The 229,683-nt window shown below is 73.9% G+C and carries 184 protein-coding genes, 1 tRNA gene and 20 pseudogenes (2 of these 205 running past the window's edge); 126 read left to right on the top strand and 79 right to left on the bottom strand.

Annotated elements, in window-relative coordinates:
- A protein-coding gene (locus tag ACOBQU_RS08055; protein WP_423625302.1) for a PLP-dependent aminotransferase family protein crosses the window boundary here: on the bottom strand, positions 1–301 show its 5' end (the start). It extends 1,175 nt beyond the left edge of the window; the window shows 301 of its 1,476 coding nt (coding positions 1–301); the start codon lies at positions 299–301; its stop codon lies off the left edge, out of view.
- A 100-nt stretch (positions 302–401) separates the two neighbouring features.
- Here ACOBQU_RS08055 and ACOBQU_RS08050 point away from each other — a divergent pair, with 100 nt between their 5' ends.
- Positions 402–941, top strand: a complete 540-nt coding sequence (locus ACOBQU_RS08050) for a universal stress protein (RefSeq protein WP_423625300.1) — start codon at positions 402–404, stop codon at positions 939–941.
- Between the two features lie 149 nt (positions 942–1,090).
- On the opposite strand, the gene ACOBQU_RS08045 is transcribed toward ACOBQU_RS08050, so the two are convergent.
- The gene (locus ACOBQU_RS08045; protein WP_423625298.1) at positions 1,091–1,885 is read right to left on the bottom strand and encodes an IclR family transcriptional regulator; all 795 of its coding nucleotides are present in this window, start codon (positions 1,883–1,885) and stop codon (positions 1,091–1,093) included.
- Between the two features lie 506 nt (positions 1,886–2,391).
- On the opposite strand from ACOBQU_RS08045, the pseudogene allB reads away from it, so the two are divergent.
- Both allB and alc read left to right on the top strand, forming a co-directional pair.
- A pseudogene (allB, locus tag ACOBQU_RS08040) lies at positions 2,392–3,728 on the top strand (allantoinase AllB).
- Between the two features lie 5 nt (positions 3,729–3,733).
- Positions 3,734–4,849 carry an allantoicase gene (alc, locus tag ACOBQU_RS08035; RefSeq protein ID WP_423625296.1) on the top strand — a complete coding sequence of 372 codons (1,116 nt, stop codon included), beginning with the start codon at positions 3,734–3,736 and terminating at the stop codon, positions 4,847–4,849.
- Between the two features lie 177 nt (positions 4,850–5,026).
- On the opposite strand, the gene ACOBQU_RS08030 is transcribed toward alc, so the two are convergent.
- Entirely contained in the window at positions 5,027–5,767 is a 741-nt protein-coding gene (locus ACOBQU_RS08030; protein WP_423625294.1) for a 3-oxoacyl-ACP reductase family protein, read from the bottom strand.
- A gap of 265 nt (positions 5,768–6,032) precedes the next feature.
- Between ACOBQU_RS08030 and ACOBQU_RS08025 the strand changes: the two genes are divergently transcribed.
- Together ACOBQU_RS08025 and ACOBQU_RS08020 are read left to right on the top strand one after the other, a co-directional pair.
- Positions 6,033–6,644: a dihydrofolate reductase family protein gene (locus ACOBQU_RS08025; RefSeq protein WP_423625292.1), complete on the top strand. Its 612-nt coding sequence runs from the start codon at positions 6,033–6,035 to the stop codon at positions 6,642–6,644.
- 74 nt (positions 6,645–6,718) lie between these two features.
- Positions 6,719–7,144, top strand: coding sequence for a ribonuclease (locus tag ACOBQU_RS08020; RefSeq protein ID WP_423625290.1), 426 nt, complete (start codon positions 6,719–6,721; stop codon positions 7,142–7,144).
- Positions 7,145–7,165: 21 nt separating this feature from the next.
- On the opposite strand, the gene ACOBQU_RS08015 is transcribed toward ACOBQU_RS08020, so the two are convergent.
- Positions 7,166–7,375, bottom strand: a complete 210-nt coding sequence (locus ACOBQU_RS08015; RefSeq protein WP_423625288.1) for a hypothetical protein — start codon at positions 7,373–7,375, stop codon at positions 7,166–7,168.
- 328 nt (positions 7,376–7,703) lie between these two features.
- Between ACOBQU_RS08015 and ACOBQU_RS08010 the strand changes: the two genes are divergently transcribed.
- The 6 genes from ACOBQU_RS08010 (at position 7,704) to ACOBQU_RS07985 (ending at position 14,393) form a co-directional block, all read left to right on the top strand.
- A complete protein-coding gene (locus tag ACOBQU_RS08010; RefSeq protein WP_423634332.1) occupies positions 7,704–8,936 on the top strand; it encodes a histidine kinase in 1,233 nt (410 codons plus the stop codon).
- A 176-nt stretch (positions 8,937–9,112) separates the two neighbouring features.
- Positions 9,113–10,375, top strand: a complete 1,263-nt coding sequence (locus ACOBQU_RS08005) for a hypothetical protein (protein WP_423625287.1) — start codon at positions 9,113–9,115, stop codon at positions 10,373–10,375.
- Complete coding sequence (locus ACOBQU_RS08000) at positions 10,372–11,709, top strand: hypothetical protein (protein WP_423625286.1); 1,338 nt, start codon at positions 10,372–10,374, stop codon at positions 11,707–11,709. Before ACOBQU_RS08005 ends, ACOBQU_RS08000 begins: the two co-directional genes overlap by 4 nt.
- Before the next feature lie 62 nt (positions 11,710–11,771).
- Positions 11,772–12,440 (top strand): response regulator, encoded by a 669-nt coding sequence (locus tag ACOBQU_RS07995; protein ID WP_423625284.1) that lies wholly within the window; start codon positions 11,772–11,774, stop codon positions 12,438–12,440.
- Positions 12,441–12,671: 231 nt separating this feature from the next.
- Complete coding sequence (locus ACOBQU_RS07990) at positions 12,672–13,865, top strand: cytochrome P450 family protein (protein ID WP_423625282.1); 1,194 nt, start codon at positions 12,672–12,674, stop codon at positions 13,863–13,865.
- Between the two features lie 63 nt (positions 13,866–13,928).
- A complete protein-coding gene (locus tag ACOBQU_RS07985; protein ID WP_423625280.1) occupies positions 13,929–14,393 on the top strand; it encodes a PaaI family thioesterase in 465 nt (154 codons plus the stop codon).
- Between the two features lie 62 nt (positions 14,394–14,455).
- On the opposite strand, the gene ACOBQU_RS07980 is transcribed toward ACOBQU_RS07985, so the two are convergent.
- A complete protein-coding gene (locus ACOBQU_RS07980; RefSeq protein WP_423625278.1) occupies positions 14,456–15,466 on the bottom strand; it encodes a Gfo/Idh/MocA family protein in 1,011 nt (336 codons plus the stop codon).
- Positions 15,467–15,607: 141 nt separating this feature from the next.
- On the opposite strand from ACOBQU_RS07980, the gene ACOBQU_RS07975 reads away from it, so the two are divergent.
- The 6 genes from ACOBQU_RS07975 (at position 15,608) to ACOBQU_RS07950 (ending at position 21,616) form a co-directional block, all read left to right on the top strand.
- A complete protein-coding gene (locus ACOBQU_RS07975; protein ID WP_423634330.1) occupies positions 15,608–16,357 on the top strand; it encodes a GntR family transcriptional regulator in 750 nt (249 codons plus the stop codon).
- A 414-nt stretch (positions 16,358–16,771) separates the two neighbouring features.
- Positions 16,772–17,755, top strand: a complete 984-nt coding sequence (locus tag ACOBQU_RS07970) for a sugar ABC transporter substrate-binding protein (RefSeq protein ID WP_423625276.1) — start codon at positions 16,772–16,774, stop codon at positions 17,753–17,755.
- Positions 17,752–18,813 carry an ABC transporter permease gene (locus ACOBQU_RS07965; RefSeq protein ID WP_423625274.1) on the top strand — a complete coding sequence of 354 codons (1,062 nt, stop codon included), beginning with the start codon at positions 17,752–17,754 and terminating at the stop codon, positions 18,811–18,813. The genes ACOBQU_RS07970 and ACOBQU_RS07965 overlap by 4 nt, the downstream gene beginning before the upstream one ends.
- The gene (locus ACOBQU_RS07960; protein WP_423625272.1) at positions 18,810–19,637 is read left to right on the top strand and encodes an ATP-binding cassette domain-containing protein; all 828 of its coding nucleotides are present in this window, start codon (positions 18,810–18,812) and stop codon (positions 19,635–19,637) included. The genes ACOBQU_RS07965 and ACOBQU_RS07960 overlap by 4 nt, the downstream gene beginning before the upstream one ends.
- A 221-nt stretch (positions 19,638–19,858) precedes the next feature.
- Positions 19,859–21,016, top strand: a complete 1,158-nt coding sequence (locus tag ACOBQU_RS07955; protein WP_423625269.1) for an ROK family glucokinase — start codon at positions 19,859–19,861, stop codon at positions 21,014–21,016.
- A complete protein-coding gene (locus ACOBQU_RS07950; RefSeq protein ID WP_423625267.1) occupies positions 21,017–21,616 on the top strand; it encodes a sugar kinase in 600 nt (199 codons plus the stop codon). It abuts the gene before it with no gap.
- Between the two features lie 154 nt (positions 21,617–21,770).
- On the opposite strand, the gene ACOBQU_RS07945 is transcribed toward ACOBQU_RS07950, so the two are convergent.
- A complete protein-coding gene (locus ACOBQU_RS07945; RefSeq protein WP_423625265.1) occupies positions 21,771–22,517 on the bottom strand; it encodes an LmbU family transcriptional regulator in 747 nt (248 codons plus the stop codon).
- Positions 22,518–23,359: 842 nt separating this feature from the next.
- On the opposite strand from ACOBQU_RS07945, the gene pcaC reads away from it, so the two are divergent.
- The 3 genes from pcaC (at position 23,360) to ACOBQU_RS07930 (ending at position 26,160) form a co-directional block, all read left to right on the top strand.
- On the top strand, positions 23,360–24,655 hold the full coding sequence (gene pcaC / locus ACOBQU_RS07940; RefSeq protein ID WP_423625263.1) for a 4-carboxymuconolactone decarboxylase: 1,296 nt from the start codon (positions 23,360–23,362) through the stop codon (positions 24,653–24,655).
- A 62-nt stretch (positions 24,656–24,717) separates the two neighbouring features.
- Entirely contained in the window at positions 24,718–25,350 is a 633-nt protein-coding gene (locus ACOBQU_RS07935; RefSeq protein ID WP_423634328.1) for an MBL fold metallo-hydrolase, read from the top strand.
- A 30-nt stretch (positions 25,351–25,380) separates the two neighbouring features.
- A complete protein-coding gene (locus ACOBQU_RS07930; RefSeq protein ID WP_423625262.1) occupies positions 25,381–26,160 on the top strand; it encodes an exodeoxyribonuclease III in 780 nt (259 codons plus the stop codon).
- Between the two features lie 343 nt (positions 26,161–26,503).
- On the opposite strand, the gene ACOBQU_RS07925 is transcribed toward ACOBQU_RS07930, so the two are convergent.
- Positions 26,504–28,273: an SGNH/GDSL hydrolase family protein gene (locus ACOBQU_RS07925; protein ID WP_423625260.1), complete on the bottom strand. Its 1,770-nt coding sequence runs from the start codon at positions 28,271–28,273 to the stop codon at positions 26,504–26,506.
- 268 nt (positions 28,274–28,541) lie between these two features.
- Here ACOBQU_RS07925 and ACOBQU_RS07920 point away from each other — a divergent pair, with 268 nt between their 5' ends.
- The 6 genes and pseudogenes from ACOBQU_RS07920 to ACOBQU_RS07895 form a co-directional block, all read left to right on the top strand.
- The gene (locus ACOBQU_RS07920) at positions 28,542–28,946 is read left to right on the top strand and encodes a DUF3093 domain-containing protein (RefSeq protein ID WP_423625258.1); all 405 of its coding nucleotides are present in this window, start codon (positions 28,542–28,544) and stop codon (positions 28,944–28,946) included.
- A 149-nt stretch (positions 28,947–29,095) separates the two neighbouring features.
- Entirely contained in the window at positions 29,096–29,536 is a 441-nt protein-coding gene (locus ACOBQU_RS07915; RefSeq protein WP_423625256.1) for a DUF6278 family protein, read from the top strand.
- A gap of 171 nt (positions 29,537–29,707) precedes the next feature.
- Positions 29,708–30,451 (top strand): amino acid ABC transporter ATP-binding protein, encoded by a 744-nt coding sequence (locus ACOBQU_RS07910; RefSeq protein ID WP_423625254.1) that lies wholly within the window; start codon positions 29,708–29,710, stop codon positions 30,449–30,451.
- A 16-nt stretch (positions 30,452–30,467) separates the two neighbouring features.
- Positions 30,468–31,382 carry a glutamate ABC transporter substrate-binding protein gene (locus ACOBQU_RS07905; protein WP_423625253.1) on the top strand — a complete coding sequence of 305 codons (915 nt, stop codon included), beginning with the start codon at positions 30,468–30,470 and terminating at the stop codon, positions 31,380–31,382.
- A gap of 9 nt (positions 31,383–31,391) precedes the next feature.
- Positions 31,392–32,036: an amino acid ABC transporter permease gene (locus tag ACOBQU_RS07900; RefSeq protein ID WP_423625252.1), complete on the top strand. Its 645-nt coding sequence runs from the start codon at positions 31,392–31,394 to the stop codon at positions 32,034–32,036.
- Positions 32,033–32,902 (top strand): annotated as a pseudogene (locus ACOBQU_RS07895) (amino acid ABC transporter permease); the annotation flags it as partial. The gene ACOBQU_RS07900 and the pseudogene ACOBQU_RS07895, both read left to right, overlap by 4 nt.
- Before the next feature lie 73 nt (positions 32,903–32,975).
- Here ACOBQU_RS07895 and ACOBQU_RS07890 read toward each other — a convergent pair.
- The 3 genes and pseudogenes from ACOBQU_RS07890 to ACOBQU_RS07880 form a co-directional block, all read right to left on the bottom strand.
- On the bottom strand, positions 32,976–34,544 hold the full coding sequence (locus ACOBQU_RS07890) for an alpha/beta fold hydrolase (protein WP_423625250.1): 1,569 nt from the start codon (positions 34,542–34,544) through the stop codon (positions 32,976–32,978).
- A 135-nt stretch (positions 34,545–34,679) separates the two neighbouring features.
- Positions 34,680–35,879 carry an Ig-like domain-containing protein gene (locus ACOBQU_RS07885; protein WP_423625248.1) on the bottom strand — a complete coding sequence of 400 codons (1,200 nt, stop codon included), beginning with the start codon at positions 35,877–35,879 and terminating at the stop codon, positions 34,680–34,682.
- A 160-nt stretch (positions 35,880–36,039) separates the two neighbouring features.
- Positions 36,040–36,785: pseudogene (locus tag ACOBQU_RS07880) on the bottom strand (hypothetical protein).
- A gap of 104 nt (positions 36,786–36,889) precedes the next feature.
- On the opposite strand from ACOBQU_RS07880, the gene ggt reads away from it, so the two are divergent.
- Complete coding sequence (ggt, locus tag ACOBQU_RS07875; RefSeq protein ID WP_423625246.1) at positions 36,890–38,758, top strand: gamma-glutamyltransferase; 1,869 nt, start codon at positions 36,890–36,892, stop codon at positions 38,756–38,758.
- Positions 38,759–38,814: 56 nt separating this feature from the next.
- On the opposite strand, the gene map is transcribed toward ggt, so the two are convergent.
- Positions 38,815–39,582 carry a type I methionyl aminopeptidase gene (gene map, locus ACOBQU_RS07870; RefSeq protein ID WP_423625245.1) on the bottom strand — a complete coding sequence of 256 codons (768 nt, stop codon included), beginning with the start codon at positions 39,580–39,582 and terminating at the stop codon, positions 38,815–38,817.
- 49 nt (positions 39,583–39,631) lie between these two features.
- Here map and ACOBQU_RS07865 point away from each other — a divergent pair, with 49 nt between their 5' ends.
- Positions 39,632–39,883, top strand: a complete 252-nt coding sequence (locus ACOBQU_RS07865) for a helix-turn-helix domain-containing protein (RefSeq protein WP_423625243.1) — start codon at positions 39,632–39,634, stop codon at positions 39,881–39,883.
- Here ACOBQU_RS07865 and ACOBQU_RS07860 read toward each other — a convergent pair.
- A complete protein-coding gene (locus tag ACOBQU_RS07860) occupies positions 39,840–41,063 on the bottom strand; it encodes a Cmx/CmrA family chloramphenicol efflux MFS transporter (RefSeq protein ID WP_423625241.1) in 1,224 nt (407 codons plus the stop codon). The genes ACOBQU_RS07865 and ACOBQU_RS07860 overlap by 44 nt on opposite strands.
- A gap of 414 nt (positions 41,064–41,477) precedes the next feature.
- Here ACOBQU_RS07860 and ACOBQU_RS07855 point away from each other — a divergent pair, with 414 nt between their 5' ends.
- The 7 genes from ACOBQU_RS07855 to ACOBQU_RS07825 all read left to right on the top strand — a co-directional run bounded on the left by ACOBQU_RS07855 (position 41,478) and on the right by ACOBQU_RS07825 (position 49,007).
- Positions 41,478–43,199: a hypothetical protein gene (locus ACOBQU_RS07855; RefSeq protein WP_423625240.1), complete on the top strand. Its 1,722-nt coding sequence runs from the start codon at positions 41,478–41,480 to the stop codon at positions 43,197–43,199.
- A 229-nt stretch (positions 43,200–43,428) separates the two neighbouring features.
- Positions 43,429–44,271 (top strand): nitrilase-related carbon-nitrogen hydrolase, encoded by an 843-nt coding sequence (locus tag ACOBQU_RS07850; RefSeq protein ID WP_423625238.1) that lies wholly within the window; start codon positions 43,429–43,431, stop codon positions 44,269–44,271.
- On the top strand, positions 44,268–45,551 hold the full coding sequence (locus ACOBQU_RS07845) for an aspartate aminotransferase family protein (RefSeq protein ID WP_423625236.1): 1,284 nt from the start codon (positions 44,268–44,270) through the stop codon (positions 45,549–45,551). Before ACOBQU_RS07850 ends, ACOBQU_RS07845 begins: the two co-directional genes overlap by 4 nt.
- Positions 45,552–45,696: 145 nt before the next feature.
- A complete protein-coding gene (gene hydA, locus ACOBQU_RS07840; RefSeq protein ID WP_423625234.1) occupies positions 45,697–47,100 on the top strand; it encodes a dihydropyrimidinase in 1,404 nt (467 codons plus the stop codon).
- A gap of 11 nt (positions 47,101–47,111) precedes the next feature.
- Positions 47,112–48,128, top strand: coding sequence for a TIGR03842 family LLM class F420-dependent oxidoreductase (locus ACOBQU_RS07835; protein WP_423625232.1), 1,017 nt, complete (start codon positions 47,112–47,114; stop codon positions 48,126–48,128).
- A gap of 151 nt (positions 48,129–48,279) precedes the next feature.
- A complete protein-coding gene (locus tag ACOBQU_RS07830) occupies positions 48,280–48,732 on the top strand; it encodes a DUF4232 domain-containing protein (RefSeq protein ID WP_423625230.1) in 453 nt (150 codons plus the stop codon).
- Positions 48,729–49,007, top strand: a complete 279-nt coding sequence (locus ACOBQU_RS07825) for a DUF4232 domain-containing protein (RefSeq protein WP_423625228.1) — start codon at positions 48,729–48,731, stop codon at positions 49,005–49,007. The genes ACOBQU_RS07830 and ACOBQU_RS07825 overlap by 4 nt, the downstream gene beginning before the upstream one ends.
- Here the strand turns inward: ACOBQU_RS07825 and ACOBQU_RS07820 are convergent.
- Together ACOBQU_RS07820 and ACOBQU_RS07815 are read right to left on the bottom strand one after the other, a co-directional pair.
- Positions 48,973–50,036, bottom strand: a pseudogene (locus ACOBQU_RS07820) (lipoate--protein ligase family protein). The gene ACOBQU_RS07825 and the pseudogene ACOBQU_RS07820 sit on opposite strands and share 35 nt — an antisense overlap.
- A gap of 189 nt (positions 50,037–50,225) precedes the next feature.
- Positions 50,226–51,617 (bottom strand): hypothetical protein, encoded by a 1,392-nt coding sequence (locus tag ACOBQU_RS07815; RefSeq protein WP_423625226.1) that lies wholly within the window; start codon positions 51,615–51,617, stop codon positions 50,226–50,228.
- 487 nt (positions 51,618–52,104) lie between these two features.
- On the opposite strand from ACOBQU_RS07815, the gene ACOBQU_RS07810 reads away from it, so the two are divergent.
- From ACOBQU_RS07810 to ACOBQU_RS07780, 7 genes are all read left to right on the top strand, one after another.
- Positions 52,105–52,965, top strand: coding sequence for a response regulator transcription factor (locus ACOBQU_RS07810; RefSeq protein ID WP_423625225.1), 861 nt, complete (start codon positions 52,105–52,107; stop codon positions 52,963–52,965).
- Positions 52,966–52,975: 10 nt separating this feature from the next.
- On the top strand, positions 52,976–54,799 hold the full coding sequence (locus tag ACOBQU_RS07805) for a gamma-glutamyltransferase family protein (protein WP_423625223.1): 1,824 nt from the start codon (positions 52,976–52,978) through the stop codon (positions 54,797–54,799).
- A 124-nt stretch (positions 54,800–54,923) separates the two neighbouring features.
- Positions 54,924–55,781 (top strand): inositol monophosphatase family protein, encoded by an 858-nt coding sequence (locus ACOBQU_RS07800; protein ID WP_423625221.1) that lies wholly within the window; start codon positions 54,924–54,926, stop codon positions 55,779–55,781.
- Positions 55,782–55,903: 122 nt separating this feature from the next.
- Positions 55,904–57,334, top strand: a complete 1,431-nt coding sequence (locus tag ACOBQU_RS07795) for a phytoene desaturase family protein (RefSeq protein ID WP_423625219.1) — start codon at positions 55,904–55,906, stop codon at positions 57,332–57,334.
- The gene (locus ACOBQU_RS07790; protein WP_423625217.1) at positions 57,331–57,864 is read left to right on the top strand and encodes an O-acetyl-ADP-ribose deacetylase; all 534 of its coding nucleotides are present in this window, start codon (positions 57,331–57,333) and stop codon (positions 57,862–57,864) included. Before ACOBQU_RS07795 ends, ACOBQU_RS07790 begins: the two co-directional genes overlap by 4 nt.
- A gap of 173 nt (positions 57,865–58,037) precedes the next feature.
- Positions 58,038–59,510 (top strand): AlkA N-terminal domain-containing protein, encoded by a 1,473-nt coding sequence (locus tag ACOBQU_RS07785; protein ID WP_423625215.1) that lies wholly within the window; start codon positions 58,038–58,040, stop codon positions 59,508–59,510.
- 35 nt (positions 59,511–59,545) lie between these two features.
- A complete protein-coding gene (locus ACOBQU_RS07780) occupies positions 59,546–60,031 on the top strand; it encodes a methylated-DNA--[protein]-cysteine S-methyltransferase (RefSeq protein ID WP_423625213.1) in 486 nt (161 codons plus the stop codon).
- Between the two features lie 74 nt (positions 60,032–60,105).
- Here the strand turns inward: ACOBQU_RS07780 and ACOBQU_RS07775 are convergent, their stop codons facing one another.
- Entirely contained in the window at positions 60,106–60,600 is a 495-nt protein-coding gene (locus tag ACOBQU_RS07775) for an NUDIX domain-containing protein (RefSeq protein WP_423625211.1), read from the bottom strand.
- Positions 60,601–60,623: 23 nt separating this feature from the next.
- Positions 60,624–61,726: pseudogene (locus tag ACOBQU_RS07770) on the bottom strand (ADP-ribosylglycohydrolase family protein).
- 266 nt (positions 61,727–61,992) lie between these two features.
- On the opposite strand from ACOBQU_RS07770, the gene ACOBQU_RS07765 reads away from it, so the two are divergent.
- Both ACOBQU_RS07765 and ACOBQU_RS07760 read left to right on the top strand, forming a co-directional pair.
- Complete coding sequence (locus tag ACOBQU_RS07765; RefSeq protein WP_423634326.1) at positions 61,993–63,114, top strand: glycerate kinase; 1,122 nt, start codon at positions 61,993–61,995, stop codon at positions 63,112–63,114.
- Positions 63,115–63,286: 172 nt separating this feature from the next.
- The gene (locus ACOBQU_RS07760; RefSeq protein ID WP_423625209.1) at positions 63,287–65,320 is read left to right on the top strand and encodes an AAA family ATPase; all 2,034 of its coding nucleotides are present in this window, start codon (positions 63,287–63,289) and stop codon (positions 65,318–65,320) included.
- A gap of 14 nt (positions 65,321–65,334) precedes the next feature.
- Here ACOBQU_RS07760 and ACOBQU_RS07755 read toward each other — a convergent pair whose 3' ends face one another.
- Positions 65,335–67,077: a translation initiation factor 2 gene (locus ACOBQU_RS07755; protein WP_423625207.1), complete on the bottom strand. Its 1,743-nt coding sequence runs from the start codon at positions 67,075–67,077 to the stop codon at positions 65,335–65,337.
- 173 nt (positions 67,078–67,250) lie between these two features.
- On the opposite strand from ACOBQU_RS07755, the gene ACOBQU_RS07750 reads away from it, so the two are divergent.
- Complete coding sequence (locus ACOBQU_RS07750; protein WP_423625205.1) at positions 67,251–67,718, top strand: hypothetical protein; 468 nt, start codon at positions 67,251–67,253, stop codon at positions 67,716–67,718.
- 151 nt (positions 67,719–67,869) lie between these two features.
- Here ACOBQU_RS07750 and pssA read toward each other — a convergent pair whose 3' ends face one another.
- From pssA to ACOBQU_RS07695, 11 genes and pseudogenes are all read right to left on the bottom strand, one after another.
- Positions 67,870–68,727, bottom strand: coding sequence for a CDP-diacylglycerol--serine O-phosphatidyltransferase (gene pssA, locus ACOBQU_RS07745; RefSeq protein WP_423625203.1), 858 nt, complete (start codon positions 68,725–68,727; stop codon positions 67,870–67,872).
- Positions 68,714–69,370 (bottom strand): phosphatidylserine decarboxylase, encoded by a 657-nt coding sequence (locus ACOBQU_RS07740; RefSeq protein ID WP_423625202.1) that lies wholly within the window; start codon positions 69,368–69,370, stop codon positions 68,714–68,716. Before ACOBQU_RS07740 ends, pssA begins: the two co-directional genes overlap by 14 nt.
- Before the next feature lie 181 nt (positions 69,371–69,551).
- A complete protein-coding gene (locus ACOBQU_RS07735; protein WP_423625200.1) occupies positions 69,552–70,757 on the bottom strand; it encodes an acyl-CoA dehydrogenase family protein in 1,206 nt (401 codons plus the stop codon).
- 2 nt (positions 70,758–70,759) lie between these two features.
- Positions 70,760–71,272: a MaoC family dehydratase gene (locus tag ACOBQU_RS07730; RefSeq protein ID WP_423625198.1), complete on the bottom strand. Its 513-nt coding sequence runs from the start codon at positions 71,270–71,272 to the stop codon at positions 70,760–70,762.
- Between the two features lie 95 nt (positions 71,273–71,367).
- Positions 71,368–72,342 (bottom strand): HpcH/HpaI aldolase/citrate lyase family protein, encoded by a 975-nt coding sequence (locus ACOBQU_RS07725; protein ID WP_423625196.1) that lies wholly within the window; start codon positions 72,340–72,342, stop codon positions 71,368–71,370.
- On the bottom strand, positions 72,339–72,959 hold the full coding sequence (locus tag ACOBQU_RS07720; RefSeq protein WP_423634324.1) for a cobalamin-dependent protein: 621 nt from the start codon (positions 72,957–72,959) through the stop codon (positions 72,339–72,341). The genes ACOBQU_RS07725 and ACOBQU_RS07720 overlap by 4 nt, the downstream gene beginning before the upstream one ends.
- Positions 72,942–73,082, bottom strand: a pseudogene (locus ACOBQU_RS07715) (methylmalonyl-CoA mutase); the annotation flags it as partial. The pseudogene ACOBQU_RS07715 and the gene ACOBQU_RS07720, both read right to left, overlap by 18 nt.
- Positions 73,064–74,389 (bottom strand): annotated as a pseudogene (locus ACOBQU_RS07710) (methylmalonyl-CoA mutase family protein); the annotation flags it as partial. The pseudogenes ACOBQU_RS07715 and ACOBQU_RS07710, both read right to left, overlap by 19 nt.
- Positions 74,390–74,406: 17 nt before the next feature.
- Entirely contained in the window at positions 74,407–75,744 is a 1,338-nt protein-coding gene (ccrA, locus tag ACOBQU_RS07705) for a crotonyl-CoA carboxylase/reductase (RefSeq protein ID WP_423625194.1), read from the bottom strand.
- A gap of 612 nt (positions 75,745–76,356) precedes the next feature.
- The gene (locus ACOBQU_RS07700; protein ID WP_423625192.1) at positions 76,357–77,175 is read right to left on the bottom strand and encodes a TetR family transcriptional regulator; all 819 of its coding nucleotides are present in this window, start codon (positions 77,173–77,175) and stop codon (positions 76,357–76,359) included.
- A 118-nt stretch (positions 77,176–77,293) separates the two neighbouring features.
- Complete coding sequence (locus ACOBQU_RS07695; protein WP_423625190.1) at positions 77,294–79,120, bottom strand: 3-hydroxyacyl-CoA dehydrogenase family protein; 1,827 nt, start codon at positions 79,118–79,120, stop codon at positions 77,294–77,296.
- A gap of 368 nt (positions 79,121–79,488) precedes the next feature.
- On the opposite strand from ACOBQU_RS07695, the pseudogene ACOBQU_RS07690 reads away from it, so the two are divergent.
- Positions 79,489–80,108: pseudogene (locus tag ACOBQU_RS07690) on the top strand (HEAT repeat domain-containing protein).
- Positions 80,109–80,127: 19 nt separating this feature from the next.
- Here ACOBQU_RS07690 and ACOBQU_RS07685 read toward each other — a convergent pair.
- The 3 genes from ACOBQU_RS07685 to ACOBQU_RS07675 all read right to left on the bottom strand — a co-directional run bounded on the left by ACOBQU_RS07685 (position 80,128) and on the right by ACOBQU_RS07675 (position 83,388).
- Entirely contained in the window at positions 80,128–80,538 is a 411-nt protein-coding gene (locus ACOBQU_RS07685; RefSeq protein WP_423625189.1) for a RidA family protein, read from the bottom strand.
- 51 nt (positions 80,539–80,589) lie between these two features.
- Positions 80,590–82,197, bottom strand: coding sequence for an alpha/beta hydrolase (locus ACOBQU_RS07680; RefSeq protein ID WP_423625187.1), 1,608 nt, complete (start codon positions 82,195–82,197; stop codon positions 80,590–80,592).
- Between the two features lie 144 nt (positions 82,198–82,341).
- Positions 82,342–83,388 carry an Rv2578c family radical SAM protein gene (locus tag ACOBQU_RS07675; RefSeq protein WP_423625186.1) on the bottom strand — a complete coding sequence of 349 codons (1,047 nt, stop codon included), beginning with the start codon at positions 83,386–83,388 and terminating at the stop codon, positions 82,342–82,344.
- Between the two features lie 157 nt (positions 83,389–83,545).
- Here ACOBQU_RS07675 and ACOBQU_RS07670 point away from each other — a divergent pair, with 157 nt between their 5' ends.
- The 8 genes from ACOBQU_RS07670 (at position 83,546) to ACOBQU_RS07635 (ending at position 95,569) form a co-directional block, all read left to right on the top strand.
- On the top strand, positions 83,546–83,989 hold the full coding sequence (locus tag ACOBQU_RS07670) for an SRPBCC family protein (RefSeq protein WP_423625184.1): 444 nt from the start codon (positions 83,546–83,548) through the stop codon (positions 83,987–83,989).
- Positions 83,990–84,310: 321 nt separating this feature from the next.
- Positions 84,311–86,731 (top strand): MFS transporter, encoded by a 2,421-nt coding sequence (locus ACOBQU_RS07665; RefSeq protein WP_423625183.1) that lies wholly within the window; start codon positions 84,311–84,313, stop codon positions 86,729–86,731.
- A gap of 176 nt (positions 86,732–86,907) precedes the next feature.
- The gene (locus tag ACOBQU_RS07660; RefSeq protein WP_423625181.1) at positions 86,908–89,367 is read left to right on the top strand and encodes a SpoIIE family protein phosphatase; all 2,460 of its coding nucleotides are present in this window, start codon (positions 86,908–86,910) and stop codon (positions 89,365–89,367) included.
- 201 nt (positions 89,368–89,568) lie between these two features.
- Positions 89,569–90,291, top strand: coding sequence for a class I SAM-dependent methyltransferase (locus tag ACOBQU_RS07655; RefSeq protein ID WP_423625180.1), 723 nt, complete (start codon positions 89,569–89,571; stop codon positions 90,289–90,291).
- Positions 90,292–90,415: 124 nt separating this feature from the next.
- Positions 90,416–91,249 (top strand): M55 family metallopeptidase, encoded by an 834-nt coding sequence (locus ACOBQU_RS07650; RefSeq protein WP_423625178.1) that lies wholly within the window; start codon positions 90,416–90,418, stop codon positions 91,247–91,249.
- Positions 91,242–92,567, top strand: coding sequence for a M20/M25/M40 family metallo-hydrolase (locus ACOBQU_RS07645; protein WP_423625176.1), 1,326 nt, complete (start codon positions 91,242–91,244; stop codon positions 92,565–92,567). The genes ACOBQU_RS07650 and ACOBQU_RS07645 overlap by 8 nt, the downstream gene beginning before the upstream one ends.
- 15 nt (positions 92,568–92,582) lie before the next feature.
- Positions 92,583–94,619, top strand: coding sequence for an LpqB family beta-propeller domain-containing protein (locus ACOBQU_RS07640; protein WP_423625174.1), 2,037 nt, complete (start codon positions 92,583–92,585; stop codon positions 94,617–94,619).
- On the top strand, positions 94,616–95,569 hold the full coding sequence (locus ACOBQU_RS07635; protein ID WP_423625172.1) for a S66 peptidase family protein: 954 nt from the start codon (positions 94,616–94,618) through the stop codon (positions 95,567–95,569). The genes ACOBQU_RS07640 and ACOBQU_RS07635 overlap by 4 nt, the downstream gene beginning before the upstream one ends.
- Positions 95,570–95,703: 134 nt before the next feature.
- Here the strand turns inward: ACOBQU_RS07635 and ACOBQU_RS07630 are convergent, their stop codons facing one another.
- The gene (locus ACOBQU_RS07630) at positions 95,704–96,309 is read right to left on the bottom strand and encodes a DUF2867 domain-containing protein (RefSeq protein ID WP_423625170.1); all 606 of its coding nucleotides are present in this window, start codon (positions 96,307–96,309) and stop codon (positions 95,704–95,706) included.
- Between the two features lie 303 nt (positions 96,310–96,612).
- Between ACOBQU_RS07630 and ACOBQU_RS07625 the strand changes: the two genes are divergently transcribed.
- From ACOBQU_RS07625 to ACOBQU_RS07615, 3 genes are all read left to right on the top strand, one after another.
- A complete protein-coding gene (locus ACOBQU_RS07625) occupies positions 96,613–97,170 on the top strand; it encodes a TetR/AcrR family transcriptional regulator (protein ID WP_423625168.1) in 558 nt (185 codons plus the stop codon).
- 260 nt (positions 97,171–97,430) lie between these two features.
- Positions 97,431–97,682, top strand: coding sequence for a hypothetical protein (locus tag ACOBQU_RS07620; RefSeq protein ID WP_423625166.1), 252 nt, complete (start codon positions 97,431–97,433; stop codon positions 97,680–97,682).
- 32 nt (positions 97,683–97,714) lie between these two features.
- Positions 97,715–98,293: a GNAT family N-acetyltransferase gene (locus ACOBQU_RS07615; protein ID WP_423625165.1), complete on the top strand. Its 579-nt coding sequence runs from the start codon at positions 97,715–97,717 to the stop codon at positions 98,291–98,293.
- 770 nt (positions 98,294–99,063) lie between these two features.
- On the opposite strand, the gene ACOBQU_RS07610 is transcribed toward ACOBQU_RS07615, so the two are convergent.
- Complete coding sequence (locus tag ACOBQU_RS07610; protein WP_423625163.1) at positions 99,064–99,414, bottom strand: DUF6204 family protein; 351 nt, start codon at positions 99,412–99,414, stop codon at positions 99,064–99,066.
- Between the two features lie 137 nt (positions 99,415–99,551).
- Between ACOBQU_RS07610 and ACOBQU_RS07605 the strand changes: the two genes are divergently transcribed.
- Positions 99,552–100,448 (top strand): arginase family protein, encoded by an 897-nt coding sequence (locus ACOBQU_RS07605; RefSeq protein WP_423625161.1) that lies wholly within the window; start codon positions 99,552–99,554, stop codon positions 100,446–100,448.
- A gap of 198 nt (positions 100,449–100,646) precedes the next feature.
- Positions 100,647–102,611 (top strand): DUF5107 domain-containing protein, encoded by a 1,965-nt coding sequence (locus ACOBQU_RS07600; RefSeq protein ID WP_423625159.1) that lies wholly within the window; start codon positions 100,647–100,649, stop codon positions 102,609–102,611.
- 57 nt (positions 102,612–102,668) lie between these two features.
- Here the strand turns inward: ACOBQU_RS07600 and ACOBQU_RS07595 are convergent, their stop codons facing one another.
- Entirely contained in the window at positions 102,669–103,028 is a 360-nt protein-coding gene (locus tag ACOBQU_RS07595) for a VOC family protein (protein ID WP_423625157.1), read from the bottom strand.
- Between the two features lie 186 nt (positions 103,029–103,214).
- On the opposite strand from ACOBQU_RS07595, the gene ACOBQU_RS07590 reads away from it, so the two are divergent.
- Both ACOBQU_RS07590 and ACOBQU_RS07585 read left to right on the top strand, forming a co-directional pair.
- Positions 103,215–104,039: a phage holin family protein gene (locus ACOBQU_RS07590; RefSeq protein ID WP_423625156.1), complete on the top strand. Its 825-nt coding sequence runs from the start codon at positions 103,215–103,217 to the stop codon at positions 104,037–104,039.
- Positions 104,040–104,069: 30 nt separating this feature from the next.
- Positions 104,070–105,104, top strand: coding sequence for an SDR family oxidoreductase (locus ACOBQU_RS07585; RefSeq protein ID WP_423625154.1), 1,035 nt, complete (start codon positions 104,070–104,072; stop codon positions 105,102–105,104).
- Here the strand turns inward: ACOBQU_RS07585 and ACOBQU_RS07580 are convergent.
- The 6 genes from ACOBQU_RS07580 to ACOBQU_RS07555 all read right to left on the bottom strand — a co-directional run bounded on the left by ACOBQU_RS07580 (position 105,033) and on the right by ACOBQU_RS07555 (position 110,557).
- Entirely contained in the window at positions 105,033–105,659 is a 627-nt protein-coding gene (locus ACOBQU_RS07580; protein ID WP_423625152.1) for a hypothetical protein, read from the bottom strand. The genes ACOBQU_RS07585 and ACOBQU_RS07580 overlap by 72 nt on opposite strands.
- Before the next feature lie 54 nt (positions 105,660–105,713).
- Positions 105,714–106,811 (bottom strand): enolase C-terminal domain-like protein, encoded by a 1,098-nt coding sequence (locus ACOBQU_RS07575; protein ID WP_423625150.1) that lies wholly within the window; start codon positions 106,809–106,811, stop codon positions 105,714–105,716.
- On the bottom strand, positions 106,808–108,493 hold the full coding sequence (locus tag ACOBQU_RS07570) for a GMC family oxidoreductase (RefSeq protein WP_423625149.1): 1,686 nt from the start codon (positions 108,491–108,493) through the stop codon (positions 106,808–106,810). Before ACOBQU_RS07570 ends, ACOBQU_RS07575 begins: the two co-directional genes overlap by 4 nt.
- Positions 108,490–108,888 carry a gluconate 2-dehydrogenase subunit 3 family protein gene (locus ACOBQU_RS07565; protein ID WP_423634322.1) on the bottom strand — a complete coding sequence of 133 codons (399 nt, stop codon included), beginning with the start codon at positions 108,886–108,888 and terminating at the stop codon, positions 108,490–108,492. The genes ACOBQU_RS07570 and ACOBQU_RS07565 overlap by 4 nt, the downstream gene beginning before the upstream one ends.
- 275 nt (positions 108,889–109,163) lie before the next feature.
- A complete protein-coding gene (locus ACOBQU_RS07560; RefSeq protein WP_423625147.1) occupies positions 109,164–109,595 on the bottom strand; it encodes a hypothetical protein in 432 nt (143 codons plus the stop codon).
- The gene (locus tag ACOBQU_RS07555; protein ID WP_423625145.1) at positions 109,595–110,557 is read right to left on the bottom strand and encodes a TIGR03557 family F420-dependent LLM class oxidoreductase; all 963 of its coding nucleotides are present in this window, start codon (positions 110,555–110,557) and stop codon (positions 109,595–109,597) included. The genes ACOBQU_RS07560 and ACOBQU_RS07555 overlap by 1 nt, the downstream gene beginning before the upstream one ends.
- A gap of 320 nt (positions 110,558–110,877) precedes the next feature.
- On the opposite strand from ACOBQU_RS07555, the gene ACOBQU_RS07550 reads away from it, so the two are divergent.
- From ACOBQU_RS07550 to ACOBQU_RS07490, 13 genes and pseudogenes are all read left to right on the top strand, one after another.
- Positions 110,878–112,440 carry an NAD(P)/FAD-dependent oxidoreductase gene (locus tag ACOBQU_RS07550; protein ID WP_423625143.1) on the top strand — a complete coding sequence of 521 codons (1,563 nt, stop codon included), beginning with the start codon at positions 110,878–110,880 and terminating at the stop codon, positions 112,438–112,440.
- 2 nt (positions 112,441–112,442) lie between these two features.
- Positions 112,443–114,310, top strand: a pseudogene (locus tag ACOBQU_RS07545) (transketolase).
- 95 nt (positions 114,311–114,405) lie between these two features.
- The gene (gene ligD / locus ACOBQU_RS07540; protein ID WP_423625141.1) at positions 114,406–115,341 is read left to right on the top strand and encodes a non-homologous end-joining DNA ligase; all 936 of its coding nucleotides are present in this window, start codon (positions 114,406–114,408) and stop codon (positions 115,339–115,341) included.
- Positions 115,342–115,395: 54 nt separating this feature from the next.
- A complete protein-coding gene (locus ACOBQU_RS07535) occupies positions 115,396–115,746 on the top strand; it encodes a gas vesicle protein (protein ID WP_423625140.1) in 351 nt (116 codons plus the stop codon).
- A gap of 113 nt (positions 115,747–115,859) precedes the next feature.
- Positions 115,860–116,291, top strand: coding sequence for a gas vesicle structural protein GvpA (locus ACOBQU_RS07530; protein ID WP_423625138.1), 432 nt, complete (start codon positions 115,860–115,862; stop codon positions 116,289–116,291).
- A complete protein-coding gene (locus ACOBQU_RS07525; protein ID WP_423625136.1) occupies positions 116,288–117,052 on the top strand; it encodes a GvpL/GvpF family gas vesicle protein in 765 nt (254 codons plus the stop codon). The genes ACOBQU_RS07530 and ACOBQU_RS07525 overlap by 4 nt, the downstream gene beginning before the upstream one ends.
- A gap of 18 nt (positions 117,053–117,070) precedes the next feature.
- Positions 117,071–117,328: a gas vesicle protein GvpG gene (locus ACOBQU_RS07520; RefSeq protein ID WP_423625134.1), complete on the top strand. Its 258-nt coding sequence runs from the start codon at positions 117,071–117,073 to the stop codon at positions 117,326–117,328.
- Entirely contained in the window at positions 117,325–117,954 is a 630-nt protein-coding gene (locus ACOBQU_RS07515; RefSeq protein WP_423625133.1) for a DNA primase, read from the top strand. Before ACOBQU_RS07520 ends, ACOBQU_RS07515 begins: the two co-directional genes overlap by 4 nt.
- Positions 117,944–119,089 (top strand): SRPBCC family protein, encoded by a 1,146-nt coding sequence (locus tag ACOBQU_RS07510; RefSeq protein WP_423625131.1) that lies wholly within the window; start codon positions 117,944–117,946, stop codon positions 119,087–119,089. The genes ACOBQU_RS07515 and ACOBQU_RS07510 overlap by 11 nt, the downstream gene beginning before the upstream one ends.
- Positions 119,086–119,448: a gas vesicle protein gene (locus ACOBQU_RS07505; protein WP_423625129.1), complete on the top strand. Its 363-nt coding sequence runs from the start codon at positions 119,086–119,088 to the stop codon at positions 119,446–119,448. Before ACOBQU_RS07510 ends, ACOBQU_RS07505 begins: the two co-directional genes overlap by 4 nt.
- A complete protein-coding gene (locus tag ACOBQU_RS07500) occupies positions 119,438–120,361 on the top strand; it encodes a GvpL/GvpF family gas vesicle protein (protein ID WP_423625128.1) in 924 nt (307 codons plus the stop codon). The genes ACOBQU_RS07505 and ACOBQU_RS07500 overlap by 11 nt, the downstream gene beginning before the upstream one ends.
- Positions 120,358–120,528: pseudogene (locus ACOBQU_RS07495) on the top strand (gas vesicle protein); the annotation flags it as partial. The gene ACOBQU_RS07500 and the pseudogene ACOBQU_RS07495, both read left to right, overlap by 4 nt.
- A gap of 115 nt (positions 120,529–120,643) precedes the next feature.
- Positions 120,644–120,919: a gas vesicle protein K gene (locus ACOBQU_RS07490; RefSeq protein WP_423625126.1), complete on the top strand. Its 276-nt coding sequence runs from the start codon at positions 120,644–120,646 to the stop codon at positions 120,917–120,919.
- A 6-nt stretch (positions 120,920–120,925) separates the two neighbouring features.
- Here the strand turns inward: ACOBQU_RS07490 and ACOBQU_RS07485 are convergent, their stop codons facing one another.
- The 3 genes and pseudogenes from ACOBQU_RS07485 to ACOBQU_RS07475 all read right to left on the bottom strand — a co-directional run bounded on the left by ACOBQU_RS07485 (position 120,926) and on the right by ACOBQU_RS07475 (position 123,816).
- Positions 120,926–121,102, bottom strand: a complete 177-nt coding sequence (locus ACOBQU_RS07485) for a hydrophobic protein (protein ID WP_423625124.1) — start codon at positions 121,100–121,102, stop codon at positions 120,926–120,928.
- Between the two features lie 133 nt (positions 121,103–121,235).
- Positions 121,236–122,120 carry a class I SAM-dependent methyltransferase gene (locus ACOBQU_RS07480; RefSeq protein WP_423625122.1) on the bottom strand — a complete coding sequence of 295 codons (885 nt, stop codon included), beginning with the start codon at positions 122,118–122,120 and terminating at the stop codon, positions 121,236–121,238.
- A gap of 146 nt (positions 122,121–122,266) precedes the next feature.
- Positions 122,267–123,816 (bottom strand): annotated as a pseudogene (locus ACOBQU_RS07475) (bifunctional phosphatase PAP2/diacylglycerol kinase family protein).
- Positions 123,817–123,995: 179 nt separating this feature from the next.
- Between ACOBQU_RS07475 and ACOBQU_RS07470 the strand changes: the two are divergent.
- The 3 genes from ACOBQU_RS07470 to ACOBQU_RS07460 all read left to right on the top strand — a co-directional run bounded on the left by ACOBQU_RS07470 (position 123,996) and on the right by ACOBQU_RS07460 (position 127,720).
- Positions 123,996–125,633 (top strand): ABC-F family ATP-binding cassette domain-containing protein, encoded by a 1,638-nt coding sequence (locus ACOBQU_RS07470; protein WP_423625120.1) that lies wholly within the window; start codon positions 123,996–123,998, stop codon positions 125,631–125,633.
- A gap of 60 nt (positions 125,634–125,693) precedes the next feature.
- On the top strand, positions 125,694–126,650 hold the full coding sequence (locus tag ACOBQU_RS07465; RefSeq protein ID WP_423625118.1) for an AraC family transcriptional regulator: 957 nt from the start codon (positions 125,694–125,696) through the stop codon (positions 126,648–126,650).
- Positions 126,651–127,132: 482 nt separating this feature from the next.
- Entirely contained in the window at positions 127,133–127,720 is a 588-nt protein-coding gene (locus ACOBQU_RS07460; protein ID WP_423625116.1) for a TIGR03086 family metal-binding protein, read from the top strand.
- Between the two features lie 15 nt (positions 127,721–127,735).
- Here ACOBQU_RS07460 and ACOBQU_RS07455 read toward each other — a convergent pair whose 3' ends face one another.
- The 3 genes from ACOBQU_RS07455 to ACOBQU_RS07445 form a co-directional block, all read right to left on the bottom strand.
- Positions 127,736–129,862 (bottom strand): catalase, encoded by a 2,127-nt coding sequence (locus ACOBQU_RS07455; RefSeq protein WP_423625114.1) that lies wholly within the window; start codon positions 129,860–129,862, stop codon positions 127,736–127,738.
- Positions 129,859–130,404 carry a type 1 glutamine amidotransferase domain-containing protein gene (locus ACOBQU_RS07450; protein ID WP_423625113.1) on the bottom strand — a complete coding sequence of 182 codons (546 nt, stop codon included), beginning with the start codon at positions 130,402–130,404 and terminating at the stop codon, positions 129,859–129,861. Before ACOBQU_RS07450 ends, ACOBQU_RS07455 begins: the two co-directional genes overlap by 4 nt.
- A 296-nt stretch (positions 130,405–130,700) precedes the next feature.
- The gene (locus tag ACOBQU_RS07445; RefSeq protein WP_423625111.1) at positions 130,701–131,141 is read right to left on the bottom strand and encodes a CBS domain-containing protein; all 441 of its coding nucleotides are present in this window, start codon (positions 131,139–131,141) and stop codon (positions 130,701–130,703) included.
- Between the two features lie 262 nt (positions 131,142–131,403).
- On the opposite strand from ACOBQU_RS07445, the gene ACOBQU_RS07440 reads away from it, so the two are divergent.
- Positions 131,404–131,547, top strand: coding sequence for a hypothetical protein (locus tag ACOBQU_RS07440; protein WP_423625109.1), 144 nt, complete (start codon positions 131,404–131,406; stop codon positions 131,545–131,547).
- Positions 131,548–131,625: 78 nt separating this feature from the next.
- Here the strand turns inward: ACOBQU_RS07440 and ACOBQU_RS07435 are convergent, their stop codons facing one another.
- Positions 131,626–133,431: a thiamine pyrophosphate-requiring protein gene (locus tag ACOBQU_RS07435; protein WP_423625107.1), complete on the bottom strand. Its 1,806-nt coding sequence runs from the start codon at positions 133,429–133,431 to the stop codon at positions 131,626–131,628.
- Between the two features lie 253 nt (positions 133,432–133,684).
- On the opposite strand from ACOBQU_RS07435, the pseudogene ACOBQU_RS07430 reads away from it, so the two are divergent.
- A pseudogene (locus tag ACOBQU_RS07430) lies at positions 133,685–134,548 on the top strand (RNA polymerase sigma factor SigF); the annotation flags it as partial.
- Positions 134,549–134,741: 193 nt separating this feature from the next.
- On the opposite strand, the gene ACOBQU_RS07425 reads toward ACOBQU_RS07430, so the two are convergent.
- Positions 134,742–135,866 carry a PAS domain-containing protein gene (locus tag ACOBQU_RS07425; RefSeq protein WP_423625105.1) on the bottom strand — a complete coding sequence of 375 codons (1,125 nt, stop codon included), beginning with the start codon at positions 135,864–135,866 and terminating at the stop codon, positions 134,742–134,744.
- A 206-nt stretch (positions 135,867–136,072) separates the two neighbouring features.
- Between ACOBQU_RS07425 and ACOBQU_RS07420 the strand changes: the two genes are divergently transcribed.
- The 4 genes from ACOBQU_RS07420 (at position 136,073) to ACOBQU_RS07405 (ending at position 140,293) form a co-directional block, all read left to right on the top strand.
- Positions 136,073–136,783, top strand: coding sequence for an ANTAR domain-containing response regulator (locus tag ACOBQU_RS07420; RefSeq protein WP_423625103.1), 711 nt, complete (start codon positions 136,073–136,075; stop codon positions 136,781–136,783).
- 190 nt (positions 136,784–136,973) lie between these two features.
- Positions 136,974–137,741 (top strand): hypothetical protein, encoded by a 768-nt coding sequence (locus ACOBQU_RS07415; protein WP_423625101.1) that lies wholly within the window; start codon positions 136,974–136,976, stop codon positions 137,739–137,741.
- A gap of 117 nt (positions 137,742–137,858) precedes the next feature.
- Complete coding sequence (locus tag ACOBQU_RS07410; RefSeq protein WP_423625099.1) at positions 137,859–139,106, top strand: aminotransferase class I/II-fold pyridoxal phosphate-dependent enzyme; 1,248 nt, start codon at positions 137,859–137,861, stop codon at positions 139,104–139,106.
- Positions 139,107–139,264: 158 nt separating this feature from the next.
- Positions 139,265–140,293: an MBL fold metallo-hydrolase gene (locus tag ACOBQU_RS07405; protein ID WP_423625098.1), complete on the top strand. Its 1,029-nt coding sequence runs from the start codon at positions 139,265–139,267 to the stop codon at positions 140,291–140,293.
- Here ACOBQU_RS07405 and ACOBQU_RS07400 read toward each other — a convergent pair.
- Both ACOBQU_RS07400 and ACOBQU_RS07395 read right to left on the bottom strand, forming a co-directional pair.
- Entirely contained in the window at positions 140,273–140,902 is a 630-nt protein-coding gene (locus ACOBQU_RS07400) for a DedA family protein (protein ID WP_423634320.1), read from the bottom strand. The genes ACOBQU_RS07405 and ACOBQU_RS07400 overlap by 21 nt on opposite strands.
- Entirely contained in the window at positions 140,902–141,681 is a 780-nt protein-coding gene (locus tag ACOBQU_RS07395) for an MBL fold metallo-hydrolase (protein WP_423625096.1), read from the bottom strand. The genes ACOBQU_RS07400 and ACOBQU_RS07395 overlap by 1 nt, the downstream gene beginning before the upstream one ends.
- Positions 141,682–141,763: 82 nt before the next feature.
- Between ACOBQU_RS07395 and ACOBQU_RS07390 the strand changes: the two genes are divergently transcribed.
- The 3 genes from ACOBQU_RS07390 (at position 141,764) to ACOBQU_RS07380 (ending at position 146,898) form a co-directional block, all read left to right on the top strand.
- Positions 141,764–142,198 carry a hypothetical protein gene (locus ACOBQU_RS07390; protein ID WP_423625095.1) on the top strand — a complete coding sequence of 145 codons (435 nt, stop codon included), beginning with the start codon at positions 141,764–141,766 and terminating at the stop codon, positions 142,196–142,198.
- Between the two features lie 986 nt (positions 142,199–143,184).
- Positions 143,185–145,410: a phage holin family protein gene (locus ACOBQU_RS07385; protein ID WP_423625093.1), complete on the top strand. Its 2,226-nt coding sequence runs from the start codon at positions 143,185–143,187 to the stop codon at positions 145,408–145,410.
- Positions 145,411–145,494: 84 nt separating this feature from the next.
- A complete protein-coding gene (locus ACOBQU_RS07380; protein ID WP_423625091.1) occupies positions 145,495–146,898 on the top strand; it encodes an amino acid permease in 1,404 nt (467 codons plus the stop codon).
- A 1-nt stretch (position 146,899) separates the two neighbouring features.
- Here the strand turns inward: ACOBQU_RS07380 and ACOBQU_RS07375 are convergent, their stop codons facing one another.
- The gene (locus tag ACOBQU_RS07375; RefSeq protein WP_423625089.1) at positions 146,900–148,534 is read right to left on the bottom strand and encodes a DUF6345 domain-containing protein; all 1,635 of its coding nucleotides are present in this window, start codon (positions 148,532–148,534) and stop codon (positions 146,900–146,902) included.
- 543 nt (positions 148,535–149,077) lie between these two features.
- Between ACOBQU_RS07375 and ACOBQU_RS07370 the strand changes: the two genes are divergently transcribed.
- On the top strand, positions 149,078–149,503 hold the full coding sequence (locus tag ACOBQU_RS07370; RefSeq protein ID WP_423625087.1) for an OsmC family protein: 426 nt from the start codon (positions 149,078–149,080) through the stop codon (positions 149,501–149,503).
- 221 nt (positions 149,504–149,724) lie between these two features.
- Positions 149,725–151,672: pseudogene (gene dnaK, locus ACOBQU_RS07365) on the top strand (molecular chaperone DnaK).
- Between the two features lie 27 nt (positions 151,673–151,699).
- On the opposite strand, the gene ACOBQU_RS07360 reads toward dnaK, so the two are convergent.
- Positions 151,700–152,539, bottom strand: coding sequence for a helix-turn-helix domain-containing protein (locus ACOBQU_RS07360; protein WP_423625085.1), 840 nt, complete (start codon positions 152,537–152,539; stop codon positions 151,700–151,702).
- Between the two features lie 183 nt (positions 152,540–152,722).
- Between ACOBQU_RS07360 and ACOBQU_RS07355 the strand changes: the two genes are divergently transcribed.
- The 3 genes from ACOBQU_RS07355 (at position 152,723) to ACOBQU_RS07345 (ending at position 154,940) form a co-directional block, all read left to right on the top strand.
- A complete protein-coding gene (locus ACOBQU_RS07355) occupies positions 152,723–153,025 on the top strand; it encodes a 4a-hydroxytetrahydrobiopterin dehydratase (RefSeq protein WP_423625083.1) in 303 nt (100 codons plus the stop codon).
- A 40-nt stretch (positions 153,026–153,065) separates the two neighbouring features.
- Complete coding sequence (locus tag ACOBQU_RS07350; RefSeq protein ID WP_423634318.1) at positions 153,066–153,809, top strand: class I SAM-dependent methyltransferase; 744 nt, start codon at positions 153,066–153,068, stop codon at positions 153,807–153,809.
- 108 nt (positions 153,810–153,917) lie between these two features.
- Complete coding sequence (locus tag ACOBQU_RS07345) at positions 153,918–154,940, top strand: class I SAM-dependent methyltransferase (protein WP_423625081.1); 1,023 nt, start codon at positions 153,918–153,920, stop codon at positions 154,938–154,940.
- A gap of 61 nt (positions 154,941–155,001) precedes the next feature.
- Here the strand turns inward: ACOBQU_RS07345 and ACOBQU_RS07340 are convergent, their stop codons facing one another.
- Positions 155,002–155,703: a bleomycin resistance protein gene (locus ACOBQU_RS07340; RefSeq protein ID WP_423625079.1), complete on the bottom strand. Its 702-nt coding sequence runs from the start codon at positions 155,701–155,703 to the stop codon at positions 155,002–155,004.
- 111 nt (positions 155,704–155,814) lie between these two features.
- Positions 155,815–156,687, bottom strand: coding sequence for an aldo/keto reductase (locus ACOBQU_RS07335; protein ID WP_423625077.1), 873 nt, complete (start codon positions 156,685–156,687; stop codon positions 155,815–155,817).
- A 413-nt stretch (positions 156,688–157,100) separates the two neighbouring features.
- On the opposite strand from ACOBQU_RS07335, the gene pqqA reads away from it, so the two are divergent.
- From pqqA to ACOBQU_RS07300, 7 genes are all read left to right on the top strand, one after another.
- Positions 157,101–157,244, top strand: coding sequence for a pyrroloquinoline quinone precursor peptide PqqA (gene pqqA / locus ACOBQU_RS07330; RefSeq protein WP_423625075.1), 144 nt, complete (start codon positions 157,101–157,103; stop codon positions 157,242–157,244).
- 8 nt (positions 157,245–157,252) lie between these two features.
- Entirely contained in the window at positions 157,253–158,161 is a 909-nt protein-coding gene (gene pqqB, locus ACOBQU_RS07325; RefSeq protein ID WP_423625073.1) for a pyrroloquinoline quinone biosynthesis protein PqqB, read from the top strand.
- 11 nt (positions 158,162–158,172) lie between these two features.
- Positions 158,173–159,018: a pyrroloquinoline-quinone synthase PqqC gene (pqqC, locus tag ACOBQU_RS07320; RefSeq protein WP_423625072.1), complete on the top strand. Its 846-nt coding sequence runs from the start codon at positions 158,173–158,175 to the stop codon at positions 159,016–159,018.
- On the top strand, positions 159,015–159,287 hold the full coding sequence (pqqD, locus tag ACOBQU_RS07315) for a pyrroloquinoline quinone biosynthesis peptide chaperone PqqD (protein WP_423625071.1): 273 nt from the start codon (positions 159,015–159,017) through the stop codon (positions 159,285–159,287). The genes pqqC and pqqD overlap by 4 nt, the downstream gene beginning before the upstream one ends.
- Positions 159,275–160,402, top strand: coding sequence for a pyrroloquinoline quinone biosynthesis protein PqqE (gene pqqE, locus ACOBQU_RS07310; protein WP_423625070.1), 1,128 nt, complete (start codon positions 159,275–159,277; stop codon positions 160,400–160,402). The genes pqqD and pqqE overlap by 13 nt, the downstream gene beginning before the upstream one ends.
- A gap of 145 nt (positions 160,403–160,547) precedes the next feature.
- Positions 160,548–161,414 (top strand): Tat pathway signal sequence domain protein, encoded by an 867-nt coding sequence (locus ACOBQU_RS07305; protein WP_423625069.1) that lies wholly within the window; start codon positions 160,548–160,550, stop codon positions 161,412–161,414.
- Positions 161,415–161,470: 56 nt separating this feature from the next.
- Entirely contained in the window at positions 161,471–162,586 is a 1,116-nt protein-coding gene (locus tag ACOBQU_RS07300) for a PQQ-dependent sugar dehydrogenase (RefSeq protein WP_423625068.1), read from the top strand.
- A 48-nt stretch (positions 162,587–162,634) separates the two neighbouring features.
- Here the strand turns inward: ACOBQU_RS07300 and ACOBQU_RS07295 are convergent, their stop codons facing one another.
- Both ACOBQU_RS07295 and ACOBQU_RS07290 read right to left on the bottom strand, forming a co-directional pair.
- Positions 162,635–164,464, bottom strand: coding sequence for an AMP-dependent synthetase/ligase (locus ACOBQU_RS07295; RefSeq protein WP_423625067.1), 1,830 nt, complete (start codon positions 164,462–164,464; stop codon positions 162,635–162,637).
- 204 nt (positions 164,465–164,668) lie between these two features.
- Positions 164,669–166,189 (bottom strand): MFS transporter, encoded by a 1,521-nt coding sequence (locus tag ACOBQU_RS07290; protein ID WP_423625066.1) that lies wholly within the window; start codon positions 166,187–166,189, stop codon positions 164,669–164,671.
- Positions 166,190–166,402: 213 nt separating this feature from the next.
- Between ACOBQU_RS07290 and ACOBQU_RS07285 the strand changes: the two genes are divergently transcribed.
- Complete coding sequence (locus ACOBQU_RS07285; protein ID WP_423634316.1) at positions 166,403–167,344, top strand: Lrp/AsnC family transcriptional regulator; 942 nt, start codon at positions 166,403–166,405, stop codon at positions 167,342–167,344.
- On the opposite strand, the gene ACOBQU_RS07280 is transcribed toward ACOBQU_RS07285, so the two are convergent.
- Positions 167,319–168,212, bottom strand: a complete 894-nt coding sequence (locus ACOBQU_RS07280) for a LysR substrate-binding domain-containing protein (RefSeq protein WP_423625065.1) — start codon at positions 168,210–168,212, stop codon at positions 167,319–167,321. The genes ACOBQU_RS07285 and ACOBQU_RS07280 overlap by 26 nt on opposite strands.
- Positions 168,213–168,417: 205 nt before the next feature.
- On the opposite strand from ACOBQU_RS07280, the pseudogene ACOBQU_RS07275 reads away from it, so the two are divergent.
- A pseudogene (locus ACOBQU_RS07275) lies at positions 168,418–169,362 on the top strand (bile acid:sodium symporter family protein); the annotation flags it as partial.
- Positions 169,363–169,377: 15 nt separating this feature from the next.
- Here the strand turns inward: ACOBQU_RS07275 and ACOBQU_RS07270 are convergent.
- The 3 genes and pseudogenes from ACOBQU_RS07270 to ACOBQU_RS07260 all read right to left on the bottom strand — a co-directional run bounded on the left by ACOBQU_RS07270 (position 169,378) and on the right by ACOBQU_RS07260 (position 173,913).
- Positions 169,378–170,601, bottom strand: coding sequence for a hypothetical protein (locus ACOBQU_RS07270; RefSeq protein WP_423634314.1), 1,224 nt, complete (start codon positions 170,599–170,601; stop codon positions 169,378–169,380).
- A 107-nt stretch (positions 170,602–170,708) separates the two neighbouring features.
- A pseudogene (locus tag ACOBQU_RS07265) lies at positions 170,709–172,661 on the bottom strand (exo-alpha-sialidase); the annotation flags it as partial.
- Between the two features lie 328 nt (positions 172,662–172,989).
- Positions 172,990–173,913, bottom strand: a complete 924-nt coding sequence (locus ACOBQU_RS07260) for a quinone oxidoreductase family protein (protein WP_423625064.1) — start codon at positions 173,911–173,913, stop codon at positions 172,990–172,992.
- 90 nt (positions 173,914–174,003) lie between these two features.
- Between ACOBQU_RS07260 and ACOBQU_RS07255 the strand changes: the two genes are divergently transcribed.
- Entirely contained in the window at positions 174,004–174,468 is a 465-nt protein-coding gene (locus ACOBQU_RS07255; RefSeq protein WP_423625063.1) for a MarR family winged helix-turn-helix transcriptional regulator, read from the top strand.
- A 168-nt stretch (positions 174,469–174,636) separates the two neighbouring features.
- Here ACOBQU_RS07255 and fdhD read toward each other — a convergent pair whose 3' ends face one another.
- On the bottom strand, positions 174,637–175,488 hold the full coding sequence (fdhD, locus tag ACOBQU_RS07250) for a formate dehydrogenase accessory sulfurtransferase FdhD (RefSeq protein WP_423634312.1): 852 nt from the start codon (positions 175,486–175,488) through the stop codon (positions 174,637–174,639).
- Between the two features lie 306 nt (positions 175,489–175,794).
- Between fdhD and ACOBQU_RS07245 the strand changes: the two are divergent.
- The 19 genes and pseudogenes from ACOBQU_RS07245 to ACOBQU_RS07155 all read left to right on the top strand — a co-directional run bounded on the left by ACOBQU_RS07245 (position 175,795) and on the right by ACOBQU_RS07155 (position 199,614).
- A pseudogene (locus tag ACOBQU_RS07245) lies at positions 175,795–176,741 on the top strand (beta-ketoacyl-ACP synthase III).
- Between the two features lie 98 nt (positions 176,742–176,839).
- A complete protein-coding gene (locus ACOBQU_RS07240; protein WP_423625062.1) occupies positions 176,840–177,517 on the top strand; it encodes a GntR family transcriptional regulator in 678 nt (225 codons plus the stop codon).
- Positions 177,518–177,936: 419 nt separating this feature from the next.
- Positions 177,937–179,117 (top strand): annotated as a pseudogene (locus ACOBQU_RS07235) (ROK family protein).
- A 122-nt stretch (positions 179,118–179,239) separates the two neighbouring features.
- A complete protein-coding gene (locus ACOBQU_RS07230; protein WP_423625061.1) occupies positions 179,240–180,844 on the top strand; it encodes a sugar ABC transporter ATP-binding protein in 1,605 nt (534 codons plus the stop codon).
- Positions 180,841–181,860: an ABC transporter permease gene (locus tag ACOBQU_RS07225; RefSeq protein ID WP_423625060.1), complete on the top strand. Its 1,020-nt coding sequence runs from the start codon at positions 180,841–180,843 to the stop codon at positions 181,858–181,860. The genes ACOBQU_RS07230 and ACOBQU_RS07225 overlap by 4 nt, the downstream gene beginning before the upstream one ends.
- A gap of 13 nt (positions 181,861–181,873) precedes the next feature.
- Positions 181,874–182,920: a substrate-binding domain-containing protein gene (locus ACOBQU_RS07220; RefSeq protein ID WP_423625059.1), complete on the top strand. Its 1,047-nt coding sequence runs from the start codon at positions 181,874–181,876 to the stop codon at positions 182,918–182,920.
- A gap of 205 nt (positions 182,921–183,125) precedes the next feature.
- Positions 183,126–184,379, top strand: coding sequence for a Gfo/Idh/MocA family protein (locus ACOBQU_RS07215; protein ID WP_423625058.1), 1,254 nt, complete (start codon positions 183,126–183,128; stop codon positions 184,377–184,379).
- An 11-nt stretch (positions 184,380–184,390) separates the two neighbouring features.
- The gene (locus ACOBQU_RS07210; RefSeq protein WP_423625057.1) at positions 184,391–185,389 is read left to right on the top strand and encodes a sugar phosphate isomerase/epimerase family protein; all 999 of its coding nucleotides are present in this window, start codon (positions 184,391–184,393) and stop codon (positions 185,387–185,389) included.
- Positions 185,390–185,942: 553 nt separating this feature from the next.
- Positions 185,943–188,387 carry a PQQ-dependent sugar dehydrogenase gene (locus ACOBQU_RS07205; protein ID WP_423625056.1) on the top strand — a complete coding sequence of 815 codons (2,445 nt, stop codon included), beginning with the start codon at positions 185,943–185,945 and terminating at the stop codon, positions 188,385–188,387.
- Positions 188,388–188,402: 15 nt separating this feature from the next.
- A pseudogene (locus tag ACOBQU_RS07200) lies at positions 188,403–189,802 on the top strand (ThuA domain-containing protein).
- A 97-nt stretch (positions 189,803–189,899) separates the two neighbouring features.
- A pseudogene (locus ACOBQU_RS07195) lies at positions 189,900–190,355 on the top strand (inositol-3-phosphate synthase); the annotation flags it as partial.
- On the top strand, positions 190,350–191,525 hold the full coding sequence (locus ACOBQU_RS07190; RefSeq protein ID WP_423634310.1) for an inositol-3-phosphate synthase: 1,176 nt from the start codon (positions 190,350–190,352) through the stop codon (positions 191,523–191,525). The pseudogene ACOBQU_RS07195 and the gene ACOBQU_RS07190, both read left to right, overlap by 6 nt.
- Complete coding sequence (locus ACOBQU_RS07185; RefSeq protein ID WP_423625055.1) at positions 191,522–193,057, top strand: SCO3242 family prenyltransferase; 1,536 nt, start codon at positions 191,522–191,524, stop codon at positions 193,055–193,057. The genes ACOBQU_RS07190 and ACOBQU_RS07185 overlap by 4 nt, the downstream gene beginning before the upstream one ends.
- The gene (locus ACOBQU_RS07180; protein ID WP_423625054.1) at positions 193,054–194,118 is read left to right on the top strand and encodes a sugar phosphate isomerase/epimerase family protein; all 1,065 of its coding nucleotides are present in this window, start codon (positions 193,054–193,056) and stop codon (positions 194,116–194,118) included. The genes ACOBQU_RS07185 and ACOBQU_RS07180 overlap by 4 nt, the downstream gene beginning before the upstream one ends.
- The gene (locus ACOBQU_RS07175; RefSeq protein ID WP_423625053.1) at positions 194,115–194,867 is read left to right on the top strand and encodes an EboA domain-containing protein; all 753 of its coding nucleotides are present in this window, start codon (positions 194,115–194,117) and stop codon (positions 194,865–194,867) included. The genes ACOBQU_RS07180 and ACOBQU_RS07175 overlap by 4 nt, the downstream gene beginning before the upstream one ends.
- Complete coding sequence (locus ACOBQU_RS07170; protein ID WP_423625052.1) at positions 194,867–195,715, top strand: TatD family hydrolase; 849 nt, start codon at positions 194,867–194,869, stop codon at positions 195,713–195,715. The genes ACOBQU_RS07175 and ACOBQU_RS07170 overlap by 1 nt, the downstream gene beginning before the upstream one ends.
- Before the next feature lie 3 nt (positions 195,716–195,718).
- A complete protein-coding gene (eboE, locus tag ACOBQU_RS07165) occupies positions 195,719–196,942 on the top strand; it encodes a metabolite traffic protein EboE (protein ID WP_423625051.1) in 1,224 nt (407 codons plus the stop codon).
- A complete protein-coding gene (locus tag ACOBQU_RS07160) occupies positions 196,939–198,339 on the top strand; it encodes a nucleotide pyrophosphatase/phosphodiesterase family protein (protein WP_423625050.1) in 1,401 nt (466 codons plus the stop codon). The genes eboE and ACOBQU_RS07160 overlap by 4 nt, the downstream gene beginning before the upstream one ends.
- A gap of 213 nt (positions 198,340–198,552) precedes the next feature.
- Positions 198,553–199,614 (top strand): sugar phosphate isomerase/epimerase family protein, encoded by a 1,062-nt coding sequence (locus ACOBQU_RS07155; RefSeq protein WP_423625049.1) that lies wholly within the window; start codon positions 198,553–198,555, stop codon positions 199,612–199,614.
- A 136-nt stretch (positions 199,615–199,750) separates the two neighbouring features.
- Here the strand turns inward: ACOBQU_RS07155 and ACOBQU_RS07150 are convergent, their stop codons facing one another.
- The 6 genes and pseudogenes from ACOBQU_RS07150 to ACOBQU_RS07125 all read right to left on the bottom strand — a co-directional run bounded on the left by ACOBQU_RS07150 (position 199,751) and on the right by ACOBQU_RS07125 (position 208,489).
- The gene (locus ACOBQU_RS07150; RefSeq protein WP_423625048.1) at positions 199,751–201,169 is read right to left on the bottom strand and encodes an OFA family MFS transporter; all 1,419 of its coding nucleotides are present in this window, start codon (positions 201,167–201,169) and stop codon (positions 199,751–199,753) included.
- A gap of 19 nt (positions 201,170–201,188) precedes the next feature.
- A pseudogene (locus tag ACOBQU_RS07145) lies at positions 201,189–201,369 on the bottom strand (MFS transporter); the annotation flags it as partial.
- 69 nt (positions 201,370–201,438) lie between these two features.
- The gene (locus ACOBQU_RS07140) at positions 201,439–203,769 is read right to left on the bottom strand and encodes an acetate--CoA ligase family protein (RefSeq protein ID WP_423625047.1); all 2,331 of its coding nucleotides are present in this window, start codon (positions 203,767–203,769) and stop codon (positions 201,439–201,441) included.
- Complete coding sequence (frc, locus tag ACOBQU_RS07135; protein ID WP_423625046.1) at positions 203,770–205,014, bottom strand: formyl-CoA transferase; 1,245 nt, start codon at positions 205,012–205,014, stop codon at positions 203,770–203,772. It abuts the gene before it with no gap.
- A 12-nt stretch (positions 205,015–205,026) separates the two neighbouring features.
- Positions 205,027–206,724 (bottom strand): thiamine pyrophosphate-binding protein, encoded by a 1,698-nt coding sequence (locus tag ACOBQU_RS07130; RefSeq protein WP_423625045.1) that lies wholly within the window; start codon positions 206,722–206,724, stop codon positions 205,027–205,029.
- Between the two features lie 457 nt (positions 206,725–207,181).
- The gene (locus tag ACOBQU_RS07125) at positions 207,182–208,489 is read right to left on the bottom strand and encodes a DUF2254 domain-containing protein (RefSeq protein ID WP_423634308.1); all 1,308 of its coding nucleotides are present in this window, start codon (positions 208,487–208,489) and stop codon (positions 207,182–207,184) included.
- A gap of 175 nt (positions 208,490–208,664) precedes the next feature.
- Between ACOBQU_RS07125 and ACOBQU_RS07120 the strand changes: the two genes are divergently transcribed.
- Positions 208,665–208,752 (top strand) — tRNA-Leu (locus ACOBQU_RS07120).
- Between the two features lie 575 nt (positions 208,753–209,327).
- Here the strand turns inward: ACOBQU_RS07120 and ACOBQU_RS07115 are convergent.
- Positions 209,328–209,948: a hypothetical protein gene (locus ACOBQU_RS07115; protein ID WP_423625044.1), complete on the bottom strand. Its 621-nt coding sequence runs from the start codon at positions 209,946–209,948 to the stop codon at positions 209,328–209,330.
- Between the two features lie 137 nt (positions 209,949–210,085).
- Between ACOBQU_RS07115 and ACOBQU_RS07110 the strand changes: the two genes are divergently transcribed.
- Together ACOBQU_RS07110 and ACOBQU_RS07105 are read left to right on the top strand one after the other, a co-directional pair.
- Positions 210,086–210,511 carry a hypothetical protein gene (locus ACOBQU_RS07110; protein WP_423625043.1) on the top strand — a complete coding sequence of 142 codons (426 nt, stop codon included), beginning with the start codon at positions 210,086–210,088 and terminating at the stop codon, positions 210,509–210,511.
- 242 nt (positions 210,512–210,753) lie between these two features.
- On the top strand, positions 210,754–211,215 hold the full coding sequence (locus tag ACOBQU_RS07105) for a hypothetical protein (RefSeq protein WP_423625042.1): 462 nt from the start codon (positions 210,754–210,756) through the stop codon (positions 211,213–211,215).
- 50 nt (positions 211,216–211,265) lie between these two features.
- Here ACOBQU_RS07105 and ACOBQU_RS07100 read toward each other — a convergent pair whose 3' ends face one another.
- Both ACOBQU_RS07100 and ACOBQU_RS07095 read right to left on the bottom strand, forming a co-directional pair.
- Complete coding sequence (locus tag ACOBQU_RS07100; RefSeq protein ID WP_423625041.1) at positions 211,266–212,498, bottom strand: cytochrome P450; 1,233 nt, start codon at positions 212,496–212,498, stop codon at positions 211,266–211,268.
- Between the two features lie 1,302 nt (positions 212,499–213,800).
- Complete coding sequence (locus ACOBQU_RS07095; protein WP_423625040.1) at positions 213,801–215,336, bottom strand: glycoside hydrolase family 3 protein; 1,536 nt, start codon at positions 215,334–215,336, stop codon at positions 213,801–213,803.
- A 467-nt stretch (positions 215,337–215,803) separates the two neighbouring features.
- Between ACOBQU_RS07095 and ACOBQU_RS07090 the strand changes: the two genes are divergently transcribed.
- The 3 genes from ACOBQU_RS07090 to ACOBQU_RS07080 all read left to right on the top strand — a co-directional run bounded on the left by ACOBQU_RS07090 (position 215,804) and on the right by ACOBQU_RS07080 (position 217,945).
- On the top strand, positions 215,804–216,826 hold the full coding sequence (locus ACOBQU_RS07090) for a zinc-dependent alcohol dehydrogenase (protein ID WP_423625039.1): 1,023 nt from the start codon (positions 215,804–215,806) through the stop codon (positions 216,824–216,826).
- A 112-nt stretch (positions 216,827–216,938) separates the two neighbouring features.
- The gene (locus tag ACOBQU_RS07085) at positions 216,939–217,637 is read left to right on the top strand and encodes a Gfo/Idh/MocA family protein (protein WP_423625038.1); all 699 of its coding nucleotides are present in this window, start codon (positions 216,939–216,941) and stop codon (positions 217,635–217,637) included.
- Positions 217,577–217,945 carry a hypothetical protein gene (locus ACOBQU_RS07080; RefSeq protein ID WP_423625037.1) on the top strand — a complete coding sequence of 123 codons (369 nt, stop codon included), beginning with the start codon at positions 217,577–217,579 and terminating at the stop codon, positions 217,943–217,945. The genes ACOBQU_RS07085 and ACOBQU_RS07080 overlap by 61 nt, the downstream gene beginning before the upstream one ends.
- Here ACOBQU_RS07080 and ACOBQU_RS07075 read toward each other — a convergent pair.
- From ACOBQU_RS07075 to ACOBQU_RS07035, 9 genes are all read right to left on the bottom strand, one after another.
- Positions 217,885–218,742, bottom strand: a complete 858-nt coding sequence (locus ACOBQU_RS07075) for a phytanoyl-CoA dioxygenase family protein (protein WP_423625036.1) — start codon at positions 218,740–218,742, stop codon at positions 217,885–217,887. The genes ACOBQU_RS07080 and ACOBQU_RS07075 overlap by 61 nt on opposite strands.
- Positions 218,743–218,919: 177 nt before the next feature.
- Positions 218,920–220,068 carry a hypothetical protein gene (locus ACOBQU_RS07070; RefSeq protein WP_423625035.1) on the bottom strand — a complete coding sequence of 383 codons (1,149 nt, stop codon included), beginning with the start codon at positions 220,066–220,068 and terminating at the stop codon, positions 218,920–218,922.
- Positions 220,049–221,314, bottom strand: a complete 1,266-nt coding sequence (locus tag ACOBQU_RS07065) for a hypothetical protein (RefSeq protein ID WP_423625034.1) — start codon at positions 221,312–221,314, stop codon at positions 220,049–220,051. The genes ACOBQU_RS07070 and ACOBQU_RS07065 overlap by 20 nt, the downstream gene beginning before the upstream one ends.
- Entirely contained in the window at positions 221,311–223,506 is a 2,196-nt protein-coding gene (locus ACOBQU_RS07060) for a DegT/DnrJ/EryC1/StrS family aminotransferase (protein WP_423625033.1), read from the bottom strand. Before ACOBQU_RS07060 ends, ACOBQU_RS07065 begins: the two co-directional genes overlap by 4 nt.
- Positions 223,507–223,710: 204 nt before the next feature.
- The gene (locus tag ACOBQU_RS07055; RefSeq protein ID WP_423625032.1) at positions 223,711–224,751 is read right to left on the bottom strand and encodes a radical SAM protein; all 1,041 of its coding nucleotides are present in this window, start codon (positions 224,749–224,751) and stop codon (positions 223,711–223,713) included.
- Between the two features lie 435 nt (positions 224,752–225,186).
- A complete protein-coding gene (locus ACOBQU_RS07050) occupies positions 225,187–225,426 on the bottom strand; it encodes a hypothetical protein (RefSeq protein WP_423625031.1) in 240 nt (79 codons plus the stop codon).
- Positions 225,411–226,787, bottom strand: coding sequence for an ABC transporter substrate-binding protein (locus ACOBQU_RS07045; protein ID WP_423625030.1), 1,377 nt, complete (start codon positions 226,785–226,787; stop codon positions 225,411–225,413). The genes ACOBQU_RS07050 and ACOBQU_RS07045 overlap by 16 nt, the downstream gene beginning before the upstream one ends.
- Before the next feature lie 6 nt (positions 226,788–226,793).
- Positions 226,794–228,848 carry an ATP-binding protein gene (locus tag ACOBQU_RS07040; protein WP_423625029.1) on the bottom strand — a complete coding sequence of 685 codons (2,055 nt, stop codon included), beginning with the start codon at positions 228,846–228,848 and terminating at the stop codon, positions 226,794–226,796.
- 283 nt (positions 228,849–229,131) lie between these two features.
- Positions 229,132–229,683: the 3' portion of an NACHT domain-containing protein gene (locus ACOBQU_RS07035; RefSeq protein WP_423625028.1), read on the bottom strand. Its footprint extends 2,679 nt past the window's final position; 552 of the gene's 3,231 nt are visible here — the last part of the coding sequence; its start codon lies off the right edge, out of view; its stop codon occupies positions 229,132–229,134.

Raw genomic sequence — 229,683 nt, 5'->3', positions numbered from 1 at the left:
TGCCCTCCGGCAGCTCCGTCCACGTGCTGGCGCCGCGGCGGCTGCGCGCGTACCCGCCGTCGCGCAGCAGGTCGTACGCGGCCGTCACCGTGGCCCGGCTGACACCCAGTGCCGCGGCCAGTTCGCGCTCGGCGGGCAGCCGGGTGTGCAGCGGCACCCGGCCGTCGAGCAGCAGTGTGCGCACGGCCGCCGCGAGCGCGCGGTATCCGGGCCGGGCGCCCGCCGTGTCCGTGACGAGCCCCGCCAGCTTCGTACCGCCCAGGCGCCTGTCCACGGAGTGGACCACGTGCTCCCCAGCCATGCCAGATCCTTCCGATTGGCCCTGCCGTCCAGGCCAATCAGCGTACAGAGTCACGATCAACCGTGGTGTTGGCCGGGGAACTGGCCTAGGGAGCGGAGCGATGGACATGACGGAGGTGTCCGGCCCGGGGCGCGTGGTCGTGGGCGTCAGCGGGGCGGAGGGGGACCTGGCGGGGCTCGCCGCGCTGCGTGCGGGGGCGCGGGAGGCGCGGCTGCGCGGGGTGCCGCTGGTCGCGGTGCACGCGTGGGAGCCGCCGGAGGGGGAGGGGCTGTATCTGCGGCACCCCGACCGGGCGTGGGCGCGGCACTGGTACGGGGTGGCCCGGGAGCGGCTGGAGCGGGCCTTTGAGGAGGCGTTCGGGGGGCTGCCGGAGGGGGTGGCCGTGGAGCGGCGGGTGGTGCGGGACCGGCCCGGGCGGGCGCTGCTCGGTGTGGCCCGCGGGGAGGGGGACCTGCTGGTGCTCGGGGCGGGCGGCCGGGCGCGGCGGGGGAGGGTGCGGCGGTATGTCGACGCGCGCGCTCGGTGCGCGGTGCTGGTGGTACGGGGCCCGGCGCCGCCGCGGGGGGTGCGGCGGGCGCTGCGGGGGGTGACGGTGGCGGACTTCGCTTCCCTGCCGGATGGCCCCCGATCCCGCCGCTGAAAGGGGCGGGTGGGCGGGGAACATCCGCCGCGAAGCGGCGGATCACGGAGAGCCGACGACGGCGAGCAAGCGACAGATCCAGCCCGCCCGGCGCGTGAGGGCGAGGCGCGAAGCGCCGATCAGGGCGGTCCAGGGCGCCCCCGCCAGCGTCAGTGGGACAGGGCCTCGGACAGCTCCGCCGCCACCTGCTGCAGCACCGGCACGATCGCCCGCGTCGCCTCGTCGGTGACGCGCCCGGCGGGGCCGGAGATGGAGATGGCCGCCGCGGTGGGCGAGTCGGGCACGGGCACGGCCAGGCACCGCACGCCGATCTCCTGCTCGTTGTCGTCCACGGCGTACCCGGCCCTGCGCACCTCGTCGAGCGCGGCGAGGAACCCGTCCGGCGTCGTGATGGTCTTCTCCGTGGCGGCGGGCATCCCGGTCCGGGCCAGCAGCGCGCGCACCTCGTCCGGCGGAGCGTCGGCCAGCAGCGCCTTGCCGACGCCCGTGGAGTGCGGAAGCACCCGGCGGCCGACTTCGGTGAACATGCGCATGGAGTGCTTGGACGGCACCTGCGCCACGTACACGACCTCGTCGCCGTCGAGCAGCGCCATGTTGGCGGTCTCGCCGGTCTCCTCGACCAGGCGCGCCAGGTAGGGCCGCGCCCAGGTGCCGAGCAGGCGGGAGGCGGACTCGCCGAGGCGGATCAGACGGGGGCCGAGCGCGTACCGGCGGTTGGGCTGCTGGCGCACGTACCCGCAGGCGACCAGGGTGCGCATCAGGCGGTGGATCGTCGGCAGCGGCAGGCCGCTGCTCGCGGACAGCTCGCTGAGGCCGACCTCGCCGCCCGCGTCGGCCATGCGCTCCAGCAGGTCGAAGGCGCGCTCAAGGGACTGGACGCCACCGGTCGCGGCGGGCGGTGCGGGCTTCGCGGCGTCGGGGGTCCTTGCGCTTGACGTCGGCACGGCGCGTTCCTTTCAACTGGCAGGCGTATGCAGCCTACCGGCAGCTCCCGCGGGCGTACGCGGAGCGGGCGGGGCGTCGGCGCCGGTCAGTGGGTGTTTGTCCGGTCTCGGGCGGGGGTTCCGACCGCTCTTGACGGTCGCTGTTGTGCGTAGCTACGTTCTGATGGGTGGAATTGTCTTTCCACTTTGTGGAAACGTATAGGCCCTTGACGGAGTGCGCGGCGGCGGGAAAACTCCCTCGGCAGGGACTTCAACAGATCGTTGAAGTTCGTGGGCCCGCCCGATCCCCGCGATTCCCCGCGATGTCCCGTGGCTCCCGCGCGGTCCGCAGGCGTGCCCGCGGTGTGCCGCGGCGCGCCCGAGGCCTGCCCGAGGCGGCGTGAGGCGCGTCCAGGTGTGCTCAGGTGCGCCCAGGCGTGCCGGGAGGTGCCGGGGGCGCCGCGGTTCAGAACCGAAGAGACGACTCAGAACCGAAGAGACGACAGAGAGGGGCCCCGGTGTCCGACGTGGAAGACGTGGAACTGGTGCTGCGCTCCACGCGCGTGGTCACCCCCGACGGCACGCGCGCCGCGTCCGTCGCCGTCCGCGACGGGATCATCGCGTCGGTGGACGCGTACGACGCCGACGTACCCCCGGCGCCCGCCTGGAGGACCTCGGCGACGACGTCCTGCTGCCCGGCCTCGTCGACACCCACGTCCACGTCAACGACCCCGGCCGCACCGAGTGGGAGGGCTTCTGGACCGCCACCCGCGCCGCCGCGGCGGGCGGCATCACCACGCTCGTCGACATGCCGCTCAACTCCCTGCCGCCGACCACGACCGTGGACCACCTGCGCGTCAAGCAGGACGTCGCCCGCCCCAAGGCGCACGTCGACGTCGGCTTCTGGGGCGGCGCGCTGCCCGACAACACGGCGGACCTGAAGCCGCTGCACGACGCGGGCGTCTTCGGCTTCAAGTGCTTCCTCTCGCCCTCGGGAGTCGATGAGTTCCCGGAGCTGAACCAGGATCAACTCGCCGCCGCCATGGGGGAGATCGCCGGGTTCGACGGGCTGCTCATCGTGCACGCCGAGGACCCCCGCGAGCTGGCCGCCGCGCCCGTCAGGACCGGCCCCCGGTACGCGGACTACCTCGACACCCGGCCGCGGATCTCCGAGGACACCGCCATCGAGGGCCTGATCGCGCTCGCCCGGCGCATCGGCGCCCGCGTGCACGTGCTGCACCTGTCGTCGTCCGACGCGCTCCCGCTGATCGCCGCCGCCAAGCGCGACGGGGTGCGCCTGACCGTCGAGACCTGCCCGCACTACCTCACCCTCACCGCCGAGGAAGTCCCCGACGGCGCCAGCGAGTTCAAGTGCTGCCCGCCCATCCGCGAGGCCGCCAACCAGGACCTGCTGTGGCGGGCGCTCGCCGACGGCACCGTCGACTGCGTCGTCACCGACCACTCCCCGTCCACCGCCGACCTCAAGACCGCCGACTTCGCCACCGCCTGGGGCGGCATTTCCGGGCTCCAGCTCAGCCTCTCCGCGATGTGGACCGAGGCGCGGCGGCGCGGCCACACCCTCGACGACCTCGCGCGCTGGATGTCCGCCAACACCGCGCGCCTCGTCGGACTCGACCACAAGGGCGCCATCGAGGCGGGGCGCGACGCGGACTTCGCGGTCCTCGCGCCCGACGCCACCTTCACCGTCGACCCCGCCCGCCTCCAGCACCGCAACCACGTCACCGCCTACGTGGGCAGAACCCTCAGCGGCGTCGTCAGGTCCACCTGGCTGCGGGGCCAACGCATTGTGTCCGAGGGCGAGTTCACCGCGCCCGCGGGCCGACTCCTGGAAAGGAAGAACTGATCACCGTGACGGCGATACCTTCGTTCACCGGCGACGCGAAGCCCTACGGCGGCGGCGAGCCCTACGCCGACTACCGCACCGCCGACTTCCCCTTCACCCGGTACGCCAACCTCGCCGACCGCGCGCTCGGCGCCGCGGTCATCGCCGCCAACGACGAGTTCTTCGCCATGCGGGAGAACCTGCTGCTGCCGGGCGCCGCCGAGTTCGACCCCGAGCACTTCGGCCACAAGGGCAAGGTCATGGACGGCTGGGAGACTCGCCGCCGCCGCGGCGTCAGCGCCGAGCAGCCGTGGCCCGCCGAGGACGACCACGACTGGGCCCTGATCCGCCTCGGCGCCCCCGGCGTGGTCCACGGCGTCGTCGTCGACACCGCCCACTTCCGCGGCAACTACCCGCAGGCCGTCTCCGTGGAGGGCGCGAACGTCGAGGGCGCCCCGACGCCCGGGGAACTCCTCGCCGACGACGTCAAGTGGACCACCCTCGTCCCGCGCACGCCCGTCGGCGGCCACGCCGCGAACGGCTTCGCCGTCGACGTACCCCAGCGCTTCACCCACCTGCGGCTCAACCAGCACCCCGACGGCGGCATCGCCCGCCTGCGCGTGCACGGCGAGGTCGTCGCCGACCCCCTGTGGCTCAGCGCGCTCGGCACCTTCGACGTCGTCGCCCTGGAGCACGGCGGCCGGGTCGAGGACGCCTCCGACCGCTTCTACTCGCCCGCCACCAACACCATCCAGCCCGGCCGGTCCCGGAAGATGGACGACGGCTGGGAGACCCGGCGGCGGCGTGACCGGGGGCACGACTGGATCCGCTACCGGCTGGTCGCGCGGGCCGAGGTGCGCGCCCTGGAAATCGACACCGCGTACCTGAAGGGCAACGCCGCCGGGTGGGCGTCGGTGTCCCTCCGCGACGGGGAGAGCGGGGCGTGGGTGGAGGTGCTGCCGCGGACCCGGCTGCAGCCGGACACCAACCACCGGTTCGTCTTCGACGCGGGGCTCGTCGGCACGCACGCGCGGGTCGACATCTTCCCCGACGGGGGGATCTCGCGCCTGCGGCTGTTCGGCGCGCTGACGCAGGACGGCGCGCGGTCGCTGGCGTCCCGCCACCGCGAACTGGGCGGCTGACCCTCGCGGGGCGCATGCCCTGCTGCTGGGGGCTCGTCGCTGCTGGGGCTCGTCCTCGAACGCCGGACAGGCTGGAACCCTGCGGCAGGTTCGCCCCTCCGGCGTTCGAGGAGCGGGGTCCGGGGCGGAGCCCCAGTTCGGGAAGGGGCGGGTCTGGGGCCACCCGGCAGGGCACCGCTACGCGGCGTGGCCCCCGTCCACCGACACCTCCGCCCCCGTCACGTACCCGGCCTCGTCCCCCGCCAGATACGCCACCAGGGACGCCACCTCGTCGGCCTGCCCGAAGCGACCCACCGCCGTCCCGGCGGCCTGGGACTCGGCGAACGGCCCGTCCGCGGGGTTCATGTCGGTGTCGATGGGCCCGGGGTGCACCACGTTCGCGGTGATGCCCCGCTCGCCCAGCTCCCGGGCGAGCGCCTTGGTGAGCCCGATCAGCGCGGCCTTGCTGGTCGCGTACAGCGTCGCGCCCGGCCCCGGCACCCGCTGGGCGACGCAGCTGCCGATGGTGATGACCCGCCCGCCCCGCCCCATGCGCGCGGCCGCGGCCTGGGAGGCCAGGAACACCCCGCGGACGTTCACGTCGAGCACCCGGTCGACGTCGGCGAGGGCCAGCGTCTCCAGGGGGCCGAGCACGCCGACGCCCGCGTTGTTGACGAGGATGTCCAGGCCGCCCAGGTCGTCCGCGGCGCGCTCCACGGCGCCCGCCGCGTCCCCGGCGTCCGCGGCGTCGGCCCGTACGGCGAAGCCGCGCCGCCCGGCGGTCTCGATCTTGGCGACGACCTCGCGGGCCGCCTCCTCGCCCCGTACGTAGGTGATCGCCACGTCGGCGCCCTCCTGGGCGAGCCGGATCGCGGTCGCGGCGCCGATGCCGCGGCTCCCGCCGGTGACCAGGGCCGTCTTTCCGATGAGTGAAGACATGTCGGTTCCTCGCATGACATTCGGTGATCAGTCGCGTTCATGTGCTTGCGGGTTCAATCAAAGCGGCGTACGCACCCCGGGGCTGGCGGGAAACGGACGCCCAGCTCCGTGGCGGACCGGCGCCCGGCGAGCGATGAGTTCCGGACCGCACCAGGGTCTGAAGAGAGGGGGCGGCCCCGGCACCGAGACCGGCGGCGACCCGGCACCGAGACCGGCAGCGACCCCGGCAGCGACCCCGGCACCGAGACACGGAAGAGGCACCGCCATGAAGCTCACGCTCACCCAGTTCGTCACCCTCGACGGCGTCGTCCAGGCCCCGGGCGGCCCGGAGGAGGACCCGAGCGGCGGGTTCACGCACGGCGGCTGGTCCGTGCCGTACGGGGACGAGGACTTCGGCCGGTTCATGACCGAGGTGTTCGACCGGGCGGACGCGTTCCTGCTGGGACGGCGTACGTACGACGTCTTCGCCGCGTACTGGCCGAGGGTGACCGACCCCGAGGACCCCATCGCCACCCGGCTCAACGGCCTGCCGAAGTACGTGGCCAGCACCACCCTCACCGGCGCCGACTGGCAGGGTACGGAGGTCATCGGCCGCGAGGACCTGGTCAAGGACGTCACCGCGCTCAAGGAGCGGCCCGGCCGCGAGCTCCAGCTGCACGGCAGCGCGGACCTCGCGCGGTCCCTGCTGGCACACGACCTGGTCGACGCGCTGCACCTGCTGACGTTCCCCGTGGTCCTCGGCTCCGGCGGCCGCCTGTTCGCCGAGGGCGGCCTGCCCACCGCGTTCCGGCACACCGGCTCCCGTACGACGTCCAAGGGCGTCGCCATCAACTCGTACGAGCGCGCGGGGCGGCCGGAGTACGGGAGCTACGGTTAACTCCTGGAAAATTCCTGTGACTTGCGTGTGCTTGTCATTGACACCTCAACCTCTACGCGCGTCACACTGGGGTCATGCGAATCCCCCCACGGATCACACGAATCGTCAGCGTCTCCGCTCTCGCCGGTGCCCTGCTCGTCGGCGGCACCGCCACCGGCGTGGCGACGGCGGCGCCCGCCGCCCCGTCCGCGCCCGCGGGCCACTCCGTCGCCGCGGTCGGCGAGATCTGCTATTCGGACCTGCCCGCGCAGGCCCACGACACCCTCGAACTGATCGAGCGGGGCGGGCCGTTCCCGTACCCGCAGGACGGCACCGTCTTCCAGAACAGGGAGGGCATCCTGCCGAAGCAGAGCACCGGCTACTACCACGAGTACACCGTCAAGACCCCGGGCTCGTCCGACCGCGGTGCCCGCCGCATCGTCACCGGCGAGCGCGCCCAGGAGGACTACTACACCGCCGACCACTACCGGTCGTTCGACCTGGTCGACCACGGCTGCTGACCCCGGGCGGCACGGGCCGGGTCACCCGGGCCCGCCCCGGCTCTCGGCGGCGGCGAACAGCGCGCCCGCGAGCACCACGAGCGCGACGCTCAGATACAGCTCGTAGCCCTCGGCGAAGCCGACGCGCTGGACGACGCCCCAGCCGCGCAGCCGACCGCTGAACTCGTGCACCAGGCCCACGGCGCCCTGGAACAGCAGAACGACACCGACACCTTCGAGAAGCCGCTTCATGGCACCGAGCCTCGCCCCGCGGACCCCCCACGCACATCGGCCGCGGGGCGCGGCCGTGCCCGCCGCGAGACGGCCCGGCGCCGGGCGCCGGTGCGCCGAAAGTCGCTGGTGGCGCGACTTTCGTAGCCGATCGCCGCACGCGGACGGGCGCCGCGGCCCGGGGTGCGTAGATTGGTCGCTTGTGAACGACAGCGCACGGACCCAGCCGGGAGCCGGGCGGGCCCCCGACGCGGGATCCTCGTCCCCCGACGTGGGACCCCCGTCCCCCGGCGCGGGATCTCCGTCCCCGGACAAGGGATCCCCGTCCCGCGACGCGGCGGCCCGCGCGGTGGACCTCGACCCCGTGACCCGGCGCAAGTGGTTCCTGCCCTCGGCCATCGCCGCCGAGCTGGACCCCGACCGGCAGCAGGGCCGCACCCGCGCCCGGCGCACCCTGCGGGACTGGCTCGTGGACTTCGCCTGCTTCCTGGTGGCCGTGTTCATCGGGATGGTCGCCGCCGACGAGCTGTCCCGGAACCCCGGCGGCCTCTCCGGCGCCGTGGTCAACTTCGACCAGCTCGTCGGCGCGCTGTCCTGCGCCGCCGTCTGGGCGCGCAGGCGCTGGCCGTTCGGCCTGGCCGTCGCGATGGCCCTGGCCGGGATCGTGTCGACCACCGCGGGCGGCGCCGCCCTCGTCGCCTACTTCACCCTCGCGGTGCACCGGCCCTTCCGGTACTGCGCGTGGGTCGGCGGCGCCGCCGTCACCCTGTCGCTGGTCTTCTTCTGGCTGCGGCCCGACCCGGAACTGCCGTACGTCGCCAGCGTCGTACTGAACGCGGCCTTCGTGGCGACCGCCGTCGCCTGGGGCATGTTCGTCCGCGCCCGGCGGCAGCTCCTGATCGCGCTGCGCGACCGGGCCCGGCGGGCCGAGAGCGAGGCCGCGCTCCGCGCCGAACAGGCCCAGCGGCTCGCCCGCGAGGCCATCGCGCGGGAGATGCACGACGTCCTCGCGCACCGCCTCACCCTGCTCAGCGTGCACGCGGGCGCCCTGGAGTTCCGGCCCGACGCGCCTCAGGAGGAGATCGCCCGCGCCGCCGGAGTCATCCGCGAGAGCGCGCACGAGGCCCTCCAGGACCTGCGCCAGGTGATCGGCGTGCTGCGCGGCGGCGACGCCGACGACTCCGGGCGCCCCCAGCCCACCCTCGCCGCCCTGGACACCCTGGTCGCCGAGTCCCGCGAGGCGGACATGAAGGTCGTGCTCGACCTGCGCGTCTCCGAACCCAAGGCGGTGCCCGCGGCGACCGGCCGCACCGCCTACCGCATCGCCCAGGAGGCCCTGACCAACGCCCGCAAGCACGCGCCGGGCGCCGAGGTGACCGTCACCGTGGCGGGCACCCCCGAGGAGGGCCTGACCCTGACCGTCAGCAACCCGGCGCCCCCCGGTGACGTGCCCCACGTCCCCGGCTCGGGGCAGGGGCTCATCGGGCTCACCGAGCGCGCCTCGCTCGCGGGCGGGCGGCTCAGCCACGGCACCCGGCCCGACGGCGGGTTCCAGGTGGAGGCGTGGCTGCCCTGGGGGTGACCGTTCCGAGGGTGACCGTACTGGGGTGACCGTCTGGGGGTGACCGTCCTGGGGGTGACCCGCTGGAGGGAAGCTCAACTTCCGGTTCGCCGGGGCCTGCTGGGAGCGGGCCCGCGCCGCCCGGCTACCATCGGCCGCCGCAAGCGCAAACGTTCGCAACCGGAGAGGTGAACGCCGTGACGGGGGAGAGCGCGCCGGACGACACCGGCCACTCGCACGAAGGCACACCGTTCCCACGCATACCGAAACTCCCACGCATACGGAAACTCCCACGCGTACGGAAACGGCTCAGAACCCGGCGCGGCGCGCTCGCCGTCGCCAGCGCCGTCGCCGTGCTCGCCGCCGGGCTCGGCACCTGGACGACGGATACCTGGCCCTTCGACGAGGACCGCGACCGCTACTGCTGGGGCGCCTGGGAGCAGGACAGCGGGCCCGGAGTGCTCGGTGACGAGGCCTTCGACGGCGCGGACGGCCGCAGCCGCACCGCCCGCGGCACCGCGCCGACGCCCGCCGAGCCGCGGGGCGGCTGCGTGCTCGCGGTGCGCTCCCAGCACACGTTCAGCGACGGCGACAAGGGCGTCCAGGACACCGAGGTGACGCTCACCTACGGGCCCGCGCCCAGGGCGGCGGCCGCCCGCGTCGAGTGGATCACCACGTTCCTCGGCGACCGCGCGGTGCCGCTGCCCGAGGGGCTGCCCGGCGCCGTCGACGGCCGCCACGGACTGCTGGTGCTGCCCGAGCGCTGCGACACCCGCGACGGGCGGCCCACGGCCGTCACCGTGCGGGCCGAGGAGAAGGGGCCGCGGGACGTCATCGGCGGCAAGGGCCTCGGCAGCGCCGACGACGCCGTGGAACTCCTGCTGGCCGCCGCGAACACGGGCATGCGGGCCGCGGGCTGCGCCCCGAAGGAGCCGCTCCGCGTCACCTCGCCGCTGCTGCGGCTGCCGGAGCAGGAGGACACCTCGCCGTCCACCGCCGCCTGCCGCATCCAGGGGCTCGACGTCGAGGCCGGGTTCGCCGAGGACACGGCGCTGCGCGTGGAGGCCCAGACCGGCGCGGTCACCGACGGCCTACAGGCCTGCTCGGCGCGGATCGGCCGCTCCGCGCTGCGCGGGGAGCGCGAGGACACCCGGATCTTCGACGCCCTGATGGTGCGCGAGCCGCGGCTTTCGGCGCTGCTCGACGGCGTGACCGGCAGCGCGCCGCCCGCGCGCGGCTGGCGCGGCACCGGCGTCTTCGCCGACGGCCACCAGATCGTGCGGGCCCGGTGCGCGGGCCGCCCGACGACGTTCCTGCTGCTCGGCTCCACGGCGCGGGAGACCCGGGGCTACTTCACCGCCTTCACCAACGGCGTGACCCGCCGCCTCGGGTGCGCGCCGGTCGCACCGTCCGCGACCGAGCCGGTCACACCGTCCGCAGCCGAGGGGGAGCACCGATGAGCGACGCGAGGAACGACGGCGGGGCGACACCCGAGAGGGAGGCGGCGTCGGCTGCCGGGGCCGAGGCCGGTGGGGAGCTGAGGGAAACCGGCAACGCCAGCCGGGACTCCGGCACCAGCCGGGACTCCGGTACCGGCCGGGACTCCGGTACCGGCCGGGACCCCGGTACCGGCCGGGACCCCGACACCACCGGGGGAGACGTGGCCGCCGCGACCGCCGCGGCACCCGGGCCGCGCAGGCCCTGGTGGCACTGGCGGCAACTCACCCGCGGCCGGGTGCGGCCCGCCGTCGCCGCCGCGCTCGCCGGGGCGCTGCTCGGCGGCACGGGCGTGGCCTGGCAGGCCGAGGCGGGGCCGTTCGCCAGGGAGCGGGCGTGCTGGGGCGCGTTCGACGAGGACGACGTGGCGGACCTCTTCCACGGCAAGCGGGACATCGAGGCCGCGGAGATACCCGTGAGCCGCGACCGGATCGCCTCGGAGGGCCCGTCCGGCACCTGCACGCTGAAGTCCCCGCGCGGCGCCCGCGTCACCGCCCGGGTGCACCAGCTCGACGTCCGGTTCGGCGGCGCGGGCGACCAGTGGGCCGACGCGTACCTGTCCGCGCGCATGACACCGCTCGGCGGCGGCCTGCTCGGCATGGTGTCGGACACGCGCGCCTGGCTCGCGGTCCCGGAGGGCTGCGTCGGCAGACAGGACGAGCGCGAGGGCCCCCTCGTCGTCGACCTGGAGCGGGGCTGGACCGTGTACGACGAGGAGGTGGACACCGACGAACGCGCCCGGCTCGCCCGCGCCGTGGTCACGCTCGTCAACGACTACATGACCGACCAGGGCTGCGAGCGCACCCTCGCCGACCCCTCCGCCCGCCTCGCCGCGCCCGCCCGGTTCACGGCCGAGAAGCGCGACGCGGTCTGTGGCGTCAAGGGCCTGCGCCTGCGCGCCGGACGGCCCGACACCTACCGCAGCCCGCTGGTCACCGCGGGCGACGCGCCGGTGCGCACCTGCGACCGGGACGTGCTCTTCGACCACCCCTCGCTGCGCCTGATGACCGTTGAGGACCCCCGGCTCGCCGTGCTCTACAAGAACCTGTCGTACGACGGCGGGCACCAGCGCATCACGGCCGTCGGCGACACCAAGCGGTACACCAGGGGAACCGGCTTCCTCCGCGACGACATGGCCCTCTACCAGGCCCGGTGCCAGACCGGCGACGTCACCTTCCTGATCCGGGCGGACGACGGGGAGCGGGCCGCCGACATCCGCGCCCTCATGCCCCGCTACGTGGCCGCCGAGGCCGACCGCGTGGGCTGCGGCCCGCTGCGCCTGAGGTTGCCCGGGTGACCCCGCGCGGCGCCGCACCGGCCCGGGGCGGGCCCCCGCCCCGGGCTCGTTACGGTAGCCCCATGAAACCGATCAGGCTCCTGCTCGTCGACGACGACCCGCTGGTCCGCGCCGGACTGTCCTTCATGCTCGGCGGCGCGGACGACATCGAGATCGTGGGCGAGGCGGGGGACGGCAGCGAGGTCGCCGCCCTCGTGGGCCGGACGCGGCCCGACGTGGTCCTGATGGACATCCGCATGCCGACCGTCGACGGGCTCACCGCCACCGAGGCGCTGCGCGAGCGGCCCGACGCCCCCGAGGTCATCGTCCTCACCACCTTCCACGCCGACGAGCAGGTGCTGCGGGCGCTGCGGGCCGGGGCCGCCGGGTTCGTCCTCAAGGACACGGCGCCCGCGGAGATCGTGGCGGCGGTGCGGTCCGTGGCCGCGGGGGAGCCCGTGCTCTCGCCCACCGTGACCCAGCAGCTCATCTCCCAGGTGACCGGGGGCGGCCCCCAACTCGACCGGCGGCGGCGGGCGTTGACCCGGCTCGACGCCCTGGGGGAGCGCGAGCGGGAGGTGGCCGTCGCCGTGGGGCGCGGGGCGTCCAACGCCGACATCGCCGCCGAACTGTACCTGTCCGTCGCCACCGTCAAGGCCCATGTCTCCCGGGTCCTCACCAAGCTGGACCTCAACAACCGGGTCCAGATCGCCCTCCTGGTCCACGACGCGGGCCTACTGGACGGCTCCTGAACGCCGGACGGGCCGGGTCTTCGCGGGCTGGGCTGGATTCTGCCGGTGCGGCAGCGTCTTAGCCCGTCCGGCGTTTGAGGACGAGGCGCGCAGCGCCAATCAAGCCGCGCCGGGCGCCCACGCCAGAAAGAGGCGCAGGGCGCCCACGCCAGAAAGAGGCCCCCCGCGAGGGAACCGGGCGGCGGTGGCGTTCGTTCACCCGCCACAGCCGCCGAGCCGCGGGGAGCCGCCATGGCAGACCGAAACGCAGAGGTCATCGACCTGGGTGCGTACGAGGACTTCACCGCCGACCCCCACCCCGTCTACGCCGAGTTGAGGGCCCGCGGCCCCATCCACAGAGTCCGCTTCCCGCCCCCGGACCACGAGGACGACCACTACTTGGTGGTGGACCACGAGCTGGCGAGGGCCACCCTCGCCGACCCCCGCCTGACCAAGTCGAGTGACGGCTTCGACAGGGAGCTGCCGGACGAGAAGCTGATCGGCCCGCACCTGCTGTCGGTGGACCCGCCCCGCCACACCCGCCTGCGCGGCCTGATCGCCCGGGAGTTCACCGCCCGCCGCGTCCAGGCGATGGCCCCGCGCGTCCAGGAGATCACGGACGGCCTCCTGGACGCGATGCTCGCCGCGGGCGACCGCGCCGACCTGGTGGAGGCCCTGGCCTTCCCGCTGCCCATGACGGTCATCTGCGAGCTGCTCGGCGTCCCGGACCTGGACCGCGACGAGTTCCGCCGCATGTCGAACGAGGCCATCACGCCGACCACGGAGGCCTGGGAGGAGACGGTCTACGCCGAACTGGCCGCGTATCTGGACATCCTGATAGCGGCCAAGCGCGCGACCCCGGGCGACGACCTGCTCAGCGCCCTGGTGCGCACGCGCGCGGAGGACGGCGACCGCCTGTCCCACGAGGAACTGCGCGGCATGGCCTACCTCCTGCTGATCGCGGGCCACGAGACGACGGTCCACCTCATCACCAACACCGTGCACGCGCTGCTCAGCCGCCCCGCCCAACTGGCCGCGCTGCGCGCCGACATGAGCCTCCTCGACGGCGCCGTCGAGGAAGGCCTGCGCCACGAGAGCCCGGTGGAGAACTCGACCTACCGCTTCACCACCGAGCCCACCGAGATGGGCGGTCTCCTGGTGCCCGCCGGGTCGGCCGTCGTCGTGGGCCTGGCCGCCGCCAACCACGACCCGGGGAAGTACGGCACCCCGCACGACTTCGACCTGCGCCGCGCCCCCCAGGGCCACGTGGCCTTCGGGCACGGCATCCACTTCTGCCTGGGCGCCCCGCTGGCCCGCCTGGAGGGCCGCATAGCCCTGCGCACGCTCCTGGAGCGCTGCCCGGACCTCACCCTGGACGGCACGCCGACCGACTGGCGCCCGGGCCTGCTGATGCGGGGCCTGAGAAGGCTGGACGTGCGCTGGTAGCGCCTCAGGCGGCCGCGCCCCGGCGGTAGGCAGCAGTAGTTACCGGGTGGTAGAAGTCCTGCCATGACAGACGCCGCGCCCGCCCCGGGCCCCCTGGACCTCACGCTCGCCCAGCAGACCCTGGCCGCCCAGCCGTTCAGCCTGCACCTGGGCGCCGAGCTGACCGCCTTCGGCGACGGCGGGGCCACCCTGGAGATCCCGCTGCGGAAGGAACTCCTCCAGCAGAACGGCTTCGTGCACGGCGGCGTCCTGGCGTACGCGGCGGACAACGGCATCACCTTCGCCGCGGGCACCGCCCTCGGCGCCGCCGTGCTGACCTCCGGCTTCACCATCCAGTATGTGCGCCCGGCCAGCGGAGCGCGCCTGGTGGCCCGCGCCCGGGTCGCCGACGCGACGCGCCGTCAGGCCGTGGTCCGCTGCGACCTGTTCGCCGTGGACGCCGACGGCGCCGAGGTGCTGTGCGCGATGGCCCAGGGCACGGTCAGGACCACCGGCCAAGGCGCCGGACCGGCCTCGGGGAGGGGGTGACCCCGGGGCCGCCAGGACCCGGCGGTGGCCATGGGGCCGCCGCCAGGTGCCGGTGGTCTCCGTCACGCCCCGGCGATCTCCGTCAGGCGCACCGGCCGCCGCTCGGCCCGCGACAGCTCGCACGCCTCCGCGATCCGCAGCGCGTGCAGCGCCTCCCGGCCGTCGCAGGGGTTGTCGAGCCGACCGCGCACGACGTCCACGAACGCGGCCAGCTCCGCCTCGTACGCCGGGGCGAAGCGCTCCAGGAAGCCGGGCCAGGGCTTGTCCGGCGCGGCCGGTCCGTCCGGCTCGGCGGAGGTGAGCGGGGTGCGGGCGTCGACGCCGACGGCGATCTGGTCGGCCTCCCCGGCCAGCTCCATGCGGACGTCGTACCCGGCGCCGTTGCACCGCGTCGCCGTCGCCGTCGCGAGCGTGCCGTCGTCCAGGGTCAGGAGCACCGCCGCGGTGTCCACGTCGCCCGCCTCGCGGAACATCGCGGGCCCGGCGTCGGACCCGGTGGCGTACACCTCGGTGACCTCCCGGCCCGTCACCCAGCGCAGGACGTCGAAGTCGTGCACCAGGCAGTCGCGGTACAGGCCGCCGGACAGCGGCAGGTACGCGGCCGGGGGCGGCGCCGGGTCCGAGGTCATGGCGCGGACCGTGTGCAGCCGCCCGAGCCGTCCGGCCCGCACCGCCGCGCGCGCCGCCCGGTACCCGGCGTCGAAGCGCCGCTGGAAGCCCAGCTGCAGAACCGTTCCCGCCGACTCGACCTCGGCGAGCGCGGCCAGCGTCCCCGCCAGGTCGAGGGCGATGGGCTTCTCGCAGAACACTGGAAGGCCCGCCCGCGCCGCCCGGCCGATCAGCCGCGCGTGCGCCGAGGTCGCCGCCGTGATCACCACCGCGTCCACGCCCGCGGCGGCCGCGAACAGGGCGTCCACCGAGTCCGCGGCCGTCGCCCCGGTGCGGGCGGCGAGGTCCGTGGCGCGCGCCGCGTCCACGTCCGCGACCAGCAGCGACTCCACCTCCGGATGGCGGGCCAGGACCGCCGCGTGGAAGGTGCCGATACGTCCCGTTCCGATCAGTCCGATGCGCATGGGCCCCACCTTCGCGACGGACCCGCGCCCCTGTCAATGCTTTGTCCTGACAACAGAACTTCCGAACTTCCCGTCATCTTCTCCCCCGACTACGCTCGCCCCGTGACCGAACCAGCAGCAGCCAAAGCCGCGAAACCGGCCGTGGACCCCACCGTCGCCCTGCATCTCGGCGTCGACCGCAGCAGCCCGGTCCCGCTGTACTTCCAGCTCGCGCAGCAGCTGGAGGCGGCGATCGAGCGCGGCGCCCTGACCCCCGGCAGCCTGCTCGGCAACGAGATCGAGCTGGCCGCCCGGCTCGGCCTCTCCCGGCCCACCGTCCGCCAGGCCATCCAGTCCCTCGTCGACAAGGGCCTGCTCGTGCGCCGCCGCGGCGTGGGCACCCAGGTCGTGCACAGCCAGGTCAAGCGCCCCCTGGAGCTGAGCAGCCTCTACGACGACCTCCAGGCGGCCGGGCAGCGGCCCGAGACCCGCGTCCTGCGCAACGTCACCGAGCCCGCCTCCGCCGAGACCGCCGCCGCGCTCGGCGTGGCCGAGGGCAGCGAGGTCCACCTGGTGGAGCGGCTGCGGCTCGCGCACGGCGAGCCCATGGCGTACCTGCGCAACCACATCCCGGTCGGGCTGCTCGACCTCGACACCGCCCGCCTGGAGGCGACGGGCCTGTACCGGCTCATGCGGGCCGCGGGCATCACCCTGCACAGCGCCCGGCAGTCCGTCGGCGCCCGCGCCGCGAGCGCCACCGAGGCCGAGCTGCTCGCCGAGCCGGAGGGCGCCCCGCTGCTCACCATGCGGCGCACCACCTTCGACGACACCGGCCGCGCCATCGAGTACGGCTCCCACCTGTACCGGGCCTCGCGGTACTCCTTCGAGTTCCAGCTCCTCGTACGGCCGTAGGTCCGTCCGTGGCCGTAAGAATGTTCTGACAAACTCATTGACGCTGGGCCGCGCCCCCCGCTAGAACTCCCACCAGTCGCACAGCAGCGGCCGGGACGAGCCGGGAGAAGGGTGGACGCACCATGCGTACAGCCCGTACAGCCCGCACGGCGGCAGCCGTCGTCGCGGTCGTGGACGTACCGAAGCTGGAGGAGTACACCGCCCGCGGTACCCGATGACCACGGGGCGGACCGGTGTGACCGATACTTGGGCGGCCGGGTCCGCAGACCGGACCCGGCCACACCAGAGAGCAGCACAGCAAGCACAGCGAACGCAGCGAGCACAGCAAGCACTGCAAACTCGGCAGGTACTGCAAACACTGCGCAGCAAGAAGGGCACGGCGACGTGGCAAGGGTTCGGACGGGAGTACGTGCGGTGGGTGCCGTGCTGGTGGCGGTGCTCGGGGCGTCCCTCGTGGGATGCAGCAGCACCGGCGGCAAGCGCGCCGAGGACGCGCGCAAGGCGGCGCAGGCGGGGGGCAGGGCGGCGGTGGACACGCCGCGCTGGACCTTCGCGATGATCACCCACTCGGGCGACGGCGACACGTTCTGGGACATCGTCCAGAGCGGCGCCAAGCAAGCCGCGGTCAAGGACAACATCAAGTTCCTGTACTCGCACCACGACGAGGCGCAGCAGCAGGCACAGCTCGTCGACGCGGCCGTGGACAAGAAGGTCGACGGGATCATCGTCACTCTCGCCAAGCCCGACGCGATGAAGGCCGCCGTGGCCCGCGCCCGCAAGGCCGGGATCCCCGTGGTCACCGTGAACTCGGGCTCCGAGGAGTCCAAGGCCTTCGGCGCGCTCACCCACATCGGCCAGGACGAGACCATCGCGGGCGAGGCCGTCGGCGACGAGCTGAACAAGCGCGGCAGGAAGAAGGCCCTGTGCGTCCTGCACGAGCAGGGCAACGTGGGCCACGAGCAGCGCTGCGCGGGCGCCAAGAAGACCTTCAAGGGCGAGATGCGCAACCTGTACGTCGAGGGCACCAACATGCCCGACGTGCAGTCCTCCATCGAGGCCAGGCTCCAGTCCGACAAGGACATCGACGCGGTCGTCACGCTCGGCGCGCCGTTCGCCGACACGGCCGTCAAGGCCAAGGAGGGCGCGAACAGCAAGGCCGAGATCGACACCTTCGACCTGAACGAGAAGGTCGCCGCGGGCCTGAAGTCCGGCTCCCTCGGCTTCGCCGTCGACCAGCAGCCCTACCTCCAGGGGTACGAGGCCGTGGACCTGCTGTGGCTCTACAAGTACAACGCCGACGTCCTCGGCGGCGGCAAGCCGGTCCTGACCGGTCCGCAGATCGTCACCAAGGACCAGGCGGACGAGCTTGAGGACTACGCGAAGCGGGGTACCCGATGACCGCGACAGCACCGGCAGCACCAGGGAAGCCCGTGAAGGACGTCGACGAGCGGCTGCTCAAGACCTCGCCGCTGAAGAAGCTCCTCGGCCGCCCCGAGCTGGGCTCGGTCGTCGGCGCCGTGGCGGTCTTCCTGTTCTTCGCGATCGTCGCGGACAGCTTCCTCCAGGCCACCAGCCTCGCCACGGTCCTGTACGCGGCCTCCACGATCGGCATCATGGCGGTGCCGGTGGCGCTGCTGATGATCGGCGGCGAGTTCGACCTGTCGGCGGGCGTCATGGTGACGACGTCCGCGCTGATCTCGTCGATGTTCAGCTACCAGATGACCGCGAACGTCTGGGTCGGCGTCGGCGTCTCGCTGCTCGCCACCCTCGCGATCGGCGTCTTCAACGGCGTCATGCTGATCCGCACGGACCCGCCGAGCTTCATCATCACGCTCGGTACGTTCCTGATGCTCACCGGCATGAACCTGGGCTTCACCAAGCTGATCAGCGGCACGGTCTCCACCAAGTCGATCTCCGACATGGAGGGCTTCCCGTCCGCCCAGGACGTCTTCGCCTCGACGATCACCGTCGGCGGCGTCGACTTCAAGATCACGATCGTCTGGTGGCTCGCCATGGTCGCGGTCGCCACCTGGATCCTCCTTCGCACCCGCGCGGGCAACTGGATCTTCGCGGTCGGCGGCGGCGAGCAGGCCGCCCGCGCGGTCGGCGTCCCGGTCGGCAAGACCAAGATCGGCCTCTACATGGGCGTCGCCTTCGGCGCCTGGGTCTCCGGCCAGCACCTGCTGTTCAACTACGACGTCGTGCAGTCCGGCGAGGGCGTCGGCAACGAGCTGATCTACATCATCGCGGCCGTCATCGGCGGCTGCCTGATCACCGGCGGCTACGGCTCGGCGGTGGGCGCCGCGGTCGGCGCGCTGATCTTCGGCATGACCAGCAAGGGCATCGTGTACGCCGAGTGGAACCCGGACTGGTTCAAGTTCTTCCTCGGGGCGATGCTGCTCCTCGCGACCCTGCTGAACGCCTGGGTCCGCAAGCGCGCGGAGGCGACGAAATGACGACCAAGGCCGCCCCGAAGGGCGCCACGGCCGCCGAGGGCCGCACCCCGCTGGTGGAGCTCGACGGCGTCAGCAAGTACTACGGCAACATCCGCGCCCTCGAAGACGTCTCCCTTGAGGTGCACGCGGGGGAGATCTCCTGCGTCCTCGGCGACAACGGCGCGGGCAAGTCCACCCTCATCAAGATCATCGCCGGGCTGCACCAGCACGACGCGGGCACCTTCTCGATCGAGGGCGAGCACACCCGGCTCGCCAGCCCCCGCGAGGCCCTGGACCGCGGCATCGCGACCGTCTACCAGGACCTGGCGGTCGTCCCGCTCATGCCGGTCTGGCGGAACTTCTTCCTCGGCTCCGAGCCGACGAAGGGCAAGGGTCCCCTCAAGCGCCTGGACGTGGAGTTCATGCGGACGACCACCCACGCGGAGCTGCTCCGCATGGGCATCGACCTGCGCGACGTGGACCAGCCCATCGGCACGCTCTCCGGCGGTGAGCGCCAGTGCGTGGCGATCGCCCGCGCCGTCTACTTCGGCGCGAAGGTTCTCGTCCTGGACGAGCCGACGGCGGCTCTTGGCGTGAAGCAGTCCGGCGTCGTCCTGAAGTACGTCGCCGCCGCGCGCGACGCGGGCCTCGGCGTGGTCCTGATCACCCACAACCCGCACCACGCCTATCTGGTCGGCGACCGCTTCGTCCTCCTCAAGCGGGGCGGGATGTTCGGCTCCTACACGCGAGCCGACGTCACCCTCGACGAACTGACCCGCCAGATGGCGGGCGGCTCAGAGCTCGACGACCTCCGTCACGAGCTGGAGCGCGGCCCCGCTGCCTAGGGGGGCCGGTGTGCGCCCCGTAAGGGGCGCGGGGAACTGCGTGCTCAGCCCAAGAAGAGCCGCAGACGCGTCTGCGTGGTGACTCGGCAGACGCGTCTGCGGCTTTTCGCTGGTTGCTCGCGCAGTTCCCCGCGCCCCTTACGGGGCGCCACGCGCACCCCCGGGGTACGGGGTGGTCCCCGTTGTGCGCGCCCCCGCGAGCGTGAGGCAGAATCGGCGCGATGAGCACCTACCGCGACCTCACGCACCGCGGCTCCGCACGAGCCACCGTCCTGCGGACCGTGGGCACGCGTGAACGCCGATCCCATCTGACGGCACCCCGCGTCCCCACCGTCGGCATCGACATCGGCGGCACCAAGGTGATGGCGGGCGTCGTCGACGCCGACGGGCAGATCCTGGAGACCCTGCGCACCGAGACGCCGGACAAGTCCAAGAGCCCCAAGGTCGTCGAGGACACCATCGTCGAGCTGGTCCTGGACCTGTCCGACCGGCACGACGTGCACGCCGTCGGCATCGGCGCCGCGGGCTGGGTCGACGCGGACCGCAACCGCGTCCTGTTCGCCCCGCACCTGTCCTGGCGCAACGAGCCGCTGCGGGACCGCATCTCCGGCCGCCTGGCGGTGCCGGTCATGGTGGACAACGACGCGAACACCGCCGCCTGGGCGGAGTGGCGCTTCGGCGCGGGCCGCGGCGAGGACCACCTCGTCATGATCACGCTCGGCACCGGCATCGGCGGCGCGATCCTGGAGGACGGCCAGGTCAAGCGCGGCAAGTTCGGGGTGGCGGGCGAGTTCGGCCATATGCAGGTCGTGCCCGGCGGCCACCGCTGCCCGTGCGGCAACCGCGGCTGCTGGGAGCAGTACAGCTCCGGCAACGCGCTGGTCCGCGAGGCCCGCGAGCTGGCCGCCGCCGACTCCCCGGTGGCGTACGGCATCGTGGAGCGCGTCAAGGGCAACATCCCGGACATCACCGGGCCCCTGATCACCGAGCTGGCCCGCGAGGGCGACGCCATGTGCGTCGAACTGCTCCAGGACATCGGACAGTGGCTCGGCGTCGGCATCGCCAACCTCGCCGCCGCCCTCGACCCGTCCTGCTTCGTGATCGGCGGCGGCGTCAGCGCCGCCGACGACCTGCTCATCGGCCCGGCCCGGGACGCCTTCCGCCGCCACCTCACCGGCCGCGGCTACCGCCCCGAGGCCCGTATCGCCCGCGCCCAGCTCGGCCCCGAGGCGGGCATGGTGGGCGCCGCGGACCTGGCGCGCCTGGTGGCCCGCCGCTTCCGCCGCGCCAACCGCCGCCGCGTGGAGCGCTACGAGCGGTACGAGCGCTACGCCGAGGCCCGCCGCGCCAACGACCGCACCGCCCAGGGAACCCAGTAGATGACCGTCCCCCGCCAGCCCTCCTCACCGGACCAGCAGGCCGCGAGGCCGCCCGTCGACGGGGAGCGGCGCTCCGAGGACCGCCGCCACATGCTCCGCCGCCGCTGGCTCACGGCGACGATCATCGTGCTGCTCATCGGCATTCCCGCCGGGTATCTGCTGATCTCCGCGAACCAGTCCCGCAACAGCGGCCGCGACAAGGAGAAGAAGTACTCCGCGACCGGTCTCACCGCGGGCTGGCCCTCCAAGGTCCAGCGCCGCCTGTACGACGTGCCCATCCCGCCGTACTCGGCGGAGGTCGCCTACTACGAGACCAACAACTGGCGCACCAGCCGTCTGTACGCGCAGTTCCTCACCAGCAACGAGGGGCTCGCCCGGTTCCTGAAGGAGACCGGGACCAGCGTGGACAAGCTGAAGAAGGACGACATCACGATCAGCAAGCGGGACCGGAACGTCGTGGGGTGGGAGTTCACCGGCCCGGGCCCCTGGTTCGGCGTCACCCACGACCAGGACAACCCGGCTCCCACCCAGGACATCGTGGTGAGCCGCGCCAACCCGAAGCACCCGATGGTCTACGTGGTCTCCACCACGACCCCCTGAGGCCGCCCCCGCGAACGCCGGACGGGCCGGCCGGACGAGCCGGGAAGAGCCCGTCCGGCGTTCGCGGACGCGGCCGGAGGCCGGTCTTCGGAGAGAGCGGGGAGGCGTCGGCCCCCGGTCCGGGAAGGGGCGGGACCGTGGCGCACCGCGAGGCCTAGGCCACGGGCGCGGACACGTCACCCCCCGCCAGATTGCGCAGGGCGGACTGGAGCACCCGCGCGGCCCAGTCGTTGCGGCTCAGCCCGAAGGACTCCGCGATCTTGGTGATCTGGTCGAACTCGCTGACCGGCAGGTCGATCTGGAGCGTGGTGGCCTGCCCGGCGGAGCCGTTGCTCCCGCCCGTCGCGTCCTGCTGGGCCGCGCCCCGTCCGCCGGGCGCGCTCGACGCGCTCGCCGTGCCGGACGTGTTCGGCGGCGGCAGCGGCACGATCTCGCGCTCGGCCATGCTGGCCCGCACCTGCTTGCGCAGCTCCTTGCAGGACCAGGACTGCTGCTCGGCCTTGCGCAGCCAGTAGTCCTGCTCGGCGGCGGGTAACCGGGCCACCTCCGCGTGGTGCGCGAAGCTGAGCGTCTCCCGCCGCCGGTTGTGCTCGAACCTTCTGGCCACCCAGGCGTAGTTGCGCAGCGTCTGGTAGTCGAGCCCGGTCCGCTCGATGGCGTCGCGGTACTGCGAGCCGTAGGAGCTCTCACCGTGGATCATCCAGTCGGCGAGCCACCACACGGACGAGTTGGACACGTTCTTGAGCTGGCTGCCGATGGCCTCCCAGGACTGCCGGGTCATGCCCTGAGGGAACGATATTCCCATTTTGTTCAGCGAACCGTGGATGGCCAGGCGGCTGAGGATGGAGACCTTTCTCGCGTCTATTGCCGCCAAAGGCAACTGAATCTCGCTGGAAGCCATTCAATTATCTCCCGTTGGTTAATTCCAACCAACCCCCCTGTGTGGATGAGTGTGCTGATCGTCGCCCCCCGGCATCACCACACTCGCTGCAATACGACACAAGATGCCGCGCCGTATCACTGGCACGCTAACGAGTCGATCCCGCTTAACACAACCCTGATGTTAAAGCTGGTCCCAGGGTCGTGCGGGTGCCATTCGGCGGGTGCCGTCTCCCTGGTCGGGCGGCCTGTCCCGTGTCCCGTGCAATGTTCGTTGCTTTCGTGAACCTCCCAGGTCAGACGGTATTTGGTGAGATTGCTGAGGGGGTCCGCGGGGAGCCTGTCCCGTTGACGGGACACCGGTCGGCGGCGGCCCGTTCGAGTTTTCCTGGCGGTGCCTCCCTTTCTTGCACCCATAGACCTTCGTTGATGTCGTACGGGTTGACAACGGGTCCGCACCCCGGAGCTGATCAAAGGTCAGGGAAAGTTTGGAGCCGCGCGCAGGTGGCAGTGCCCGGCCCCATGCGCCATGAATTCAGGAAAGGCCCGATTTGCGATCCCGTGCGGCCACCGATATGCGTGCATGCACCATTGACATGCCCCGGCATCTGGAAAGCCCCGAGTCGGCCGACCGGGCCCGGAGATGAAGCGGACGGACAGCCCCCGCATAGCCCCCGCATAGCCCCCGCACAGCCGCCGACCGCCGCGGACAGCCGACGGCCGCCGTCCGGGGCCCGTGGGCACCTGCGCCGCCGACCGCGCCCGGGGTGCCGGACCTGTGCCCGACGGCGGCAGGCTGCGGCGGTTTCGTGGAGGCCGCGACCCCCGTCCATGGGGCGCGGCGACATGTGGGAGCGTGGGCGGGTGAGTGAGACGAACACCCCTGCCCTTCAGTTCCGCTTCGACGGCTCGGATGACGCTCCGGTACTGGTCCTAGGACCGTCACTCGGCACGACCTGGCACATGTGGGACCGGCAGGTGCCCGAGCTGAGCAAGCACTGGCGGGTGCTCCGCTTCGACATGCCCGGACACGGCGGCGCCCCCGCGCACCCCGTGGACTCCGTCGGTGAACTTGCGAACCGGGTCCTCGCCACCCTCGACGAACTCGGCGTGCAGCGCTTCGGCTTCGCGGGCTGCGCCCTCGGCGGCGCGATCGGCGCCGAGCTGGCCCTGCGCCACCCGCACCGCGTCGCCTCCCTCGCGCTGATCGCCACCTCGCCCCGGTTCGGCAGCGCCGACGAGTTCCGCCAGCGCGGCGTGATCGTCCGCAGCAACGGCCTCGACCCCATCGCGCGCACGTCGCCCGAGCGCTGGTTCACGCCCGGCTTCGCCGCCGCCCAGCCCGCGATCACCGACTGGGCCGTGCAGATGGTCCGCACCACCGACCCCGGCTGCTACATCGCCGCCTGCGAGGCGCTCGCCGCCTTCGACATCCGCGCGGAGCTGGGCAGCATAGGGGTCCCGACGCTGGTCCTGGTCGGCTCCGAGGACCAGGTGACCGGGCAGGCCGAGGCCCGCACGCTCGTCGCGGGCATCCCCGACGCCCGCCTCGCCGTCGTGCCCGGCGCCTCCCACCTGGCGCCCGTGGAGCAGCCCGCCGCCGTCACCGACCTGCTCGTACGCCACTTCTCCACCGCCTGGCAGGCCGCCTTGGACCTCGGCGCCACCGGCCAGCACGCCATCGCGGCCCCGCCCGTCAAGCCGGTCCTCGCGCCGCCGCCCGCCGCGCCCGCCGCCGAGATCGCCCCGGTCGAGCAGCCGGAGGCCGCCGAGGCCCCGGCCGACACCTACGCCGAGGGCCTCAAGGTCCGCCGCGAGGTGCTGGGCGACGCGCACGTGGACCGGGCCCTGGCCGCGGCCGACGAGTTCTCCGCCGACTTCCAGGACCTCGTCACGCGGTACGCCTGGGGCGAGATCTGGAACCGGCAGGGCCTGGACCGCCGCACCCGCAGCTGCGTCACGCTGACGGCGCTCGTCGCGGGCGGCCACCTGGAGGAGCTGGGCTTCCACGTCCGCGCCGCGCTGCGCAACGGCCTGACCCCGGCGGAGATCAAGGAGGTCCTGCTCCAGACCGCGGTGTACTGCGGGGTGCCCGCGGCCAACAGCGCCTTCCGCGTCGCCCAGACGGTCATCCGCGAGGAGACGACCCCCCAGGAGTAGCGGCCACCCCCGGGGGCGCGCCGGGCCCCCGGGGGAGCAGGATGGGACCCATGACGACCGGCATGAAGCTCACGAAGCAGTCCCACGCGTGCGTGCGCCTGGAGAAGGACGGGCGCACGCTCGTCGTCGACCCCGGCGGGTTCAGCGAGGCCGACGCGGCCCTCGGCGCGGACGCGATCCTCGTCACCCACGAACACCCCGACCACTTCGACGAGGGGCGGCTGCGCGCCGCCCTGGAGGCCGACCCGGCCACCGAGGTCTGGACCCTGGCGTCCGTCGCCGACCAGCTCGCGGCGGCCTTCCCCGGCCGGGTGCACCGGGTCGGCCACGGCGACGCGTTCGACGCCGCCGGGTTCTCCGTGCAGGTCCACGGCGAGCTGCACGCCGTGATCCACCCGGACCTCCCGCGCGTCACCAACGTCGGCTTCCTCGTCGACGGCGCCGTCTTCCACCCCGGCGACGCCCTCACCGTCCCCGACCACCCCGTGGACACCCTCCTCGTCCCCGTCATGGCCCCCTGGAACAAGATCGCCGAGGTCATCGACTACGTACGGGAGGTCGGCCCGCGGCGCGCGTACGACGTCCACGACGCGCTCCTGACCGACCTGGCCCGGCCCATCTACGACGGTCACATCGGGCGCCTCGGCGGCGCCGAGCACGTGCGGCTCGCGCCGGGGGAGTCGGCGGACCTGTGACTGTCACACCCGGCGGGTAGGTTGTCCGTCATGCGCATCGCCACCTGGAACGTGAACTCGATCACCGCCCGACTGCCCCGGCTGCTCGCCTGGCTGGAGAAGACCGGCACGGACGTGCTGTGCGTCCAGGAGACCAAGTGCACCGCGGAGCAGTTCCCCACCGAGGCCCTGCGCGACCTCGGCTACGAGTCGGCGGTCAACGCCAACGGCCGGTGGAACGGCGTGGCGCTGGTCTCCCGCGTCGGCCTGGACGACGTGGTGACCGGCCTGCCGGGCGGTCCCGACTACGACGGCGCGCAGGAGCCCCGCGCCCTCTCCGCCACCTGCGGCCCCGTCCGCCTCTGGTCGGTCTACGTGCCCAACGGCCGCGAGGTGGACCACGCGCACTACGCCTACAAGCTCCAGTGGTTCGAGGCCCTGCGGGCCGCCGTCGCCAGCGACGCGGCGGGCTCCCGGCCCTTCGCCGTCCTCGGCGACTTCAACGTGGCGCCGACCGACGACGACGTCTGGGACGTCGCGCGCTTCGAGGGCCTCACGCATGTGACGCCCGCCGAGCGCGCCGCGCTCGCCTCCCTGCGGGAGGCCGGTCTCCAGGACGTCGTCCCGCGCCCCCTGAAGTACGACCACCCCTTCACGTACTGGGACTACCGCGAGCTGGGCTTCCCCAAGAACAAGGGCATGCGCATCGACCTCGTCTACGGCAACGGCCCCTTCGCCAAGGGGGTCACCGACGCGTACGTGGACCGCGAGGAGCGCAAGGGCAAGGGCGCCTCCGACCACGCCCCAGTGGTCGTCGACCTGGACGTCTAGCCGCCTTCTTCCCCACCCACCCGCCCTTTCCCGGGGCTCCGCCCCTTGGACCCCGTTATCGCCGCTCCGCGGCTCGTCCTCAAACGCCGGACGGGCTTTTCCCCTGCCCACTCGCGCTTTTTTTGGGGGGCGGGCGGGCAGGGAACGTCCGGCGCTCAAGGACGAGAACGCACCGCGACAGGTCAAGCCCGCCCGGCGTTTGAGGGCGAGCGCGGAGCGCGATGATTCAGCCCGTCCGGCGTGTGAGGACGAGCCGCGCAGCGGCGATGAGGGCGGGGGTGCCAGGGGGCGGCAGCCCCCTGGTTCTGGGTGAAGGGGCGGGTCCGGGGCGCCCCCGCGAGGGCTAGCCGACCAGCGCGCGCAACCGCACCGCCCCCGCCAGCGCGGCGAACCCCGCGTCGCCCGGATGCAAATGATCCCCGCTGTCGTACCGGGGCAGCAGCCGCGACGGCCGCCCGGGATCCCGGGCCACCGCGTCGAAGTCGAGCACCGCGTCGAACGCCCCGCCCTCACGGATGAAGGAGTTCACGGCCACCCGCTCCGCGTCGACCGCGGACGTGCACCGCGCCTCCCCCTCGCACGGCAGCACCGTCGCCCCCACGACCCGCAGCCCCCGCGCCCGCGCCCGCGCGGCGATCTCGCGCAGGCCCGCGACGACGGCGTCGGCGGAGGCGCCCGCCCGGACGTCGTTGACGCCCTCGAAGACGACGACGGTGCGCGCGGACGTCTGCGCGAAGACGTCCCGGTCGAGCCGGTGGAGCGCGCTGACGCCCCCGGTGTCGGCCAAGACCCCGTCACCGGGGTACCGGTCGGTGACGACGCGGTTGGCGGAGACGCCCTGGTTGAGGACGCCGTAGCGCGGCACGGCGGACTGGGCGAGCAGGCGCCGGGCGAGCACGTCGGGCCAGCGCCGGTTGGTGTCGGGCGTGGAGCCGACGCCGTCGGTGAGGGAGTCGCCGAGCAGCACCACGGACCCGGGCCCGCCCGAGACGTCGACGCCGGTCAGCAGCGGCCAGGCCCGCAGGGCGGGGGCGTAGGCCGCCCCGGCGCGATCCGCCGCGTGGTCGCCGGGCCCGCTGACGTACGAGGTCTGGAGGGCCCGGCTGTGCACGGGTGCCGCCGCCACGGTCCCCGGCAGATGGAAACTCACGAGCAGATCCGCGTCCGCGGGCACCGCGAACCGCACGGGATCGCTGAGCGCCTGCGCCCCCGCCGGAACCGTCACCCCGGCGGCCCCGCCGAACCCCAGCGCCACCGGCGCCCCGCGCGCTGCCGCCCCCGCGCCCCGCACCGCGACGGTGGCGCCGCCGATCCGCACCGGCGCCCCCGCGAAGGTGTTGTCGAGCCGGATCCGCACCCGCGGCCCGCCCACGCTGGTGTGCACCACGAGCCGTACGGTCCGGTCCGTCCAGGGCCCCACGGCGGCGTACCCGGACGTGGACGCCGCCCAAGTGCCGGTCCACCCCCGGGTGGTGGCGCGCACGGACAGGGCGAAGACGTGCAGGTCGGGGCGCGCGGTGTCCCGGGGCAGGGTCACCGAGGCCACGGCCCGCCCGCGTGCCAGCGGCACCGTCACCACGTACAGCCGTGCCTTCTCGGCGCGTTGGCCCGACGGCGTGTTGACGTGCGGCAGCGCCACGGCCTTGGTGGCGAGGGGGCCGGTGCGCCAGTCGGGCGCGGTGAGCCGGTAGGTGCCGCGCGAGCCGTCGCGGTACCGGATCGTCCCGGTGCCCCGCGCGGTGCCGCCCGTGCCCGCCACGAGGAAGGCGAGCGCGTCGCCGCGCCCGCGCACCCGCACCGCCTGGCCGTCGGCCCGCACGTTGTCCGGGCGGCCCGCCCGGGTGTCCGGCCAGGTCAGGAGCGCGCCCTCAACGCGCAGGGACCGGCCGGGAGTCCACCCGGCCGCCGCCAGGTCCCGCGCGGACAGCGAGCGGCCCGCGCCGTCGAAGTCGGCGGCGCCGGGGCGGGCGTCGGCGCTGACGGCCCGGTTGTCGAAGAGCCGCTCCAGGGGGAGTGGCCCGGGTCTGTGCGGCGCCGCCCGCGCCGCGCCCACGGGAGCCAGTCCGGTGAGCAGGGCGAGGACGACGGCGGTCCCCCAAGCGCGTCGGTACACGATGGACCCCTTCCACGGTGCGGGCACACAGGGCGGCCGCGACACCCCGCGGCACCGCGAACGACCGCCCGTACCCCCAGAACTGCCAACGGCGGCCAAGGACACCGTCTTTGCCCCCCGCTTCATCCCGCCCGTGCCGCTCGCCCGCCCCCGGCCCGCGCCCCCTGGTGCCACGGGCGCATCCGGATCCCGCCGCTCCAAGCCGTCCGTGCCGGTGCCAGGATGGAGGCATGGATCTTTACGATGAGCGTCTGAGCGTCCCGGCCGCGTGGTGGCTCCTCGTCGTCCTCGGGGGTGTCTGTTCGGCGGGCTGCTGTGGCCGTTCGGGCCGGTGGCGGCCGGGGCCGGGCTGCTGCTCGTCGTCGCCGTCTTCGCGCCGCTCGTGCACCGGTACGGCTCGGCGCGGATCGTGGTGACGCCGGGCACGCTCGTGGTGGGGGACCGCCGGATCCCCATCGACGACCTGGGCACGACGGAGATCCTCGACGCGGGCGAGGCCTTCGAGTGGCGCACGTACAAGGCGAACGCGTACGCGCACCTGCTGCTGCGCAGCTATGTGCCGACCGCGCTGCGGGTGGAGCTGCGCGGACCGCACCACGGCGCCCCTTACCTGTACCTGTCGACGCGCCGCCCGATGAACCTCGCGGCCATCCTCGCGTTCACGCGCCGCTGACCGGGGGCGCGAGGGGCGCGTGGGGCGCGCGCGGGCGCGCTCCCGATTCCCGCGATTCGCCTGATTCCGTGATCAACTGCCGCAAGATACATTCACTGGAACGCGGATCCGCCGTCCGATCGCTCGGGCACCCCACGGAGAGGCCGGTCATGAACATTCCGTTCCTGGACAGGTGGCGCAAGCGGCAGTCGGGCGAGCCGGGCCTCAGGCTCGCGGCGGCCTTCGAGGCGGACCCGGACGGGGTGGCGGAGCTGCTGTCCGAGTGCGAGCTGCTGCGCGCTCAGGCCGAGGGCGCGGGCCTGGAGCTTGACGACTCGCCGGAGTCCCTCGCCGCCCTCGACCAGCTGCTGCCGCGCTGGCGCGACGACCCCGAGACGCTGCCCTGGCTCGGCAACGACGCGGGCCTCTACCTCGGCACGGTCATCGTCCGCACCGTGCCCGGCGCCGTGTGGCACGTCCTGCCGGGCGGCACGCCCGTGGTGCGGCTCGCCTCGGGCCGCGAACTCCAGGTGGTCGCGGAGGGGCTCGACTGGGCGGTGCAGGGCGCCCCCGAACTGTCGCAGGTGTACGCGGAGGCGTCCGAGGGCTAGCCCCGGCGGCCCGGCGGCCAGGCGCCCCCGGGGCGGCCCGGCCGCGTCCGTCCGGCGACGGGCCGTCTCAAATACGGTTAATGCCCATAAGTGCGTGTCGTCCCATAAGTCCCGTTTCGGCGTGGATAGTTTGCGCTGACCGACACAGGCTGAGAGTGGGCAGGTCCGGGCATGGCCGTCGATCCGTTGATCGAGCTGCGTGACGTGAACAAGTACTACGGCGAGTTGCATGTCCTGAAGGACATCGACCTCACCGTCGGCAAGGGGGAGGTGGTCGTGGTCATCGGCCCGTCAGGGTCGGGCAAGTCAACGCTCTGCCGGACGATCAACCGGCTTGAGACCATCCAGTCCGGCGTGATCCGGCTCGACGGGCAGCCGCTGCCCGAGGAGGGCAAGGCCCTCGCGAAGCTGCGCGCCGAAGTCGGCATGGTCTTCCAGTCCTTCAACCTCTTCGCGCACAAGACCGTCCTGCAGAACGTCTCCCTCGCCCAGGTCAAAGTCAGGGGCCGCAAGCGCGACGAGGCGGACCAGCGCTCCCGCGAACTCCTGGAGCGCGTCGGGCTCGCCGCGCACGCCGGGAAGTTCCCCGCGCAGCTCTCCGGCGGCCAGCAGCAGCGCGTGGCCATCGCCCGGGCGCTCGCCATGAACCCGAAGGTGATGCTCTTCGACGAGCCGACCTCGGCCCTCGACCCCGAGATGATCAACGAGGTCCTCGAAGTCATGCAGCAGTTGGCGCGCGACGGCATGACCATGGTCGTCGTCACCCACGAGATGGGCTTCGCCCGCTCCGCCGCCAACCGCGTCGTCTTCATGGCCGACGGCGCCATCATCGAGGACCGCGCCCCCGAGGACTTCTTCACCCACCCGGAGAGCGACCGCGCCAAGGACTTCCTCTCCAAGATCCTCAAGCACTGACGGGGGGATGCGTCCCATGCGTACGACACGTCTGCTCGGGCTGCTCGCGGCCCTGTCGCTCACCGCGCTCGCCACCGCCGCCTGCGGCAAGGAGGGCAGCCCGCCCACCAAGGGCCCCGCCGCCGGGAAACTGCCCGTCTACCGGGTCGCCCAGGACTTCCAGCTGCCCGAGTCCCGTACCTGGCGCAAGGCGAAGAGCCGCGGCCACTTCGTCGTCGGCGCCAAGGAGGACCAGCCCTACCTGGGCGAGAAGGACCCGGCGACCGGGCGCTACTCCGGCTTCGACATCGAGATCGCCAAGATGGTCTCGGCCTCGCTCGGCCTGGACCCGAAGAGGATCTCCTTCAAGACCATCGCCTCCGCCAACCGCGAGACCGCCCTCCAGAACGGCCAGATCGACTACTACGTCGGCACCTACACCATCAACGACAACCGCAAGAAGCTCGTCGGCTTCGGCGGCCCCTACTACATGGCGGGCCAGGGCCTGCTGGTGCGCCACGACGAGGAGGACATCAAGGGGCCCGGCGACCTGGACGGCAAGCGCGTCTGCTCCGCCGCGGGCTCCACCCCCTACCAGCGCATCCAGAAGGACTACCCGAAGGCCACCCTGGTCGCCTACGACACCTACTCGGTGTGCGTCGACAACCTGCTGACGTACCAGGTCGACGCCGTCACCACCGACGACGCGATCCTCATCGGCTACGCCGCGAAGGTCCCCGACGAGCTGAAGGTCGTCGGCAGGCCCTTCTCCAAGGAGCCGTACGGCATCGGCGTCCCCCGGGGCGACAACGCGCTGCGCCTGGCCGTCGACGACGCCCTCGCCGCCCGCGAACGCGACGGCGACTGGAAGAAGGCGTACGACGCGACCCTCGGCCTGTCCGGGGTGCCCGCGCCGGAGCCGCCCGCCATCGACCGCTACCCGGCGAGCTGAGGAGGCGTCATGGACGTACTGACCGACAACTTCTCCACCTTCGGCGAGGGCTTCCTCGGCACCGTCGAACTCACCGTCTACGCCTCCCTCCTGGCGCTCGCGCTCGGCTTCCTCATGGCGTCCTTCCGGGTCGCGCCCGTCGGATCCTTCCGGGTGTTCGGCGCGGTGTGGGTGGCCGTGCTGCGCAACACGCCGCTGACGCTGCTGTTCTTCGCCGTGCTGCTCGGGCTGCCGCGGTTCGGGCTCGTGCTGCCCTTCAAGGTGTTCGCGGTCCTCGCGCTCGGCTGCTACACCTCGGCGTTCATCTGCGAGGCGGTGCGCTCCGGCATCAACACCGTGCCCAAGGGCCAGGGCGAGGCGGCCCGCAGCCTCGGCATGACCTTCGGCCAGACCCTGTCCCTGGTGGTCCTGCCGCAGGCCTTCCGCTCGGTGATCCCACCGGTCGGCTCCACCCTCATCGCGCTCGCCAAGAACTCGGCCATCGCGGGCGCGTTCAGCGTGACCGAGCTGCTCGGCACGTACAAGACCCTCAACGAACTCGGCTACAGCGTCATCTGGTCCTTCGTCTGGATCGCCCTCGGCTACCTGATCATCACCCTCACCATCAGCGCCGTCTTCAACGTCCTCGAGAAGCGCTGGGGAGTCGCCCGGTGACCACCACCGCCACCTCCGGAGAAGCCACCGCCCTCTACGACATCCCGGGTCCGAGGACGCGTCAGCGGCACCGCCTCTACGGCGTCGTCTCGACCGCCGTCATCCTCGGGCTCGTCGGCTGGGTCGTCTACCTCCTGTTCGACACCGACCAGTTCACCCGCACCAAGTGGGCGCCCTTCGAGTACCAGGGCATCCAGGAACTCCTCCTCGACGGCCTCGGCAACACGCTCAAGGCCTTCGCCATCGCCGCCGTGCTCTCCCTGGCCCTCGGAGCGCTGCTCGCGACCGGGCGGCTCTCCGACCACCGGCCGGTGCGCTGGGTGGCCACGGTCGTCGTCGAGTTCTTCCGGGCGATGCCCGTGCTCGTGATGATCTTCTTCGTCTTCGTGGCCCTCAAGGTCCAGCCGCTCCCGGCCCTGGTCACCGGGCTCACCCTCTACAACGGCTCCGTGCTCGCGGAGGTCTTCCGATCCGGTGTCAACTCCGTGGAGCGCGGGCAGAAGGAGGCGGCCTATGCCCTGGGGATGAGAAAGACGCAGGTGATGACGCACGTCCTGGTGCCCCAGGCCGTGCGGGCCATGCTGCCCGCCATCATCAGCCAGCTGGTGGTGGCCCTGAAGGACACCTCGCTCGGGTATCTGATCACCTATGAGGAGTTCCTCCACGCCGGGAAGCTGATCGCGTCGAACCTCGACTACGATTTGCCTTTCATCCCCGTGGTCATGGTGATCTCGCCGATCTACATCGGGATGTGCATGCTGCTGTCGTGGTTCGCCCACTGGGTGTCCCAGCGTCAGCGGCGCAGTCCCAAGACGGAAGCCGTGGACGTCGCCCCGGCTGAACCAGGGACGCTACTGCCGGGCGGGGGTCCCCCAGGGCCCCCGGGCCCTAAGGGGAGCAGTAGCTGGAGGGCCAGGCCCGCCCGGCAGCGGCCGGAGATCACTGCTCGCGCAGGGGGATCGACACGTACGACGGGTCGGTCTTGGGCGAGGAGAAGGTCAGCCGCGCGCCGGTCGGGTTGTGCTCGACATAGAGCGGGTCGACCGTGTCGACCACCAGGGCGAGCCTGTGTCCTGCCGGGACGTCGTAGGCCGTGGAGAACAGCTCCAGGTCGACGGCGAACGGCGTGCCGGGGGTCTTGCCGTGGAAGGTGTACGGCGCGTTGCTGACCAGCTTGCCGAGGCCGAGCGGGCCCACGTCGTAGAGGTACGCGACGAGGGTTCCGCTCTCCTTGGTGCTCGTGACCGTGGTGTGCAGCCTCGCCGTGCCCCGCACCCGCTGCTCCCGCTCGCCGCGCGGGGACTGCCACACGGCCGCGTACCGGCGCGGCAGCAGCGGCACCGACGCCACCGGGGGCAGCTTCAGGAACTGGTCCAGGGCGTTGGACAGCAGCACCAGGCCGCCGTTGGCGCCGGAGTCGGTGTTCGCGTCGATGGTGGTGGTGCCCGCGAGGTCCACCTTGCGCCGGGTGGCGCCGACGGACTTCCAGTCCGGGTAGCCCTCGTAGCCGCCGGTGGAGCGCGACTTCAGCTGGACCGGCTGCTCGCGGTCGATGCCGTTGCGCTCGCCCTTCAGATAGCGGTCGAACCACCGCTGGGTGTTCGCCCAGGTGTCGTTGGGCAGCCCGAACAGGCCGGTGGCCTCGGCCGTGGCGTGGTCGCCGGGGCGGAACTCCAGGCGCTTGGGGCCGGTGAGCTTCTCGTAGAACGAGGCGTAGGCGTTGGGCGGGAAGACGGTGTCGCCCCAGGCGTTGGCGAGCAGGATCGCCGCGCCGTTGGCGTTGACGCGGTCCAGATAGGTCGCGGGGGAGCGCTTGGCGCCCCAGGCGATCATCTCGTCCTCGTGGGCGAGGTCGGAGCCGAGGAAGGCCTTCAGGATCCGCTTCAGCTCGGGGCTCGGGCGGCCGGTGAGCTGGCCAGCCCCGCCGAGCAGCGCGCCCGCCTGGACGTGCTGGGTGCGGCCGCTGTAGATGGACGCCACGAGGTCGCTCCAGCCGCTGAGCGCCGCGACCGCCTTGATCCGCTTGTCGTGCCCGGCGGCGAGCAGGCTGATGCCCGCGCCGTAGCTGATGCCCGCCATGCCGACCTTGTCCGCGTCGGCGGGGGTGTGCTTCAGCGTCCAGTCGATGACCCGGGAGGCGTCGGCGATGTCCTCGGGGCCGCCGACCTCGATCTCGCCGCCGGACTGCCAGAAGCCGCGGGAGTTGTAGCTGACCACGACATAGCCCGCGGCGGCCAGCTTCTTCGCCTGCGCGATGTACTCGATCTGCGGCATCGCCCAGCTGGTGGGCAGCACGATCACGGGGTACGAGCCGTCCGCCGCCGCGCCCGCGGGCGTGACGACGTTGGCCTTGAGGACCGTGCCGCCGTCGCTGGGGATGTCGACGAACCGCACGCCGGGCGCCGTCGCCTCGGGTGCCGCCTGCGCCGCGGGCACGGCACCGGCGACCAGGGCCGCCGACACCGCGCCCAGGGCGGTCGTACGCAGCGCGTTGCGCGTTCTTCCCACGGGTCACTCCTCACACGTGCCGGTGCAAAGTGACCCGAAGGTAACCGCGCGGGCTTACCTTCGGTAACCCATCGGTAAGTTACGTACGGGTAACGATGGTGGGGCGGTGGCGCTTCCGCCGGGCGCCGGGCGGGCTCAGCGCAGGGCGCTCTTGGCCTGCCAGTCGGCCCACGGCACGTTCCACGCGCCGAAGCCATTGCCCGGGTCCGGGGTGCCCTTGGAGCCGCTGCCGGAGACCTCGAAGGGGTCGCCGATCTGCGCCTGCCCGTAGAGCCAGGCGGCGTTGGAGGTGCTCATGCCGACGCAGCCGGAGCTGTGGTTGGTGTTGCCGAAGTACGCCGCGTTCCACGGTGCCGCGTGCGCGTACATGCCCGACCAGGTGAGCCGCATCGAGTAGTCGACCATCTTGTCGTAGGCGTCGCCGAGGCCGACGGTCTCGGAGCGCATGTTGATCGTGCCCTCCTTGGCCATCAGGACCGAGGTGCCGCCCCAGGAGGCCTTCTCGCCGCCGGGCGTGCCCGCGGACATCGGCAGGGACCTGACCGTCCTGCCGTCGCGCACGAGGGTCGCGGTCTTGCTGTCCAGGTCCACCTTGACGACCTGGTTCTTCCCGACGGTCATGGCGGTGTCGTAGTCGCGGACGAACCAGCCGCCGTCCGTGCCGGAGTCGACGCCGTTCAGCTGGGCGTCGAGCTTCACCTCGGTGCCGGGCTTCCAGTAGTCCTTGGGGCGCCAGTCGACGCGGTCCCTGCCGTCGTAGTTCTTGATCCAGCCCCAGGAGCCGACGGTGCCGTCGGACGTGGTGACCTTGAGGTGCTTCTCCACCGCGGCCTTGTTGCGCACGGGGTGGTCGAAGACGATCGACAGGGGCTGGGCCACGCCGACGGTCCGTATGGTGCGGCCGGGCGTGATCGTGACCTTGTTGACCTTCTCGGGCGTGGCCGTGGTGAACGCCTTCGCCGCCTTGCCGCCGCCGTCCGTCGTGGCCGACACGCGGTAGCTGGTGCCGGGGGCGGCCATCCGGGCCGACGTCCAGGTGCGGCCGTCCGCGGAGACCTTCCCGGCCAGCTTCGCGCCCTCGGCGTCGGCGACCGTGACGTCCTTCAGGCGGGCGTCCTGGGGCTGGGCGAGCTTCACGGTGACCGGCACGCCCGCCTTGGCCCGCTCGCCCTTCAGGTTCACGGACAGCTCGGGCTTCTTCGGAGCCGCGCCCTCGTCCGACGAGTCCCCGCCGGAGCAGGCGGACAGGGTGGCCGCCAGCGCCGCGACGCCCGCGACGGCGGCGTGGCGGGGGCGTAGGGAGCGGCGGGGGCTCGGGGACCTGCGGGACCTCAAGGGAAACGTACCTCCGTGCGAATGGTCTGGGCCTGCCCGGAGAGAGGGGTAAAGGTCCGCTTCGGTTCCTAGTCGCCCGGTACGCGCCGACTGTGTGATGAAGGCGTTATGCGCGGCGTACGTTCCGTGGGGCTCCGCTCACATGGCGCGATCTCGCCCCCTACTTGGCGCGGTGGGAGGTGCGCGGTGCCGCGGCCGGGATCGGCTCCTGGGCGGCGCGCGTCACGTCCGCGACCAGCTCGACGACGTCGGGCCCGTACGCGTGCGAGTTCACGACCTTCAGCAGCAGCACGAAGGAGTCGCCGTGCTTGCGGTCCAGGCGCTCGTGGTGGCGGGCCAGATAGCGGGCCGCGGCCTGGCTGGTGATCGCGCGCTGGCCGCAGAAGAGGAACACCGGCCGCGCGTCCTGCCCGGCGGTGAGCCGTGCGAGCACCACGTACTCGGTGCGGCCCGGCTCCATGCGGTAGCGCTCGGCGCCGATCTGGAAGGCGCCGCGGTCCGGGCCCGGCTCGGGGTCGGTGTTGACGCGCACGCCCGGCAGCAGGGAGTGCATATGGGCGGCGAGGCGGCGGTTGACCGCGGGGCTGCCCACGCAGAACTCGGTGCGCTCGCCGAAGCCCTGCTGGACCGCGTCGTGCGCCACCAGCTGGGCGTGCGCGCCGCACTCCCGGGCGAGCGCCGCCAGCTCGATGAGCGCGTACACGTCGTGGCGCGTCACGGTCAGGTCGGGGCCGCCCGCCTCACGGCTCACCACGAGCAGCGACTCCGAGTTCGGGGCAGCCCGAAGAACGCCTGCCGCCGCCGCAGTCTGCGCCCGCGCAGATGCGTGACGACGTACAGGGCGAGGGCGGCGCCGACGGCGGCCGCGCACAGGCCGACGGCGAGAAGGCGCACGTCTTCAGTCATGGGCGCGCATGCTAGCGGCCATTCGTGGCCACGTCGGGCCCCGCCGTGGCGGCGGCGCCGACCCGAAGTTACGCTGCGCAGACGGCTGTTGACTGGAGGTGCGTATGCGTCGTGGTGTGGTACGGAAGCTGTCGCTATGGGCGGTCGGGGGCGTGTTGGTGACGGTCGGTGCGGCCGCGCCCGCTTCGCCTTCGCCCTCGGCTGAACCGGACACGGCGGCCGAATCGACCAGCGGGAGCCAAGGGGACACAAGACGGGAATCGGCCAATGATCCCCATCAGAAGGTGCCGGTGGCCGTCGGCCGGGACGGCGCCGTCGCGAGCGTCGACGCGGACGCCTCCGCGGCCGGGATCGAGGTGCTGCGCGAGGGCGGCAACGCGGTGGACGCGGCGGTCGCCACCGCCGCGGCCCTCGGCGTGACCGAGCCGTACTCGTCCGGCGTGGGCGGCGGCGGATACTTCGTGTACTACGACGCGAAGACCAAGTCCGTGCACACGCTGGACGGCCGCGAGACCGCGCCGCGCACCGCGGACTCCGGCCTGTTCGTCGAGGACGGCAAGCCGCTGCCGTTCGCCGACGCCCAGACCAGCGGCCTCGGCGTCGGCACCCCCGGCACCCCCGCCACCTGGAAGGCGGCGCTCGACAACTGGGGCACCAAGCGGCTGCGGACCCTGCTGAAGCCCGCCGAGCGGATCGCCAGGGACGGCTTCACCGTCGACGCGACCTTCCGCTCCCAGACGAAGGCGAACCAGAAGCGGTTCGAGGACTTCCCCGCCACGGCCGAGCTGTTCCTGCCGGGCGGCAAGCTGCCGGTGGTCGGCTCGACGTTCAAGAACCCCGATCTGGCCGACACCTACGAGGAGTTGGGGCGCGACGGCGTCGGCGCCCTGTACCGCGGCGCCATCGGCCGGGACGTCGTACGGACCGTCAACGAGCCGCCCGTGGACCCGGAGTCCGACCGCGAGGCGCGCCCCGGTGACCTGTCGATGAAGGACCTGCGCGGCTACGGGGTCAAGGAGCTGGCGCCCACGAAGACGAGCTACCGGGGCCTGAAGGTCTACTCGATGGCGCCGTCGTCGTCCGGCGGCACCAGCGTCGGCGAGGCCCTGAACATCCTGGAGCGCACCGATCTGTCGCGCGCCTCCAAGACCCGCTATCTGCACCGCTTCATCGAGGCCAGCCGGATCGCGTTCGCCGACCGGGGGCGCTGGGTCGGCGACCCGGCCTTCGAGGACGTGCCGACCAAGCAGCTCCTGACGCAGAAGTTCGCCGACTCCCGCGCCTGCCTCATCAAGGACGACGCGGTCCTGACCAGCCCGCTCGCACCGGGCGACCCGCGTCACCCCGCACCCTGCGGCACGCGCGGCAAGGCCGCCCCGACGACGTACGAGGGCGACAACACCACGCATCTGACGGTCGCCGACAAGTGGGGCAACGTCGTCGCGTACACCCTGTCGATCGAGTCGACCGGCGGCAGCGGGATCACCGTGCCCGGCCGCGGCTTCATCCTGAACAACGAGCTGACCGACTTCTCCTTCGCGCCCGCGCGCCCCGGCGTGCCCGACCCGAACCTGCCGGGCCCCGGCAAGCGGCCGCGCTCGTCGATGGCGCCGACCATCGTGCTCGACGAGCACGACCGGCCCAAGGTGGCGCTCGGCTCGCCCGGCGGCGCGACCATCATCACCACCGTCCTGCAGACCCTGACCGGCTTCCTCGACCGCGACCTGCCGCTGGTCGAGGCGATCGCGGCGCCGCGCGCGAGCCAGCGCAACGCCGCCCAGACGGAGCTGGAGCCGGGCCTGGACCCCGAGGTGCGCGACGGCCTGGAGGCGCTGGGGCACTCCTTCAAGGACAACCCGGAGATCGGCGCCGCGACGGGCGTGCAGCGGCTGCCGGGCGGCAAGTGGCTCGCGGCGGCGGAGAAGGAGCGCAGGGGCGGCGGCTCGGCGATGGTGGTCCGGCCCACGTCCTAGCGGTCCTCCAGCCCGCCGGGGCGGGCCGCACGGCCCCCGCTTCGGGCGGCGCCCGGTCAGAGCGCCGTCAGGACGCGGGGGCCGTCGTCCGTGATCGCCACCGTGTGCTCCGCGTGGGCCGCGCGGCTGCCGTCGTTCGTCCGGAGGGTCCAGCCGTCCGGTGCCGCGTGGTAGTCGTCGCGGCCGTTGGCTATCAGCATCGGCTCGATGGCGAGCACCATGCCGTGGCGCAGGACCATGCCGCGGCCGGGGCGGCCCTCGTTCGGCACGGCCGGGTCCTCGTGCATGCGGCGGCCGATGCCGTGGCCGCCGAAGCCGTCGGGGATGCCATAGCCCGCGGAGCGGCAGACCGTGCCGATCGCGTGCGCGATGTCGCCGATCCTGTTGCCCACGACCGCCGCCGCGATGCCCGCTTCCAGGGCGCGCTCGGCCGTCTCGATCAGGCGCACGTCCTCGGGGCGCGGCGTGCCCACGACGAAGCTGATCGCGGAGTCGCCCGCCCAGCCGTCGAGGAGGGCGCCGAAGTCCGCGGAGAGCAGGTCGCCGTCCCGCAGGCGGTACTCGCCGGGGATGCCGTGCACGATCGCGTCGTTCACCGAGGCGCAGAGCGTCGCCGGGAAGGGGACCGGGGCGAAGCCCGGGTGGTAGTGCAGGAACGGGGAGGTGGCGCCCGCGTCCTTGAGGACCTGGCGGGCCACCTCGTCCAGGTCGCGCAGGCGGACGCCGACGGCCGCCGCCTCGCGCACCGCGGCCAGGGCGCGCGCGACGACGCGCCCGGCCTCCCGCATGGCGTCGATGGATGGATCTGTCTTGAGTTCGACCACGCCAATTACTATACCGGTATTTGAATGGGGCGCGGGGTAGGCTGGGCGCATGGTGCGCACTCCTCTGACCCCCGAAGAGCGCGAGCGCGGCGAGCGGCTCGGCCGTCTGCTGCGCGAGGCGCGCGGCGAGCGGAGCATGGTCGAGGTCGCCGCGAGCGCCGGGATCTCGGCCGAGACCCTCCGCAAGATCGAGACGGGCCGGGCGCCGACGCCCGCCTTCTTCACGATCGCGGCGCTCGCGGTGACCCTCGAACTGTCTATGGACGAGGTGGCGCGGATGTGCGTGCCGGTGCCGGTGTGACCTCCGCCCGCCCCGGCGCGCGCCCCTCGCTCCGGCGCGCGGCCGCGCCGCCCGCCGCCAGCGCGCCCACGGCCACGGCGAGCGCCACCATCGCGGCGGACACCCACAGCGGCGACCGGTAGCCGAGCCCCGCGGCGATCGCCTGCCCCCCGGCCCACGGCCCGAGCGCCGCACCGATGTTGAACGCGGCCGTGGCGAAGGACCCCCCGAGCGTGGGCGCCGCCGTCGCCGCGTACAGCGCCCGCGCGATCAGCGTCGAGCCGACCGCGAACGACAGCGCGCCCTGGACGAACGCCCACGCCACGGTCGCGGCGGTGTGCCCCGCGGTCAGCGCGAACGCGGTCCAGCCGCCGAGCAGCGCCACCGAACCGGCCACGAGCAGCGGCATCGGACGGCGGTCGGCGAGCCGCCCGGCGAGCGTCACCCCGGCGAACGAGCCGAGCCCGAACAGCGCGAGCAGCGCGGGCACCCAGGCGTCGCCGATGCCGGTGACGTGCGTGGCGAGCGGTTCGAGATAGGTGAAGGCGCAGAACGTCGCGCCGTTCACGAGCGCCCCGAGCAGCAGCGTCACCACCAGGCGCGGTGAGCGCAGGGCGCGCGCCTCGGCCCGCGCGCTGGTGTGCGCGGAGGCGGGCGCGCCCGACGGCACGGACCGGGCGACCGCGACGACCGCGGGCAGCGACACCAGCGCCACCGCCCAGAACGCGGCGCGCCAGCTCCACGCCTGGCCGAGCAGGGCACCGCCCGGCACGCCCGCGACGCACGCCAGCGTGGTGCCGCCGAGCAGGACCGAGGTGGCCCGGCCCTTGGCGTCGGGCGCGACCAGGCTCGTCGCGGTCGCGAGCGCCACCGCGAGGAACCCGGCGTTGGCGAGCGCCCCCACGACCCGGGTGGCGAGCAGCACCCCGTAGCTGGTGGTGAGCGCGCCCACCACGTGGACCAGCAGGAACGTGACGAGGAAGGCGAGCAGCGCCCGGCGGCGCGACCAGCGCAGGCTCAGGACGGCCATCAGGGGCGCCCCGACGATCATTCCCACGGCGAACGCCGAGGTCAGCGACCCGGCGGCCGGAACCGACACATCGAGGTCGGCGGCGATGTCCGACACCAGGCCGGACAGCATGAACTCGGACGTGCCCTGCGCGAACACGGCGAGGCCGAGCAGATAGAGGACCAAGGGCATGGCGGAACTCCAGGGCCATGTCAGCCACGGCGCGCACACGCGCGGCCCGCCGGGCGCCGGGCCCGGGACGGCGCGCGTCCGCGCGGTGGAGAAGCGAGAAGAAAGGGGAAGGTCCGTGACTGCGCGCGGCGATGGTCCCAGGGCGGCGCGACCGCGGAGTTCCGGGGAACCGTCGAGGGGTTCGGGGAACTGCTACGCGGCGTCGGGCCGGATCAGAGGAGGGCCACCGGCGGCGCGGTGGCTAGCGTCTGCTCGCCTCGGGACTGGACATGTGCGCAGACTAGCCACGCTTCCCGCCGCACGTCCACGTAATTAACGTGGGTGCGGAAATCCGTGCGCAGCCGTCCCACGACACGTCCGGTGTTATCTTCCGGACCGGCAGACTCCAAGTCTTCCAGGGGGCGGTGCCCGACCATGTCAGTGGGACAACTGCCGGAGCACATCCGGGAGTTCGCAGAGTACTTGAACGAGTTGGTGGCCCGTCTCGATCAGGCCACCGGGTGGTGCGGCGTGTTCTGGTCCCGGGATCCGGACGGGATGCGGGCCTGCCTCGACGGTGCCGAGGTGCCGCCCTGGGACGTGGTGCAGGCGCTGCTGCACGACCTCGCGGCCGACGCCGGGCCGGGCGTCGCCGAGGCGGAGACGCCCCGCGCGCGGGCCCTGCACGCGGCGTCCGTGGCCGCCCACGACGAGCGCCCCGGCGGCCGGGAACTCCTCAGCGACCGGCTCGACCTGATGCTTCAGGAGCAGCGGTTCGCCCTGGAGCGGCAGCACGAGCTGGCGCGGGCCCTGGCCGTGGCGGCCACCCCCGACGAGGTGGACCGCGTCCATCTGGACCTGGCCTGGGTGCGCGACGACCACGAGCGCGCCGTGGCCCGCTGCAAAGAGCTGCGGCAGCGCATGGAGCGCCTGGACCGGGCGCGGGCGCCCCAGTGGGTGGACTTCGGCACCGGCCCGGACGCCGCGGCGCCCACCGCGCCGCCGGGCACCACCGGGCCCCCGCCCGGTGGTGCCTACGACCCGGTCACGTACGACCCCACGGCGGACGCCGCGTACGAGCCCGCGTACGAGCCGTCGTACGACGCCGCGGAGCCGGTGCGCGAGGCGGCCGCCCCCGGGCGCGGCCGGGGCGCGTCGGGCGACGCGGGCGTCGACCCGGTCCACGACAGGACGGCCGCCGGGTACGACACGCAGGCGGCTCGTGGCCGGACGGTCGCCGTATACGACGGTCACGGCCCCGACGCGTACGCCTCGGACGCGTACGAGGCTGACACGTACGCGTCGGATACGTACGAGGCTGACGCGTACGACTCGGCTGCCCATGACTCCGACGGGTACGACTCCGACTCGTACGCATCCGTCGCGTACGCGTCCGACGTGGATGCCCGCGGCTCCGAGGCGTACGACGCGGTGGATTCCGCGTACGACACCGCCGCGCCCTCATCCGGGGCGGAGCCCGAGCCTCCGCCCGTCCCCGCCGCCCCGCGCGTTCCCGCGCAGGGCACCCGCTCCCGCCTCGGCGGGGTGCTCCGGCGGCCCCGGGGCGCGCGCTTCGCGGGGTCCGGCGGAGCGGCGGCGCGCGGGCACCCGCGCCCGTCGGAGAGTCCGGACGACGAGCGCGCCACCGTCGACGCGGTGCGGGCGCTCATCCGGCTGCGCGGCGAGGGCCGCAGCGGGGAGGCGCACGGCGTGCTCGTGGAGGCGGCCGGATGGCCCGCCGCCCGGCTTCCGCTGTTCGCCGAGGAGTTGCACCACGCGGGCCTGGCCGCCGACTGGGCGACGCTGCTGTGGGAGGCCGCGTCGCTGCCGCCCGACCGGCTCGTGGCCGTCGCCGACGCGCTCGCCGCGGCGGGGCGCGCCGACGACTGCCGCCAGCTGCTGCGCCAGGGCGTGGTGCGGCCCCCGCAGGAGATCGCCGAGGCGCTGCTCGCGCTCGCGGACGCCGGGCGCGAGCGCGAGGCCCGCGCGCTGCTCGACGCGTACGTCCGCATGCGCAGCGCCGAGGACGTCGCGGCCTGCGCGCACACCGACCCGCAGCGGCTGATCCCGCAGCTCCTGGACACGGCGAGAGCGGTGTCCGACCGGCACCAGTGGGACCTCGTGCACGCGCTGCGGGTCGCGGGCCTCACGACCTGAGCCGCCCGTGCCGGGGTGCCCGGCGCGGGCGTTCCGCCTCCCGCTGGCCCGCCGGGCGGCGGCGCTCCTCCGGTCCGGGTCTCGCCCGCTCGGGTGCCAAACAAGATCGACTGCGGCGCTTGCCGACGATGGTCTTGGCAAGGCCGTCGATGAGGCTTACGTTCATGTTTCCACGCACCGGTTCTACGGGCGTAGAGGCTCTCTGACGTCCCGTCGAAGGAGCAGCTCCATGGTCAACGCCGTACGCGCCGCACTGGTCCAGGCGACCTGGACCGGCGACACCGAATCCATGATCGCCAAGCATGAGGAGCACGCCCGCGAGGCCGCCCGGCAGGGCGCCAAGGTGATCGGCTTCCAAGAGGTCTTCAACGCCCCGTACTTCTGCCAGGTCCAGGAGAAGGAGCACTACCGCTGGGCGGAGCCGGTGCCGGACGGGCCGACCACGCGCCGCATGCGGGAGCTGGCGCGCGAGACCGGCATGGTGATCGTGGTGCCGGTCTTCGAGGTCGAGCAGTCCGGGTTCTACTACAACACCGCGGCCGTGATCGACGCCGACGGCAGCTACCTCGGGAAGTACCGCAAGCACCACATCCCCCAAGTCAAGGGATTCTGGGAGAAGTTCTACTTCCGCCCCGGCAACGTCGGCTGGCCCGTCTTCGACACGGCCGTGGGCAGGGTCGGCGTCTACATCTGCTACGACCGCCACTTCCCCGAAGGCTGGCGGCAGTTGGGCCTGAACGGCGCCCAGCTGGTCTACAACCCCTCGGCCACCTCGCGCGGCCTGTCCGCCCACCTGTGGCAGCTGGAGCAGCCCGCGGCGGCCGTCGCCAACGAGTACTTCGTCGCCGCGATCAACCGCGTCGGCCAGGAGGAGTACGGCGACAACGACTTCTACGGCACGAGCTACTTCGTCGACCCGCGCGGCCAGTTCGTCGGCGAGGTCGCCAGCGACAAGGCCGAGGAACTCGTCGTACGGGACCTGGACTTCGACCTGATCGACGAGGTCCGCGAGCAGTGGGCGTTCTACCGGGACCGCCGCCCCGACGCGTACGAAGGGCTGGTCACGCCGTGACGGACCTGTACGCCCGGCACCGGGCCGTCCTGCCGGACTGGCTCGCGCTGTACTACGACGAGCCGATCGAGCTGACCCACGGCGAGGGCCGCCACGTCTTCGACGCCCAGGGGCGGCGCTACCTGGACTTCTTCGGCGGCATCCTCACCACCATGACCGCGCACGCGCTGCCCGAGGTCACCAAGGCCGTCGCCGAGCAGGCGGGCCGCATCATCCACAGCTCCACGCTGTACCTGAACCGCCCCATGGTCGACCTCGCCGAGCGGATCGCCGCCCTGTCCGGCATCCCCGACGCCCGCGTCTTCTTCACCACCTCCGGCACCGAGGCCAACGACACCGCGCTGCTGCTCGCCACCGCCCACCGCCGCTCCAACCAGATCCTGGCGATGCGCAACAGCTACCACGGCCGCTCCTTCACGGCCGTCGGCATCACCGGCAACCAAGGCTGGTCGCCGACCAGCCTCTCGCCATTGCAGACGCTCTACGTCCACGGCGGCGTGCGCGCCCGCGGGCCCTACGCCGCCCTGAGCGACGCCGAGTTCACCGCCGCCTGCGTCGCCGACCTGAGGGACATGCTCGGGCAGACCCGCGGCGGCGTCGCCGCGCTCATCGCCGAGCCGATCCAGGGCGTCGGCGGCTTCACCTCACCGCCCGACGGGCTGTACGCCGCGTTCCGTGAGGTGCTGAACGAGCACGGCATCCTGTGGATCGCCGACGAGGTGCAGACCGGCTGGGGCCGCACCGGCGACCACTTCTGGGGCTGGCAGGCGCACGGCCAGGCCGGGCCGCCGGACATCCTCACCTTCGCCAAGGGCATCGGCAACGGCATGTCGATCGGTGGTGTCGTCGCCCGCGCCGAGGTGATGAACGCCCTCGACGCCAACTCCATCTCCACGTTCGGCGGCTCGCCGGTCACCATGGCCGCGGGCCTCGCCAACCTCACGTACCTCCTGGAGCACGACCTCCAGGGCAACGCGCGCCGGGTCGGCGGGCTGCTCATCGAGCGGCTGCGGGCGATCTGCGCCCAGCTGCCCGTCGTGCGCGAGGTGCGCGGCCGCGGTCTGATGATCGGCGTCGAGCTGGTCGAGCCCGGCACCGGCAGGGCCAACCCGCGGGCGGCCGCCGCCGTCCTGGAGGCGGCCCGCGAGGGCGGCCTGCTCATCGGCAAGGGCGGCGGCCACGACAGCAGCGTGCTGCGGATCGCGCCGCCGCTGTCGCTGACCGTGGCGGAGGCGGAGGCTGGCGCCGCGATCCTTGGGCGGGCCCTCGGCAGTGCGTGAACGCGCGCCGCTGGGTGTGCGCGCCGTGCCGTCTGCCCGTTTGTGTCCGCGGCTTCGTTGTGGCTGGTCGCGCAGTTCCCCGCGCCCCTTCGGGGCGCGGCCCCGCACCCGCCCCGCACTTTCGTACGAAAGGGAGCGCACCACCATGAGTCATCGCACCCTGATCCGTGGCGGGCTCGTCATCACCGCCGCCGAGGAGACCCACGCCGACGTCCTGATCGAGGACGGCCGGATCGCCGCGCTGGCCGCGCACGGCAGCCACGCGGCCGGGAGCTGGACCGCCGACCGCGTCATCGACGCCAGCGGCAAGTACGTCATCCCGGGCGGCGTCGACGCCCACACGCACATGGAGCTGCCCTTCGGCGGCACCTTCGCCTCCGACTCCTTCGAGACCGGCACGCGGGCCGCCGCGTGGGGCGGCACCACGACCATCGTGGACTTCGCCGTGCAGACCGTCGGGCGGCCGCTGCGCGAGGGCCTCGACGCCTGGCACGCCAAGGCCGACGGGCAGTGCGCGATCGACTACGCCTTCCATATGATCCTCTCCGACGTCAACGACCGGACGCTCAAGGAGATGGACCTGCTGGTCGAGGAGGGCATCACCTCCTTCAAGCTGTTCATGGCCTACCCGGGCGTGTTCTACAGCGACGACGGGCAGATCCTGCGGGCCATGCAGCGCTCGGCGGCCAACGGCGGCCTGATCATGATGCACGCCGAGAACGGCATCGCCATCGACGTCCTCGTGGAGCAGGCCCTCCAGCGCGGCGAGACCGACCCCCGCTACCACGGCGAGGTCCGCAAGGCCCTCCTGGAGGCGGAGGCCACCCACCGCGCGATCCAGCTGGCCCGTGTCGCCGGGGCCCCGCTGTACGTCGTGCACGTCTCCGCCGAGGAGGCCGTCGCCGAACTGGCCGCCGCCCGCGACAAGGGCCTGCCGGTCTTCGGCGAGACCTGCCCGCAGTACCTGTTCCTGTCCACGGACAACCTGGCCGAGCCCGGCTTCGAGGGCGCCAAGTACGTCTGCTCCACGCCGCTGCGGCCGCGCGAGCACCAGGCGGCGCTCTGGCGCGGGCTGCGCACCAACGACCTCCAGGTCGTGTCCACCGACCACTGCCCGTTCTGCTTCGCGGGCCAGAAGGAGCTGGGCCGCGGCGACTTCTCGAAGATCCCCAACGGCCTGCCGGGCGTCGAGAACCGCATGGACCTGCTCCACCAGGCCGTCCTTGACGGGCACATCAGCCGCCGCCGCTGGATCGAGATCGCGTGCGCGACCCCGGCCCGGATGTTCGGCCTCTACCCGAAGAAGGGCACCCTCGCGCCGGGCGCCGACGCGGACGTCGTGGTCTACGACCCGACGGCCGAGCAGGTCATGTCCGCCGACACCCACCACATGAACGTCGACTACTCGGCGTACGAGGGCAAGCGCGTCACCGGACGCGTGGAGACCGTCCTGTCGCGCGGCGAAGTCGTCATCGACGGGCGGGAGTTCACCGGTCGCGCCGGACACGGCGGCTACACGCCGCGCGCGACCTGCCAGTACCTGGACTAGGAGGTCCCGTCATGGATTTCGGACTCGTACTGCAGACGGACCCGCCCGCGTCCGCGGTCGTCGACCTGATGCGGCGCGCGGAGGCGAACGGCTTCCGCTACGGCTGGACCTTCGACTCGTCGGTGCTCTGGCAGGAACCCTTTGTGATCTACAGCCAGATCCTGGAGCACACCAGCGCGTTGACGGTCGGCCCCATGGTCACCAACCCGGGCACCCGCACCTGGGAGGTCACCGCCTCCACCTTCGCGACGCTCAACGACATGTTCGGCAACCGCACCGTGTGCGGCATCGGCCGCGGCGACTCCGCGATGCGCGTCGCGGGCCGCAAGCCCCACACCCTGGCCCGCCTGGGCGAGGCCATCGACGTCATCCGCGACCTCGCCGAGGGCCGCGAGGCCGACGTCGGCGGGCAGCGCCTGCGCATCCCCTGGGTCAAGGACGGCAGGCTGCCGGTGTGGATGGCGGCGTACGGGCCCCGGGCGCTCGCCCTCACCGGGCAGAAGGCCGACGGGTTCATCCTCCAGCTCGCCGACCCCTATCTGACCGAGTGGATGGTCAAGGCCGTCCGGGACGCGGCCGCCGCGGCCGGGCGGGATCCGGCCGACGTGAGGATCTGCGTCGCGGCCCCCGCGTATCTGACCGCCGACGACTCGCCCGAGGCCCTGGCCCACGCCCGGGACGAGTGCCGCTGGTTCGGCGGCATGGTCGGCAACCACGTCGCCGACCTGGTGGCCAGGTACGGCGAGCACTCCGACCTGGTGCCCGAGGCGCTGACCGAGTACATCAAGGCCCGCCAGGGCTACGACTACGCGCACCACGGGCGGGCCGGGAACCCCGACACCGCGTTCGTGCCGGACGACATCGTGGACCGCTTCTGTGTGATCGGCACCGCGCGGCACCATGTGGCCAGGATGCGGGAGCTGAAGGCGCTGGGCGTCGACCAGTTCGCGCTCTACGCGATGCACGACGCGCGCGAGCAGGTCATCGAGGGATACGGCGACAGCGTGATCCCCGCCCTGCGGGACTGAGCCCCACCCGACGTACCCGGCGCACGCGGCGCGCGCAAGGCGGGTGGGGCAGGGCCGCGGCCACGCCCCACCCGCCGCAGGGGTCGTCCCGTGCGAGGGTCGCCATGACCGGCGTGGGGTCTGGGGCGTCCCCGCGTGGCATGATCCGGGTGTGACTCTCCTGCCGATGTCGCCGCCGCTGTCACGGAGGGCATTCCCGTGCGCCGCCGCGCTCGCCGTCGCCGTGTTCGCCACCGGCTGCGGGGGCGCGGACGAGGGGGAGCGGCAGGGCGCCGGGGCCGGGGTGCCGTGGCCGTCGGTCTCGGCGGGCCCCCTGGACCGGGACGCTCCGCGGTACGGCACCGAGCCGAGCGGACCGCCGCAGCCGTCCCGGGACTGCTCCCGGAAGACCGGCCCCCTGGTCGAGCCCAGCCCCGTGGACGCCGCGATGGGGCTGCGTGCGATGGGGGTGTGGCTGACCAACTGCGGCCAGCGCCCCTACCGGCTCGACGGCTACCCGGCCGTCCGGGTCCTCGACGCCGACGGCGCCGCCGTCGCCGTACGGGTCCTGAAGGGTGCGGGGGACATCACCACGGGGGTGCCGGACCCGGCCCGCACCCGGTGACGCTGCGGCGCGGCGAGTCGGCGACGGCGGTCGTCGTCTGGCGCAACACCTACACGGACACCACGAAGGCCCCGGTGAAGGGCGAGCACCTGAAGGTCGTGCCGGTGCCGGGCGGCCCCGCGCGGACCGTCACCCCGTACGGCGGCGTCGACCTCGGCTCCACGGGCCGCCTCGGCGTCACGGCGTGGCGGAAGGCCCCGCCGAAGAAGCCGAGGCGACCGCTGCCCACGCCGCCCCCGGCTACGGCACCCGCGCCGTCCACTCCTGCGCGCTGAACTTGGTGCGGGCCAGCTCCTGCGCGCGGGCCAGCTCCGCGTCGGTGACCTTGCCGTCGGTGAGGCCGTAGCGGCTCCGGAAGGAGTCGATCATGCGGTCGATGACGGCCTCGCGGGGCAGGCCCGTCTGGCGGCGCAGGGGGTCGACGCGCTTCTTGGCGCTCTTGGTGCCCTTGTCGGACAGCTTCTCGCGGCCGATGCGCAGCACGTCGAGCATCTTGTCGGCGTCGATGTCGTAGGCCATCGTCACGTGGTGCAGGACCGCGCCGGGGAGCCGCCGGGGCCGACCAGGCGCTTCTGCGCGGCACCGGCGATCTTCCCGGCGTCCGTGGCGATGTCGTTCAGCGGCTGGTACCAGGCCTTGACGCCCATGTCGCCGAGCGCGCCGAGCACCCAGTCGTCCAGGTAGGCGTAGCTGTCCTGGAACGACAGGCCCTGCACCAGTGCGTCGGGCACCGACAGGGAGTACGTGATGGTGTTGCCCGGCTCCACGAACATCGCGCCGCCGCCGGAGATCCGCCGCACCACCCCGATGCCGTGCCGCCGGGCGCCCTCGGGGTCGACCTCGTTGCGCAGCGACTGGAAGCTGCCGATGATCACCGAGGGGGCGCCCCACTCCCAGACGCGCAGCGTCGGCGGGCGGCGCCCGGCGGCGACCTCCTCGGTGAGGACCTGGTCGAGCGCCATGTGCAGGGCGGGCGGCTGCGGGCCCTCGTGGACGAGCTGCCAGTCGTAGTCCGTCCAGTCCGTGGCGTGCGCCAGGGCGCGGCGCACCGCGATCGCCACGCCTTCCGCCGTCAGGCCGTACATCACCGTGCCCGGCGGCAGCGCGGCCTCGACGCGGGCGGCGAGACCGGCCGCGTCCGTGTCGGCCGGGGCGCCCTCCAGGGCGGCGTCGATGGCGAGGATCGCCTCGTCCGGTTCGAGGAAGAAGTCACCGGCCACGCGCACCCGGCGCAGCCGCCCGTCCTCGACGTCCAGGTCGACCACGACGAGCTTGCCGCCGGGGACCTTGTACTCGCCGTGCACCGCGCACCCTCCCTGCCCACGGGACGTCCGGCCCCGGGTTGTGTGTGAATCGTGAAGTCCGGAGTCAACGGTAACCGGCTCCGGACGCCGGGAGCCGCCGACGGGCGCGGGGAGGGCCGGGGGTGGCACGGCGGGGTCCCACCCCCTGGAGCGTTTGGAGGGGGTGGGACCCGTGGAAGGGGCGGGCGGCTAGACGACCCGCCGCGGCGGCTTGCTGAACGGGCAGGGCTGGGAGAAGAACTCCCGGCGCTCCTGCACGTCCCGGAAGTTCGTCTGCGTCGACGCGCCGGTGGCGGCGAGGAGCAGGCCGTCGGTGGAGTGGGGCCCGTCGAGGTAGGCGGCGAGGGGGCTGGCGGTGGCGCTGAGGGGGATGTGGGTGGTGCCGTGGGGGTGTGCGGTGGGGTCGGCCTGGGCGGCGTTGTCGCGCATCTTGCGTACGGTGCGGATGGCGTCGGGGGCGCCGGTGAGGGACTTGGTCTCCTGGCCGCCGAGGTTGTTGCGGGGCAGGTGCAGGTGCATGTCGCGCCAGGCGAAGATGAATACCCGCACGTTCACGCCGTGCCGCTCCAGCAGGGGCAGGAACGGGTCCTTGCAGCCCTCGTCGCGCAGCCGCGCCAGTTCCTGGCCGAACTGGTCGAACAGGTCGGTGAAGAGGTGGAAGCGCATGCTGACGGAGTGGCTGCCGCTGGTCAGGCCGAGGTTCTCGCGGATCTGGTGGTAGTCGTGGGTGCTGAGGTTGTCGACGATGGGCGGCAGGCACACCTCGACGGGGTCGAACAGTTCGCTGGCGCCGTCCAGGACGTGTACGGCGGTGGCGATGTCGCCCTTGCGGGCGTTGAGGATGGCGGCTTCGATGCGGTCGTTGATCTCCCGGACGAGTAGTTCGGGGATCTGGTGCAGGGCGCGGAACTGGGTGAAGTAGGTGTCGCCGGTCAGATGGTGCTCGTGCACGGCGTGGCGCAGCCGGTCGCTGGCGAGCAGCCGCTTGGGGGCGACGTCCGGCGCGGGGTGCGCCGACTTGGCGAGGTTGGCGCTCCACACCCGCGCGTCGTGGTTGGCCACCCGGACGCAGTGCAGCAGGCCGAACCAGGAGTCCTCCAGGCCGCGTTCGGCGATCACGGCGTCGACGTCGATGCGGCCGTCCTGGGCGAGCGCGTTCAGCTGCTGGTCGAAGCGGCGCAGGGCGGGTTCGAACTCCGCGAAGGCCGGGGTCGCGGCCACCTGCCAGCGCGGCGCGTCCCGCCACACCTCGGCGCCGCTGACCCGCAGCGCGGCGATGCTCAGCCGCACCAGGACGCGGTGGAAGCTGCGCACCCAGTGCAGGGCGGCCACGCCCCGCTCCACGTCCAGGGCCCGCAGGTGGCCGCTGGCGCGGTCCAGGAGGTCGGTCAGGTTGTACAGGGCGATCTCGGCGGACTGGTACAGGCCCACGAGCAACGCCTGCGGAGTGACAGGTTCCGCGACGGTCTCGCTCCGCGCGTCCTCAATCGCGCGCAGACTCTGCAGGGCGTAGTAGTGCTCGGCTATGACACCGCGCTCGTTGTGGGCGGCGGGGCGGTCGGCGGCAGGCGTGAGAGGCAAAAGAGTTCCCTTTGAAGGCAGGATTGGTCGGGGGAAAACGCCGTTGGCGCGGGCGCCGGACGGCTGCCGAATGTCGTCTGTCGTGGGGCGTACACGGTGATCGGCGCGCCACACTGACGTGCGGTCAGATTCGATAGACTGGGGGGTTTGCCATGTCCGGTCGCCGGGACAGCTCCCCGCGCGGGGCGGGGTGCGGCGGCGCGCTGCGGCAACTGGCCGAGCGGAACGGTGAATTGGCTGGTGGGGCGGCTATGGCTGTTCGTTGGGGGGTCTGGTCGCCCGGTCCGTGGCTCAAGTGCGCTTGTTTCCAGCGCCGGTTGGCCGTTACAGACTCGCTCAGTCAAGCTGTCGAGTGGTATGGGTAAAAGTGCGTAGCTGCGTTCAAGACGCGTTAGGAACGCGTTAGGGAAGCGCGTTAGGGAAGCACTGAAACGGGGAGACCTCGGTGTCAGGTTTGTCGTGTTTATCTGTGCGTCACTATGAACGCATGCTCAACCTCGCCGTGACGGCGCTGCGGGAACCGGACCCGCAGCTGATTTGGCGCCCGGTCGCGACGGAGTTGCTGAATGCGTGCGGTGGCGAATTCCTGTTCCTGAAACGGGACGGGCCGAGCGGCGAAGGCCAATCGCTGTCTTTCTGGGCGGCCGGTGGGACGGCCGTCCGGGACCTCGACGCGGCGGTGCGGGAGCGGCTCGGGCGCGCCACCCCCCTCGCCGACCACTACGGCGCGACCGGCGACCGGACGCCGCGCACCGCCGCCGACGTCCTCGGTGAACGGGGCTGGCGCGACAGCGGCACGGCGGCGCTGCTGCGCGACGCCCTCGGCACCGACCACCTCCTGGTCCTGCCGCTGCCGGACGGCGCCCGGCCAGTGGGGTACTTCCTCATCTGCCGCTCCGGCACCGACTTCACCGCCGACCACCTCGCCTACGCGCGGCGCATCCAGCCGCTGCTCGCGGGCGTCGACCGGCAGGCCGAACTCCTCGTCCGGCACGCCACCGCCACCCCGCACGCCCGGGACCGGCACACCCCCACCGCCCCCCACCCCCAGACCCCCGAGGCCCCGAACGGCCAACCGGCGCCCGAGGACGGCGCCCCCGGGGGCGACCTCACGCCGCGCGAGCTGACCGTCCTCGGCCTGCTCGGCGACGCGCTGACGGCCGGAGTCATCGCGCGCCGCCTCGGCATCTCCGTCCACACCGTGCAGAAGCACATCCAGAGCATCTACCGCAAGCTCGGCACCAGAGACCGCGTGGCCACGGTGCTGCTGGCCCAGACCCACGGACTGATCCCCGCCGCGGCCACGGCACCGGGATCGCCCCCCGCGAAGGGGCGGCGCCGGGGCTAGCCTGCGGGGCATGTTCACCACGCGCCCCACCCTTCAGGGCACCTTCGGCATGGTGTCGTCCACCCACTGGCTCGCCTCGCAGTCCGCGATGGCCGTCCTGGAAGACGGCGGCAACGCGTACGACGCCGCCGTCGCCGCGGGCTTCGTCCTGCACGTCGTCGAACCGCACCTGAACGGGCCCGCGGGAGAGGTGCCGATCCTCCTCGCGCCCGCGGACGGCCCGGTGCGCGTCCTGTGCGGCCAGGGCGTCGCCCCCCGGGGCGCCACGGTCGCCCACTACCGGGACGCGCTCGGCCTCGACCTGGTGCCGGGCACCGGACCGCTGGCCGCCGCCGTGCCCGGCGCCTTCGACGCCTGGATGCTGCTCCTGAGGGACCACGGCACCAAGCACCTCGCTGACGTCCTGGCGTACGCCATCGGCTACGCCGAGGACGGCCACCCGCCGGTGGAGCGGGTCGGCGCGACCGTCGAGGCGGTGCGGGAGCTGTTCGAGACCGAGTGGACCTCGTCCGCCGAGGTCTACCTGCGGGGCGGACGGCCGCCCGCGCCGGGGGAGTTGTTCCGCAACCCGCGCCTGGCCGCCACCTGGCGGCGCCTGCTCGCCGAGGCCGCCGACAAGGGCGGCGACGACCGGGTCGCACAGATCGAGGCCGCGCGCGAGGTGTGGCGCACCGGGTTCATCGCCGACGCCCTGCTGCGGCAGTCCGCGCGCCCCACCATGGACACCAGCGGCACCCGGCACACCGGCACGCTCACCGCCGCCGACCTCGCCGACTGGTCGGCCACGTACGAGGATCCGGTCACCTACGACTGGCGGGGCTGGACGCTGTGCAAGCCCGGACCCTGGAGCCAGGGCCCCGCCTTCCTCCAGCAACTCGCGCTGCTGCCGCCCGAGTTGCCCGCGTACGGCTCCGCCGCGTACGTGCACCTGCTGGTCGAGGGCTGCAAGCTCGCCATGGCCGACCGCGAGGCCTGGTACGGCGACGTCGCCGACGTGCCCCTGGACGACCTCCTCTCGGACGCCTACAGCGCCCGGCGGCGCGCGCTCATCGGCGCCGCGGCCTCGTACGACCTCAGACCGGGCGACCCCGGCGGCCGCACGCCCCGCCTGTCCGCCCGCGCGCGGGCCGTCGCCTCCGGAGAGTCGGCCTACGACGCGCAGGGCATCGTCGCGGGCACCGGCGCCGCCGCCGGAGCCGGTGAGCCGACCGTCGCCCGGGACGGCGCCACCCGGGGCGACACCTGCCACCTGGACGTCGTCGACCGCTGGGGCAACATGGTCGCGGCCACGCCCTCCGGCGGCTGGCTCCAGTCCAACCCGGTGGTGCCCGAACTCGGCTTCCCCCTCGGCACCCGCCTCCAGATGACCTGGCTGGACGAGGGACTGCCCAACACGCTCACGCCGGGCCGCCGCCCGCGCACCACCCTGACCCCGACCCTCGCCCTCAAGGACGGCGTCCCGGTCATGGCGTTCGGCACGCCCGGCGGCGACCAGCAGGACCAGTGGCAGACGCACTTCTTCCTGGCGGTGGCGCTGCGCGCGACGGTCCGCGGCGGCCTCGACCTCCAAGGCGCCATCGACGCCCCGAACTGGCACAACGACTCCTTCCCCGGCTCCTTCTACCCGCGCGGCATGCGCCCCGGCAGCGTCACCGTGGAGTCCCGCACCGATCCGGCCGTCGTCGCGGAGCTGCGGCGCCGCGGACACGACGTGACCGTCGGGGACGCCTGGTCGGAGGGGCGGCTGTGCGCGGTGGCGCGGGACCCGCGGACCGGGGTGCTGTCGGCGGCGGCCAACCCCCGGGGGATGCAGGGGTACGCGGTGGGGCGGTGAGGGGGCGCCCCGTGCGATGCGGGCGGCCCGTGCGGTGCGGGCGGGCGCGTGAACTTCATCTCGATTCCATCTGGTGTTCACCCCGCGCGCACGGGTTGTCAGTGCGGCGTGCTCTCATGGACACATGATCGAAACGCAGGCAGTCAAGGAAAGCATCGACGACTTTCTCGCACGTCAGGCCGCCGATGTGGAGCAGGTGGTGCGCGCCGCCGCGGCGGCCGAGATCACCCCGAGGTTCCGGCAGCTCGCCGCCGCCGACGTCGTGCAGAAGAGCGGCCCGCACGACCTGGTGACGGTCGCCGACCGGCGCGCGGAGGAGTTCCTCACCCGCGAGCTCACGGCGCTGCTGCCCGGCTCCGTCGTCGTCGGCGAGGAGGCGGTGCACGCCGACCCCGCGAGGTACGAGGCGATAGCGGGCGCGGCCCCGGTGTGGATCGTCGATCCCGTCGACGGGACACGCCAGTTCGTGCACGGCGACCCCGGCTTCTGCACCCTCGTCGCGCTCGCCCTGGACGGCGTGGTCCTCGCCTCGTGGACGTACGCCCCGGCGCTGGACGCGTGCGCGGTGGCGGTCCGCGGCCGCGGCGCCACGCTGAACGGCCAGCGGCTGAGCGCGGGCGCCCCCGAGGACGACCGCCCCCTGAGGGTGGCCACCTCGCACCCGGACTTCACCACCGAGGACCAGAAGCGCGCCCTGCTCGGCGTGTTCAGCGAGGGCTTCGCGCCCCGGCCCTGCGGCTCCGCGGGCCTGGAGTACCTGGCCGTGGCCCGGGGCGACCTGGACGCCGTGGCCTTCAGCTGGGAGCTGGCCTGGGACCACGCCGCGGGCCTCCTCCTGGTCGAGGAGGCGGGCGGCGCCCACCTGACCCGCGACGGCGTCCCCTTCGCCATCACCGGCGGGAACACGCTGCCGTTCACGGCCGCGCGCGACGAGGCCACCGCCCGCCGGGTCGCGACCGCCCTCGCCGACGGCGGCGCCTGACGGCCGCCCGGAGCCGCTGCCGGGGCGCGCGGGATGCGCCAGGGGGACCGGACCCCGGTCGCCGTCAGTCCCCCGGCATATCCTGTGCCGCACTGGCCACCGGCTGACGAAGGAGTCCGAAGGTGCCGTCGATGCTCGATGCCGCCGTCGTGGGGGCGGGACCGAACGGTCTGACCGCCGCCGTCGAGCTGGCCCGCCGCGGCCTGTCGGTGGCCGTCTTCGAAGCCAGGGGCGCGATCGGCGGCGGCGCCCGCACCGAGGAGCTGACGCTGCCCGGCTTCCGGCACGACCCGTGCTCGGCCGCCCACCCCCTCGGGGTCAACTCACCGGCGTTCCGCGCCCTGCCCCTCCAGCGGTACGGCCTCGACTGGGCGCACCCCCCGCTGCCGATGGCGCACCCCTTCCCCGACGGCACCGCCGCCGTGCTCGCGCGCTCCGTCGCCGAGACCGCCGCGTCCTTCGGGCCGCGCGACGCCGGGGCGTACCGACGGCTCGTCGAGCCCTTCCTGCCGCACTGGGACACCCTGGTGCGGGACTTCATGGCGCTGCCGCTGACCGCGCTGCCCCGCGACCCGGTCACGCTCGCCCGCTTCGGGCTCGTCGGCCTGCCGCCGTCGACGTGGCTGACCCGCCGGTTCCGCGACGACCGGGCGCGTGCCCTGTTCGCCGGGCTCGTCGCCCACGTCATCGCGCCCCTGAACGGCCTCGCCACCAGCGCCGTCGGCCTGGTCTTCGCGCTCGCCGCGCACGCCCGCGGCTGGCCCGTCGCCCGCGGCGGCTCCCAGGCGATCAGCGACGCCCTCGCGGCGTACCTGAAGGACCTCGGCGGCGGCATCCACACCGACTACGAGGTCAAGCGCCTCGATGACCTGCCCCCGGCCCGCGCCTACGTCTTCGACACCTCCCCGACGGCCGCCGCCCGCATCGCGGGCCTCGGCCGCTACTACGACGGGTTCCGGTACGGGGCCTCCGTCTTCAAGCTCGACTACGCCCTCGACGGCCCGGTGCCGTGGACCGCGCCCGAGGCCCGCGCCGCCGGGACCGTCCAGATCGGGCCGGGCAGCCGGGACGTCGCCGCCGCGCTGCGCGCCGCCTCCCGGGAGGGGCGCGCCCCGGACGCCCCGTTCCTGATCACCGTGCAGCCCGGCGTCGCCGACCCGACCCGCGCCCCCGAGGGCAAGCAGGTCTTCTGGGCGTACGGACACGTGCCGAACGGCTGGCGCGGTGACCTCACGGACGCCGTGGAGCGCCAGATCGAGCGGTTCGCGCCCGGCTTCCGCGACCGCGTGCTCGCCCGCGCCACTGCGGGCCCGCCCCAGCTCGCCGAGCGCAACGCCAACTACGTGGGCGGCGACATCGCCTGCGGCGCCGCGAGCGGCCTCCAACTGCTGCTGCGGCCCCGGCTCACCCTGTTCCCGTACCGCACCAGACACCCCGCCGTCTTCCTCTGCTCGGCCGCGACGCCGCCCGGCCCCGGCGTGCACGGCATGTCCGGGCACAACGCCGCCAAGGCCGTCTGGAAGCACCTCACCCGCCCCCGGGAGGACCGGTGACCGCCCGCGTCACGCTCGTTCGGGGCGACCTCACCCAGCAGCGAGCCGACGCCCTGGTGAACGCGGCGAACTCCTCCCTGCTCGGCGGAGGCGGCGTCGACGGCGCCCTGCACCGGCGCGGCGGCCCTGCCATCCTGGAGGAGTGCCGCCGCCTGCGCGCCGGGCACTACGGCAAGGGCCTGCCGACCGGGCAGGCCGTCGCCACGACGGCCGGGCGCCTGGACGCCGCGCACGTCATCCACACGGTCGGCCCGGTCTGGTCCGCCACCGAGGACCGCTCCGCGCTGCTGGCCTCCTGCTACCGCGAGTCCCTGCGCGTCGCCGCCGCCGTCGGCGCCCGCACGGTCGCCTTCCCCGCGGTCTCCACGGGGGTGTACGGCTGGCCGATGGACGACGCCGCCCGCATCGCCGTCCACGCCGTCCGCGAGACCCTGGCGGAGGAGCCGGGCCCCGTCGAGGAGGTCCGGTTCGTGCTCTTCGACGACGCGGCGTACCGGACCTTCGAGGAGGCCCTGGCAGCGGAAGCATGATGTCGCATTCCCGCCAGCCAACGCCCTCCGGGATCCCCGATCCTTGACCCATGCCCACCACAGCACCTGGGCCCGCCCCCCATCCGGCCCCGCCCGCCCCGCCCGCACCACAGGCGCCCCACCCCCCAAGAGCAGCCGCGCCCGCAGGGACGCACGGAGACTTCGAGCGCTGTGTGCGGGCCGTGCGGTCCAAGGACGCGCGGTTCGACGGCTGGTTCTTCACCGCCGTACTGACCACCCGGATCTACTGCCGACCGAGCTGCCCGGTGGTGCCGCCCAAGCCGGAGAACATGACCTTCTACCCGAGCGCCGCCGCCTGCCAGCAGGCCGGGTTCCGGGCCTGCAAGCGGTGCCGCCCGGACAGCAGCCCGGGCTCGCCCGAGTGGAACCAGCGCGCCGACGCCGTCGCCCGCGCCATGCGCCTGATCAGCGACGGCGTCGTCGACCGCGAGGGCGTACCCGGGCTCGCCGCCCGCCTCGGCTACAGCACCCGCCAGGTCGAGCGCCACCTGCTCGCCGAACTCGGCGCGGGCCCGCTCGCCCTCGCCCGCGCCCAGCGCGCGCAGACCGCCCGGCTGCTCATCGAGACCACCGCGCTGCCCATGGCGCGGATCGCCTTCGCGGCGGGCTTCTCCTCGATCCGCACGTTCAACGACACCGTCCGTGAGGTCTTCGCCCTCGCCCCCGGCGAGCTGCGCGCCCGCGCCGCGAAGCGCCGCGACACCGGCGCCCCCAGCGCGCCCACCGAGGACGGCGCGCCCGGCACGCTCACCCTGCGGCTGCCGTTCCGCGCCCCGCTGAACCCCGACAACCTCTTCGGCCACCTCATCGCCACCGCCGTCCCCGGAGCCGAGGAGTGGCGCGACGGCGCCTACCGCCGCACGCTGCGGCTGCCGTACGGGCACGGCATCGTCGCCCTCACCCCGCGCCCCGACCACATCGGCTGCCGCCTCACGCTCAGCGACCCGCGCGACCTGACCCTCGCCATCAGCCGCTGCCGCCGCCTGCTCGACCTGGACGCCGACCCCGTCGCCGTGGACGACCAGCTGCGCGCCGACCCGCTGCTCGCCCCGCTCGTCGACAAGGCGCCGGGGCGCCGGGTGCCGCGCACCGTGGACGAGGCCGAGTTCGCCGTGCGCGCCGTCCTCGGGCAGCAGGTCTCCACGGCCGCCGCCCGCACCCACGCCGCGCGCCTGGTCACCGCCCACGGCGAGCCGGTCGACGACCCGGAGGGCGGCCTCACCCACCTGTTCCCGGCGCCCGAGGCGCTCGCCGCGCTCGACCCGGACACCCTCGCGCTGCCCCGCAGCCGCCGCACCACCCTGACCACGCTGGTGCGCCACCTCGCCGACGGCAGCCTCCGGCTCGGCGTCGAGAACGACTGGGAGCGGGCCCGCGCCCAGCTCGCGGAGCTGCCCGGCTTCGGCCCCTGGACGACGGAGGTCATCGCGATGCGGGCGCTCGGCGACCCCGACGCCTTCCTGCCGTCCGACCTCGGCGTGCGGCGCGCCGCCCAGGGGCTCGGCCTGCCGCACACGCCCGCCGCGCTCACCGCCCGCGCGGCGGCCTGGCGCCCGTGGCGCGCGTACGCCGTCCAGTACCTGTGGGCCACCGACGACCACCCCATCAACCACATCCCCGCCTGACGCGCCCAGAGCCCCCGCAGCCCCGAGGACCCCTGATGCACCGCACGCACACCGTCATCGACAGCCCCTACGGGCCGCTCACCCTCGTCGCCACCGACGGCACCCTCAGCGGCCTGTACATGACCGAGCAGCGTCACCGCCCCGCCGAGGAGACCTTCGGCGACCGCGACCCGGACGCCTTCGGGGAGGCCACGGCCCAGCTCAACGCCTACTTCGCGGGCGACCTGAAGGAGTTCGACCTGCCGCTGCGCCTGGACGGCACCCCGTTCCAGCGCACGGTCTGGCAGCAGCTCCTGACGATCCCCTACGGCGAGACCCGTACGTACGGGCAACTGGCCGACGCCCTGGGCAACCCCGCCGCGTCCCGCGCGGTCGGCCTCGCCAACGGCAAGAACCCCATCGGCGTCATCGTCCCCTGCCACCGCGTCGTCGGCGCGAACGGGAGCCTCACCGGCTACGGCGGCGGCCTCGACCGCAAGCGGCGGCTGCTGGAGTTCGAGAGCGGCGCGGCACTGTTCTGAGCGCCCGAGCCGGAGCCGCCGCCCCGGCACCGCGCAGTCCCCGGGGCCATCCGACGACTCGGCCCGCCCCGGCGTCAGCCGACCCGGCGCCCGTCCTCCAGCTCCACCGCGCCCCCGCCCGCCTCCAGCGCGTCGAGCGCGACGAGCACGCGGCGCGCGAGCCGCTCCGGCAGATACGCCGACAGCTCCTCGCGCGCCACCAGGCGCCAGGACAGCAGCTCCTCCTCCTGGAGCCGGATCGACGCGAACCGCTCGTCGCCGAGCACCCCGCCGTCGTACAGATACGCCACCAGCGGCGGCCGCTCGTCGGTGCCCGGCACCCAGTCCACGGCCAGCAGCCCGCCAAGCTCCAGGTCGAGCCCGACCTCCTCGACGGTCTCGCGCCGCGCGCCCTGCCGCGGGGACTCGCCGTCGTCCGACTCGACGGTCCCGCCCGGAAGCGCCCACCCCTCACGGTAGTTGGGCTCGACGAGCAGCACGCGACCCGCCCGGTCACGGATGAGGGCGGCGGCGCCGACGAGGACGCGGGGGAGGCCCGCGATGTAGGTGGCGAAGTCGAGAGTGGTCACGAGGGGAAGGGTAGCGGCGCCGATCACTCGTCGGCGAAAGCGGATGAGTCCGCCGCATCACCCGACGTCCCGGCCGATTCCAGAGACACCCTGGCCAATTCGGTCGTACGGGACGCGAGTTCGCTGACGCGCGCCCCGTCGTACCCGAACACCGCGCTCCTGACGCGGTCCTGGAGCGGCTCGCGCCACTGCGCGGGCAGCGCCGCGGCGCCGCACCGCACGCCCGCGACCGAACCGGCGGTCGCCCCGTTGGAGTCCGTGTCCAGGCCGCCGCGCACCGTCAGGGCGATGGTGCGCGTGAAGTCCCCCTCGCCGTACGCGAGTCCGGCCGTGAGGACGGCGACGTTCGGCACCGCGTGGATCCACCCGAGCCCGGCCGTCTCCCGCTCCATCGTGGCGAGGGTCTCCGACCAGTCGAGACCGGCCCCGTGCAGGGCGAGCACGCGCCGCACCGTGCGCGCGACGCGGCTGCCCGCCGGGATCACGGCGAGCGCCCCGGACACGGCGTCCCGCACGGTCGGCGCGGTGAACGCCCCCGCGACGAGCGCCGCCGCCCACATCGCCGCGTACACGCCGTTGCCGGTGTGCGACAGGACCGCGTCGCGGCGGGCGAGCGCCGCCGCACGGCGCGGGTCGCCCGGACAGGTCCAGCCGAAGACGTCGGCGCGGATCAGCGCGCCGATCCAGTCCTGGTACGGGTTGTCGTACGTCGCTGTCAGCGGCGGCCTGAGGCCGTTCACGAGGTTGCGGTACGCCGCGCGCTCCGCCGTGAACGTCTGGCGGTAGGGCAGCCGCGCCAGCCACAGCTCGCCCACCTGCTCCGTGGTGAACGCGAAGCCGTGCGTCCGCAGCAGCTCAAGGCCGAGGATCGCGTAGTCCACGTCGTCGTCCCGGCAGCTGCCGTCGATCCGCCCGCGCACGCACCGCGGCCACTCGGGGCGCAGCTCGAAGCCGGTCGCGCCCGGCGGGGAGCGGGCAGGTAGTCGGTGAGCGGGAGGGCGTCCGTGAGCCGCAGGTAGCGGTCGATGCGGTCGCGGGTCCAGTGGTCGCCGCGCTCGACGGGCTTGCCCAGCATGTTGCCCGCGATCCGGCCGAGCCAGCCGCCGTGGACACGGTCCGCGAGCATCGCGGCGGTGGCGGCAGGCGCGGCGGGTGCGGCGGGCGTGGGGCCTCGTGGCGTCGGCGTCATGCGTCCGGTGTACCCGATTCCCGGCCCCGGCGCGCCCCGCCGACCGACACCCGAACACCCCTGGGCAGGGCGCCCGCCCTGCGGTTATGGTCGCAGCGGCGCGACTGCCTTGACATGCGCAAGGCTGGAAGCAAGGGGATTGATAGGTGGCGGACGCTCCCATCACGGCGGAACACGACACGGCGCCCGGCGACGGCGGGCACGTGCTGATCGCGGCGGACAAGTTCAAGGGGTCGCTCACGGCCGTGCAGGTCGCGCGGCGCGTGACCGCGGGCCTGCGGGCCGTCGTACCGGACCTGCCGGTGCGGGCGCTGCCCGTCGCCGACGGCGGCGACGGCACGGTCGACGCGGCGGTCGCCGCCGGGTTCGAGCGCCGCGAGGTGCGGGTCACGGGCCCGCTCGGCACCGAGGTCACCGCGGCGTACGCGCTGCGCGAGCGCACCGCCGTCGTGGAGATGGCCGAGGCCTCGGGCCTCCAGCGGCTGCCGGACGGCGTGTTCGCGCCGCTCACGGCGACGACGTACGGCACGGGCGAACTGCTGGGCGCCGCCCTGGACGCGGGCGCGCGCACCGTCGTCTTCGGAGTCGGCGGCAGCGCCACGACCGACGGCGGCGCGGGCATGCTGGCCGCGCTCGGCGCCCGCTTCCTGGACGCCGACGGCGCGCCCGTGGCGCCCGGCGGCGGCCCGCTGCGGCACCTGGCGTCCGCCGACCTGTCCGGGCTCGACCCGCGGCTCGCGGACACCGAGATCGTCCTCGCCAGCGACGTCGACAACCCGCTGACCGGCCCCAAGGGCGCCGCCGCGGTGTACGGGCCGCAGAAGGGCGCCACCGAGGAGGACGTCGCCGCCCTCGATACGGCCCTCGCCCACTTCGCCCGGGTCCTGGGGCGGACCCTGGGCCCCCGGGCGCTCGACCACGCCGACGCGCCGGGCGCAGGGGCGGCGGGCGGCATCGGCTACGGGGCGCTCGTCGCGCTCGGCGCCTCCTTCCGGCCCGGCATCGACGTCATGCTCGACGTCCTCGGCTTCGCGCCCGCGCTCGCCGGTGCCCGCCTCGTCATCACCGGCGAGGGCTCCCTCGACGAGCAGACCCTCCACGGCAAGGCCCCCGCCGGGGTGGCCGCCGCGGCCCGCGCCGCGGGCGTCGAGGCCGTCGCGGTCTGCGGGCGCCTCGCGCTGCCGCCCCAGGCGCTCGGCGCCGCCGGTATCCGCAGGGCGTACGCCCTCACCGACATCGAGCCGGACGTCACCCGCTGCGTGGCCGAGGCGGGCCCCCTCCTGGAACGCCTCGCGGCGCGCGTCGCCCGGGACTTCCTGAACTGACCCCGCGCCGCCGCGTGCCACGGACCCGCCGCAACGGCGGGAATCCGCCCGGCCGCGCCTCTAGAGTGCGAGGTGGCGCGGCCACGCGCCCGGAACGGGCCCCGGCGGGGCGTGAGGTCCGCACGCCCCGCCGGGGCGGGTGCCACTGCGACCAGAAGGGCGAGACGGGCACATGAGGGTGGAACTTCCGCCGGAACCGGCGTACTTCGTCGACCGCGACGAGCAGCGGGAGCGCGTCCTGCGGGAGGTGGACGCGTGGACCGGGCGCTCCCGGCCCCTCGTGGTGACCCTCAGCGGCCCCGGAGGCATGGGGAAGACGGAGCTGGCCCGGCTGCTCGCCCGCGTGCTGCGGGACCGCTTTCCCGACGGCGTCCTCTCCGTCGACCTCGACGACTTCCGCCTCGGCGGCGTCATGGACCCCGGAGACGTGCTGGCGCAGCTCCTTGAGTCCCTGGACGTGGAACCGCAGTTCGTCGCGGCACGGTTCGCGGACCGCTGCCGCCAGTACTGGGACCGGACCTCCGCCGCGAAACTGCTGGTGATCGTGGACAACGCGCGGTACGCCTCGGAGGTCGTCCCGCTGCTTCCGGCGTCGGGCGACAGCCTCGTGCTCGTCACCAGCCACGGCCCGCTGTACGACCTGGAGGACGGGGCCGCCGTCGGGCTCACCCTGCCGCCGCTGGAGGAGTGGGCCGCGACGGAGCTGCTCGGGCTGATCGTCCGGGACGACCGGCTCGCCGCCGACCCCGACGCGGTGCGCGCCCTGGTGCGCGTGTGCGAGGGCCTGCCCGCGGCCCTGCGCGTCGCCGGAGCCTGGGTCCGCGCACACCGGCTGCGCCCGCTGTCCCGGCTCGTCCCGCAGCTTCGGGGAGAGCTGGAGAGCAAGGGCGTCGCCGATGTGGAGCGGATCTGGGACACCGTGTACGACGGCCTGTCGCCCACCGCGGCCCAGCTGTACCGCCTGCTGCCGCACCACCCCGGCGCGACGTTCACCCAGGAGTCGGCGACCGCCCTGCTGGGCCTCGGGCCGGAGGCCTGCGAGGACGCCCTGGAGGAACTGGACCGGGCGGGGTTACTCGACCTGCGCGCCGTGCTGGGCGCGGGCGACGGCAGGATGCGACTGCCCGGGCCCCTGCGCGCGCACGCCGTGCGCCGCTCGCGCCGGGACGCCCGGGAAGGGGAGCCGGACGAGGCGCTGCCGCGGCTGCTGCGCTGGTTCGTCCGGCAGGCACAGCGGGCCGACCGGTTCGCCGCGGGCCGCCGTCTGACCGTGGTGGACGAGTTCGCCGCCGTGACCGGCGCGCCGGACGCCCCGCTGGAGGACCCCCAGGCGACCACGGACCCGGACCTCAGGGCCGAGCGCTCCGACCGCGCGTCGCGCTGGCTGTACGAGGAGCGCCACGCCGTCTTCGCCGCCCTGCGGCTGGCCCACGAGCGGAAGCTGGACGCGGAGGCCGTCGCCCTGTCCGAGGCCGTGTGGACGTACGCCCTCGACCACCCCCACCAGTCCGACGTCATCGGCCTGTTCCAGCTCGCCGTGGACTCCGCGGTCCGGGACGGCACGCGGCCCGCGTGGCTGGCGCGGACGCGCTGCCAGCTCGCCCGGCACCTCTGGCAGAGCGGACGGCTGAGCGAGGCGGAGCGCCAGCTCGACCGGGCCGAGGAGACCTGCGCCCTGCTGGGGGCGGACGAACGCGACCGCAAGCTTGCCGCGTCGGTCATCGAGTTCCGCGGCATGCTCAACGGGGCGCGCGGGCAGTGGAGCGCCGCCGCGGCCGACTTCGAGCGCTCCCGGGACCTGCACAGGGCGATCCCCAACCCCTACGGAGCGATGCTGCTGACCTACCGGCTGGGCGAGGCCCGGGCGGAACTCGGCGACCTGGAGACGGCGCACCGCCTGCTGTCCGACGCGCACGAGCGGGCCGCGGAGCTGGGCCGCGAGAGGATGACCCGGCGCACCGGCTTCGCACTCGCCGGGGTGCTGCGCCGACTCGGCCGCACCCAGGAGTCCCGGCCGCTGTACGAGCTGTCGCTGCGCGCCGCCCGCCGACGCGGCTCCGGCTTCGACGAGGCCCGGGTGCACGAGGCGATGGCCGCGCTGGCCCAGTCCGAGGGGCGCACCGCGGACGCCGCGGACCACCGCGCGGCCGCCCTCGGCATCCGGCGCCGCAACGGCCTCAGCGGGGAGGGCGACGGGGCCCCGTAAGCACGAGGCCGGGCCTAGACGGGCTCGGCGGTCTCGGCGGGCGTCGCCGCGCGCAGCAGTACGTCGAAGGCCCGCTCCCCGATGAGGCACGTCAGCCGTGTCGGGGACGCGGGCGGCGCCCCGCGGGTGAGCAGCCAGGCGTGGACGGCCGAGGCCGCGGCGGCCGGGTCGGCGCGCACGATCCGCCCGCCTTCACGGCGGGGCTCGACCTCGACGGCGTACGGCTGCTCGTGGCCGCGGGTCCGCAGCACACAGCGGCCCGACGGCAGGATCGCGGCGGCCGAACGGCAGCCCGGGTACGCGGAGAGCACCTGCCGCGCCCATCCGTCCGCGGTCCAGGACACGCCCGCCTGGTGGGGCGCCGCGGACACCGGGCGCCGGTACAGCAGTCCCGCCGACCGCGTGAGCGGTTCGATCGCGGGCCCGTGCTCCACGGCCAGGTGGTGGCCGGGAGCGCCGATGCCCGCGGGGCGCCGTTCCACGCGCACGCGCTCCGCCGCCACCTCGGCGGTGACGTCGAACGCTGTGGGGGTGCGGTCGGCGGGGCGGGGAGCGGGCAGCGGCCGCGGCGGGCTGCTCACGGGCGGAGGGGTGAGGCCGAGGAGGGCGTACAGCTCGGACCGCAGCCGGTGCAGGGCGCCGCCCTGGTGGGCGAACGCCGCCTGCGCGGCCGCGCGTCCGGTGCCGGGCCGATAGGCCGCCAGGGACTCCTCCAGGGCCTCGGCGCTCCCCAGCCGGGGCACCTGGCGCAGGAGCGTGTCCATGGGGCTGCCGGGGATGAGTTCGGTGCCGCCCTGGTAGGCGCCGATGACGGGCCGGTCCTCGGCGGCGCAGTAGTACAGGGCCGTTGAGCCGTGGTCGGTGATGAGCGCGTCGGCGGCGATGAGGACCGAGGCCCAGTCCTCTCGCGGGTGCGCGAGGACCAGGCCCGCGTCCAGGGCGGGCGCGAGGCGGGCGGACAGCTCGCAGGCGCCGAGGCGGCTGTGCTCGTTGGGGTGGGCCACCAGTGCCAGTTGGTACGCGTCGTACGGAAGGTGCGCGGCCAGCCGGGCGGGCAGGTCGGGGTGGCGCCGCAGCAGCGACTCGGCTCCCCAGGTCGAGGTGAGCACCACGAGCTTCCGCGCCCCGGTGCCCAGGGCCGCGCGGTAGCGCTCCCGCTGGGGGCGGGAGGCGAGGACGCGCTCCAGGGTGGGGTCGCCGATGACCTTGGCGCGGTCGGCAGCGCGCGGATCGGCTGCGGCGAGCCGGGCCACCTGCTCGGGGTGGGCGACCGCGTGCAGCACGATCGGCGCGGTGCCGTCGCTCTCCGGGGCGAGGTGCGCGGGGTCGAGGCCGGACGCCGAGTCGGAGCCCTCACCGGGGATGGACTTGCTGTATCCGGCGCCGTGCGGCAGCAGTACGCGCCGTCCGTGGAGCAGACGCAGGTCGCCCTTGGGGCTGGCGACGAGGATGAGGTCGTACGAGCGGCCGCACGCCTCGCTCCAGGGCACGGTGCGTCCGCCTGCGCCGTCGATGGCGGAGAGCACGTCGGCGTCGAAGTCGGAGCCGGGGACCAGGGTGAACAGGCGGGTGATCCGGTCGTCGCCGGAGAGGGCGGGGAGCGCGTCCAGGAGGCGGTGGAGCGCCACCGTGGAGCGCGCGGCGAGCAGCACCGTCGCCCGTCGCCCGTCGCCCGTCGCCCGTCGCCCGTCGCCCGTCGCCCGTCGCCCGTCGCCCGTCGCCCGTCGCCCGTCGCCCGTCGCGTCAACCTTTCCCATGCTAGTGGGGGAGGGCGGGCGGAATGTGCCGTTTTGGTGAATTGGGGGTGATTCCTGGGCGTCCGGCGACATGATCCGATCGTAACGTCGCCGCCTTCGGAGCCCGCGTGATCCGTGACGCACTCGCGCCGGGCGCCGTGCCGGGCGCGGGGCGGGGCGGAAGGATGGCGGCCATGAGTGAGTGGGGCATCGCGCTGATCGCCGCGGGGTCGGCGGTCGTCGGCAGCGTCGTCACGGGCTGGTTCACGCGCAGTACGGGCGTGCGGCAGGCCGAGGCGGCCCGGCACGCGGGGGACCGGCAGGCGGACGCGCTGCTCGCGTCGGTGCGGCTGACCCTGCGGGGCGCGTCCGAGGAGCGCGCGCTCACGCTCCGGCGGCAGGTCTACGCCGAGTTCCTCGGGGCCGCGGAGGCGCGGATCCTGACGGAGCGGACCGGGCGGGCCCAGGGCGACGAGGCGGCCCTGCTGCAACGGGCCCACGGCGGAGTCGTCCTGGAGGGCCCGGCGGACGTCGTCGCCGCCGCGGGCCGCCTCCTCGACGGCCTGCGCCGCCACGAGCCGCCCGACGCCCTCGACCGCGCGAAGCTGGCCTTCGTCGAGGCGGCCCAGCGGGCCCTGAACGCTCCGGGCCACAGCGGCTGACCCCCGCCGCGCTGGCCCGGGCGGCTGACCCCCGCCGCGACGGGCGCGGAGCAGCAGCGAGCGCCGTGCACGGTCCGTGCACGGCGCTCGCCGGTGTCGCTGTGAAGGGCGCGTGGCGCCGGGCCCGCCCGGCGCCACCGCACGAAGGGGACTACGGCACCTGCGTGGCCCGCGCCTCGCGCCGGTTGTCCCGGAAGTTGTTCACCCGCCGCGCCGTGGCGAAGAGGGGGATCACCGCGCCGAGGACGAGCTGGAGGGCGCAGCCGGTCTGGAGCAGCAACTGGCCACCGGGCGCGTCGAAGGCCCACGCCGCGAGCAGCCCCATGGCCGAGACGATCCACGCCAGCATCGCCACCGCGAGGGGCCCCCGCGGCTTCGGGTACTCGACGCGGCTGACCATCAGCCAGGCCGTGCCGAGGATGGCGAGCAGCGTCGCCACGAACGGCAGCTCCAGGAGCACGATCGAGACGACCGTCAGCGCCCCGAAGGGCGAGGGCATCCCCTGGAACACCCCGTCCCGCAGGGTCACGCAGGAGAATCTCGCAAGCCGCAGCACCACCGCCAGCAGCACCACGATCGCCCCGACCGCCGCCACCCGCTGGTGCGCCCCCTCGCCGACCACGCCGTACACCAGCACGAAGTACGCCGGGGCCAGGCCGAAGCTGATCAGGTCGGAGAGGTTGTCCAGCTCCGCGCCCATCGGCGACGACCGCAGCTTGCGCGCCACGAGGCCGTCGAACAGGTCGAAGACCGCGGCGCACAGCATCAGGATCACGGCCGTGGCGGCGCTGTTGCGGGCCATGCCGGACTCGTCACCCGTGAGGTGCGGGATGAGGATGCCGGTGGTGGTGAAGTACACCGCCATGAAACCGCACGTGGCGTTGCCGAGCGTGAGCGTGTCCGCTATCGACAGGCGCAGCGACAGCGGCATCTCCTCGTCGGCGTCGTCCACGGCATCGGCGGCCTCGGGCACCCAGCCCGCCGGTGTCTCGGGATCAGTCACGGTCAATGCGAGTCACCCCAGCCACGGTCTTCTGCCCCACCTCGACGTCCACCTCGACGCCCTCGGGCAGGTAGAGGTCGACGCGTGAGCCGAAGCGGATCAGGCCGATGCGCTCACCCTGCTCCACCTTGGTGCCCTGCGGCACGTACGGCACGATGCGCCGCGCCACCGCACCGGCGATCTGGATCATCTCGATGTCACCGAGCTCGGTGTCGAAGTGCCAGACGACGCGCTCGTTGTTCTCGCTCTCCTTGTTGAAGGCGGGGACGAAGCCGCCCGGGATGTGCTCCACGGACGTCACCGTCCCGGCCAGGGGAGCGCGGTTGACGTGGACGTTCAACGGGCTCATGAAGATCGCGACGCGGGTGCGCCCGTCCTTCCACGGCATGATGCTCTGTACGACGCCGTCGGCGGGAGAGATGACCCTGCCCGGGGTGATCTCGCGCTCCGGGTCGCGGAAGAACCACAGCATGCCCGCCGCGAGCGCGGTGGTGGGAACGGCGAGGGCCGCGGCCCCCTTGGACCGGCGCGCGCGGGCCAGGCTGAGTGCCGCGGTGGCGACGGTCGGCAGGAGCCACGGCGATGCTCCGCGCGCGAGGCGTACGCCAGCGAGGCTGTCGCGAGGTGCAGAGGTTTGGCTGTGGGGCATGGATGACCTTCGTAGCGGATGATGCCGCACTGCGTACGGGGGACGGCGGCTTTCCCGGGATCGTATCGGTTGCGAGCCACAACTGGGCAAGCCAGGAAGCCGAGTCGGCCGCCCGCGGGTGCTGACAGGGTGTGATCTTCTTCTCGATAGGATCTCGAAGAAATCACCCCAAGCCGGACATTCAGCCCTGGAATCGATACTCTTCGAGGAGTCGTCGGCCAATGATCATTTTCTGGATCTCGGCGGTACCTTCACCGATCAGCAGCATCGGTGCCTCGCGGTAGAGACGCTCGATCTCGTACTCCTTCGAGAAGCCGTAGCCACCGTGGATCCGGAACGCGTCCTCTACGACTTCCTTGCAGTATTCGGACGCCAGGTACTTCGCCATTCCCGCTTCGAGGTCGTTTCGCTCCCCGGAATCCTTTTTGCGTGCTGCGTTCACCATCATCGCATGGGCGGCCTCGACCTTGGTAGCCATCTCCGCGAGCTTGAACTGAATCGCCTGGTGCTGGGCGATCGGCTTGCCGAAAGTGTGCCGTTGCTGGGCATATCGGACACCCAGCTCAAAGGCACGCTGTGCGACGCCGCAACCACGCGCCGCTACGTTCACGCGGCCGACCTCGACGCCGTCCATCATTTGGTAAAACCCCCGGCCGGTGACGCCGCCGAGGACGCGATTGGCCGGAATGCGCAGGCCGTCCATGATGAGCTCGGTCGTGTCGACGCCCTTGTAACCCATCTTGTCGATCTTTCCGGGAATGGTCAGACCCGGGCGGACCTCACCGAAGCCCGGCTCCTTCTCCACCAGGAAGGTCGTCATCGACTTGTGGGGCGCGGTCCCCTCGGGGTGTCCTTCGTCACTTCTGACGAGCACGGCGACCAGCGTTGACGTCCCGCCGTTGGTCAGCCACATCTTCTGGCCGTCCAGGACGTACTCGTCGCCGTCCCTGACCGCCTTCGACGTGATCGCCGACACGTCCGAGCCGAGCCCCGGCTCCGACATCGAGAACGCGCCCCGCACCTCGCCCGTCGCCATGCGTGGCAGGAAGTGGTCCTTCTGCTCCCGCGTCCCGTGCTGCTTGAGCATGTACGCCACGATGAAGTGGGTGTTGACGATGCCGGAGACCGACATCCAGCCGCGCGCGATCTCCTCCACGCACAGCGCGTACGTCAGGAGCGACTCGCCGAGGCCCCCGTACTCCTCCGGGATCATCAGGCCGAACAGGCCCAACTCCTTGAGCCCGTCCACGATCGCCTGCGGGTACTCGTCGCGGTGCTCAAGCTCCGTGGCGACCGGGATGATCTCCTTGTCGACGAAGTCACGGACGGTGGCCAGGATTTCCCGCTGGACGTCGGTGAGGCCGTGGGTCTGGGCGAGTCGGCTCATGGCTACTTCTCCTGGGTCTTCGGCTCCGGGCGGCCGGGCTGCTCGCCGCCGCGCTCCTTGATGTACGTCTCGGTCGGCACCATCACCTTGCGCCGGAACACGCAGACCAGCGTGCCGTCCTGCTTGTAGCCCCGCGTCTCCACGTGGACGATGCCGCGGTCCGACTTCGACCGCGACGGCGTCTTGTCGAGGACCGTCGTCTCGCCGTAGATCGTGTCGCCGTGGAACGTCGGCGCCACGTGCTTGAGCGACTCGATCTCCAGGTTCGCGATCGCCTTCCCGGACACGTCCGGCACGGACATGCCGAGCAGCAGCGAGTAGACGTAGTTGCCCACGACGACGTTCTTCCCGAAGTCCGTCGTCGTCTCCGCGTAGTTGCTGTCCAGGTGCAGCGGGTGGTGGTTCATGGTGAGCAGGCAGAAGAGGTGGTCGTCGTACTCGGTGACCGTCTTGCCGGGCCAGTGCCGATAGACGTCACCGACCGTGAACTCCTCGTATGTGCGGCCGAACTGCATGGTGCTGCCCTCCGGGGCGAGGTCTGCCAGGCCCCCGCGGGGGCCTGGAAAGGACGGGGAACGGGGCTTCGGGCCCCGAACTGCTCGATGCCGTGTCAGTCCGAGGGCGCCTCGAACGTGGACGTGCGGCGCATGCCCGCCGCACGGCCCTTGCCCGCGATGACCAGGGCCATCTTCCGGCTCGCCTCGTCGATCATCTCGTCGCCGAGCATCGCCGAGCCCTTCTTGCCGCCCGCCTCGGACGTGTAGTACGCGTACGCGTCCAGGATCAGCTCGGCGTGGTCGTAGTCCTCCTGGGACGGCGAGAACACCTCGTTGGCGGCCTCCACCTGGCCCGGGTGCAGCACCCACTTGCCGTCGAAGCCGAGGGCGGCGGCGCGCTGGGCGACCTCGCGGTAGCCGTCGACGTTCTTGATCTGGAGGAAGGGGCCGTCGATCGCCTGGAGGTCGTGGGTGCGGGCGGCCATCAGGATGCGCATCAGGATGTAGTGGTACGCGTCCGCCGGGTAGCCGGGCGGCTGCATGCCCACGACGAGCGACTTCATGTTGATCGACGCCATGAAGTCGGCCGGGCCGAAGATGATCGTCTCAAGACGTGACGAGGCACCGGCGATCTCGTCAACATTGACCAGACCCTTCGCGTTCTCGATCTGCGCCTCAATGCCGATCCGCCCGACCTCAAGGCCCATCGTCTTCTCGATCTGCGTCAGCAGCAGGTCAAGGGCCACCACCTGCTGGGCGTCCTGCACCTTGGGCAGCATGATGCAGTCAAGATTGACGCCCGCGCCCTCAACAACGGTCACGACATCGCGGTACGTCCACTCCGTCGTCCAGTCGTTGACGCGCACCACCCGTGTCTTGCCCGTCCAGTCGCCCTCGTTGAGGAACTTGACGATGGTGTGCCGCGCCTCCGGCTTGGCGAGCGGCGCGCACGCGTCCTCCAGGTCGAGGAAGACCTGGTCGGCGGGCAGGCCCTGGGCCTTCTCCAGGAAGCGGGGGTTGGAACCGGGGACCGCGAGGCAGGAGCGGCGCGGGCGGAGCCGGTTCACGGCCGGGGACTGCTGGGTCATGCGGGGACCTCCAGGGGGTCGAGGTGGTTCGCTGTCCGGATCTCGTCGACGATACGGCCGATGATCTCCGTGATGCCGAAGTCCTTGGGGGTGAACACGGCGGCCACACCCGCCGCCCTCAGGTCCTCGGCGTCGCTGCTGGGGATGATGCCGCCCGCGATCACGGGGATGTCGTGGGCCCCGGCGGCGCGCAGCCGGGTCAGGACGTCCGGCACGAGCTGCGCGTGCGAGCCGGACAGGATCGACAGGCCCACGGCGTGCACGTCCTCCGCGAGCGCCGCGTCGACGATCTGCTCGGGCGTGAGCCGGATGCCCTGGTAGACGACCTCGAACCCGGCGTCACGGGCGCGCACCGCGATCTGCTCGGCGCCGTTGGAGTGCCCGTCGAGGCCCGGCTTGCCCACCAGGAAGCGGAGCTTGCCGGTGCCGAGGTCGGCGGCCGTCTTCTCCACCTTCTCGCGCACCAGGGCCAGCGGCGTGCCCGCCTCCGCGGTGACGGCCACCGGCGCCCCGGAGACGCCCGTCGGCGCCCGGAACTCCCCGAAGACCTCTCGCAGGGCGCCCGCCCACTCGCCGGTGGTCACCCCGGCGCGGGCGCACTCCAAGGTGGCCTCCATCAGGTTGCCGGTCCCGGCCGCGACCTCCTTGAGCCGGTCCAGGGTCTGCCGCACGGTCGGGTAGTGGAACGGGTCGCCGCCGCCCTGCCGGTCCGAGGACTCCTGCCGCGTGGCGCGCCACTCCCTGACCGCCGCCACCACGCGGGCCTCGACCGCCGGGTCGACCGTCATGATCGCCGTGTCCAGGTCGGCGGTGAGGGGCTCGGCTCCGTCGACTCGAAGACGTTGACGCCCACGATCTTGTCGTCGCCCGCCTCGATGCGCGCCCTGCGCTCCGCGTGCGACGCCACCAGCTGCGCCTTCAGATAGCCGGACTCCACGGCGGCCATCGCGCCGCCCATCTGCTCGATGCGGTCCATCTCCTCAAGGCACTCCTCGACGAGCGCGTCCACCTTGGCCTCGATGACGTGCGAGCCCGCGAAGATGTCGTCGTACTCAAGGAGGTCCGACTCGTGCGCGAGGACCTGCTGGATGCGCAGCGACCACTGCTGGTCCCAGGGGCGCGGCAGGCCGAGCGCCTCGTTCCACGCCGGGAGCTGCACCGCCCGCGCGCGGGCGTCCTTCGACAGCGTGACCGCGAGCATCTCCAGGACGATGCGCTGGACGTTGTTCTCCGGCTGCGCCTCGGTCAGGCCCAGCGAGTTGACCTGCACGCCGTAGCGGAACCGCCGCTGCTTGGGGTCGGTGACCCCGTACCGCTCGCGCGTGACCCGGTCCCAGATGCGCCCGAACGCCCGCATCTTGCACATCTCCTCGATGAACCGGACGCCCGCGTTCACGAAGAACGAGATCCGGGCGACCACGTCCCCGAACCTCTCCTCGGGCACCTGCCCGGAGGCGCGCACCGCGTCGAGCACGGCGATCGCCGTGCTCATCGCGTACGCGATCTCCTGCACCGGCGTCGCCCCCGCCTCCTGGAGGTGGTAGGAGCAGATGTTGATCGGGTTCCACTTGGGGATGTGTGCCACCGTGTACGTGATCATGTCGGTGGTCAGGCGGAGGCTCGGCCCCGGTGGGAACACATGGGTGCCGCGCGACAGGTACTCCTTGACGATGTCGTTCTGCGTCGTCCCCTGGAGCTTGCCGATGTCGGCGCCCTGCTCCTCCGCGACGACCTGGTACAGCGCGAGCAGCCACATGGCGGTCGCGTTGATCGTCATGGAGGTGTTCATCTGCTCCAGGGGGATGTCCTGGAACAGCCGCCGCATGTCCCCGAGGTGGGAGACCGGGACGCCGACCCGGCCCACCTCGCCGCGCGCGAGGACGTGGTCGGGGTCGTAGCCGGTCTGCGTCGGCAGGTCGAAGGCGACCGACAGGCCCGTCTGGCCCTTGGCGAGGTTGCGCCGGTACAGCTCGTTGGACGCCTCGGCCGTGGAGTGACCGGCGTAGGTCCGCATCAGCCACGGCCGGTCCTTGTGACGTTCCGTCATGGGTGGGCCCCGCCCCCTCAGACGTCGCGGAAGCGGTTGATGGCGTCCAGGTGCCTGGCGCGCTTCTCCTGGTCGCGCACGCCGAGCCCTTCCTCGGGCGCGAGGGCGAGGACGCCGACCTTGCCCTGGTGCAGGTTGCGGTGCACGTCGTACGCGGCCTGCCCGGTCTCCTCCAGGGGGTAGACCTTCGACAGGGTCGGGTGGATCTTGCCCTTGGCGATGAGCCGGTTGGCCTCCCACGCCTCGCGGTAGTTGGCGAAGTGCGAGCCGATGATGCGCTTCAGGGACATCCACAGGTACCGGTTGTCGTACTCGTGCAGATAGCCCGAGGTGGAGGCGCAGGTGGTGATGGTGCCGCCCTTGCGGGTGACGTACACGGACGCGCCGAAGGTCTCGCGGCCCGGGTGCTCGAAGACGATGTCGATGTCCTCGCCGCCGGTCAGCTCGCGGATGCGCTTGCCGAAGCGCTTCCACTCCTTGGGGTCCTGGGTGCGCTCGTCCTTCCAGAACCTGTAGCCCTCGGCGTTGCGGTCGATGATCGCCTCGGCGCCCATGGCGCGGCAGATCTCCGCCTTCTGCGGGCTGCTCACCACGCAGATGGGGTTGGCGCCCCCGGCGAGCGCGAACTGCGTGGCGTACGAGCCGAGTCCGCCGCTCGCGCCCCAGATCAGGACGTTGTCGCCCTGCTTCATTCCGGCGCCGTTACGGGAGACGAGCTGCCGGTAGGCGGTGGAGTTCACCAGGCCCGGAGCGGCGGCCTCCTCCCAGCTCAGGTGGTCCGGCTTGGGCATGAGCTGGTTGGACTTCACCAGGGCGATCTCGGCGAGGCCGCCGAAGTTGGTCTCGAAGCCCCAGATGCGCTGCTCGGGGTCGAGCATGGTGTCGTTGTGCCCGTCGCTGGACTCCAGCTCCACGGACAGGCAGTGCGCGACGACCTCGTCGCCGGGCCGCCAGGCGTTGACGCCCGGTCCGGTGCGCAGGACGACGCCCGCGAGGTCGGAGCCGATGATGTGGTACGGCAGATCGTGACGCCTGGTCAGATCGCTCAGCTTCCCGTACCGCTCCAGGAAGCCGAAGGTCGGCAGCGGCTCGAAGATCGACGTCCAGACGGAGTTGTAGTTCACGGACGAGGCCATGACGGCCACCAGGGCCTCGCCCGGGCCGAGTTCGGGCACCGGCACCTCGTCCAGGTGCAGGGACTTGCGCGGGTCCTTGTCGCGCGTGGCGAGCCCGGCGAACATCTCGGTCTCGTCCTTGTGCACGGTGATCGCGCGGTACGCGTCGGGCAGCGGCAGCGCGGCGAAGTCGGCGGCCGACGTGTCCGGCGATTGGATCGCGTCCAGGATTTCCTGCATGGGTTGCCTCCGGCGAAGGGCGCCCTGGGCCGGGCGCTCTGAGGGGTACGTCGGGGTGGTCCTTGGAAAAGCGGAGAGGGTGCCGTCGGTTCGGCGGAGGTGGAGCGGTGTGCGAGGTGCTGGCGGCGCCTTTGGTGGGACGCGGGGTGCCTGTGACGCAGGCGTCCGGGCGCGCGGGACCGTGGTCCGCGGGGACAGTTCGGGGGCGGGGTTTTCCCGTCCTCCGGTCGCCCGGACGACATCAACGTATGACACCGCGTGCCAGTCGGCAAGACACTCAGTGCCAACAATTTCTCTCAATTGTCAGCGGGTGGGTTCATCTGAGCGATGATCGATCATTGCAGGTCAGGGGTGGTTTCCCTCGCGGGGGCGCCCCAGACCCGCCCCTTCCCGAACCAGGGGCTGCCGCCCCTGGCACCCCGCTTCATTGCCGCTTCGCGGCTCGTCCTCAAGCGCCGGACGGGCTGAAAACAGACCACCCGCCCAGAAAGGGGCGGGTGGGCGGGGATCACGGAGAGCCGACAACGGCGAGAAGGCGGGGGACCAGCCCGTCCGGCGCTTGAGGACGAGCCGCGAAGCGGCGACGGGACGGCACAGGGCGCCTCCGCCAGGTCAGCGGCGCAGGGCCTTCTCGATCGTCCGCATGACCTCGTCGAGCGGGGCGTCCGTGCGGGCCACCGCGACCAGCACCTCCCCGCCGTCGGACACGGTCGCCGCCCCGGCGGGCGCCGCGTCCCGCCCGGCCCCGATGCCCGTGCCGAAGGTCCGCCGCACGATGCCGAAGGCGTGGTCGAGCTGGGCCTCCACGTCGCCCTGCCCCCCGGCCCGCAGCCACCGCCGCAGCACGTGGTTGTGGGCCGTGACGACGGCCGACGCGGCGACCTCGGCGAGCAGCGGGTCGTCGTTGCCGTGGTGGTGCGCGTGCTCGTCGAAGTGGCCGAGCAGATAGCGCGTGAAGAGCCGTTCGTAGCGCGCCACGGAGGCGATCTCGCGCTCCCGGAGCGTCGGCACCTCCCGTGTGAGCCGGTACCGCTCCACGGAGACGGCGGGCGAGGCCGCGTACATCTTCATGACTTCCTTGATGCCGCGGCACACGGTGTCGAGGGGGTGCTCGTGGGCGGGGGCGGCGTTGAGGACGGCCTCCGCGCGGATCAGGGTGTCGTCGTGGTCGGGGAAGATCGCCTCTTCCTTGGACCGGAAGTGGCGGAAGAAGGTGCGCCGGGCGACCCCGGCGGCGGCGGCGATCTCGTCGACGGTCGTCGCCTCGTACCCCTTGGTCGCGAACAGCTCCATGGCCGCGGCCGCCAGCTCACGGCGCATTTTGAGCCGCTGCGCGGCGGCACGGCTGCCCGCGGCGCTCTCCGGAGCGTCGGGCGTAGCGGTCGTACGAGAGGACTTGGCGGCCTTGGACATGCCCTGAACGTACTGCATGTGCGCAGGCGAGTGCGCCCGCGGGACGGGGCTGCCCGACGGTTCGAGCAGCCCGCCCCAGTCCGCGCGCCCGGCGCGCACCGCGCCGTACGCGCCAGTGCCCGCCGGTCCGTCCGGGTCAGCGCCGGGCATGTTCGCGGAAGCCGCGGCCGGTCTTGCGGCCGAGGCAGCCCGCGGCCACCAGGTGTTCCAGGAGCGGCGCGGGCGCGAGGCCGGGCTCGCGGAACTCGCGGTGCAGCACCTTCTCGATGGCGAGCGACACGTCCAGGCCGACGACGTCAAGCAGCTCGAAGGGGCCCATGGGGTAGCCGCCGCCGAGCTTCATCGCCGCGTCGATGTCGTCGAGAGACGCGTAGTGCTCCTGGACCATCTTGATCGCGTTGTTGAGGTACGGGAACAGCAGCGCGTTCACGATGAAACCGGCGCGGTCGCCGCAGTCCACCGGGTGCTTCTTGAGCGTCGCGCACAGCTCGCGGGCCGTGGCGTGCACCTCGTCGGTGGTCAGCACCGTGCGGACCACCTCGACGAGCTTCATGGCGGGCGCCGGGTTGAAGAAGTGCAGGCCGATCACGTCGCCGGGGCGCGAGGTGGCGCGGGCGCAGGCGATCACCGGCAGCGAGGAGGTCGTGGTGGCGAGGACCGCGCCCGGCTTGCAGACCTTGTCCAGGGTCGCGAAGAGCTGCCGCTTGACCTCCAGGTCCTCCGCGACCGCCTCCAGGGCGAGGTCGACGTCCGCGAACGCCTCGTAGGAGCCGCTGGGCGTGATCCGGTCCAGGGTCCTGGCGGCGGCGTCCGCGGTCATGCGGCCCTTGTCGACCGAGCGCGAGAGCGACTTGGCGATCCGGTGCTTGGCCGCGGCCGCCTTCTCCTCGGTGCGGGCGGCGAGCACCACGCCGTACCCGGCCTTCGCGAACACCTCCGCGATGCCGGAGGCCATCGTTCCGGACCCGGCCACGCCGACGGAGCGCACCTCGCGGCCCCGCACCGCCTGCGCGCCCTCGGCCGGGGTCAGCGCGTCGGGCACCACCTCGGCGCTGTCGGGCGCGGCGTACGTGTAGAAGCCGCGGCCCGCCTTGCGGCCGGTCAGGCCCGCCTCGCTGAGCTGCCCCAGGATCGGTGCGGGCGCGTGCAGCCGGTCCTGGGACGCGGCGTACATGGCGTCCAGGACCGTGCGGGCGGTGTCGACGCCGATCAGGTCGAGCAGCGCCAGCGGGCCCATGGGCAGGCCGCAGCCGAGGCGCATCGCCGCGTCGATGTCCTCGCGGCTCGCGTACTTCGCCTCGTACATCGCCGCGGCCTGGTTGAGGTAGCCGAAGAGCAGCCCGTCGGCGACGAAGCCGGGGCGGTCGCCGACCGGGACGGGCTCCTTGCCGAGCGCGAGCGCGAGGTCGGTGACGGCGGCGACGGCCGTCGGCGCGGTGAGCACGGACGACACGACCTCGACGAGCTTCATGGCGGGCGCCGGGTTGAAGAAGTGCAGGCCGAGGACGCGCTCGGGGCGGGCGGACTCGGCGGCGAGCCGGGTCACGGACAGCGCGTTGGTGCCGGTCGCGAGGATCGCGTCGGGGCGCACGACCCCGTCGAGCTCGCGGAAGATCTGCTGCTTGATCTCGTACGACTCCGGGGCGACCTCGATCACCAGGTCGGCGTCCGCCGCGGCGCGCAGGTCGGTGAAGGTGCGGAACCGGGCGAGGGCCTGCTCGCGTCGGCCCTCCGTGAGGCGGCCGCGGCGCACGGCGCGCGCGGTGGACGCCTCCAGGGCGGCGACGGCACGGGCGGCGGCCTGTTCGCTGACGTCGACGCCGATGACCTCGCGGCCCGCGACGGCGAGCACTTCGGCGATGCCGGTGCCCATGGTGCCGAGGCCCACGACGGCGACGGTGGCGAGGGGAGCGGGGGAGGTGCCGGACGACACGGGCGTGGACGAGGACGCGGGAGTGTCCATGCGGGGACTCCAGGAAGTGAGTGACGACTGAGGGGGCGCACGCGCGGGGCGCGCACGAGGGGCGCGCCAGGCACACGGGCACGCGCGCGTGGCGGCCACGCGGGCGGGCGTGAAGTGGCTTACGGCGCGCGGTGGTTGCGCGAGGGGAGAGCCGACGGGCCCTGTCCCGGGGCCGCGCCGTCCTGCGGTACGTGCGTACCGAACCGACAACACTCACGACGGCTGCGTCACCAGGCCGTCAAGAGCTGTGGGAACTAACTGGGGAACTGCGTACGGGGAGTGCGCCCCGCTCACTTGAGATTAACCGGTGAGTAACGAGCGCGCCAGCCCCCGGTGCCTGTGACCTCCGTCGCGACTACGCTCCCCTCATGGATGCGGAGTTGCGGACGGTGACGGATCGCTTACGACGCGAGGCTTCGGCATCGGGGGCGCTGGACGCGTACGGCAGGCTGCTGGCCGTCAGTGACCCCGACGAACTCGCGGGGATGCTCCACGCGGCCGGACAGCCGCTGTGGGCGCGGGAGTTGGCGGCGGTGAAACTCGGCGCGGCGGGGACAAGCGCGCCTTCGAGTCCCTGGTGCTGCTGCTCAACCACCGGGATCCGCCCCGCTGCGCCGCGGCCGCCTACGCGCTCGCCCGGCTCGGCGACCCGCGCACGGCCCGCGCGGCGGCCGCGCTCGCCACGAACGAACTGCGCGTCGCCTACGCCCTGCACCCGGTGCGGCTGCTGACCGAACTGCGGGCCCCGGAGTCCGCCCCGGCCCTGATCATCACGCTCCAGCGGCGCCTGACGCCCAACGACCCCTACAACAAGGTGGCGCTGGCCTGCGTGGAAGGGCTCGGCGCGCTCGGGGACCCGCGGGCCATCCCGGTCCTCAGGGCCGCCTGCGCCCACCCGCGTCTGGCCGCGGCGGCGTCGGCGGCACTCGCACGGGTCTCGGCGTCGGGCCCCGGCGTCGGCTCCCGGCACGGGAAGGGGCGCCGCTGACGCCGGTGCGGGGCCCGGGCTAGGCCGCGGGCTCCTCCGGCACCATCGCCAGCGCCTCTATCTCCATCAGGAACGCCGGGTCGACGAGCCCCGCCACCCGCACCGCCGAGGACGCCGGGAGGCGGGCCGGGTCCAGGAAGGCTTCCCGTGCGGCGCGCACCGCGGGCATGTGCGCCATGTCCGTCACGAAGTACGTCAGCTTGATCACGTCGTCGAACGTGGCGCCCGCGGCGGCCAGGCAGCGCCGCAGGTTCTCGAAGACCTGCCGGGCCTGGGCCGCGGCGTCGCCCTCGCCGACCAGCTTGCCCTCCTCGTCGAGGGCGAGCTGGCCGGAGACGGCGACCAGGCGGCCCGTGCCGGTCACGACGTGGGTGTACGCCGTCGCCGGGGCGACGCCGTCGGGAGCGGGGATGTGCGTCAGTCGGCTCATGATCCCCATGGTGGACCATGGGTCTGACAACGCCCCGGCCGGGCCGCCGGATCAGCCGCGGAAGCCGATGATCCCGTGCAGCTCCCCGCCGGGTGACGCGGCGCCCCTGGCGGTGGCGCGCCCCGGCTTCGGGTCCGGGAGCGCCCGGCAGACCGCGTCGACCTCGCCGCCGCTGTGCGGCACCTTGCCGTTGGTCAGATACGCCGCCAAGTGCCGGTCGAGGCAGGCGTTCCCGCTCAGTGTGACGCCGTGGTTGCCGCCGCCCAGCTCCACCACCAGGCTCGAACCGCGCAGCTTGCGGTGGAGGGTGGCCGCGCCTTCGTAGGGCGTGGCCGCGTCGTCGGTGGCCTGGAGGAGCAGCACCGGCGGCACCGAGCGGTTGGTGACCTCCGGGGGGCTCAGCGGTTTGGTCGGCCAGAACGCGCACGGCGCGTTGTACCAGGCGTTGTTCCAGGTGAGGAAGGGCGCCTTGGCGTGCACCCGGTCGTGGTCGTGGCGCCACCGGCTCCAGTCGCGCGGCCAGCCCGCGTCCCGGCACTGCACCGCGGAGTAGACCGAGTAGCCGTTCTCACCCGCGGCGTCCACGGCGCCGAGGTCCTCGTACGCGTCCACGAGCGGGTCCGGGTCCTTGCGGTTCACGTACGCGGCGAACGCCTTGGCGAGGACCGGCCAGTAGCCGTTGAAGTAGCCGCCGCTGAGGTAGGTGTCCTCCAGTTCGGCCGAGCCCACCTCGCGGCCCGCGGGCTTGCGGGCGAGCGCGGCGTGCATCGCGTACCACTTGGCCTCGACCCTCGCCGGGTCCCTGCCGAGCTTGTACGTCGTGTGGTGCCTGGCCACCCAGGCGAGGAACGCCTTGTGGCGGGCGTCGAAGGCGAAGTCCTGGGCGAGGTTGGCCTCGTACCAGACCTTCGTCGGGTCGACCACGGAGTCGAGGGCCATGCGGCGCACGCGGTCCGGGTACAGCTTCGCGTAGACGGCGCCCAGGTACGTCCCGTACGAGTAGCCGAAGTAGTTGATCTTCCTGGCGCCGAGCGCGGTCCGGATGGCGTCCAGGTCCTTGGCGGCGCTGACCGTGTCGATGAACGGCAGCAGGTCCGCGTACTTCTTGGCGCAGGCCGTGGCGAACGCCCGCGCGCGGGTGAGGTTCGCCCGCTCCAGGGCGGGGGTCTTCGGTACGGAGGCGGGGCGCACCGGCGCGGCGTGCCCGGGGCGGCAGGTGAGGGCGGGCTCGCTCCTGCCGACGCCGCGCGGGTCGAAGCCCACGACGTCGTACCGCGCGGCCACCTTCTTCGGCAGCGACTTGGCGACGAACCCGGCCAGGGTGAGGCCGCTGCCGCCGGGGCCGCCGGGGTTGACCAGGAGCGGGCCCTGGTACGTCCGCGCGGTGTGGGGGACGCGGGACAGGGCGAGCGCGATCTGCCGCCCGTGCCGGTGGTCGTGGTCCAGCGGCACCTTCAGGGTGGCGCATTCGAGCTTCGGATAGGCCTGCGTCGGGCACTTCCGCCAGGTGAGCGGCCGTGTGGTGAGGGGCTGTGTGGTGCGGGACTTCGCGGTGTGCGGCACGGCCGTTTCGCCCGCGCCCGCGGCGGACGGCACCGCCGTGACGAGACCGGCGGTCAGGGCCGCGACGCCGCACAGACAGACGGCGCGTGTTCTCATCGGGCCTCCCAGGACGGAGGGTTCGGGGCCGTGCGGCCCACGGCCCCCGCGGCATCGTCCCGGAAACCCCTCCCGGAAGGGGTCGTTCAGGCAAGGGATGACCCGAAGGGGGCACGCCCCGCCGCGAGGGGGACGGGCCCGCGCTCACAGCAGTGTGAGCTGTGTGCCGCCCGGTGTCCTCTCGGTCTCCTGGGGCGCCGCCTCGGGGGCGGGGAGGCGACGGGCCGCGCCCGCGCGCGTGGGGCCGATGCCGAACCCCTCGGCCAGCTCGTGCACATGGCGGGTGATCCGGCGCTGGTACCACTTCGGGGCGTAGGCCCCCTCTACGTAGAGCCGCTCGAAGCGCCGCACCAGATGCGGGTGGTGGCGCCCCAGCCACTCCATGAACCACTCGCGCGCTCCGGGGCGCAGGTGCAGCACCAGGGGGGTCACCGACGTCGCCCCGGCGGCCGCGATCGCCCGCACCGTGGCCCGCAGCTGGTCCGGGTGGTCGCCGAGGAACGGGATCACCGGCGCCATCAGGACGCCGCAGCCGATGCCGTGCTCGCTCAGGGTGCGGACGACGTCCAGGCGGCGCTCCGGAGCGGGCGTGCCCGGCTCCACGGTGCGCCACAGCGCCTCGTCGAGGAAGCCGACGGAGACGGAGATGCCCACGTCGGTGACGGCGGCGGCCTCGCGCAGCAGGTCGAGGTCGCGCAGGATGAGCGTCCCCTTGGTGAGGATCGAGAACGGGTTCGCGTGGTCGCGCAGGGCCGCGATGATGCCCGGCATCAGCCGGTAGCGGCCCTCGGCGCGCTGGTAGCAGTCGACGTTCGTGCCCATGGCGATGTGGTCGCCGTGCCAGCGGGGCGAGGCGAGCTGGCGGCGCAGGACGTCGGGCGCGTTGACCTTCACGACGATCTGGCTGTCGAAGCCGAGGCCGGTGTCCAGGTCCAGATAGCTGTGGGTCTTGCGCGCGAAGCAGTACACGCACGCGTGCGTGCAGCCCCGGTAGGGGTTGACCGTCCACTCGAAGGGCATGCGGGACGCCCCGGGGACCCGGTTCACGATCGTCCTGGCGCGGATCTCGTGGAAGGTGATCCCGCGGAACTCCGGAGTGTCGACGGTCCGTGTGGTCACCGCGTCCGCGCCGAACAGGGCGGCGTCCACGGAGCCGCGCCGTGGCCCGTCGGACAGGTTCTCCCAGCGCATGGCGCCTCCTGGGTATCAGTGACCAGCATGAACCACAGAATAGAACACATGTTCCCTTGATCGTGCGAGCGGGACCCGGACCCGATTTGGGGCCCCGGTGTGCGGGGTGGTTGGCTGACGTCGACCCCCCGAGACACCAACTGCTGGAGGAAGTGCAATGGCGCAGGTCGAGGCGACCACGGAGCGGATCATCGCGGCGCGGCCGGAGGACGTCTTCGATGCCCTGGCCGACTACAGCGGCACGCGCGCGAAGATCCTTTCGGAGCACTACAGCGAGTACGAGGTGCGCGAGGGCGGCGACGGCGAGGGCACCCTCGTCCACTGGAAGCTCCAGGCCACCAGCAAGCGCGTCCGCGACTGCCTGCTGGAGGTGACCGAGCCCACCGACGGCGAACTCGTCGAGAAGGACCGCAACTCGTCCATGGTCACCACCTGGCGCGTGACCCCGGCGGGCGAGGGGCAGGCCCGCGTGGTCGTCTCCACCGTGTGGAACGGCGCGGGCGGCATCGGCGGCTTCTTCGAGAAGACCTTCGCGCCCAAGGGCCTCGCCCGGATCTACGACCAGGTCCTCGGCAAGCTCGCCGCCGAAGTGGAGAAGTAGCCCCGAGCGGTACGGCGGGCCCCGCCCCCGGAACGGCTCCGCTCCCCACGGGAGTTGGCCCGGCCCGCCCCCGCGGACCGGCCCGGTGCGCGCCGGTCCGCGCCGCCGGGTCGGTCGGCCAACTCCCGTATCAGCCCCAGGGGTTACCGCCGACCTCACCGTTTCGAGTGGTTTCCGGCATGGCCCCGGTCGTGCGCCGTAGCGCTCCCACCGGCCGATATGCGCGCCGGTGCACTCCCCTGGGGCAACTCGTCGTACTTGCCCGCAGTTGTCGCGTAATGCGAGAAAAGGGCGGCGCAGGCGCGACGAGGGGAGCAGCAAGTGGGCGGGACGACGCTGGCGATGAGCGCCGAACACGGCGAACGGGCCCTCCAGGGGCCCCGGACGGCCGGACCGGACCAGGAGTCGCCGCCCCCGCCGGAAGCCGCGGAGAAGGCCGCACACGGCCTCAGCCCCGCCCGGGTCCGGATGGTGTTCCTCGGGCTGATGCTGGCCCTGCTCCTCGCCGCGCTGGAGCAGATGATCGTCGCCACCGCGCTGCCCCGCATCGTGGGCGAGCTGCACGGCCTGGACCGGATGTCCTGGGCCATCACCGCGTATCTGCTCACGTCCACCGTGGGCCTGCCGATCTACGGCAAGCTCGGCGACCTCTACGGACGCAAGGGCGTGTTCCAGTTCGCGATCGTCGTCTTCGTGATCGGCTCCGCGCTCGCGGGCGCCGCGCGCACCATGGACCAGCTCATCGCCTTCCGCGCCGTCCAGGGCGTGGGGGCGGGCGGCCTGATGATCGGCGTCCAGGCGATCATCGCCGACATCGTGCCGCCCCGCGCGCGAGGCCGCTACATGGGCATGATCGGCGCCGCCTTCGGCCTCGCCTCCGTAGCGGGCCCCCTGCTCGGCGGCTTCTTCACCGACCACGTCTCCTGGCGCTGGTGCTTCTACATCAACGTGCCCTTCGGACTGGTCACCCTGCTCGTCGTCGCGGCCGTCCTGAAGCTCCCCAAGCCCGCCACCCGGGGCAGGCTCGACGTCCTCGGGGCGCTGCTGCTGACCGCCGCCTCCACCTGCCTGGTGCTGCTGACCAGTTGGGGCGGCACCGAGTACGCCTGGGACTCCCGCGTCATCCTGGGGCTCGCCGCCGGAGCGGTCGCCGCGACCGTCCTGTTCCTCGTCGCCGAGCGCCACGCCGCCGAACCGGTCATCCCCCTGCGCCTGTTCCGTGACTCCGTGTTCAACATCACCGGCCTGGTGGGCCTCGTCGTGGGGGTCGCCCTCTTCGGAGCGGCCAGCTACCTGCCGACGTACCTGCAGATGGTGGACGGCGCGAGCGCCACGGAGTCCGGCCTGCTGATGCTGCCCATGATGGGCGGCGTCGTCGGCGCCTCGATCCTCGCCGGACAGCTCATCAGCCACACCGGGCACTACCGGATCTACCCGATCCTCGGCGGCGCCCTCTCCGCCGTCGGCATGTACCTGCTCTCCCGCCTGGAGGCCGACACCCCACGGCTGCACTACAGCCTGTGGATGGCCGTCCTCGGCGCCGGGGTCGGCCTGGTGATGCCGGTGCTGATCCTCGCCGTCCAGAACGCCGTGCCACCCGCCGACCTGGGCACCGCCACCAGCGCCAACAACTACTTCCGGCAGATCGGCGGCAGCGTGGGCGCCGCCGTCTTCGGCACTCTGTTCGCCGACCGCCTCACCGACGCGCTCGCCGACCGGCTGCCCACGGGCGCCGGACTGCCGGACCCCGAGTCGATCACCCCCGAGATCGTGCACGCGATGCCCGCCTCCCTGCGGGAGGGCTACATCCAGGCGTACGCCGACGCGATGCCGCGGATCTTCCTCTACCTGGTGCCGGTGCTCGTCCTCGGCCTGCTGTTCGCCTTCTTCCTCAAGGAGACCCCCCTGTTGTCCAGTGCCGCGTCCTCGCACGCCTCCCTCGCCGAGCCCGCAGCCGTACCCGAGGCCCGCTCCCCGTACGTCGCTGGGGTGCCCGTCTGCGGCACCGTGCAGCACCCCGACGGCACCGTCGTGCCCCGCGCCGCCCTCACCCTCATCGACGTCGCGGGCCAGCAGATCGGGCGCGGCGCCAGCGGGGACGACGGGCGCTACGCGCTCGCCACGCCCGGTGCCGGATCGTTCGTGCTGATCGCCGCCGCGGGCGGCCACCAGCCGCAGGCCGTCACCGTCACCGTCGGCGAGCGACCCGTGGAGCTCGACGTGGTGCTCGGCGGCGCCGGACGCCTCGCCGGGACCGTGCGCACCGCCGACGGCACGCCCGTCAGGGACGCCGCCGTGACCCTCACGGACGTGCGCGGCGACGTCGTCGCCACGACCCGCAGCGGACGCGAGGGCTCCTACGTGATCACGGAGCTGGTGGCGGGGGAGTACACGCTCGCCGCGAGCGCCCCCGCGTTTCGTCCCGCCGCCCTCCCGGTCAGCGTCCAGGCCTCCCGGGAGACCCGCCAGGACGTCGAGCTGGCTGGGGGAGCGGTGCTGCGCGGCACGGTGCGGGCCACCGGCGGGCGGCCCGTCGAGGACGCGCGCGTGACGCTCCTGGACGCCGCGGGCAACGTCGTCGACACGCTGACCACCGGCGTCGACGGCACGTTCCGGTTCGTCGACCTGTCGTCCGGCGAGTACACGGTGATCGCCGCGGGCTACCCGCCGGTCGCCACGGTCCTCCAGGTCGCCGGGGGCGGCCGGACGGAGCGGGACCTGCAACTGGGCCACGAGGACTGAGCCGGGACCGGCCCGAAGGGCGGCCCGGGATGGTCCCACGACCCCGCCGTGCGCTCCGGAGGCGCCCCCGTGCGGGGCAATTCTCCCAAGGCGCCGCACGGTAACCCCCCACAGCCGTACGGTTGGTGAGGGGAGACGGTGCAGATCTTGCCGTACCGTGGGAAGGAGCCTTGGCCATGGAGCGTGGGACCCCGGACGGCGAGCCGGTGCCGCGGAGCGGCGTGCCCGGCCGCGTCCCCCTGGCTGTGGTCGTCGTCGACGGCGAAGGCCTCGTCTCCCACTGGAGCGTCGGCGCGCGCCGCCTGTTCGGCCACTCCAAGGACGAGGCCGTGGGCCGCCCCGCGGGCGACCTGCTGCCGGTCTCCGGCGCCCTGCCCCAGGACACCGCCCCCGGCTCCCCGTACGGCGCGTACGACACCCTCGGGCCCGACCTCGGCAGCTCCCTGGACGGCCGCACCTCCTACCCCGCCGCGGGCCGCGCCCGCCTGACCGTGCCGGTGCGCGGCGGACGGCGCGTGGACGTGCTGTGGTGGGCCTACCCGCTGGTCGGCCCCGGGCGCGAGCGGCTGCTCGTGCTCGCCGCGGACGCCGCGCGCCTGACCGCGGCCGACGCTCCGGAGCGCGGCCGGGTCGAGCGCATAGCACCCGCCTTCGCCCTGCACACCGACTTCCCCGGCGCCGACGAACTCGCCGGGCGGCTGCCCGAGATCCTCCCCAGCATGAGCGTCGGCGAAAGCGCCCGCATCGTGGCACAGGTCCTCGAACTGGGCTATCCCGTCCTCGAGTTCAGCCAGCACGACCGCGTGCCCGTCACACCGGACTGGGGCGTGACGCGCCGCGCCGAGCGCCGGGCGCGCCGGGAGCGCGCCGCCGCCGCGGCCACCGGCGGCGCCCCCGCGCAGGGCGCCCCGGACACGGGCGAGGGCAACGAGGACAGTGAGGACGGCGAAGACCTGGAGTACGCGGCGGTGCGCGAGCGCCTCGAATTCCTCAACGAGGTCAGCGCCCGCATCGGCTCCTCACTCGACCTGGCGCGCACCATCCAGGAGGTCAGCAAGGCCGTCGTCCCGCGCTTCACGGACGTGGCGGGCACCTACCTGCGCGAACAGGTCGTCGCGGGCGAGGGCTTCCCCGACGGCGTCCCGGACGAGACCACCCTGTGGCACCGCGTCGCCGTGGAGCACACCGACGAGCCGGGCCGCTGGGACGACGTCGTGCCGGTCGGCGAGTCCATGCCGTTCCCCGCGCACACGCCGTTCTTCCAGTGCATGACCTCCGGAGAGCCCGTCCTCGTACCCCGCATCTCCGAAGAGATGGGCAACGCGATCGCCTCGCAGTTCGAGAAGCGCGACATCCGGCCGCTGATCAACCACCGGTCGATGCTGGTCGTGCCCCTGAAGGCGCGCAACGTGGTGCTCGGGTTCATGATCCTGCTGCGCCACCGGGAGCGGCCCGTCTTCAACGACATGGACCGCGTCACCGGCGCCGAACTGGCCGCCCGCGCGGGCCTCGTGCTCGACAACGCCCGCATGTACACCTACCAGGAGTCGGTCGCCGACACCCTCCAGGACAGCATGCTGCCGCACATCGAGCCCCGCATGTCCGGCTGCGACATCGCGACCCGCTACCTCCCGGGCACCCTGCTCGGCCGGGTCGGCGGTGACTGGTTCGACTCCGTGAAGCTGCCCGGCGCCCGCACGGCCCTGGTCGTCGGGGACGTGATGGGCCACGGCCTGAACTCGGCGGCGATGATGGGCCAGTTGCGCACCGCCGTGCAGACCATGGCCGCCCTCGACCTGCCGCCCGCCCAGCTCCTGAGGAACCTCGACGACCTGGCGCAGCGGCTCGGCGAGCACTACCTGGCGACGTGCCTGTACGCCGTGTACGACCCGATCGCGGGCCATCTGGACCTGGCCAACGCGGGCCACATCCCGCCCGTCCTGGTGCGCGCCGCGGACGGCCGCAGCGAGCTGCTCGACCTGCCGACCGGGGCGCCCATCGGCGTCGGCGGCGTGCCCTTCGAGTCGGTACGGGTGCGGGTCGCGCCCGGCGACCGGCTCCTGATGTGCACCGACGGCCTCGTGGAGGTGCGCGGCGAGGACATCGGCGTGGGCCTCGCCACGCTGGTGGAGTCGGCCGCCCACCCCGCCGCCTCCATGGACGCCGCCTGCGACACCATCATCCGCGCCCTCAACACCCGCGGTGGGCGCAAGGACGACGTGGCCCTGCTGATGGCCCGGCTCAACGGCGTCCCGTCCGCGAACGTCGGGCACTGGCGGCTCGTCGCCGACCCCAGCGAGGTCAGCAGGGCCCGCGACCTGGTGCGGGACCGGCTGCGCGACTGGGGCCTCGACGCCCTGGAGGACACCGCGGCCCTCCTGGCCAGCGAGCTGGTCACCAACGCCGTACGGCACGCCCAGGGCCGACGCATCGGGCTGCGCCTGGTCCACGCGGGACGGCTGCTGTGCGAGGTCGAGGACGACGACGTCGCGCTGCCGTCCCTCCTGAACGCGGGCCCGTCCGACGAGTTCGGGCGCGGCCTGCGCATCGTCACCGGCCTCGCCAAGGAGTGGGGCACCAGCCGCACCAGCACGGGCAAGACCGTGTGGTTCGAGCTGGAGGCACCGCGCCGGTAGCCACGGGGGACGCCGGGGCGTCGGACGGGGTGGTGCGGCGACGTCAGGGCGCACGCCGGGGGAGGCGTCGCGCACGCCCGGGGAACGCGGATCGAAAGCCCCGTGAAGGTGCGCGCACGCGGCTTGTCGCGCGCCCCGGCGAGCGGTAGACCGATCTTGCCGTCGGCTTCGGCGGCGGTCGTCGCACCTGGGGAGCTGGACATGAGTGTCACCGATCGGTACCGGCAGGCGTGGGAGGGCTTCTGGGGCGACGCGCCGCCCGAAGAGGGCGCCGTCTTCTGGGACGCCTCGCCCGCCCTGACCGTCGGCCGCCATCTGACCCTGTTCGAACCCCACTTGGCGGCGCCCGGCCTGCCGCTCCTTGACCTCGGCTGCGGCAACGGCACCCAGACCCGCTTCCTCGCCGACCGCTTCCCGCACGTCCTCGGCGTCGACCTCGCCGAGGCCGCCGTCGAGCACGCGCGGCGCGCCGACCCCGCGGGGCAGGCCGAGTACCGGCAGCTCGACGCGGTGGACAAGGCCGCCACCGACCAGCTCCACGCGGAACTCGGCGATGTGAACGTGTACATGCGCGGCGTCCTGCACCAGTGCGAGCCGGACGACCGGCAGCCGCTGGTCGACGCCATCGCCACGCTCGTCGGCACCCGCGGCAGGGCCTTCGTCGTGGAGCTCGCCGAGGCCGCCGGGCGTCGGCTCAAGGGCCTGGTCGAGGCGGCCGGAGGGCCGCCGCCGAAGCTGGCCCCGGTCTTCGCGCACGGCATCGCGCCGGGCGAGGTCGCCGACGCGGCCGTGCCGGAGCACGTGCGCGCCGCGGGCCTCACCGTCCTCGCCAGCGGAGAACTGCCCCTGCTCACCACCGAGACCACGGCCGACGGCACCCGCATCGAACTGCCGTCGACATGGCTGGTGGTGGGCCGCCCGTGAACCCCGCCTAGGCCGACGGCCGAGCGGCGCCCGCCGCGCCGCTCGGACCGCCAGTGGTCTGGGCCAGTGAGAGTTATCCACAGGCCTGGCACGGGGTCGGCGTGACCGCGTACGGTTTCGAGGCATGAAGATCCTCATCAGCGCCGACATGGAAGGCGCCACGGGTGTGACCTGGCCCGCAGACGTGCTTCCGGGCACGCCGCAGTGGGAGCGGTGCCGCTCGATGTTCACCTCGGACGTGAACGCGGCCGTGCTCGGCTTCTTCGACGGCGGCGCCGACGAGGTGCTCATCAACGAGGCGCACTGGACGATGCGCAATCTGCTGCTGGAGCGGCTCGACGAGCGGGCCGAGATGCTCACCGGCCGCCACAAGTCCCTGTCGATGGTCGAAGGCGTCCAGCACGACGACGTGGACGGCATCGCCTTCATCGGCTACCACGCGGGCGCGGGCATGGAGGGCGTCCTCGCGCACACCTACCTCGCCAACCAGATCACCGGCGTGTGGGTCAACGGCGTGCGCGCCAGCGAGGGCCTGCTGAACTCCCACGTCGTCGCCGAGTTCGGCGTCCCCGTCGTCCTCGTCACCGGCGACGACCTGGCCTGCGAGGACGCCCTGGGGTACGCGCCGGGCGCGCTGAAGGTCGCCGTCAAGGACCACGTGTCGCGGTACGCGGCGGTGTGCCGCACGCCCACCCGCACGGCGACCGACATCCGCGCCGCCGCCAAGCAGGCCGCGGCCCTCGCCGTGCGGCACGAGCCGGTGCTGGGCGGCCCCTTCACGGTGGAGGTCGAGTTCGACGCCGAGCACCTGTCGATGGCGGCGACGGTCGTTCCGGGCGTGCGGCGCGTGGCGGAGCGCAAAGTCGCGTACGTGAGCGACACCATGTACGAGGGCATTCGCACCTTCAAGGCGGTCACCACGATCGCCTCCGCCGCGGTTGAGGAGCAGTATGGCTGACCAGGTCGACCCGCAAGCACTGGACGAGGTCGTCCGGTTCACCTCCGAGCTCATCCGCATCGACACCACCAACCACGGCGACGACACCTGCCGCGAGCGCCCCGCCGCCGAGTACGCGGCGGCGCTGCTCGCCGACACCGGCATCGAGCCCATGCTCCTGGAGCGCACCCCGGGCCGGACGAACGTGGTCGCCCGCATCGAGGGCACCGAGCCGGGCGCCGACGCGCTGCTCGTCCACGGCCACCTGGACGTCGTCCCGGCCGAGGCCGCCGACTGGAGCGTGCACCCCTTCTCCGGAGAGGTCCGCGACGGCGTCGTGTGGGGGCGCGGCGCCATCGACATGAAGAACATGGACGCGATGATCCTGGCGGTCGTCCGCGGCTGGGCGCGCGCGGGCGTCCGCCCGCGGCGGGACATCGTGATCGCGTTCACCGCCGACGAGGAGGCCAGCGCCCGCGACGGCTCCGGCTTCCTCGCCGACGAGCACGCCGACCTCTTCGAGGGCTGCACGGAGGGCATCAGCGAGTCCGGCGCGTTCACCTTCCACGACGGCCGGGGCAACCAGCTCTATCCGATCGCGGCCGGGGAGCGCGGCACCGGCTGGCTCAAGCTCACCGCCCGCGGCACGGCGGGCCACGGCTCCAAGGTGAACAAGGACAACGCGGTCAGCAGGCTCGCCGCCGCCATCCACCGCATCGGGGAGCACCAGTGGCCGCTCCGGCTCACGCCCACGGTGCGCGCCGCCCTGGTGGAGCTGGCCGGGCTCTACGGCCTCCAGGCCGACCCGGACGCGCCCGGCTTCGACGTCGACGCCTTCCTGGAGAAGCTCGGCCCCACCGCGGCCCTGGTCGAGCCCACGGTGCGCAACAGCGCCAACCCGACGATGCTGCGCTCCGGTTACAAGGTCAACGTGATCCCGGGCGAGGCCACCGCCTACGTCGACGGCAGATATCTGCCCGGCGGCGAGGAAGAGTTCCGCACCACCCTTGACCGGCTCACCGGACCGGACGTCGACTGGGAGTTCCACCACAGGGAGGTGGCACTCCAGGCGCCGGTGGACACGCCCACGTTCGCGAAGATGCGCGCGGCCGTGGCCGAGTTCGCCCCGGAAGGCCGTGTCGTGCCGTACTGCATGTCGGGCGGTACGGACGCCAAGCAGTTCTCGCGGCTCGGCATCCTCGGCTACGGCTTCTCACCGCTGAAGACGCCCGAGGGCTTCGACTACCAGGCGCTCTTCCACGGGGTGGACGAGCGCGTTCCGGTCGAGGCACTGCACTTCGGCACCCGGGTACTCGACCGCTATCCGAGGACGGCCTGACGAACGATGGGGGAGATGGACGACATGGCGCAGACCAAGCCGTACGGCTCGTGGCTGTCCCCGATCGACGCCGCGCTCGCCGCGGCGAACGACGGCCACCCCGCGTTCGTCGGCTTCGTGGGGGACGAGGCCTGGTGGACGGAGCCCCGCCCCATGGAGGGCGGTCGGCGCGCCCTGGTGCGGCGCCGCGCGGACGGCGGCGAGCACACGGTGCTGGCCGCCCCGTGGAACGTGCGCAGCCGCGTCATCGAGTACGGCGGCCGCCCCTGGACCGGCGCCGCCCGCCCGGACACGGGGCGCGGACCGCTGCTGGTCTTCGTGAACTTCGCCGACCAGCGCCTGTACGCGTACGAGCCGGACGCCCCCGGGGCCGAGCCGAGACCCCTCACTCCCCTGTCGGGCGTCGGCGGCGGCCTGCGCTGGGCCGATCCGAGCCTGCGGCTGGACCAGGGCGAGGTGTGGTGCGTCCTTGAGGAGTTCACCGGGGACGGGCCGACGGACGTGCGGCGGGTCCTGGCGGCCGTGCCGCTCGACGGGTCGGCCGCCGAGGACCGGGCGCGGGTGCGGGAGCTGTCCGACGGGCGGCACCGCTTCGTCACCGGCCCGCGCCTGTCGCCGGACGGCACGCGGGTGGCGTGGCTCGCCTGGGACCACCCGCGGATGCCCTGGGACGGCACGGAGCTGATGGTCGCCGACGTGCGCGCCGACGGCACCTTCGCGGGCGCGCGCGGCGTCGCGGGCGGCCCCGAGGAGTCGATCCCCCAGGTGGAGTGGGCGCCGGACGGGCGCCTGCTGTTCGCCAGCGACCGCACGGGCTGGTGGAACCTCTACCGCGCCGACCTGGACGCCCCCGAGGGCGCGGTCGGCTCCGTGGTGCCGCTGTGCCTGCGCGAGGAGGAGTTCGCCGGGCCGCTGTGGCAGCTTGGCATGAGCTGGTTCGCGCCGTTGGAGAGCGGGCTGATCGCCGTGGTGCACGGCAGCGGCGCCACCGCGCTCGGCATACTCGACCCGGAGACCGGGGAGGTCGTGGACGCCGCCGGACCGTGGACGGAGTGGTCGGCCACCGTCGCCGTCAGCGGCACCCGCGTCGCCGGGATCGCCGCGAGCCCCCGCAGCGCGTACGAGGTCGTGGAGCTGGACACCCGCACCGGCCGGGCCCGCGTGATCGGCGCCGCGCACGACGACCCCGTGGACCCCACGTACTATCCCGAGCCGCAGATCCGCACGTTCCTCGGCCCGGACGGACGCGAGATCCACGCCCACGTCTACCCGCCGCACCACCCCGGCCACGTCGCGCCCGACGACGAGCTGCCGCCGTACGTGGTGTGGGCGCACGGCGGCCCCACCTCGCGGGCGCCCCTCGTCCTCGACCTGGTGATCGCCTACTTCACCTCCCGGGGCATCGGCGTCGCCGAGGTCAACTACGGCGGCTCCACGGGGTACGGCCGGGAGTACCGCAACAGGCTCCGCGAGCAGTGGGGCATCGTCGACGTCGAGGACTGCGCGGCCGTCGCGCTCGCCCTCGCCGACGAGGGCACGGCCGACCGGGCGCGGCTCGCGATCCGCGGCGGCAGCGCGGGCGGCTGGACGACGGCGGCGTCCCTGACGACCACCGACGTGTACGCGTGCGGGACGATCATCTATCCCGTCCTCGACCTGGTCTCCTGGGGCAGCGGCGAGACCCACGACTTCGAGTCGCGGTACCTGGAGACGCTGATCGGGCCCTTCGACGAGGTGCCGGGCCGCTACGAGGAGCGCTCGCCCACCCGGCACGCCGACCGGATCGCCGTGCCGTTCCTGCTGCTCCAGGGCCTGGACGACGTGATCTGTCCGCCCGCGCAGTGCGAGCGGTTCCTGGAGCACATGGAGGGGGCGAAGGGCACCGGTCGACGCGGGGTGCCGCACGCGTACATCGCCTTCGAGGGCGAGGGCCACGGCTTCCGCCGCGCCGACACCCTGGTCCGCGCCCTCGAAGCGGAACTGTCCCTGTACGCCCAGGTGTTCCGGCTGGACCCAGCGGGCGGCCTGCCGACCCTGGAGCTGACCAAGTGACCGCGCCCCTGCCCACCGCCGCCGCGGCGGTGCCCCTGGCCCGGCCGCCCCGGCTGGTGCCCGGTGCCCGCGTCGCCGTCGTCGCGCCGAGCGGGCCGGTGCCGGAGGACCGGCTCGAAGCGGGCCTGGACATCCTGCGCGGCTGGGACCTGGACCCGGTCGTCGCCCCCCATGTCCTGGACGTCCACCCCCGGTTCGGCTACCTCGCGGGCACCGACGCGGACCGGGCCGCGGACCTGGAGCGGGCCTGGTGCGACCCCGAGGTGACGGCGGTGTTCTGCGCCCGGGGCGGGTACGGGGCGGCACGGATGGTCGAGCTGCTCGACTGGGACGCGATGCGGGCGGCGGGACCCAAGGTGTTCCTGGGGTACAGCGACATCACGACGCTGCACGAGGCGTTCGCGCGGCGCATGGGCCTCGCCACGCTGCACGGCCCGATGGTCGCCGCGGCCGACTTCCTGAAGAACGCCCGGGCCCAGGACCACCTGCGCGCCACGCTGTTCGAGCCGGAGGCCGTCCAGGTCATCGCCTCCGCAGGAGCGGTGCTGCGCGGCGGCCGGGCCCGGGGCGTCACGCTCGGCGGCTGCCTGTCCCTGCTGGCGGCCGACCTCGGCACGCCGGGCGCCCGCCGCTCCGCGCGCGGCGGGCTGCTCCTCCTGGAGGACATCGGCGAGGAGGCGTACCGCCTGGACCGCTATCTCACCCAGCTGTCCCGGGCGGGCTGGCTGGACGGGGTGGCGGCGATCGCGCTCGGCTCCTGGGAGGACTGTGACGCGTACGACGAGCTGCGCCCCCTCTTCCTCGACCGGCTCGGCGGTCTCGGGGTGCCCCTGGTGGAGGAGTTCGGTTTCGGCCACTGCGACGGGGCGCTGACGGTGCCGTTCGGTGTCCCCGCCGAACTGGACGCGGACGCGGGGACGCTGACGCTGGAGGTGCCTGCGCTGGCGTAGCGTGCGGTCCTTGCGGGGGCTTGCGCGGAGGTGGCCATTGCGGCACCCCTGGCGGTCGGAGCCTTCGCGGTCGCAGCCCCGGCGATCGGCACCGCAGGCGGCCCGAGCCCCGGCGGCCAGCGCCCCGCCCCGGTTCAGCCCGTCGCCCGCGCCGCAGCGCCCGCCCGCCACTCGCGGCCGATCTGGCGCAGCAGGGCGGGGTAGACGCCGAGGTAGCGGAAGGGCTTGATGCCCAGCATGTAGAGGGAGCCGAGGCGGCCGTTGGGCTTGACCAGGACAGTCAGCACGCCGTGGTAGCCGCCGTCGGCGTCCGGCACCCAGCCAATGTGCATGGCCATGTGCACCGTGCGGTTGGCGCTCTCCGCGAGCCATTCGTCGTGCGTCTGGTAGACGGAGGTGAAGGGCACGGCCCGCAGGTCGGGGCCGCGGGTGCCGTCGCGGAGGTCTTCGGGAAGCCGGTCGCGCAGGGTGCGCACGCGGGTTCCGATGCCCGCCGAGGGGCGGTCCCAGCCGAGCAGCGCCCCGAGCCGCCAGCGCACTTTGAACAGCAGGCGCGGCACGGCACCCTCGATGGGCGCGCCCTCCTCCGGGGCGTCGCTGGCGAACTGGTGCACCAGGTGCGTGAGGTCGTCGGGGCCGCCCGGGGTCGGCAGGGCCCACACGTCCTCGGCGCGGAAGTCGCTGGCGAACTCGTGGCTGCGCCAGGGGCGGGAGGTGTACGCGGTGCGGGGAAGTCGCATGAGGTGCCCTCTCTCCATCCGGTCCGTACCGGTGCCGTCGGATCCGCACCCGCCCCGCCCCGTCCCGTGGCTGCGGCGCACGCGTCAGCGGCGTCACGCGCGGGCGGAACTTGGACGGACGCCAGCTCGGGCGGGGCTCGGACGGACGCCAGCTCGGGCGGACGGAACTCGGGCGGACGGAACTCGGGCGGACGGAACTCGGGCGGCTAGGATCTATACGCTGCCGTATAAAGCAAGGTAGCAGGGTCTATACGACGCCGTATAGATCGGTTGGGGCGGCCAGGACGTGAGAGGGGACACAGCATGGGCGCGATCCGCACGCCGCGCGGGACGTGGATCGAGGAGGGGCTGCGGGCCCTGGCCGCCGGGGGCCCGGAGGCGGTCCGGATCGAGCCGCTCGCGCAGGCGCTCGGCGTCAGCAAGGGCGGCTTCTACGGCTACTTCCGCAACCGGGACGCGCTGCTCGCGGAGATGCTCGACACGTGGGAGCACGAGGTGGCGGAGGCGGTGATCGAGGAGGTGGAGCGCGACGGGGGCGACGCCAGGACCCGCCTGGAGCGGCTGTTCGCCTTGGCCGAGGCGAGCGACGGGGTGCCGAGGGGCGTGGCGGTCGAACTCGCGGTCCGGGACTGGGCGCGGCGCGACGAGGGCGTGGCGCGGCGCCTGAAGCGGGTCGACAACCGGCGCATGGAGTACCTGCGTTCGCTGTACGGAGCCTTCTGCGCCGACGAGGACGACGTCGAGGCGCGCTGCGTCATCACGTTCTCGCTGCGGATCAGCGAACACCTCATCGCCGCCGATCACGGGGGCCGCAGCCGGGCGGAGGTGCTGGCGCTGACGGCGAAGTGGTTGTTGCGGTAGGTGGGGGGCTCCGGGGTGGGCGTCGGCGTCCGGTGGGGCGCGAGGGCCGGGGGTGGGCCAGGCGGGGCGACCGCTAGGCGGGGTGACCGCCAGGTGGGGTGACCGCCAGGCGGGGCGACCGTCGGGCGGGGCGACCGTCGGGCGAGGCCGGGCCCGGTAGCCGTCCAGGACCCGGCCGCCAGTTCCTCGGTCACCCGTATGGCTCAGCGTCGCCCCGCTCCCACCGCGCGGGTGCCCGTGGTGCCGCCCATGCTGAAGCCATGAGCCCCAACACTTCCAAGGGCGGCTCCAAGAGCCCCTCCAAAGGCGGCCTGGGCGACCTGATGACGCCCGGCAGGGTGACCGTCGCCGTGCTTGCCCTGCTCACCCTGATCTTCATCTTCGAGAACACCCGCAACACCAAGATCCGGCTGCTGATCCCCGAAGTGTCCATGCCGCTGTGGATGGCGCTGCTCGGAACGGGCCTGATCGGCGCGCTGTGCGGGGCGTACTTCATGGGGCGGCGCCGCTGAGGCGCGCGGCCGGGCCCCGGTAGCGTGGGCGGATGCCCGACCCGACCATCGCCCCGGCCCGCGCCGACGGCCCCGGCTACCTCGCCACCGGCCCCCGCGTGGGCATACGCCCCTTCACCCGCGCCGACGGCGCCGAGTTCACGGCCCGCGCCCGGCAGAGCCAGGAGTTGCACCGGCCCTGGTTGTTCCCACCGAAGACGCCGGAGGCCTACGCGGCGTACGCGGACACGCTCATCGGCGACCCGGCCAAGGCCGGGTTCCTGGTGTGCGAGCGGGGCTCCGGCGCCATCGCCGGGTTCATCAACATCAACAACATCGTCGAGGGCGGCTTCCGCAGCGGCGCGCTCGGCTACGGGGCGTTCGCGCACGCCGCGGGCCGCGGCCTGATGCGGGAGGCGCTGGGCCTGGTCGTGGCGTACGCGTTCGGCGAACTGCGGCTGCACCGCCTGGAGATCAACGTGCAGCCGGGCAACGCCGCGTCGATCGCGCTCGCCCGGAGCGCGGGCTTCCGGCTCGAGGGCTTCTCGCCGGACTTCCTGTTTGTCGACGGGGCGTGGCGCGATCACCAGCGGTGGGCGCTTACGGTCGAGATGACGTCCCCGCCGCAGTGACGTCGCCGCCGAGGTGACGTCGCCGCCGAGGTGACGTGGTCCGGGGGCGTAGGGGGGGATAGGGGGGCGTCACGGCTGTGACGGTCTCGCCAGCGAGACGGGCTCTCGCGGACGGGGTGGGCTCTCGCGGACTAGGCGGGGGCTTGCGGACGGGGTGGGCTCTCGCGGGCGAGACAGGTTCTCACTGAGGAGGCGGGCTCTAACCGCCGTGATGGCCCCTCGCCGATGTGACAGGCTCTCACCGGCGTGACGACACCTCACCGATGCGTGGCTTCTCGGCTACGAGACGGACCCTTAGCTATGGCATCGGCTCTCGCCAGTGTGATGGCTCCTCAGCGACGTGACAGCCTCTCACCAGCGTGATGGCACCTCACCGACGGGCAGCCTCTCGGCAACGTCATGGGCTCCCACCGACGTAATGGCTTCTCGACGGCGTGAGAGCCTCTCACTGACATGACGACGCCTCACCGGCGGATGGCCCCTCAACTGGGTGGCGGCCCTTCAACTGAGTGAGAGCCTCTCAACTGAGTGACGGGCCCTCAACTGCTTGAGGGGTCCTCAGCAACGCGATGGCCTCTCACCGCCAAGAAGACCTCTCCCCAACGCGGCGCCCTCTCCCCAACGCGATGCCCTCTACTTAACGCAACGACCTCCCCACCGTCGAGATGACCTCTCCCCGACAAGACAATCCGCCCCCGGCAAGGCACCCCGCCTCCCGGCAAGGCACCCCGCCTCTCGGCAAGGCACCCCGCCCCCGGCAAGACACCCCCTCACCGACGAGACGCCCTCCCCGCCTTCCGGTTGACCTTCATCGTGTCCAGGTCGGTGGGGAACGACCGCAGGTCGCGGAAGCCGCAGCCGCGGTCCGCGAGCAGCCGCTCGGCCTTCTCCTCCGCGAGCGCGCCCGCCATCTCCGGGCCGTCCTCGGCGTCGGAGATGACCTCGAACCGGTACGAGAAGTGCTTCAGCGGCACGTCGTACGCGAGTGAGCCCTCCGGTGTGAACCGCATCGCCGCCAGGCCGTGTTCGGTGGCCTCGGCGGTGAGGCGGGCGTGGGCCTCGTCGGTCAGCCCGTCCCAGGTGCCGCGGACGATGACCCGGTAGGTGTGCTGGGTTCCCATGTTCCTCGCTGCCCCTCGCCGTCTCGCGCTGCCCCTCGCCGTCTCGCGCTGTCTCGCGCCGTCTCGCGCTGTCTCCTGTGTCTCACCTGCGTGGAGACCATTGAAGGCGTCAGCGTACGTCGCGGAGGATGGCGCGCATGCGGAATATCGTGGTGATCGACGCCCCCTCCAACCTGGGTCTGCGCCCGCCCGCGCCCGGCACCGTGCCGGGCTGCTACAAACTCGCGGGGGCGCTGCGCGACCGCGGCATCCTGCGCCGCCTGAACGCAGCGGAGGGCGGCGTCGTCGTCCCGCCGCGCTACGACCGCGGCGACTGGCAGGAGGGCGACGGCGTCTTCAACGCGGCGGCCATAGCGGCGTACACGCCCAAGCTCGCCGACCGCGTCGAGCGGTATGTGCGCGCCGGTGACCTGCCCGTCGTGCTCGGCGGCGACTGCTCCATCCAGCTCGGTGCCGCCCTCGCGCTGCGCCGCGTCGGCCGCTTCGGGCTCGCCGCGATCGACGCCTCCGCCGACTTCCGCCACCCCGGCAACTCCGACCGCGTCGGCGCCGCGGGCGGCGAGGAGTTGGCCCTCGCCACCGGGCGCGGCCAGGCGGACCTCACGAACCTCGAAGGGCTCGGGCCCTATCTGCGCGACGAGGACGTGCGCCTGTTCGGGATGCGGGACGGTGACGAGGACCGCGAGGAGTTGGCGGGCCTGAAGATCCCCACCGTCACCGTCGGCGAGCTGCGCCAGTGGGGCGCCGACGACGTGGCCCGCTCCGGCCTCGCCAGCCTGGAGCACACCGCCCTGGACGGCTTCTGGGTGCACCTGGACGCCGATGTGCTCGACCCGGGCGTGATGCCCGCCGTCGACGCCCCCGACCCCGACGGCCTGCACCCGGATGAACTGCTCGCGCTGCTGCGCCCGTTGGTGCGCTCACCGCGCTGTGTCGGGATCAACGTGACGATCTACGACCCCGACCTGGACCCCGACGGCACGGCGGGCGACGTGCTCACCGACACCGTGGTCGCCGCCTTCACCGGCCCCTGACGCACGGCCGCCTTCACCGGCCCCTGACGCACGGGCGTCTTCACCGGCCCCTGACGCCCCCTCACGGATCCCGGCCCGCACGGGCCCTGTTCGGGGCCGCGACAAGGGTGTTCCATGGTCGTCGGGGCCGCCGGAGGCCACCGGGGCCGCCGGGGGCTTCGGGACGCGCCGCGTACCGGCGGCATCAGGGAGGGCACCTTGGCGACGACCGTACGACGTGACGCGATCACCCTGCCCGCGGCCGAGTTGGGCCCCGACAACCCACTGCCGCCGCTGCGCCCGCGGCGCAGACCGCACACGGTCGACGAGCGGATCAGGGACGGCCTGCCGCGCGACATGGCGCGGCAGCTCGCCTACGCGCCGCTGACCTCCGTGCTGCCCGCGCCCCTCCGCGACGGCTACGGCCGGGCCCGGACACCGGTGTCCCTCGACGCGATCGTCATCGAGAACGAGCGGCTGCGCGCCACCGTCCTGCCGGGGCTCGGCGGCCGCGTGCACTCGCTGCTGCACAAGCCGACGGGCCGCGAACTGCTCTACCGGAACCCGGTGTTCCAGCCCGCGGACTTCGCACTGAACGGCGCCTGGTTCTCCGGGGGCATCGAGTGGAACGTCGGCGCCACCGGCCACACCACGCTGGCCTGCGCGCCGCTGCACGCCGCGCTGCTGACCGCGCCCGACGGCGGCCCCATGGTGCGCCTGTGGGAGTGGGAGCGGCTGCGGGACGTGCCCTTCCAGGTGGACCTGTGGCTGCCGGGCGACTCCGACTTCCTGTACGTGGGCGCGCGCGTCCGCAACCCGCACGAGCGGCCGGTGCCCGTCTACTGGTGGTCGAACACGGCGGTGCCCGAGGAGCGCAGGGTCATCGCACCCGCCGACGAGGCCTGGGGGTACGACTACGCGCGCGCCCTCACGCGCGTGCCGGTGCCCGAACACGACGGCGTGGACCGCTCCTACCCGGCGCGCGGGGCGCACGCGGCGGACTGCTTCTACGACGTGCCGAACGGCGCCCGCCGCTGGATCGCCGCTCTGGACGCCGACGGGTACGGCCTCGTCCAGACCTCCACGGACACTCTGCGCGGCCGCAAGCTCTTCGCGTGGGGCTCGGGCCCCGGCGGGCGCCGCTGGCAGCGGTGGCTGACCGAGCCCGGCACCGGCGGCTACGCCGAGATCCAGGCGGGCCTCGCCCGCACCCAGCTGGAGCACGTGCGCCTGGACGCGGAGAGCGAGGTCGCCTGGCTGGAGGCGTACGGCCCGCTGTCCGCGCCCGCCCAGCAGGTGCACGGCGCCGACTGGGCGGCGGCGCGCGCCGCGGTGGAGACGGCGCTCGCGGCGGCGCTGCCCGCCGCCGAGGTCCGTGCGCGCTACGACAGCTGGCGGGCGTACGCGGACGCGGATCCGGAGGAGACGCTGGCGACCGGTTCCGGCTGGGGCGCCCTTGAGGTGCTGCGCGCCCAGTACAAGCTGCCGGGCACGCCCTTCACGGAGGAGGCGCTCGGGCCGGAGCAGGAGCCGTGGCTCGCCCTGCTGCGGACCGGGGCCGTGCCGGAGCCGCGCCGGGTGGGGCCGCCCGGGCCGACCCTGGTCGCCCCGCACTGGCGGGACATGCTGGAGACCGCGCCCGCCCGGCCGCACACCGAGTACCACCTCGGGGTCGCCCAGTGGCACGCCGGGGACCGCGCGCAGGCCGTGCGGAGCTGGGAGCGGGGCCTGGAACTCGCCCCGTCCCGCTGGGCGCTGCTGCGCTGCCTCGCCGTCGCCGACCAGGAGTCCGGATACGACGAGCGCGCCGCGGACCGCTACGCGGAGGCCTTCGACGACCTGTGCGCGGAGCGCCGCGACGACGGCGCCGTGTGGACGGCCGTGACGGCGGCGCTCGGCCGTGAGGCCCTGGAGGCGCTGCTCGCGGTGGCGCGGCCCCGGGACGCGCGCGCCGTCTGGGACCGGCTGCACCCCCGCACGCGCGCCACCGGCCGCTTCCGCCTCCTAGAGGCGCGGCTGCTCCTCGCGGAGGGCGACCGGACCGCCGCGCGGGCCGTCTTCGACGAGGGCTTCGAGGTGGCGGACCTGCGGGAGGGCGACGAGTCCCTGACGGAGGCGTGGGCGGCGGTCACCGGGGGCGCGGAGCCGCTGCCACGGGCGTACGACTTCCGGATGCGGCCCTAGCGAGACCTGCGGCCCCGCAGGCGTGCGGCCCGCAGGCGTGCGCCCCCCCGGGAGGGGCTAGTGGGCCGCCGTCGCGTTGCGGTCGACGTACTCCAGGATCGTGCCGTCCGGGTGCATCGCGATCAGGTTGCGGCCCGCGGGGGTCGGGACCGGGCCCGCGACGATGTGCGCGCCCGCCGCCGTGAGCGTGGCGTGCGCCTCGTCGACGTCCTTGACGGCGATGGTCGCGGTGACCTTGCGCAGCACGTCCAGCTCCTGCTCGGGGCCGCTCATCAACAGAAAGCACCCGACCGAGGCGACGGAGACACCGCCCCGCTCGAAGCGCATCGCCGTGCTGCCCGTGAGCTGCTCGTAGAAGGCGACGGACGCCTCCAGATCCCTGACGCAGACACGCAGCACCGTTCCCAGGATTTCCATATGAGCGAGCCTAGTTGGCCGGGGCGGGGCAGGAGATCCTTTCGGCCGACCTCAGCGAGCGCCGACCGGCACCCGGCGCGGCCCGCACCGCCGTGACCCGCACCGCAGTGACCCGCGCCGCCGTGGCCATCGGGTGCCCCGGGGCGGGCGCCGTTACGCGCCGGGAGCCGGGGGTACCCGGGCGCCATGACTACATCAGACAGCTACAGCTCGGGCAACAGGGACAACAGGGGCGCGATGGACCCGGCGGGCCACGCGTCGAGCGCGACGTCCGGCAGGGCGCCGGGAGCGCCCGGCACCGCCGCGCCGGTCCCCGACAGCGGCCTGGGCACCGCTCTCGCCCAGGTCGTCCAGGACGCGGTGCGCGCCTCGATCCGGGAGACGCTGCGCACCGAACTGCGCGCGGAGTTCGACGAGATGGCGCGCAAGCAGCGCCGCAGGGCCTCGCTGTACGCGGCGTCCGGCGTCGTCGGCCTGTACGCGGGCGCGGCGGCGGCGCTCACCCTGGGGATCGTCCTCGCCCTGGGCCTGCCCGACTGGGCCGCCGCCCTGATCGTCACCGTGCTGCTCGCCGGTGCCGCCGTGCTGCTGCGCAACGCCGCCCGGCCCACCGCGCGGAGCGGAGCGGCCCCGCAGGCCAGGCCCGACCCGCACCCCGACCCCCAGGCGACGCCCCCGGACCCAGCCCCGTACGCGGCGGCCGCGCGTCCCGACCCGCACGCGGCGGCCCCCCGCCCCGACCCGCACGTACCGGCGCCCCGCGACCCCGCGGCGGCCCAGGACCCGCTGATGCCGCCGCGCCGCGACCCCGCGGCACCCGCGCCGGACGGTCGGCAGACGGGCGGTCGGCGGACGGACCCGACCCCCGACCCGGCGGCCCCGGCGCCTCCCCGCCCCGAGGACCCGCCGCGGGAGGCCGCCCGCCCGGCCGCCCGCCCCACGGCCCCGCCTCCCGGCACCGCCGACTTCCCCTCGGTGCCGCCCGGTGGTGCCGGTCGGCGGGCGCGGTGAGCCGTGCGACGCCATCGGACGACCGTCGTCGTGACCGGCGCGAGCGGCGGCGTGGGCCGGGCCGTGGCGAGGGAGTTCGCCGCCCGCGGCTACCGGGTCGCGCTGCTCGCCCGCGGTGAGGCGGGCCTCGCGGCGGCCGTCGAGGACGTGCGGCGGGCGGGCGGCGAACCGCTCGCCGTCGCCGTCGACGTGGCGGACGCGCAGGCCGTCGAGGACGCGGCGCAGGCGGTGGAGGACGGTCTCGGGCCGATCGACATCTGGGTCAACGCCGCCTTCGCCGGGGTGTTCGCCCCGTTCACGGAGGTCTCCGCCGACGAGTTCCGGCGCGTCACCGACGTCACCTACCTGGGCACGGTGTTCGGCACGGCGGCGGCGCTGCGGCGGATGCTGCCGCGCGGGCGCGGCACGATCGTGCAGACCGGCTCGGCGCTCGCCTACCGCGGCATCCCGCTCCAGTCCGCGTACTGCGGCGCGAAGCACGCGATCCAGGGCTTCAACGAGTCCCTGCGGTGCGAGCTGCTGCGCTCCGGGACGCGCGTGCGGACGACGATGGTGCAGCTGCCCGGGCTCAACACGCCCCAGTTCGACTGGGTCCTCAACCGCATGCCGGGGCGGCCCCGCCCGGTCGCGCCGCTCTACCAGCCCGAGGTCGCCGCCCGCGCCATCGTCCACGCCGCCCGCCACCCCCGGCGCCGCGAGTACTGGGTGGGCGGCACCACCGCGGCCACGCTGCTCGCCAACGCCGTGGCCCCCGGAGCGCTCGACCGCTACCTCGCCCGCACCGGGTACGACGCCCAGCAGACGCCCCCCGACGACACCGGCGCGAACGGCTCCGCCGACGCCGACCACGGCACCGGCAACCTGTGGGTGCCGCGCGACGGCGCGCGGGGCCGGGACCACGGCGCGCGCGGCCGGTTCGACGCGGAGGCGCGGCCCGGCAGCGCCCAGGAGTGGTTCTCGCGCAACCGCAACCGGGTCGGCGCGCTCGCCGCGTCAACGGCGGTCGTCGGCCTGGTGCTCGGCCGGGGCCGCCGGGGGCCGCGCCGCCCACCCCGTCACCCGTAGCACCGCCGCGGCCACCTCGCTCACCGTGCGGCCGTCCGTCGGCACCCGGTGGGTGTCCGCGGGCACGCGCGTGTCCAGGTGCCGCGCCATGAACGCGCTGCGGCGCAGCTGCGCGTCCAGCTCCGAGCCCCGCTCACGGCCCGCCAGGCGCCGCTGGACCGCGGCGTCCGACGCGGTGAGCAGCACGCGGACGAGCCGGGCGGGGCCCAGGGCCTCGGTGAAGATCCAGCCCTCGCTGTCCAGGACGCTCGCGGTGTTCGTGTAGACCAGGCGACGGCAGCCGAGGTCCGCGTAGTTGGCCCACAGCGCGGCCAGGTTGCGGCAGGTGAGCCGGGAGCGGTCCGGGTCGCCCGGCGGCGCCGGGTGCACGGCGTCCAGGACGTCGCCCTCGATCAGGGCGTGCCCGACGTCCGCCGCCCGCAACAGGGCCGCGACCTCCCAGCCCACCGACGACTTTCCGACGCCCGACCGGCCGCCGATGAGCAGGACGTCGGGTGCGTCGGGTAGGGCGGGTACTTCCGAAGCGGGGCCCGATGGCCGCGTTGCCGAGTGCATGCCCGTGATCGTGACAAGGCGGGCCGCACGCGCGCCACCGGATTCGGCCGGGCCTCACGCCACCCGGTACTCCTCCACGTCCAGGGTCCGCAGCGTGAGCCCGTGCCCGGCCCCGCCGTCCGGCCGCACCTCGCCCCCGGTCGGGTCGAGCGCCCCGTCGAAGAACATCGACTCGATCCGCACGTGGTCGTGGAACCACTCGACGTGCCGCAGGTTCGGCACGCACGCCGCGGCCGCCGCGTGCGCGTGCGGCGCGCCGTGCGCGGACACCTCAAGGCCGTGCGCCTGGGCGAGCGCCGCCGCGCGCAGCCACTCGGTGAGGCCGCCGCAGCGGGTGGCGTCGACCTGGACGCAGTCGACGGCGCGCACCAGGCGCGCGAAGTACGGCAGGTCGTAGCCGTACTCGCCCGCCGTGACGTCGCAGACGAGCGCGTCCCGCACCAGCGCCAGGCCCGTCAGGTCGTCGGACGACACCGGCTCCTCGAACCAGCCCACGCCGTACTCGGCGAACGCCCGGCCTACCCGCACCGCCTGCTTGCGCGTGTAGCCGCCGTTGGCGTCGACGTACAGCTCGGCCTGGCCGCCGATGACCTGGCGTGCCGTCCGCACCCGGGCCAGGTCGCGGGCGGCGGCCCGGCCCCAGCTCTCCCCGACCTTGATCTTGACGCGGGGGATGCGCTGCCCGTGCACCCAGCCGTTGAGCTGCGCCGCCAGGTGCGTGTCGTGGTACGTGGTGAAGCCGCCGCTGCCGTACACGGGCACCGCGTCGCGGGCCGTGCCGAGCAGCCGTGCCAGGGGCAGCCCGAGCAGCCGGGCCTTGAGGTCCCACAGGGCGATGTCGACGGCGGAGACCGCGCACGCGGCGAGGCCCGGGCGGCCCGCGTTGCGCACGGCCTTGACCATCGCGTCGTGCGCCGCGGGCACGTCCAGGGCGTCGCGGCCCGCGAGCACCGGCGTCAGCTGCTCGCGCACCACCTCGACCGCGGCGGCGGGCGCGTACGTCCAGCCGGTGCCGGTGGCGTCGGCCGCGGTGACTTCCACGAGGCACAGGGTGGTGGTGTCCCAGGCGAACGTGCCGTCCGCCTCCGGCGCGTCGGCGGGCACCGTGTACGCGGACACGGCCGGTGCCGTCAGGAGCGGCCCGTCCCTCATCGCCGGGCCTCCCCGACGGCCGGGGCCCTGACGCCCGCCCGCGCGCCCCGCGCGAGCAGCGCGGCCGTGCGGTCCGCGAGGGCCATGATGGTCAGTGCCGGGTTGGCGGCGCCCTGCGTCGGCAGCACGCTGCCGTCGGTGACCAGCAGGTTGGGCACCGCGAACGTGCGGCACGCGGCGTCCACGACGGCGTGCCGCGGGTCGGTGCCCATGCGGCAGCCGCCCACCAGGTGCGCGTACCGCTCCACCGTGATCAGCTCCCGTGCCCCGGCGGCCCGCAGGACGTCCTCCATGACCGTCTGGGCCGCCGCCATCTGGGCTTCGTCGTTGGCGCAGCGGCCGTGGGTGAAGCGGGCCACGGGCAGGCCGTGCCGGTCGGTGACGGACGGCTCCACGGTGACGCGGTTGCGGGCCTGCGGCAGGAACTCGCACAGCGCGCCGAGGACGCCCCAGTGGACGTACTCCCGCATGCGGGACCGCAGTTCGGACCCCCAGTACCCGGCGGCCGTCAGGTGCTCGGCCCACACGATCGGCAGCGGCGACACCGTCTGCACGGCGAACCCGCGCCGGTAGGGGCGGGCCGGGTCGGTCTCGTAGAACTCCTCCGTGGACACCTCCGGCGGCGGCGCCTTGTACATGCGGATCTCGTCGTCGAAGCGGCCCGCGGTCTGCGGCGCGCCCTGCACCATCACATACCGTCCCACCTGGTCGTACTCGCCGCACAGACCGGAGTTGAGGAGCAGCCGCGGCGTCTCGATGGCGTAGCCCGCGAGCGCCACGTGCCGGGCCCGCTGGAAGCGCTCGCGGCCACCGCGGAAGTAGCGCACGCCGGTGGCGTACCGGCCGTCGGTCTCCACGTACGCCGCCATGGCGTCGGCGCGGATCTCCGCGCCGTGCGCGAGCGCGTCCGGCACGTGCGTGATCAGCGGGGACGCCTTCGCGTTGACCTTGCAGCCCTGGAGGCAGAAGCCGCGGTAGACGCAGTGCGGGCGGTTGCCGAAGCGGCCGTTGGTGATCGCGACCGGGCCGATCCGCGCCTCGATGCCGAGGGCGGCGCAGCCCTCCAGCATCATCTGCCCGTTGCCGCCGAGCGGGTGCGGGGGGTGCGGGTAGGGGTGCGGGTCGCCCCACGGCCAGAACTGGCCCGCGACGGGCAGCTCCCGCTCCATGCGCACGTAGTACGGCTTGAGGTCGGCGTACGAGATCGGCCAGTCGGCGCCGACGCCGTCCGTGGAGCGGGTGCGGAAGTCGGAGGGGTGCAGGCGCGGCGCGTACCCGGCGAAGTGGTTCATCGAACCGCCCACGCCCCGGCCGGAGTTGTTGGCGCCGAGCGGCACGGGGTGGTCGCCGTCGACCAGGCGCGGCTCGTTCCAGTACAGGCCGTGCGCGCCCGCCTCGTCGCTCACCCAGTCCCGCTCCACGTCCCAGAACGGGCCCGCCTCCAGGCACACCACGCGCCAGCCCGCCCGTGCCATGCGCTGGGTGAGGACGGCGCCGCCCGCGCCGCAGCCCACGACGACCAGGTCGACCTCGTCGCCGTCGTCGAAGTGCCGCATCCGGGCGAGCAGTCCGGGGTCGAAGCGCCGGTCGCCGTGCGGCAGCAGCCAGGCGGAGGCGTTGCGGGCGCGCACGTCCGACTGGGGCCGCAGGGTCTCGCGCAGGGTCTGCCAGGCGCCGCTCATCGCGGTGGCTCCTCCTCCCAGGGCTCGCGCAGGCCGCGGCCGAGGCGCACATAGCCGCGCGGGTAGGCCGGTCCGCCGAAGCCGGTCTCCGCCCAGGTCGCCGGGTGCGCCCAGAAGGCGGCGCAGGCGTAGCGCGTCCACAGGGTCCACACGCGCGCGGCGGGCATGCCGTGCCAGTCGCGGGGCCCGAGGTGGCGTACGTGGGTGAGCAGGCGGTGCCGGTCGCCGTGACCGAGCGCGGCGAAGCCCCGGCCGTCGTGGCGGGCCCGCGCGTCCGCGTCGAGCGCGGCCAGCGAGCGGCGCCAGGCGTCGCCGTCGTCGGGCAGGTCCGCGTAGCGCCAGCCGTCGCCGTCGTGGCGGGCGAGGCGGGCGTCGATGTCGGCGAGGACCGGGATCGGGTCCGGGTACCGGTCGGGGTCGGGGTCCCGGTCGGGGTCCTGCTCGGGGCCGGGGGCCCGGGGTCCTCCCAGCGGGCCAGCAGGTGGTCGAGGAGGGGCTCGGCGACGGCCTGCTCGGCGGGTGTGAAGAACGCCAGCGGCGGGCGCGGGCCGAGCCGGGCGAGCACCACGGCCGCCGTGACCCGGTCCCAGGCACCGGCCTGGCTCAGCGGCGGCCGGGCGTGGGCGGCCCCGCCGGGCCCCCGCGCCCTCGCCCCCCTTCGGCGCACCGCTCAGCGCTCCCGGCGCAGCGCCGACGCCAGCAGGCCCATGCCGCCGACCATGCTCATCAGGAGCGGCGCGAACAGGGGCGGCCCGAACTCGACGTTGTAGCGGGCCATGCGCCAGCCGCCGGGGCGCTGCGCGATGCCCCGCACATGCAGATAGGCGCCCTGCACGCCGTTGGCGGTGAGCGCGAGCGACGCCAGCGGCAGCAGGGTGCGCGCCGCGCGCTCGTCGGCGTACGCGGCCACGCCCGCCGCCACGCCGACCGGGCCGAGCGCCACCGGCCACCACATCACGCGGTTGCCGAACGCCGCCCGGTCGTGCTCCAGGTAGATCTCCGCCGCCGTGACCGCCGAGCCCGCCGCCGTCAGCAGGGAGAGCGAGCGCTGGAGGCGGCCGTGACGCACGTCGTGGACGGGGTGGCGGACCGGCGTGCGCATCAGGCGTCGCCCCGCAGCCGGGGCAGCACCTTCGTGCGGTAGAAGTCGAAGAAGCCCCGCTGGTCGGGGCCGATCTGGCCGACGTACACATGGTCGAACCCGGCGTCCGCGAACGCCCTGAGCGCCGCCACGTGCTCGTCGGGGTCGTCGCCGCAGGGGAAGGAGGACGCGGCGGCCTCGTCGGTGATCAGCGGCGACAGCTGCTCGAAGTGGCGCGGCGACGGCAGGATCTGGCCCATCTCGCCGGGCAGCAGCTGGTTGCCCCACAGCTTGTTGGCGCGGCGCGCCGCCGCGTCGCGGTCCTGGTCGTAGGCCACCTTCAGGCCGCCGCTGACCGGCTTGCCGCCCCCGCCGCCCTTGCGGTAGCGCTCCACCAGGGACTGGTCGGGCGACATCGTGATGAAGCCGTCGCCGACGCGGGCCGCGAGGGCCGTCGCCTTCGGGCCGAAGCCGGAGATGTCCACCGGCACCGGCTCGTCCGGCACGGTGTACAGGCGGGCGTTCTCCACCGTGTAGTGCGTGCCGCGGTGGTTGACCTCTTCGCCGGTGAACAGGTTCCGCATCACCTGGACGGCCTCTTCCAGCATCTCCAGGCGGACGTGCGCGGGCGGCCAGGGGCCGCCGACGATGTGCTCGTTCAGGGCCTCGCCGCTGCCGACGCCGAGCCGGAACCGGCCGCCCGTCATCACCGCGGTGGTCGCGGCGGCCTGTGCGATGACCGCCGGGTGCGTGCGCACGGTCGGGCAGGTCACGGCGGTGCCGAGCGGCAGCGACACCGCCTCGGCGAGGGCGCCGAGCACGGACCAGACGAACGGGGACTGGCCCTGCGCCGCGTTCCACGGGTGGTAGTGATCGGAGATCCACAGCTCCTCGAACCCGGCCTGCTCGGCCATGCGGGCCTGTTCGAGCAGCTCGGCGGGTGCGAACTCCTCGGTCGCGAGAAAGTATCCGTACGCGGGCATGGGCGTGCCTTTCGCTGCCGTCGGTGCCGGTGGCTCCCGGCTCCTGGCCCCCGGTGGGTCGGTGCCGTGGGCCCCCGGTCCTCCGTCCTCGGTGGTACGCACCGGGTATCCCGGGCGCGGGCCGCCAAACGGACGGGCGTTTCGCACCGCCGGTCACGGGCACGCGGGAGGTCCGTGCCGGACTGTGCCCGCGCCCGTGCCGGACCGTGCCCGTGCCGGAGCGCACCCGGCCCGGCGCCGGACCGCGCCCGGGAGGCGGAGCAGCCGCGCACGCCCGAGCGCCGGGGAAGCCGGACCACGCCTGAGGACCGGAGGAGATCGTGAGCCGCCCAAGGAACCGACCGGACACCCACCAGGAGACCCGCCCGGACACCGGCGTCGACGCCCGCCCGGACGGTCGGCACGACGGCCGACCAGGCACCCCACCGGGCGCCCAGCTGGACACCGGCCCCGACACGGGCCCCAGCACCGGCCCCGACACCGGACCGGGCGCCCGGCCCGGCCGCCGCCCCCACGTGGTGATCGTCGGCGCAGGATTCGCCGGGTTCCAGACCGCCCGCACCCTGTCGAGGCTGACCCGGCACCGCGCCGACATCACCCTGCTCAACCCCACCGACTACTTCCTGTACCTGCCGCTGCTGCCGCAGGTCGCCGCGGGCGTCCTCGAACCCCGCCGGGTCACCGTCTCGCTCGCGGGCGCGCTGCGGCACGTGCGCCTGGTGCTCGGCGAGGCCGACGGCGTCGACCTGGAGGGCCGCACCGTGCGCTACCACGGCCCCGAGGGCGAGCGCGGAGAGCTGCGCTACGACCGCCTCGTGCTGTGCGTCGGCAGCGTCAACAAGCTCCTGCCCGTGCCCGGCGTCGCCGAGCACGCGCACGGCTTCCGCGGCATCCCGGAGGCCCTGTACCTGCGCGACCACATCACCCGGCAGATAGAACTCGCCGCCGCCGCGCCCGACCCGGCGACCTGCCGGGCCCGCTGCACGTTCGTGGTCGTCGGCGCCGGGTACACCGGCGTCGAACTCGCCGCGCACGGGCAGCTCTTCACCTCGTCCCTGGTGCGCCGCCAGCCGCTGCGCGCGGGCATCGAACCCCGCTGGCTGCTCCTGGACATCGCGCCCCGCGTCCTTCCCGAACTCGACCGGCGCCTGTCGTCCACCGCCGAGCGCGTCCTGCGCCAGCGCGGCGTGGAGGTGCGCACCGGCACGTCCGTGAAGGAGGCCACGCACGACGGCGTCCTCCTCGACGACGGCGACACCGTCGCCACCCGCACCCTCGTGTGGTGCGTGGGCGTACGGCCCGACCCGCTCGTCGAGAACGTCGGGCGGCCCCTGGAGCGCGGCCGCCTGGTCGTCGACCCCTTCCTCAACGTGCCAGGACACCCGGAGGTGTTCGCCTGCGGCGACGCCGCCGCCGTGCCCGACCTCGGCCAGCCCGGCACGTACACCGCGATGACCGCCCAGCACGCCTGGCGGCAGGGCAAGATCGCGGGCCAGAACGTCGCCGCCTCCCTCGGCGTCGGCAAGCGGCGCACCTACCGCCACCGCGACCTCGGCTTCACCGTCGACCTGGGCGGCGTCCAGGCCGCCGCCAACCCCCTGGGCGTCCCGCTGTCGGGGCCGCTCGCCGGGGCCGTCACCCGCGGCTACCACCTGGCCGCCATGCCCGGCAACCGCGTCCGGGTCGCCGCCGACTGGCTGCTCGACGCCGTCCTGCCGCGCCAGGGCGTCCAGCTGGGCCTCGTGCGGTCCTGGTCGGTGCCGCTCGACACGGCCTCACCGGAGCTGGCCCGCGTCCCGGGGGCACCGCACGAGCCGTCCGGCGACACCACCGCCCCCGCCGACCGCCCCGACAAGACCCCCGAGCCGAAGGAGGAGGACTGACCATGGCGGACGCGACCAACCCCGGCCAGGGCCGGGACCAACTCGCCGAACTGGCCGCCCAGTTGCGCGTGGACTCCGTGCGCGCCGCGGACGCCGCCGGATCCGGGCACCCCACCTCGTCCCTGTCCGCGGCCGACCTGATGGCGGTGCTCCTGGCCCGCCACCTCCAGTACGACTTCACCCGCCCCGAGCACCCCGGCAACGACCGGTTCATCCTCTCCAAGGGGCACGCCTCGCCGCTGCTGTACTCCGCGTACAAGGCCGCGGGCGCCATCGACGACGACGAGCTGCTCACCTTCCGGGCGCGCGGCAGCCGCCTCGAAGGGCATCCCACGCCGCGCCGCCTGCCCTGGGTGGAGGTCGCCACCGGGTCGCTCGGGCAGGGCCTGGCCGTCGGCGTCGGCATGGCGCTGTCCGGGAAGCGGCTCGACCGGATCCCGTACCGCGTGTGGGTGCTGTGCGGCGACAGCGAACTCGCCGAGGGCTCCGTGTGGGAGGCCGCGGAGCACGCCGCGTACGAGCACCTGGACAACCTCACCGCGCTCGTCGACGTCAACCGGCTCGGCCAGCGCGGGCCCACCCGGCACGGCTGGGACCTGGACGCCTACGCGCGCCGCTTCGCCGCCTTCGGCTGGCACGTCGTCGAGGTCGACGGGCACGACACCGAGGAGATCGACCGGGCCCTGCACGAGGCCCGCTCCACCGCGGGCCAGCCCACCGCGGTCCTCGCCCGCACCGTCAAGGGCAAGGGCGTGAGCGCCGCGGAGGACCGCGAGGGCCTGCACGGCAAGCCCATCGCCGACGCGGACGCGGCCATCCGCGAACTCGGCGGCGTACGCCACACCCACGTCAACGTGCAGGCGCCCCGGCGGCCCGCGTCCTGCGCGCCACCCGCAGCGGCCACCTCGACCTGCCGCGCTACGAACCCGGCAGCGAGGTCGCCACCCGCGACGCCTACGGGCAGGCCCTCGCCGCGCTCGGCGCCGCCCGCGGCGACGTGGTGGCCCTGGACGGCGAGGTCAGCGACTCCACGCGCGCCGAGTACTTCGCGAAGGACCACCCCGAGCGGTTCTTCGAGTGCTACATCGCCGAGCAGCAGCTCGTCGCGGCGGCCGTCGGCCTCGCGCGGCGCGGCTGGGTGCCGTACGCCTCCACGTTCGCGGCGTTCCTCACCCGTGCCCACGACTTCGTGCGCATGGCGGCCATCGGGGGCGCGGGCGTGAACCTCGTCGGCTCCCACGCGGGCGTCGCCATCGGCCGGGACGGGCCCTCCCAGATGGGCCTGGAGGACCTGGCCCTGTTCCGGTCCGTGCACGACGCGACCGTCCTCTACCCGTGCGACGCCCCCCAGACGGCGCGCCTGGTGGCGGCCATGGCCGACCTCGACGGGGTGCGCTACCTACGCACCTCGCGCGGCGCCACGCCCGTCCTGTACGGGCCCGACGAGGAGTTCCCCGTCGGCGGGTCCAAGGTGCTGCGCTCGTCCGACGGGGACCGGGTCACGCTGGTCGCGGCGGGCGTGACGGTGCACGAGGCGCTGGCCGCCGCGGAGACCCTCGACCGGGCGGGCATCCAGGTGGGCGTCGTCGACCTGTACTCCGTCAAGCCCGTCGACCGCGACACGCTGCGCGCCTGCGCGCGGCGCACCGGGTGCCTGGTGACCGTCGAGGACCACCGGCCCGAGGGCGGGCTCGGGGACGCCGTCCTGGACGCCTTCACCGACGGCGAGCCGGTGCCGCGCCTCGTGCGGCTCGCCGTGAACGGGATGCCGGGTTCCGCGGGGGAGGGGGAGCAGCTGCGGGCCGCCGGGATCGACGCGGAGTCCATCGCGGCGGCGGTGCGCCTCCTGGTCGAACACGTCGTCCGCTAGCCGTCCCGCCCCCGCCCGCCCGCCTTCGGCCGCCCGGGGCCGCGGCCCCCTGGTCCGGGGCGGGGCGGGTCGGGGGCGTACCGCGAGGAGGAACCGTGACCCGCGCCCACACCGTCCGCGCAGGCCACCACACGGTGACCCTGCACCGCCCCGACAAGCCGTTCTTCCCGCCCTCCGGCCACGTCGCCGCGTACAGCAAGGGCGACCTCTTCGACTACTACCGGGCCGTCGCCCCCGCCATGCTGCCCCACCTCAGGGGCCGCCCCCTGATGCTGGAGCGGCATCCGGACGGGGTGCGCGGCCCGCGGTTCATGCAGAAGGACACCCCCGACCACTACCCGGAGTGGATCACCCGGGCGACGGTGCCCAAGGAGGGCGGCACCGTCACGCACACCGTGTGCGACACCACGGCGACGCTGCTCTACCTCGCCGACCAGGCCTGCGTGACCCCGCACCGCTGGCTGTCCCGCGTGGGCCGCCTGGAGAGCCCCGACCGGATGGTGTTCGACCTGGACCCAGCGGGCGAGGGCGCGCCGCCCGAGGTGTTCGGCCCCGTGCGCACGGCGGCCCGGCTGCTGGGCGCCCTGCTCGACGAGGTGGGCCTGCCGTCCGCCCTGATGACCACCGGCTCGCGCGGCCTCCATGTGATCGTGCCGCTCGACGGCCGCCACCACGTCGACGACGTACGGGAGTTCGCCAAGGACCTCACCGCGCACCTCGCCGCCGCGCACCCGGACCTGCTCACCACCGCCGTCCGCAAGAAGGACCGCGGCGACCGCCTCTACCTCGACGTCCAGCGCAACGCGTACGCGCAGACCGCCGTCGCCCCCTACGCCGTGCGCGCCAAGCCGGGAGCGCCCGTCGCCGTGCCGCTGGCCTGGGGGCAGTTGGACGACCCGGGCACCCACGCCGCCCGCTGGACCATCGCCGACGCCCTCGACCAGGCCCGCGCCGACCCGTGGCGGGGCGCGTTCCGCTCGCCCCGCGCGCTCGGCCCCGCGCGGCGGAGGCTGCGCGCCCTGGCCGGGTGACGGGGGCGGAGGTTTGGCCGACCTGCTCGGGGTGACCCGGAGCAGGAGGTGGCCATGACTGATACGTCTCGCACATCCCGTACGTCCCGTACGTCGAGTGACAGCGACGGGAAGGCCGCGCGGCAGTCGGAGCCGGGGCCCGTGGAGGTCCTGGGACGCGCCCGCGCCCAGCTCGCGGAGCTGACCGGACTCACCGCCGAGTCGGTGTCGTCCTTCGAACGCGTCGACGAGGGCTGGGAGTTGGAGGTCGAGGTACTGGAACTCGCCCGCGTGCCCGACACGATGAGCCTGCTCGCGACCTACGCCGTGAGCCTGGACCCGCAGGGCGGACTCACCGCCTACCGGCGGGTGCGCCGCTACGAACGCGGCCGGGCCGACCCGTCGCCCCGCGCGGGCGGCGGCTGAACGGCCCCCGCGGCCCCGGCGGGGCCCACGGACCACCCGGAACGACCCCACCCGGAAAGACCACTGACAGCACCACCCCGAAGACAACCCCGAGTCAAGGAGGACCGGTCGGTATGACCGTTGTCCCGGCACAGCAGAGCGGCGGCGCGGGCGGCACCAGCGGCCTGTACGACGTCGTCGAACTCATCCTCGACCGCGGGCTCGTGATCGACGCGTTCGTGCGCGTCTCGCTCGTCGGCATCGAGATCCTCAAGGTCGACGTGCGCGTCGTGGTGGCGAGCGTCGACACCTATCTGCGCTTCGCCGAGGCCTGCAACCGCCTCGACCTGGAGGCGGGCCCGCACAAGAGCCCCGGCCTGCCCGACATGGTCGGCGAGATCACCGAGTCCGGCGCGCGCGGCAAGTCCAAGGGCGCCCTGTCCGGCGCCGCGCAGACCGTGTCGGACGCCTTCCGCCAGGCCCGCGAGGAGGGCCGCGACGAGGAGGAGTCCCGGCCCCGCGCCCGCCGCACCACGTCCCGCAGCCGGAAGGAGGAGAAGGAGTGACCACCTACATCTACGGCATCGCCGACACCGCGCACCCCGCGCTGCCGGACGGCATGGGCGGCATCGGCGACCCCCAGCGCCCGGTGCGGGTGCTGCGGCACGGCGGCCTCGCCGCGCTCGTCAGCGACAGCCCCGACGACCTGCGCCCCAAGCGCCGCGACCTGCTCGCGCACCAGAGCGTCCTGGACGAGGCGGGCGCGGGCGGCCCCGTCCTGCCGATGCGCTTCGGCAGCCTCGCCCACGACGACCAGGCCGTCCTCGACGTCCTGGACGAGCTGGCGGACCACTACCAGGAGCGGCTGCGCGCCCTCGAAGGGCGCGCCGAGTACAACGTGAAGGCCGCCCACGACGAGCAGGCCGTGCTGCACAAGGTGCTCTCCGAGAACGCCGAGCTGCGCGCGGTCGCCGAGGCCAACCGGGCCGCTGGCGGGGGTACGTACGAGCAGAAGCTGCGGCTCGGCGAGCAGCTCACCGAGGCGGTGCGCGCCCGGGAGGCCGTCGACGCCGCCGCCGTGCGCGAGGCGCTCGAACCGTGCGCCGACGCCGCCAGCACGGGCCCCGAGGGCACCGGCTGGCTGGCCAACGTCTCGTTCCTGGTGCGCCGCGACACCGCCGACTCCTTCGTCGCCGCCGTCGAGAAGCTCCGCAAGGAGCAGCCGCACCTGGACGTGCGCGTGCACGGCCCGCTGCCGCCGTACAGCTTCGTCGACCCGGGCCCGGCACAGCCCGCCGGGGCCAGCGACGTGGCGGCCGCCCGGTGAGGGCGGTGAGGCCCGCCCATGGGACTCGTCGGTGAACTGCTCGCGCTTCCGTTCGCCCCTGCCCGGGGCACCCTGTGGGTGCTCCGGCAGGTGGCCGCGGAGGCGGAGCGGCAGTACTACGACCCCTCGGTCATTCGTCAGGAACTCGCCCAGCTCACCGAGCGGTTGGAGGCGGGCGAGATCGACGAGGACACCTTCGACCGCCGCGAGGACGAGCTGCTCGCCCGGCTCGGCCACGGCGGCGGACCGCACCAGGACAGGACACCCACACGATGAATCGCACGGCACTCGGCCTCGCGGTGGGCGCGGGGTACGTTCTCGGCCGCACCAAGAAGGCGAAGCTCGCCTTGGCCGTCGGCACGCTGGTGGCGGGGAAGAAGCTCCAGCTGAACCCCGCGGCCCTGGCGCAGGCGGTGACCCGGCAGATCCAGGACAACCCGCAGTTCAAGGAGATCGGCGACCAGCTCAGGCAGGACCTGAAGGGCGTCGGCAAGGCAGCCACCGGCACGCTGCTCGACCGCCCCATCGGCTCCCTGGCCGACCGGCTGCACGACCGCACCCTTGACGTCCGGGACCGCATCGAGGGCGTGGTGCCCGGCACCGGATCCGACGGATCTGACGACGGGCCTGACGACGGGTCGGACGACGGGCCCGAGGACGCCGGTGAACGCGACGAGCCCGCCGCTGAGCGCGCGTCCGGCAAGGCCCGCGGGACGGCGAAGCGCGCCGCGAAGACCGCCAAGAGCCGGTCCACCGGCTCCCGCGAGCCACGGCAGACCTCCGCCCGGCAGCAGCAGAAGCAGCAGAAGCCGAAGAAGGCGACGGCCGCGAAGAAGACCACGGCCGGTGCGCGGCGGTCCCGCAAGACGGCGGGCGCGAAGGGCGGCGGCGATGACGACTGACACCCGTGACGACACCCGAAGCGGCGGCGGTGCGCTGAGCGCCGTCGCCCACAGCCCGGCCGCGGACCGCCTCAAGGACGAGGCGCGCGCCTACCTCATGGCGCAGGCCGAACGCGCCCTGATCGGCGTGGGCCGCAAGCTCGGCGAGACCACCACGAAGCTGACCGACGTCGCCGAGGGCCGCAGCCCCGGCTTCCGCGCGCTCGCCCTCGAAGGCGGCCGCAAGCTCGCCGCGGGCAAGGGCCCGCTGCGCAGTGCCGTGGAGGTCGGCGGCGCCCGTCTGAAGGACTCCGTGAAGGAGGCGCTGAGCGGCGCGCTCCGCAAGGGCGGCAAGGGCGGCAAGGGCGGCAGCGGAGGACGGCCGACCGTCATCCTCGAGTACGTCGACGTCGGCGTGCCGGTGTCGGACGCGTACGACCAGTGGACGCGGTTCGAGGACTTCGCCAACTTCACCAAGGGCGTCCAGAGCGCCGACACGGTGAGCGACACCGAGTCCGACTGGCGGGTCAAGGTCTTCTGGTCCAGCCGCAGTTGGCGGGCCCGCATCACCGACCAGGTCCGCGACGAGCGCATCGCCTGGACGTCGGAGGGCGCCAAGGGCACCACCCGGGGCGCGGTCACCTTCCACCCGCTCGCCGACCGGCTCACCCGCGTCGTCCTGGTCATCGAGTACTACCCGCAGGGCCTGTTCGAGAAGACCGGCAACCTCTGGCGCGCCCAGGGCCGCCGCGCCCGCCTCGACCTCAAGCACTACGCCCGCCACCTCGCGCTGCGCCCGCCGGAGGACGAGGAGGCCGAGCACGAGGACGCCGAACACGAGGACGTCGAGCACGAGGACGCCGGGCGCGAGGGGGCCGCGGACGAGCCCGACGAGGACGCGTACGAAGACGAGGCCCGGTACGAGGACGACGAACCGGACGCCGACGACGAGCGGGACGCGGAGGACGCGTACGCCGAGGACGAGCCGGACGCCGAGGACACGTACGCCGAGGACGCTGAGGACGCCGAGGACGACGCATACGAAGGAAGCGAAGACGACGAGGAAGGCGAAGAGGTCGGAGAGGTCGACGAGGGTGAGGAGGGCGACGTGGACGAGGACGCCTACGCCCCCTCCGGTGGCCGGAGCCGCCGATGACCTCCGCGAGCCGCCTGCCCGACCCGTACTCCTCCCAGGGCGGCGGGACCAACCTCGCCGACGTCCTCGAACGCGTCCTGGACAAGGGCGTCGTCATCGCCGGGGACATCCGCATCAACCTCCTCGACATCGAGCTGCTGACGGTCAAGCTGCGGCTCGTCGTCGCCTCCGTGGAGCGCGCGAAGGAGATGGGGATCGACTGGTGGGAGGACGACCCGGCCCTGTCGAGCAACGCCCGGCGCAGTGAACTGGCCCGGGAGAACGCCGAGTTGAGACAGCGCTTGGAACGCCTTGAGCTGGCGCGCGGCGAGGGCGCGCCGACGTCCGGCGGGGAAGGTGCGCACGACCGTGACCAATGACACCGAGGACACCGAAGACACCGAGGACACCGAGGACGTGGACCTCCGCTACGTCTACGCCGTGTGCCGCCCCCCGCTGGCGGCACCGCTGCAGGCCGACCTCACCGGAGTCGCGGGAGCCCCGCCCCGGCAGCTCGCCCACAACGGCCTGGTGGCCGTCGTCGGGACGGTGCCGGGGCGGGACTTCGCGCGGGAGCCGCTCAGCGCCCATCTGGAGGACCTCGACTGGCTGGCGGAGACGGCCCGCGCGCACCAGAACGTCGTCGCCGCGCTCACCACCGTCACCTGCCCGCTGCCGCTGCGGCTCGGGACGGTCTTCCGGGACGACAGCGGCGTACGCACCATGCTGGAGCGGGAGGCCGTGAAGCTCGCCCGGATCCTGGACCGGATCGACGGGCACGTGGAGTGGGGCGTGAAGGTGTGGCTCGGCGACAGCGGCACCGACGTCAGGGAGGTCGCCGACGGCCTCGCCGCGTCCGGTGCGGCGCCGTCGCAGCCGCCCTCGGACGCCGAGGGGGCGGGGCGCGCCTATCTGCGGCGCCGCTGCTCGCAGCGGACGGCGCGGGAGGACGCGCTGGCGCAGGCCGAGGAGTTTGCGCGGCGGCTGCACGGCGATCTGACGGTGTACGCCGCCGACGCCCGGCTCCACCCCGTGCAGAGCAGCGCGCTCACCCGGCCGCACTGGGGGCGGAACATCCTCAACGCCGCCTATCTGGTGCGGCGGGCGCAGGCGGAGGAGTTCCTGGACCTGGTGGGGCGCACGCAGGGCGACCTGCCGGGCCTGCGCGTGGAGGTGACCGGCCCCTGGGCGGCGTACTCCTTCACCGACGACGACCCGGGCGGCGACCCCGGCGGCGACCCCGATGTCGTCCTCGGCGACGTCCCGAACGGCGCTCCGGGCGGCCGGGTGTGAACCCCGCCACGCGGGAGGTCGCGCTCGTCGACCTGCTCGACCGGCTGCTCGCGGGCGGCGTCGTGATCGCCGGTGACCTCACCCTGCGCATCGCGGACGTGGATCTCGTGCGCATCGACCTGAAGGCGCTGATCAGCGCGGTGAACGCGCAGGTGCCATCGCCCTGGCCCATGGCGCCCGAGGGCCCCGGAACGCCCGGGCCCGGAACGCCCGAGGGGCCCGAGGAGCCCAAGGGACTCAAGGGATCCAAGGGATCCGAGGGAACGGAAGGACGGGAGCAGGATGCCCGCTGAGCTGGATCTCGACCCCGACACCGTGGAGCGCGACCTGGTCGCGCTCGTGCTGACCGTCGTGGAGCTGCTGCGGCAGCTCATGGAGCGGCAGGCGCTCAGGCGCTTCGAGACGGGGGAGCTGACCGAGGATCAGGAGGAGAGGATCGGGCGGACGCTGATGCTCCTGGAGGACCGCATGACGCGGCTGCGGGAGCGGTACGGGCTGCGGCCCGAGGACCTGAATCTGGACCTCGGGCCGCTGGGTCCGCTGCTTCCCAGGGAATGACCGCCGCTACCACCGGTACCAGCGGGGCCGCGCGCCACCGGCGCTCGGGCCCGCGCCCCGCAGCAGGAAGCCGAGGAGCCAGACGATCAGCACCGCGATGGCGATCCACCACAGGACCTTCACCGCGAAGCCGAAACCGGCGAGCAGCAGGATGAGCAGCAGGACGACAAGAAGGGGAACCATAGTGTGTACCTCCTGCACTCCGGGTGTCCCCAACGCGGCGTTCTACGCCGCCCCCTTTGGTCCCGACCTGCGCCGCGACCACCCGGCGCCGGGTTCGCGCCCCGGACGTGCCGCCCTCGCCGCCCTCGTCCCGCTACGCGGGCGTCCGGCACAGCACCTCTCCGTGCAGCACCGCGAACCAGCCGTCGTCGGCGCGGCCCCACTCCCGCCACGCCTCGGCGACGTCCCGCAGCCGCTCCGCGTCCGCGTGCCCGCCGTCGCGCGCCATGTCGGCGTACGTGGACGACACCGTGCGGTCCGCCCACAGGCCGCTCCACCAGGCGCGCTCCTCGGGCGTGCTGTAGCACCAGGCGGACGCGGTGGCGGTGATGTCGGTGAATCCGGCCCGCAGGGCCCAGGACCTGAGCAGCCGCCCGGCGTCCGGCTCGCCGCCGCCCGCGCGGGCCACCCGCCGGTAGAGGGCGAGCCAGTCGTCCATGCCGGGGGAGGCGGGGTGCCAGGTCATGGCCGCGTAGTCGCTGTCGCGGGCGGCGACCAGGCCGCCCGGCGCGCAGACCCGGCGCATCTCGCGCAGCGCGGCCACCGGGTCGCTCACGTGCTGGAGCACCTGGTGGGCGTGGACGACGTCGAAGGCGCCGTCCGGGTAGGGGAGCGCGAACACGTCGGCGACGGCGAACTCCACGTTGCCCAGGCCGCGTTCGGCGGCCGTGGCGCGCGCCTGCGCCAGGACGCCGGGGGCCCGGTCCACGCCGGTGACGTGCCCGCCCGGGACGAGGGCCGCCAGGTCGGCGGTGATGGTGCCGGGCCCGCAGCCGACGTCGAGGACCCGCATGTCCGGCCGGAGCGAACCGAGCAGGTACGCGGCGGAGTTGGCGGCGGTGCGCCAGGAGTGGGAGCGCAGCACGGACTCGTGGTGGCCGTGCGTGTAGACGGCGGTGTCGGCCTGGGGACGCGCGGTCGCGGTGGTCGCGGTCGTCGTGGCGGTCTCAGTCGTGGCGGTCTCAGAGGTGTCGGGCATGGTCGGACCGTACGCCCCTCGCCTGAATAATGAGACCCGCGTATCGGGATATGAGATACGCGGGTCGGGTCGGGGGCGAGCCGGTGCGGCACGGCTGCTGCCCGCGTCGGGGCGGCCCGCGCCGGGGCGGGCCGTGCCGCACCGCGTCAGTGCGTCCCCGGCGGCCGGTACGCCACCAGCGCCTCCGGCAGCTTGTCGATCAGCAGGTCGCCCGCCACCGGCGTGATCTCGCCGTCGTAGGCGACCATCGTGCCGGGCGCGAGGCCGTCGACGCGCAGCCGGTGCGGCCGGATCGCGGTCTGGAACGGCGAGCGCTCCACCGGCGAGCTGACGGCCGCCGCGAGCAGCCGGGCGCCGGGCCTGCGGCCGCCGTGCACGACGCGCACGTCGAGCAGCCCGTCGGCGAGGTCGACGCGCCGCGCGGGCGCGAGCCCGATGCGGTGGTACACGCAGTTCCCGGCGAACAGCAGCCACAGCGCCCGCTCGGCGCCCTGGAACTCGGCCCGCAGCGGCTGCTGCCGGGCGCGCAGCACATGGGCGGCGGCGAGCACCCCCGCGGGCCAGCCGCCGACCAGCCGCGACCAGCGCTCCCGCTCCCGCACCAGCTCCGGGTACACGCCGAGGCTGAACGTGTTGAGGAAGTACCCCTCCTGGGCCCCGAGGCCGTCAGGGCCGCCCACGCCCCCGGAGCCCTCGCCGCGCTCACCCCCCTCGACGCCGCTCGCGCGGAACCGCCCCACGTCCACGGCCACCGCGTCCCCCGCCTCCACCGCCCGCGCCAACGCCCGCGTGTCGTCGGCCCGCAGGTCCACCGCGAAGTGGTTCAGCGTGCCGCCGGGCACCACGACCAGGGGCAGGTTGTGGCGCAGCGCGGTCGCCGCCGCCGTGTTCACGGTGCCGTCGCCGCCGCACACGCCGAGGGCGCGGGCGCCCTGCGCGGCCTTCTCCAACTCGGCGGGCACGTCCTCGGGCGCGCAGTGCACCGCCTCCGCGTGCGGCAGCGCGTCAAGGAGCGCCTGGGCCCGCTCCGGTGAACGGGCGCCGTTGTTCACGACCACCACCAGGCCGCGCCCGCCGGGCAGCGCCGGGGCGTCGGTGCGCGCGCGGGCCGGGGGCGGCACCAGGTCCCGGGTCGGCACCAGGCCGCGTACGGCGAAGGCGGCACCGGCGCCGAGGGCGGCACCGGCGAGGACGTCGCTGGGGAAGTGCACGCCGGTGTAGACGCGCGACAGGGCCACCGCCCCCGCGAGCGGCGCGACGGCCGCGCCGAGTCCGCGCGACTCCAGGGCGACCCCCGTGGCGAAGGCCGCGGCCGACGCCGCGTGCCCGGACGGGAAGGACGTGGTGACGGGCTGGCGCTTCAGGCGCCGCACCAGCGGCACCGCGTCCAGCACCGGCCGCGTCCTGCGCACCGACCGCTTGCCGAGCGTGTTGATGGTCGCCGACGCCAGCGCGAGCGAGGCGACGCCCCGGGCGGCGGCGCGGCGGGCGCGCGGGTGCCCGGCGGCGGCGAGCCCGGCGGCGGTGGCGAACCACAGCACGCCGTGGTTGGCGGCCCGGCTCAGGCGCGGCAGCACCCGGTCGGCGCCCGGCCAGTGCCGCGAGGCCACGGTGTCGAAGACCCGGCAGTCGAGCGCCACGAGGCGGGCGCGGAGCCCGCGGGCGGGGGCAGCGGAAGTTCGGCATCAGGACTCATGGCAACCGCGTACCCGGGAGCGGCCCGCCGCAAAGCCGCTGATCCCCGCGCCGGTTCCGCGCTCCCGCGGCGCCCGTGCCCGGTCGCGGCACCGCCCGTGCCCGGCTCCGTCCGCCGTCGCCTCCGCCCCGCCCGTAAACCGTTTGCCCAGCCCACAGGCCGCCCCGGACAATCCCCGCATGGGACATCTGGAAGCCGCGCACATCGAGTACTACCTGCCGGACGGCCGCGCGCTGCTCGGCGATGTCTCCTTCCGCGTGGCCGAGGGCACGTCGGCGGCGCTCGTCGGGCCGAACGGCGCGGGCAAGACCACGCTGCTCAAGCTGATCGCGGGCGAGCTGCAGGCGCACGGCGGCACGGTCACGGTGAGCGGCGGACTCGGCGTCATGCCGCAGTTCGTCGGCTCGGTGCGGGACGAGAGCACCGTGCGCGACCTGCTGGTCTCCGTCGCCCACCCGCGCATCCGGGAGGCCGCGCGGGCCGTCGACCGCGCCGAGCACGCCATCCTGACCGTCGACGACGAGGCCGCCCAGCTCCAGTACGCGCAGGCCCTGTCCGACTGGGCGGAGGCCCGGGGGTACGAGGCGGAGACGCTGTGGGACATCTGCACCACGGCCGCGCTCGGCGTCCCGTACGACAAGGCCCAGTGGCGCGAGGTGCGCACGCTGTCCGGCGGCGAGCAGAAGCGCCTGGTCCTCGAAGCGCTGCTGCGCGGCACGGACGAGGTGCTGCTCCTGGACGAGCCGGACAACTACCTGGACGTGCCCGGCAAGCGCTGGCTCGAGGAGCGGCTGAGGGAGACCCGCAAGACGGTCCTGTTCGTCAGCCACGACCGCGAGCTGCTCGCCCGCGCCGCCGACCGCATCGTCAGCGTCGAGCCGAGCCCCGGCGGCTCCGAGGTGTGGGTGCACGGCGGCGGCTTCGGCACCTACCACGAGGCCCGCCAGGAGCGCTTCGCCCGCTTCGAGGAGCTGCGCCGCCGCTGGGACGAGAAGCACGCGCAGCTCAAGCGGCTCGTGCTCGACATGCAGCAGTACGCCTCGCGCAGCGACGAGATGGCCTCGCGCTACCAGGCCGCGAAGACCAGGCTGCGCAAGTTCGAGGAGGCGGGCCCGCCGCCCGAGCCGCCCCGCAAGCAGGACATCACCATGCGCCTGCACGGCGGCCGCACCGGAGTGCGCGCCATCACCTGCAAGAACCTGGAACTGACGGGCCTGATGAAACCCTTCGACCTGGAGGTGTTCTACGGCGAGCGGGTCGCCGTCCTCGGCTCCAACGGCTCGGGCAAGTCGCACTTCCTGCGCCTGCTCGCGGGCGACTTCGGCCAGCCCGAGAACCCGGTGGCGCACACGGGCGAGTGGAAGCTCGGCGCGCGCGTCGTGCCCGGGCACTTCGCGCAGACCCACGCCCACCCGGAGCTGTTCGGCCGCACCCTGCTCGACATCCTGTGGCGCGAGCACGCCAAAGACCGGGGCGCGGCGATGTCCCGCCTGCGGCGGTACGAGCTGACCGCGCAGGCCGAGCAGCGCTTCGAGAAGCTGTCCGGCGGCCAGCAGGCCCGCTTCCAGATCCTGCTGCTCGAACTGGCGGGCGCCACGGCCCTGTTGCTCGACGAGCCCACCGACAACCTCGACCTGGAGTCCGCCGAGGCCCTCCAGGAGGGCCTGGAGGCGTACGAGGGCACGGTCCTCGCGGTCACCCACGACCGCTGGTTCGCCCGCTCCTTCGACCGCTTCCTGGTGTTCGGCGCGGACGGCCGGGTGCGCGAGACCCCCGAGCCGGTGTGGGACGAGCGCAGGGTGGAGCGCGCGCGGTAGCGTGGTGGGCTGCGCGGCGCAAACCCCTCGTACGCTGCGCGGTTGGGGGAGAAGGTGTCCTTGAGGACGTCCTTCAGGACGGACGACGTGGACGAGGCCCGGGCGATGATCGAGGCCACGTACTACAGCAACTTCATGGACGTGCTGCACGGCACGGGGGTCTTCCGGGCCCGGTTCGACATCGGGGCGCTCGGCGCGCTCACCGTCGGCGACCTCTCCTGCGGCGCCGACGTGCGCATGCGCTGCGGCGAACTGGGCGCCTACCACGTCGACGTGCTCCTCAGCGGCCAGCTCACCTGGCGGCAGGGGCCCGCGCCCGCCACCCGCGCCGTGCCGGGCACGGCCGCCGTCTTCCAGCCGCTCGGCGACACGGTCCTGGAGCGCTGGAGCGGCGACTGCCGGATGTTCGCCGTCAAGCTGGACCGCGCGGCCGTGGAGCAGAGCCTGGAGAAGCTGCTCGGCAGGCCCGTGCGCGGACCCGTCACCTTCGCCCCCGCCTTCGACATCAGCTCCGGACCCGGGCGCGGCTGGGCCCGGCTCGTGCGCACGGTCGCCGACGACCTGCGCGAGGGCACCGGCGCCCTCGCCCAGCCGCTCGTCGCCGCCCCCCTCCAGGAGGCCCTGCTGCACGGCCTGCTGCTGTCCGCCGGGCACCGCTACCGCGACCAGCTCACCGACCCGGCGCAGGCGCTGCGCCCCGCGCCGGTCAAGCGCGCCATGGACGCCGTGCACGAGCGGCCGGACCACCCCTTCACCACCGCCGCGCTCGCCGCCGAGGCCCGCGTCGGCGTCCGCTGGCTCCAGGAGGCCTTCCGCCGCTACGTGGGCATGTCCCCGATGGCGTACGTACGGGACGTGCGGCTCAGCCGGGCGCGCGCGGAGCTGGTCGCGGCCTGCCCCGAGGAGCGCCACGTCAGCGAGGTCGCCCACCGCTGGGGCTTCGCCCACCTCGGCCGCTTCGCCGAGCAGTACCGGGCCCGCTTCGGCGAACTGCCGTCGGAGACGCTGCGGGGCTGACGGGCGGACGCTGCGGGGCTGACGGGCGGCCGACGAGTAGGGGACGCCCGGGGCGGGGCCGGGGTTGTACGCGCGCCCCCGCCCGATTCGGACACGCTGCGCTTCGCGGACAGCCACCGCGCTCAGCGGATCGTGACCGGCGAGTAGCGCGCCTAATGTGTCGCTGTCGCCGGGTGGACCGGTCGGCGTCGCGGGGGCCCTAGCCTTCTCCCGTGCCGTCGTTCCGTGGACGGATCCCCGGCGCACATCCGGCCCGGCGCTCCCTGAGCCGGGCCGGTCGAGCCAGCGGGCCCGGTCCGTTCCCCCTCGACACATATCCCCCGTGTGTGTCCACCGGGCCCGCCTCGCTCGTCCCCTCCTCTCGTCCCCCCTCGTCCCCCCTCGTCCCGCTCCCGTCCGGGCGCCCTCCTCCTGCGTGCGGCGGCCCGTGCCGGTAAGACTCGTACGCGTACGGGCACACCCCTCACCCGACGGGAGACCCCATGAGCGCGACGACCGACGGCGAGCGGCTCCTGGAGCGGCACGGCCGGGCCCTGGACGCCTTCACCGACCGGGTGCACGGCATCCGCGCCGACCAGTGGGGCGCGCCCACGCCCTGCGCGGAGTGGTCGGTGCGGGACCTGGTCAACCACCTCGCGGCCGAGCAGGCGTGGGCGGTGCCCCTGGTCCGCGACGGCGCCACCATCGAGGCCGTCGGCGACGCCTACGACGGCGATGTGCTCGGCGCCGACCCGGTCGCCGCCTGGGACGGCGCCGCCGCGGCCGCCCGCGCCGCCTTCCGCGAACCCGGCGCCCTGGACCGCACCGTGCACCTGTCCTACGGCGACACGCCCGCGCCCGACTACTGCGCCCAGATGGTCACCGACCTCGTCGTGCACACCTGGGACCTGTCCCGCGCCGTCGGCGCCCCCGAGCGCCTGCCGGACGACCTAGTCGCCCACGCGCTGCACGAGGTCGCCCCGTACGCCGCCGACCTCGCCGGGACCGGCCTGTTCGCCCGTCCCGTACCGCCCCCGCCGGGCGCGGACGAGCAGACCAGGCTCCTGTGCCTGCTCGGCCGCAGGCCCTGACCGGCGCCGGGCGGCTCAGCTCCGCGCCACCGGCCGGTCCCAGTACCGGTGCCCGGCGACCGCCTCGGTGAACGCCCGCAGGAACGGCTCCCCGGCCGGTCCCGGCGCGGTGTCCGTCACCACCCCGCGGTCGGCGACCGCCTGCCCCGGCTCCGCGGCGAGCCGCAGGTCGTCGGCGCCGAGCGCGCCGAGGGCGGCGACGCCCGCGCCGAGCGCCCCCACCGGCTTGCCGTGCCGGTAGGCGTCCCGCACGAACCGCAGCGCGTCCGGGTCGGCCAGCGCCGTCGGCGCGCCCGCCGGGCCGCCCGGCACCAGCACCGCGTCGTACAGGACCGACGCCACCGTCGGCAGCGCCCGGTCCACGGCGTGCCGCTCGCCGTCCGCGCCCGTCACCGAGCCGTCCCGCGGCGCCAGCGCCTCGACCACGGCGCCCTCCGCGGCCAGCGCCTCCCGCACCGAGGTGACCTGCTCGGCGTCCACGCCGTCGGTGACCAGGACCGCGACCTGCCGGGTGCGGATCGAGCCGTCGCCGCGCTGCGCCACGAGGCTGAGCGCGGGGGAGACGGCCGTCTTGCGGGGCTCGTCGGCTCCCGCCTCGGGCGCGGGCACGCCGATACCCTCGGCGACCGCCGCCGCCAGCGCGTGGTCCACGCGGGCGAGTTCCGCCACCGTGCGGGACCGCACCGTCAGCGCCCCGACCTTGCCGAGTTCGAACCGGAAGGCGTCCACGATGTGCCGCTGCTCCCAGTCGGCCATGCTGTGCCAGAACAGGGCGGCCTGGCTGTAGTGGTCGCGGAAGCTGGGGCTGCGCTGGCGGATCTTGGCGCCGTCGACGCGCTCGGCGTAGTGCGTGTACGCGTGCCCGTCGGGGCCCGCTACCGCCGGGCAGCCCGCGCCGAGCGAGTTGGGCGAGTAGTTGGTGCCGCTGTGCAGGGCGCTCTGGTGGTAGCCGTCGCGCTGGTTGGTGCGCACCGGCGCCACCGGGCGGTTCACCGGGATCTGGGCGAAGTTGGGGCCGCCCAGGCGGATCAGCTGCGTGTCCAGGTAGGAGAAGTTGCGGGCCTGGAGCAGCGGGTCGTTGGTGAAGTCGATGCCCGGCACCACGTTCGCCGTGTGGAAGGCGACCTGCTCGGTCTCGGCGAAGAAATTCTCCGGGTTGCGGTCGAGCACCATCCGGCCGATCGGCCGCACCGGCACCTGCTCCTCCGGGATGATCTTCGTGGGGTCGAGCAGATCGAAGTCGAAGGCGAACTCGTCCTCCTCGGGGACGAGTTGGACACCCAGCTCGTACTCGGGGTACTCGCCCGCCTCGATCGCGTCCCACAGGTCGCGCCGGTTGAAGTCCGGGTCGCGGCCCTGGCACTCCTGCGCCTCGTCCCACACCAGCGAGTGCGTGCCGAGCTTCGGCTTCCAGTGGAACTTCACGAACGTGCCGCGCCCCTGGGCGTTGACGAACCGGAAGGTGTGCACCCCGAAGCCCTGCATCATGCGGTAGCTGCGCGGGATGGCCCGGTCCGACATCAGCCACATGATGGCGTGCAGCGTCTCCGGCTGGAGCGACACGAAGTCCCACAGGGTGTCGTGCGCGGAGGCGCCCGTCGGGATGTCGTTGTGCGGCTCCGGCTTCACCGCGTGCACGAAGTCGGGGAACTTGATGCCGTCCTGGATGAAGAACACCGGGAAGTTGTTCCCGACCAGGTCGTAGTTGCCCTCCGAGGTGTAGAACTTGGTGGCGAAACCGCGCACGTCCCGCACCGTGTCCGCCGACCCCTTCGGCCCCTGCACGGTCGAGAACCGCACGAACACCGGCGTGCGCACCGACGGGTCCTGGAGGAAGGCGGCCCGCGTGAACTCCGCGCAGGACTCGTACGGTTCGAAGTAGCCGTACGCGCCCGCGCCCCGCGCGTGCACCACCCGCTCGGGGATCCGCTCGTGGTCGAAGCGCGTCAGCTTCTCCCGGAAGTGGAAGTCCTCAAGCAGGGTGGGCCCGCGCGCGCCCGCGGCCAGGGAGTCGTCGGTGTGGTCGACCACCACGCCCTGGTCGGTGGTGAGCGGGCCGCCCGCCGGGTCCGCCGCCCGGTAGTGGTCGCGCTGGCGCTGCTTGCCGTCCGGCTCGTGCGGCCGGTCCGCCGGGGCCGTCATGCCGCCGCCCCGCGGGTGAACTCCGCCATGAAGGCCTCGCAGAACGCCTTCAGGTCGTCCGGCTTGCGGCTGGTGATCAGCGTCGGCGCGGCGCCGTCGCACACCTTCACCTGCTCGTCCACCCAGATGCCGCCCGCGTTGCGGATGTCCGTGGCGAGGCTCGGCCAGGAGGTGAGGGTGCGGTCGCGCACCACGTCCGCCTCGATCAGCGTCCACGGGGCGTGGCAGATCGCCGCCACCGGGCGGCCCAGCTCGCAGAAGGCGCGTACGAACGCGACCGCCGCCTCCTCCGTGCGCAGCCGGTCCGGGTTGGCGACGCCGCCCGGCAGCACCAGGCCGTCGAACTCGTCCGGCGCGACCTCGCCCACCACCTGGTCGACGGGGAAGGTGTCGCCCTTGTCGAGGTGGTGGAAGGCCTGCACGGTGCCGGGCTCGACCGAGACCAGGACCGGCTCGGCGCCCGCGTCCACGACGGCCTGCCAGGGCTCGGTCAGCTCCACCTGTTCGACGCCCTCGGGGGCGACGAGAAATGCGATGCGCATGCGGTCAGCGTCCTTTCCGTCCTTGCTCGACGCCCCTGCGGCGTGCGGGGGCGTGCGTGCGGTGTTGCGTGCGGTTGTCGCCGGGCGTGTGCGGGGCGTGCCCGGGGCGCCGCCCGGAGTGCGCGGCGCTGCTCGGGGCGGGGCCGGACCGGCTCGGGGGCCGGGCTGCCGGGCCCGCCCGGCTGCTCGATGCCCGGCACGTCCCGGGCCGTGCCGGGAGCGTCCGGGCCGTGCCGCTTCGGTCACCAGTGTGGTGGCGTGTGCCGTTCCGCGCCGGTCGGCGGCTGACCGCGCGGTCAGACCAGGCTCGGTCCCGGCGGTTCGTCCGGCCCCGCGCGGCTGATGTCGGCCAGCGCGGAGGACGGGTCCTGCGCGATCGCCAGGTCTCCGATGCTGACCATCCCGATGGGCTGGCCGTCCTCGACCACGGGCAGCCTGCGCACCGCGTGGTCGCGCATCAGGCCCACCGCGGCCGACACCTCGTCGTCGGGCCCCACCACCACCGGGTTCGGCGTGCACACGGCCTGTGCGCTCACCGTCAGCGGGTCGGCGCCGTCCGCCACGGCCCGGGTGGTGATGTCCCGGTCGGTGAGCACCCCGAGGACCCGGCCTTCCCCCGCCACGACGACGTCGCCGATGCCCTGGGCGCGCATCAGCTGCGCGGCCTCCACCAGGGAGGCGTCGGGACTGACCGCGACGACCCCTGTGGTCATGACTTCCCTCACGTACTCCGCCATGTCTGTGCCCCTTCCGACCCCTTGGTTGAGGCCCCTTGCGTCCCGGTGTCCGTCTCGTTCGCCGGGTGCGGGTGTCCGTGTGACCCCGGCCGCAGTACCCCGCGCCCGCCCCTCTATGCACGCCCCGCCCCGACCGGCCGCGTTCCGGCGTGCGCCGGAGGTTTGCCGGCACGGGCGGGGGAGACCCGGGGCGCGACCCTTCGGACCGGGACTCCGCGGCACGCCGGAGCCCGGCACTTCACGCTGGAGGGGAGGAGCGGTCATGGCGGTTCTCACCGTGTTCATCCCCGTGGTGCTGCTGGGCGTGGTCCTCGCGCTCGGCCGGTACGAGGAACTGCTGCTGCCGCCCGCGCCCCGCCCCGACGAGCCGGACGAGGCACTGGACGGCGCACACCGCGCCCTGTGAAGGACGCGGCCGGGCGGCGCCCGGCCCGCACATCGGGCACCGCCCACCCTCCGCCGCGCCCCGGGGAGCGCGCCCCGCTCAGTCCCGCTTGCCGCCCCCGGACATGAACTCCTGCACCTTCGCCTTCAGCCCCTGCTTCACCACCGAGCCCCGGTCCGCGTCGCCCTTGAGCAGCGCCGCCGCCGTCGCCTCCAGCTGGTCCCAGGTGGCGTGCGGCGGGATCGGCGGCACCGCCGGGTCCGTGCGGAACTCCACGACCGCCGGGCCGGGCGCGTCCAGGGCCGCGCGCCAGCCCGCCTCCACGTCCTCCGGCTTCTCCACGCGGATGCCCGTCAGACCGATGGAGCGCGCGAAGTCCGCGTACGGCACGTCCGGGAGCGACTGCGACGGCAGGAACGACGGGGCGCCCTCCATGGCCCGCATCTCCCACGTCACCTGGTTCAGGTCCTGGTTGTTCCACACGCCGACGACCAGGCGCGGGTCGTCCCAGCGGTGCCGGTACTTGGCCGCCGTGATCAGCTCCGCGAGGCCGTTCATCTGCATCGCGCCGTCCCCGACGAGCGCCACCACGGGCCGGTTCGGGTGCGCGAACTTCGCGCCGATCGCGTACGGCACGCCGCAGCCCATCGTCGCGAGGGTGCCCGACAGCGAGGCCCGCATGTCCCCGCGCAGCGTCAGATGGCGGGCGTACCAGTTGGCCGTCGAGCCCGAGTCGGACGTGATGATCGCGTCGTCGGGCAGCAGCGGGTCCAGGGCGCGCGCCACGTGCTCCGGGTTGACGGGGTCGGCGCTCAGGCCCGCGCGGCGCTCCATCACCTCGTGCCAGCGCCGCACGTTCGCGCACACCTCGTCGTACCACTCCCGTCCCGTCTCCCGGCGCTCCCGCGAGATCAGCGGGATCAGCCGCCGCAGCGTCTCACGCGCGTCCCCGACGAGGTTCACCTCGTACGGGTAGCGCATCCCGACCATGTGCGGGTCGATGTCGATCTGCACGGCCCGTGCCTTTCCGTACTCCGGCAGGAACTGCGAGTACGGGAAGCTGGAGCCGATCGTCAGGAGCGTGTCGCAGTCGCGCATCAGCTCGTACGAGGGCCGGGTGCCGAGCAGGCCGATCGCGCCGGTGACGTACGGCAGCTCGTCGCTGAGGGCGTCCTTGCCGAGCAGCGCCTTGGCGACGCCCGCGCCGAGCAGGGCCGCGACCTCCTCGACCTCCGCGCGGGCGCCCGCCGCGCCCTGGCCGATGAGGATCGCCGCCCGGTTCCCGGCGTTGAGCACCTCTGCGGCCCGCTCCAGGGCCGTCGGCGAGGGCAGCGCCGTCCACGCGGAGCGGTCCAGGCTGGAGGGCACCATCTTGAACGCGTGCGACGGCGGGCTGTACTCCAGCTCCTGCACATCGCCCGGGACGATCACCGCGGTGGGGCAGCGGCGGGCGTACGCGGTGCGGATCGCCCGGTCCAGGACGTTGGGCAGCTGCTCGGGGACCGTCACCGTCTCCACGAAGTCGGACGCGACGTCCTTGAACAGCGTGTGCAGGTCGACCTCCTGCTGGTACGAGCCGCCCATCGCGCTGCGGTGGGTCTGCCCGACGAGCGCCAGCACCGGCACGTGGTCCAGTTTCGCGTCGTACAGGCCGTTCAGCAGGTGGACCGCGCCCGGTCCCGACGTGGCGACGCACACCCCGAGCCGCTGCCCGAACTTGGCGTAGCCCACCGCCTGGAACGCGGACATCTCCTCGTGCCGCGACTGGACGAAGCGCGGCTGGTCGTCGGCGCGGCCCCAGGCCGCGAGGAGGCCGTTGATGCCGTCCCCGGGATAGCCGAAGACGCACGAGACGTCCCAGGCCCGCAGCCTCTCCAGTATGTGATCGGCGACCTTCGTGCTCATGGGGAACTCCTCCTGCGCCCGGTGTCGGCTCGGTCCCGGCCGGGTTTCCTGGGCGCGGCGGAGAAACCCCCGGTCGTCACCGGGGGGTGTTTGACGAGCGGCGACCCGGGCAGGCGGAAGACAGTGCTTCGGACCGGAGGCACGCCCGTGGGAGTGATCCCGCTTCACCCCGGGTGTGCCCTGTCCAGGCGCACCCCGAGCGCTCCCACGGTGTCCGCCCACCCAAGGCACCGGCAAGGGAGTTGTCACCCTCATGCGATCCAACGCACCCCACCGTCCGCCGAGGAACCAGACCCGACCGGCGCGCGGCGGCTCCCACGCCCAGCGCGCAGACCGCTCCGGTCGGCGGCGGCACCCGCACGACGACGCCCCGGACACCGCCGAGGCGTTCCGCAAGCTGTGCGAGATGCCCCACGGCCCCCGCAGGGACGCCCTGCGCGAGGAGATCGTGCGGGCCTGGCTGCCCATGGCCGAGCGGCTCGCGGGCCGCTTCCGCAACCGCGGCGAGTCCCTCGACGACCTGCGCCAGGTCGCGGCGCTCGGCCTGGTCAAGGCCGTCGACCGGTATGACCCGCGGCGCGGCAACGCCTTCGAGAGCTACGCCGTGCCGACCGTCACCGGCGAGATCAAACGCCACTTCCGCGACCACATGTGGACCCTGCATGTGCCGCGCCGCGTCCAGGACCTGCGCAACCGTGTGCGGTTCGCCTGCCAGGACCTGTCCCAGACGGTCTCCGGGCGCGCCCCGACCATCGCCGAGATCGCCGAGCGGGCCCGGATGAGCGAGGAGGACGCCGCCACCGGCCTGGAGGCCCTCGACAGCTTCACCGCGCTGTCCCTGGACGCCGAGCTGCCCGGCAGCGACGACGGCTACGCCCTGCGCGACACGCTCGGCGGCCCCGACCCCGCGCTCGACGTCGTCGTCGACCGCGAGGCCGTCAAACCGTGCCTGGCCAAGCTGCCGGAGCGCGAGCGGACCATTCTGTACATGCGGTTCTTCGGCGACATGACGCAGAGCCGCATCGCCGAGCACCTGGGCATCTCGCAGATGCACGTGTCGCGCCTGATCAGCCGCTGCTGCGGGCGGCTGCGCGAGGAGGTCCTGCGCGAGTCCGCCCGGCACGCCGGGCGCGCGGGGCACGGCGCCGGGCGCACGACCGGGCACGCCGCCGGGCGCCCCGGGCGGTCGGCGGACCCGGAAGGCGCGGCGCGTGACACCGCGGAGACCGTGGAGACCGCGGGTGTCGCGGGTGCCGCGGATGTCGCGGATGTCGGGGACGGCGCCCGGGACGCCCTCAGGGATGACGAGGTCATGCCGAACGCCGCATAGCCAGGGCGATGTGGCGTGACATCGTGTCGACGGCCTGCGCCTCCGCCATCGAGAAGGCGAGGCGCGGGCCGGTCCTGAACAGGCTGAGCACGCCCTCGACCGGCCCGTCCGTACGGGCGGCGAGCGGCACGCACAGCAGCGACGTGACGTTCGCCCGCACCAGCAGGGGCGCGCCGGACGCGTCCCGGCCGAAGCCGTCCGGCGGCTCGGGCCGCACCTGGAGCGCGGGCGCCGCGCACCGCGTGGTCTCCATGACCAGCGGCGCCCCGGCCGGGTCCCGCGCGAGCAGCTCCGCCGCCAGGCCGTCCTGCTCCCGCGGGCCGAGCACCACCGTCCGGCGGGGCCCCGGGGCGCCCTCGTCGACTATCACCCAGTCGGCGAACCGGCCGTGCAGCACGTCCGCGGCGCGCTCCAGGACGGCGGTCGGCTCGCCCGCGGGCGCCGTGAGCAGCGCCGCCGTCATCGCGTCGGCCAGTTCGAGGAGTTCGGCGTGCCGGGTCGCCTCCGCCAGGTCGGGGGCGCGGCCCAGCTGCCTCGGCGGCCGGGGGTCGTGCGTGCTCGCGGGCTGGAGGGCGACCAGCACCACCGTGCGGGGCTCGGTGCCCGGGCGCAGCGCGGTCAGCGTCGCCCGCACCGGCACCTGCGGGTGGTGCTGGAGCCGCACCGTCAGGCTTCGGTCGCCCTCGCTGCGGGCCACCGCCGCGGCCTGGGAGCGGAACGCGCTGCGGTCCGGCTGCGTCAGGAACCCGGTCAGCGGGCGGCCGGTCGCGTATCCGCCGCGCACGCCCGTGAACCCGGTGGCCGCGAAGTTCATGCGCCGCACCACGGTCTCGGCGTCCACCAGGACGATCGGCAGCGGGAACCGCTGGAACACCGCGCGCAGCAGCCGCTGTTCCTCCCGGTCCGACGCGCTGGCCGTCGACGGCCCGTCGGTGAGCTGCTCGAAGCCCGGCCACAGCCGCTCGACCACGTGGTCCAGTTCGAACAGCGCCGCGTCCAGCATGGGACGCAGATCACCGGCGGGGGCGGAGCGCGATGCCTTCAACTCCGCGACGCGGCGCACGAAGTCCGCGAGCTCCCCACCGAACTCCTCGGTTGGCGTCATGCGTCGAACCTAACCGCTGCGCTCGTTTTCCGGAGGGGTGACCGGGAAGCCGAAAGAAGAGGCAGACGACGGAGACGACAGAGAAGCAGACGAAGACGACACCGGACGGAACGGCGCCGGAACGAGGACTGTGGCGCGCGGGCACGTTCAGACACGTGCGGGCCCGCGCGGGCAGCGGAGACGGAGGCAGGACGAGGAGGCATGCGATGCCGATGCTCAGGGACAGGGAAGGACCCGAGGGGCCGGAGTCAGCGCTTCCGGCGCGGCGGCTCTCGGAGCTGGCCGAGCAGGCCGTGCGCTGCACCACGGCGTGCTGCGGCGCGGGCGCCACGGTCTTCGACGGCGGTGACGAACTCCCCACCGCGGTCACGCACCCCGACCTCGCGGGGCTCGTCTCGGTCCAGTTGCGCTCCGGCGACGGGCCGATCCCGGTCGCGCAGGAGCGGGGACGTCCCGTGGACGCGAAGGACCTGCTGCACGACGACCGCTGGCCCGAGTACCGCGCCCTCGCGCTCGACTCCGGCGTACGCGCCAGCGTCACCCTGCCGTTCAGGCGCTCCGGGCTCACCCTCACGATCAGCCTGTTCAGCTTCCGCCCGCACGCCCTGGACGACGCCGTCTGCGGCCCCGCCCAGGCCCTCGGCGACCTCGCGACGGCCGGTCTCGTCCGTGACCGCCGCTACCGGGCGGCCCTCACGGAGCTGGACCACCTGGGCGAGGCGCTGCGCACCCGCCCGGTCGTCGACCAGGCCTGCGGCATCATCATGCACGTCCTGAGCTGCGACGCCGACCAGGCCTTCGCCCTGCTGCGCCGCATCTCCCAGCGCTCCAACCGCAAGCTCACCGGCGTGGCCACGGCCCTGGTCCGCACCAAGGGCAAGGGCCTGGAGGCCGAACTGGCGACGCTGGCGGAGTGACCCCGGGCCCCGCCCGTCCCCGCTGCGGGCGGCTGGTCCGCCCGGAGACCGGAGACCGCAGAGCGGAACGGGCGGGGACAGCCCCGGCCGCCGGGCCACCGCGAAGCCAAGGGGTGAGCAGGGCGCCCCCTGCTCACCCGGCCGGAGGCCACACCGCGCGGATGCCGCCCGGTCAGGCTCGAATGACCTCATGCGCCCAACCGCACGCCTCGCCCCCCGATCCCTCCCCACGGCCGCGACCGCGGCGACCGCCACCCTCTGCCTGCTCACCGCGGCCCCGCCCGCCCACGCGGACAACACCGCCACCACGGCGGCCGAGGTCACCCCCGCCCAGGCCGCCCCCGGCGAACAGGTCACCGTCTCCGTGGCCTGCCCGGCCACCGGCGGCCCGCCCCCGCAGACCATCGACGCCAGCTCACCGGCGTTCGAGCAGGGCACGGTCCGGCTCCAGCACGTCCAGAACCAGGACGAGACGGCCGGTGGAACCGCGTACCAGGGAACGGCCCGCATCGCCGCGACCACGACCACCACCGCCACCGCGGGCTTCGGAGCCGAAGACCTGGAAGATCCCGAAGGCCTGGTAGACCCCGAAGACCTGGAAGGAACCGAAGGCCTGGACGCAGTGGGCGACGCGGTGGGCGACGCGGTGGGCGGCACGGCGGGCGACACATGGAACGTGGACGGCACCTGCCCCGGCGACGGCCCCTGGCAGGCCACGTTCACCGTCACCGGCGCGGCCGCCCCCACGCACCAGCCCCCGCACACCCCCACCCATACCCCCACCCACACGCACACCCCCACGCACACCGCGCACCCGGCCCCGCACGGCGTCCACGCGGGCGGCGGCGGTGCGTTCAGCGACTCGCCCGCCGCCCTCGTCGCGGGCGGTGTCCTCGTCGCGGGCGCGTTCGGGCTCGCGCTGCACCGGCTGCGCCGCGACCGCGCGTCAACCCGCTGACCCCCGCCGCCCCACCCGTTCGGCCACCGGAAGGTGGAGCGGCGCCGCCGTGGGTACGCAGAGACCCGACGGCACACCAATGGACACGGCTGGCCACGGGAGCGCACGGAGGTGCCCATGCGGCGGTCACACCACGCGGAACGCGGCCGCGTGCGCTACGGGCCACCCCTGCCGGAGCCCGGTCTCCCGGTCCTGCCGGAGCTGGCCGCCGTGGTCGCGGCCGCCGCGGACCGCGCCCACGCCGAGGCGCCGGGCGGCGCCCCGGGCCTGCGCGACGCCGCCTGCGGGTACTGGGCGCGCCGCGGCCTGCCCGCCGTACGCGACCAGGTCCTCGCCGCACCCGGCGCGGCCCCGCTGCTGCTCGCGCTCGCCGCCGCGCTCGGCGGCGACGTGCTCGTGCCGCGCCCCTGCGCCGCCTGGTGGGCGCCCCAGATCCGCCTCCTCGGCCGCTCGGTCTACCACGTGCCGACGCCCGCCGAGAGCGGCGGCGCCCCCGACGCGTACGCGCTCCTGGAGACCGTACGCCGCGTACGGGCCGAGGGCGGCGCGCCGAAGCTGCTCGTGCTGTCCGTCGCGGACGACCCGACCGCGACGGTGCCGCCGCCCGAGGTGGTGCACGAGGCCGTCGAGGCCGCGGCGGGGGAGGGGCTGCACGTCGTCAGCGACGAGACCTGGCGCGACACCCTGCACCGCCCGCGCGAGACCGTCCTCGTCGACCCCGCCGAGATGGCCCCCGACCGGGTCACCGTCCTGTGCGACCTGTCGGGCCCGTTCCTGCCGCCCGCGCTGCCCGCCGCCGTGGCCCGCTTCCCCGCGGACGGCCCAGGCGCCGCGCTGCGCGCCCGCGCCCTCGACGCGCTCACCGCGCTCGGCGCGTCCCTCGCCGCACCGGCGGCCGCCGCGGCCGCCTACGCGCTCGGCGAGCCGGACGCGGTCAGCGAGCGCCTGGCCGCCGCGAACCGCGTGCACGCGCGCGTGGCCGCCGCCGTCCGGGACGCCGCCGTCGCGGCCGGTGCGCTCGCCCGGCCGCCGCAGGCGGGGCGGCACGTGTACGTGGACCTCGGTCCGCTGCGCACACGGCTGGCGGCGGCCGGTGCCACGGACGCGCAGGAGCTGGAGGACCTCCTCCAGGACCGGCTCGGCATGCCCGCTCCCGGCGGGCACCGCTTCGGCGACGACATCGACGCGCTGCGGGTGCGCCTGTCCACCGGAGCGTTCCTCGGCGGCGGCCCCGAGCGGCGCGCGGCCGCGCTGGCTGTGCCGGACCCGCTGGCGTCGGCGCCGGTGGAACGCGTACTGACCAGGGTCACAGCGGTGTTCGACGACCTCCGCGCGACAGCACGGCGAGAGGAGCCTCCTCGGTGACGCAGCAGACGCAGCAGACGCAACAGACGCAGTGGTCCGGAACGGAGCCGACGACAGGGCAGGCAGGGCAACCAGGGCAACCAGGGCAACCAGGGCGGGCGGGACAGGCGGGGCAGGGGCAAGGGCACACCGGCGGCGGTGCGGGTGCCGGGGGTGGCGTGCGGGGCGCACGCGGCGCGGCACGCGCCCCCGGTGCTCCCGCCGCCGTGCCTCGCCGCCCGGAGGCGGCGCCCGTGCGCCTGTGGCCCCGGTCGTTCGCGGACCGGCTGACCGCGCCGCTGCCCGGGCTGCGGGCCTTCGCCCGGTTCGCCCGCGAGGGCGCGCTGCGGCCGGGGCCCGAGGGTCTCGCCGACATTCCCGAGCTGCCCTTCGAGCCGGGGCCGCTGCCGCGCGTCGACGCCCGCACCGTCGCCGTGACCTGGGCGGGCCACGCGAGCTGGGTCGTCCGCGTCGGCGGGCTCACCGTGCTCACCGACCCCGTCTGGTCCCGGAAGATCCTCGGCACTCCGGCGCGCGTCACCCCCGTCGGCGTGGCCTGGAGCGCGCTGCCGCGCGTCGACGCCGTCGTCATCAGCCACAACCACTACGACCACCTGGACGCGCCCACCCTCAGGCGGCTGCCGCGCGACACCCCGGTGTTCGTGCCCGCCGGGCTCGGCCGGTGGTTCACACGCCGCCGCTTCACACGGGTGACCGAGCTGGACTGGTGGGAGTCCGCCGCGCTCGGCGGGGTCCGCTTCGACTTCGTACCCGCCCACCACTGGTCCCGGCGGGGCCTGCGGGACACCTGCCGCAGCCTGTGGGGCGGGTGGGTGCTCACCGACGCCGACGGGCAGCGGGTGTACTTCGCGGGGGACACCGGCTACGGGCACTGGTTCGCGCGGATCGGCGAGCGCTACCCGGGCATCGACCTCGCGCTGCTGCCCATCGGGGCGTACGCGCCGCGCTGGTGGCTGCGGGACGTGCACTGCGATCCGGAGGAGGCGGTGCGGGCCGCGGTCGACGTGGGGGCGCGGCGGATGGCCCCCATGCACTGGGGGACGTTCCTGCTGTCGGCGGAGCCGGTCAGGGAGCCGCTGGTGCGGGTGCGGGACGCCTGGCGGCGGGCCGGGCTCGCCGCGGAGGACCTGTGGGACCTGCCGGTGGGCGGGTCGCGGGTGCTCGGCTCACACGCCGGACGGGCTTGATCTCCGCACTCGGCGCCAGAGCGTGGGGGCCAGGCTGATCGACACCGTCAGGCCCACCGCCAGGGCCACGCCCTGCCAGGGCTCCTTGAACAGGGAGCCGCCGAGGATGCCGATGAGCTGGTACGTCACCGCCCAGGCCAGGCACGCCGGGAGGTTGCCGCGGGCGAACGCGCGCAGCGGCATGCGCGCCAGGAGGCACGCCAGCATCACCGGGAGGCGGCCCGCCGGGACCAGCCGGGACAGGACGAGCACCAGGACGCCGTGGTCCTCGAGCTTGTCCTGGGCCTGGGCGAGCCGCTCCTCCGGGGCGCGGTCGCGGATCGCCTCCAGCCAGCGCGAGCCGTTCTTGGAGCGCATGCCGCGCTGCCCGAGCCAGTACAGGCCCATGTCGCCCACGAACGCGGCGAGCGACGCCACGCCGAACACGATGAGCAGCGCGAACGGCGAGGTGTCCGTCCGGTGGAAGGCCACCACCGCCGCCGAACTCACCAGCGCGCCGGTCGGCACCACCGGCACCAGCGCGCCGAGCACCACCAGCAGGAACAGCGACGGATAGCCGACGGCCTGCTGCGTGGACTCCGGCGTCACCTGGGACGCCGCGGCGAGCATCACCGCGCGGCCCCGGCGCGCACGCTCTCGCCGTGCCCCAGCAGGTGCACCGCCACGTCCGGCGCGCGGCGCGCGGCCTGCCGGACGAACTCGCCGCCCGGGGCGTGGAACTCGTGCGGGCGCACCGCGTCCATGCCGATCGGCCAGTACGTGCCGTAGTGCACCGGCACCGCGCTGCGCGGCGCGATCCGCGCGACGGCCTCCGCGGCCCGCGCCGGGTCGAGGTGGCCGTGCCCGAGGTACGGGCCCCAGCCGCCGACCGGCAGCAGCGCCACGTCGACGGCGCCGACCTCGTCGGCCATCGCGTCGAACAGGCCGGTGTCCCCGGCGAAGTAGGTGCGGGCCGCGCCCTCGACGACATAGCCGAGCGCGGGGGAGCGGCGCGGACCCACGGGGAGCCGCCTGCCGTCGTGCAGCGCGGGCACCACGCGGACGACGAGGTCGCCGACCGGCACCTCGTCGCCCGGCGCGACCTCCGTGAACCGCAGGTGGGACAGCCTGCGCAGACCCGGTACGGAGCGGGCGGCGCCCCGTGGGACCAGGGCGCGGGTGCCCGGGGCGAGCCGGGTCAGCGACGGCACGTGCAGGTGGTCGGCGTGCAGGTGCGACAGCAGCACGACGTCCGCGCGGGCCGCCTGCGGCGGCGGGAGCGGGCCCCTGCGGCGGCGCAAGTGCGCGAGGCGGCGCACGAACAGCGGATCGGTCAGCACACGGGTGCCCGAGTCCTCTACCGTGCAGGTGGCATGACCCCACCAGGTAACCGTGACGTCCGCCCGCACCCGTTCCTCCTTCGTGTGACTGTCAACGAGCCTACGGCCAGGAGTAGGGTCAACGGCTGACACCGGAGGTGAGGGGGACGCCATGGGAAAACCCGGCGGCGGCAGCGGCGGCGGCCGCGCGGTGCGCGTCGCGGCGATCGCCAGCCTGACACCTCTGGAGGAGCTGGACGCCGACCCGTTCCTCGTCGACTCGCGCAGCCAGCACGCCATGTGCGCGAAGTGGGCCGCCGCCCAGGGGTACGTGGTGACCCGCGAGCTGGTCGTCCGCGGGCTGCGCACCGACCACGCCGTGCTGTGGAGCGACGTCGACGCGGGCCTCGTCGACCTCTTCGTCGTCCCCTGCCGACGCGTCCTGGAGCGGGCGCTGCGGTCCGCCGACGAGTTCACCGCGGAGTGTGCGCGGCGGGGGGTGCGGGTGGAGACCGCGGGGTTGGCGGAGCCCGCCTACGACGCGGGGATGAAGGCGCGGGTGCATCGGCGGTTGTCTATGCCTACTGCCGGGTACGACGGCTGCTGAACCTGGCGCCTGCGCCCTCTGCCGCCCTGGGCGCCGCCCCCGCCCGCCCGTACTCCCCGGCTTCGGTCGCCCCGGGCCCTCTGTTGGCGCGCATTCCCTGCTTCAGCGCCCGCTTGCGCTGCGCGGCGTTCACCCACCCGCCCGCCCGCACTCCCTGGCTTTGGTCGCCCCCGGCCCCGCTGTGGGCGCGCACTCCCTGCTTCAGCACCCGCTGGCGCTGCGCGGCGTTCGCCCACCCACCCGCCCGCACTCTCTGGCTTCGGTCGCCCCGCCCGCGCGCTCCCCGGCTTATCGCGGCCCTTCGCCGCGCGGCGTTTCCCCACCCGCCCGCCCGTACCCCCTGGCTCCGGTCGCCCCGATCCTTTGTCCGCCCGCGCGCTCCCGGCTTCGGTTGCCCGGGCCCCTTCCCCCCGCCCGTCCGCCCGCACGCTCCCCGGCTTGGTGCTCCCTTGCGCGGTGCGCCGTTTCCCCACCCACCCGCAGTCTCCAGCTTCGGCCCCCCTGATCCTCGCCCCCCGCCCCCTGTGCTCGCGCGTGCTCCCCGGCCTATTGCTGCCCTTCGCCGCGCGGCGTTCTCCCGCCTACCGCCCGTACCCCCTGGCTCCGGTCACCCCGGCCCCTCGCCCCCGCCCTTCCGCACTCACCCACCCGTGCCCCCGCGGTCAGGGGGGCTCGGGGGAGGGGGACGGGGCGCCCAAGCTGGGGAGTGCGGGTGGGTGGGTGGGAGAACGCCGTGGAGCTGAGGGGTGCGGTGTTGGGGAGCCAAGGCCTGGGGGTGCGGGTGGGTGGGTGGGGGATCGCCCTGTAGCGAAGCGGGGGGTGGTGTTCGGGCGGGCAGGGGCGGGACGGCGTCGTGCCGCGAGGGGGCCAGGCCGGGGGCGGGTGGGTGGGCGGTGCCGTGCCGTGGAGGGGGACCGGGGCGGCGGTGGGGGCCCATGGCCTGTGCGACGCTGGGGGGACGCGAGGATCAGTGAGGCGGGGCAGCGGTGCGCGATGGCAGGTGGCGGACGGTAGGGCGGGCCCTGGGGCGCGTCATCGCGGTGTGGGCGGTGAGCACGGCCACGATGCTCGCCCTGGCCGGGATCCTGCCGGACTTCAAGCTCCAGTCGGACGACGGCGACAGTGCCACCCGCATCGCGATCACCGCGGCCCTCGGTGCCGGGGCCTTCGGCCTGCTCTCCGCGCTGGTGTGGCCCCTGCTGGTCCGCGCGCTGCTCCTCGTACCCGCCCTGGTCCTCGGCCTGCTGAACTTCTTCCTCAACGGCTCGCTGCTGCTGCTCGCGCTGCGGCTCATCCCGGACGGCCGCGGCGACGCCAACGCCGAGACGGCCGTGGTCGTGGCGGCGGTGATGTCGGCGGTGGCGTCGGCGACGGGCGGCGCGCTCGCCGTCCGCGACGACGACGCCTACCGCCGCAGGCTGTACCGCCTGGCCGACCGCAGGCGCCGCCGTGACCAGGACGCGCGCCGCCCCAGCGGCCCCGGCACGGTGTTCGTGCAGTTGGACGGCGTCGGTCACGACGTCCTGACCGACGCCGTCGCCAAGGGGCTGATGCCCACCGTCGCCCGCTGGCTCGGCGCCGACGGCCACGAGGCCACCCACCGGCTCACCCCCTGGCGCACCGACTGGTCCAGCCAGACCGGCGCCAGCCAGCTCGGCATCCTGCACGGCAGCACGTACGACGTGCCCGCCTTCCGCTGGTACGAGAAGGACACCGGCGAGGTCATGGTCTCCAACCGGCCCGCGTCCGCCGTGGAGCTCCAGCGGCGCGCCATCGCGCGGACCGGCGACGCCGGGCTGCTCGCCGTCGACGGGGCGAGCCGCGGGAACCTGTTCAGCGGGGGCGCGGAGCAGCTCGCGCTTGTGCTGTCGATGGCCGCGCGGCGCGGCCGGGAGAACCGGTCCCGGGCCGGGTACTTCGCGTACTTCTCCGACCCCGCGAACGCGGTCCGCACCGCTTTGTCGTTCGTCGCCGAGGTCGGCCGGGAGATCGGCGAGTCGACCCGCGCCCGCATCCGCAGACGCCGCCCGCGCGTCAGCCGGGGCGGCCTCTACCCGTTCATCCGGGCCTTCGCCACCGTCGTCGAGCGGGATGTCGTGGTCGCCGCCGTCATCGGCGACATGCTCGCCGGGCGCGCCGCCGTGTACGCGGACCTGGTGGCGTACGACGAGGTGGCCCACCACTCGGGACCGGCGAGCGGCGACGCGGAGAAGGTCCTCAGACGCCTCGACCGGTCCCTGGCGCTGCTCGCCAAGGTCGCCGAGCACGCGCCGCGCCCGTACCGCATCGTGCTCCTGTCGGACCATGGCCAGAGCCCCGGCGAGACCTTCCGCGCCCGCTACGGCCTGACCCTCGCCGACCTGGTGCGGGCGGGGTGCGGACTGCCCGTGCCGCGCCGGGCGCGCCGCACCCACAGCGGCGCCGAGGCCCGCGCCGCCGTGCGGGCGGCGCTGCGCCGCCCCGTCGAGGAGGGCACCGGCGAGCACCGGCCTCGCCGCCGCGCCGAGCCGATCGTGCTGGCGTCCGGGAACCTGGGGCTCGTGTCGTTCCCGGACGTGCCCCGCCGCATGACGCGCGAGGAGATCGACGACCGCCACCCGGCGCTGCTGCCGACGCTCGCCAACCACCCGGGCATCGGCTTCCTCCTCGTACGGAGCGAGGAGCGCGGGCCCTTGGTCCTCGGGGCGCGCGGCGCGGAGGTGTACCTGGACGAGCTGGGCCCCGACGCGGACCCGGACGCGCTCGGGCCGCTCGCCGACTTCGGGCCCGGCGCCGCCGACGCGGTGCGGCGCACCGACACCTTCCCGCACACCGCCGACATCATGGTCAACTCCGCGTACGAGCCGCTGGACGGCGAAGTCCTCGCCTTCGAGGAGCAGATTGGCTCGCACGGCGGCCTCGGCGGCGCCCAGTCCCGGCCGTTCCTGCTCTCGCCGCTCGCCCTGTCCCCGCCCATCGACGACGGGAGCGGCGGGGGCGGCCACGGCGGCGAGCTGGTGGGCGCCGAGGCCGTGCACCGGGTGCTGCGGCGCTGGCTCGGCGAGGACCTCGGCGCGCGGGTGCCCGTGGACGCCGTGCGGGACGTCCCCGCGGACGCCCCCGCGGGCACCTCCGTGGGTGTCGCGCGGGCCGTGGACGATTGCCTTCCCGAGGGTGACGGCTCGCAAGCATTTCCGGTCGCCGACCCCCTCGTACAGGACAAAAGTCAGTGATTTTGCGCTGCGTGGGCCGTGCCCGACCATGGGCGGGCGCCCGGCGATCCCGGGCGCCCGGCACGACGAGAGGCGCACCACCCCATGCACGACACCGGAACCGCAGCACCGTCGGCTCCGGCCCCGAAGCAGGACACGGCACCGCACCCCGGCACCTCCGGTGACCACAAGCACGCCCGCCGCTTCGGACTGCCCGTCGCCACCTGCCTCGTCATGGGCAACATCATCGGCGGCGGCATCTTCCTGCTCCCGGCCTCCGTCGCCCCCTTCGGCACCGTCAGCCTGGTCGCGTTCGCCGTCCTGACCGCCGGGGCCATCGCCCTCGCGCTGGTCTTCGGGCGGCTCGCCGAGCGCGACCCGCGCACCGGCGGCCCCTACGTGTACGCGCGCGCCGCGTTCGGCGACTTCGCGGGCTTCCTCGCCGCCTGGTCGTACTGGATCACGACATGGGTGTCGAACGCGGCGCTCGCCGTCGCCGCCGTCGGCTACCTGGACGTCCTTGTCCCCGTCGCCGACCACAAGGCGACCGCCTGCCTGGCCGCGCTGGTCCTGCAACTGCTGCCCGCGCTCGCCAACTTCGCCGGGACGCGGTACGTCGGCGCGGTGCAGCTCGTCGCCACCGTCCTGAAGTTCCTGCCGCTGCTGCTGGTGGCCTTCGGCGGCCTGTTCTTCTTCGACCCCGACAACCTCGGCCCCTTCCAGGCCGGTGACGAGGGCCCGATCGGCGCGGTGTCCGCGTCCGCCGCGATCCTGCTCTTCTCGTACCTGGGCGTGGAGTCGGCGGCCGTCAGCGCGGGCGAGGTGCGCGACCCGCGGCGCAACGTCGGCCGCGCCACCATCCTCGGCACGCTCGGCGCCGCCCTCGTCTACCTGCTCGGCACCCTCGCCGTCTTCGGCACCGTCGCCCACGACAAGCTCGTCACGTCCACCGCGCCGTTCTCCGACGCCGTCGACGTCATGTTCGGCGGCTCGTGGGGCGGCACCGCCGTCGCGCTCGCCGCGCTCGTGTCGATGGTCGGCGCCCTCAACGGCTGGACGCTGCTGAGCGCCCAGACGCCGTACGCCGCCGCCCGCGACGGCCTCTTCCCGGCCGCGTTCGCCAGGAAGAAGCGCGGCGTGCCCACCACCGGCGTCCTCGTCACCGTCGTGCTCGCCTCGCTGCTGACCGTCTACAACTACACGGCGGGCCCGTCCGGCGTCTTCGAGGTCCTGGTGCTCGTCACGACGTTCACCGCGACCGTGCCCTACCTCCTCGCGACCGCCGCGCAGATCTACTTCCTGCTCTCCGGGCAGGGCGCGCGCGTCCACCGCTCCCGCCTGGTGCGGGACGCGGTGCTCGCCGCCGTCGCGTTCGCCTTCTCGATGTGGCTGGTCGCGGGCGCCGGGTACACGGCCGTCTACCAGGGCGTGCTGTTCCTGTTCGCGGGCGTGCTGGTGTACGCGTGGATGGCGGCCCGCAAGCAGCGGACCGCCACCTCTTCCGGCTGAGCTACCGCGCGAGGGGTGCCGTCACCCAGCGCAGGGTCCTGTACTCGCTGCCCTCCGCGCCGATCTCGATCAGCTTCCGGGCGGCCGGGTAGGCCTCGTTGCCCTCGACCTCGTACCCCACGACGAACGTTCCCGGCACGTCGCTGACCAGCGGCTGCGGCCCGGGCACGGCGGAGCGCGCGGCGTCGCCGCCGGTGGCCTTGGCCGCGAGGTGCGCCAGCAGCCGCCGCTGCGCGACGGCGAGCGCCTCCTGCGGGTCGCTGACCGGCGGGGCCGCGGCCGCCTCCATGCCCCGGCCCGAGGGGGCCGCGACCCGGCTGCTGGGCGCCCGCGTGCCGCCCGTGGCCTGCCGCGTCGACAGCTGCGCCTGCACGACCGTGCCGTCGTTGTCGAGGCCGACGCGGATCACGCCGCGGCCGGGCGTGATGACCGGGACGCCGCCGAAGGCCTGCCGGAACGTGACGTGCGTCTGCAGGGTGGTCGGGGCGCCGGTCTCCGTGCCGTCCTTGGTGCCGGAGTTCTGCATCAGGTCGTGCACGCCGTCCACGACCAGCTCGGCGCCGTCGGCGTGCTGTTCGGCGAAGGCCCGCGCCAGCTCGACCGCGCGGCCCGTCTCCAGGGGCGTCGTGTTGCGGTGGTTGGCCTCGGCGAGCCGCACCCAGCGCACCGCGTGCGGGCCGGTGGACACGGTGCGGTCGCCGGAGCTGGCGCTGAGCACGCCCTGCCGCTCCACCCGCACCTCTTCGAGGGCCGCCGCGGGGAAGGACGCCAGCCGCCCGGTCCGGGTCAGCTCGGCGCTCGGGTCGCGCGGCGCGAGCTGGACGACCTCGGCGCCCTCGGGCACGGCGGCCAGCGGCTCGGCGAGCGACGCGCGGGCGTAGTACCAGCGCCACGCGTACCAGTGGTCGGGCACGGCGTCGCGGTAGAAGTTCCGCTCCGTGCTGAGCCGGTTGACGGCCTCGGCCTGGGTGGCGCCGACGGCGCAGACGGACGGGGCCTGGTGCGTGGAGATGTCCCAGCTGGCGTTCAGCCAGGCGTCGCAGAACGTCTGCCCCGACCGCCACTTGGCCCAGAAATTGCTGCCGTAGTCGGGGTTGTCGACGCTGGTCGTCTCGAAGCCGAACAGCATCCGGAAGCCCGTGTTGGGCCCCGCCCAGGTGCGGATCGGCGAGTGCCCGCCGAGGACCCGCAGCGACAGGCACGTCGACCAGAACACGTACTTGGCCTTCTCGTTGCCGAGCGCCATCCGGCTGGAGACCGCGTCGGTGCGCCCGTCCCACGCCGCGCCCAGCGGCGCGGAGAACACCCCGTTGCCGTCCATGGTGCCGTGGCCCGAGTGGTACACGGCGCATGCCGCGTCCATGCCGTACCGGTCCTGCCAGTTGTCGTACGTCTCCTCGTACGCCCACACCTGGACGCCGCCGTCGGCGAACCAGAAGTTGCGGTCGTAGAACTGCTGGAGGTACGCGAGGAAGCCGGTGGCGTCCTCGTGCGTGTAGTACAGCGGTGACGCGGTGGCGAACCTCTCGACGCTGAACGCGCCCCACCACCCGAACGTGGAGTCCCGCTCCCCGGCCGCACCCGGCTTCTCCGGCTCCACCGGAGACGGTCCGCGGTCCTCGTAGATCATGCGCATGCCTGCCCCCTGAGTGATCTCCCCCTCACGTGGCCGACGGGCACGTGGCCGGGGGGCCCAAAAGTGTCACCGCCAGGGGGTGTTGCCCAGGCGCGATTCAGGCCATAGCGGGCGGGCGGAACGCGCCCCGCGGGTGCCGCGCCGCCCCAGCGGCCCCGCTGGCCCGAGCGCGCGAACGGCGGCCGCGTCCCGCGCGGGACCGGTGCCCCCGCGCGGGCGGCCCGCCCTTCCGGGACCCGCGCTGCCCCCTGCGCCGTTCGCCCCGCGCCCCGGGGAGCAGCGCGGCCCCCTCGAACACGCGGGGCGGGCAGCCGGGGGCCGGGCCGCGGAGGCGCCGCCCCCGGTTGCCGGGGCCCGGCCGGGGGCTTCGCGGCTGGCGCGGCTCTGGCTCGATTCCGCTCGGGCCCGCTCGGACGTGACTGGCGGGAAAGCACGGGGTGATGGGGGTGTTTCCGGCCGGTGATGCGACCGTCCACATGCGACGTTTTCCCCGGAGTGTGATCGGATGGAGCCCACCGCACTTCACCGAAGGGATTTGGCATCGTGGCTACCACGCGCTCCGCGCACACGGTCTGGGAAGGCAGCCTGACGGAGGGCTCCGGCACCGTCACCTTCGACTCCTCGGGCATCGGGCAGCAGGCCGTGTCCTGGCCGTCCCGCGCCGAGGAGGCGAACGGCAGGACCAGCCCCGAGGAGCTGATCGCCGCCGCGCACTCCAGCTGCTTCTCCATGGCCCTGTCGCACGGCCTGACCGGCGCGGGCACCCCGCCCACCAAGCTGGTCACCTCCGCCGACGTGACCTTCCAGCCCGGCACCGGCATCACCGGCATCCACCTCACCGTCGAGGGCGAGGTGCCCGGCATCGACGAGGCCGCCTTCGTCTCGGCCGCCGAGAACGCTAAGGCCAACTGCCCGGTCAGCCAGGCCCTGACCGGCACGACGATCACGCTGTCGGCCAAGCTCGCCTGACGGGCCGTCCGCACACAGGAGCCGCCGTCCCGGTCGCCGGGGCGGCGGCTCCGCCGTGTCCCGGCCCGCGCCCGGCCCGGCCCGCGCCCGGCCCGCGCCCGGCCCTGACGGCGCCCGGCCCTGGCGGCCCGTGGCCTTGACGGCACGCGGCATTGACAACAGCCCGCTCAAGTTTTGTGCTGGAGGTTGGAGTATCGCCGCGTCGGAAGGGGTTGTTGGACATGGCACGTGCGGTCGGGATCGATCTCGGGACGACGAACTCCGTGGTCGCCGTCCTGGAAGGCGGTGAGCCCACCGTCATCGCGAACGCGGAGGGCGCCCGCACCACCCCGTCGGTCGTCGCCTTCGCCAAGAGCGGCGACGTGCTCGTCGGCGAGGTCGCCAAGCGGCAGGCCGTCACGAACGTGGAGCGCACCGCGCGCTCCGTCAAGCGCCACATGGGCGACCCGGGCTGGCGCTTCCCGGGCACCGGCAGCGTCGACGGCCGCACGTACACGGCGCAGGAGCTGTCCGCGCGCGTCCTGCAGAAGCTCAAGCGCGACGCCGAGTCCTACCTCGGCGAGGACGTCACCGACGCCGTCGTGACCGTGCCCGCGTACTTCGACGACACCCAGCGCCAGGCCACCAAGGAGGCCGGGGAGATCGCGGGCCTCAACGTGCTGCGGATCATCAACGAGCCGACGGCCGCCGCGCTCGCGTACGGCCTCGACAAGGAGAACGACCAGACGGTCCTCGTCTTCGACCTCGGCGGCGGCACCTTCGACGTGTCGCTCCTGGAGATGGGCGACGGCGTCATCGAGGTGAAGGCCACCAACGGCGACACCCGGCTCGGCGGCGACGACTGGGACCAGCGGATCGTGGAGCACCTGGTCACGCAGTTCAAGAACGCCCACGGCATCGACCTCGGCAAGGACAAGATGGCCCTCCAGCGGCTGCGCGAGGGCGCCGAGAAGGCGAAGATCGAGCTGTCCTCGTCCAGCGAGACCGACATCAACCTGCCGTACGTCACCGCGTCCGCCGACGGCCCGCTGCACCTCGCCGAGAAGCTGACCCCGCGCCCAGTTCCAGCAGCTGACCGCTGATCTGCTCGACCGCTGCAAGGGCCCCTTCCACCAGGCCGTCAAGGACGCGGGCGTGCCGCTCTCCGCGATCGACCACGTCGTCCTCGTCGGCGGCTCCACGCGCATGCCCGCCGTCGCCGACCTGGTGCGGGAACTCACCGGCAGGGACCCGCACAAGGGCGTCAACCCCGACGAGGTCGTGGCGCTCGGCGCCGCCCTCCAGGCGGGCGTGATCCGCGGCGACGTCAAGGACGTGCTGCTGCTCGACGTGACCCCGCTGTCCCTCGGCATCGAGACCAAGGGCGGCATCATGACCAAGCTCATCGAGCGCAACACGACCATTCCGACGCGCCGTTCGGAGACGTTCTCCACCGCCGAGGACAACCAGCCCTCGGTCGGCATCCAGGTCTTCCAGGGCGAGCGGGAGATCGCCGCGTACAACAAGAAGCTCGGCGTGTTCGACCTGACCGGGCTGCCGCCCGCGCCGCGGGGCGTGCCGAAGATCGAGGTGACCTTCGACATCGACGCCAACGGGATCATGCACGTGTCCGCGAAGGACGAGGCCACCGGGCGCGAGCAGCGCATGACGGTCACCGGCGGCTCCGCGCTGCCCAAGGAGGACATCGACCGGATGGTCCGCGAGGCCGAGCAGCACGCCGAGGAGGACCGCAGGCGCCGCGAGGCCGCCGAGACCCGCAACCAGGCCGAGCAACTCGTCTACCAGACCGAGCGGTTCCTCGGCGAGAACGGCGAGCGGGTCCCCGCCGGGACCAGGTCCGAGGTGGAGGCCGCGGCCGCCGAGCTGAAGGCGCTCCTGGAGGGCGCGGACAGCTCGGACACGGCCGCCCTGCGCGCCGGTGTGGAGAAGCTCGCGGCCGTCAGCCAGAAGATGGGGCAGGCGATGTACGCGGCGGCGTCTCCGGCGGGCGAGCGGCAGGGCGCGGCGGACGACGGCGCCGGGGCCGGTCCGCGGGCACGGGCGGGCGCGGACGACACCGTCGTGGACGCGGAGATCGTGGACGACGAGGGCGGCGCCAAGGAGGACGGCACGGCCGACGGCAAGGACGGCGAGGACGGCAAGGGGGCGGGCGGCCGGAGCGGGGGCTGAGCGCCGTCCGTCCGGCGGTGCCCGGGGCTAGCCCCTGTCCTGGAGGAACTTCACCGTCGCCGGGTCGGCCGGGAGCAGCGTCTCCACGGCCAGCTCGGCGACGGTCACGTCCATCGGCGTGTTGAACGTCGAGATCGACGACATGAAGGACAGCACCTGGCCCTCGTGCTCGATCCGCAGCGGCAGCGCGAAGTGCGGCACCTGCCCGTCCGTCACGGTGTCCTCGCCGGGGTCCTCGACCGGGTACGCGGCCACCTCCTCGTACAGCGCCCGCAGTTCGGCGGAGCGCTGGAGCGCGATCTGCCGCTCCATCTGGTGCAGCAGGTGCCCGCGCCACTCCCGCAGGTTGCGGATCCTCGGGGCCAGGCCCTCGGGGTGCAGCACGATCCGCATGGCGTTCGGCGGCGGCGCGAGCAGGTGCTCGGGCAGGCCGTCGAGGAGCGCCGCGATGCCGCGGTTCGCCGCGACCACCTGGTACGTGGCGTCCACGACCAGCGCCGGGTACGGCTCGAAGCCCCGCAGCAGCTGGTCAAGGCCGGTGCGCAGCGCGGCCATCGACGGGTCGTCCAGCGGTGTCCGGGCGAACCTCGGCGCGTAACCGGCCGCCAGCAGCAGGGCGTTGCGGTCGCGCACCGGCACGTCGAGGTGCTCGGCGAGCTTGAGGACGAACTCCTCGCTCGGCTTGGCGCGGCCGGTCTCGACGAAGCTGATGTGCCGCGCCGAGGACTCCGCGCGCAGCGCCAGCTCCAACTGGCTCACGCGCCGCCGCAGCCGCCAGTCCCGCAGCAGCGCGCCCACCTCGGAGCGCCCGGCCGGGGGCCGGGCGTCGGCTCCGCCGTTCTTCCTGCCGGGCGCGCGTGTCGTCATACCGGGAACGGTAGTCGAGGAGCGGCCCGCTCCGAGCCGGATTCCGGCACGGACCGCGCCCGCCGCACGGCCGGATGCGTGCGCCGCACGGTCCCCGCCGCGACCCCCTGTGGCACGCTGGCACCACGCCCGGGAGCACCGTCCCGGGGCGCCCCCGCAGGACCCCGTGAAAGGAGCGCGGCCATGCCCGAACCGCTGTCGCAGAAGGAGATCGAGGACCGGCTCGCCGAGCTGCCCGGCTGGTCCCTCTCCGGTGACCGGATCACCCGCTCCTACCGCCTCGGCTCGCACTTCGCGGCCACCGCGCTCGTCGTGCACATCTCGCAGACGCAGGAGGAGCTGGGCCACCACGCGGAGCTGACCCTCGGCTACGACACGGTGGAGCTGTCCGTGCACACGCACAGCGCGGGCGGCGCGCTCACCGCCCTCGACTTCGAACTCGCCCGCCGGGTCGAGGAACTGGCACCGGGCCATGGCGCGCAGTGACGCCCCCGAGGTGACCGCCGCGGGCCCGCGCGGCGCGCACATGCTCGACTACGGCAAGGAGGCCGTGCGGTACGACGCGTCCCGCGGCGGCGAGCCCCGCGCCGCCGCGGCGGCCGCCGCCGTGCTCTCCCTGGTGCCGGACGGCGCCCGCTCCCTGCTGGACGTCGCCTGCGGCACCGGCCTGGTCACCAGGCGGTTCGCCGAGCGTCCCGGCCTGCGCGTCACGGGCGTGGACGCGACGTACGCCATGGCGCGCAGGGCCGCCGAGCGGGTGCCCGGCGTGATCGTGCTCGGCGACTGCCACCGGCTGCCGTTCGGGGACGCCGAGTTCGACGCGGTGACGACGGTGTGGCTGCTGCACCTGCTGGAGGACCCGGACGAGGCGCGCGCGGTGGTCGCCGAGTGCGCGCGCGTCCTGCGGCCCGGCGGGGTGCTCGTCACCACCGTCGACAAGGCGGCCTCGCACAACGTGGGCAGCGACATCGACGCCGCCCTCGCCGGACGCCCGCTGCGGGCGCCGGTGGACGGCGCGGCGCGCGTGGCCTCGTACGCCGCGTCCTGCGGCCTGGTGGCGGCGGGCCGCTCCCGCTTCCGCGGGCACGGCCAGGGCCGCAGCCCGCGCAGCACACTGGAGGACCTGCGCCGCGGCTGGTTCACCAGCATCCCCCCGGACGGCCCCACGGCGCAGGGTTTCGCGGACCGCCTCGCGGCCCTGCCCGACCAGGACGTCCGCCGCCCGGACCCGGAGTTCCCGCTGCGCGCCTTCCGCAAGCCGCCCGCCTGACCCCGGGCTCCGTACGGTACGGATTTTGCGGAAACGGCAAGCCGACTGGCCGCTTCCGCGCCTCGGGGCGCAGGCTTGCGATGTTCCCGGAGAGAGGTGGCGAGGCGCATGACGGCGTACGAGGAGCAGGCGCGCGGCGGCGGTCAGGAGACCCACGGGGCCCACGGGTCCCACGGATCCCACGAGCCCCGTAAGTCCCATGGGCACGGCGGCGGTCACGGCCACGGGCACGGGCACGGTCATGGGCACGGCGGTGGCGCGGAGATCGACTGGGTGGAGATGGGACCGGTCCTGGAGCAGAACGCCGAGGTCACGGCGCCGGTGTACCGGGACGTCGCGGCCTGGCTGCGGGAGCTGCGCGGGCCGGGCGGCGAGCCCGGTCTGGTCGTGGACGCGGGCAGCGGCCCGGGCGTGGTGACCTGTCTGCTCGCCGAGGCGTTCCCGGCGGCGCGGGTGGTCGCGGCGGACCCGGAGCGGGCGCTCCTGGAGCGCGCGGCGGCGCGCGCCGAGCGCCTCGGCCTCGGCGACCGCGTCAGCACGCACCAGGCGGAGCTTCCCGACGGCCTGGGCGCGTTGCCGCCCGCCGAGCTGATCTGGGCCGCGCGCTCGGTGCACCACGTCGGCGACCAGGTGGCCGCGCTGGCCGCGCTCGGCGACCGGCTCGCCCCCGGCGGCGCCCTCGCCGTCCTCGAAGGCGGTCTGCCCCCGCGCAGCCTGCCCCGCGACATCGGCATCGGCAGGCCGGGTCTCCAGGCCCGCCTGGACGCGGCCAACGAGGAGTGGTTCACGCGGATGCGGGCGTCCCTGCCCGGCGCCAAGGAGACCGTGGAGGACTGGCCCTCGCTGCTCGCGGAGGCGGGCCTGCGGCACACCGCGACCCGCTCCTTCCTGCTCGACCTGCCCGCACCCCTGGACGACCGGGCGCGGGCCCACGTCATCGCCGTCTTCGAGCGCTACCGCCACCTCGCGGACCCGGCTGAGGCCGAGGAGGGAGGCGTCTCGCCGCTGTCGCCACAGGACGCGGCGGTCCTGGACCGGCTCCTCGACCCGGCGGACCCGCGGAGCCTGCACCGGCGCTCGGACGCGTACCTGCTGGTGGCGCACACGGTGCACGTCGCGGTCAGGGACTGACGCCCCCGGCCCGCGCGGGCGGGGCGCGGCCGGGGGGCGACCGCCGCCCGGCCCGCGCGGCTCAGGCCCGCAGCTCCGCGAGGCGGGCCAGCGCGTCGTCGGCCGACTCCCGCTCGCCGTCCGGCAGCTCGACCTCCGCGGCCCGGGCGCACAGCCGCGCGGCGAGGCCGTCGTCGCCGAGCCGCTGGGCGATGTCCCCGCGCAGCACGAGCATCCGCACGAGCTGCGCGGGCGTCGGCCGCTCGTCCGTCAGCGCGAGCGCCCGGTCGAGCACCTTCGCGGCGCCCTCCAGGTCCCCCTTGGAGTCCGTGTACAGGTCGGCGATGTGCAGCGCCCGCGCGAAGGTGCCCTTCGGCGGCCGCCGGTGCGACTGGTCGTCGCTGATCGCCTGCCCGACGCGGACGCAGTTTCCGCCGGGGTCGGTCATCAGGAACTGCCGCACCCCGTACGACATGTCCTTCAGCGGCCCGATCCGCGGCAGGCCCCGCCGCGGCACCTTGCCGTACGCCGCCTTGAGACCGTCCCGGAACGCCGTGTGCAGGGCGTCGACGTCGTCCGTGAGGATGTAGCACCCCGAGTACGACTCGGTCGGCTCGTACCCCTTCATCCCGAAGAACTGCAGCTCCACGGGGCCGCGTTCGACGACGGCGTACGCGTACGGCGCCTTCTGAAGGAACGTGGTCGCGAACCCGAGGGCGGTGTAGAAGTCAACGACCGGCTGGATGGCCTGGCAGGGGAGCAGGGGGATCGTCTTCTCGGTCATGCGCGTCAGTCTAGTCAAATTTGATTAATGCGACCAGAGGGAGCCCGTCCGCCTCCCCTCGTGACGAGGGTGGCGGGGCGGGCTGGTGGAGCGGTCCGGGGGTCCCGGGCCTTACGCCACGTGGAAGGCCGCCGGGTCGGGGCCGAGGCGGCGGTCCTCGTTCAGGGCGCTGATCGCCGCCATGTCCTCCGGGTCCAGCTCGAAGTCGAACACCGCGATGTTCTCCTTGATGCGGGACGGGGTCACGGACTTGGGGATGACCACGTTGCCGAGCTGGATGTGCCAGCGCAGGACGACCTGCGCGGGGGTGCGGCCGTGCTTCTGGGCGATGGCCACGATCGCGGGCACCTCCAGGAGGCCCTTGCCCTGGCCGAGCGGCGACCAGGCCTCGGTGGCGATGCCCTGCTCCGCGTGGTACTCGCGGGTCGCGCGCTGCTGGAGGTGCGGGTGCAGCTCGATCTGGTTCACGGCCGGGATCACCGACGTGGCGTCGATGAGGCGCTCCAGGTGCTCCGGCAGGAAGTTGGAGACGCCGATGGCCTTGGCGCGGCCGTCCGCGAGGATCTTCTCGAAGGCCTTGTATGTGTCGATGTACCGGTCGTTGTCCGGCATCGGCCAGTGGATCAGGTACAGGTCGACGTAGTCGAGGCCGAGCTTGGCGAGGGACGTGTCGAACGCCTTGAGCGTGGAGTCGTAGCCCTGCGCGTTGTTCCACAGCTTCGTCGTGACGAACAGCTCCTCGCGGGCCAGGCCGGAGGAGGCGAGGGCCTTGCCGGTGCCCTCCTCGTTCTCGTAGGCCGCCGCGGTGTCGACGCTGCGGTACCCGGCCTCCAGCGCCGTCGCCACGGCCCGCTCCGCCTCGTCGTCCGGCACCTGCCAGACGCCGAAGCCGAGCTGCGGCATCTCGATGCCGTTGTTCAGGATGATCGGGGGGACCTTGCTCACGAGCTCTCGATCCTTAACGTCGTCGGGTGGTACGTCCATCGTCAACGATCAGGGCCCCGGCCGCATTCCTTGCGGGCCCCACGGATCCTTGCCGCCCTCCGTGGTGGGTTCCCGCTCCTCGCGGCCGCCCGTGGTTCCTGGCTCCTCGCGGCCGCCCGTGGTTCCCGGCTCCTCGCGCCCGCCCCCGTGGTTCCCAGCTCCTCGCGGCCGCCCCCGTGGTTCCGGCGGTGCGGCGCCGCGCGGGCGGGCGGGGCGGCGCGCCGGGGCCCTGAGAATGGCCGGATATGGCTCCGCCCTATCGGTCCGAACCATTGACCGCGTCCCGTCATGCCGCGACTCTGTTGCACGTCGCTGAACGCAGGCCATCCATGTGAACGCCCTCCACTCCGTGGTGGACGCCTGCCTCAGCGCCTCCTGAGCCCCCCACCCCGTCAGGAAGGCAGGAACGAGGCATGAACCCAGGCACGAACGGACACGAGCAGGAGACGCCGGAGCACACCCCCGGCGAGAGCACCCCCACGGCCTGGCAGACCCCCGAGTACACGGTCGTCGAGACCTCCCTTGAGGTCACCGCGTACCGCCTGGCCGACCGGTAGCGACCGCCGTGCTGCTGCTGGTGCTCGGCACCGCGGCGGGCGGCGGACTGCCCCAGTGGAACTGCGCGTGCCCCGGTTGCGCCGGGGCGCGCGCCCACCCCGCGCGCCGCCGCCTGCACGCCTCGCTCGCCGTCCGCGCGCGCCCTGGCCGCTGGTACCTCGTCAACGCCACCCCCGACATCGGCCCGCAGATCGAGGCCCACCCCGAGCTGCTGCCCTCCTCGGCTCCGGGCGCCGACGCGCGCCGCTCGCCGCTGGCCGGGGTCGTCCTCACCGACGCCGAACTGGACCACACCCTCGGCATCGCCCGCCTGCGGGAGGCCAGGGACGGCGTGGACGTCCTCGCGACCGCGCCGGTGCGCTCCGCCGTGCGCGAACGCCTCGGCCTCGGCGCCGTCCTCGACCCGTACACCACGGTCCGCTGGCGCGCCCTTTCGGGCACGGGCGTGCCCCTGGAGGAGGGGTCGGCGATCCGGGTCGGCGCGGTTCCGGTTTCGGCCAAGCGCCCGCGGTACGCCGCCGCCGCGGAGCCCGACCCCGCCTGGTCGGTGGCGCTGCGCCTGCACGACACCGGCAGCGGCCGCACCGTGCTCTACGCGCCCGCGCTCGCCTCCTGGTCCGAGGCGTTCGAGGCCGCCGCCCGCGAGGCCGACGTCGTCTTCGCCGACGGCACCTTCTGGGACGACGACGAGCCCGTGCGGGCGGGCTTCTCCCAGCGGACCGCCACCGCCATGGGGCACCTGCCCGTGACCGGGCCCGGCGGCACCGCCCACCGGCTCGCCGCGCTGCCGGGCCGCTGCCTGTACACCCATCTGAACAACACCAACCCACTCGGGGACCCCCACGCGGAGCAGCACAAGCGGCTCGCCGAGTGGGGGCTCGAAGTCGCCGCGGACCGGATGGTGATCGAGCTGTGAGCATGAACGTCATGACCTCCACCGAGAGCGGGCCCGCCGACGCCGCCGGGACGCCCACCGAAGCCGACGCCGCCGGGACGCCCACCCGAGCCGTCGGCCCCGGGGCGCGCCCCGCGGCCGACGGCGCCTCCTCCGCCGCGGACGCCCCCTGGAGCGCCGACGAGCTGACCGAGCGGCTGCGCGCCGTCGCCGCCGAGCGCTACCACGACCGCCACCCCTTCAACGTCCGCATGCACGAGGGCACCCTGACCCGCGGGGAGCTGCGCCGCTGGATCGCCAACCGGTTCCACTACCAGCGCCACATCCCCGTCAAGGACGCCCTGATCCTGGCCAAGTTCGACGACCCCGCGCTGCGCCGGAGCTGGGCCCGGCGGATCCGGGACCACGACGGGGAGCGCACGGGCGAGGGCGGCATCGAGCGGTGGCTGCGCCTCGGCGAGGCGGCGGGCCTGGCCCGCGAGGAGCTGCTCGACGCCTCCCGGGTGCTGCCCGGGGTGCGCCTCGCCGTCGACGGCTACGTCAACTTCTGCCGCCTCAGGCCCGCGCTCGACGCGGTCGCCGCCTCGCTCACCGAGCTGTCCGCGCCGGATCTGATGCGCACCCGCATCGCCGCGTTCCAGAAGCACTACCCGTGGATCGACGCCGACGGGCTCGCCTACTTCCAGGGGCGGGTCTCCCAGGGCGGCCGCGACGGCCAGGAGGCCCTGGCCCTCGTCCGCGCCTGGGCGCGCACCCGCGCACAGCAGGAGCGCGCGGTCGCCGCGCTCGCCTTCAAGTGCGACGTGCTGTGGTCGCTGCTGGACGCCGTCGACCGGGGCGGCGCGGGGGAGCGGACCGGGGCCGGTGAGGGGCCGTGACCGGTGCCGTACGGCTCGACTGGCGGCCCGTCCTCGACCGGTCCGTGCTGCTCCGGCACGACCGGGTGCGCGGCGTCGACCTGCTGATGCTGCCCGAGCGCGTGGTGGTGCTGCGCGGCGCGGCGGCGGCCATCGTGGCGCTGTGCGACGGCGGGCGCGATGTGACGGCCATCGTCGCCGAGCTGGCGCGGCGGCACCCGGGCGCGCCGGTCGCCGACGAAGTCCCGCCGTTCCTGGAGCGGTTGAGGGCACAGGGGTGGCTGAGGTGACCGCACCCCCGCCGGGCCCGGCCCCCGCGCCCGTCCCGGACCCGCCCTGGGCGTTGCTCGCCGAGCTGACCCACGCCTGCCCGCTGCGCTGCGCTTACTGCTCCAACCCCGTCAAACTGGTCGGTCGGTCAGGGGAGTTGACCGGCGACGAGTGGGCCGACGTGCTGGCGCAGGCCGCTGACCTGGGCGTCGTCCAGACGCATCTGTCCGGCGGCGAGCCGCTGCTGCGGCGCGACCTGACGCGGATCGTCGCGGCGGCCGACGGCGCGGGCATCCACACCCAGCTCGTCACCAGTGGCGTCGGCCTGCACGCCGACCGCCTCGCCGAGCTGGTGGCCGCGGGCCTGCGCAGCGTGCAGCTGTCCGTGCAGCACACCGACCCGGCGAGGGCCCTGGAGATCGCGGGCGCGCGGGCCTTCGACGCCAAGCGGCGGGCGGCGGAGCTGGTGCGGGCCGCCGGGCTGCCGCTCGGCCTGAACGCCGTGCTGCACCGCGCCAACCTCGACGCCCTGGACGACCTCGTGGAGCTGGGCCTGGCCTGGGGCGCCGACCGCGTCGAGCTGGCCAACACCCAGTTCTACGGCTGGGCCCTGCGCAACCGCGCCGCCCTGCTCCCGGACCCCGGGCAGGTGGCCCGCGCCCGGGCGGCCGTCGAGCGCTGGCGGCGGCGGCTCGCCGGGCGCATGGAGCTGGTCTGGGTCCTCCCCGACTACGTCGACGCCGTGGCGAAGCCCTGCATGGGCGGCTGGGGCGCGGTCTCCCTGACCGTCGCCCCGGACGGCTCCGCGCTGCCCTGCCCGGCCGCCGCCGACCTGCTCGGCCCGGCCGCGCCGAACGTGCGGGACCACCGGCTCGCCTGGATCTGGCGGGAGTCGGAGGCGTTCAACCGCTACCGGGGCGAGGCCTGGATGCCCGAGCCCTGCCGGTCCTGCGAGCTGCGCGCCGTCGACTTCGGCGGCTGCCGCTGCCAGGCGCACGCCCTCACCGGCGACGCCGCCCGCACGGACCCCGTCTGCCGCCGCTCGCCCGACCACGGCACCGTGCGCGCCCTGGTCGACGCGGCCCGCGGGCCCGCCCCGGGCGCCGCCTACGCCTACCGCGAAGGAGGGTCATGAGACACCTCGGCGGACCGCTGCCCGCGGGCGCGCTCGCCCGCGCCCGGCGGACCCACGACCGCCACGGGCTTCAGCGCCGCCCTGAAGGGGTCCGGCGCCTTCCCGGTCACGAACGAACCACCACGGAAGGGCAGGTGAGCCGGGCATGACCCCCTCCCGAAGGGCCGTCCTGGGCGCGGCACTCGGCATCGGCGCGGGCGCGGCGACCTCGGCCGCAGGGCTGGCGTCCGCCTCCGGGGTGCCGTCCGCCTCCGGGGTGCCGTCCGCCTCCGGGGTGCCGTCCGCCGCCGGAGCGCCGTCCGCCGTGGCCGCGCCCGACGCCGCGTGGCGGCTGCGCTGGTCCCCCTCCGCCCGTAAGGTCGGCACCCGCGCCTTCGAGACCCTGGAGGACGACCGCGCGGGCTCCCACCCGGCCGCCAAGCCGCACATCAGGGCCGACGGCGACGCCTTCCGCTTCGACATCCACACCGTCGACCGCGACACCAGTACCGACCGCCAGCGCCAGGAGGTCACCGGCTGCCGCGACGGCGACTCCTACCTCACCTGGCGGCAGGGCCAGACCTGGCGGGTCACCTACCGCATGTACCTGCCGAGTTCGCTGAAGGCGACGACGACCTTCACGCACATCATGCAGATGAAGCAGCCCGGCCTGGGCAGCGCGCCCCTCGTCGTGCAGTCGCTGCGCCGCGTCGACGGCAGGCAGACCATCGAGCTGAAGGTCGTCCAGGGCGACGTCCTGGTCGGCCGCGCCGACCTGGAGCCGCTGCACGACACCTGGACCGGCGTCGACTTCCGGATCACGATCGGCGACGGCTCGTCAGGGGCCGTGCGCTGGATCCTCACGAGCGGCGGCACGACCGTCGTCGACGCGTCCCGGTCCGGCGTCGACACCTTCCTCGCCGACCGCGTACGGCCCAAGTGGGGCATCTACCGCTCCCTCGGCGACACCTCCGGCTCGCTCCAGGACACCTACCTCCTCCTCACCGACCTGCGGGCCTACCAGCTCGGCTGAGCCCGGGTCCGGCCGCGCGCTCCCCACCCCACCCCCCACACCCCACGGAGGCACCCATGCACCGAAACAGCCGGTCCACCGCCAGGAGGGCGGCCCTCACCGCGAGCGCCGTCCTGGCGGCGGGGCTCGTGGCGCACGCCCCGTCGGCTGCCGCCGGGACCGGACCGTCCGGGCCGCCCGCCCCCGCGAGCCAGCCCAGCGGCATCAAGACGATCTCGTCCGGCTGGACCATCCCGTGGGGCACCGCCTGGCTGCCCGACGGGAAGTCCGCGCTCGTCACCGAACGGGACGACTTCCGCGTCTGGTCGGTGTCCGCGGACGGCGCCACCAGGAAGCAGCTCGGCACGGTGCCCGAGTCCCAGACGACCGGCGGCGAGGGCGGCCTCATGGGCATAGCCGTCGACCCGCAGTGGGAGGCCAACCACTACGTCTACGTCATGCACACCTCCTCCGAGGGCAACCGCGTCGCCCGCATGACCTACGACGGCTCCTCGCTCGGCGGCTACACGGTCCTGGTCAAGGGCATCAAGAAGGCCAAGTACCACAACGGCGGCCGCCTCGCCTTCGGGCCCGACGGCTATCTGTACGCCACCACCGGCGACGCCCAGTCCAAGCCGCTCGCCCAGGACAAGGACTCGCTCAACGGCAAGATCCTTCGCCTGACCCGCGACGGGAAGCCCGCCCCCGGCAACCCCTTCGGCACCTACGTGTACAGCCTGGGCCACCGCAACCCGCAGGGCCTGGCCTTCGACGCGCGAGGACGGCTGTGGTCGGCGGAGCTGGGCGACGCCACCCGGGACGAGCTGAATCTCATCAAGCCAGGGCGGAACTACGGCTGGCCGGAGTGCGAGGGCACCTGCGACGTCGCCGGGATGACCAACCCGAAGACGACCTGGGGCGTCGGAGAGGCCTCCCCGAGCGGGATCGCCGTCGTCGACGGCGCCGTCTACATGGCGGCCCTCAAGGGCGAGCGCCTGTGGCGCATCCCCCTCAACGAGGGCAGCGAGAACGTCGGCACGCCCAAGGCGTTCTACACCCGCTCCTACGGCCGCCTGCGCGCGGTGACGGCGGTGCCGGGCGCGCACGCGCTGTGGCTGTCGACCACCAACGCCGACGGCAACGGCGGCCAGCCGGACGGCTCCGACAAGATCTTCCGCGTCTCCCTCGGCTAGCGCACCACCGGGCCCACCGCGTCTCCACCGCGGCGCGCGCCGCCGGGCTCAGGGGTAGAGCGCGTCGACCTCGGCCGCGTACGCCTCCTCGATCGCCCGGCGCTTGAGCTTCAGGGACGGCGTGAGCAGCCCGTGCTCCTCGGAGAACCGGTGGGCGAGGATGCGGAAGGTGCGGATCGACTCGGCCTGCGAGACCAGGGTGTTGGCGGCCACCACCGCCCGGCGGATCTCGGTCTCCAGGTCCGGGTCGTGCACGAGGTCCGCGGGCGCCAGGGGCGGCTTGTCGCGCATGGCCAGCCAGTGCTCGACGGCCTCGGCGTCCAGGGTGACCAGGGCCGCGATGTACGGCCGGTCGTTGCCGACGACCAGGCACTGGGCGACCAGCGGATGGTCCCGCACCCGCTCCTCAAGACGCGCGGGCGACACGCTCTTGCCGCCGGAGGTCACCAGGATCTCCTTCTTGCGCCCGGTGATGGTCAGATAGCCGTCCTCGTCGAGGGAGCCCAGGTCGCCGGTGGCGAGCCAGCCGTCGCGCAGCGCCGCCTCGGTGGCCTTGGGGTTGTTGAGGTAGCCCTGGAAGACGTGGGCGCCGCGCAGCCACACCTCGCCGTCCTCCGCGATGCGCACGGTCGTGCCGGGCACGGCCTGGCCGACCGTGCCGTAGCGGGTGCGCTCCGGGGGGTTCGCGGTCGCGGCGGCCGTCGACTCCGTCAGGCCGTACCCCTCGAAGACCGTCACCCCGGCACCGGCGAAGAACAGACCGAGCCGCCGGTCCATGGCGGAGCCGCCGGACATCGCGTGCCGCACCCGGCCGCCCAGCGCCTCGCGCACCTTGGCGTACACCAGCTTGTCGAAGACCTGGTGCTGCATGCGCAGCGCCGCCGACGGCCCCGGACCGGTGCCGAAGGCCCGGGCCTCCAGGGCGTCGGCGTACTTGACGGCCACCTCCACGGCCTTGTCGAAGGCGCCCGCCCTGCCCTCCCGCTCGGCCTTGCGCCGGGCCGCGTTGAAGACCTTCTCGAAGACGTACGGCACGGCCAGGACGAACGTCGGCCGGAACGCCGCGAGGTCGCCGAGCAGCGCCGCCGCGCTCAGGCTCGGCTGGTGGCCGAGCTTGACCCGGCCGCGCACCGCCGCCACCTGCACCATGCGCCCGAAGACATGCGCGAGCGGCAGGAACAGCAGGGTGGACGCCTCGTCGCCGCGCTTGGAGCGGAACACCGGCTCCCAGCGCGCGATGACCGTGTCCACCTCGAACATGAAGTTCGCGTGGCTGAGCACACAGCCCTTGGGTCTGCCCGTGGTGCCGGAGGTGTAGATGACGGTGGCGACCGAGTCCGGCGTGATGGCGCGGCGGTGCCGGTGCACCACCTCCTCGTCCAGCTCCCGGCCCGCCTGGTTGAGTTCGCGCACCGCGTCGGCGTCGAGCTGCCACAGGCGGCGCAGCAGCGGCAGCCGGTCGACGACCGAGCCGATCGTCATGGCGTGGTCGCCGTGCTCCACCATCGCCGCCGTGACCTGCGCGTCGTGCAGCATCCACAGGACCTGGTCGGCCGACGACGTGGGGTAGACGGGCACGACCTGCGCGCCGACGGTCCACAGCGCGAAGTCGAAGAGCGTCCACTCGTAGCGGGTGCGGCACATGATGGCGACCCGGTCGCCGAACCGCACGCCCTGCGCCAGCAGCCCCTTGGCGAGCGCCAGGACCTCGTCGCGGAACTCCGCGGACGTCACGTCCCGCCAGGCGCCGCCCGGCTCCTCGGTCTTGCGGGCGAGCACGACCCGGTGCGGATCCTCAAGGGCATGGTCGAAGACGGCGTCGGCAAGGCCGCCCACCCTCGGAGCCGTCGCCAGGGGAGGGTTCGTGAACTCGCGCAATGGTGCTCCTTGTGGCGCTCCGCACAGCGCCGGTGACGGTACCCCACCCCCGACCCGTGCGGGAGGGGGGTGGGACGCGCCCGCAGGCGCGCGATCGTCACAGGTCAGCGGGTGAAATGCGGCCACAAGGGCAGAGGCCGGACAGATTCCTGACGGTGGAGTAAGTTCCGGGCCGGTAATCTCCACCGAATCTGTACGCGGCGGTTACGCGCCGACGCGCTCCCCGGCGGCGGCCGTCCCGGGCGCCCCTGAGGGAGCGGCGGGCGCCTGGCCCGCGCCGCCCGTCCGCTTGGCCCGGACCATCACCAGAACGGCGACGCCCGCCACGAGGCCGGTGACGCCCGCCATGAGCGAGGCCCCGTTCAGCCCGGACGCGAACGCCGCGCGCACGCTGTGCTCGGAGAACGCTCCCCGCAGGGCCCCGGCCCCGCCGCCCGCCGCGGTGTGCGCCGCGTCCTGGCCGAGCGCGTCCGCCATCCGCGAGGTCAGGACCGTGCCGAACACGGCGACGCCCAGCGCGTAGCCGAGCTGTCGGCACGTGTTCACCGCCCCACCCGCCGTGCCCGCGTTCGCCGGGGGCACCGCCGCCAGGGCCGCGCCCGCGAGGCCCGGTGACACCAGGCCCGCGCCCACGCCCGTGACCGAGAGCCCGGGTATCAGCGCGGGCCACGACGAGTCGGCGTCCAGCGTCGCGAGCGCGCAGCCGCCCGCGCCTATCAGCAGCAGGCCGACCCCGATCACGTACCGCGCGGACACGCCGTGCAGCAGCCGCCCACTGACCGCGGCGACGACGAAGGAGAGCCCGGCGAGCGGCACCAGCGCGAGGCTGCCCCGCACCGCGCTCATCCCGAGGACCGTCTGGAGCCAGATCGAGAGGTACGGCATGAGGCCGAACGCCGCCATGTTGGTGCCGATCGCGCCGACCAGGACCCCCGTGAAGGCGGGCTCGCGCAGCAGGCGCAGGTCGAGGAGCGGGTGCGCGACCCGCCGTTCGACGGCCACGAACGCGCTCAGCGCGAGCGCCGCGACCGCGAAGGTGACGGCGGTCGCCGCCGACCCCCAGCCCACGGCTCCGGCCCGCACCACGCCGTAGGTCACCGCTCCCACGAACAGCGCGAACATCGCCGTGCCCGCCCAGTCGACACGGCGCCCGCCCGCTCCCCGCACGCCCGGGCGCGACGGCGGCAGCAGACGCAGCGTCAGCCAGATCGCGGCCACGCTCACCGGCAGGTTCACGAAGAAGATCCAGCGCCAGCCGGGCCCCGCGGTGAGCAGTCCGCCCACGATCGGCCCGAGCGCGGCGGCGCCCCCGCTCACCGCGCCCCACACGCCGAGCGCGACCGAGCGGTCCTTGCCCTGGTAGGCGGCGCCGAGCAGCGGCAGCGTCGTCGCGAACATCGCGGCGGCCCCGAGCCCCTGCACCGCCCGCGCCGCCACCAGGAACTCCGCGCTCGTCGCGAGCCCGCAGCCCAGCGAGGCGAGCGCGAAGACGGCGGTCCCCGCGACCTGCACGCGGCGCCTGCCGACGACGTCGGCGGCGGCGCCGATACCGAGCAGCAGCGCGGCGAGCGCGAGCGCGTAGCCGTCGATGACCCACTGCACATCGCTCAGCGAGGCGTCGAGAGCCGGTGCCATGTCGGGCACCGCCACGACCACGATCGTCACGTCCAGCAGCAGCATGAACGTGCCCAAGCAGACCGCGGTGAGCGGCCCCCACTTACGCATCGGCGAACTCCTTCGTGCTTCTTGTGCGACAGGTGCGTATGCCTCGTACGATGAGTCGGCGCCGGACGAAACCACGCACCAGGACCAGAACGGCGCCGGAAATCGACTTCGCGAGGGGAGTGGACGGTGGAATCCCACACCACGGAACGCCATGCGGGCGGCCGCGACGACGGCGGGGACCAGGGCGGCCGCGACGACCGAAGCGACCTCGACCTGAAGCTCGTGCACGCCCTGGAGGTCGACGCCCGCGCCCCCTTCAGCCGCCTCGCGGCGGTCCTCGGCGTCTCCGACCAGACCGTCGCCCGCCGCTACCGGAAGCTGCGTGCCGAGGCCCGGCTCCGCGTCGTCGCCGTCCGCGAGCGCGAGGACGAGTGGCTGCTCAGGCTCCGCTGCACCCCCGACAGCGCCCAGGCCATCGCCACGGCCCTGGCCAAGCGGCCCGACACCGCGTGGATCCACATCACCTCGGCGGGCACGGAGGTGGTCTGCATGTCCCTGCCCCGGGACCCCGGCGACTACGACGACCTGATGTTCGGCAAGCTCCTGCGCACCCCGCACATCGTGGAGATCCGCGCGCACCAGCTCCTGCACCGCTTCTACGGCGGGCGCACCGGCTGGATCGGCAAGCACGGGCCGCTCACACCCGGCCAGGTGGCCGCGCTCACCCCCGCCCGCCCGCACGGGCCACGGCCCCCCGGGCCCGCACGGATCACCCCCGAGGACGAGCCGCTGATCGCCGCGCTCAAGCCCGACGGCCGGGCCACCTACCCCGAGCTGGGGCGCGCCACCGGCCGCTCCGAGTCCGCGGTCAAGCGCCGCCTGGCCCAGCTGCTCGACTCCGGCGCGCTGTACCTGGACACCGAGTACGACACCGAGTACTTCGGCTTCGGCACGGCCGCGATGCTCTGGATCACCGTCGCGCCGCGCCTGCTGCGCGCGGTCGGCGAGGCGATGGCGGAGCACCCCGAGATCGCCCACGCCTCCGCGACGACGGGCCCCTCCAACCTCATGGCCAGCGCCCACACCCGCGACACCAAGGAGCTGTACACGTATCTGAGCGACAGGCTCGGCACCCTCGACGGTGTGCAGCACGTGGAGGCCGCGCCGCTGCTGCGGCGGTACAAGCAGCTCACGTACCAGTACCCGCCCCACTAGGCGGGCGCCCCCGGTGCAGCCGGTCGCCGCCCGCCAGGATCGCGCGCGCCAGGGCGTCCGCGGCGCCGCCCGCCGACGGCCGCGGCTCCACGTGCCGCAGGACGAAGTCCACCGCGCCCAGCTCCGGCAGCCCCGCCCGCTCCGGCAGCCGCGCCAGGCCCGGCGGGATCAGGCCCCGTGAGTGCGCCATCACGCCGAGGCCCGCCCGCGCGGCGGCGACCAGGCCGTTGAGGCTGCCGCTGGTGCAGGCCACGCGCCAGGGGCGGCCCGCGCGCTCCAGGGCCGCCATGGCGAGGGCGCGTGTGATGCCCGGCGGCGGGTACACGATGAGCGGCACCGGGCGCGCCGGGTCGAGGCGGAGCCGGGGCGCGCCGATCCACACCAGGTCGTCGCGCCACACCAGCTCGCCGCGCGGGTCCTCGGGGCGCCGCTTGGCGAGCACCAGGTCGAGGCGGCCCGCGTCGAGCCGCTCGTGCAGGGTGCCGGACAGCTCGACCGTCAACTCCAGATCGACCTCGGGGTGGCCGCGCCGGAACGACTGCAGGATGTCGGGGAGCCGCGTCAGGACGAAGTCCTCGGACGCCCCGAACCGCAGCCGCCCGCCGGGCCGGACGCCGGTGAAGTGGGCCGTGGCCTGCTCGTGCACCTCCAGGATGCGGCGCGCGAAGCCCAGCATGGCCTCGCCGTCCTCGGTCAGCTCCACGCTGTGCGTGTCCCGCGTGAACAGCGGGCGCCCGGTCGCGTCCTCCAGGCGCCGCACATGCTGGCTCACCGTCGACTGGCGCAGCCCGAGGCGGCGCGCGGCCTGCGTGAAGCTGAGCGTCTGCGCCACCGCGAGGAACGTACGGAGCTGGGCGGGGTCGTACACGCGCCCAGCCTAGCGCGCCCATCGCGGAACGTGATGACAGTGAGAACGGTGTACGGGATTCCCGATCAAGGCGGACAGGAGGATCATGGAGAGGGCACGTACCGCCCCCGGAGCCGCCCCCCCGCAGCCCTGAAGGCACAGACCCCCAGCCCCTGAACCCCCGAGAGCATGGAGCACTGTGAAACGCCCGTCCTGGCCGTCCTGGATGCCCGTCGATCCCTTCATCGCGGTGCTCCTGGCCACCGTCGGCCTCGCCGCGCTGCTCCCGGCGCGCGGCCCGGCCGCCGACGCGGTCTCCGGGGTGTCGACCGGGGCGGTCGCGCTGCTGTTCTTCCTGTACGGCGCCCGCCTGTCGACCCGTGAGGCCCTGGACGGGCTGCGCCACTGGCGGCTGCACCTGACCGTGCTGCTCTGCACGTTCGCCGTGTTCCCGCTGCTCGGCCTCGCCGCCAAGGGCCTGGTGCCGCACGTCCTGACGCCCGCCCTCTACAGCGGCTTCCTGTTCCTGACCCTGGTGCCCTCCACGATCCAGTCGTCGATCGCCTTCACGTCCCTGGCTCGCGGCAACGTGCCCGCGGCGATCTGCGCGGGCACGTTCTCCTCGCTCGCGGGCATCGTCCTCACCCCGCTCCTGGTGGCGTGGCTGCTCGCGGACACCGGCGGCGGGTTCTCCGCCGACGCGTTCTTGAAGATCGTCCTCCAGCTCCTGGTGCCGTTCCTCGCCGGACAGCTGCTGCGCCCCTGGATCGGCGGGTTCGTCACCCGCCACAAGAAGGTCCTGAGCCTCGTCGACCGCGGCTCGATCCTGCTGGTCGTCTACGCCGCGTTCAGCCTGGGCGTGGAGCGCGGCATCTGGCACCAGGTCACCCCGGCCCGGCTCGCCGCGCTGCTCGGCGTGGAGGCCGTGCTCCTCGCGGTGATGCTCACGCTGACCTGGTACGGGACCAAGCGGCTCGGCTTCGACCGGGCGGACCGGATCGCGATCCAGTTCGCCGGGTCGAAGAAGTCCCTGGCCGCCGGGTTGCCCATGGCCAGCGTCCTGTTCGGCGCCGAGGCCTCGCTGGCGGTGCTGCCGCTGATGCTGTTCCACCAGATGCAGCTCATGGTGTGCGCGGTGATCGCCAAGCGCCGCTCCCGGGACCCGGAGGAGTTCACCCGGCGTCCCTCAGGTCCCCGGGTCCCCCGGGTTCCGCAGCCGCAGCGTCACGAACCGCGGCCGGTACAGCTCCACGTTCCGGTTGACCTGCGCCTGCCCGCCGACGCCCGCCGTCCCCGTGTCCCGCCAGTTGTTGACGTCGTAGCTGAGCACGATCCGCCCGTCGCCGCCGAGCGCGGGGTGGGCCTGCGGGTTGTACGCCGCCGTGGTGCCGTCGGCCGCGGTGTCGCCGGGCAGCGGCGGCGCGAAGCCGCGGGCGGGCCCGTGCCAGGGGCCGGTGGGGGAGCAGGACCAGTAGGAGGTGACGGTCGTCAGGCCGCGCGCCCCCGCCGCCATGGTCAGCAGGACGTACGTCCCCTCGCTGCGTACGACGGTGAAGGCGCTGCCCACGCCCTTGTGGCCGCCGTCGCCGAGCACCGGCCGCCCGGTGCCCGACCGGGACCAGGCGCGGCCGTTCCAGTAGCGCCACGCGGTGGGGTCCGCCAGTTCGCCGCGCGGCACCCGGGCGACGTACGCGTGCGAGGAGGGCCGGGACGCGGTCTGCGCGTCGTTGCCGCCGAACACGTAGGTGACGTCGCCGTCGTCGACCAGGGTGGTGCCGAACAGGACGCGCCGCTCGGGGTCGGGGACGCCGCGCTGGTCGGAGATCTGCGTGATGCCCTCGACGGTCAGGTCCGGCAGCGACAGCGTGGCGACCTCGGTGGCGGCGGGCACCCCGAAGATCCACGGCTTGGGGCCGGTGGCGCGGGTCCACAGCAGCACGCGCACCACCTGCTCGTCGTCGCCGGGGCCGCGCGGCTCGACCGTCGCGGCGACCGGCCAGCGCCACTGCCCCGGCGCGGGGTCGGCGAACAGCGGGGTCGGCAGGGTGCGCTCCAGGGCGCCCGAACGGGACGTCACCACGCCGGAGTTGCGCACCATCGGCGCGTTCGGCGCGCGCCACTTGTGCGGCTGCCCCTCCTGGTTGGGCGGCGGGTTGACCCGGCCGAGGAAGGTGTCGGAGAACAGCCAGAGGAGCCGCCCGTCCGGCAGCCGCACCGAGTGGGTGCCGTCACCGCCGGACCAGTCGTCGTCCCGGGCGGCGTCGTCCCCGTACGCCGCGAACGCGTCGGTGAGCCGGGACTCCGGCGCCCACGACCCGACCGCGCGGGCCGGGCAGGTGCCGCCGCCGCGCCGCTCGCCGTCCGGCCAGGCGACGAGCAGCACCGCGACGCAGGCCAGGACGAGCGGCAGGGCGAGCCAGAGGCGGCGTGAACTCCGGCCGCCCTGCCGTGGGTCGGCGGTGGGGGTGGGGGCGTGGGGGCGTGTGGCGTGGGACACGCCGGGGACGCTGAGTTCCTGCCGCGCACGTGGTCCATGGGGAGCCAGACGACGGTGTCCCGCGTCACAGCCGCCCGGGCCCGGTCCGGGGCGGCGAGCGCGGCCACCTCGTCGTCGCCGAGCGCCCGGCTAAAGACGCGGACGTCGTCGATGGCGCCGGTGAAGTGGGCGCGGCTGTCCATGCGCTGCCCGACGTGCACGCCGAAGGGGGAGTTGCGGCTGACCGTGCCCGGCACGTCGGCCCGTGTCAGCGGCGCCCCGTCGACGAACAGCGTGAGCTGGCCGCCGCCCCTGCGCAGCACGACGTGGTGCCAGGCCCCGTCGGTGTAGGCGCCGCTGGCGCTCAGGGACGCCGAGCGGGGCGGGGCGCCGCCGTCGCGGGTGGTGATCAGGCCGGTGAGGCGGTTGTTCGCGGGCTCGGCGCGCAGCCACACCTGCGGCTGGTTGGTGCCGATGCCGCCCATCCACAGCAGCGGCTGCTCGCCGCTGGCCGCCGTGGAGCGGAACCACAGCGAGGCCGTGAAGTCCCGGGTGCCGAGCGGCAGATCGGGCCGGTGGCGCAGGCGCACCGCGTCGTCGACGCCGTCGAAGGCCAGGGCGTCGCCGCGCACCCCGTCGGTGGTCCGGGCGCCGCCGAGGACCAGCGCGGAGCGCGCGCCGGGCGCCCAGTCGGAGGTCCGCGGGTCCGGGCCGCGGCGCGGCTTCAGCCAGTCCTCGGTGAACCGCGCGAAGCGGATCTCGTCGCGCGCGTCCACCGGGCCGCCCTCGTACATCAGGCCCACGTGCTCCTCGTCCGCGGCCACCATGTCCGAGTAGCCGGACCAGTCGGTGGTGACGACGGTGGAGCGGTCGAAGCTGTCCCAGGTGCGGCCGCCGTCGTAGGAGGAGCGGACCGTCATGGTGCGGCGGCGGTCCGGGTCGCCGGGGCAGGCGAGCAGCAGCCGCCCGCGCCAGCGGAGCGTCGAGCCCTGCACCTGCGGCGTGTACAGGTCGGGCTGGGCCTCGAAGGGCCGGGCGTAGCTGTCGCCGCCGTCGCGGCTGACGGTGTGGGTGCGGTGGCCGAGGTCGGTGCCGTCCTGTTCGCGCCCGCTGACGTAGATCGCGCCGTCGTGCCGCTCGGTGATGGTCATCTCCGAGGGCTTCTGCCGGAAGGTGCCGTCGTCGGCCGCGACGGGGTACGTCTCGGTGGCGCCGATGCGCCAGTGGTCGCCGCCGTCGTCGCTGACGATCAGCGAGGCGTGGTTCTCGGTGACCCGGCCGCCGCTGTACGACTCGGCGTTGACCGCGAAGACCAGGCGGCCCTTGTGGCGGCCGCGGGTGAGCTGGATGCCGTGCACGGGCCCGGTCGCGTACCAGGAGTTCCAGGTGGCGGGCAGGATCTCGCGGCTGAGGTCGCGCGGCGCCGACCAGGTCGCGCCGTCGTCGTCGCTGTACTGGAGGTGGGGCGTGCGGTCGCAGGGCACGTCGCAGTTGCGGCCGTCGTGGCGGCCCGTGTTGTACGTCTCGGCGAGCAGGATCCGGCCGGTCTCGCGGTCCACGACCGGCGCCGGGTTGCCGTGCGTGTCGCCCGCGCCCTCGTTGATCACCTGGAGCGGGCCCCAGGTGCGGCCGCCGTCGACGGAGCGCTTGAGGACCAGGTCGATGTCGCCCGCGTCGCCGCAGTCGTTGACCCGGCCCTCCGCGAAGGCGAGCAGCGTGCCCTTCACCGTCTTCACGATGGCGGGTATGCGGAAGCAGGCGTAGCCGGGATCCTGGGTGGCCTTGAACAGGACCTGCTGCTCGAACGGCGGCGCCGCCGCGTCGGCGGCCTCGGCCGTGCCGCCCGCCGCGGGCGGCAGGGCGAGGGCGGCCAGGACACCGGCGACGGCCGCGGCCAGCGCGGCGACCGAGCGGCGCGCGGCCCGGAGCCGGGAGGCTCCGGGCCGGGCGGATCTGGGGCGTACACGGGGGCGTACACAAGGTCTTGACGGCATGGTGCGGGCCCTTCATGTCTCATATCGACTGGACATACGGACATCCCACGTCCAAGGTGCGCCCGGCCGACGCTACTTGGGGCACTGGGGGCACACAAGAACCCTGCGTGATGCTGAAGCCATACGGGCGAGCGGTCCCGGAATCAACCCGCCTAACGGGTGAGATTGAAGCTCTGCCTGGGGTGCTCGGGGTCGCTTCGGGGTCTCCTTGGGGGCTGCTCGGGGGCTGCTCAGTGGTTGCCCGGGGGCCGCTCCGAGTCCGCTCAGGTCCCTGCCGGGGCCGTTCCGGGGTCGTTCCCGAGCCGCTCCGGGGTCGCTCCGGGGCCGCTCAGGGCGTGAGCACGACCTTGCCGAGGTTGGCGCGGGACTCGACCGCCTGGTGCGCCCGCGCCGCGTCCTCCAGGGCGAACTCGGCGTGCACGGCGGGCCGCAGCGCGCCCGCCGCGAACAGCCGCCACAGCTCCACGCGCCACGCCTCGTACAGCTCGGGCCAATCCTGGGCGATCAGCCGCATCTGAAAGCCCGTCACCGACTTGGCGCCGACGAGCAGGTCGTACGCCTCGACGGTGCCGCCGCCCGAGCTGTACGCCACCAGGCGGCCGTGCGGCGCCAGGGACCGCACGGCCGGGCCGAGCAGGTCACCGCCGACCGCGTCCAGGCAGTAGTCGGCCGGTGTGCCCCAGTCCCCGGCGTCGTACGTGACCACCTCGTCGGCGCCGACGCCCCGGACGAAGTCCGCCTTGGCCGGGTCCGAGACGGCGCCCACGACGCGTCCGGCGCCCTGGAGCCGGGCCAGTTGCACCGCCAGGTGGCCCACCCCGCTGGCCGCCGCCGTCACCAGGGCGGTCTCGCCGGGCTCGGGCCGCGCCGCGCGCAGCGCCCCGTACGCGACCAGGCCGCTGCGGACGAGCGCCACCGCGTCGACGGCGCTCGCCCCGTCCGGCACGGGCGAGGCCATCGCGGTGGCGAGCAGCGCGTAGTCGGCGTAGCCGTGCCCGAAGACCAGGCCGGTGACGCGGTCGCCGACCGCGAACCCCGTGACCTGGGGGCCGAGCCCGGCCACCTCGCCCGCGACCTCGCCGCCCAGCGGTATCGGCTCGCGCGCCTCGCGCACCTTGCGCACGACGGGCAGCGTCACACCGACGGCCGCGACCCGCACCAGCAGCTCACCCGGGCCGGGCGACGGCACCGGGGCCTCTTCGAGCCGCAGGACTTCGGGGCCGCCGCTGTGGTCGTAGCGGACACGGCGCATGGGTGCCTCCCTGACGCAGAAACGTTGGTGGTCCCAACGGTAACCACGTTTTCATTGGGAAGTCCAACGGTTCTTCGGTACGCTCGTGCCATGCCCGAGACCCCGCCCGCGCCGTCCACCATCCGCACCCTGCCGAGCTGGCTCCTCGGCCGTGCCGCCGCACGGGGCCGCGCCCTGGTCGCCGAGGCCCTCGCCGCCGAGGGCATGAAGATGTGGCACCACGTCGTCCTGGCCGCCGTCGCCGACCTCGGCCCCGTCGCCCAGGCCGACCTCGGCCGCAGCGTCGCGCTCGACCCCAAGGACATGGTCGGCGTCCTCAACGACCTCCAGCGGGCGGGCCTGGTCGACCGCGCCCCCGACCCCGCCGACCGCCGCAAGAACGCGGTGACCATCACCGACGAGGGCCGCCGCACGATCCGCCGCTGCGCCCGGGCGGCCCGCGAGGCCAACGCGGAACTCCTGGCGCCGCTGACGGAGGGGGAGCGGGAGCAGTTCATGGAGATGCTGACGCGCCTCGCCCTGCCCAGCCGGGAACCAAGCCCGCCCGGCGCTTGAGGACGGGCTGGCTGGGAAAGAGCCCGCCCGGCGTTTGAGGGCGAGCGCGCAGCGCGAAAAAGAGGACGAGCGGCCGGAGAATGAGCCCGCCCGGCGTTTGAGGGCGAGCGCGCAGCGCGAAGAAAGGGCGGGCGGGTGGGGAAAGAGGACCCCCACCGGCACCGGTGCCTAACCCCCGTCGACCCCAGCCCGGAGGGCGACCCGGTGCTCACCCGCGTACACGTTCATGGAGCGCCCCCGCAGGAACCCCACCAGCGTGAGCCCCGCCTCCGCTGCCAGGTCGACGGCGAGCGAGGACGGCGCGGACACGGCGGCGAGCACGGGGACGCCCGCCATCACGGCCTTCTGGGCGAGTTCGAAGGAGGCGCGCCCCGACACCAGCAGGACCGTGCGGGCCAGCGGCAGCCGCCCGTCCTGGAGCGCGCGGCCCACGAGCTTGTCGACGGCGTTGTGGCGGCCCACGTCCTCGCGTACGTCGATCAGCTCGCCGTCCTCGGAGAACAGCGCGGCGGCGTGCAGCCCCCCGGTCCGGTCGAAGACGCGCTGGGCGGCGCGCAGCCGGTCGGGCAGCGCGGCGAGCAGCTCGGGCGTGAGCCGGACCGGGGCGTCGCCGTCCGCGATGGGCCAGCGCGCCGTGGTGCGGACCGCGTCCAGGCTGGCCTTGCCGCACAGGCCGCAGGACGAGGTGGTGTAGACGTTGCGCTCCAGGGTGATGTCGGGCAGGGCGACGTCCGGGGCGGTGGTCACGTCGACGACGTTGTACGTGTTCGACCCGTCCGCCGTCGCCCCCGCGCAGTACACGATGTTGCGCAGCTCGTCGGCCGCGCCGAGGACGCCCTCGCTGACCAGGAAGCCCGCCGCGAGCGCGAAGTCGTCGCCCGGCGTGCGCATGGTGATCGCCAGCGGCTTGCCGTTGAGCCGGATCTCCAAGGGCTCCTCGGCGACGAGCGTGTCCGGCCGCTCGCTGACCGCGCCGTCGCGCACGCGGACGACGCGGCGGCGCTCGGTGACTCGTCCCATGGTGATCAGCCGGTCCTGTCCGTGTCCGTGCTCGGTTCCGTCGGTCTCATTGTCCTGCACACTCATTGTCCTGCGCGTGCCCCGGCCCTCGGCGTCCTGCGCGTGCCCCGTCGCGCGGGCGTCCTGCGCGTGCCCGGCCCCGGCCCCGGGCCGCGGGCTCCGCTCGGCGCGTCCGCGAAGAGGCGACGCGATGATGAGAAGTGTCCAAACGCGGCGCCCCAATCCTGTCGCATTACGTCACCTCGTACCCGTGAGTCGCTGAGCAGACTGGACGGTCCTGCACAAGCACCACGAGGGGACCCGCCCATGCCCGGCTCACGCATCGCCGCCGTCGGCCACTACCAGCCCGCCAGGGTGCTGACCAACGACGAGCTGGCGGGCATGGTCGACACCAGCGACGCGTGGATCAGCTCCCGGGTCGGCATCCGCACCCGCCACATCGCGGGCCCCGAGGAGCCGGTCGACGAGCTGGCCGCGCACGCGGCGGCCAAGGCGCTCGCCGCCGCGGGCCGGACGGCCGCCTCGGTCGACCTGGTGGTGGTCGCCACCTCCACGGCCATCGACCGCTCGCCCAACACGGCCGCCCGCGTCGCCGCCCGGCTCGGCCTGCCCGCGCCCGCCGCGCTGGACGTGAACGTGGTCTGCGCGGGCTTCACCCACGCCCTCGCCACCGCCGACCACGCCGTGCGGGCCGGGGCGTCGCGCCGGGCCCTGGTCATCGGCGCCGACAAGATGTCCGACGTCACCGACTGGACGGACCGCACCACGTGCGTCCTGGTCGGCGACGGCGCGGGCGCGGCCGTCGTCGAGGCGTGCGGGCCCGACGAGGAGCCGGGGATCTCGCCGGTGCTGTGGGGGTCCGTGCCGGAGATGGGGCACGCGGTGCGCATCGAGGGGCAGCCCGCGCGGTTCGCGCAGGAGGGCCAGAGCGTGTACCGCTGGGCGACCACGCGGCTTCCGCCGCTGGCCCGCGCCACCTGCGAGCGCGCCGGGCTCGCGCCCGCCGACCTCGCGGCCGTGGTGCTGCACCAGGCCAACCTGCGCATCGTCGAACCCCTCGCCGACCGCATCGGCGCGGTGAACGCCGTCGTCGCGCGGGACGTCGTGGACTCGGGCAACACGTCGGCGGCCTCGGTGCCGCTGGCCCTGTCCAAGCTGGTGGAGCGGGGGAGATCACGACGGGCGACCCGGTGCTGCTGTTCGGCTTCGGCGGGAACCTGTCGTACGCGGGACAGGTGGTGCGGTGCCCGTGAGGGCTGGCGGGGCGGCAACTCCCTCTGGCCCAGGCCCCGGTGCTCGGTAAACTGTAGACAAAAGCCAATCGCCCGGCAGGCGCAGGAGGGGGACCGGCATGTTGTCCACAGGACTGCCGCAGGGGACGGTGCCGAAGCTGGAGCGGCCGGGACCGCTGCGCGAGCGGGTCTACGAGGCCCTCCTCGAACTCATCACCACGCGCGCCCTGCGCCCCGGCCAGCACCTGGTCGAGAGCGAACTCGCCGGGCACCTGGGCGTCTCCCGGCAGCCCGTGCGCGAGGCGCTCCAGCGGCTCAACACCGAGGGGTGGGTGGACCTCTGGCCCGCCCAGGGCGCGTTCGTGCACGAGCCGACGGAGGAGGAGGCCGACCAGCTCCTCACCGTCCGTACGCTCCTGGAGACCGAGGCGGCCCGCCTGGCCGCGGCGGGCGCCGACGCCGCCGGGGTCGCCGCGCTGGAGGAGCTGTGCGCCCGCGGCGAGGCGGCCGTCGCCGACGGCGACGTGGACCTCGTCGTCGCGACGAACGCCGCGTTCCACGCCAAGGTCATGGAACTCGGGGGCAACGCGGTCCTGGCGGAGCTGGCCGGGCAGGTGGACCGGCGGGTCCGCTGGTACTACACGCCGGTGGCCCGCCAGCGGGGGATCCAGTCGTGGGTGGAGCACCGGGCGCTGATCGCGGCGATCGCCGCGCGCGACGAGGCGCGGGCGGTGGACGTGATGCGGGCCCACACGGAACACACGCGCCGCACCTACCACGACCGCGCCCAACCCTGACCTGGCGGGGCGCCTTGTGCCGTTGATCGCCGCTGCGCGGCTCGTCCTCAAGCGCCGGACGGGCTGGGACTCGCCTTCTCGCCGCCGTCGGCTCTCCGCGCTCCGCCGCCCGCCCCTTCCGGGGGCGAGCCCCCTGACGAACCGCGCAGCACGACGAATTCAGCCCGTCCGGCGTTTGAGGACGAGCCGCGCAGCGGTGAGGAGGAGCGGGGTGCTAGGGGGCGCCGCCCCCTAGTTCGGGAAGGGGCGGGTCTGGGGCGCCCCCGCCAGGGACGGACTTTGTCCCTTCGTAGGAGAAAGTCGCCCCCAATTCCCGCGCAAGTTCTTCCCACCCCCGGCACGCACTGCTACGTTCCCCTCGAAAGCCCAACACGCAAGAGGGACAAGGCCGAAGAGGCGGGGAGGGGCGCGTGAGACGCATGACGGCTCGACCCGCCAACGCGCACCAGGCCCGCCTGCTGCGCCTGTTGAGGGACGGCGGCCCCAACTCCCGCGCCCAGCTGGGCGACCAGGTCGACCTGTCGCGGTCCAAGCTGGCCGTGGAGGTGGACCGCCTCCTGGAGACGGGACTCGTGGTCGCCGACGGCCTCGCCGCGTCCCGCGGCGGCCGCCGCTCCCACAACATCCGCCTCGCCCCGAACCTCCGCTTCCTCGGCGTGGACATCGGCGCCACCTCGGTCGACGTCGCCGTCACCAACGCCGAGCTGGAGGTGCTCGGGCACATCAACCAGCCCATGGACGTCCGCGAGGGCCCGGTCGCGGTCTTCGAGCAAGTCCTGTCCATGGCGGCGAAGTTGCGGGCGAGCGGGCTCGCGGAGGGCTTCGACGGCGCCGGAATCGGCGTACCGGGACCCGTCCGCTTCCCCGAGGGCGTCCCGGTCGCGCCGCCGATCATGCCGGGCTGGGACGGCTTCCCCGTGCGGGAGGCGCTCAGCCAGGAACTCGGCTGCCCGGTCATGGTCGACAACGACGTGAACCTGATGGCGATGGGCGAGCAGCACGCGGGCGTCGCCCGCTCCGTGGGCGACTTCCTCTGCGTGAAGATCGGCACCGGCATCGGCTGCGGCATCGTCGTCGGCGGCGAGGTCTACCGCGGCACGACGGGCAGCGCGGGCGACATCGGCCACATCCAGGTCGAGCCCGAGGGCCGCGCCTGCGCCTGCGGCAACAAGGGCTGCCTGGAGGCGTACTTCAGCGGCGCGGCGCTCGCCCGCGACGCCGAGGACGCCGCCCGCCAGGGGAGTTCCCCGAGCTCGGCACCCGCCTGGAGAACTCCGGCGCCCTCACCGCCGTCGACGTCGCCGCGGCCGCCGCCGCCGGTGACGCCGCCGCGCTCGACCTGATCCGGGCGGGCGGCAACCGCACCGGCCAGGTCATCGCCGGTCTCGTCAGCTTCTTCAACCCGGGCCTCGTGGTGATCGGCGGCGGCGTCACGGGCCTCGGCCACACCCTGCTCGCCGCGATCCGCACCCAGGTCTACCGCCAGTCGCTGCCCCTGGCGACCGGCAACCTGCCCATCGTCCTCGGCGAACTCGGCCCCACCGCCGGTGTCACCGGCGCCGCCCGGCTCATCAGCGACCACCTGTTCTCACCCGCCTGAGCCGGGCCGCCCCCGGCCCCCCTGGCGGCCCCCGGCCGTTCCCGCGGCACCCCCAGCACAGCGCGCACCCTGCTCTGCCCTGAAACCCCTGACACCGGCCACACCCGCACAAGGGACCCGTCATGGCACCAGAACCACCGCTGCTCCGCATGTCCGGCATCACCAAGTCGTTCCCCGGCGTCCGCGCCCTCGACGGCGTCGACCTGCACGTCCAGGCCGGTGAAACGCACTGCCTGCTCGGGCAGAACGGCGCGGGCAAGTCCACCCTCATCAAGGTCCTCGCGGGCGTCCACCAGCCCGACGGCGGCACCATCGCCTGGCGCGGCGCCCCGGTCACCCTGCGCTCGCCGACCGCCGCCATGCGCCTCGGCATCGCCACCATCTACCAGGAACTGGACCTGGTGGAGCACCTGTCCGTCGCCGAGAACGTCTTCCTCGGGCATGAGCCGACCGCCGCCGGATTCCTCGTCCGGGGGCGGGCGGCACGCGCGGCAACGGCCGTACTGCTCCAGCGACTCGGCCACCCCGAGATCGACCCGGGGCGGCTCGTCGGCGAACTGTCCGCCGCCCAGCGGCAGATCGTGTCGATGGCCCGCGCCCTCTCCCACGACGTGCGCCTGATCGTCATGGACGAGCCGTCCGCCGCCCTCGACCCGGACGAGGTCGACAACCTCTTCCGGATCGTCACCGACCTCACCGACGACGGTGTCGCCGTGGTCTACATCTCCCACCGGCTCGAAGAGATCCGCCGCATCGGCGACCGCGTCACCGTCCTGAAGGACGGCCGGGCCGTCGCGGGCGGACTGCCCGCCCGGCAGACGCCCACCAGGGAGATCGTCGCCCTGATGACCGGCCGCGACGTCGCGTACGTCTTCCCGCGGCGGCCCCCCGACACCCGCCCGCCCACCAGGGAGCCCGTCCTGACCGTCCACGGCCTCGCCCGCGCGGGCGAGTTCGCGCCCTTCGACCTCGAACTGCGCCCCGGGGAGATCGTCGGCCTCGCCGGGCTCGTCGGCTCCGGCCGCTCGGAGATCCTGGAGACGATCTACGGCGCCCGCAGGCCCACCGCGGGACACGTCCGCGTGGACGGCGGGCGGCTGCGCCCCGGCAGCGTCCGCGCCGCCGTGCGCGCCGGGCTCGGCCTCGCCCCCGAGGAGCGCAAGGCACAGGCCCTGCTGATGCCGGAGTCCGTCACCCGCAATGTGTCGGTGTCGTCCATGTCCCGCTTCTCGTACGGCGGTTGGCTGGACCGCAGCCGGGAGCGGGAGGCCGCCCGCGCCGCCACCCGAGAGCTGTCCCTGCGGCCTGACAACCCCTCAGCCCCCGTGCGCACACTGTCCGGCGGCAACCAGCAGAAGGCCGTGCTCGCCCGCTGGCTGCTGCGCGGCTGCAAGGTGCTGCTCCTCGACGAGCCCACGCGCGGCGTCGACGTCGGCGCCCGCGCCGAGCTGTACGCCGTCGTACGCCGCCTCGCCGACGACGGCCTCGGCGTGCTGCTCGTCTCCAGCGAACTCCCCGAGGTCCTCGGCCTCGCCGACCGCGTCCTGGTGCTGCGCGAGGGGCACGTCGTGCACGAGGCGCCCGCGCGCGACCTCGACGAGCACCGGGTGCTCGACCTGGTCCTCGCCTCCGGCACGTCGGGCCCGTACACCACACCCGGAGCCCCAGGCGCGTCCGGTGCCGCGCCGGACGACACCACCCCCACGGAAGGAGGCCCGGCGTCATGACGCAGCCCGCATCGCCCGCCCGGCCCGTCACCGAGAAGAGCCCGCCGTCCGACGGCGAGCGAAGCCCCCTGAAGTCCCTGGCCGCCCGCGCCGACCTGCGGACCCTGTCGCTGCTCGGCGTCCTCGCCGCGCTCGTCGTGGTCGGCGGCGTCACCCAGCCCGACGCGTTCCTCGACACCGACAACGTCCAGCTGATCCTCACCCAGGCGTCCGTCATCGGCGTCGTCACCGTCGGCATGACCTTCGTGATCATCTCCGGCGGCATCGACCTGTCGGTCGGCGCGATCGTGGCGCTGGCGTCGGTGTGGGCGACGACCGTGGCCACACAGGAGTACGGCTTCGCGGGCATCCTGTTCACGGCCGTCGTCGTGGGCCTCGGGTGCGGCCTGGTGAACGGGCTGCTCATCGCGTACGGCGGCGTGGTGCCGTTCATCGCGACCCTCGCCATGCTCGCCTCCGGGCGCGGGCTCGCCCTGGAGATCACCGACGGCAAGACGCAGATGGTGACCGTGGACGGCGTGCTCCGGCTCGGCGAGCGCGACTCCTATGTGCTGGGCGTCCCGCCGCTGGTGCTGGTCTTCGCCGCCGTGACCGCCGTCGGCTGGCTGCTGCTGAACCGCACCACCTTCGGCCGCCGCTCGGTCGCCGTCGGCGGCAACGCGGAGGCCGCGCGGCTCGCGGGCATCGACGTACGCAGGCAGCGGCTCTACCTCTACCTGCTGTCCGGCCTGTGCTGCGGCATCGCCGCGTTCCTGCTGATCGTCCTGTCCGGCTCGGGCCAGAACACCAACGGCAACCTGTACGAACTCGACGCCATCGCCGCCACGATCATCGGCGGCACCCTGCTCAGCGGCGGGCGCGGCACCGTCACCGGCTCCGTGCTCGGCGTACTGATCTTCACCACGATCACCAACATCTTCGCGCTGAACAACCTGGAGACCGCCGTCCAGCAGATCGCCAAGGGCGCCATCATCGTCGCCGCCGTCCTGGTCCAGCGCCGCACCTCCACCACGTGAAGGGGAGCAAGCCATGCCACAGTCCACGAGCCGCAGAGGGCTGCTCTTCGGGGCGGCCGCCGTCTCCGCCGGGGCCGTCCTGACCGGCTGCACCAGCAACGAGCCCAAGGACTCCGGGGGCGACGCCCCGGACAACTCGCAGGCCGTCGCCGACGACAAGCCCGGCAAGCACGTCACCATCGGCTTCGCCGGGCCCCAGGCCGACCACGGCTGGCTGAACGCCATCAACGACCAGGCCAGGTCCCGGGCGAAGAAGTACGAGGACGTCACCCTGGAGGCCACCGAGGGCTCCAACGACACCGCCGCGCAGATCGGCCAGGTCGAGACCCTGATCAACAAGAAGGTCGACGTCCTGGTGGTGCTGCCCGCCGACGGCAAGGCCCTCACCCGGGTCGGCCTGAAGGCCATGCGGGCCGGGATCCCCGTGGTGAACCTCGACCGGATCTTCGCCTCCGCGCAGGCCTACCGCTGCTGGATCGGCGGCGACAACTACGGCATGGGCCTCAACGCCGGGCACTACATCGGCGAGAAGCTCAAGGGCAAGAAGAACGCCAAGGTCGTGGAGCTGGCCGGGCTCGACAACCTGGAGCTGACCAAGCAGCGCACGACCGGCTTCGACGACGCCCTGAAGAACTACCCGAACATCGAGAAGGTCGCCCGGCAGGCCGCCGAGTTCACCGTCGAGTCCGGCCAGGCGAAGATGTCCCAGCTCCTCCAGGCGCAGAAGGACTTCGACGCGCTGTGGAACCACGACGACGACCAGGGCGTGGGCGCCCTGCGCGCCATCAAGCAGGCGGGCCGCGACGACTTCCTGATGGTCGGCGGCGCGGGCGCGCTCTCCGCGTTCCAGGAGATCAAGCAGGACCGGGGCGTGCTGAAGGCCACCGTCCTGTACCCGCCGACGATGGCCGCCTCCGCGATCGACCTCGCGCGGGCGCTCGCCCAGGGCAAGGGCGTCAGCGGCATGGCCGAGTTCGAGATCCCGGCGTCCATCACGCTGTACTCGGCCGTCGTCGACAAGGACAACGTCGACCAGTACATGCCCACCGGCTTCAAGTGAGGCCACCGGCTTCACGTGCGGCACGCTTCCGCCCCGTGCCGCACACGTCCGCCCCCGCGCCGCACACGTCCGCCCCGGGCGCACGCGTCTGCCTCGTGCCGCACACGTCTGCCCCGGGGCGCACGCGTCGAACGCCGCGCCGTACGCCGTACGTGTCGATGCCGTACGCGCCGATGCCGTACGCGCCGAACAGGAGGAGCACCGCATGACTGAGACGGAGCACGACGCCGGGAAGCGTCCGCTGGGCGTGGGCATGGTCGGATACGCGTTCATGGGCGCGGCCCACTCCCAGGGGTGGCGGACCGTCCCCCGCGCCTTCGACGTCCCCCTCGCCCCGGTGCTCGCGGCGGTCTGCGGCCGCGACGGCACGGCCGTGCGGGCGGCGGCCGACCGGCTCGGCTGGGCCGCCGCGGAGACCGACTGGCGGGCGCTCATCGCCCGCGACGACGTCGACCTCGTCGACATCTGCACCCCCGGCGACAGCCACGCGGAGATCGCCATCGCCGCCCTGGACGCGGGCAAGCACGTGCTGTGCGAGAAGCCGCTCGCCAACACCGTGGCGGAGGCCGAGGCCATGCTGGCCGCCGCCGAACGGGCCCGCGCACGCGGCCAGATGGCGATGGTCGGCTTCAACTACCGTCGCGTGCCCGCGCTCAGCCTCGCCCGCGACATGGTCGCCGCGGGGCGCCTCGGGGCGCTGCGGCACGTCCGGCTGACGTACCTTCAGGACTGGCTGGTCGACCCGGACTTCCCGCTCACCTGGCGGCTGCGCAGGGAGCGGGCCGGGTCCGGGGCCCTCGGCGACCTGGGCGCGCACATCGTGGACCTCGCGCAGTTCCTCACCGGCGAGCCCATCGCGGGCGTGTCCGCGCTCACCGAGACCTTCGTGCGGCGGCGACCGGTCGCGGGCGGCGCGTCCAGCGGCCTCGGCGCGGCGGGCGGCGCCGGGGCGGGGGACGGCGGGGCGGGCGGCGCCGGGGCGGGCGGCGCCGGGACGGGCCGGGTCACCGTCGACGACGCGGCGGTCTTCACCGCCCGCTTCCCCTCCGGTGCCCTCGCCACCTTCGAGGCCACACGGTTCGCGGCGGGCCGCAAGAACGCGCTGCGCCTCGAACTCAACGGCTCCGACGGCTCGTTGGCCTTCGACCTGGAACGCCTCAACGAGCTGTCCTTCCACGACCACACCGAACCCGCCACCTCGTCCGGCTTCCGCCGCATCCTCGTCACCGAGCCCGGCCACCCCTACCTGGAGGCCTGGTGGCCGCCGGGGCACGCCCTCGGCTACGAGCACACCTTCGTGCACCAGGCCCGCGACCTGCTGGACGCCATCGCCACCGGCACCCCGCCCGAGCCGTCCTTCGCCGACGGGCTCGCGGTGCAGCGCGTCCTCGCGGCCGTCGAGGAGAGCGCCGGGAAGAACTCCGTGTACACGCCGGTCCCCCCGCCGACCGCCCCTTGAGGAGGCGCCGCATGCCCCGCTCGTTCACGCTCTTCACAGGCCAGTGGGCGGACCTGCCCCTCGAAGAGGTCTGCTCCCTCGCGCGCGACTTCGGCTACGACGGCCTCGAACTCGCCTGCTGGGGCGACCACTTCGAAGTCGACAAGGCGCTCGCCGACCCCGCGTACGTCGAGGGCCGCCACGCGCTGCTCGACCGGCACGGCCTCAAGTGCTGGGCCATCTCCAACCACCTGGTCGGCCAGGCGGTCTGCGACGCCATCATCGACGAGCGCCACCAGGCGATCCTGCCCGCCCGCATCTGGGGCGACGGCGACCCGGAGGGCGTACGCCGCCGGGCCGCCGCCGAGATGGCGGACACGGCGCGGGCCGCCGCGGCCTTCGGCGTCGACACGGTGGTCGGGTTCACGGGGTCGGCCATCTGGCACCTGGTGGCGATGTTCCCGCCCGCCCCCGAGTCGATGATCGAGCGCGGCTACGCGGACTTCGCCGAGCGCTGGAACCCGATCCTCGACGTCTTCGACGCCGAGGGCGTCCGGTTCGCGCACGAGGTGCACCCCAGCGAGATCGCCTACGACTACTGGACGACGCACCGCGCCCTGGAGGCGGTCGGCCACCGCCCGGCCTTCGGCCTGAACTTCGACCCCTCCCATTTCGTCTGGCAGGACCTCGACCCCGTCGGCTTCCTCTGGGACTTCCGGGACCGGATCTACCACGTCGACTGCAAGGAGGCCCGGCGCCGCCTGGACGGCCGCAACGGGCGGCTCGGCTCCCACCTGCCGTGGGGGGACCCGCGGCGCGGCTGGGACTTCGTCTCCGCGGGGCACGGGGACGTGCCCTGGGAGGACGTGTTCCGGATGCTGCGGTCCATCGCGTACGAGGGGCCCGTGTCGGTGGAGTGGGAGGACGCGGGCATGGACCGGCTTCAGGGCGCGCCGGAGGCCTTGCGGCGGTTGAAGGCGTACGACTTCGACCCGCCGGGCGCGGCGTTCGACGCGGCGTTCGCGAGGTGACCCGGCCGGGGGCTCCCCAATCCCGCCCCTCCCCGAACCAGGGGGCTCCGCCCCCTGGCACCCCCGTCGATCGGCCTTCGGCCTCGTCCTCAAGCGCCGGACGGGCTGGATCTGTTGTGCTCGCCGTCCTCGGCTCTGCGTAATCCGCCGCTCCGCGACGCACGTCCTCCCGCCCGCCCGGCGCTTGAGGACGAGCGCGGAGCGCACCGATCCAGCCTGTCCGGCGTTCGAGGACGAGCGCGCCAGCGCGATGATGTAGCCCGTCCGGCGTTTGAGGACGAGGCCGCCAGGCCGATTTTCGGGGGTGCCAGGGGGCTGGCCCCCTGGTTTTGGGAAAGGGGTGGGACTGGGGCGCCCCGCGAGGCACCAGTCCACCCACTTTGTCCCGCCCCAGGAAGAAGCCCAACTCCGCTGCCGCACAAGGGCTATCCGCGACGGACAAACATGGCTACCGTTCCGTGATGTGTACAGGACATACCCTCTCCCGGGGTGACGGCGCACCCCGGGCGCCCCGCACGCACCGGCACCAACGGCCCCCTCACCGGAGGACCCCGTGCACAGACCGCGCAAGCCCCTGCCCCTGCTCGCAGGGCTCACCGGCACCCTGCTCACCGCCGCCACGCTCACCCTCGCCGCCCCCACCAGCCCCGCCCAGGCCGCCCCGGGGCCCACCGCCGAGGACTTCCAGCAGGTCACCCTCGCCAAGGGGGAACCGGAGATGGGCGAGCCCATGACGCTCGCCGTCCTCCCGGACCGCTCCGTCCTGCACACCTCCCGCGACGGCACGGTCCGCCTGACGACCGCCTCCGGAGAGACGAAGACGGCCGGGAAGATCCCGGTGTACACGCACGACGAGGAGGGCCTGCAGGGCATCGCCGTCGACCCGGGCTTCACCAAGAACCGGGCGGTCTACCTCTACTACGCCCCGCCCCTGAACACCCCGGCGGGCGACGCCCCGAACGACGGCACCGCCGCGGACTTCCAGAAGTTCGACGGCGTGAACCGCCTGTCCCGCTTCGTGCTCAAGGCCGACGGCACGCTCGACAAGTCCAGCGAGAAGAAGGTCCTCGACGTCCCCGCCAACCGCGGCATCTGCTGTCACGTCGGCGGCGACATCGACTTCGACCAGCAGGGCAACCTGTACCTGTCGACGGGCGACGACTCCAACCCGTTCGCCTCCGACGGATTCACGCCCATCGACGAGCGCGCCTCCCGCAACCCGGCGTACGACGCCCAGCGCACCTCCGCCAACACCAACGACCTGCGCGGCAAGATCCTCCGCATCAAGGTCAGGAGCGACGGCTCGTACTCCATACCCAAGGGCAACCTCTTCGCCAAGGGAACCAAGAAGACCCGCCCCGAGATCTACGCGATGGGCTTCCGCAACCCCTTCCGGATGAGCGTCGACAAGCCCACCGGCATCGTCTACGTCGGTGACTACGGCCCCGACGCGGGCGCCGCCGACCCCCGGCGCGGCCCTGCCGGGCAGGTCGAGTTCGCCCGCGTCACCAAGCCCGGCAACTACGGCTGGCCGTACTGCACCGGCAAGAACGACGCGTACGTCGACTACGACTTCGCGACCGGCACCTCCGGCTCCGCCTTCGACTGCGCCGCGCCGAGGAACGCGTCGCCGCGCAACACCGGACGGACCGCGCTGCCGCCCGCGCAGCCCGCGTGGATCCCCTACGACGGCGGCTCCGTCCCCGAGTTCGGCTCCGGCTCCGAGTCGCCGATGGGCGGCCCGGTCTACCGCTACGACGCGAAGCTGGACTCTCCGGTGAAGTTCCCCGAGGCGTACGACGGGGACTTCTTCGCGGGCGAGTTCGGGCGCCGCTGGATCAAGCGCGTCGACCAGGGCGCCGACGGCACCGTGAAGTCCATCAACGCCTTCCCCTGGAAGGGCACCCAGGTGATGGACATGCAGTTCGGCCCGGACGGCGCGCTGTACGTCCTCGACTACGGCACCGGCTACTTCAACGGCGACCAGAACTCCGCCCTCTACCGCATCGAGAACGCCACCGGCGGCCACTCGCCCGTCGTGGACGCCTCAGCGACGGTCACCAGCGGCCAGGCACCCCTGAAAACCCAGTTCACAGCCAAGGCGACGGACGCCGACGGTGACGCCCTGACGTACAGGTGGGACTTCGGCGACGGCACCAGCTCCACCGAGCAGAACCCCACGCACACCTACGACAAGAACGGCGTCTACACCGCCACCGTCACCGCCAAGGACCCCTCGGGCCGCACCGGCAGCGCCAGCGCCCACATCACCGTAGGCAACACCGCGCCCACCGTGAAGCTCGAACTCCCCGCAGACGGCCAACTGTTCACCTTCGGCGACAAGGTGCCCTTCAAGGTCACCGTGACCGACCCCGAAGACGGCGCCGTGGACTGCGCCAAGGTCAAGGTCACCCACATCCTCGGCCACGACAGCCACGGCCACCCCGTGACCTCCGCCAACGGCTGCGAGGGCACCCTCCAGACGTCCAAGGACAGCGAACACGACCCGAACGCCAACATCTTCGGGGTCTTCGACGCCGAGTACACCGACAAAGGCGCGAACGACCAGCCCCCGCTGACCACCCACGACCAGAGCGTCACCCAGACCCGCCAGCGCCAGGCCGAGCACTACGGCGACTCCCAGGGCGTGAACATCATCAGCCACGCCCCGGCCCACGGCGGCAAGACCGTCGGCGACATCCACGACGGCGACTGGATCTCCTTCAAGCCGTACGTCCTGTCCAACGCCACCAAGCTGACCGCGCGCGTCGCCTCCGCCGGTTCCGGCGGCACCCTGGAGATCCGCGCGGGCGCCCCCGACGGGACCCTGCTCGGCACCGCCAAGGTCGACCCGACCGGCTCCTGGGAGACGTACACGGATGTCACCACGCCCCTCGCGGGCGCGCCCGCCGCGACGACCACGCTCTATCTGGTCTTCAAGGGCACGGGCACCGGCGCGCTGTACGACGTCGACGACTTCACCTTCACCACCGGCTGACAGGGAGGTACCGCGATGCGCGCACGAGCACGGCTCGCCGTCGCCACGACGGCCGCCACCCTGCTGATCGGCTGCGCGTCGGGACCCGCGTCGTCCGAGCCGGGGCCGGGGCCCGACCGCCCCGGCTCCGGCCCCCGCGAGGACTCCGCACGCGTGCTCGTCTTCTCCAGGACCGCCGGGTTCCGCCACGACTCCATCCCCGACGGCGTCGCGGCCGTACGCGCCCTCGGCGCCGCCCACGGCTTCGCCGTCGACGCCACGGAGGACGCCCGGGCCTTCACGGCGAAGAACCTGGCCCGCTACGACGCCGTCCTGTGGCTCTCCACCACCGGCGACGTCCTGAACGCCCAGCAGCAGCACGCCTTCGAGCGGTACATCCGCGCGGGCGGCGGCTACGTCGGCGTCCACGCGGCCGCCGACACCGAGTACGACTGGCCCTTCTACGGCGGCCTCGTGGGCGCCCGCTTCCAGTCCCACCCCGCGATCCAGCCCGCGCGGGTGACGGTCGAGGACCACGCCCACCCGGCCACCGCCCACCTCGGCGCGGTCTGGGACCGCACCGACGAGTGGTACAACTACCGCACCAATCCGCGCGACCACGCCTGGGTCCTCGCCTCCCTCGACGAGTCGTCGTACACCGGCGGCACCATGGGCGGCGACCACCCCATCGCCTGGTGCGCACCGTACGACGGCGGCCGCTCCTTCTACACCGGCGGCGGCCACACCAAGGAGTCCTTCGCCGACCCCGCCTTCCGCCAGCACCTCCTCGGCGGCATCCGCTACGCCACCGGCGCCACCCGCGCGGACTGCCGCCCCGAGCGGGGCTACGCCCCCTGTTCGACGGCAGCGCCGCATCGCTGGGCAAGTGGAAGCAGGCCGGACCCGGCTCCTTCACCCTCGACGACGACGGAACGATCACCTCCGTCGGCGGGATGGGCCTGCTCTGGTACGCCGACCGGTCCTTCGGCTCGTACTCCCTGAAGCTCGACTGGAAGATGACCGGCACCGACAAGGACGACAACTCCGGTGTCTTCGTGGGCTTCCCTCCCTCCGACGATCCATGGTCGGCTGTCAACAACGGCTACGAGATCCAGATCGACGCCAGCGACGTCCCGGAGAAGACCACCGGAGCCGTCTACGGCTTCCAGTCCGCCGACCTCACCGCCCGAGACAAGGCGCTCAATCCGCCGGGGGAGTGGAACACCTACGAACTCCGCGTCGAGGACGAGCGCCTGCGGATCTACCTGAACGGCACCCTGATCAACGACTACACCAACACGGACCCCGCGCGGAGCCTGCGTGACGGCCACATCGGCATCCAGAACCACGGCGCCGACGACCAGGTCGCGTTCCGCGACATCCGGATCCGAGAACTGCCCGCCGCCGGGCGCCCGTCCGCCGACGGCGCCCCCTGAGCGACGGTGGGCGGAGGACGCCGGACCTCCGCCCGCCGTCTCACCCCCTCGCGGGGAGCGACGACGACCGAGCGTGCGTGAACGACAGGAGGCAGCCGTGTCCACTACTGAAAGCGCGGGCCCCATCGGGGTGTGGCTGATCGGCGCCCGGGGGTCCGTCGCCACGACGGCCATCGCGGGCTGTGCGGCCATGACGGCGGGCCTGCACCCACCCGTCGGCGTCGTCACCGAGACCCCACCGTTCGCGCACGCCGGACTGCCCGCCCTGTCCTCCCTCGTCTTCGGCGGCCATGACACCCAGGAGTGCCCGCTGCCCAAGCGCGCCGAGGAACTGGCCGCCGGGGGCGTCCTGCCCCACGGCCTGCCCACCGCCGTCCGCGCCGAACTCGCCGCCGCCGACGCCGAAATCCGCACCGGCGGCCCCCTGCCCGGCGACACCCGCACCGACGAGGAACTGATCACCGCGTTCGCCTCCGAAATCTCCGACTTCATACGCCGCCGGGGCCTCGCCCGAGCGGTCGTGATCAACGTGGCCTCGACGGAGCCGGTGCCGGGGGCTGGCGGGGCGTCTGCTGGCGGGGCGCCTGATGCCGGGTCTGGCGGGGCGCCTGATGCCGGGCCTGGCGGGGCGCCTGATGCCGGGCCTGGCAGGGCGCCTGATGCCGGGCCTGGCAGGGCGCCTGTTGCCGGGCCTGGGGATCGGCCTGGTGCCGGGCTTGGGGCCGGGACGCCTGGGGGTGGGCCTGGTGGCGGGGCGGGGGGTGCGCGTGGGGCCGGTGCCCCTGAGGCGGGGGCCGTGACCCCTGAGGCGGGGACGGCCTCCAGCAGGGGGCTCGCCCGCGATGCGGGGGCAGCGGGCGCTGGCGCCGGGGGTGCGTCCGGTGGCGTGGGGGGCGCGTGTGGGGGTGTGGGCGCGGGCGCGGGGGACGCGTCCGGCGGCACTGGCGCTGGCGCTGGCGCTGGCGTGGCTCGCGGCTCGGGGGCAGGCGTGGCTCTCGGCTCGGGGGCGGGCCCTGGGCCTTGGGTGGCACCGGGCGTCGGGGGCGCCCCCGGTGCCCGGCTGCCCGCCAGCTCCCTCTACGCGGCGGCTGCCCTCCGCGCGGGCTGCCCCTATGTGAACTTCACCCCCTCCGCCGGGCTGCACCACCCGGCCCTCGCCGACCTCGCCGCCTCCTCCCGCCTTCCCTACGCGGGACGCGACGGCAAGACCGGGCAGACCCTGCTGCGCTCCGTCCTCGGCCCGATGTTCGCCCAGCGGGCCCTCGCCGTCCGTGCCTGGTCCGGCACCAACCTCCTGGGCGGCGGCGACGGCGCCGCCCTCGCCGACCCCGCCGCTGCCGCCGCCAAGAACGCGGGCAAGGAACGCGTCCTCACCGACACCCTCGGCACCGCCCCCGAGGGCGAGGTCCACATCGACGACGTCCCCGCGCTCGGCGACTGGAAGACCGCCTGGGACCACATCGCCTTCGACGGCTTCCTCGGCACCCGCATGACCCTCCAGACCACCTGGCAGGGCTGCGACTCCGCCCTCGCCGCCCCCCTCGTCCTCGACCTGGCCCGCCTGCTGGCCCGCGCCCACCAGCGCGGCCGCACCGGCCCCCTTCCCGAACTCGCCTTCTACTTCAAGGACCCCGACCCCGGCGCCACCTCCGCCCTCGCCGAGCAGTACGCGGCGCTCGTGGCGTTCGCCGCCTCACTGCGGGACGAGGTGACCGGGGCGTGACCACGACACGGGCAGGCCGGTGGGGCAACGCGCCCGGCGGCGGGGGCCGACCCCGGCGGCGCGCATGGAGCCGGACGCTGGGGCGGCTGTGGGGCGGCTCGGACTCCGCCGCGCCGTGCGGCCCCGAAGCGAGCGCCCCCCAGACCACGCCCGGCTCCCGGACCCCACCGGACGCCCGGACCGCGCCCGGCTCCGGGTCACCGCCGGGCCCGCGCACGAGCCCCCGCCCTGCCGCCCGCTTACGCCCCAGCCGCGGTGGCCCCGGCACTCGGCCGCGCCCTGAGGCCAGCCCCGGCGCCCGCGCCCGCGCCTGGGTCGAACTCCTGCGGCTGCCCGCCCTGTTCACCGTCCCCGGCGACGCCCTCGCCGGTGCCGCGACCGGACTGCGCCCCGGACGCGGGACCCTCCTCGCCATCGGTTCCTCCCTCTGCCTGTACGAAGCGGGCATGGCCCTCAACGACTGGGCCGACCGCGCCGAAGACGCCGTCGACCGCCCGCACCGGCCCATCCCCTCGGGGCGCATCACCCCCACGGCCGCCCTGACCGCCGCGGCCGCCCTCACGACGGCGGGCCTGGCCCTCGCCGCCCGCGCGGGCCGCCCCGCCCTCACCGTGGCCACGGCCCTCGCGGGCACCGTCTGGGCCTACGACCTCGGCCTCAAACGCACCCCCGCGGGCCCCGCTACCATGGCCATGGCCCGAGGCCTCGACCTCCTGCTCGGCGCCACCGCCACAGTCACCGCCACCACCAAGGCCACCGCCCGCCGCTCCCGGTCGGCGCCGACAGCGTCCCCCACCGGGCACACGCGGCCCACCGGGCTGGTCCTCCGTCCCATGCCCGCCCCCGGCTGGCGACTGCTGAAGCCCGCCCTGCCCGCAGCCGCCACCCTCGGCGCGCATACCCTCGCCGTCACCTCCGTCTCCCGGCAGGAGACCCAGGGCGGCTCCGTCATCGCCCCGCTGGGAGCCCTGGCCACGACGCTCGCCCTGACCCGCGCGATGGCGAACCCCGGCCCCCAGCCGGGCTCGCCCCCGGAGGGGCAACCGGGCCCACACCCGAATGGCCAGCCGGATCTACGTCCTGCCGGTGGGCCAGGGGCGGCCGGACTCCCGGCCGAGCGGCGGTCGGCGGGGCGGCGGTCGCCGAGGCGGCAGCCAGTGCAGGGGAGCCCGGGGGAGCGGCGCCCGGCGGATCGGCGCCTGGGGGAGCGGCGGCCCACGGCCCGCCTCGGCCTGACGGGCCATCCCCACCCTGCCCCCTCAGGCCGCGCCCCCGAGTCTCCCGGCACCCGCGACCTGGCGCGCACCGCGCTCGCCCTGACCTACGCCACCACGGCCGCCCGACCCTACTGGCACGCCGCCCTCAACCCCTCACCTCCTTTGACCCAGCGCGCCGTCGGCGGCGGTATCCGCGCCCTGATCCCGCTCCAGGCCGTCCTCGCCGCGCGGTCCGGGTCCCTTGGCACCGCCCTGCTGACGGCGGCCCTCGCCCCAGCGGCCCGCCGCTTCGCCCGGAAGGTGAGCATCACATGAGCGCCCCCAACGCCCCGGACACCCCAGGTGCTCCGAACACCCAGGGTGCTCCGCACACCACAGGCGCTCTGGACGCCCGGGCTGCCCCGGGCACCAACGGCACGCCCCACACCCGCCCCCTTCGCTTCGGCTACGGCACGAACGGCCTCACCGACCTCCGCCTCGACGACGCCCTCGGTCTCCTCGCCGACCTCGGCTACTCCGGAGTCGGTCTCACCCTCGACCACATGCACCTCGATCCACTCGCCCCCGATCTGGCCGCCCGCACCCGCCACGTCGCCCGGCGCCTGGACCGGCTCGGCCTGACGGCCACCATCGAAACCGGTGCCCGCTACGTCCTCGACCCGCGCCGCAAGCACGGCCCCTCCCTGCTCGACCCCGACCCGGACCGCCGCGCCAGCCGCGTCCGCCTCCTCGTCCGCGCCGTCCAGGTCGCCGCGGACCTCGGCGCCCACGCCGTCCACTGCTTCAGCGGCATCACCCCCGACGGCACCCCTGACGCCACCGCCTGGCAACGGCTCGCCGACGGGCTCGCCTCCGTCCTCGACGCCGCGTCCAGCGCCCGCATCCCCCTCGCCGTCGAACCCGAACCCGGTCACCTCCTCGCCACCCTCGCCGACTTCCACCACCTCCGCCGGGTCCTCGACGACCCCGTACTCCTGGGCCTGACCCTCGACATCGGCCACTGCCAGTGCCTCGAACCCGAGCCACCCGCCGACTGCGTCCGCGCCGCTGCTCCCTGGCTGCGGCACGTCCAGATCGAGGACATGCGCCGAGGCGTCCACGAACACCTCCCCTTCGGCGACGGCGAGATCGACTTCCCGCCCGTCCTGCGCGCCCTCGCCGACTGCGGCTACCAGGGCCTGACCGTCGTCGAACTGCCCCGCCACTCCCACGCGGGCCCCGAACTCGCCGCCCGCTCCCTGGACTTCCTGCACCACGCCGCCGCCCTCGCGGCCACCCCCGCACCCGGCGGCTCTCCCTCCTTCCGTCCCGCCTCCGGCCCCTCCACCACCCCAGCGGCGGTCCGCGAGGCCTCACCCCGAGGAGGAACGCCGTGACCGAGCCCTCCGAAGTCGCCGACCTGGAAGTCGCCGACCTGCGCACCCGCCTCGAAGCCGCCCTCGGCGGCGCCGCCCGCGCCTGGCTCGACCAGGCCACTGCCGAGGCCACCGCCGCGTCCACCGCGCTCCCCGCGTCCGAAGCGCCGACGTCGTACGCCGCCCCCGTCTGGCAGTTACGCTTCGCCGAGGCGGGCCGCCGCTGCGGACCCGAGCACGCCGACGCCGCCCGTCTGCTCCTCCTGCACGCCGCCCGCGCCGACGCCGCCACCCTCACCGGCCTCTACGAACAGGGCACCGCCGCCGAACGCCGCGCCGTCCTGCGCTCCCTGGCCCTCCTGGTGCCCGGCCCCACCGCGCTGCCGCTGGTCCAGGACGCCCTGCGCACCAACGACACCCGGCTCGTCGCCGCCGCGCTCGGCCCCTACGCCGCCGCTCACCTGCCCGCCCACGAATGGCGGCACGCCGTCCTCAAGTGCCTGTTCACCGGTGTCCCCGTGGGGGCCGTGGCGGACCTGGAGCGCCGCGCCAGCGGGGACGCGGAACTGGCCCGCATGCTCGCCGACTACGCCGCCGAACGCACCGCCGCGGGACGTCCCGTGCCCGACGATCTCCACCGCGTCCTGAACCTCGCCGCCCCCTCGACCCGGGGCCACCGGCCCTCCACAGCACCCGCCACCCCCACCGGACCCGCCGCCGTCACGACCCCCTCCACCACCGGCGCGGAGCACGAGGCACAGGAGCCCTGATGCGTATCTTCGACCCCCACATCCACATGACCTCCCGCACCACCGACGACTACCAGGCGATGTACGCCGCTGGTGTGCGCGCGGTCGTCGAGCCCGCCTTCTGGCTGGGGCAGCCCCGCACCTCGCCCGCGTCCTTCGTCGACTACTTCGACTCCCTCCTCGGCTGGGAGCCCTTCCGCGCCGCCCAGTACGGCATCGCCCACCACTGCACGATCGCGCTGAACCCCAAGGAGGCCAACGACCCTCGCTGCACGCCCGTCCTCGACCTGCTGCCGCGCTACCTCGTCAAGGACCATGTCGTCGCCGTCGGTGAGATCGGCTACGACTCCATGACACCGGCCGAGGACGCGGCGCTCGCCGCCCAGCTCCAGCTCGCCGCCGACCACGAGCTGCCCGCCCTGGTGCACACTCCGCACCGCGACAAGCTCGCGGGCCTGGGCCGCACCCTCGACGTCGTCGCCGAGTCCGCCCTCGCCCCGGACCGCGTCCTGATCGACCACCTCAACGAGACCACCGTGAAGGAGGCCAAGGACGCGGGCTGCTGGCTCGGCTTCTCCGTGTACCCCGACACCAAGATGGACGAGGACCGGATGGTCGCGATCCTGCGGGACCACGGGCCGGAGCGGGTGCTGGTCAACTCCGCCGCCGACTGGGGCAAGAGCGATCCGCTCAAGACCCGCAAGGTCGCCGACGCCATGCTGGACGCCGGGTTCGACGAGGACGACGTCGACCGCGTCCTGTGGCGCAACCCCGTCGCCTTCTACGGGCTCAGCGGCCGACTCGACCTCGACGTCCAGGACCCCGCCGCCACCCACGAGGGCAACTCCATCCTGCGCGGCGGTGCCTGAGCCATGCGCTTCCGCCACCCCGACGGCTCCACCATCCACCTCGCCTACTGCACCAATGTGCACCCCGCCGAGACCCTCGACGGTGTCCTCGCCCAACTGCGTGACCACTGCGAGCCCGTCCGCAAGCGGCTCGGCCGCGACCGCCTCGGCATCGGCCTGTGGCTTGCCAGGGACGCCGCGCACACCCTCGTCACCGATCCCTCCGCGCTGCGGGGTCTGCGCTGCGCACTCGACCAGCGCGGCCTCGAGGTCGTCACCCTCAACGGCTTCCCCTATGACGGCTTCGGCTCCGGAGAGGTCAAGTACCGCGTCTACAAGCCGGACTGGGCCGACTCCGAACGCCTGGAACACACCACCGCGCTGGCCCGGGTCCTCGCCCAGCTGCTGCCCGACGACGTCACCGAAGGCACCATCTCCACCCTGCCCCTCGCCTGGCGGACCGCCTTCGACGCCGATCGCGCCGCCGCGGCCCACGCCGCCCTGACCACCCTCGGCCACCGCCTGGACGCGCTCGCCGAACTGACCGGCGCCTCCCTGCGCGTCGGCCTCGAACCCGAGCCCGGCTGCACCGTGGAAACCACCCGGGACGCCATCGCCCCCCTCACCGCCGTCGGCCACGACCGTATCGGCGTCTGCGTCGACACCTGCCACCTCGCCACCTCCTTCGAAGATCCGCACACCGCGCTGGACGCGCTCGCCACCGCGGGCATTCCCGTCGTCAAGTCCCAACTGTCCGCGGCCCTGCACGCCGAACACCCCCACCTGCCCGAAGTCCGCACGGCACTCGCCGCCTTCGCCGAACCCCGCTTCCTGCACCAGACCCGCGCCCACCCCCATGAACCCGGCGACCCCCCGGCCGGACGGGCCTCCGCCCCGCACACCTCCGCCACCGCTACCCTGCGCGGCACCGACGACCTCACCGAAGCCCTCACCACCGACGCCCTGCCGGACACCACGCCGTGGCGCTCCCACTTCCACGTACCGCTGCACGCCGCACCCGCGCCGCCCCTCACCTCCACCCTTCCGGTCCTCAAAGACACGCTCGCCCACCTCGTCGGCGGACCGCACCCCCGCACCCGTCACCTCGAAGTCGAGACCTACACCTGGCAGGCCCTCCCGCCCGAGCTGCGCCCCCGCGCCCGCCCCCAGCTCGCCGACGGCATCGCCGCCGAACTCTCCCTCGCCCGCGAGCTGCTGACAGACCTCGGCCTGAAGGAACTGCCATGACACCTCCCGCTCCCGTCACCCGTCGGCCGACCCCGCTGCTCGTCCTGGACGTCGTCGGCCTCACCCCCCGCCTCCTGGCCCACATGCCGCGCCTGACCGCCCTCGCCGAGACGGGCTCCCAGGCACCGCTGAGCACGGTGCTGCCTGCGGTGACCTGCGCGGCCCAGTCGACGTTCCTGACCGGCACCCTGCCCGCCGAGCACGGCATCGTGGGCAACGGCTGGTACTTCCGCGAACTCGGCGACGTCCTGCTGTGGCGCCAGCACAACGGCCTGGTCGCGGGCGACAAGCTCTGGGATGCCGCGCGCCGCGCCCACCCCGGCTACACCGTCGCCAACATCTGCTGGTGGTACGCCATGGGCGCCGACACCGACATCACCGTCACGCCCCGCCCGGTGTACTACGCCGACGGCCGCAAGGAGCCCGACTGCTACACCCGGCCGCCCGCCTTGCACGACGAACTCACCGCGAAGTTCGGCACATTCCCCCTGTTCCACTTCTGGGGCCCCGGCGCCGACCTCGTCTCCAGCCGCTGGATCGTCGACGCCACCCGGCACATCATCACCACCCGCGGCCCCGACCTGGCCCTGTGCTACCTCCCTCACCTCGACTACGACCTCCAGCGCTACGGCCCTGACGACCCGCGCGCCCACCGAGCGGCCGCCGACCTGGACGCCGCCCTCGCTCCTCTCCTCACCGACGCCGAGGCCGAAGGCCGCACCGTCGTCGCCCTGTCCGAGTACGGCATCACCCGCGTGAGCCGCCCCGTCGACATCAACCGCGCGCTGCGCCGCGCGGGCCTTCTGGAAGTGCACACCCAGGACGGCATGGAGTACCTCGACCCCATGGCCTCCCGCGCTTTCGCCGTCGCCGACCACCAGATCGCCCACGTCTATGTGCGCAGGTCCGAAGACCTGGAGGCCACCCGCGCCGCCCTGAGCGACCTGCCCGGCCTCGAACAGCTCCTGGACGACGAGGGCAAGAAGGCCCACCACCTGGACCACCCGCGCTCCGGCGAACTGGTCGCCGTCGCCGCACCGGACGCCTGGTTCACGTACTACTACTGGCTCGACGACGCCCGCGCGCCCGACTTCGCGCAGCTCGTCGAGATCCACCGCAAGCCCGGCTATGACCCCGTCGAGCTCTTCATGGACCCCGAAGACCCCTACGTCAAGGTCAAGGCCGCGTCCGCCCTGGCCCGCAAGAAGCTCGGCATGCGCTACCGCATGGCCGTCGTGCCCCTCGACCCGTCACCTATTCGCGGCAGCCATGGCCGCCTCCCGACGAACGAGGACGAAGGTCCGCTCATTCTGTGCTCCACCCCCCGTGCTGTCACCGGCCGCGTCGCGGCCACCGATGTGAAGTCCCTGCTGCTCGGGCTCGCGGGACTGAACTGACGCCCGCGAAGACCCTCGTGGACGCGGCACCGCCCGCGCCCCGCTCGGCGGCGGCGTCGTTCGCGCCGCCTCGTCCGCGTGCCTTCCACTCAACCAAAGCGCGATCGCCCTGCCATCAGGGTTCGCCCCGGACCTCACCCCGATCCGCTTTTCGAACGCATCCCCCACCCCGCCCTGACCTGCTCCACCCTGATTCCACTCCGGGAGGCCCACATGAGCCGCAAGCCCACGCCCCACGACCCCGAACTCGCCCGCAGGCTCAGCAGACGCGGCATGCTCGGCGTGGCCGCGGGCGCCACCGCGGCGGCCCTCGCGGGCACCACCGCCACCGCCAGCCCGGCGGCCGCGCACCCCGCCGCCCGCCCCACGAGCAAGGGCCGCGGCCGTCCCGTCCTGCCGCCCGGCCGCCTCGGTGTCCAGCTGTACAGCCTGCGCGACAAGGTCACGACGCTCGGCTTCGCCACCGTCTTCGCCGAGCTGGAGCGGTACGGTTACGACGAGATCGAGTTCGCCGGATACACCCAGGGCTCCGCGGGGCCCATCACGCTCGCCCAGCTCAAGCGGCTGGCCCGTGACCACGGGCTGCACCCCATCGGCAGCCACGTCGGCTACTACGACGACGGCAACCCGAACGCGTACACGTTCGCGCAGAACCTCACCAAGGTGCTCGACGACGCCGAGGCACTCGGCCTCAAGCACATCGGCACCGCTTCAGGGCCCTTCCGCTACGGCGCCACCGTCGACGCGTGGAAGCGCGCCGCCGAGGACTTCAACACCTACGGAGCGGCGGCCCGTGCCCGGGGCATGCGGTTCTACCAGCACAACCACGCCGAGGAGTTCTCCTTCGCCATCGACAAGCCCAGCACCCGCCTGTACGACGTGCTGCTGGGCGAGACCGACCCCGACCTGGTGTTCCTGGAGATGGACATCTACTGGGCGTACTCGGCGCAGTTCCGCTTCGGCAAGCAGGCGGACGGCACCCCGCGCCCCTTCGACCCGCTCGACTACGTGCTCCGGCGGCCGCACCGCTACCCGCTGTTCCACGTCAAGGACGGCCTGCGCGACGACTCCGCCCGCGACGGCTACCGCATGGTGGACGTCGGCGACGGAGACATCGACTACCGGCGGTTCCTGTCCAAGGTGACCGCCCGCACCCCTGGAGGGCGGCGCTCCCACCACTGGCAGACCGAGCACGACAACCCGACCGAGTCCTTCGCGTTCGCCCGCAAGTCCAGCGCCCATCTGCACGCGCTGCGGGAACGCTGCGGAGAGTGACACAGCGACAGGTATGCCGCCGGGCCGGTCCACGCGTCAGCCCCCCCGGCCGTCACCCCGCGGCACTGGGCCCGGCCACCATTACGGCGACCGGGCCCCGCTCTCCGAAGAGGCCGTTCCTCCCCGGAGAGGCGGCTCAGCTCGCCCCGGGAGGGCTGCTCAGCCCGGCTGTCCCGGTCTGAGCCCGTGCCGTCGGCGCGCCCGGCTGGCGCAGCAGCAGTGACAGCGCAGCCGCGAGGAGCGACACGGCACCGGCCGTCGTGTAGGCGCCGACATAGCCCCAGGAGTGCACGACCATCGCGCCGACACCGCCGCCGAACAGGCCGCTGACGAGCTTGGCGCTGTAGACCATGCCGTAGTTGGACGCGTTGTTGTTCTCTCCGAAGTAGTCGGGCACCAGGGCGGCGAACAGCGGATAGAACGCGCCGCCCGCGAAGCCCGACAGGAACGCGAAGACCAGGAACAGCGGCTGGTTGCGGATCTCGCCCGCCCACAGGACGCCGAACTGCGCCACCGACAGGGCCAGACAGACGTACGTGAGCGTGGGCCGCCGCCCCAGGCGGTCCGAGAGCCAGCCCACCACACCCCGCCCCGTACCGTTGATCACCGACATGACGCCCATGGACGACGCGGCGATCATCGGACCGAAGCCCATCTCCTTGGCGAACGGCACCTGGAAGGAGATGCCGAAGATCGACACCCCGGCGCAGCACAGCATGCACACCCACATCAGCGGCACGACACCGGTGCGCAACGCCTCCCCCGGAGTGAACTGGGCGGTGGCGGGCGGGTTCTTGGCCAGCGCGACGGCCGTGCGTCCGGCTGCCCCGTGCCGCAGCGGATCGACGTGCGCGGGCCACCAGTTCTTCGGCGGGTCCTTGAAGAACAGGCCCGCCACCAGGGTGACGGCGAGGACGTAGAGGCCGACGAGGTCGAGCACCACACGGTAGTTGGAGGTGTCGAACCCGTAGGAGAACAGGAAGATGAACGGCACCGCCCCGTAGGCGAAGCCTCCGTTGACGAAGCCCGTCTTGCCGCCGCGCCGCTCCGGGTACCACTTGCCGACCATGTTCACGCACGTCGAGTAGATCAGTCCGGAGCCGACGCCGCCCAGCAGCCCGAAGCCTGCCATCGCCGCCGCCACGTTGGGCGCGTGGCTGAGGCTCACGAAGCCGAGCAGCGACAGGACGGCCCCCGTGACCATCGCCGCTCTGCTGGTCAGGACGCCCTTCTCCCGGAGCTTCCCGGCGGGGAAGGAGACGCCCGCCTGGAAGAAGATCCAGACGCTGAGCACCCAGAAGGTGTTGGACGACGTCCAGTGGTGCGCCGCGGACAGGGTGTCCTCCGCCGCTCCGTAGGCGTACTCGAAGACACTGATCGCGATCATGGCCACCCAGGGGAGGACGACCATCGTCCAGCGGGGGCGGCCGAGGATCTCCCGGTCGCTCTCGCCGACGCGGTAGACGCGTCCGCGTGCGTCGGTGATCTCCCGGTAGCGGTGCGGCGCGTCCGCGCGGCCGGACGCGCCGCGCTCGGCTAAGGGCTCCGCCGTCATGTCAAGCCATCTCCTCGCCTCAGGGATGCGGGTTCGGGACGATCCGCCGGACGTGGGACCTGCCCGGCGCCTTCAGAAACGGGGCGAGCACAGCCGACGCGAGGCCGATGGACCCGGCCGTCACGAACGCGCCTTCGTAGTCCCACGCGTCCACCACGGCGGCCCCTGGCGGAGCCAGCGAGTCCGGGGATCGGCTTCGAGCGTGCTGCCCATGGAACCCGGCACCAGGACGCCGAACCGCGCCGTGCCGGGCACCCGTCAGACCACGGTCAGCGTGGGGCGCCGTCCGTAGTGGTGCGCGGCGCGGCCGCGTCCACGGAGGCGCCGCCGAGCCTCCGGGCGGCGCGCGCCCACTGGTACTTCGCCGCGAGTACCGCGACCGGCTTCTCCGTGGTGTACGGGTACGCCACGACGCCCCGCTCGTAGAGGTACTGGCAGGCCTCCTCCACTTCGACGTCGCCCGCGAGTGAGGCGACGACCGGCTTGTCGATGCCGCGCTCACGGAACTCCGCGACCACCCGGGCCGTCAGTTCGGCGAAGACCATCGGCGGGGTGACGATGGTGTGCCAGTAGCCGAGGACGAGGGCGTGGACGCGCGGGTCTTCCAGGCCGAGCCGGATCGTCGCCTCGTACGTCGACGGGGGCTCGCCCCCGGTGATGTCCACGGGGTTGCCCGCGGCGCCGAACGGCGGGATGAACCTCCGGAAGGCGGCGTTCAGGTCATCCGGGATGTCCATCAGGCGCAGGCCGTGATCGGTGACCGCGTCGGACAGCAGCACGCCGGAGCCGCCCGCACCGGTGATGATGACGACGTTGTCCCCCTGAGGCGTCGGCAGCACCGGCAGCGCACGGGCGTACTCCAGCATCTCGTTGAGCCCGGGTGCACGGATCACGCCCGCCTGGCGCAGGACGTCGTCGTACACGGCGTCGTTGCCCGCGAGAGCCCCCGTGTGCGAGCCCGCCGCCCTGGCACCGGCGGCCGTGCGTCCCGCCTTCAGGACCACCACCGGCTTCTTCGGGACCGTGGCGCGCGCCGCCTCTACGAAGGCGCGGCCGTCCTTGAGGTCCTCCAGGTGCATGGCGACGCACTGGGTGCGGGGGTCCTCACCGAACCAGGTCAGCAGGTCGTCCTCGTCCAGGTCCGCCTTGTTGCCGAGCCCCACGATGGCGGAGACGCCCGTCTTCGTGGAGCGGGCGAAGCCGAGGACGGCCATGCCGATGCCGCCGGACTGCGAGGTGAGCGCCACCCCGCCCTTGACGTCGTAGGGCGTGCAGAACGTGGCGCACAGGTCCTGCCAGGTCGAGTAGTAGCCGTAGATGTTGGGCCCGAGCAGCCGCACTCCGTAGCGTCGGCCGACGGCGACGATCTCGTCCTGGAGGGCGTGCTCCCCGGTCTCGGCGAACCCCGACGGAATGAGCACCGCGTTCGGGATGCCCTTGCGCCCGACGTCTTCCAGGGCGCGCGCGACGAAGGCGGCGGGGATCGCGAACACGGCCACGTCCACCTCACCGGGGATGTCCGTGACGCTCCGGTGGGCCTTGCGGCCGAGGATGTCGTCGGCCTTGGGGTTCACGGGGTGGATCTCGCCTGGGAAGCCCCCGTCGACGAGGTTGCGCATCACCGAGTTGCCGATCTTCCCCGGCTCGTTGGAGGCGCCGATGACGGCGATGGAACGGGGCTGCATCAGGCGCCGCATCGACGCGAGCATCTGCGCGCGCGTGTAGGTGGGACGCTCCCTGGGCGTCTCCTCGGAGAGGATGACGCGGACGTCCGCCGCGAGCGCCCCCTCCGGGGTGGCGATCACCGGGTTGAGGTCGACCTCCGCGATCTGAGGGAAGTCCGTGACGAGCCGGGAGACCCGGCGTATCTGCTCGGCGAGCGCCCACCGGTCCACCGCGGGGGCGCCGCGCACCCCGCGCAGCACCTCGGCCGCGCCGATGGAGTCGAGCATCGAGACGGCCTCGTCGGCGTCGACGGGCGCGAGACGGAACGTCACGTCCTTGAGGACCTCCACCAGGACGCCTCCGAGCCCGAACGCGACGACCTTCCCGAACGTCGGGTCGGTGACCGCCCCGACGATCACCTCCCGAGCCCCGGGGCCCGACGGCAGCAGCTCCTGCACCTGCACGCCGTCGAGGCGCGCGCCGGGCGCGTACGCCCGCGCGTTGTCGACGAGCCGGTGGAACGCCGCGCGCACCTCGTCTGCGCCGTCCACGCCGACGAGCACGCCGCCCGCGTCGGTCTTGTGCGGTATGTCCGGAGAAACGATCTTCATGACGACGGGGCCGCCGAAGCGGGCCGCGCACGCCACGGCCTCGTCGACGTCCCGGGCCAGCTCCTCGCCGGGCACGGCGATGCCGTACTCGTCCGCGAGGACCTTGGCCTCGGGTGCCGTCAGCGCCGTACGCCCGTCGGCGCGCACGGAGTCGAGCAGCGCCCGCACCCGCTCGGCACGGTCCCCGTCGCGATCCTCGGCTCGGCGGTCGGAGCGGCCCGCAGCGCGGACTTCGGCGTGGCGGCCCGAGGAGCCCGCGGCAACCTCGGCGTCGCCGCCGGAAGGGCCCTCAACGCGTACCCAGGCGTGGCGGTCGGCGGTCATTCAGATCACCCCGTCCGACTTGAGCAGGCTCAGTTCCCCGGCTGTCAGACCGAGTTCACCGATGTACACGTCCTCGTTGTGCTCGCCGAGCAGCGGCGAGGCGACGACGTCCACGGGCGAGTCGGAGAGCTTCAGCGGCGATCCGACGGTCTTGAACGAACCGCGTTCGGGGTGGGGGACGTCGACGACCATCTCGTTGGCGGCCAGCGAGGCGTCCTCGATGATCTCCTTGGTCGACAGGATCGGCCCGCAGGGGACGTTGTGCGCGTTGAGCCGCTCCAGGACCTCCCACTTGGGCAGCGTCGACGTCCACTCCTCGATGAGCTGGAACATCTTGGTGAGCCGCGGCAGTCGCGCCTCGGGCGTCGCCCAGTCGGGGTCGTCGGCGAGTTCGGGGCGGCCGATCAGCTCGGTCAGGGGCCGCCAGCCGACGGGCTGCACGATGACGTACACATAGTCGTTGGGGCCGCCGGGGGCGCACCTGACGGCCCAGCCGGGCTGGCCGCCGCCGGACGCGTTTCCCGACCGGGGAACTTCGTCGCCGAAGTCGTCGTTGGGATATTCAGCGAGCGGGCCGTGAGCCAGGCGCTGCTGATCGCGCAGCTTCACCCGACAGAGGTTGAGCACGGCGTGCTGCATGGCCACGTTGACCCGCTGCCCACGCCCGGTGTTCTCCCGCTGGAACAGCGCCGCGAGAATCCCCGCCACGGCGTGTATGCCCGTGCCCGAGTCACCGATCTGCGCGCCGGTGGCCAGCGGCGGGCCGTCCTCGAAGCCGGTCGTGGCCATCGCGCCGCCCATGGCCTGCGCCACGACCTCGTACGCCTTGAAACTGGTGTACGGGCCCTCACCGAACCCCTTGATGGAGGCATAGACGATACGCGGATTGATCTCCTGGACGCGTTCCCAGGTGAAGCCCATGCGGTCCACCGCGCCCGGGCCGAAGTTCTCGACCAGCACGTCCGAGCGGCGGATCAACTCGGTGAGCAGCTCCTTGCCGCGCTCGGTCTTGGTGTTGAGGGTGATGCTGCGCTTGTTGCAGTTGAGCATCGTGAAGTACAGCGAGTCCACGTCCGGCAGGTCGCGCAGCTGGGAGCGGGTGATGTCGCCGGTCGGGGCCTCCAGCTTCACCACGTCGGCGCCGAGCCAGGCGAGGAGTTGGGTGGCGGAGGGGCCGGACTGGACGTGCGTCATGTCGAGGACGCGGATTCCTTCGAGGGCCTTGCTCGCGCGGTGACGGGTCACGGCGTGCTCACCTCACTTGTACATGGTCTGGTTCATGGTTCCGGGGGCGTACGCGTCCGGGTCGACCCAGACGTTGATGAGGGACGGCTTGCCGGACTCCCGTGCGCGGCGCAGGGCCGGGCCGATGTCGGCGGGGTCGCGGACCTCCTCGCCGTGACCGCCGAGCATGCGGGCGAACTGGTCGTAGGGGACGTCGCCGAGGGTGTTGCCGACGCGTTCGCGGTCCGCGCCGTACTTGGCGCGCTGGCCGTAGCGGATCTGGTTCATGGAGGAGTTGTTGCCGACGATGCCGACGAAGGGGAGGTGGTAGCGCACCAGGGTCTCGAAGTCCCAGCCGGTGAGGCTGAAGGCGCCGTCGCCGAAGAGGGCCACCACTTCCTTGTCGGGGCGCGCCTGCTTGGCGGCGAGCACGAAGGGGATGCCGACGCCGAGCGTGCCGAGCGGGCCCGGGTCCATCCAGTGCCCGGGGGCCTTGGGCTGGACGACCTGACCGGAGAACGTGACGATGTCACCGCCGTCGCCTATGTAGATCGAGTCCTCGGTGAGGAAGTCGTTGATCTCGCTGACCAGGCGGTAGGGGTGAATGGGGGAGGTGTCGGACCTGAGGTGGGGCAGGCGCTTGTCGACGGCGGCCTGCTCGGCGGTGCGCAATTCCTCCAGCCACTCCTTGCGCCGGGACGCGCCGCCGTTGAGCCGCCCGGAGGCCGCCGCCGTGACGGACTCCAGGATCAGCCCGGCGTCGCCGACGATGCCGAGGTCGATGTCGCGGTTCTTGCCGACGGTGCGGTAGTCGAGGTCGATCTGGACGACCGTCGCCTGTGTGGAGAGCCGCTTGCCGTAGCCCATGCGGAAGTCGAAGGGGGTGCCGACGACGACGATGAGATCGGCGTTGGCGAAGGCGTAGCGCCGGGAGAGCTGGAAGTGGTGCGGGTCGCCCGGCGGGAGTGTGCCGCGTCCGGCGCCGTTCATGTACGCGGGCACGTTGAGCGTCCGCACCAGCTCGACGGCGGCCGTGGTGCCGCGCGTCGTCCACACCTGGCTGCCCAGCAGGATCGCGGGCTTCTCGGCGTGCACCAGCAGGTCGGCCAGCCTCTCCACGGCTTCGGGGTCGCCGGGTGAGCGGGTCGAGGCGCGGTAGTGCCCCGGGCGCGGGACCCGGGCCTGCTCCACGGGCACCTTCGCGTCGAGGACGTCGCGCGGTATCTCCAGGAAGGAGGGTCCCGGTGCGCCGTGGTAGCACTCGCGGAAGGCCATGGACACCATGTCGGCGGCGCGCGCCGTGTCCGGGACGGTCGCGGCGAACTTGGTGATCGGCGTCATCATGTCGACGTGCGGCAGGTCCTGGAGGGAGCCCATCTTGTGCTGGGTGCGGGCGCCTTGGCCGCCGATCAGGAGCATGGGGGACTCGGCGCGGAAGGCGTTGGCCACGCCCGTGACGGCGTCGGTGGTGCCGGGGCCCGCCGTCACCACCGCGCAGCCCGGCTTGCCGGTGACGCGGGCGTAGCCGTCGGCGGCGTGGGCGGCGACCTGTTCGTGGCGTACGTCGACGACGTCGATGCCCTCGTCGACGCAGCCGTCGTAGATGTCGATGATGTGGCCGCCACAGAGGGTGTAGATGACCTCCACACCCTCCGCCTTCAGTGCCTTGGCGACCAGGTGTCCACCGGAGATGTGGGGGTGGCTGGTGGTGTCGCTGCCGTCGTCGGCCATGGCGGAACCCTGTCCCTTCGTAGGGGAGTGGGAGTGCGCCCGTGCCTGCTCGGGACGCCCTCGCAGTACATTGCATACAGTCGACGAATACTGTATGAAGCCCGTTATCCCGCATCCCAAGAGCGGTGTCCAGGGGGCGTAGGGTGCCTTTCGGACAGGTGTGGGCCGGGGAGCGCACAGGGGATGGGCGGGAGACGCCGACGAGCGTGACCCGGAGGAACCCGCGGCGGAGCAGGGCGGGTTGAGGGCCGAGGCCCCCGAAAGCGGGCGCCGCGGAGACGCCTTCGTACTCGACGTGAAAGCGACCCTCGGCGGCAGCACCCGGCGGCAGCACCCGGCGGCAGCACCCGGCGGCAGCACCCGGCGGCAGCTCCCGGCGGCAACGTCCGGTGGCCGCGCCCGCTCCCGGCAGGCGTGGTGGGACACCCCCCAGGGGGCGAGGTCCGGTTCCTGGCCGCTAGCCGATGCCCTGCCGGTCCGGCAGCAGGGCGAAGGCGCGGTCCGCCGCCTCCGGCACCTGGCGCTCCACCGCCTGCTCCAGGAGCGCGCGGTGCCGGACCAGCGGCGCCTTGCGGTCCTCGGGCACGAGCAGCAGCAGATCGTCGATCCCGGCCAGCATGCGCCGCGTGACCTGCGGGTTGCCGGGTGCCAGGGCGCGGATCTCGGCGAGCCCGAGGTCGACCAGGTCCGGCCAGCCCGGCACCGGCTGCACCAGGCGCACCGCGCCCCGCCGGTCCCGGTGGCGCAGGGTCCCCAGCGGATGGCGGGCGACCGACGCCAGGAACTGCACGATGCGGTCCAGGGCCTGCACGGCCGTCGTCGGATCGTTCACGGCCGGGGACAGTGCCCGCAGCGCGATGTCGGAGAGCTGCCGCAGCCCGAACCCGAGATCCTGGTGGAAGGTCCGCTCCACCCCCACGGAGACGGTGTACCGCAGCGCGCGGCGGCCCGGCGGCGGCCCGCCGTGCACCGTGAACAGCGGGGTCCCCGGCACGACGAAGTCCCCCGTCCGCGGCAGCAGCCGCAGCACGACCCCCTGGCGCCGGGCGACCCGCACGGCCCGCGCGATGTTCACGTCCCGCAGCACCCCGGCCCGCCCCTGGTAGGCGATACGCCCCGTCTCGGGTCCCAGGGCCTCCCCGGCGGCCTCCTCCTCCGTCGGCTGCTTCACGGCGACGCGGAACGCCTCCCGGGCGATGCGGTCGATCACGAAGCCGACCCGCATCATCCGCAGCGTGCCGTTCACATAGGCGACGAAGAGGAACAGGCTCAGCAGCACCATCAGGACCGCGAGCACGCTCTCGACCAGCGGCACGTTCGACACGAGCCGCGGATCCTCCTCGCTGTCGAACGACGTCAGCGTCATCAGGGAGAACAGGAACGTCGCCAGGAACCCCGCGAGGGTCACCTTTGTGATGCGGGACCGTACGTACAGCCGCACCACCCGGGGGCTGAACTGGCCGCTGGCCATCTGCACGGCCACCAGCGAGATGCTGAAGACCACACCGATGAACGTCATCATCGCCGAGCCGATGGTGCTGATCACCGCCTTGGCGTCCTCGGAGACCCGCATGAGGTCCTGGAGGGTGTCGTAGTCCCCGTCGTCCCGCAGGACCGACACCAGCGTCGCGTCGGCCTCCACCGCGACCCACCACAGCAGCAGCGCGCCCACCAGCCCCGCCGTCGGCGCGAACCACATCGTGTCCCGCAGATGCTCCCGCAGCGGCGACAGCATCCGGGGCGGCCGTACCCGCACGTCACCCAGTGCATCCGTAACCGAACCGTCACTCATGGTGAGACTGTAGGTGCGGCGGAACCCGATCCGCCGGATCGCGCGGCCACCCGGCGGACGGTACGGATACGCAGGTGAAAGGCACTCCGAAACCTTGGTATTGTTGTTCTCGTCGCCGCGGGGAACACCCCGGAGCGACACTCACCTAGTCCGGGTGGCGGAATGGCAGACGCGCTAGCTTGAGGTGCTAGTGCCCTTTATTGGGCGTGGGGGTTCAAGTCCCCCCTCGGACACCAGTAGAACCAGAAGAACCCCAGTTGACCTGGGGTTCTTCTGGTTTTCCGGCTGTGGCGTGACCCGCCACGTGACTCATGATCGAGTGAACTTCCAAGTCGGCTCAAGGGGTAACGTCCATACGGCTGGCACGGGGAGGCGTGTCGGTACGCAGTCCGGTCCGTAGCCCTGTGCGGGAAGATCCAGTCGACGCTGAGCCCAGCTCCTTGCGTGCTGGCCCGCCTTGAGTCAGGCGCTGCGAACATCGATTGTCAGTCCTGGCGCCTACTGTGCGCTCATGAACGATAACCAGCAGAAGTCTACTCCCGGTCAGCGCCCAGCTCGGTCCGAGAGCACGCGAGGGGCAGCCCCAGTCGAAGGGTCGGAAGGCGAGGGGGCAACGAAAGGTATTGCTCTATATCATGATATGCGGGTCGAAGAGGACTTCACCAAATGCGCCACCCGCCTCTTCTCGGTCCTCAAGCAGGCCGCCGCGACCAGCCCTGGCGCGCGGCGATACCTCTTCCTCGACATTCAAGGGCACCGCAACGCCGCCGGTGGCTTCGACGCCGATGCCCTTGAGATCATCCAGGAGTTCCTACTGGGGTTCCTCGGCCCCTACCTCACGGAGATCAGCACACCGCTCTACCACGTGAGAAATCCACGGCCGCAGCGTGAGGACGTACCCGACGTCCTGAACATACGAGACCCGGATCGTGAACACGCCTACGACCATCACGAGCTGCGCGTGCGCAATCGGGAAAGCCACCCCGACCAACGCCGCTCCAGACCCCCGGTCCGGGCCATCGCCGACTATCTCGGTCTTGCTGAGCCGATCTGTCTCATCTGCTGGCAGGCGCCGGTGGAAAGAGCCCATGTGGTCCCAGAGTCGCTCGGTGGCTCCAACGATGTGCGCAACTTCGCCCTCCTCTGCCCGGCGCACCACCGTGAGGCCCCAGACGTCGCGGACGCTGAGGCGTTCTGGTCTTGGGTCGATTACGCCTGTGAACGCGACGGCCACATGAAGTGGCAAGGTGTGGATGCCGAGATGCTGGCCACAGCGGAGCGTATCGGTCTCCGCATCGACCCGTCCGGACCGGTGCGAAAGAGCCTTCACCATTTCGGTCGCGTCCGTGACGAACTCGTGCGTCACTACGGCTGGCGCCCTGAGGACTTCGCCGGTGGCGACCACTGGGGTGCGCTGATGGAGGAGTTCCACACGGTGATGGACGCCGCGACCAGTACTCACTTCAATGTGGCCAAGAAGGCATCCACCGAGGCGTGGGCCTTCGAAGTAGCTCGCAGACGCCTGCGGGACGGGGTGACGGATCCGGGGCGGGCCAGGACCTGCGGTCGGTGTCGAACCATCCCTCGGTTGAGCTGGCCGAGCGGACGGTGCGCAAATCACCCGAGAGCGGTTCTGCGTGGAGCCTTGTCGATGCCGCGCGCAGAGCCGACTTCGCCACCGAGGCGGCGAAACTCGTGCACGACATCATCGTCTCCGCGGGGGCGACCAGCGCTGAAGAGGTGTTGCGGGGCGTCAAGGAAGAGCTCGCGGACCGTACCGCGCAGTTCGAGCGACTGGCTGCCGAGCTGATGGGACAAGCAGTCTGCCGACACTGCGGCCATGCAATAGCCCGCATCGGGGACGCTCCCTGGCGCCATAGTGCCGCGGCGCCGATGTCCCGTGGCTGTCGGGCCGCCAGTTTCGATCGAGACGGCACTTGGGACAATTCCCTCGACCGAGCTTGGAAGGCGAGCCCACCGAAGACGTATCACTGAGATGGCTGCGGGTGCTGGTAGAGCTATGACGGCATGTTGCCTCGGACACGAGCAGAGACTAGTTGACCTGGTGTTCTTTGCATTCTGCTGAGGGCAGGGGTGACGGGGGCGGGCTCCCGTTTCCGGAGCCACATCCGATGCCGTTCCCGGGGGCCGGGACCGGTCCCGGGCCCCGTGGTGGACAGTGGCCCGGTCGTTGCCCCCGTGGCCTCGCAGCGCGAGGTGGGTCAGGGAGTCGCCGGATGCGCACGGTCGCTCGGATGCCGCTCGTCGTCGCGTTCGCGGTGGCCGGGGTCTTCCTCCAGGCCGTGGTGCACGCCTGGTCGGCGGTGGGGGTGCTGCGTTTCGTGGACGACCGGCTCGCGCACGGCCAGGACGTGCCCGACGCCGCGACGGTGCGGGCGGTGATGTACGCCTGGATCGCGCTCGCGGGCGGGATGGCCCTCGTCGGCCTGGGGGCGCTGCTGCGGTACCGGTGGACGCGGATCGCGGTCATCGCCGTCGAGTGCGTGCTCGCGCTGCTGTTCCTGCTGCCCCTGGGGTATCTGGCGCTGCTCGCGCCGCTCGTCGGCACGGACCTGCTCGAGGACGCCTTCGGGCTCACCCCGCGGAGCGTGATCCTGCTCGTCTGCGGGCTTCTCGCCGCCGTAGCGATCGGGCGGGCGATGTTCTGCGCCGCCGCGGTGTCCTGGTTCACCCGGTGAGCCGGGACAGGGGAGGGCTCGGGTGCGGGCCCTCCCCTGGTGCGGAGGGGTCAGAAGCGCACCGGCAGGGCGGTGAGGTGCGTGCCCTCGCCCGGCACCGGAGCGTACTGGAGGGCGTCGCGCGCCACCGCGAGCCGCAGCCCGTCGTGCTTGACCAGCAGCTGGTGGAGGACGACCTCCGTCTCCAGCTTCGCCAGGGACGCGCCGATGCAGTAGTGCGGCCCGTGGCCGAGGGCGACGTGGCCCACGCCCGCGCCGAGCTTGCGGGAGATGTTGAGCCGCGTCGGGTCCTCGAACTCGGCCGGGTCGTGGTTCGCGCCCTTCAGGGACGCGTTGACGACCTCGCCCGCCTTGATCGGGCAGCCCTTGAACTCCAGGTCCTCCGTCGCGTACAGCGGCGATCCCATGGGCACGGCGCTGACGAAGCGCAGCAGCTCGGGAACGGCCGTGGTGCTCAGCAGCTCCGGCTCGGCCCGCAGCTTCGCCAGCTCCTCCGGGTGGTCGAGGAGGGCGAGGACGGCCTCGCTGAGGAAGTGCGCGGGCGGCGCGATGCCCGTGTTGATGAGCAACAGGAAGACCGCGATGATCTCCGTGTCGGTGAGCTTGCCCTCGCCCGTGTCCTGGAGCAGGGCGGAGACCAGGTCGTCGCTGGGCTCGGCGCGGCGCTTCTCGATCAGGGCCTTGCCGTACTCGACGATCCCCTGGATCGCTGGAATGAAGTGCTCCGGATCGCCGGAGGCGTAGCCCTGGATGAAGCCCTGGACGGTCGGCTGGTCCTCCGCGGCCACGCCCATCAGCTCGCAGATGGCGGTGGCGGCGACGATGTAGCCCAGCTCGCCGACGAGGTCGGCCTCGCCCTTGGCCTTCAGCGCGGTGAACAGCTCCTCGGTGACCTGTTCCAGCTTCGGGCGCAGCGCGTTGACCCGGCGGGCCGTGAAGGAACGGATGACGAGGTTGCGCAGACGGGTGTGCTCCTCGCCGTCGGAGAGCACCATGATGCCCAGGTACTGGGCGTACTCCGCGGGCAGGCCGTAGGCCGCGATCATCTGGTCCGCGATGCTCGGGCCCTCCTGGCCCGGCAGCTTGGTGGCGTCACGGACGAAGCGCGGGTCCATCAGGGCGTCCTTGGCGTCTTCGTAGCCCATGGCGAGCCAGACCGGGGTCTCCAGGCCGGGGAGCGACGCGTGGACGAGCGGGCCCTGCTCCCGCAGAGCCGGGTATTTTGACGGGTCGCTAATGCTTTCGGGCGTCAGGGTGACGAGGTGCTCCGACTGTTCCGACACGATGAATCCTTCTCCTTTAAGGTATGCGGAAATCCCCGCGCCAGCCCCGGTCTCCCTGCGCGTGCAACGAGTTCGTCGGGGTGGTGGTGACCCGCCCCGGCCTGAACCGGGGTTTTGCTACGGGGTACGGGCGATGCCGCGGCTGATTCCCACCGCGTCCCCACGCGGCGGATTTCAGGCTTTCCGCTCGCGGCGGGAGAGTATCGACGCACGGTTCTGTCCCGCCGTCAACACCCTCGGCGGCCGTCGGCATCGGGGCAGAACATATCAGCGGGTAGATCTTTTTCCAGGGCGAGTTCCGGGCGTGGCCGGACGGGCCCGGGGGGTGGCGCGGCTCGCGGCGGGGGGCTCGGCGGCCCGTAACTACGGCCGATGCGCGGCCTGTTGGCAAGAGGGCCGAAGTGAGGACGCGTGGGGCGGCGGTGAAGTTGCCTGTCGGCTCAGAGAAATCTTCGGGGCGCGCCCCGGAGCCGTCTGTTTCCCCTGGAATGCCGTGCGGGGCGGGTGAGTAAAGGGGCGCGGGCGATAAGAAGACGTCAAAGTTCCGGGAATTGGGGGAGTGGCACCCGGATCGCGGCCCTCCGGGGCGGCCTGAATGGCGCGCGATTTCGATCAGGGGGTACGGCGACGGGGAGTGCGGCGACGCAGGGTGCGGGGTGTCTCAATGCGGCCTCTGGGGTGTGCTCCGGCCTTTAAGGAAGCGGGGTGTCAAGGTTTCGTATAAAGCTGGTGTGAGACGTCCGGTCGGCGGGACAGGCCAAGTCTGGCGGGGCTTTGGGCGCGCCGTACTGTGGTGCTCTTTCGGTGAGTTGGGGCGCTCTTTCGGTGTTCTCGGTGTTCTGCCGGAATTCGCAGGGCGGGGCCGGGATTCACACGAGGGAACCGGGAGGCGGGGTACGGGGGCGGGGCGCATCCGGGGGAGGAGAGGGGAGGGAGGCGGGCCGGGCGGCCGGGCGGTGCGTCAGGGGAGCGAGTGCCGTCTCTTGGGTCCTGCCGTCCGGGGGGCCGGACGGTCCAAGGGTGCCTGGAGCGCGTCAGGGGCCCAGAAGGCGTACCAAGGGATCGTCAAGCGCGCGCTGATGGAGCCGAGTGCGCGTCAAGGGAGCCGGGCGCGCGTCAGCGGACCCGGAGCAGGCGCTGGCGGACCCGGGCATGCCTCAGCGGCCCCGAAGCAGGCGATGGCCGACCCGGGCACCCCCAGCGGCAGCGGAGGAGAAAGCGCACGCCAAGGCGCCGGGCGCCCCCAGCCGCCCCCTCCAACCCCAGCCCCAGGCCTCAGTTCCTAGCCCCCGGGCCCACCCCTCAGCCCCTCCCGCCCCCGCCAGCCAAAAGCTCCGCCACCGCGATGCCCGACACCCGCGTCGCCCCGTGCGTGACCATGTGCACGGCGCCCAGCGCACCCCCCGCGGGCACCCCCATCTCCACCACCAGGGCGTCCGGGCGGGAGCGCAGCAGGCGGGTCAGGGCCTCGGTCATCCAGCGGTGCCGGGCGGCGTCGCGCACGACCACCACCAAGGCGCGGCCCGTGGCCGGGGCGAGCGCCGCGCGGGCCAGGACGTCGCCGGTGCCGTCGAGTTCGGGCTCCGTGAGGCGCACGGACGTGGTGTCGGGGCGCAGGGCGCGCAGCGGGGCGGCCACGCCCCAGGGGGTGCCGCCGTCCACGGCCGGGTTCATGACGGGGGACAGCTCCACGACGTGCGGTGACCCAGCGACTGGAATAAGGCATTCCGAATCTGGCGCCCCGGGCCGCCGGTGGACGCGCACCGCGCGCCGGGCCGCCACGAGCCCGATGTCGCTCGGCGCCCCGGCGCGGTCCACGGCACGGGCCCGCGCCCCCGACCACGCCGCGAACTCCTGGACGCGCGCGGCGGCCTCGGCGAGCCGCTCCTCCGGCAGCGCCCCGTCGAGCACCGCCTTGACGAGGGCGCCCGCGAGCAGCTCCACGGTGGACTGCTCGGCGCTGTCGCCGCCCACGCAGACAGCGTCCACGCCGCCCGCGACCGCGCGCACCGTGGCGCCGTCGATGCCGTACCGGTCGGTGACCGCGCCCATCTCGATGCCGTCCGTGACGACCATCCCGGTGAAGCCGAGGTCGCGGCGGAGCAGGTCGTTCAGGACGCGCGGGCTGAGGGTCGCGGGCAGCGTCGCGTCGTACGCGGGGACGAGCAGATGGGCCGTCATGACGGCCCGGACGCCCGACTCCATCGCGGCGATGAACGGCGGCAGGGCCGTCCGCGCGATCTCCGCGGCGCCGCCCGAGACCTTCGGCAGGCCGAAGTGCGGGTCGACGGAGGTGTCGCCGTGGCCGGGGAAGTGCTTGGCGCACGCGGCGACCCCGGCCTCCTGGAGGCCGCGGATCCAGGCGGCGGTGTGCCGCGCGACGACGTCGGTGCGGGCACCGAAGGAGCGCACGCCGATGACCGGGTTCAGCGGGTTGGAGTTGACGTCGGCGCTCGGCGCGTAGTTCAGCGTGACGCCCGCGGCGTGGAGTTCGCGCCCGATGTCGTGGGCGACGCGCTCGGTGAGGTCGATGTCGTCGACGGCGCCGAGGGCGAGGTTGCCGGGGCGTGACGCGCCCGTCCACGCCTCCATGCGCGTGACGTCGCCCGCCTCCTCGTCGATGGCGACGATCAGGTCCGGGTTCTCGGCGCGCAGCGACGCGGTGAGCGCGGCGACCTGCTCCGGGCCGACGATGTTCCGGCTGAACAGGACGACGGCGCCGAGCCCGTCGGCGATCCGGCGGCGGAGCCAGTCAGGGGCCGCGGTGGTGCCCTCGAAGCCCGGCTGGAGGACGGAGTTGGCGAGCCGCTCCAGCTTCGGGTGACTGCTCGGGACCATGCCTGGACCTCCGGGGAAAGGGTGGGTCGGCGACGCGCTGGGCTGGCCGGATGCGGCTTGGTACAGGCCAATCGGATGTTGGCTCAGACCAATAGCACTGTCAAGGCATGCGAACCCGCTGGAAACAGAGGGTGAACCGGCAGAAGGGGCGCCCCGGCCGTGCCGTGCGGGGCGCCTCGCCCCTGCCGTGCGGGGCGCCCCGGCCGCGCCGTCCCGCACGGCGCGGGGCGGCGGCGCCCACGCCGCAGCCTCCTCCCGCCCCGGCCACCGCGTGGTGAGGCCACCTTGATGGCCGCCGCCGCACGCGATGGAATGCGGAGATCGCCGCGCTAGAACGCGGAGACCACCGCGAGATCGCCGCGACGGAATGCGGAGACCACCGCGAGATCCCTGCGATGGAACACGGAGACCCCGCGAGATCCCCGCGACGGAACGCGGAGATCAGCGCCCGAGCAGAGGAGGCCCACGTGCGTCGGTACGAACTCGTCGGCAGGCGGGACATCAGGCTGGTCAGCGACGCCCCGGTGCCGGAGCCGGGGCCGGGGCAGGTCCTGGTGCGCGTGCGCGCGTGCAGCGTCTGCAACCGCAGCGACCTCGCGTACTACCACTACTACGGCCTCAGGGAGCACTGCGCGACGGGCTGTTACGGCCATGAGATAGCCGGTCTTGTCGAGGCGGTCGGCCCCGGCGTCACCCGGGTCGGGCCCGGGCAGCGCGTCTTCGTCCGTACGCCGCTCACGTCCGGGTACGCCGAATTCGCCCTGGCCCGAGAGGTCGCCGTCGGCGCGCTGCCCGACGCCGTGCCCTTCGAGCAGGGGTCGATGCTCCAGCTCCTGCCGCTCGCGGTGCACGCCACGCGCGGCGTCGGGCTCGGCGACCGCGTCGTGATCGTCGGGCAGGGGCCCGTCGGCCAGATGGCGCTGCGGATGGCGCGCCAGCGCGGCGCCGCCCACGTCACGGCGGTCGACCTGGACGCGTGGCGCCTGGAGCGCTCCCGCGCCGCGGGCGCCGACGCGGTGCGGCGCGTGGACGGGAGCGCCGGTCAACTGGCCGCGCTCAAGGGCGACTTCGCCGCCGAGGGCGAGGAGTACGACGTCGCGATCGACGCCGTCGGTACGCCCACCACCCTCAACGCCTGCGTCGGCCTCGTACGCCAGAACGGCCTCGTCGTCATGCTGGGCACCCACCACGTGGACACGCACGTCACCGTCGACCTCGTCGCCTGGGAGCGCAAGGGGCTGCGGGTGCACAGCTCCGCCGAGCCGGTGGACACCGCCCGCGCCGAGGCCCTCGCCGTCGCCGAACGCGTCGCCCACCGCCGCACCGCGAGCCTGCGCCTGCCCGAGCTGCACACCCATACGTACGGGCTCGACGAACTCCCCAAGGCGATGGAGCAGTTGTCCGCCAGCAGGTCCCTCTACCCGGACGCCGAACGCGCGCCCTTCGACGGGCCGCCCGCCGAGACCCTGAAGGTCGTCATCGTCCCGTGACCAGGCCCGTGACCAGGCCCGTGACCAGGCCCATGACCAGGCCCGTGACCAGACCCGTGACCAGGCCCGGACGCCCTGTACGGCACTCCGCCGACCTTCCGGGAGCCGCGTGATGAGGTGGGCGATCGCCGGATACGGCGACGTCGTGGAGCGGCGCGTGCTGCCCGCGCTGCGCGCGCTCGGCGAACGACCGGCGTACCTGTGGGGCCGTGACGCGGACCGGGCGGCGCGCGTCGCCGCCCGGCACGGCGTGCCGCGCTCCGGCAGCGACGAGGACGCGCTGTTCGGCGACGGGATCGACGCGGTGTACGTGGCCACGCCCGTGGTCCGCCATGTGCCGCTGGCCCGGCGGGCGTTGGCCGCCGGGCTGCCCGTGCTCGTGGAGAAGCCGCTGGCGGGGGGCCTCGACCAGTCACTGGAGGCCGACGGCCACCCGTGTGCCGCGGTCGCGTACTACCGCAGGCTCGCCCCCGCCGTACGCCGCCTGCGCGCCGCACTCGACACCTGGACGCCGCGCCATGTGGAGGTGCGGTTCCGCTGCGCCTTCGCACCGGGGCCGACGCACCCCATGCGGTGGCGCACCGACCCCGCGCTCTCCGGCGGCGGAGTGCTGGCGGACGCGGGCAGCCACCGGCTCGACCTGCTGGTGATGGCGTTCGGACGGCCCAGCCGGGTGCGGGGAGGCTCGGACACCGCTTCCCCGAGGGGGCGGAGCGGCGGGCCGAGGTGGAGCTGGCGTGGGCGTCCGGCGTGCGGGCGCGGCTCATCGCGGAGTGGAGCGACGAACCGCCGCTCGACCGGATCGAGCTGACCGGCGACGGCCGCGTCCTCACGCTCGACCCGCTCGACTCGGGCCGCCTGCGCGTCCAGGGGCCGGACGGCTCACGGACGCTGACGCTGCCGCCCGCCACGAACCCGCACGAGCCGCTGATCGCCGACTTCGCGCGGGCGGCGGCGCTCGGCCGCCCGCCCGCGTGCCCGGTGGCCGACGCCCGCGCCGTCGACGAGATCATCGCCGCCGTGACCCGCCAGAGCCGTACCGACAGCGGTGGCCCGGCTCACGCCCCGTCGTCCGCCGACCAGGGGCGCAGCCAGCGCGGGTCGGGCGTGTCCGACTGACGTACGAAACGGGCGTCGACGGACAGCCGCATGGCGTCCGTGGCCGAGTCGAGGGAGGCGTGGATGACGTTCGGCACGTGCACCATCAGGTCGCCCGCGGCGAAGTCAGCCCACAGCCAGCGGCGGTCCAGGCTGCGCGCCGTGAACTCCAGGTCGTGGCAGATCTGCCGCCGGTCCTCCGGCCGGTCCGTGGTGTCGCGCAGCGGCTCGTACGCCGACGGCGGCAGCGTGTGCGAGCCCTCCAGGTAGACCAGGGCGCCCGCCTCGGGCGGGCAGTCGCCCACCGGGATCCACATGGTCACGACCCGCTCCGAGCCCTGGTCCATGTAGTCGAAGTCCACGTGGGCGCGCGAGGCGCGCCGCGAGCCCCGGTGGAAGTGGCGCAGGATGCGGCGCGGCAGCATCCGGGCCTTGCCGTCCAGCAGGTCGGCCGCCAGCTCCGCGAGCCGCGGGTCGTCGAGGAACCGGTCGAAGGTGCCGGAGCGCACGAACGCGTGCGCTGGGTGCCCGGCCACGCCGTGCTCGGGCAGGCCCTCGGGCACCCGGCCCGAGAACACGCCGTCCCGGGGCGTGGTGCCGGGCGCCAGATAGCCCGGCGGGAACCGCGAGAAGTACGCGGCCCGCAGCCGCAGCACGTCCTCCCGGTCGAGGAAGCCCGGCAGATACAGATAGCCGTCCTCGCGCAGCCTGGCCCGCAGCGCCGCCGGGTCGCGGCGCTGCTCGGCGCCCGTGGCGCGCAGCGGGCCGAACAGCTCGGGGGAAAAGGGTATGGGTATGCCGTTCGACGAGAGGTTCATGGGGAGTCCCTGAGGGGTCGTCAAGCGAAAGTGGTCATCGGACCGTCGAGTGCCGCCTTCGGTTCGTTTCGGTGGCCGTGTGCCAGGCCGTGTGCCAGGCCGTGCGTGCGGCCCACGTGTGCGGGATGTGCGTACGGCCCATGTGTGCGGTGTGCGTACGGGGGTCGTGCGAACGGGTCAATAGACGCCCTCCACGGCCTGCTGAACGTCCGTCAGGCCGTCGTGGAACGTCTGGACGGCGGCCACCCCGTCCCAGGGGAACCACGGGTGCGGTCCCGTCCTGATCGCGCTGTCCCGTTCGAGGAGGTTGGGCAGGAAGAGGTCTTCGAGCAGGGTGGTCACCCGCACCCGGCCGCGCTCGCCCACACCCACCTCGCGCCACGGGTCGGCCGGGTCGACCACCTGGAGCACGGCGAACGGCGGCGGCAGGTGGTAGCTGTGCCCGGTGCCCTCGGGCAGCGGCGGCGCGCCCGGCACGGCGTCGGCCTGGAGGGCGTGGCCCGCCAGCGTGTTGCCGTACGTGTCGATCCACTGCACGCCGTCCAGGTGCTCCTGGCGCAGGAACGCGGCCTCGGCGGCGCTGCACGTGGTGCCGCCGGTGCACACCGCGCGGATGCCGTAGGTGTGCAGCGGGCGCGGCACGCGCATCGCCAGCTCCAGGAGCAGCCGCGAGGTGGTGAACAGCAGCGCGGGCCGCTCACCGTTCAGCAGCGTCAGCGTCTGCTCCACCAGGTGGCCGGTGTAGGCGTCCGCCTCGCCGCCCGCGCGCAGGGCCGCCTTCACCCAGCGCGGGTCGAAGTCGATCGCGAACACCGCCCCGCGCCAGGAGTCCGCGAGACCCTCCACGAAGTGCCCGTACGCGTGCGGGCCGCTCGGCGTCATCGCGAGCACGTCGCCGCCCGCCACGCCGCGCGCCTCCAGGACGGTGCGGTAGACCTCCACGTCGTACGCGAGGCGCGTGACGTTCACGATCCGGCAGGGCGCGCCCGTGGTGCCGCCCGTCTCGAACACGCGGAACGGGCGGTCCCGGTAGCCGCGCGGACGCAGGTCGAGCGCGCTGGCGGCGCGCAGCTCGGCCTTGTCGAACAGCCCGAACTGCTCCAGGTCGGCGAAGCCCCCGACGTCGGTGAGCGGGTCGAAGCCGAGCCGCTCGCGCCGGGAGACCCAGAACGGCGAGCCCGTCTCGGGCGAGAAGTGCCAGCGCATCATGCGCCGCGTCCACGCGTCGAGGTCCACGGCCAGCTCGGGCACCCGGGAGCGCAGCGTGTCGTACAGGTTCGCGAAGGTCACCTCAGGGGTGCCGTGATCACGGGCCGCGGTCGTCATGCGCCGCCTCCTGGGTCGCGGGGGTCCCCCGGTCGTGCCGGTGGACGAAGAGGGAGCGGTCGGCGATGGCCCGGGCCGCGTCCGGCGCGGCGGCGAGCACGACGGCGGACGGGAAGGGCACCTCGTGCCCGACCAGCGGATGCGCCACGTCCGGCCCGGTGAACACGCCGTCCAGCAGCGCGAGGTGGGGGCGCACGTACACCTCGCCCGCCGCGCCGCGCACGACCGTCGGCTCGCGGGTGAGCAGCCGGTCGCCGGGCCCGAGCCGCTCGCGTACGGAGGCGGCGGCCCGCTCGGCCTCGCCGGGGGAGCGGAAGGCGGTGAGCGGCCAGTCGGGGGCGGCCGGGTCCGGGACGGGCCCCGGGTGCAGCGCGTCGAGCGCCGCCGCCAGGGCCTTCGCCAGCGGCTCCGCGAGGCCCTCGTCGGCGCACACCGCCGTGCGGACGTTGCTGCAGAACCGCCCCGAGTCGGCCGCGACCAGCGGCAGCAGCCACGCCACCGCCTCCTCGACCGGCAGGTCCCGCGGCACCAGGGCACAGCCGCGCCCCGGCCCGTGCAGGGTCAGCGTCGGCGCGCCGCGCACCGACGCGGCGAGCCCGGCGCCGCCGTACACCACGTGCCGGTCGGTGAGCTTCACCAGGCCGTGCAGCGCGCGCTGTTCAGTGGGGTACAGGCCGAGCCTGGCCGGTGGCCAGCCCGCCCCGAGCAGCGCCGCGACGAGCCGGGCGGCGGACAGCGGTTCGCGGCGGCTCGGGCGCACCCACACGCCCGCCGACCGCTCGGCCTGGTCGAGCACCGAGTCCAGGCAGGTGAAGGTGTTCCCGGGCAGCGACACCAGGGCCAGCGCCGCGTCGGGGGCGGGGGCGGGTGCGGCACGGCCTTCGACGCCCTCGCGCAGCATCCGGCACCAGCGGTCGACCAGCGGCCCCGGAAGGCCCGCGGTCTCCCACAGCGCGGCCCGGAACTCCTCGGCGCTCTGCGGGCCGACGCCGCCCACGGTCACCGTGCCGTGCGCGAACGACTCCAGGGCGGACAGCAGCAGCTCGCGCCGCCCGGTGAGCGGCGGCAGCCCGTCCCGCACGCCGTCCCACCAGCGGCGGTCGGCGTGCGCCACGATCTCCGGTACGAGGGCGAGGCGCCGCCCGGTGCCGCCGGGCAGCGGCGCGCTGTCCAGGGAGCCCTGCCAGGTGCCCTGGCGGAACGCGGAGACGGTGGGCCCGCTCGCGGCGCCCGCGGTGCCGCTCACGACAGCTCGGCCCGCAGCGCCGCGACCACGCGGAACTGCTCGGCCCGGGTCAGCGTCGGGTACAGGGGCAGGGCGATGTGGTGGCGCGCGAACCAGCGGGCCCGCGGGAAGGGGCCTTCGGCTTCGGCCCCGCCTCTGGTCCCGGCTCCGGTCTCGGCTTCGGTCCCGCCTCCGGTCCCGGCTTCCGTCCCGGCCTCCGGCGCGGTCCGGGTGAAGTACGGCTGGTCGCACAGGAGGTGGTCGTACACCTCGCCCGCGAGCGCGACGCCGTGCCGCTCCCGCAGCCGCTTCTTCAGCAGGGCGCGGTCCACGGGCCCGTCCAGGTAGGCGAGGTACTTGTAGTAGTTGCCGCGGACGCCCTCGGGCACGGTGTGGGCGCGCAGGTGCGGCACGCCGTCGAGGAGTTCGTCGTAGGCGGCGGCGAGGTCGCGGCGCGCAGCCAGGGTGCGGTCGAACCGCTCCAGGTCGACGGTGCCGACGGCGGCGTGGAGTTCGCTCAGGCGCCAGTTGCCGCCGGGGCGGTCGTGCAGGGTGGACCCCTGCGCGCTCTTGCCGTGGTCGCGCCAGCGCCGCACCTGCTCGGCGTCGGACGCCGGGTCGGCCCCCGCGCAGGTGACCAGGCCGCCCTCGCCGCTCACGGCGACCTTCGTCGGGAAGAAGGAGAAGGCCCCGAACCGGCCGAAGGAGCCCGCGAAGCGGCCGTCGAGGGTCGCGCCGAGTGCGTGCGCGGCGTCCTCCACGACCGCGACGCCGCGCTCCGCGCACAGCGCGACGACCTCGCCGAGCAGCGGCGACACGATGCCGCCGATGTGCACGGGCAGCACCGCCGCGGTGTCCGGGTACCGGTCAAGGGCCGTGCGCAGCGCCGCCGGGTCCAGGCCGAGGCCGTCCAGCTCGATGTCCACGAACCGCACCCGCGCCCCGGCCCGCACGGCCGCCGCCGCCGTCGCGAAGAACGTGTTCACGGGGACGAGCACGGTGCGGTCCGCCACGCCGACGATGCGCAGCGCGATCTCCAGGGCCGCCGCGCCCGACGCGACGGCGACGCCCGCCACGCCCGTCCAGGTCCGCGCCCGGTCCTCGAAGCGGGCCAGCTCCGGGCCCTGCGTGAGGTGCCCGGAGGCGAGGGCCAGGTCCACGCGGTCGAGGATCGCGCGCCGGTCGGCGACGTCGAAGTGGATGCGCTGGGCGGGCACGTCGGCTGCGGCGTCCGCGGGCTGCGCCAGGGCGCGGGTGAGGAAGTCCACCGCGTGCCCGACGTGGGTGCCGTGCCCCATGGGCAGCTCGCGCACCTCAAGGGGTCCGCTCGCGGTGGCGTACGCGCGGCGCACGGCGTCCGCGGCGGCCCGCGCGTCGGCCGGTTCCAGGTAGGCGTCGGCCGTGCCGTACTGGAGGTGCAGCGGCGCCGGGGCGAGCGCCGCGTACAGGTCCGGCAGGTCCGCGTACTCCAGGACGCCCGGCAGGACCGCGCCCTCGTGGCCGGTCAGCAGCCGCGCGAACAGCGCCGGATAGCTGCCGAGGTGGCTCGCCGCGCACACCGGCAGCGGGCGCGGCCCCAGCAGCGCGGTGTGCAGGGCCACCGCCGCGCCCAGGCTGTGCCCGAACAGGCCGACCCGCTCCGGGTCGGCCAGCGGATGGGCGGTGAGCAGGTCGAGCGCGCCCAGCGCGTCCCCGACGAGCGCGCCGAGCAGCGACCGGCCCGTCAGCGCGAACGCGTGCGCGAGCAGCGTGCCCTCGTCCCGGCCCGCCCGGCGCTCCTCGTCCAGGCCGCCGCCGATGCCGTGCTCGATGGACAGCGTGACGAACCCCGCCCGCGCCAAGTGCTCGGCGACGTTGCGGTCCGGGAAGTCCGGCGGGGTCTCGCCGGTGAGCTGCTCCATGCGGGCGTGTCTGCCGCCGAGGACCAGGACGGCGGGGCGGCGGCCCGTGGTGTCCTCGGGGGCGAGCAGCGTGCCGTGGAAGGTGCCGCGCACCGGCGAGGTGAGCGTGAGGCGGTCGCGGCGCAGGCCCTCGGCGGTGGTGGTCGTGGTGGCGGCGACCCCGAGGGGGGCGGGGGTCACGCGGGCCAGGCGGGCGAGCGTCGCGCGGAGCGTGCGGGACCACGCGGCGTGGGCCTCGGGGGTGTCGACGGACGGGGGGCGGCGGAGGGTGGGCTCCGTGGTGAGCAGATGGCGCAGGTGGGTGGTCTGCATGCGGGTGTTGCTCGCTCCTGTGGGCTACGGGTGGGTGGTTCCTCGCGGGGCGCCCCAGACCCGCCCCTTCCCGAACCAGGGGGCTCCGCGGATCGCGGAGAGCCGAAGGCAGCGAGTCCGCGGGCGCTCCAGCCCGTCCGGCGTCTGAGGACGGGGCGCGGAGCGCTGACGAGCACGGTGCGGGGCGCCCCCGCCGGGAAAGGGTCAGACGAAGTCGGCGTGGAGGGTTTCCGGCACCTCGACGGCGTACGCCGACAACGCCTCGTCCAGCTGGATCTGCCCCCGCTGCAGCAGTTCGAGCAACTCGTTCTGCGGCCGGTAGAAGCACGACTTGCACAGGTCGGTCCGGCGCGGGTTGGAGGCCTCCCACTCGGCGCGCGGGCCGCCTTCGAGGACCGTCGGATAGCCGAGGTCGACGACGTCCCCGATGCGGTAGCGGCTGTTGAGGTGCACCTGGGGGCAGGGGTAGAGGTGCCCGTCGGCGCCGACCGCCGTCACGAAGCGGCTGTAGTGGCAGCGCTCGAAGTCGCCCTCGACGGTCTCCACCTGGTCCATCGGGCCCCGGTCCAGCTTCGGCACCGAGACCTCGAAGGCGTCCGTGGACATCTCGGCCGCCTCGACGAGCGACGCGGAGATCTCCTCCATGACGGTCTCGATGGTTTCGTGGCCCATGGCGCTGTAGAACTCGGGCTCGAAGCGGACGTAGTGCGCTCCGGACTCGTGGGCGATGCGGGCCGCCGCCACGATCTCGCGGTAGTTCTGCATCGTGATCACGTAGTTGAAGCCGATCCGGAAGTCCGGCGCCACGGCGTTCGCGCGCAGGCGGCCGATGTTGTCGACGAACTTCGAGAACGTCTGCTCGCGGTCGCGGGTGATGTCGTTGAACGTGGCCTCCGTGCCCGCGTTCATGCCGACCCGCACCCAGGTGTGGGTGTTGATGACGGCGTCGGCGATCTTCGGGCGGCCGAGCCGGGAGCCGTTGGTGATCAGGCCGATGTGCAGGCCCACGTCGTGCCCGGCGTGACAGATGTCGGCGTAGCCCGGGTGGATGGTGCACTCGCCGCTGCCGCAGAACGTCACGGCGCGGCCCTCGTTCTCGGCGAACTCCTTGAGGAGGTTGATCGCCTTGTCGGTGGTGATGGAGTCCTTGAACGAGAACAGGTCGTAGAACTGCTCCTCGTTCGGCGAGTGGAAGTTGCAGAAATTGCAGCGCATATTGCAGGCGCCCATGATGCCGATCCGCATGTGGATCGGTTTGATCTCCTGACCGGCCACGAATCGCCGGAGAAGATCTCCGTGGGCCATGACTTTCTGGGGGGAGTGCGCCTGATCGAGGCTGACGTCGGGGAGCCCTTCGCGGTTCCGCGGCGCGGCCATTTCCAAATCGCGGGCAGCTTCGGTGCTGGTCACGAACCCTCCACACACGTAGTGGGCAGCGTTTTGCCTTGTGCTAGCGACCTTCGCGACAGTAGGAGAGCGCTTCCAGAGGTGTCAACGGGTCTAGACATCCAGGAAGTTGAGTAAACATCTAACTCGCCGTGGGTTTAGGCCAAATGTTTCCGGCAGGTGTTCTCGTCACATGCCAGGGGGGCGCGCCTGGTCAGGGTCGCACCGGGCGGCGCCCCCGGGGCGCCCCGTCGGGGTGGAGGTCAGGACAGATGCCGGGGCGGGCCGCCCTTCTCAGGGGCAGGGCTTCTTGAACAGGTGCGAGAACGTGCGGTACGTCTGCGCCGCCCCGCCGCCCGGCGGCGCCGGGTACTCGATCACCGGTATCGGCTTGCACACCGGCCACTGGCGGGTGTCGTCGTCGGTCGAGGACTTCACGAAGCCGTACGTACCGGCGGCGCCCAGCAGGCAGTTGACGCACTTGGTGGCGGAGCCGGTCTCCAGGATGGTCGCGTCGATCAGGGTGTTGTACACATCGTCCTTGGTCGGCGTGCGCTCCGGGGCCGGGGTGCCCCGCCGTCCCCCGCGTCCTCGTTCGCATCGGAGTACGAGCGGTCGAACGCGTCCGCGAGGAGCGTGAAGGCGTCGTGGTACATGATCGCGTAGCCGTCGTCGAGGGCCTTCTCGCCGATGTCGTGCCGCCGGTCGAGCCGGTCGAAGTACGTGCGGAAGTCCCGCAGGCCCTTCGGCGCTCCGGTGCCGGGGCCCTTCCACCAGTCGGGCGACACCGAGGCCGCGGCCACGATCGTGATCTTTGTGTCCCGCAGCATGCGGGTGATTTCCGCCGTGGTCAGAGTGGGTTCAAGGCCGATGCCGACTTTCAGAATGCGCACCGGCCTGCCGCCCTCACATGTTCCCTCCTGTGACAGGCGTTTCACGAGTGCCGGGAGATCCTGATCGCGACCCGCGAAGAACACCGTGTCCGAACCGGTCAGACAGATCTTCTGTACGGCGGACTGGAATCGCTGCGGGATACCGGCCGCCGGACCGGTCGAGCCGAGGAACGACGCCGAGCGCTTGCGCAGCCCGTACTTTCCACCGAATTTCCGCTCCAGGAGCCGGTGGAGATTGCGGGAGTACACGTCGTCGGGACGGCTGTCGAAGACCAGGAAACCCTTGCCCGCGCCCGGCTTCTTCTTCAGGTAGTGGGCGAGCGCGTCCGCGAACATCTCGTTGTTCGGTGAGGTCTTGAAGAAATAGGGGGCGTTCATGTCGGCGGAGGTGATGACGGGGCCGACCGTGGCGATGCGGCGGCGGCTCAGCTCCCGCATCGCGTCCCGCGTCTCGGGCGTGCTGCTCGGCAGGCCCATCACGCCCACGAGCGGCGACTGCCGGTCGTCCGTCAGCGCCGCCAGGTCGTCGATCACCGGCCGCCACTGGTCGAGGTCCTTGCCGTCGGGCGCCATCAGGAGCTGGTAGTGCGGGCCGCTGCCGCTGTTGTGGCGCAGCTGGGCGGCGTGCGCGCCCGCCAGGGCCCGGCGGATCATCGCCTCGGTCATGGCGCTGGAGTCGTCCGACGTGAAGGGCATCATCAGCGCGATCCGGCCGTACGGCATCGGGGCCTCCCCCTTGGCCGGGTCCTCCCAGGCGCGCCTGACCCGCGCGTTCTCGTCCGCGACGGCCGCGATGAGCCCCTTGAGACCGGCGTCCGCGTCGAACGCGCCCTCGGTGACGCCCACGCACTCCCCGTCGCGCTTCTCCAGGCCGCCCGCGCAGTCCTCGGGGCGCAGCGTCAGGTACAGGACCACGCCCACGGCGATCAGGGCCAGCGGGACGAGCACGGCGACGGCCTTGTCGAGGGGACCGAAGCCGTTGCGGCGGCTCAGCAGACGCATGGTTCCTCACAGTTCGGGCAGCGGCAGCGGCCGCTTCTCACGGGCGGCGGTCGGCCAGGTGCGGGCGGCCTGGCTCAGGACGGCGCGCCACGTCTGGTGCCGCAGCGACAGGAAGGCCAGCTCGGCCCCGATGTCGTCGCACAGGTCGGCCTCCGGCTCCGCGAGCGCGTCGGACAGGTACCACAGGCCGTGCAGCAGCCTGTTGATGCAGCGGTCGATCTCGTCGATGTCCTGGTAGCGGTCGTCGTGGGCGCCCGCCGCCACCGCGGCGCGGTCGTCGTCCCAGTCGGCCGCCGGGGGCGCCGGTGCCGTGGCCGCGTACGCCAGGCAGGCCAGCCAGCGCAGCGCGCTCGGCCGGTCCTGCTCGGACTGGAACTCCTCGGACAGCGCCGCCACCACCGTCTTCGCCTCGCCGGACGCCAGGGTGTGGCGCAGCGCGTCGGCCTCGCTGTCCTCGCCCCGCGTGGTGTGGTGGCGGCGCAGGAAGCCGTGGATCTCCTGCCAGCCGCGGCGCGAGTCGGCGCCCTGCGAGGTGCGGCGCGCCTCGTGCACCAGCAGCGTGTGCAGCAGCGGGTCGGCGGCCAGCGGGCGGTCCTGCGGGGTGTCCCGCTGCCAGCGCTCGGCCTCCAGGTAGTCGGCGGCCGCGTTCGCGGGCAGCTGCTCGGGGCCCTCCAGGCGCAGATGCGCGGCCAGGGCCTGCGCCGCCGTGCTGTCCCGGGCCAGCGACAGCGGGACGAGCCGGGCCCGCTGCTGCGGCGACGGAAGCAGCCGCTCCAGGATGGCCTCCGTGACGGGGCGGCCGTCGCCGGTGGTCAGGTCGAGCAGCTGGCGCGGCCCGAGCCGGGCGGCCCCCGCGCCGCCCGCGGCGGCTGCGTGCCGCAGCACCGCGTCGCACAGCACCCGGCTGGCCAGGGGGTGCCCGCCGGTCACGGTGTGCAGGGCGGACGGCAGGTAGGAGTGCAGCGGCGCGGGCGCGGCGTCCAGCATCAGCAGCACGTCGTCGCGGCTGAGCGGGGTGAGCGGCACCACGAGCAGCCCCGCGGACGGCGCGTGCCCCCGGCGCCGCCAGTGCGAGGACGTCACGAGGTCCGGCAGCTCGCGGTGGACGGCGTCGGTGGCGTCCGGCGGCGCGTCGCCCAGCCGGGTCGCGACCACCACGAGCGGGTCGGGGCGCTCGGCGCCGGGCCGCGCGCGGTACTCCAGGACCAGGTCGACCAGACGGGCCCCGGCGGGGGAGTGCGTGTTGTCGAGCAGCACCAGGGGGCGCGGGTCGCGGTTGAGGCGCTGCCACTTGCTGCGGGCGGCGGCGACGTCCTCCAGGAAGGCGTGCACCAGGGTCTGCTCGGCGGCGTCGCGGTAGTCGCCGCCGCGGCGGAACCAGTCGGCGAGCCGCAGCAGCCCCTCGGGTCCCTGCGGGCCGTCCGGCGCGGCGCCCTCGGGCGCCTCGGCGTACCGGTCCTGGTACCACTGGCGCAGCGGGGCGGCGCCGCGGGCGCGCGTGTAGCGCTCGAAGAACTCGGCGAGCACCGCGTGGGTGACCGCGTGCGCGTCGGCCGCGGCCCCCGCCCGCGCCCCGTCGTCGAGGCGGGCCCGCACCCGGGCGTCCCAGCGCCGGGCGACCTCCGCCTCCGTACCGGACTCCAGATGGCAGGCGATCAGCAGGCGGGCGATGCGCGCGGTGGCGCGCGCCCGCACCTGAGGGGACCCGCCCGCGGCGCCGCCGAAGACGGCCGTCAGGCCGGGCAGCAGCAGCGGGAAGCGCCTGCTCAGGTCGGGTGCGAGGGAGCGCACCAGCTCTTCGAGGAGCTCGACCACGAGCGCCGACGCGGCGGTGTCCACCCGCGCCAGCGGCAGCCGCCCGGCGTAGTGCCGCTCCAGGGCGGCGAGGACGGCGGTGCGGCCCATGCCATGCCGTCCGGTCACGAGGACCAGGGGGAGGTCCTTGTCGTACTCCCAGGGCACGCGGGCGCGTTCGGCATAGGCGAGGCCGGTGAGGCGGGGGACGAGGGAGTGGAGGAGCGGATCGCGTGCGTACAGCCGAGGCGTTTCGGATGTGTGCATCTCGCCGGATTCCGCTCCCGTCGCTGCCCTCTCGGTCCTCTGGGCCCTCTCGGTCCTCGCGTCACGCGTCCCTGGCGACCGGCCCGGGCAAGGGGTCCTGGCGACCGGACCGTGTCAACCGCCCCGCGGGGGCAAGAAGTTACACCCCTCACTATCCCCTGGCCAGGGCTTTCGGGGCATGGGAACGCGCATATTACGGCGGATTGGGGCCCTGGATACGGCAGTCGGCGGGCGCGGCGGCGGAAGCGCCGTCCGTGGCCGGATCGTTACGGAGCGCGTCGGCTCAGGTGCGGGGGCGCACGGCCAGCTCCACGCCCGCGGGCGGCTCCCCGGCGACCTCGCCCGGGTAGTCGAGCTGGATCCGGCGCAGCGAGCGCAGCCCCGCCAGGTGCACCAGGTCGACGCTGTCGAAGAGAGTCAGCTGGATCTCCTCGAGTCCCGGCAGGCGGCGGGCGATCCGCCGCAGGGACACCGTCGCGCCGACCCGGGAGCGGACCTCCAGGCGGGTGAGCTGCGGGATGCGGGTGCCCGGTGGGAAGAGCATCATGCTCAGCTGCTCGTGCGACAGGCGCAGCGTGCGCAGCGCGGGCAACTCGGCGAGCAGGGCGTCCCAGTCGTCGGGCCGCAGCCGGTCGCTCGCGTTGTGCAGCCGCAGCTCGCGCAGCTCCGTCAGCTGGGTGATGGCCGCCAGCTCCACCGCGTCCGGCGGCAGCGCGAGCAGCCGCAGCGCGCCGGGCCGCGGCAGGTCGCGCAGGCCGCGCCAGGGCACGGCGGCGCCGAGCAGCAGCGCGTCCAGGCGCGGACAGGCGGACAGCCGGGCCAGCGGCTCCAGTTG

The sequence above is a fragment of the Streptomyces sp. G45 genome (assembly GCF_049542095.1).
Classification (GTDB): domain Bacteria; phylum Actinomycetota; class Actinomycetes; order Streptomycetales; family Streptomycetaceae; genus Streptomyces.
This window is presented reverse-complemented; position numbering and strand designations above follow the sequence as displayed.

Coding starts and splice junctions, on each gene's coding strand:
- ACOBQU_RS07060 (WP_423625033.1), bottom strand. CDS start 223,506: ATGCAGACCACCCACCTGCGCCATCTGCTCACCACGGAGCCCACCCTC.
- ACOBQU_RS07610 (WP_423625163.1), bottom strand. CDS start 99,414: ATGGGAACCCAGCACACCTACCGGGTCATCGTCCGCGGCACCTGGGAC.
- ACOBQU_RS07945 (WP_423625265.1), bottom strand. CDS start 22,517: ATGGCTTCCAGCGAGATTCAGTTGCCTTTGGCGGCAATAGACGCGAGA.
- ACOBQU_RS07095 (WP_423625040.1), bottom strand. CDS start 215,336: ATGGTCCCGAGCAGTCACCCGAAGCTGGAGCGGCTCGCCAACTCCGTC.
- ACOBQU_RS07605 (WP_423625161.1), top strand. CDS start 99,552: ATGCGGAATATCGTGGTGATCGACGCCCCCTCCAACCTGGGTCTGCGC.
- ACOBQU_RS07900 (WP_423625252.1), top strand. CDS start 31,392: ATGGACGTACTGACCGACAACTTCTCCACCTTCGGCGAGGGCTTCCTC.
- ACOBQU_RS07345 (WP_423625081.1), top strand. CDS start 153,918: ATGACGGCGTACGAGGAGCAGGCGCGCGGCGGCGGTCAGGAGACCCAC.
- ACOBQU_RS07220 (WP_423625059.1), top strand. CDS start 181,874: ATGCCACAGTCCACGAGCCGCAGAGGGCTGCTCTTCGGGGCGGCCGCC.
- eboE (WP_423625051.1), top strand. CDS start 195,719: ATGCGCTTCCGCCACCCCGACGGCTCCACCATCCACCTCGCCTACTGC.
- ACOBQU_RS07910 (WP_423625254.1), top strand. CDS start 29,708: ATGGCCGTCGATCCGTTGATCGAGCTGCGTGACGTGAACAAGTACTAC.
- ACOBQU_RS07535 (WP_423625140.1), top strand. CDS start 115,396: ATGACTGATACGTCTCGCACATCCCGTACGTCCCGTACGTCGAGTGAC.
- ACOBQU_RS07450 (WP_423625113.1), bottom strand. CDS start 130,404: ATGCGCATCGCATTTCTCGTCGCCCCCGAGGGCGTCGAACAGGTGGAG.
- ACOBQU_RS07720 (WP_423634324.1), bottom strand. CDS start 72,959: ATGGAGGCCACCTTGGAGTGCGCCCGCGCCGGGGTGACCACCGGCGAG.
- ACOBQU_RS07390 (WP_423625095.1), top strand. CDS start 141,764: ATGGGAAAACCCGGCGGCGGCAGCGGCGGCGGCCGCGCGGTGCGCGTC.
- ACOBQU_RS07835 (WP_423625232.1), top strand. CDS start 47,112: ATGGATTTCGGACTCGTACTGCAGACGGACCCGCCCGCGTCCGCGGTC.
- ACOBQU_RS07580 (WP_423625152.1), bottom strand. CDS start 105,659: ATGCACTCGGCAACGCGGCCATCGGGCCCCGCTTCGGAAGTACCCGCC.
- ACOBQU_RS07530 (WP_423625138.1), top strand. CDS start 115,860: ATGACCGTTGTCCCGGCACAGCAGAGCGGCGGCGCGGGCGGCACCAGC.
- ACOBQU_RS07160 (WP_423625050.1), top strand. CDS start 196,939: ATGACACCTCCCGCTCCCGTCACCCGTCGGCCGACCCCGCTGCTCGTC.
- ACOBQU_RS07730 (WP_423625198.1), bottom strand. CDS start 71,272: ATGCAGTTCGGCCGCACATACGAGGAGTTCACGGTCGGTGACGTCTAT.
- ACOBQU_RS07290 (WP_423625066.1), bottom strand. CDS start 166,189: ATGCGTAAGTGGGGGCCGCTCACCGCGGTCTGCTTGGGCACGTTCATG.
- ACOBQU_RS07335 (WP_423625077.1), bottom strand. CDS start 156,687: ATGGACGTACCACCCGACGACGTTAAGGATCGAGAGCTCGTGAGCAAG.
- ACOBQU_RS07965 (WP_423625274.1), top strand. CDS start 17,752: ATGACCGCGACAGCACCGGCAGCACCAGGGAAGCCCGTGAAGGACGTC.
- ACOBQU_RS07360 (WP_423625085.1), bottom strand. CDS start 152,539: ATGACGACACGCGCGCCCGGCAGGAAGAACGGCGGAGCCGACGCCCGG.
- ACOBQU_RS07150 (WP_423625048.1), bottom strand. CDS start 201,169: ATGACGGCGGAGCCCTTAGCCGAGCGCGGCGCGTCCGGCCGCGCGGAC.
- ACOBQU_RS07340 (WP_423625079.1), bottom strand. CDS start 155,703: ATGACCGAGAAGACGATCCCCCTGCTCCCCTGCCAGGCCATCCAGCCG.
- ACOBQU_RS07780 (WP_423625213.1), top strand. CDS start 59,546: ATGCACCGCACGCACACCGTCATCGACAGCCCCTACGGGCCGCTCACC.
- ACOBQU_RS07805 (WP_423625223.1), top strand. CDS start 52,976: ATGTTCACCACGCGCCCCACCCTTCAGGGCACCTTCGGCATGGTGTCG.
- ACOBQU_RS07555 (WP_423625145.1), bottom strand. CDS start 110,557: ATGCCCGCGTACGGATACTTTCTCGCGACCGAGGAGTTCGCACCCGCC.
- ACOBQU_RS08000 (WP_423625286.1), top strand. CDS start 10,372: ATGAGCGACGCGAGGAACGACGGCGGGGCGACACCCGAGAGGGAGGCG.
- ACOBQU_RS07240 (WP_423625062.1), top strand. CDS start 176,840: ATGTTGTCCACAGGACTGCCGCAGGGGACGGTGCCGAAGCTGGAGCGG.
- ACOBQU_RS07995 (WP_423625284.1), top strand. CDS start 11,772: ATGAAACCGATCAGGCTCCTGCTCGTCGACGACGACCCGCTGGTCCGC.
- ACOBQU_RS07645 (WP_423625176.1), top strand. CDS start 91,242: ATGGCTGACCAGGTCGACCCGCAAGCACTGGACGAGGTCGTCCGGTTC.
- ACOBQU_RS07865 (WP_423625243.1), top strand. CDS start 39,632: ATGGTGCGCACTCCTCTGACCCCCGAAGAGCGCGAGCGCGGCGAGCGG.
- ACOBQU_RS07590 (WP_423625156.1), top strand. CDS start 103,215: ATGACTACATCAGACAGCTACAGCTCGGGCAACAGGGACAACAGGGGC.
- ACOBQU_RS07470 (WP_423625120.1), top strand. CDS start 123,996: ATGGGACATCTGGAAGCCGCGCACATCGAGTACTACCTGCCGGACGGC.
- ACOBQU_RS07350 (WP_423634318.1), top strand. CDS start 153,066: ATGCTCGACTACGGCAAGGAGGCCGTGCGGTACGACGCGTCCCGCGGC.
- ACOBQU_RS07595 (WP_423625157.1), bottom strand. CDS start 103,028: ATGGAAATCCTGGGAACGGTGCTGCGTGTCTGCGTCAGGGATCTGGAG.
- ACOBQU_RS07085 (WP_423625038.1), top strand. CDS start 216,939: ATGAGGTGGGCGATCGCCGGATACGGCGACGTCGTGGAGCGGCGCGTG.
- ACOBQU_RS07445 (WP_423625111.1), bottom strand. CDS start 131,141: ATGGCGGAGTACGTGAGGGAAGTCATGACCACAGGGGTCGTCGCGGTC.
- ACOBQU_RS07930 (WP_423625262.1), top strand. CDS start 25,381: ATGCGCATCGCCACCTGGAACGTGAACTCGATCACCGCCCGACTGCCC.
- ACOBQU_RS08025 (WP_423625292.1), top strand. CDS start 6,033: ATGAAGCTCACGCTCACCCAGTTCGTCACCCTCGACGGCGTCGTCCAG.
- ACOBQU_RS07170 (WP_423625052.1), top strand. CDS start 194,867: ATGCGTATCTTCGACCCCCACATCCACATGACCTCCCGCACCACCGAC.
- ACOBQU_RS07520 (WP_423625134.1), top strand. CDS start 117,071: ATGGGACTCGTCGGTGAACTGCTCGCGCTTCCGTTCGCCCCTGCCCGG.
- ACOBQU_RS07575 (WP_423625150.1), bottom strand. CDS start 106,811: ATGAGGGACGGGCCGCTCCTGACGGCACCGGCCGTGTCCGCGTACACG.
- ACOBQU_RS07300 (WP_423625068.1), top strand. CDS start 161,471: ATGCACCGAAACAGCCGGTCCACCGCCAGGAGGGCGGCCCTCACCGCG.
- ccrA (WP_423625194.1), bottom strand. CDS start 75,744: ATGCAGGAAATCCTGGACGCGATCCAATCGCCGGACACGTCGGCCGCC.
- ACOBQU_RS07105 (WP_423625042.1), top strand. CDS start 210,754: ATGCGCACGGTCGCTCGGATGCCGCTCGTCGTCGCGTTCGCGGTGGCC.
- ACOBQU_RS07140 (WP_423625047.1), bottom strand. CDS start 203,769: ATGACCGCCGACCGCCACGCCTGGGTACGCGTTGAGGGCCCTTCCGGC.
- ACOBQU_RS07755 (WP_423625207.1), bottom strand. CDS start 67,077: ATGGGAAAGGTTGACGCGACGGGCGACGGGCGACGGGCGACGGGCGAC.
- ACOBQU_RS07980 (WP_423625278.1), bottom strand. CDS start 15,466: ATGCGCATCGGACTGATCGGAACGGGACGTATCGGCACCTTCCACGCG.
- ACOBQU_RS07915 (WP_423625256.1), top strand. CDS start 29,096: ATGAACATTCCGTTCCTGGACAGGTGGCGCAAGCGGCAGTCGGGCGAG.
- ACOBQU_RS07435 (WP_423625107.1), bottom strand. CDS start 133,431: ATGAGCACGAAGGTCGCCGATCACATACTGGAGAGGCTGCGGGCCTGG.
- ACOBQU_RS07560 (WP_423625147.1), bottom strand. CDS start 109,595: ATGCGCACGCCGGTCCGCCACCCCGTCCACGACGTGCGTCACGGCCGC.
- ACOBQU_RS07425 (WP_423625105.1), bottom strand. CDS start 135,866: ATGACGCCAACCGAGGAGTTCGGTGGGGAGCTCGCGGACTTCGTGCGC.
- ACOBQU_RS07750 (WP_423625205.1), top strand. CDS start 67,251: ATGAGTGAGTGGGGCATCGCGCTGATCGCCGCGGGGTCGGCGGTCGTC.
- ACOBQU_RS07985 (WP_423625280.1), top strand. CDS start 13,929: ATGACAGACGCCGCGCCCGCCCCGGGCCCCCTGGACCTCACGCTCGCC.
- ACOBQU_RS07960 (WP_423625272.1), top strand. CDS start 18,810: ATGACGACCAAGGCCGCCCCGAAGGGCGCCACGGCCGCCGAGGGCCGC.
- ACOBQU_RS07355 (WP_423625083.1), top strand. CDS start 152,723: ATGCCCGAACCGCTGTCGCAGAAGGAGATCGAGGACCGGCTCGCCGAG.
- ACOBQU_RS07380 (WP_423625091.1), top strand. CDS start 145,495: ATGCACGACACCGGAACCGCAGCACCGTCGGCTCCGGCCCCGAAGCAG.
- hydA (WP_423625234.1), top strand. CDS start 45,697: ATGAGTCATCGCACCCTGATCCGTGGCGGGCTCGTCATCACCGCCGCC.
- ACOBQU_RS07700 (WP_423625192.1), bottom strand. CDS start 77,175: ATGCAGTACGTTCAGGGCATGTCCAAGGCCGCCAAGTCCTCTCGTACG.
- ACOBQU_RS07650 (WP_423625178.1), top strand. CDS start 90,416: ATGAAGATCCTCATCAGCGCCGACATGGAAGGCGCCACGGGTGTGACC.
- ACOBQU_RS07055 (WP_423625032.1), bottom strand. CDS start 224,751: ATGCGGATCGGCATCATGGGCGCCTGCAATATGCGCTGCAATTTCTGC.
- ACOBQU_RS07630 (WP_423625170.1), bottom strand. CDS start 96,309: ATGCGACTTCCCCGCACCGCGTACACCTCCCGCCCCTGGCGCAGCCAC.
- ACOBQU_RS07455 (WP_423625114.1), bottom strand. CDS start 129,862: ATGACGGCCCCGGCGGACCGGCCGCACGAGCCGGACGGCAAGCAGCGC.
- ACOBQU_RS07615 (WP_423625165.1), top strand. CDS start 97,715: ATGCCCGACCCGACCATCGCCCCGGCCCGCGCCGACGGCCCCGGCTAC.
- ggt (WP_423625246.1), top strand. CDS start 36,890: ATGCGTCGTGGTGTGGTACGGAAGCTGTCGCTATGGGCGGTCGGGGGC.
- ACOBQU_RS07480 (WP_423625122.1), bottom strand. CDS start 122,120: ATGCCCGACACCTCTGAGACCGCCACGACTGAGACCGCCACGACGACC.
- ACOBQU_RS07130 (WP_423625045.1), bottom strand. CDS start 206,724: ATGGCCGACGACGGCAGCGACACCACCAGCCACCCCCACATCTCCGGT.
- ACOBQU_RS07490 (WP_423625126.1), top strand. CDS start 120,644: ATGCCCGCTGAGCTGGATCTCGACCCCGACACCGTGGAGCGCGACCTG.
- ACOBQU_RS07955 (WP_423625269.1), top strand. CDS start 19,859: ATGAGCACCTACCGCGACCTCACGCACCGCGGCTCCGCACGAGCCACC.
- ACOBQU_RS07905 (WP_423625253.1), top strand. CDS start 30,468: ATGCGTACGACACGTCTGCTCGGGCTGCTCGCGGCCCTGTCGCTCACC.
- ACOBQU_RS07410 (WP_423625099.1), top strand. CDS start 137,859: ATGCGGCGGTCACACCACGCGGAACGCGGCCGCGTGCGCTACGGGCCA.
- ACOBQU_RS07045 (WP_423625030.1), bottom strand. CDS start 226,787: ATGCGTCTGCTGAGCCGCCGCAACGGCTTCGGTCCCCTCGACAAGGCC.
- ACOBQU_RS07505 (WP_423625129.1), top strand. CDS start 119,086: ATGACCTCCGCGAGCCGCCTGCCCGACCCGTACTCCTCCCAGGGCGGC.
- ACOBQU_RS07655 (WP_423625180.1), top strand. CDS start 89,569: ATGAGTGTCACCGATCGGTACCGGCAGGCGTGGGAGGGCTTCTGGGGC.
- ACOBQU_RS07515 (WP_423625133.1), top strand. CDS start 117,325: ATGAATCGCACGGCACTCGGCCTCGCGGTGGGCGCGGGGTACGTTCTC.
- ACOBQU_RS07260 (WP_423625064.1), bottom strand. CDS start 173,913: ATGCGCCGTGTCCGCTACGACCACAGCGGCGGCCCCGAAGTCCTGCGG.
- ACOBQU_RS07180 (WP_423625054.1), top strand. CDS start 193,054: ATGAGCGCCCCCAACGCCCCGGACACCCCAGGTGCTCCGAACACCCAG.
- ACOBQU_RS07155 (WP_423625049.1), top strand. CDS start 198,553: ATGAGCCGCAAGCCCACGCCCCACGACCCCGAACTCGCCCGCAGGCTC.
- ACOBQU_RS07420 (WP_423625103.1), top strand. CDS start 136,073: ATGCCGATGCTCAGGGACAGGGAAGGACCCGAGGGGCCGGAGTCAGCG.
- ACOBQU_RS07510 (WP_423625131.1), top strand. CDS start 117,944: ATGACGACTGACACCCGTGACGACACCCGAAGCGGCGGCGGTGCGCTG.
- ACOBQU_RS07990 (WP_423625282.1), top strand. CDS start 12,672: ATGGCAGACCGAAACGCAGAGGTCATCGACCTGGGTGCGTACGAGGAC.
- ACOBQU_RS07215 (WP_423625058.1), top strand. CDS start 183,126: ATGACTGAGACGGAGCACGACGCCGGGAAGCGTCCGCTGGGCGTGGGC.
- ACOBQU_RS07760 (WP_423625209.1), top strand. CDS start 63,287: ATGAGGGTGGAACTTCCGCCGGAACCGGCGTACTTCGTCGACCGCGAC.
- ACOBQU_RS07210 (WP_423625057.1), top strand. CDS start 184,391: ATGCCCCGCTCGTTCACGCTCTTCACAGGCCAGTGGGCGGACCTGCCC.
- ACOBQU_RS07075 (WP_423625036.1), bottom strand. CDS start 218,742: ATGAACCTCTCGTCGAACGGCATACCCATACCCTTTTCCCCCGAGCTG.
- ACOBQU_RS07620 (WP_423625166.1), top strand. CDS start 97,431: ATGAGCCCCAACACTTCCAAGGGCGGCTCCAAGAGCCCCTCCAAAGGC.
- ACOBQU_RS07230 (WP_423625061.1), top strand. CDS start 179,240: ATGGCACCAGAACCACCGCTGCTCCGCATGTCCGGCATCACCAAGTCG.
- ACOBQU_RS07225 (WP_423625060.1), top strand. CDS start 180,841: ATGACGCAGCCCGCATCGCCCGCCCGGCCCGTCACCGAGAAGAGCCCG.
- ACOBQU_RS07725 (WP_423625196.1), bottom strand. CDS start 72,342: ATGACCCAGCAGTCCCCGGCCGTGAACCGGCTCCGCCCGCGCCGCTCC.
- ACOBQU_RS07640 (WP_423625174.1), top strand. CDS start 92,583: ATGGACGACATGGCGCAGACCAAGCCGTACGGCTCGTGGCTGTCCCCG.
- ACOBQU_RS07685 (WP_423625189.1), bottom strand. CDS start 80,538: ATGAGCCGACTGACGCACATCCCCGCTCCCGACGGCGTCGCCCCGGCG.
- ACOBQU_RS07950 (WP_423625267.1), top strand. CDS start 21,017: ATGACCGTCCCCCGCCAGCCCTCCTCACCGGACCAGCAGGCCGCGAGG.
- ACOBQU_RS07625 (WP_423625168.1), top strand. CDS start 96,613: ATGGGCGCGATCCGCACGCCGCGCGGGACGTGGATCGAGGAGGGGCTG.
- ACOBQU_RS08020 (WP_423625290.1), top strand. CDS start 6,719: ATGCGAATCCCCCCACGGATCACACGAATCGTCAGCGTCTCCGCTCTC.
- fdhD (WP_423634312.1), bottom strand. CDS start 175,488: ATGGGACGAGTCACCGAGCGCCGCCGCGTCGTCCGCGTGCGCGACGGC.
- ACOBQU_RS07695 (WP_423625190.1), bottom strand. CDS start 79,120: ATGGACACTCCCGCGTCCTCGTCCACGCCCGTGTCGTCCGGCACCTCC.
- ACOBQU_RS07375 (WP_423625089.1), bottom strand. CDS start 148,534: ATGCGCATGATCTACGAGGACCGCGGACCGTCTCCGGTGGAGCCGGAG.
- ACOBQU_RS07740 (WP_423625202.1), bottom strand. CDS start 69,370: ATGCCCCACAGCCAAACCTCTGCACCTCGCGACAGCCTCGCTGGCGTA.
- ACOBQU_RS08015 (WP_423625288.1), bottom strand. CDS start 7,375: ATGAAGCGGCTTCTCGAAGGTGTCGGTGTCGTTCTGCTGTTCCAGGGC.
- ACOBQU_RS07415 (WP_423625101.1), top strand. CDS start 136,974: ATGCGCCCAACCGCACGCCTCGCCCCCCGATCCCTCCCCACGGCCGCG.
- ACOBQU_RS07460 (WP_423625116.1), top strand. CDS start 127,133: ATGAGCGCGACGACCGACGGCGAGCGGCTCCTGGAGCGGCACGGCCGG.
- ACOBQU_RS07850 (WP_423625238.1), top strand. CDS start 43,429: ATGGTCAACGCCGTACGCGCCGCACTGGTCCAGGCGACCTGGACCGGC.
- ACOBQU_RS07040 (WP_423625029.1), bottom strand. CDS start 228,848: ATGCACACATCCGAAACGCCTCGGCTGTACGCACGCGATCCGCTCCTC.
- ACOBQU_RS07810 (WP_423625225.1), top strand. CDS start 52,105: ATGCTCAACCTCGCCGTGACGGCGCTGCGGGAACCGGACCCGCAGCTG.
- ACOBQU_RS08050 (WP_423625300.1), top strand. CDS start 402: ATGGACATGACGGAGGTGTCCGGCCCGGGGCGCGTGGTCGTGGGCGTC.
- ACOBQU_RS07680 (WP_423625187.1), bottom strand. CDS start 82,197: ATGAGAACACGCGCCGTCTGTCTGTGCGGCGTCGCGGCCCTGACCGCC.
- ACOBQU_RS07855 (WP_423625240.1), top strand. CDS start 41,478: ATGTCAGTGGGACAACTGCCGGAGCACATCCGGGAGTTCGCAGAGTAC.
- ACOBQU_RS07070 (WP_423625035.1), bottom strand. CDS start 220,068: ATGACGACCGCGGCCCGTGATCACGGCACCCCTGAGGTGACCTTCGCG.
- ACOBQU_RS07660 (WP_423625181.1), top strand. CDS start 86,908: ATGGAGCGTGGGACCCCGGACGGCGAGCCGGTGCCGCGGAGCGGCGTG.
- ACOBQU_RS07935 (WP_423634328.1), top strand. CDS start 24,718: ATGAAGCTCACGAAGCAGTCCCACGCGTGCGTGCGCCTGGAGAAGGAC.
- ACOBQU_RS08030 (WP_423625294.1), bottom strand. CDS start 5,767: ATGTCTTCACTCATCGGAAAGACGGCCCTGGTCACCGGCGGGAGCCGC.
- pqqA (WP_423625075.1), top strand. CDS start 157,101: ATGAACCCAGGCACGAACGGACACGAGCAGGAGACGCCGGAGCACACC.
- ACOBQU_RS07735 (WP_423625200.1), bottom strand. CDS start 70,757: ATGAGCCGACTCGCCCAGACCCACGGCCTCACCGACGTCCAGCGGGAA.
- ACOBQU_RS07570 (WP_423625149.1), bottom strand. CDS start 108,493: ATGAGCGGCGCCTGGCAGACCCTGCGCGAGACCCTGCGGCCCCAGTCG.
- ACOBQU_RS07670 (WP_423625184.1), top strand. CDS start 83,546: ATGGCGCAGGTCGAGGCGACCACGGAGCGGATCATCGCGGCGCGGCCG.
- ACOBQU_RS07485 (WP_423625124.1), bottom strand. CDS start 121,102: ATGGTTCCCCTTCTTGTCGTCCTGCTGCTCATCCTGCTGCTCGCCGGT.
- ACOBQU_RS07800 (WP_423625221.1), top strand. CDS start 54,924: ATGATCGAAACGCAGGCAGTCAAGGAAAGCATCGACGACTTTCTCGCA.
- pqqC (WP_423625072.1), top strand. CDS start 158,173: ATGACCTCCACCGAGAGCGGGCCCGCCGACGCCGCCGGGACGCCCACC.
- ACOBQU_RS07305 (WP_423625069.1), top strand. CDS start 160,548: ATGACCCCCTCCCGAAGGGCCGTCCTGGGCGCGGCACTCGGCATCGGC.
- ACOBQU_RS07440 (WP_423625109.1), top strand. CDS start 131,404: ATGGCGGTTCTCACCGTGTTCATCCCCGTGGTGCTGCTGGGCGTGGTC.
- ACOBQU_RS07255 (WP_423625063.1), top strand. CDS start 174,004: ATGCCCGAGACCCCGCCCGCGCCGTCCACCATCCGCACCCTGCCGAGC.
- ACOBQU_RS07400 (WP_423634320.1), bottom strand. CDS start 140,902: ATGCTCGCCGCGGCGTCCCAGGTGACGCCGGAGTCCACGCAGCAGGCC.
- ACOBQU_RS07860 (WP_423625241.1), bottom strand. CDS start 41,063: ATGCCCTTGGTCCTCTATCTGCTCGGCCTCGCCGTGTTCGCGCAGGGC.
- ACOBQU_RS07675 (WP_423625186.1), bottom strand. CDS start 83,388: ATGCGCTGGGAGAACCTGTCCGACGGGCCACGGCGCGGCTCCGTGGAC.